Source organism: Hyphomicrobium zavarzinii ATCC 27496 (genome assembly GCF_000383415.1).
Lineage (GTDB): Bacteria > Pseudomonadota > Alphaproteobacteria > Rhizobiales > Hyphomicrobiaceae > Hyphomicrobium_C > Hyphomicrobium_C zavarzinii.
On record NZ_KB911261.1, the window covers coordinates 1 to 213,538 of the forward strand.

Sequence of the window (213,538 nt, forward strand, 5' to 3'; positions counted from 1 at the left end):
TGTAGTTCCCGCCAAGATCCAGCGAGCCCTGGCCGATGGCATAGCTGCCGACATTCTCGCCTGCGGCTCGCGACAGAACACCCGAGAACGCATCGCTCCCGACCAGAGAGCCGGAGCTGATCGCATACGCGAGAACGGGATCGGTGGTGCCGTAGACCTTCGACTGACCGGCATCGGCCGTGACCGTTACGTGCCGCACTGTGATGTCGGCCGACGATGTCGCCGTTGCGTTGACGCTATAGTTTGCAGCGTCTGCTCCAGAGAGAGTGATCCCCGAAGTGGTTGTTGCAATTCCAGTCCCGACATTCACGTCGGCAAACACGGTTTCTGTGCTGTCGACAGTCAACACATCGCCGGAGAGGCGGTCGTCCGCGAAGGTCACGCTGCCGGCCGCCGTCGCGTCATAGACTTTGTTGTTTGCCGTCGCGGTCGCCGTCAGCGCCTTTCTATCGACCGTCAGAGTTCCGGGCACGACGATCAAACGATAGGTTTCCGTGCCTGCCGGCGATGCAGCCGAGATACCGGGGCTCGCCACGGCGTTGGCGGTGATGGCGTAGCTTCCGGCGTTATCGTGCCCGGTCGAGCTCTTCGAGCTCGCATTTGGATCGGCCAACGAGAACGCGCCCGGAATGTCACTCGGCGTTATCGTTTCCGGTCCCGCCAACACATACGCGGTCACCCCTGTGACGGCATCGTATCCGCCATACCGCCCATATGTGAAGGATGGTCTCGCGTCGCCGTACGTCACAGACGCGTCATCTGCCTTCACGGCAATCGCACGCGCCATGGCATAGAGTTCGGGATAGTGGGCAGTCGTATCGCCGCCTTGGCCCGCTTGGTTTGGCGGAACCCAAATGCCGCTGAAATCCCAACCGACAAAGTTGGTGGCGAAATTTGAGATGTTCTGCATCTGCGCTGTGGTGCGGCCGGTCACCCCGTAGGAGACGCCGCTGCCACCGGTCGCGCGTCCGGATGATTGCGTGTCCCAATAGTTCGCGGACAAGCTCGAACCGTTGTTCAAGCCGATGAAGCCGCCCACATTGGTGGTCCCCAGCGCCGTCCCCGTCGAGTAATTGGACTCGAGGTAAGAGCCGTGGCTCACTCCGACGAGACCGCCGATCAGATTGCTGCTGCCGCCAGTTCCGGTCGCGTTGCCTCTCGCGTAGCTCGAATAAACCGAGCCTTGGTAAAGATATCCTATGAGGCCGCCGATCGACTCCGGACCGCTGGCGTCGCCGGTGGCGTAGCTTTGCATCACGGTGCTTCCGGACAGAGATCCGACCAATCCGCCGACCCGGCTGCTTCCAGCCACCGCGCCCGTGGCATACGAATTCAGGGTCGTGCTGGCCTGCTGCAACACTCCGACCAATCCACCAACACTGGTCGTGCCGGATACAGTCCCAGTCGCGTAGCTGTACGAAATTTTCGTGTATTGCCAGCTCTCGCCGATGAGCCCGCCTACGTTCGTCAGGCCGGATACATTTCCGGTCGCGTAACTCTTGGCCACTGTGGTGTAGTAGTTGCTGTACCCGACGAGCCCGCCGACTTTCGACCCGGTCGCCGTGACGTTTCCGGTCGCGTAGCTCTCGGTCACGGAGGTCAATGGAGAATGGTTGGTTTCCCGTAGATAACCCACGAGGCCGCCGACCTGCGTCGTGCCTGAGACGGCACCCGTCGCGTAGCTCTTGGAGAGCGTGGACCCATACGCCAGCGATCCGATCAAGCCGCCAACGCTCTCTGCGCCCTGCACGGTCCCACTCGCATAGCTGGACAAGACGGTCGTCTGTGTTCCGCCACCGAGCAGACCTCCAACCGAGTTGCCGGTGGAGGTGACATTTCCCGTCGCGTAGCTGCCGCTGATCGTAGCGCTTGAGGCACCTCCGGCGAGCCCTCCCATCGACCCGTCACCCGTCACGGTGCCAGTCGCGTAGCTGTCGCGGATCGTACCGGTAACGCTTCCGACTAGACCTCCCGAAGACGCTTGTCCCGTGACCGCGCCAGTCGCATGGCTTCCTTCCACGGTCGCCGCGCTTATTATTCCAATAAGACCACCCGTAGCCGTAGTGCCAGCGACCGTGCTCGACGCATAGCTATTCGAGACGGTGGCATTTACCTCAAGTTGACCGACGAGCGAGCCTGTGTTCGTCCCGCCCCTGATGGAGCCGCCGACAAGGCCAACATTGGAAATTCGTGCAGAGCTGCCTCGTACCCGCCCAAAGAGACCTACGTCCGTTTGCGACGCGCGATTGATCGTCAAGCCGGAGATTTCAAATCCTGCCCCATCGAACGAGCCGGTAAAATTCTGTGACGATGTGCCGACGGGACTGAAGCCGCTCGTGCCCCATACGGATGAGGCGACCCCTGTTGCCCTTGCATCGATGTCCTGTGTCAGGACGTATCGTCCGCCGAGTTTCAACCCCATGAGCTGGAGCTGGTTGGTGTTCCAGATCCCTTGCGAATACTCATGGCGCAACATCGGCCGCGCTCCGTCGAAGCTGACCCATGTGTTGGTAAAATCAAAGCTGGTGTAGCTGGCTTGCGACGTTGCTTGAGCCGTTGTCAGGCCGGTCGCGGAGAACGTGCCGCTCGCATAGCTATAGCCCCATGAAATCCCGGTGGTTTGGATGTCCCAGTAGCTCTGCGTGACGTGAGAACTGTTGGCGCTAGCTCCAACGAGCCCGCCGACACTGCTCTGGCCTGCTACAGAACCGGTCGCATAGCTTCCTAAAACCGCAGCCCTGTTCATGTAGCCGACCAGCCCGCCGACCGAGTCGCCGCCTGTTACAGACCCGGTTGAATAGCTGTAATCAATTCTGCCATCGGTATTGTCTCCGACTAGACCTCCAGCCATCATGCTGGCCGCATGCACAACGCCGGTTGCATAGCTAAACTGTACGGTTCCGTAGTTCGATCCCACGAGACCGCCGGCGATATAGTTCGTTGCGGTTATCGTGCCTGTCGCGTGACTTCGCGTTATCGTTCCCTGATTGAAACCAACAAGACCGCCAACAACACCCGTTCCAGTGACGTCGGCAGACGAAAAACTGTCGGCGATCACGCCCCCGTTCCAAGCGTAACCGACGATACCGCCGACACTGCTCTCCCAGCCATTTGCCGAGATGCTGCCGGTTACATAGCTCGATGAGATGGTGGAGGCCCCATAGCTCGTCCCCACCAGCCCGCCAACTTTGCTTTGTCCAGTAATGGAGACTCCGGCGAGGGCAACGTTGGAAATAAACGCCCCACCGTCAGTTACAGAAAAGAGACCGACCCGGTCTTCGCCCGGCCGATTGATCGTCAAGTTTACGATCGGGTTTCCGAGGCCCTGGAGACTGCCGGTGAAGAACGGATAATCCTTTCCGATGGGCTTAAAACCGGCACCGCCATTCCATGTCGCCGTATCAGCCGCGTCGATGGCAACCGCAATTGCATACTTTCCAGCCAGACCGTTTTGTATGGCTTGGAGATCCGCTACGGAGCGGATCATGGTGTAGCTTTCGCCGTTGGCGGAGAACGTTGAGCTGGCGCCCGGCAGCGACACAAAGGCGCCCGGCGAGACTTTGAACTGGCCCCCGTGGTTCACGGCAAACCCCGCCGACGTGCCCGTTGCAACGATAGGCGCGTGAACAAAAATGCTCCCGGCCGCCGAGAGCGTCAGCACCGTATCTGCAGTCCAGCTCAGCGGAGCCAGAAGCGTGATGTTACCGTTTTGCGAGCCGGAGGCCCCTGTCGTCAGCGTGACGTTCGCCAGCTCGATCTGGTCCCGCAGCGTGGACACATTGATCAGGCTGTCGTTTGCGGATGGCGTGAGACCGCTCACACGCGCAGAAGCGCCCGACCATATTGTGATGTCATACGGGTCGAGCAGCAGCGTGCCGAAACGGCCCTTGTAAGACGTCAGGTCCGCAAGTCCGCGATAGTCGAGCACTTGCTTGCCGGACACTTCTACGAAACCGCCGTCCCCCCCGAGCGCGCCTCCTCGCGCCGAAATGCGCCCTTCAAACGAGGTCAGACCGTCGGACCAGACAATGATCGTGCCGCCGTTTCCGTCGGCCGCCGCATCGGCACGGATTTCGGCATCGGCTCCAATCACGACATCATGCGCACGCGTGAGGGTGCCGCCGCCCTGCAGGTCGCCGCCAATCCGAACATGGCCGCCGCCGGTTGCGCCGGATGCATCGATTTTGGCCTTGCCGAGCGTAATCTTGTCGCTCGCGGTTATGGTGACGGCGCCGCCTTTTGCCGCTTCGGACCTCGTCGAAATTCTCGCATCGCCGTCGATCCTGACGGAGCGGCCGCTGACGTCGACGGCGCCGCCTTTTGTTGCGCCACCGGCATCGAGCGTGCCGGTTACGTTGACGTTGCCGCCCTCGCCGCCGCCAAGAACGATGGCGCCATCGACACCCGAAACCGATTTCGCGGCAATAGTACCCGACACATTTACGGCGTCGCGGATTGCGCGGCGAACGGTTGCAGCCTTGAGCTCCACGCGTCCGCCGGGCGCCTTGATCCGTCCACTCGAGTCGATGAGGGCGCGCGCGCTCACCGTCCCGGGCGGGATGGCGACTTGCAGAAAGCCGTCGCCGGTTAGATCGAGCGCTGCCCGCTCGCCTGCACCGAGGCCGACACGTCCGAGCGGCACCGAGATGGTGCCGGCATTCGAGATGTTGCCGCCCAACAGGCCGACGAAGCCACCTGAGCCCGCCTGGATGGAGCCCTGATTGACGACCCCTGCCGACGAGCCTGTGCCGAAAAAGTCCAGCACGCCGCCGAGGAAATCCTGATCGCGAATGTCGAGCGTCGATCCCACGAAGCCGCCGCCGACGTTGATGGTGCCCGTCGGCGTGATCGCGATACCGTTCGGGTTTACGAGAAACACCTGTCCATTGGCGCTGACCTTGCCCGCGATCGTCGATGTGGTCCCGCCAGTCACGCGATTGAGTATCGCGGACGATGATCCCGGCTGCTGGAACGTGACCGAGTTCGGCTGGCCGACCGAGAAGCTATTCCAGTTGACGATCGCGCGCGGCGTGGACTGCGTGACGGTCAGGCCGCCGCCGCTCGGCGCCCCCACAGTCACGCCGCCCGAAACGACGCTCGGGCCTTGCGGCAATGCGTGCTGCTGCGCCTCGCCTGTGACGGGCGCCAGGTGCACTCCGAGCACGGCCAGCAAAGCGATGTAGGAGATGCGGCGGAAACGTCTCGCTGACATGGTGTCAAAATCCAGTTCTAGAATTTCACGCCAGCATTGAACATCACGCGATACCCTTCCTCGGCCCTCGGGTCGTCCGTGAACCGCCGAGCGAGCTCGAGGCTCATCGAGCCCAAGGGCAATCCGTCCGGCCCCTCCACGAAGGCACGCGTACCGACGCCCACGGATGCAACGTCGATCCTTCCAGGTTCAACGATTGTCGGCTCGACAAGCCAGCCGCGCCCCGCCGCACCGAACACGTACGGCGTTACCACCGTTGCCCATGCCACGGTGGGGAGCGAAAACGATCTCGATATTTCGGAGCGCGCGAGGAGACCTTCATCGACGCTGAACGTGCCACTCTCGAAGCCAGAGATCGATTGCGGGCCATCCAGAGAAAACTGCTCCGACGCGAACAGCGGTGTGCCAAAGGATGTCTGACCGCGCACGAGCAGGCTTACCCGCAGGTCTTCCGGAAGCGGATGGATGTAGTGCATCTCCGCGACCAGCTTCTGGAAGTCCGGATCGCTGCCCATGCGCGAGAGCGGCACCCCGGACGCAATGGCGTCGCTTTCGTCCCGGCCGCCCAGCCCCTGGGAGACTGTCGCCGACAGGAAAACGGGCGCCCCGCGCGACGTATAGGACCTATGATCGAGGCCGAGACGAACGACGCTGTAGCGGTCATGGTCGAGGTCGAGCCCGAAGTCGATGGCCTCGGAGATGGCTTCGTTGTGCTCGTAGAGCGCCTCGACATCGAGCCTGCGCGCTCTCGTCAGGACAACAGGGTAGGAGACGCGAAGCGCAAAGCGCTCGAACACGTCCTGCGTCGCAAAAAGCTGATCTATCGGGCGCGATCTCGAATGCGTGTATTCGGGGTTCAGCGCCAGACCATCGGTGCTGATCGGGATGACAGCGCCGACGCCGGCGATGCGAAGCGGCGCCGTGCCGTCCAGCGTGGCGCCAAGCTCGTCGGAACCGATGTAGGTACCGTAGACCTGCTCGCCGAACCCGAATGCGCTGTTCACCTCCGCTGACGACGCGTATTGCCAGCGCCCGTAGCTCTCGTTCATGTGGTTGTTCACGCCGAGCGTGCCGCCAACCATGCTATGCTCGCCATTGAGGATCAGCCGCGTGCCGCCCTGCTCGCGCCCACGCGCGAGCGTGCTGCGCAGCCGTAGGCCCGGCACGTGAGACGCGAGAAGCAGCCGGCGTTCGATTTCATCCAGCTTGATGCGGCGCTGGCCGATGAGCGGCGCCATGCGAGACACGACGACATCGCGCACGCGCGGCGATAAGGCTTGAACGTCGACATCCTCGACATAACCGTCGACGACAAGAAGCCTGAGTTCTCCTCCATCGAGAAGCGTCTGCGGCGGGAGCACCACGCGCGCCAGCACATACCCCGCGGCGGCGTAGGCTTGCTCTACCACGCCCGCGAACGCGTAGAGCTCCGCGGCAGTCGTGCGCCGCCCCACGATCTGACGCGACAGTTCAGCAGTGACAGCGGCAAGCTCCGGGAAACCACCTTCGATGCGTACGTTCGCAATCGTCACCGTGAGCCGTTCTGCGCCTGCGGGCACATCGAGAGGCGCGGCACCCGACATCACGATGCCTCCGCCGCCAAAGTCCTCCGGGGGACGTAGCGTCTCCGGCGTGACCTGGCTTGCAGGTGGCGCCTGGGCACCTGCGTTCAACGGCGCGAGCGCCAACAGCGTGACGAGTATTCCAGCTCGTTTCCGATATCGGCCCCGCTCACAGCTCATCGCCACCTCGTCCGCTGGGAGACGAGATGGAAAGCGCGCGGCGGACAGGTGTCTTGTTGCTTCACCACCTGCATATCGTCATTCTTTGCTCAGCGCATCGTAGGCGGGCGCCAGCCCGCGGAAGGAGAATGGCACCGCGACGCTGCGGCCCAAGCCATCCTTGAAATCAAGGCGACCGCGCTCGGATTGCGCACGCCATTTCGCGAGAACGTCGTCTTTCAGCGCGACCTCCGCAAAGCATCCGCCAGGCAAGCATCTCGCCCAGATGAGATTCTGGGCGATCGGATCGCTTTCATCGATTGCCACTTTCGGCCCTTCGGTGAGCAATACGTTGGTCGGCAAAACAATCGTCAGGACATTGGCAGCAGGGCTTTTGGTTTTTGAAATCGCGAGCCGCGCGATAGGGCCGGACTGGCCCTGAACCTGAACGGATTGCGAGACCTCGCAGAGCCGGCTTGCCGTTCCCGCCTCATCCGCAACCTTCTGGCAGACCAAAACCCAATCCCCGTACGTCGCGGACGTCGCGTGAGGATCGGACGAAACCGGCGCGGGCACCGTTGCGGCGCGGGTTGCAGGTGTCGGCTCCGCGTAAGCGGCCGACTGCGCCAGAGCGATCATCAGTGGTCCGCACATGAGAGCCAAGCAGGCCGAAATGATCTTTGGCATATAAATAACTCAGCTATCTGATTGTATCTGTCCGTACATTTTCTTGTGGGTTATTCTGGTGTGATTCGTCGGAAAACCTAGCGCGTAATGACCCGGATCAGGCGTGCGGGCACTCGAGCGTTCTCCGCCGATGCAGCTCGCGCCCGCTGCTGAAGGCGCCGCCGAGCTTCGAGGCGTTCCCGAATTGCGCTGGATGACTGGTGTGCTGCGCGGATCTGCTGCGATTTCACACGCTGAGGGAAAATCCTAGGCAGAAGCCCATTATCAGCACCGCCGATCAAGCAGCGTTGCTGGCGCGGTTCCGCACATTTGCGTAATTCGGGGGCTTCTTCGTCAGGTGGGAGGTTCGGGGCGCGCGAACTCAATCTCCGTGGTCGCGAAAGCGCGCATCACAATGCCTTGATGAGCGGGCCGCGCTTCGTGTTCCGGCTAGGCGCCTTGAAGAGCCTGTGCCGGCTCCGGCGCAACCACACGCTGGAAAAGGTGCCACGTCGCATGACCGAGAACCGGCAATGCGACCAGCAGTCCCAAAAATCCCGTCAAAGCCGAGAGAACCAGCAATGCGACGATCACCACCGCAAACAGCAGCATGGGCAGCGGATTCATTGCGACCGCGCGCACACTCGTGATCATGGCGGTCACGCAGTCCACATCGCGATCGAGGACGAGCGGAAAGGACACCACCGAGAGCGAGAACAGGATGGTTGCCAGCACCGCGCCGATGACATTACCCACCAGCAGGAACAAAAGACCGTTCGTGGTCGTCAGCACGATATTGACAAAGTCGTGAAGGGACGCGCCCATCCCGCTGTAACCAAGGAACAGGGCCATGAGCAGGCGCACCTGATACATCCACATGATGAGCACAAAGACCGTCATGAAGCCCATCCAGCGGACCTCGCTGCGGCTTTTCACCTTGCGCCAGATCTCGCCTGCCGAGAGCGGCTCTCCCGTCTGCAAACGGCGGCTCACCTCGTAGAGCCCGGCCGCGACAAACGGACAGACGAGAGCAAAGCCCGCCCCGATCGGGTAGGCAAGGTAAGGCATCCCGAGAATCTGCAAGGTCGCAACGATCGCGATCCCCGTGATGGCGCTGAGACCGCCCAGCAGGATGCCGTACCAGGGCGCGGCTTGGAAATCCCGCACGCCTTGCGCCAAAGCCTCTATGACGTCGCTGGTGGAGATCTCGCGAACGACGGGATCAATTTTGCCCGATAGCGATGCCGTCCCCATGCTTCCCCTCCGCCGCGCCGCCTCGCCAAAGCCGCCTCTCGGGCGGTTCGCTGACATCGATGACGTCCCGCCCGATCCGTGACATTTGTCAAGAATAGCGCATGCCTGCCGCGCCCGCGACACTCTTCGTTTTCGCGTGTGCAGCAAGAGCGGAGGCAACGGCACGCCATTGGCCGGGTACGGCCCGTCCGATCCTCCACCAGGATTACAAGGGGGGCCAGCCTGGGGGCACCCGACGGCTGGACAGCCCCAGCGCAAAACGACGTTGCGCCAGTGGACGCTCGCCGGGCGGTACGCGTCCTCGCAAGGCCAACAGCATGCCGATCGCAAACCAGAGGGGAAGCCAGACGAAAAATCTCGCTGTCAGAGCGACGAGCAGGACCACGATCAGAAATGCTACGGCCGGGATGTCGTCGGCACCCAAGGTGCGCCATGCGACCTTAGCCCGGCTCAAAAGGAAACCGATCAGGAGCATGGAGCCTATAAGGCCGGTGTGCGATTGGACCGAAATCAACGAGTGAATATAGCCGCCGGGGCGAAAGGTTTTCACCTCGGCGCCGAGGTCGCCGAACATTGGATCGAGCGCAAGCTGATCAACCGCGTCCTCGTAAATGATCTTCCAGCGCGAGGATACGCTGCTGCCGGCAACAATGGTCAGCGGCGGGATATCGTCGGAACTGTCCGACGCAAGGTCTAGAGCAGCAACGCGAAGGAACGGCTCATAGTTGAACATCCTGAGCGGCGGAACGCTGATGGCAATGCTCACCGCCAGAGCGGCACCGAGCACTCCCGTTCCGGCAAGCACTGCACCAACCGCCCACTTTGACCGGCGCTCAATGCTGCGCACTCCGACGAACAAATCGCACCCGAACATCAAGACGGCGAGAAGAGCGATCCCGATTGCAGCTCCATTGGAGCCTACGACTTGCGCGATGAAGACAGTCCACACCGCGAGGCCCAGGTAAACGCTCGCCCGCGCCGCAAGCGCGGGCAGCGTGTTGCGAGCGGCGAACAATCGACGGGCGGACGCGACGACGCAGAAGTACCAAAGGAAGAGATAGTCACCGAATGCCTGATAGATGACGGGCGCGCCAGCCCTGTACTGAACAAGAAAGATATCCGAGCGGCAGATAAGGAGCAGCCGCGCGGTGATCCACACCAACGACGCGAGCGCAAGGACCAGCGCCGACAATTCCCAACGGAAATTTGTGTCGCCGGCACTGCTCTTAGATGTCCGAGTTGCGTAGAGCAGCACAAATCCGAGTGCCAGCCCTGCACAGAGGCGGCTAAACCATATTTTCTGATATTCCGCCGAAATACGAGCGCTCGGGTAAATGCTCGCCAGGACAATGAAATACAGGAGAAACATCACCAGCAGGATCGCTCCCCAGTCCTTGATGTAGGAGCTGAAAAATCCGCGCCGGAAATCGCGACTGGCGAGCACCAGTATTAGCGCTCCAGCCATCCCAATGTGGCAGAGCCTCAAAAGCGGGATCGGCTCCGCTTCAATGAGTTGGGTGCAGGCGACCAAACATCCAGAAAGGTAGAGGAGGACAGCGTGGGGCGCTAAAAGCGGCCATGTGATCCCGCGCTCGTCATAACTCGCGGGACTTGCGGTCTCGAAGACCGCGATGCTCGATATGCTTCGCAACGCTCACCCCCCATGGCAAATCGCGCGACTGAAATTCGTACTGAGCCCCTTCACGCCGCCGTCAGCGCGCAAGTTTCCGCGCTCGGCAACGAGCCTCTTCAATTTATTTTCGCTGTTCAGAATTTCCCGCAGAAAACCCGACACAAATAGTAATTAATTACCCCGCCATTTAGCTGAAACATACCATTTCCATTACGCTCGCCAAGGGCATTTGCGGTAATAAACAGAATAAATAAATGGCGAATAGAGCGCCCGCCATTAACCATTCCTTATCGCGCAATTAAAAAGAACATGGATCATCACTCGCGATCGGCGATAGCACCCATTTGATGAATCTTGGGAAATTGAGCGAATCGCACGGCACGCCCAAAAGGGACCGGCTTCTTTGGGACACGCCTCAAATTGAATAATGCCGTTCAGATGACGCGCCATGTGCTAGCCGCTTATCCGAGGCCGAGCGCAATAATTCCGTGCGAAGGCGGCAGAGCGAGGCCGCTGCGGCGCTCTGCCGGCCACGTCCAACATTCTGGATGAGGATTCGGTTGCGGCCACGCTTGCCGGGCAACTCTCGCGGGCCTTATCCCGCTGCGGGCACGCGGTTCGAGGATCGTTCGAGTGATGCCGGGAACGCCTTCGGCGTTTATCCCCAGAGTATTTGTAACTGCCGTGTTTCTGCGCGGCCCGTCAGTTTGACACAAGCTCGATTCCGTTAGAGGGTTCAAGGGGCTGGCAGCAGAGACACTCACTCGCCTGCGGCGCCCACGGGGTCTGGCGCGCGGGGGAGTTCGACGTGAGGAAAAGTGTCCTAGTCACGGGAGGTGCCGGCTTCATCGGATCGCACCTCATCGACAGGCTGATAGGCGCGGGCAACGACGTCATCTGCGTCGACAATTTCTTCACCGGCTCAAAGACGAACATCGAGCACCTGATCGGCAATCCGCGCTTCGAGCTCATGCGGCACGACGTGACCTTCCCGCTCTATCTGGAGGTCGACGAGATCTACAATCTCGCGTGTCCCGCCTCCCCCATCCATTACCAGCGCGATCCGGTCCAGACGACGAAGACCAACGTCCACGGCGCCATCAACATGCTCGGCATGGCCAAGCGGCTGCGCTGCCGGATCTTTCAGGCGTCCACGTCCGAGGTATACGGAGATCCCGCAGTCCATCCGCAGACCGAGGACTATTGGGGCAACGTGAACCCGATCGGGCCGCGCTCCTGCTACGACGAGGGCAAGCGCTGCGCTGAAACGCTGTTCTTCGACTACCACCGGCAGCACGGCCTCGAGATCAAAGTCGCTCGGATCTTCAACACCTACGGACCGCGGATGCAGGTCGGCGACGGCCGGGTGGTGTCCAACCTCATCGTACAAGCGCTCAAGGACGAGCCGATCACGATCTATGGGGACGGCAGCCAGACCCGCTCGTTCTGCTTCGTCGAGGACATGGTGGAAGGCATCCTGCGCTTCATGGCCAGCGACAGCACGCTGACCGGGCCTATCAACCTTGGGAATCCGGCAGAAATCTCGATTCGAGAGCTCGCCGAGCGCGTGATCGATGTCACGGGCTCGGGCTCCAAGCTGACGTTCCTCAAGAAGCCCACAGACGATCCTGAGCGGCGCCGCCCCGACATCGGGCTTGCAAAGGCAACGCTCGGCTGGAAACCCACGGTCGATCTCCAGGAGGGATTGCGCCGGACGATCGCCTATTTCGACAGCGTGCTGGCGAGAGCAGGCGGACTCACCGTAGAGGCTTGATGGAGAGGAGCGAATCCGCCGCCATGGCGCCCGGATGCCGTCGAGAGGGAACGAGGCCAAATCGATGATGCAGATCCGTGGAACCCGCGACGGTAGCCAGCGATGACGTCGATCTTCTCCGGTCTCACCGCATCGTTGATCGCGAAGCTGTCGCAAACGACGATGCGCAGCCTCGACACGACCGACATGGAAGCCTTGACGACGACGCAGGCCGCCGCGTTGAAGGCTACCCAGCTCAACAGTCTCAGCACGACCAATATCGAAGCCCTCACCTCCACCGCGGTATCGGCGTTGGCACCGGTCAACCTGAACAAGCTCAGCCTCGCCTTGTTCGAAGTGCTCGTCGGCGATGATCTCGCGGCTTTCACGTCAACGCAGATGGCGGCGCTTTCCGCCTCGCAGCTCAACAGCCTGACCGCGACGGAAATCGCGCAGCTCACCCCCGAGCAGCTCGGCGGCATCACCTCGACCCAGATTGCCGGTCTCACCGTCACGACGCTCGAGAAGTTCAGCGCGACCCAGATCGCGTCTTTCACCTCCACCCAGGTGAGCGGCCTCACGGCATCGCATCTCACGTCTCTTACGCCCGAAAAGATGCAGGCGCTCGATGTCTCCGGGCTCACGCCGCTCCAGGTCTCGCGCCTCTCCGCGACCGCATTCGACAACCTGTCCGCGGCGCAGATCTCGGCGTTCACCCCGGCGCAGGTCGCCGCGCTTTCGGCGACGTCGCTTTCGCTTCTGTCGACGAGCGAGATCCAGGGCTTCACCACCAGCCAGATCGGCGGGCTGACCGCGCGCCAGATCTCGAACCTCCCCACCACTACGATCACCAAGTTCACGCCAAGCCAGCTCGCGTCGCTGACGACCCAGCAGATGGCGGCGCTGATATCCACGCAGCTCACTGCACTCTCGCCGTCAGCAATTCAGGCATTGCCCGCCGAGCGCTTCACGCAGACGCAGATCGCGACGCTCTCCACGACTGCGTTCGACAACCTCACGTCCTCGCAGCTGGCGGCTCTCAGCGCGACGCAGATCTCCGCGCTCTCGACGACCTCGCTCAACCGGATGTCGCCCACGGCACTCCAATCGCTCACCGCCACACAGGTTTCGGGGCTCACGGCCCGGCAGTTGGCGGGAGCTACCGCCACGACGCTCGCAAATTTCTCTCCATCGCAGCTCGGCCTCCTGACGACCGCACAGATGAGCGGGCTTAAGCCGGCGCAGCTCAGCGAGATGGCGCCTTCGTCCCTTCAGGCGCTGACTGCGGCAAACTTCTCCGTCTCGCAGTTGAACGGTCTCAGCACGACCGCGTTCGACAATCTGTCGCCAACGCAGATCCTGGAGCTCAAGCCGGCCCAGCTGGCTGCACTCTCGACGACGAATTTCAACCGGCTCACTGACGGCGAAATCGGCGCGCTGACCGCCACGCAGATACGCGGGCTCAAGCCCGCCCATATCGCCGCTCTCACAACGTCACTGCTGACTGCGCTCGATCCGTCGCAACTCCAGGCCTTGACCGCGACGCAGGTGAAGGCGCTCACCTCGTCGCAGATCAACGCGTTGTCGAGCTCGGGACTGCAGGCGCTCCCGGTTTCGAGCCTTTCCACAACGCAGGTCGCCCGTTTCACCACGACGAATTTCCGCGGGCTGACGCCGGCACAAATCGCGTCGTTCACGCCGGGCCAGGTCGCCTCGCTCAGCTCCACGCTGATCAACAGCCTGTCGCCGGCCGAGATCCAGTCGTTCACGACGACGCAGATCAGCGGATTGACTTCCGCCAAGATCGCGACGTTCGGAACGGAGCAGGTGGCCGCGCTTACGACCGATCAGATCCGCGCGCTCTCGCCGTCGGCGCTGTCGGGCCTGCGTGACACGCAGATCGCCGTGCTCTCGTCGTCCCAGCTCAGCGCACTCTCGGAAGTCCAGATGGCGAGCCTGACGGCTGCCGCCGTCGGCGGGCTCGATACGACCGGCGTCACGAACCTCACCACGACGCAGATCGCCGCCATGAAGGCCACGCAGGTGCGCGGCCTCACCCAGGACCAGATTGCGGCGCTTACGACATCGCAGATCGCGGCGCTCTCGACGACTGCGATGGCGAGCCTCAGCGCGACTCAGGTGTCGGCTCTGTCGGTCGCCCAGCTCAACGCTCTCAGGCCCAGCCAGATCTCGGCCCTTTCAACACTTGGCATCTCGGGGCTCACGACCACGTCCGTCGGCGCCCTGAGCGCGGACCAGATCGGGGCGCTCGCGGCTTCCCAGGTCAGGGCTTTTTCGGAGGCTCAGGTCGAGGCACTGAGGCCGCAGCAGATCGGCCTGCTCGCCGAGACGCAGATTGCGGCTTTCTCCACCTCGGCAATCAAGGGCCTTTCGGCGGACGACATCGCGGCCCTCACGACAACCCAGGTTGGCGCGCTGGTCGCGACGCAGGCCTCCGCGCTGGTCGATACGCAGATCGAGGCCTTTTCGGACACGCAGATCGCTAACCTCACGACCACGGCAATCTCCGGTTTCAAGAACACGCAGATCGCGAGCTTCACTCCAACGCAGCTCGCTGCGATGTCGTCTGAACAGATCGGCGCCTTGTCGGCGGACGGCATCACGGGGCTCGCGGCCGAGGACATCACGTCTCTCTCCCTGAGCTTCTTCACAGGGCTCTCGCAGACGCAGATCCGCGCGCTTTCGGAATATCAGATCGTCTCGCTCAGCCCCGCACAGCTCGCCGCGCTTTCGTCCGAGCAGATCTCGGCCCTCTCCAAGGCGGCCATCAGCGGGCTCTCGACGACGGCGCTGCAATCGCTTTCCGCCACGCAGCTCAGCAAGCTCACGGCCGCGCAGATCTCGGCTTTCGACGCGAACCAGATCGCCTCGCTTTCCGTCGAGCAGATGTCCCGCTGGGTCACCACCCAGATGGTCGGCATCTCTCCGGACGCCATCAAGGCGCTCAGCGAGACGCAGCTCGGGGCTCTCTCCACCAGCCAGGTGCGGGCGCTTACCGCAACGCAGATCGGCGCGCTCGACACCACGCAAGTCGCCGCTCTCTCGACCTCGCAGATCGGTGCGCTGACCACCGCGCAGATGCGCGGGTTCAAGTCGACGCAAATCGCGAACCTCACCAGCACTCATTTCTCTGCCCTCGACTCGACGCAGATCGGCGCGCTTACGCCCGAGGCAATTTCCGGGCTGACCGGCGAGCAGATCGAGCTTCTCTCCATTCGTCAGGCCGACGGCCTGACCGCGACGCAGATGGGAGCGCTCAACGAGACGCAGCTTGGTGGCCTTACGACGACGCAGCTCGCGAGCTTGACCTCGACGCAATTGGGCGGTCTCTCCACGTCCGCGATCGCGGCCTTGACGGCGGAGAGCATCGGCGCGCTCGACGCCAAGCACATCCGCGGCCTGACCGCGGCGCAGCTCGGCGCGCTCACGACCACGCAGATCAGCTATCTCAGCACGTCGCAACTCGCGGTGCTCTCTCCCGAGCAGATCGCGGGGCTCAGCGCGGCCCAGGCGTCCAGCCTGAGCCCGGAGCAGCTCGGCACGCTCACGTCGCGCCAGGTCAGCGGCCTCTCCACCGCCGCGATCTCGGGGCTGTCGACGACGGCTCTTGGCTCCCTGAGCACGGTGCAGGTCAAAGGCCTGACGCAATCGCAAATCGCCAGCCTCTCCGAAACGCAGATCGTCGCTCTGAGCACCGGCCAGCTCGACGCCTTGTCCTCGACGCAGATCTCGGGCCTCTCGACGGCCGCGATCTCCAGCCTGACGGTCGAGCAGCTTTCGGGATTGACGACGACACAGCTTCGCGGGCTCACCTCGGCTCAGGTCTCGGCGTTGACGACCACACAGCTCGCGAGCCAATCGGCCGCGCGCATCGCGGCCTTGACGACGGCAGCTCTCGGCGGTCTCAAGGAAACGCAGAGCCCGACGTTGAGCGACGAGCAGATCGCGGCGCTCGCCACGTCGCAGATCGCCGCGCTTTCCACGAGCGCGATCTCGGGGCTCACCAGCACGCAGATCGCCGGCCTCACCAGCACCCAGTTTGCTGCGCTCACCTCTACGCAGATCCAGGCCCTCACGGGCGAGCAGATCGCGGGCCTAAGCACCACCCAGCTCTCGCGCCTCAGCGCAACGCAGGCGGCGGGCCTCAGCTCCAGCCAGTTGGCCGAGCTCAGCAGCACGCAGATCGGGGCGCTGACGACCACCCACATCCGGGCGCTCTCGCCGACCGCCATCAGCGGGCTCACTGGCTCTCAGATCGCGAGCCTCTCGACGACACAGCTCATGAGCCTCACGACGGCGCAGATGGGCGCGCTGTCATCCACGGCGATCTCGGGCCTTACGACGACGGAGCTCGCGGCCCTCACGACAACCCAGTTCGCCGCCCTCTCGACCACCGGAATCGCAGCGCTGTCGGTCACACAGCTCGCCAGCCTCACCTCGGACCAGGTGCGGGTCCTGAGCACCACGGCAATCGCCGGACTAACCTCGACACAGGCGGCGAGCCTCACGCCCTCGCAGCTCGGCGCGCTCACCACGAGCCAGATCAAGGCGCTCGCCGCGACGGGATTGGCCGGTCTCACCGCGACGCAGCTCGAATCCCTCAGCGCCTCGCAATTCTCGGCGCTGGCCGCCGCTCAGATCGGCGGGCTCTCGACAACCGCGATCAACGGACTTTCGACCACACGCCTCTCGAGCCTGACGACGACACAGCTTTCCGGATTGACGTCCCGGCAGATCTCAGCCCTCAGCGCCAGCCAGATCAGCACGCTTTCGACACGCCAGCTCCAGGCGCTTTCGCCTGACGAAATCAGCGGCCTGACGCAAACCGGCATCGCGGCCTTGAGCACGGCGCAACTGCGTGCGCTCACCACCGCGCAGATCGGCGCGATCTCAACCAGTGCCATAGCCGGCCTGACCAACGGGCAGATCTCCTCGCTGACGAGCGAGCAGATGGGCAGCATCCGCGCCACCCAGATCGCGAGCCTTTCGACGACGGCCATAGCGGGGCTGACCACTACGCAGCTCGACGCGCTCACCAGCACGCAGTTCGCGAGCCTCTCGGCGACCGGAATCGCGGCTCTGACGCCGGATCAGCTCTCGAGCCTCAAGACCACGCAGATCGGCCTGCTCTCGCGCACGTCCATCGGCGGCCTTACGGCTGCCCAGCTTTCGAGCCTGACCTCGACGCAGTTCGACGTGCTGACCTCCACTCAGATCAGCGCCATCTCGACGACGGCCATCCTGGGGCTGACGGAAACCCAGATCGGCTCGCTCGAGGCAACGCAGTTCGCCGGCCTCCGCGCGACACAGATCGCGGCAATGGATACGACGCAGATCCGGGCCATGACGACGACGGACATCGCCTCGCTGTCCGCCGCGCAGATCCAGGGCCTACTGCGCGTCCAGATCCGTGCCTTGACGACGCCGCAGATCGCGGCGCTTACGGAGACGCAGATCGCCTCGCTCGACACCTCGCAGGTCGTCAACCTGACCACCACGATGCTGGCGCTACTCTCCTCGTCTCAGCTTGGCGCTTTGACGTCGACACAGATCGGCGGCCTCTCCTCGCAGCAGCTCAACAGCTTGAGCCCGAGCGTGATGGGTTCCTTCACCGCCAACCAGATCGCGGGCCTGACGACGACACAGATCTCCTCCTTGTCGACAACCGCTATCAGCGGCCTGACAACCACGGGCATCGAGGCCCTCAACGGCAACCAGATCGCGGCCTTTACGCAGACGCAGCTCGACAGCATGACGCCCGAGCAGCTCGCAGCGCTTCAATCGGCAATCTCGTAGTCTCTGCGGGGCATCCGCCGAGGCTGATCCAGGACGTTCCGGCTTTGTGAGAGTGGACGACGAGCATGAGTTACATCGAACATCCCAACCAGGATCCCGTCATCGTCGCGGATGCCAACGCCGAAGCCGCCATCGGCGCGGACATCGGCACGCTGTTCGGCCTTGCGGAGACGCGCGAAGCGCAGGGCGACATTCAGGGCGCCGTCGCGCTCTACCGCAATTGGGTGGCGCGGAACCCGGCCCATCCGCTACTGCATGCGGCCTACTTCAACTACGGCGTCGCCCTCAACAAATCCGGCGACCGCTATGGCGCGATGAACGCCCTTCGTGCGGCGCTCTCGCTCAAGCCGGATTTCATGCCCTCGCATATCAATCTCGGCCGCCTTCTGGAGGATGACGGACAGTTCGATGCGGCCGTCACGCAATGGCTCACGCTCGTCTCGCAGACCGGGCTGATCGACGGCAGCTCAGTGAAGCACAAGCTGGTCGCGCTCCAGCAGATCGGGCGCGTGCTCGAGACGTTCCAGCAGGACGAGCCGGCGGAGGATGCGCTGCGCCAGTCGCTCGAGATCAACGAGAACCAGCCGGAAGTGGCGCAGCATTGGATCGCGCTGCGGCAGCGCCAGTGCAAATGGCCCGCCGTCACTCCCTCTGAGCATGTCAGCCTCAAGGCGCTATTCACGCACATCTCGCCGCTATCGCTTGCGGTTCACAGCGACGACCCGATGTTCCAACTGGCGCGGGCTTTCAAATACAGCAAGGAGCTGACGGGGCCGCCACGCCGGCCGTTGTGTCATGCGACGGCCGCGAAGGAGCGGGCCTCTCTCAGGCAGAAGCTCAGGATCGGCTACGTTTCCTCGGACCTGCGCGAGCACGCCGTTGGCTTCGCGATGGCCGATGTGCTGGAGACGCACGACCGGCAGGCGTTCGAGATCACGGCCTACTATTGTGGCATCGACCGGCCGGATGGAACGAAGGATCGCTCGCAAAAGAGCGTCGATCATTGGGTCGACATCACACGCCTTTCGGACGAACAGGCGGCCCAGCGCATCCGCGAGGACGGCATCGACATCCTGATCGACCTCAATGGTTATACCAAGGATGCGCGGTCGCGGATCTTCTCCTACCGCCCGGCTCCGGTGACCGTGAACTGGTTCGGTTTTCCCGGCACGATGGGAAGCGCCCATCATCATTACATCATCGCCGATCCGATCGTCGTTCCGGAAGAGGACGAGATCTTCTACTCAGAGAAGGTCCTGCGGCTCGCGTGCTATCAGCCCAACGACCGCAAGCGCGTGGTTGCCAGCGAGCCCCTGTCGCGAGAGGGCGCCGGGCTTCCCGCCGATGGCTTCGTCTATTGCTGTCTAAATGGCTGCCAGAAGCTCACACCCGAGGTGTTCGCAAGCTGGCTCACGATCCTTCGCCAGGTTCCCGACAGCGTGCTCTGGCTGCTCAGCGGCGGCGCGGATACCGACAAGCGCCTCCGCCAATTGGCGGCGAACGGGGGTATTGCGGCGGAACGGCTGATCTTCGCGGAGAAGATGCCCAACCCGCAGCATCTGGCCCGCTACCAGCTCGCGGACCTGTTCCTCGACAATTCACCCTATGGCGCCCACACGACGGCATCGGACGCGATGTGGATGGGCGTTCCGGTTCTCACCTATCCGGGTAAAACGTTTGCCTCGCGCGTCTGCGCCAGCCTGGTTCACGCGGCCGGGCTCGGCGATCTCGTCTGCGACAGCGAGAACAGCTACGTGGCGCGCGCCATCGCGCTCGGAAAGGATCGTGCACAGATCGAGACCCTGAAGGCCCGCCTTCTGTCGAGCCGCTCCTCCTCGCGCCTGTTCGACACGCCCGCCCTGGTCCGGGACCTCGAAGAGCTCTTTCGTCATATGTGGACCGAGGCGGTGGAAGGACGTTTGCCAAAACCCGACCATACGAACCTCAACGACTACTTCGACATCGGCCTCGACATCGCCGTGAACGGAAAGGTTCCCGCTGCACGAGACGAGCTCTGCAAGCTCTACCGCGACCGGCTAGAGGCGTGGAACTCGGCGATCCGGCTGCCGCGCGACAGCCGGTTGTGGCCGTAACCCGCGAGTGAGACGGCCGCCGCCTGGAGCCGCTCCGTGCTGGAGCGTTTCGAGACGGACGGCCCGGCATACCTCAGCGATCGCCCAGCGGGCGGATGTTCCACCACTGCCACTGCTCGGGGTACTCGCGTATCCAGGCTTCGAACTGCTCGAAGATCCTTCTCGTGGCGAGATGGGAATCGGCACGCTTGTCGTCGCCCGAAGGAAGCTCGATCTCCTTGATGTCGATCCGGAAGCGGCTCTTCTTGCCGTCTCGTATGGCGCGCGCGATCCAGACCCGAGCGCTGGTGTGGCGGGCAATTAGCGACGGCACATGCGTGACCCTGGTGGATTGGCCGAGGAAATCGACCTCAATGCCGCGCCTGTCGACGTGATCGCACACGAAGCCGAGCCATCCCCCGCCGCGCACGAAATCGATCAGCACCTTCGCGGCTTTCGGTCCCTCCTCCTTGCCCTTGGCGAACAGGCCGCCGCTGAAGAGGCTCTCTCTGCGGCTTCGGATCATGCGGTCGATATGCGGATTGGCGAGGGGACGATAAACGCCGCCCGGCGCGCCGCCGAACTTCCGCACCGGCCAGATCACCAGCTCCCAGTTGCCGGAATGGAGGGTCACGCCGATCTGCGGGGCTCGCTTCTCGACTGCCTCCTCCAACGCGGGCGTCTCCGCGATGGCGATGCGGGAGGGGTCCGCGATCATCCTGTCGACCAGAATGAGCTCGGCCGCGACACGTCCCATGTTGTCCCACATCTCGAGCGCGATGGTGTTCAGCTCTTCCGGACTGCGCTCTGGGAATGCGATGGCGAGGTTGCGGAGACTTCGCTGATGCCTGCGCGTGCGCGGGCCTATGGTGCGGCTGATCCACGCGAATACGCTGGCTGACGTATCGATGCCGGCCAGCCCCATCGCGCCGATGGCGATGGCTGCCGCCCCGTACTCGATACGGTGTTTTATTGCCTTCAATAGCACAAACGATTCCTTCCGCGCCTTCGGCGGGCGCGTTGAAAATTGATCGACATACTCCTGGCCAACACGACTTGCCCGCAGACCCAGCATGGGACCTCCGACACAGCTCGTTGCTCTGAAGCAAAATTGGATTTGGAACGGCTACGTTCTGAAAAGGAACGGTGGCGCGCGCGGCGCGCACGCATACAAGAAAAGTATGTGAGTCAGAAACTGCTGATGATGCGGAAGCATTGGCCCGGCGGGCGATGCTTCATTCCGTAATTCCGTCGTGACGAGCGGTGGTATTGCGGCGCTGCTGTCCCAATACCGGGCAGAAAAACAATGCTGCCGGCGGACGTCCGGCGTGTCCTGGCCCTGATGATGAGCAGGCTGCGCCTTGAGCTTGACCGCGATCTGGTTGCCGGGCTCCGCCGCAACCGAGCGCGCATCACTCGAAATCCCCGAAGCGAGGATTAAGATGACGAATATTGAAGCGAGCAATGCCCGCATCATCGGCCCTACCCCACCGTAGCGGTGATCATTGGGCTGATCCTAACAGACAGGGCGTCGACTGCAACGCACGCACAGTCAAGAGTTGTGCATTCCTCAAATCCCTCCCGGCAGCGCAGGATATCGCGCCAATCGCGAATGGAATTCCGGAACGGACGTTCAGGTTCGATGCTTCGGAAATCGTACCGGAAATCGCCAGAAGGCAGATGAGCGACAGGCGTTCGCGACGAACGCGGCGAGGCCTTGCATCTTGGGGCCGCGCAGCCTCGCCGTACGCGTGTCACGCCACATTTCAGGCGTCTGCCGAGGCCCCGTTCTCGGCGTACGCGGTGATCACCGCGTTGAGCCGATCGCTTACGTCGGTGCCGGTTTGCATGGCTTCGAAGAGGCTCTTCAGGCTGTCGAGGAATGCGACCTGAGAGCTTCCTTCACTACTCTCATTGGACGCCGCGCCGACGAGATCGGTCAGCGTCGCGAGCACGCTTTCGAGACTCGACTCGGCGGTCGTCTTGCTGGTGGTGCTGCCGCTGTCGGTCACGCCTGATGGCGGCGGGCCACCATTGGGCGGAGGCGGTCCCATCGGAGGCCGGCCCTGCGCGGCGCGGCTCAGCCCGTCGCTTAAGGTCTGCGACGCGCCGGCTACGGAAGCGCTGTCCCCTGATTTGACCGCATCGAGAAGCGACTGCACGTCGGTGAGGAAGCCCGATCGGCCTTCGCTCGCGCCGGTCTCGCTCGTTTCGCCGGATGCGGCTTTGAGATCGTCCAGGACCTTCTGCAGGGCCGTGGCCGCATCGCTCGTCGCTTCGGTGTCTCCGGATTCGAGAGCCGAAAGGAGATCGCCCAAACCATCCATGACGGACTGAGACTCCTCGCTGCCCGCGGGAGGCGGCGGAGACGGCCCCATCGGCGCGCCCGCGCCCATGGCGCGGTTCATGCCTTCGGCGAGATTGCCCGCGGCCGTGGTGATCGCCTGCTCGTCGCCCGAGTCCACAGCGTCAAGGAGAGACTGGACGTCCGAGATGAAGCCAGACGCGCCGGCCGTACCGCTCGCCTGCTCACCTTGCGTCTTGCCGGTGCCTGACAGGCCATCGATGAGGGACTGCAAGGCATCGGCGGCATTGGAAGCCGCCTCTGTGTCGCCCGAGCTCAACGCGGACAGCAGCGAGCCGAGATTGTCCATGAACTCGCTGGCGGACTCGCCTCCCGGCGGGGGCGGCGGCGGCCCGGACGCGGCGCTGGAGCCGAGAAGAGCGGAGAGCCCGCTTCTGCTCGAGCCCGCGACCTCTATCGCGGGGATCGGGGTGCTGCCGTCCGACGACGAGGTTTGCGACGCGTTCGCGAGTTGCTGAAGCTGCGCGGCGAGCAGAGCCTGCTGCTCAGTCGCTTCGGTCTTGCGGCTTTTCTGTTGCGAGCTGGCGCCCTGTGTGTTCGCCCAGCTCAATGTCGATATCGTCATGCTTCAAGCCCTATTCTGCCGGATGCGGCGAGGACGTTTGCGGTGGCGAGAGGCGCACGGCTCCACATAACCGAACCCGCCTTTACGCATACCGACACGCAAGGGAACTGCCACAGACCGGGGCGCCCCATCCGCACCCTGCGGATGGGAACAAGAAGCGGTCTTACTGTCTGACGCTGTCGCCTCTGCGGCGCCTCTTCCCGTCTCGCCATGCATCGGACGGGAATTTCGAACGCGCGGGCGCCGTTCTAGCTCGCACTATAGTGTGCACCGGCCCTGTGGTGATGTCGGGCGGGTTTCACACTGTTACGAAGCGTTTCATCTGGACTGCTGAGCCGATGGCAGCCTGACCGTCGCGGCCAATCCGCCTTCCTCGCGTGTTGCCAGAGCAATGCTGCCCCCGTGCGCGCGAATGATATCGCGGGCGATGGTGAGCCCAAGTCCAACGCCGCCCGTCTCGCGATTGCGCGACTGCTCAAGGCGGCGGAACGGCTTGAACGCCAGCTCCACCTGATCGGGCGCGATGCCGGGGCCTCGATCCGCGATGGTGATGACGAACAAATCGGCTTCCCGCGTGAGGCTCACCTCAGCCTCCTTGCCGTACTTGATCGCGTTGTCGATGAGATTGGTGAAGGCCCGGCGGATGGCGGTCGGCTGGCAGATGGCCTGTGCATGATCGGGCCCTTCGTAGCTCGCCACAGCGCCGACGTCGGTGAAGTTGTCGCAAATCGTGATGAGGAGAGCTGCCACATCGAGCGGCTCGGAGCGCTCACCCTTGAGATCGTCTCCGGCGAACGTCAGCGTCGCCGAGATCATCCCTTCCATTTCTGTGACGCCGAGGATCAGCCGTTGCTTGGCTTCGCCCTCGGGCAACTGCTCCGACTCGAGGCGAAGCCGGGTCAACGCAGTCCGCATATCGTGGGAGACCGCAGCCAGGATCTGCGTGCGCTCGTCCACGAAATCCTTGATGCGCACCTGCATCTCGTTCATCGCCTCGCCGATGGCCGCATACTCGCGCAGATGCGCGGTTTCGATGGGCGTCGGCTCACGCTCGGAGCCGAGGCGGCGCGCAGCCGCGACCATCTCGTCGAGCGGGCGCAGGGAGCGCGTGGCGATCCATGCGGAGAGGAAGGCGACCAGCAGAATTGCGCTCGCGGCACTGATCACCATCGGATTGAGAAACTGCCCGAATGGCCACGGGGGCCGCGTCGAGATCTCGAAGTGCCGGCCATCGGATGTCTGGAACGAGATGGCGAACTGGCTCCAGATCGGGATGTCCGGCTCGCCATCCGTCAACGGCCCTTTCGGAAACGAGAACTCGAACTCCGGCGGCACCGTCACGGGCGCGGCATCGGGCGGCGGCCCGTGCGGCTTCATGAAGCTCTGCACCTCGATGCCGCTCACCTTGCCGGCAAGGGCCGCTTGCAACGTGTCCGTCACGCGCTGAAGGGCCGGAAACTCCTTACGCTTGTGCTCCTCGGACTTCTCCGGCTTCTGGCGAAGGGTGAGGCCGGTGCGTTCCTGGAAGCGCTTGGCGACGTCCTGGTAAGACTCTTGCGGCGAAGCGGTGAGGTCTCCCACAACCTTCTGCGTTTCCGCCACGATCCAGCGGGCGCTGTAGATCTTGGGCGTGGGGCGCGGCAGGAGAAAGAAGATCGCCGAATTCAACGCCTGAATAGCGAGCATCGCGCCGAGCATGGTGAGCGCGATGCGTGTTCCCAGCCGAACCGAGCCAAGACGCGCGAGATTGTTCGGCTTCATCGCTCGGCTCCCGGCGCGCTCGTCGTCACCTTCGCGGAGAAAATGTAGCCTCCGCTGCGCACGGTCTTTATGAAAGCGGGCTGCTGCGGGTCCGCCTCGATCTTGCGCCTCAGCCGGCTGATCTGCACGTCGATGCTGCGGTCGAAGGCTGATGTCGCCCGCCCACGCGCGAGGTCGAGGAGCTGGTCGCGGCTCAGCACATATTGCGGCCGCTCGACGAAGACGACGAGAAGATCGAACTCTCCCGAGGTGAGATCGACAAGGGCGTTCTCCGGATTGCGGAGCACGCGACGGACCGTGTCGAGCATCCAGCCTTCGAAGAAGTAGGTGGACGACTGTGAGCCGGGGCTCCGCGCGGGACGCTCGCCGGTGCGGCGAAGGATGGCACGGATGCGGGCCAGCAGCTCGCGCGGGTTGAAGGGCTTGCAGATATAGTCGTCTGCCCCGAGCTCGAGGCCGATGATGCGATCCGTCTCTCCCGACATGGCGGTGAGCAGCACGATGGGAATCTCGCGCGTCTCGCGCAGGCGGCGGCACAGCGTCAGGCCGTCTTCGCCCGGCATCATGATGTCGAGCACGATCAGGTCGAACTTGCCCGCATCGAGGGCGCTCCACATGGCCTCGCCGCCCGGCGCCTGCGTGACGCGCAGGCCGTTCGTGGTCAGGAACCGGCTCAGGCTGGAGCGGATCTGCTGATCATCGTCGACGATGAGAATGTGAGGCGTGGCGTTCAAGTGTTGTCCGTTACCCGGCGGATCGCGACCCGAGGAGGACGATAAGGCGGAGTCGCGTGGCCCGCCAAGCCGCGATCTTGTAACAGTCCATTACATCCAGAGATTGCCGTTTATTGGCCGACGGTTGCGAGCAGCGCCTGCACTGTCGCACCCAGGCCGGCCACGCCCGCGGTGATCATCGCCGCCGAAGGCCGATAGGTGAGCGCGAGCACTGCCAGAAGCGCCCCCACGGACAGTGGGCCTGCCCAGAGCGTGCTTCCGATCGGGGCACCATAGGCGTTCACGAGCACCCAATAAGCCAACGCGAGCACCCCGAGCGCGCCTGCGCGCAAAAGGCTACGCGGCGGCGCACGACGTGTTGCGCCGATGCACCGGAGCTTCCGGCAGCCTCTAAGTATTTTCAGCGACGAGCCGATACCCGATACCTGGCTCCGTCACGATCAGGTCAGCAGCCTGCGCGCCTTCGAGCTTCTGGCGCAGCTGACCAATGAAAACGCGGAGATATTGCAGATCCTCGGTATGAGCGGGACCCCAGACCGCCGTCAGGATCTGGCGGTGGGTGACGATGCGGCCTGCGTTGCGCACGAGGATCGCCAGCAGCTCGAACTCCTTCGGCGTGAGCTTGACGGGCACGCGGTCAATCGCAACCTGATGGGCCGCGATATCGACGGTGAGCGCCCCCGACGAGAAGCGCGTCTCCTGGCCCTTGCTCTGGGCGGCGTGGCGAATGGCCGTGCGCAGACGCGCTGTCAATTCGCCGATGCCGAAGGGCTTGTTGATGTAATCGTCGGCGCCGATGTCGAGGGCCGCGATCTTCTCCGCCTCCCGGTCGCGGGCAGACAGAACGATGACAGGCGTCTTGGACCACGTGCGCAACTCGCGGATCACGTCCTTGCCGTCCATGTCCGGCAGACCGAGGTCGAGCAGAATGAGATCCGGCGAGGCGTTCGCTGCGAGTTTCAGCGCGTCCCGCCCCGCCTCCGCCGTGATGACCTCATAGCCGGCTGCTGTCAGGCTCGGCTTCAGGAAGCGCAAGATCTGTGGCTCGTCATCGACGACGAGGACGCGTGTGCCGCTCATCCTTCTTTTCTCCGAGGCTCGTCGGCAGGGATCGGGAGATGTACCACGATGCGCGTGCCCCTGTCGTTCGCAACCGGGCTTTCTGCGCGGATCGTGCCCCCCATGCCTTTCACGAGGCCAGCACAAATGGAGAGCCCTAGGCCCGTGCCCGGCGCACGCCCGTCGCTTCCCGCCACGCGATAGAACTTGTCGAACACCTTCGTCAGCGCATCCTGGGGAATGCCGATCCCCTCGTCCGTGACCCTGATCTCGACATGGCCGGGTGCGAAGTCGGCGGAGACGCGCGTGATCGATTGCGGCTCGCTGTATTTATTGGCGTTGTCGATCAGGTTGTAGAGAACCTGCTCCAGAAGCACAGCATCGCCGCGAATGAGCGGCAGGTTCTTCACGACCGTGACAGAGACCTTGCGGGCGGGCACCGCCTTGGCCGCACGGGCTACGGCGCCGTGGATGGCATCGCCGACATCGACCCAGTCGCGGCGAATGTCGAGCGCTCCGGCTTCGAGCTTCGTCATGTCGAGCAGGTTGCCGACGAACGCGGACAAGCGCGCGGCCTCCTCCTCGATGGTCGCCAGCAGATCCGCACGATCGCGCTTCGGCATCTGATCGCCGAGCTGGCGCAGGCTCGTCACCGAGCCGACGATGGAGGCCAGGGGGGTGCGCAGATCGTGGGAGATCGACGACAGCAGCGCCGCCCGGAGGCGTTCGGACTCCGCCGCCGTCTCCGCCTTTGCAGCCTGCTCGACCAGGATCGTGCGCTCGATAGCGAGCGCCGACTGATCTATGAACGATTGCAGCACGTGCTCCGTCATGGAGGGCAGCGCCTCCTCCTCGCCGCCAGGGTCGATGCCGATAACGCCGACCGCACCTTTGCTCGACATGAGTGGGCGGAACTGGAACTGCGCGGACGGGAGCGTTCCGGTCATCTTGCCGGCCGGCTCGCCACGCTCGTGGCTCCAGCGGGCCGCCGTCCAGTCGGAGGTCGAAAGCTGGTCCTCGGGCGGCCAGCCGCCGCGTATCTCGAGGCCCTGCTCTCCCTCGAGCAGGATGATGGAGCGCCCTTTGATCACGGCCGAGGATTGCGCCGCGAGCAGCCACAGGATGTCATCGAGGCGTGCCGTGCCGGAGAGTTTTCTCGAAAAGTCGTAGAGCGCTTGGGTCGATTCCGCGCGCTCGCGGATCGAGGTCGCATATTCCCGAAGGCGACCCGCGAGCCCGCCGGTGACGCCCGCCACGATCAGGAAGATGAGGAGCGAGAACAGCTCATAAGGTTCCGAGATCGTGAAAGTGTGACGCGGCTCGATGAAAAAGAAGTTGTAGGCCAGAAACGACAGTCCCGCCGCGCCCACGGCCGGCAGCACGCCGAGGCGCAGGGCGCAGAGCAGAACGGCGAACAGAAACACCATCGACAGGTTCGGCAGCGTCGTGATCTTTTCGAGGCCGAGCCCGATCGCAGTCGCAATAGAGACCGCCGCCACGACGGAAGCAGTTGTAGACAGCGCGACGTGAGGCTTCGGCCATTTGATCCACGGCTCCCTCGGGGCTTCGCTCTCCTGGGCAAGCACGGTGATCGAAAGATCGCGCGCCCGGGAGACGAGCTGATCGGAGAGCGATCGCCCGAGCCATTCCCCGACCTGCCCGGCGCGCGAGCGGCCGATGACGATCTGCGTGATGTTGTTGCGGCGCGCGTACCCGAGGATCTCGTCGGCGACGTCCTTCGCGTTGAGACGCGCCGTGGTGGCGCCCAGCCGCTCGGCGAGGCGGAGCGCCTTCTCGACCCTGCGCTCCTCGCTTCTGGTGACCGAAGCGCGATCGAGGCGCTTCAGATTTACGGCAACCCAATCGGACTTGAGGGCGGCGGCCATGCGCGCGGCAGCCCGCACCACGGCTTCGGACCGCTCGTCACCGCCCACGCAGACCAGCAGGCGCTCCGCCGTCGGCCACGGGCCTTCGATGCCCTGGCGGCGAAGCTGCTTGATCATCTGCTCGTCGACGCGATCCGCGGTGCGGCGGAGCGCAAGCTCGCGGAGGGCCGTCAGATTGCTTGCTTTGAAGAACTGGTCCACCGCGCGGCGTGCGTTGTCCGGCAGATAGACCTTCCCCTCCTTCAGCCGCTTGATCAGCTCCTCGGGCGGCAGATCGACGACGACGATCTCGTCGGCCTTTTCGAGCACCTTGTCGGGAACCGTCTCGCGCACGGCGACGCCCGTGATCCGCTCGACGACGTCGGTCAAGCTTTCGAGATGCTGGATGTTGAGCGTGGTCCAGACGTCGATGCCCGCCTGCAGGATCTCCTCCACGTCCTGATAGCGCTTGGTGTGAAGAAGGCCGGGGGCATTGGTGTGGGCGAACTCGTCGACCAGAAGAAGATCGGGACGGCGGGCAAGCGCCGCGTCGACGTCGAACTCCATCAGCGTGCGCTTGCGATACGGCACCACGCGCCGCGCCAGAACCTCTAGCCCTTCGAGCTGGGCGGCGGTTTCCGCGCGGCCGTGGGTTTCCACGACGCCGACCACCACATCAACCCCTTCACCCTTGAGCGCGCGGCCGGCCGCGAGCATGGCGTAGGTCTTGCCCACGCCGGGCGCCATGCCGAGAAACACCTTGAGCTTGCCGCGGGATTCACTCCGGGCAAGCTCGAGAAGCTCTTTCGGCGACGGGCGGCGTTCGCCGGTTGCGCGCGTGTCGTTGCTCATGCTCTATCCGGTTCCCGACGCCAGCGCGGCGTCAAGCGCAATATTCAGGAGAAGCACATTAACGCGCGGCTCGCCGACCACTCCGGCGAGGGGCTCCTCCGCGGCACCGGCCAGGATCTCCCGGATACGGGCGGGCGGCACGCCGCGGGCCTTGGCGACCCGCTCAACCTGGAGCGCCGCGTAGTCCGGGGAAATGTGGGGATCGAGGCCGCTCGCGGAGGCCGTGACGGCATCCGCCGGTACGCTTGCCCCGTTAGGGACGGCGAGAGCCGGAATTGCCGCCTCCACGCGCGCAACGAGCTTGGCCGACGTGGGGCCCAAGTTCGAGCCCGACGAAGCGCTGGCGTCGTATCCGTCGCTTCCAGCAGCCGAGGGGCGCCCATGGAAATAGCCGTCGCCCGTGAAGAGCTGGCCGACCAGCGACGAGCCGACCACGGCGCCGTCGCGGGTGAGCAGGCTGCCGTTCGCTTGCGCGGGAAGGAGAACCTGAGACAGGCCAGTGATGGCCAGCGGGTAGACGACGCCGGTCAGGACAGTCAAAGCCGCAACCATGACCAGGGCGGGGCGCAGGTGTGTAAACATGTGACGTCTCCTCAAGCCAAGCCCAGCGCCGAGACGCCGAGATCGACGATCTTGATACCGATGAAGGGCGCGACGAGACCGCCGAGGCCGTAGATCAGAAGGTTGCGGCGGAGCAGTGCGGCGGCGCCCACCGCCCGATAGGGCACGCCTTTGAGGGCGAGCGGTATCAGGGCGACGATGATGAGTGCGTTGAAAATTACGGCCGACAGGATGGCGCTCTCGGGCGTCGCGAGTCCCATGACATTGAGGGTCCCGAGCTCGGGATAGGTCGCGACGAACAGCGCGGGAATGATCGCAAAATACTTCGCGACATCGTTGGCGATCGAGAAGGTGGTGAGTGATCCTCGCGTCATCAACAGCTGCTTGCCGATCTCGGTGATCTCGATGAGCTTGGTGGGGTTGCTGTCCAGGTCCACCATGTTCCCGGCTTCACGTGCGGCCTGGGTTCCGCTCTGCATGGCCACGCCGACATCGGCCTGCGCGAGCGCGGGCGCATCGTTGGTGCCGTCACCGCACATGGCAATCAGACGGCCTTTCCCCTGCTCCGTGCGGATGTAGGCCAGCTTGTCCTGCGGTGTCGCTTCGGCCAGGAAATCGTCGACACCCGCCTCGGATGCAATGGCGGCGGCCGTCACGGGGTTGTCGCCCGTCACCATAACCGTCTTGATGCCCATGGCGCGCATGGCGGCAAAGCGCTCCTTGATGTCGGGCTTCACCACATCTTTGAGGTGGATGACGCCGAGTAAGCGATGCCCCTCGGAGACGGCGAGCGGCGTGCCGCCCGACTGAGCGATCTCATCCACCGCCTTGCGGAATGCGGGAGACGCGGATTCGATCAGCACGCCTGCGAAGGCGAGGATCGCATCCACCGCGCCCTTGCGGATCGAGCGTCCGCCGCAATCTATGCCCGAGATCCGCGTCTGGGCCGAGAACGGAATAGCTTTTGCGGAGGCTTCCTCATGGCTCGGCTCGGGCGCACTGTAATGCCCCCTGGCGAGTGCGACGATGGAGCGGCCTTCCGGTGTCTCGTCGGCCAAGGAGGCGAGGAATGCGGCCTCCGCCAGCTCGCGCTCCGAAACGCCGGGCACGGGGATGAACGCCGTCGCCAAGCGATTGCCGAAGGTGATGGTGCCGGTCTTGTCGATCAGCAAGGTGTCGACATCGCCCGCGGCCTCGACCGCGCGGCCGGATGTTGCGACCACGTTGAAGCGGATCAGCCGATCCATGCCCGCGATGCCGATCGCGGACAGCAAGCCGCCGATCGTCGTCGGGATTAGCGTGACGAGAAGCGCCACCAGCACGGTCAGCGACAGCACGGTTCCGGAATATCCCGCAAGCCCCCACAGCGTGGCGACCGTGACAAGGAAGATCAGCGTCATGCCGGAGAGCAGGATGGAAAGAGCCAGCTCGTTGGGAGTCTTCTGACGCTCGGCGCCTTCGACAAGCGCGATCATGCGATCAAGGAAGGACGATCCGGACGTCGCGGTGACGCGTACCTTGATCCAATCCGAGAGAACGACCGTGCCGCCGGTCACGGCCGAGCGATCGCCGCCCGACTCGCGGATCACGGGGGCGGACTCACCGGTAATTGCGGATTCGTTCACCGACGCGATGCCTTCGATCACCTCGCCATCGGCGGGGATCGTGTCTCCCGCCTCGACCAGCACGACATCGCCCACCTCCACGTCGAGCGCGGGTTTCGGCTCCCACAGCTCGTCCTCCGGATCGTCCGGATGGAGGAGAACCTTCGCCGTCGTATCGCTGCGCGAGCGGCGGAGCGCATCGGCCTGCGCCTTGCCGCGCCCCTCCGCAACGGCCTCTGCGAAGTTCGCGAACAGGACGGTGAACCACAGCCACGCGGCGATCTGGCCGGTGAAGGCGACGCCGCCCTCTCCGGTTGCGAGGTCACGCACGAAGATCGTGGTCGCGAGGGCTGCCACCACGCCGGTCACGAACATCACAGGGTTCCGAACCAGCTTCTGCGGTGCGAGCTTCTTGACCGCGCCGAAGGCGGCCTCCTCGAGGATAGCCCGATCAAACAGGGCAATTGACGATGTCTTGCTCATGAGACGCCCTCCTTCAGAACGTCTTGCCGGATTGCATCAGGAAATGCTCGACGACTGGCCCCAGCGCGAGCGAGGGGAAATACTGCAATCCGCCGAGGATCAGGATTACGCCCACCAGAAGACCGACGAAGAGGCCGCCGTGGGTCGGGAACGTGCCGGCGGACGGCGCGATCTTGCGCTTGGCGGCCAGAGATCCCGCAATCGCCATCACCGGGACGACGTAGGCGAAGCGTCCGAGCAGCATGGCGAGGCCAAGCGTGGTATTGTACCAGGGCGTATTGGCGTTGAGGCCTGCGAAGGCCGAGCCGTTGTTGCCCGCGGCCGAGCTGTAGGCATAGAGAATCTCCGACAGGCCATGCGGGCCCGCGTTCGCGAGGCTCTCGAGGGCGCTCGGCATCACGGCGGAGGCCGCCGCAAAGCCGAGGATCGCGAACGGCAGGATCAGCAGTGCCAGGATCGCGAGCTTCATCTCGCGTGCCTCGATCTTCTTGCCGAGATATTCCGGCGTGCGGCCGACCATGAGGCCCGCGACAAAAACGGCGAGGATCGCCATTACGATCATGCCGTAGAGGCCGGAGCCGACGCCGCCGGGCAGGATCTCGCCAAGCTGCATCAAGAACATCGGGGCGAGGCCGCCCAGCGGCGTCAACGAGTCGTGCATGGCGTTGACGGCGCCGCAGGACAGGCCGGTGGTGGCTGCGATGTAAAGGGCGGTGAGGGCCTGGCCGAAGCGTATTTCCTTGCCTTCCAGATTGCCGGCGGACGCATCGATCCCGAGCTTGGCGAGGATGGGGTTGCCTGCGGCCTCCGCCCCGTAGACCAAGGCTACGGCTGCGACCAGCAGAATACCCATCGCGGCGAGCAGCGCGTGCCCCTGGCGCGCATCCCCAACCATGCGGCCGAAGGCGAACGTCATGGCGGCCGAGACGACGAGCATGCTCCAGATCGAGAGCATGTTCGACCAAGCGTTGGGGTTCTCGAAGGGATGAGCCGCGTTGGCGTTGAAGAAGCCGCCGCCATTGGTGCCGAGCTGCTTGATGGCCTCCTGGCTGGCGACCGGCCCCAATGAAAGTGTCTGCTTGGCGCCTTCCAGTGTCGTCACGCCGGTGCTCGCGAGAAGCGTCTGCGGCACGCCGGACATCACATAGGCGAGCGCCACGACGATCGAGAGCGGCAGCAGGACATAGAGCGTCGCGCGCGTCATATCGACCCAGAAGTTGCCGATGGTCGCGCTTCCGCTGCGGGCAAAGGCGCGGGTCACGGCCGCGGCGAGCGCGATGCCGGTCGCCGCGGAGACGAAGTTCTGTACGGTGAGACCGGCCATCTGCACGATGTGCGCCATGGTCGTCTCGCCAGCGTAGGACTGCCAGTTGGTGTTGGTGACGAAGCTCAAGGCGGTGTTGAAGGCGAGGTCGGGGGGGACGCCTGCGAAGCCTTGTGGATTGAGAGGCAGGCTCGCCTGCAAGCGCATCAACACATAGAGGACCAGGAAGCCGGCCGCGCTGAAGGCCAGCATGGCCAGCGTATAGGCCAGCCAGCCCTGCTCCTTCCCGGCATCGATGCCAGCTGCAGAATAGAGCCGCCGTTCGAGCGGGCGGAGCACGGGCGCCAGCAGGGTTCTCTCACCCTGAAGAACCCGGGCCATGTAGAGGCCGAGCGGCCGTGCCGCGATGAGAACAGCGCCGAGCACCAGCGCTATCTCGAGCCAACCATCGAGTGTCATGTCATCATTCTCCCGAGCCTAGAACTTCTCGGGGCGGAGAAGCGTGTAGACGAGATAGGCGGCAAGGCCGATGGCGACGGCCAGTCCGATAAGTGGATCGCTCATGGCAGCCTCACAGGCGGTCGCAGAGGACGGCATAGGCGCCGATCAGCGCGAAGCCGCCCAGGCCGAGGGCAAGAAACAGAAGATCGAGCATGGGGCTCCTCCGGAGTTGTTCGGAAGGAACATCGGGGGCTCTGCATCAATTCTCGATCCGGAATTTTGGTTGCGCGTATAAAGACGATGTAAAGACGGTCCGGCCGCGCAGCTCCGGGAGGAAAATTCGTGGCGGAACCGGCACTTGCACCACAACGGCGGGCCTGCAGACTTTTGGAGCCAAACGCATTTTTTCGAAGTTCGAGCCCTTTCTCTCCCGTTGGGCGCTCACGCCCGATGGCGATCCGATCGTCACGCGCGGCGCCCGCCTTCTGCCGGTACGTCATCTGGGCGAGGCCGCCATGCTCAAGATCGCCCTCGATCACGACGAGGAGGTGGGCGGCCTCGTGATGGCGTGGTGGGATGGCCAGGGCGCTGCCCGCGTGCTCGCGCTCGAGGGCAATGCCATCCTGCTCGAACGGGCCGAGGGGACCCGCTCGCTCTCCGACTACGCGCGCGACGGGCGCGACGATGAGGCAACGCGCATTCTCTGCGATGCCATCGGACGGCTCCACGCGCCGCGTGCCGCGCCACCGCCCGGTCTCGTTCCGTTGCCCGTCTGGTTCAATGCGCTTGAGCCCGCATCACAGGCGCACGGAGGCATCCTGAAGCAGTCTGCCGAGGTCGCGTGCCTGCTGCTTGCCGATCCCCGGGACGGCGTGGTGCTGCACGGCGACATCCACCACGACAATGTGCTGGACTTCGGGAAGCGCGGATGGCTTGCCATCGATCCCAAACGGATCCACGGCGAGCGCGGCTTCGACTACGCCAACCTTTTCTGCAACCCGGATGTGGAAAGCCCGGTGCATCGGGTGGCTGTTCTGCCGGATCGCTTCGCAAGCCGTCTTGCAATCGTGTGCCAGCAGGCGGGGCTGGATCGGCGCCGGCTCCTGCAGTGGATCGTGGCGTGGGCGGGCCTCTCGGCCGCCTGGTACATCGAGGACGGCGAGACCCCAGCGGTCGATTTCGAGATCGCGCGCCTTGCGCTCGCAGAGCTGGATCTCGGATGAGCTTCCCGTGAACACGACATCGCCCCCGGAGGCTTCCGCGTCCGAGGGCGATCTTGCCTTGACGAGCCGCGAAATCAGGCGGCGCGGACAGTAGCCAGGAAGCGGCCGACCTCTGCGCGCAGCTTCTCGGACTGCTGCGAAAGATCCGTCGCGGCCAGCAGCACCTGTCCGGACGCAACGCTCGAGCTCTCGGCCGCCTGGTTCACGCCCGTGATGTTGCTGGTGACCTCGGTCGTTCCTTTCGCGGCCTCGTGCACGTTGCGTGCGATCTCCTCCGTGGCAGCCCCCTGCTCCGTGACGGCTGCGGCGATGGCGGATGCGATGCCGTTCATTTCCTCCACCGTCTTGCTGATGACGAGGATGCTGCCGGCCGCGTGCTCCGTCGAAGCCTGAACGGTGCTGATCTGGGACGCGATTTCGGCGGTGGCCTTCGTGGTCTGGTCCGCGAGGGCCTTGACCTCCTGGGCAACGACGGAAAAGCCCTTCCCGGCCTCTCCAGCGCGCGCCGCCTCGATCGTGGCGTTGAGAGCGAGCAGATTGGTCTGACGCGCGATGTTGTTGATCATCTCGACGATTGTGCCGATCTTGCGCGCGCCTTCCGAAAGCTCCAGGACCTGGGCGTTAGTCTGGCGCGCTTCCTGTGCGGCCTTCTCGGCAATTCTCGTCGACTGATCGACCTGGCGGCTGATCTCGCGGACTGATCCCGACAGCTCTTCCGCCGCGCTCGCGACCCCGTGCACGTTGGATGCGGCCTGCTCGGACGCGGCTGCGACGACCGTCGACTGCGTCGACGTCTGGGCAGAGGACGCGGAGAGCGACTGTGCCGCTGCCTGCAACTCGGTTGCCGCGTCGGACACCGCATTCACAACAGTGCCCACAGCGCTCTCGAAGTTGTCGGCAAGCTCCAGCACGGCGCGGCGGCGCTCGGCCTCGGCCTTCGCCTTCTGCTCCACGGCCTCGGCTTCGAGCTCGCGGGTGCGGATCATGTTGTCCTTGAAGACCTGCACGGCGGCAGCCATTCCGCCGATTTCGTCTCCGCGCGACCTGCCCGGGATCTCGACCGAGGTATCACCTTGGGCAAGAACACCCATGGTGCTCGTCATCTTGCGGATCGGGGGAACGATGGAGGCGCTGGTGAAGTAGGCGACGAGGCCCGCGCCGCCAAGCCCCAGCGCCAGGAGCGCCCACTGAAGCGTGCTGAGGAACGACATGCCGCTCGTGGCAGCCTCGGTATCCTCCGCAAGGAGCTTCTGCTGGTTGCCCTTGAGGCCGCCGCGGCGAACGCCGTCTTCCTGCCTCGTGCCGACCAGGATATCCAGGATCTTACCGGCTCTCGGCGCGGCCTCGGCGGCAAGAATGTGCACCGGGCGGTTCCATTCGGGAGATTCACGAACGGCAATAATGCGGGCCGGCAGCGGCGCGAAGCTGGCATAGGCCGCGACGAACGCCTCGTAGGACGCTTTCTGTGTCTCCGAGAGCATGTGCTTCTGGGGCGCAAAGGCTTCCAAAGCCCGGTTGAAGACGCCGAAGAAGCGTTGGAACTCCGCCTTCGCGGAGGCGTCACCGGAGAGAAGGAACGTGCGGAGCTGCGCGGCGGAGGCCGCCAGATTGCCGCGCACATCGGCCATGCTCTTCAGCAGGCGCTTGCGCTCGGGGGTGGCTTCGAGGTTCTCCTCCTCATCGATCATTTTCGTTATTTCGGCGAGCATCGCGCTCATGCGGGGGGCTGCTTCCTCGACGAGAAGCTTCGTCGCGGGAAACGCGTCGCTTGTGAAAGCTACATTTTCGGCGCTCTCCTGGGCCGTTCTAAACTCCTCCAAAAGCGCCTTCACCTCGGCCCATTTTGCCTTGTTTTCCGCATTCGTGAAACGCTCGGCATAGGTATCGAAATTGCTCGATGCTTTTCCAAGCGCTTTCCACGCAGTCGCGCGCTCCGCCTTCATCTTCTCGTCGCCGGTCAGCAGGTATCCGCGCAGGGTCGCAAGTGTGGCGCTTACGTCGCTTTCGAGCTCCGTGCTGATCAAGGCCACCGGCACGCGAAGCCCCGTCATACGGTCGAAGGATGTCGAAAGGCCGGAAACCGTCCAGATTGTCGCCCCCACGGCGACAGCCATAACACCGGCCACGAGCGAGAACCCGGCTGTAAGCCGGCTACCGATCGAGACTTTCTGAAAAAGTTGGATTGCGTGCATGACAGGCGTTCCCCTCTTATGAAGTTCGAATGCCTAAAATTTGCGCACGCCGCTCAATTTTGATTTAATTCCAATCCTTATTTGACACGCATACGTTTTGCGTCGAAAGCGTTTTGAAATTTTCTAATCAACCTAATTTTTCTTTTCTATTGTGCAACGCAAAAGCGTTGCCTTTGCAATTTCAAAAACCTGTTTTCTAAAGTCAGTGCTCACCTCATCGTCCACGCGGCGATCCGCCATCGAACGTGCGCCCGCAGAGCATCGGAGATTGGGGCTGGATGAGCTCATGCGCAGGCGCGCCGAATTCGCTATTCTCCAATCGCCGCCACCTGCTCGATCCGCCTCAAGGAGCCGCCCATGACACCGCGCCCACCACTTCCTCCCTTCACGGCCGAAACAGCTGCCCAGAAGGCGCGTATGGCAGAGGACGCCTGGAACACGCGTGATCCCAATCGCGTCGCTGGCGCCTACACACCGGATAGCCAATGGCGCAATCGCGCCGAGTTTCCGCAGGGCCGCGACGAGATCATCGCCTTTCTCACGCGGAAGTGGGCCCGCGAGCTGGACTACCGGCTGATCAAGGAGGTGTGGACCTTCGGCGGCAACCGCATTGCCGTGCGGTTCGCCTACGAATGGCACGACGACAGCGGCCAGTGGTTCCGCTCCTACGGCAACGAGAACTGGGAGTTCGACGAAGCCGGCCTGATGCGCCGCCGCTTTGCCAGCATCAACGACAAGCCGATCATGGAGAGCGAGCGCAAATATCATTGGCCGCTGGGTCCGCGGCCTGCCGACCATCCGGGGCTTTCGGATCTCGGGCTCTAGACGGAGAGCGCGGACGCGCGCTCAGCTCGCGATGTCGAGCGGCGCCTTGATGCGCGGTGCCGGCCCCCTGTCGAAGTCGAAGTTTTCGAGCACCTGGGGGCGGCCCAGAAGGTAGCCTTGCAGGTGATCGCATCCGGCGAGAGCGGCGATAATGCGCTGCTGCTCGGTCTCGATCCCCTCGGCCGTCGTCTTGATGCCAAGCGATTTTGCGAGCGACACCACTGCGACGAAGATCGAGCGGGCCCTGAGGTCGGTTGCGAGGTCGTTCACGAACGAGCGGTCTATCTTGATGCGGCCGATCGGCAAGCTCCTGAGGCAGCTCAAGGCAGACTGGCCGACGCCGAAATCGTCGATCGCAACCGAGACGCCAAGCTCGCGCAGCTCTTCCAGGACGCGGCAGGCGTTGGTCTCGTTGTCGAGGATCGCCGTCTCGGTGACCTCGAGCTCGAGGCGCCCCGGCGGAAGCGCTGTGCGTTCAAGGATCTGCGCCACCCGCGCCACGAAATCACGATCCGAAACCTGCACTCGTGAAAGATTGACGGAGATCTTGATACCAGCCGGCAGGCTGGCGGCATCCCGGCAGGCCTTTTCCAGCACCCAATCACCGATCTCGACGATGAGACCGTTGTGCTCGGCGAGCGGAATGAATTCCGCGGGCGAGATGACGCCAAGCTCGGGATGGTGCCAGCGGACAAGCGCCTCGAGGGCGGCGATGTCACCCGACGAGCCTGCTGTGATCGGCTGGTAGACGATGTGGAATTCCTGCTCGTCGATGGCGCGGCGCAGCTCGCTTTCCAGGCGGCGTGCCGAGCAGGCGCCCGCATCGGCTGCCGCATCGAAGAAGGCGAATTTTCCGCGTCCGCTGCGTTTGGCCTTGTAGAGCGCGACATCGGCCGCTTTCAGGATCTCGTCGGTCGTCGTGCCGTCCTCGGGCGGCCGCGCGATGCCGATGCTCATGCCGACACGGGTCAGCTTGCCTTCCAGCACGACCGGCTGCCTCACGACGTCGAGAATGCGCCGGGCGACGGCCGATGCATCGCACGGCTGATCGCCGTCTCGCAGAAGCAGGGCAAATTCATCGCCGCCCAGACGAGCGATCGTATCATCCTCGCGGACGCAGGAGCGAAGCCGGTCGGCAACCACTCGCAACAGGCCATCTCCGGCTGCGTGCCCGAGGTTGTCGTTGACGGACTTGAAGTAGTCGATGTCGAGCAGCATGACGACGGCCTGCTTGCCGGTTTTGGCGCTCTCGAGCGCTTCGTCGATGCGCTCGACCAGCAGGCGGCGGTTCGGCAAGCCGGTCAAAACGTCGTGCAGGGTGCGGTGGAGCAGCTCGGTCTCCGCCTGCTTTTCGGCGGTGAAATCCGTATACGTGCAGATGACGCCCCCGTCGGGCAGGACGCGCTGGTTGATGCGCACGAAGCGCCCGCCAACGAGGTGCTGTTCGGTGTCGCTGTCGATGTCCAGCTCGATGGTCGATCCCTCTTCGGGAACCGCTCCGGCACTCCGGCAGATGTCGAGCAGATCGATCAGCGACGTACCGGGCGGCGCCTGGTATTTGGTCAGGCCGTAGATCTCCAGGAATTGACTGTTGCGCACGACGACACGGGCGTCGCGGTCGAACAGGCATACGCCCTGGGACATGGCATCGAGGGCCGTATCCAATTGCTCGCGCCGCTCCGAGGCCAGCCTGGACACTCTCTCCAGCTCCCCCTTGAGCCGATCCCGCTCGGCAATTTCCGCCGCGACGAGGAGAGACGTCAGCACGCTCACGAAACTGAAGAGCTGCACCACCCAAATGCCGGTGCTCGTGCTCTGCTCATTCATCAAGGAAACCGGTCCCCAACCCTGGTAGGTGCACGTCAGGGACACGACCGTGAGCCATAGCGTCGCCATGGCCGCATAGCGGGAGCCCAGGCGAAACGCGATCAGAACGGAAATAGGAACGAGCGTGAAAAGGAGCGGCACCGACGACTGGAGAAACACGGTGAGCGAAGCGACCGTGAGTAGAAGAAAGTGGCGAAGCACGCTCTCGGAAGAGGGAACGACGCTGTACGGATTTGGCTTCGCGTTCAGAAGCACGATGGTCGGGGTGACGATCAGAAGACCCAGACTGTCCGAGAGGTACCAAGTAGTCCAGGCCTCGGCGAACGGAGCGCCGAATATCAGCATCGCAGCCGCCGCACCGAAAGCGGCAGGCAGGATCGGCGCGGCCAGGCAAACGGCCACGAACTTGATCACGCTCCAGACCTCGGTCAGCTCGACATGCCGCCCGCAAGCGCGGTGCACAAGGTAGAAGGCAAGGACGCATTCAGTGGGGCCGACGCTGGCGAAGGTCAGCACCGTGGCCAACTGGTCTCCGTTGAGCGTCAGGGCTGTGGCGTTCGCCAAAAAGCAGGCCGCCACGAGGATGTAGCGCGAAACCGGTCTCGGACAGGTGAGAAGCGCTGCCAGCAAAATGCCGTTAGCCGGCCAGATGGCCGCGACGTAGGTCGAGTTGCGCGTCAGACTGATGGCCAAATAGACAGCGACACCATACGCAACCGCTGTCCCTACGATGAGAGGGGCATCGCGATGCGTTCTGGCTCGTTCAATGCTGTCTGTCAGCGCCGTAAAATAACGGGCTTGTTCCATGGCATGTCGTCCGAGGCATTAGCGCGAACGAGCATAATCAGCAAAACTCTAATAAAATCTTCTATTTGCCGTCTTTTTGTGCGTATCCGTATCATGCACGAGAATTTTGCGCCGCAAAAGGCGCGACACACACCAGAAGGGGACGGCGGACCTTACTCGGCGGCCGCCGCGCTCAGAGCCGCGGCAATGTCCTCCCTCGGGCGGCCAACGCTGATGTAGCGGAAACCGTGCCGCGCGATCTGCTCGCGCCGGTAGACATTTCGGAGATCGACAAGGAGGGGCTCGCGCATCACGCCCTTCAAGCGGGGAAAATCGAGCGCGCGGAACGCATCCCACTCCGTCACGAGAACGAGGGCGTCGGCGCCCTCGGCAATGGAATAGGGGTCAGAGCCGAACGTCACGCCGGATAGGTAGTCCTTCGCGGCCTCCATGCCTTCGGGATCGAACGCACGAATGATCGCGCCGTTGTCCTGCAGCCCCTGAATAATGGAGATCGCGGGGCTCTCGCGCATGTCGTCGGTGTTGGGCTTGAACGTCAATCCCAGGATCGCGATGGTTTTGCCGCGCATGTCGGTGCCGATGGCGCGCGCGACCTTGCGGGACATGGCGCGCTTGCGCTGATCGTTGATTGCGACCGTCGTCTCGATCAGGCGCAGCGGGCTTCCGTAGTCCTGCGCGGTCTTGACGAGCGCGAGCGTATCCTTGGGGAAGCACGAGCCGCCGTAGCCGGGGCCTGCGTGCAAGAACTTCGAGCCGATGCGCTTGTCGAGACCGATGCCGTGAGCGACGTCCTGAACGTTGCTGCCGACGGCCTCGCAGAGATCCGCCATCTCGTTGATGAAGGTGATCTTCATGGCGAGGTACGCGTTCGCCGCGTACTTGATCAGCTCCGAGGTGCGGCGCGCCGTGAACATGAGCGGCGCCTGATTGAGATAGAGCGGGCGATAGACTTCCGTCATCACCGCGCGGGCGCGCTCGTCCTCGATACCGACCACAATGCGATCGGGGCGCTTGAAGTCCTCGATCGCGGCGCCTTCGCGCAGGAATTCGGGGTTGGAGACCACGGCCACATCGGCCTCGGGATTGGCCTCGCGGATGATGCGCTCCACCTCGTCGCCGGTGCCCACGGGAACGGTCGACTTGGTGATGACGACGGTGAAGCCCTGGACGTTGGCGGCGATCTCGCGCGCGACCGCATAGACGTAGGAGAGATCGGCATGGCCGTCACCGCGACGCGAGGGGGTGCCGACGGCGATGAACACCGCGTCGGCCTTCTTCACCGGCTCCTTGAGGTCGGTGGTGAAGACCAGCCGCTTGGCCTGGCAGTTCCGGGCGACGATCTGGTCGAGGCCGGGCTCATAGATCGGCATGATGCCGTCTTGCAGCGCCTTGACCTTGTCGTCGTTGCTGTCGATGCAGGTGACCTCGTGGCCGAAATCGGCGAGGCAGGCGCCGGAGACAAGTCCCACATATCCCGAGCCAACGACGGCTATGCGCATTTTCGAGCCCTTCTGATTGAGACGCCGCCGCGCAATTCGGGCTGGTCCGTCTCCAAGGTGTCATGCTCCGTTTCTTGCATTTTCCGGCGCGGAACGGTCCTGGATTCGTCGAAAAATGCTTAAGAGTCACAGGTGTTCCGAGGACCGGAACACCCGTGTCGGCCGAGGGACGCTATCCGCCCAGCATGACGCTTTTCTGAAAGCGGGCGCAACGCTCCCAAAAACAAAAAAGGAGCGCTTCGAGGCGCTCCTTTGAATTGCATAACCCGCTCAAGCAGCTAGAAATTGTGCTTCACGGAGCCACGGATCGTCAGATCCTCTGCCGGCTGCTCCGGCTCGTTCTGCGGCTTGCTGTCGTTCGCGCCGTACAGCAGCTCGAGGCCAAAATCCATCTTCGGGAGAACGCCGAGCTTACCGAGGCCCGGAATGCGGACTTCCGTACCTGCGCTTTCGCCCTCGACCTTGGGAACGGAGAAGTTAAGATCCTTGCCGGCCGGCGCAGTCGCCTGGGGCTCGGACGGGGCAGGTGTCACCGGAGCGCCACCCTGCTCCTGGAAGGCAAGGGTCGAGCTGCTGACGAGCGCCAGCGCCAATCCCGTTGCGATATACCCAACCAACTTCATCGAATTCCCCGCAGTGCCGCTCTCTTCTGACTCGTGAAGATGAGGCTTCAGACCGCCCGTGACAAGAATGTTCGAGCGTAGTTAAGCGGCGATGAACGTTTCCCGATCCAGGTGTGGTTGCTCTGCAATGTGGCGCTGCGGTCACAGCGTCTTAGGATCGCCAAGCGTCTTTTGATTACCCTTGCAAGGGCTTGAGTTCGCCACATTTTCCCCTGCCCCCGGCGAAGCGGACGCTATTTCGCGGCTGCACATTCGGGCGTCACAGGTTTTCCACACTTGTCCACCGGCAACGGGTTCGAGCCGGGTGTTCGCCCCATGAAAAAGGGCCGCCCTCAGGGCAGCCCTTCCCATGTTTTCACGCGCCGAGCGACTTAGAACTGGATGCGCGCGCCCGTCATCAGCACATCGAAATCCTCGAGCTCGGTCTTGGCCGCGCCCTTGGTCAGATGCACGTCGCCTTCGGCCTGCCGGTAGATCACGTAGAGATCCATGGCGGCGTTATCGATGCTCTGGATGACGCCCGCGGCCCAGAAGTTGAGGTCGGAGCTGGAAGCCTTGGCGGAGATGCCGACGTCGTCGTGACGGTACTCGCCGAAGAATGTGGTCTTGCCGATCGCAACGAGCTTGCTCTCGATACCACCCTGCACGAACCAAGTGTTGCTCTCGTCATCCTCACCCGCCTGCGAGGCCTTGAGGTCAATCGAGTCGGCGCCGTAGCCTGCGTAGACGTAGATGCCGGTGGGCGCATGCTGGATGGTGCCCGCCACGCCCCACCACTGGCAATCACCCGTGCCGACCGCGCAACGGCCCTTGTTGGTGACCGGGTCCGTGCTCTCACCGTAACCGGCCTTGGCGGTGAGCTTGAAGTCGCCGACCTCACCCTTGTAGGTCAGCGCCATGTCCCACATGTCGTCCTCGCCCCAGGCGGCCGTCAGAACGAAGCCGGCGATGGTGGGCGAGTCGTAGCGAACGACGTTGCGGCGGCCGCTCTGGCCGGGGGTCGCACCGTTGAAGCCACCCATCATATCAGTCCACTTGTTGCCCGTGTTGACCTCCTTGAAGGAAGCCAGGGCAACGGCGGCGGCCTCGGCGTCGGCGTAGTTGCGCGTGACCGTCGTATTCGCGTCGTCCAGCAAGTGATAGGTGGCCGTGCCGTCGAGGCCGACGGTGAACTTGCCGAGATCCTTGCTCTTGATGAACCAGTTGCTCTTACGGACCAGGAGGCCGTTGGTGACGCCGTTGTCCTTGCCGTCGTCGGTGCTCGCGTCAACACCCTTGTAAGCCGAGCCCCAGACGCCGATCTCGATCACATAGCCGGCCGACCAGCCGTCGGTGATCTTGGCTTCGCCCGCGAACTTGAAGCGAGACTGCTCGAGCGAGTTCGTCGCGACGTAGACATTGCTCTCGCGCCCGTCGTCCCAGAAGAACACGGCCTCGTTGACCCAGCCCGAGATGGTCAGGCTGACCTTGCGGTTGCCCTTGCGTGCCGTGGTGGCCTCAAGCTCGGCAATCCGCTCTTCCAGATCCGCGCAGCAGTTGCCGCCAAGATCGGCGGCCTGGACCGCGGATGCCCCCCAAACGAGACAGCTCGCGGCGACCGCCGCCAAGCTGCCCGTTACCTTCGTCGTCTTCGTCATAACGAATTCCCCAACCTAAGTACTGCCCAAAACGAAAATACCTAGGTAGCTCTACGGGAGCAGTATGAGACTTTTGTAACAACAGGCCCTTCCGGCTGTCACAAACGAGCTTATACCCCTCGGTAGTTGCCCTTACGCAACAAACGGCCGTGCAAGGCCCCGGAAAACGCAAGAAGGGGCCACCTCGCGGTGACCCCTTCAGTTATCCCTGCCTCGGCTTGCGCGAGACTAGAACTTGATGATGCCGCCAGCGGTGACGACGTCCAGATCTTCCAGGTTGAGATCGGTGACAGCGCCGCCGTTACCCGAGGAGCCGGCCTTGGTGGTGACGTCGGCCTCGTAGTGACGGTAGTACAGGTAGAGCTGCATGGCTGCCGCATCGAGACCCTGCACCACGCCCAGGGTGTAGGACGTGAGTTCGGTGCCGAGGATGCGCGAGGTGCCGACGCCGTCCACCAGAACCTGGCGGCGAGCGTTCGAGCCACCCTCGTTCTCGTAGTACTGACCGAAGATGGTGGTCTTGCCGAGATCGAAGAACTTCTTCTCGATGCCGGCCTCGAGCGACCAGAAGGTGCTCTCGTCATCGGCGCCGGTGACGCCCACGAAGCGGTTCGAACGCAGAATGAGCTCGTCGGTGGCGGTGCCGCCAGCGGCGTTCAGGAAGAGGCCGGTCGGCTCATGCACGATGCTGATAGAGCCGCCGAACTGGTTGCACTCGGCATCCTTGCCGGTTCTTCCAACGACCTGCGAGGTCTGAGCCGAGCATTCGAAGCCAACGGCACCGGCGCTGGACTTCTGCTCGCTGTTCTCGCCGTAGGCGATGCCTGCAGCGACCTTCAGGTTGGCGAACTCGCCCTTATAGCGCAGGCCGATTTCCCAAGTGTCGTCCTCGCCCCAGCTCGCAGTACCGTGGAAGCCCGCGATTTCCGGGGTGTCGTACTTGACGAGGTTGTGGCGGCGGCCTTCACCCGGCTGATCGCCGTAGTCGCGGATCAGGCGGCGCCACGTGAAGAACGGGTTGCCCGTGCCGGCGTCGAGAAGGATGTTGCCGTTAGCCTGGCGCAGACCGAGGCCGAGACCGGTATCCTCCTGATCCGAGAATTTGGCGATCGACGAGGTCTGCGTCTGGTTGATTTCCGTGATGCTCTCGCTGGCGCCGCCAGTCTGGCCGACCGAGACCTTACCGTAGGTCTTGCTGCCGATGTGCCAGTAGCTGTGACGGAGATCGAGGCCAGCGTCGACATCATCCTCGTCCTGCGTGAAGCGCTTGGAGCTCGCCGAGCGGATGCCGATCTCGATGACGTAACCGGCCTTCCAGTCGCCCGTGATCTTCGCGTCGCCCTTGAAGCCGATGCGCGTGCGCGAGTTGTCGTTGGTGACCTGGTAGGCGTTGCTCTCGAAGCCGTCGTCCCAGTACATCACCGCCTCGTTCACCTGACCGTACATGGTCAGCGAAACCTTGCGGTTGCCCTTACGCGCGGTGGTTGCTTCCAGCTCGGCAATGCGCTCCTCGAGATCCGCGCAGCAATTGCCCCCGAGATCGGCAGCTTGGGCGGACGCACCCCCCAGCAGCAGATAGCCTGCCGCTGCGAGCAGCGACAGCCGTCCTGCCGACACCATGAAACCCCCAGTCATGCCCAACTCCTCATAAATTTCGCCGCGCCTCATCTCTCAGGCACGAACTTCCGATCTTTGACCCTCCCCACGAAACGGACCTGGGCGAGCAATCTCCACTTGCCCAACCGCTGTGGACGGGCGGAGATAAACTCAAACTTTCCAATGGCGTAAGCGCAAAAGCCTTTGTGACAGTTTCACTACGAAGGCCCAGTGCCGGGCTCGCACCCGCCGGGTTTTTTACCTCGGTATTTTCGTGACACTTTTATTGCGGCATAAGGTTTTGCGCGGACACGGGATTGATTGTCATCATCGACATCGCGCCCAAAATGTAAGGTCGATGGTCGGTATTCTCGGGCTAGGAGAGGTCGGATGAGGCGGCGTGTTACAGCGGCAGTCGTTGGCGGCGGACCGGCCGGAATCGCCACCGCGCTTTCGCTCGGAAGAGCCGGTGCCGACGTGGTGCTCGCGGCGCCTCCCCACCGCACGGAGGGCCAGGCGCCGGACAATCGCACCGCGGCACTGTTCGCGGGCTCCATCGAGCTTCTGAAGAACGTCGGCGCCTGGGAGACCATCGCACCCCAGAGCGCGCCAATCACCGGCATCCGCATCATCGACGACACGGGCGCGCTGCTACGGGCCCCCGAGGTTGTGTTCACGGCATCCGAGGTGGGGCTCGATGTCTTCGGGTGGAATGTCCCGAACGGAGCGCTCGTCTCGGGTCTGCTGGCGGCTGCGGCGCAGCCCGGCAGCCGGGTCGCCCTCCATGCCACCCAAGGCGTGGCGACGGTGACGCCGGGCGCCGAGACCATCTCCCTCACGACGCGGGAGGGCGATGAATTCGACGCCGCGCTGGTCGCGGGCGCCGACGGACGCAACTCGCTCTGCCGGACAGCCGCTGGCATCGAGACGCGAACGTGGCGCTATGAGCAGGCCGCAATCGCCACCTCGTTTCATCACACGCGGCCTCACCGCAGTATCTCGACGGAGTTCCACCGGCCGGCCGGTCCGTTCACGACGGTGCCGCTCCCCGGTTTGCGGTCGAGCCTCGTCTGGGTCGAGCGGCCGGACGAAGCCCAGCGCCTCGCTGCGCTCTCGGAAGCGGACTTCCGCGCAATCCTGGAGGAGCGCCTGCAGGGCCTCCTCGGAACCGTGGGCGAGATTGGACCTCGCGCCGTCTTCCCGCTCTCCGGCCTCACCGCGGAACGCTTCGGCCTCAACCGCGTGGCGCTGGTCGGGGAAGCGGGGCATGTCATCCCGCCGATTGGCGCGCAGGGGCTCAACCTCGGCTTCCGCGATGCCGCGACGCTCGCCGATTGCGTAGCGGATGCGCTCGCCCAAGGGCGCGATCCCGGCGGTGCCGCCACGCTGGACGCCTATAGCGCCCGGCGAAAACCGGATGTGTCGTCTCGCATCACCACGATCGACGTGCTGAACCGTTCGCTGATCTCGGATCTGGTGCCGGTTCATCTCGCGCGCGGACTTGGCATCGTCGCGCTGAAGGCGCTCGGCCCGCTCCGCCGCTTCGCCATCCGCGAAGGGCTCCAGCCCTCACGCGAGCTTCCGGCTTTGCTGTTGCCGGATGGCGCGAGGCTGCTCGCCCAACGCGCATCACCTTCCCATCATTCCGCCGCTTGACGCGCTCCGCGCCAATTGGCACCCAGTCTAGGATACGCCCAGCGCGCTCCTTGGAGCCAAGCTTTTCAGGACCTTGATGTCTTCCAACCGCATCAGCTTCGGCCGCGATCTTCAGTTTCGCCTCGAATACGCCCTCCTCCGTCTCATCGTGGGACTGGTGAGGCTGTTGCCGCTCGAGACCGCGACCGCCCTCTCGGCCAAGGCGTGGCGGGTGCTGGCGCCCCGCATCAATCCCAAGCGCCACAAGCGGGCGCTTGCGAACCTCGCCATTGCGTTTCCCGACATGCCGGACGCGGAGCGCCAGCGAATTTGCATGGCGCATTGGGAAAACCTAGGCCGCGTGATGGCGGAGACGATGCAGATCGACCGTATCATCCAGGATCCCGCGCGCATCCGCATCGCTTCGGAACGCCTCTTCAGCCGCTACAAGAACAAGCTCGGGCCCGCCATCGGCGTGTCGCTGCACATGGGCAACTGGGAGCTTTCGATCTGGCCGTTCGTGGAAGCGCGTGCCAATCCGGCCGCGGTCTATCGCTCGGTCAACAATCCCTACATCGACCGCTACCTCCGCTGGCAGCGCCGCAATCTCTATCCCGGCGGATTGTTCGGGCGCGGCAAGGTCGAGGGCGAGCACGGCGACGACCAGAAGACCGCACGCATCCTCACCGACTTCGTCCGCAATGGCGGGCGCCTCGGCCTCGTGTGCGATCTCTACGACAGGACGGGGCTTCCGGTCCCCTTCTTCGGCCATGACGCGAAAACACAGGCGATCGGCGCCATGATCGCGCGGCGCGTGGGCAGCCGCGTGTGGATGTCGTGCTGCAAGCGCATCGGCACCTCCTCCAGGTTCGAGATCGAGATCAAGGAGCTGCGCGTCCCGCGCACCAAGAACATCGGCGAGGATGTCCGCTGGATCATGGTGGAGATGCAAAAGCAGTTCGAGATCTGGGTGCGCGAAGCCCCCGAGCAGTGGATGTGGTCCAACCGCCGCTGGAGCTGAGGCCGCGGGCTGCCGCCGCCCCAGGGCATCACGGGATCATTGGTAACCCTCACCGGAATACTCGGCACTCCACCTCGCGCTTCATCACAAGGCCGTGTCGCCGCGGCAAAGCCGATTGCCCCCTCGCCCCGCCCAGCCTCTAATGGCCGCCCTGTATCGTACACCAGCGGGCTCGGCAGACAGCGACAGTGCGGCGGCATCTTCAAACGATCACGGCGATCGCGCTTCTCTGCGGATCGCCTCAGGCCCTTGCGGCCGACGACAAAAAGCCGTCGTGCGTGGACGACGCCATGCTGGTGTTCGACGCATCGGGATCGATGGCCGCCACGGACTTCCCCGACGGCGCGCCCTCGCGCATGGATCGCGTGCGCCAGGCGCTCGTCAAAGTCCTGCCCGCCGCCTCGCGCGCGCGGAGGCTCGGCCTCGTGGTCTACGGGCCGGGGCGGAATTTCGACACCTGCAAGAACGTGGATCTGCGGCTTGCGCCTTCGCCGAACGCGGGCGAGCGCATCATGAAGGAGATCGACAAACTGCGTCCGCAGGGGCGCACCGCGTTGACGACCTCGGTGCGGCAGGCCGCGGCCCTGCTCCAGCACGGCAACAAGCCCGCAGTGATCGTTGCGCTCACAGACGGCGAAGACACTTGCGGGGGTGACGCGTGCGCGCTGGCGCGCGAACTCAAATTGCAGCATCCCTCGATTACCGTGCACGTTATCGGATGGAGGCTCAAGCCGATGACAGGCCCGGCACCGGCGTTCATCGAGCGTTGCCTCGCAGACGAGACCGGGGGCATCTATGCGACGGCCGACACGACCGACCAGCTCGCCTCCGCTCTTTCGGAGACGCTCGGATGCCCGGCGACGGCCTCCGTCGCGCCAGCTTCACGCCTGCGCTAAGACGTCCACTAGGTCGTTAACCTTTCGTAAACCGTTTCCGGCAAGAGTTCCTTAATCTTGCTGCTTCGGTCTCGTGCGATGTCCGATCTCAACAGCCTTCCGCCGACACTCACATCCTCGCTCAACGATGCGCGCAACGATACGGGGCGCGTGGCGTTCTGCGGGCCTTATGTGCTGTCGGCGATCACGGGCTATCCGATCAGCAAGGTCGAGATGGCTGTGAATGCCTATCGAAAGCTTCCGGCGGATCTGCAGTATCGCGTCAAGGGCACCTATGCCGACGAAGTGGAAGGCGCGCTCGCCGTCTACGGCTTTCAGATGGTGCTCAAAGAAACCTACATGCATCTGGAGCGCAAGAAGCGCCCCACCGTGTGGACGTGGATGCAGAAGCCGCGCAACGCCTGGGCGCACTACATCCTGGCGATCCACAAAGGCAAGGAAGGCCACTGGATCCTGATCAAGGGCGTGAAGATGTGCGACACCTTCACTGAAGGGCGCTGGACTTTCGTGGTGGATGGCCCGCACAGGGGCGCTCGCATCATGGAAGTGTTCGAGGTGCGAAAGTCTCTCGAGCTGTAACGCCGGGGACAGCCGGCTCTCTGCCGTTCCTGCTCCTACTCGGGGTCGAGGGATCGCATGAATGGGCTGGCAGCATGACGCCGGAACTGAGGCACATCGTCGATGACGCGTACCGCGTGTTCAGCGGCTACGAGCTGCAGCGGACGCTCACCGTATGCCACTGCAATTGCTGCATGACGGAGGAGACGGAGCGCGAGCTGATCCGCACGCCCTTGCGCAAGATCTCGTCTCATCTTCTGGCCGAATACACCAACTCCGCCCACGACTGGGACGACGGTCCGGTGGCGTGCCAGATGCGCTATTTTCTTCCCCGCTACTTCGAGCTTCTCGCTGAGGACGACCCTCCTGACAGCATGGGCGTGGACATCTGCCTGCGCCGTATGGGGAACGCTGGGTGGCGTGCGAAATGGCCGAGCGAAGAAGTGGATCTCATCGACGCCTTCTTCGATGCCCTGATGGTCGCGAGCCTTTCGCGCCTCGATCTTTCGCTCTGGCCGGCCGGCTGGCGGCTCTCTTTCGATCTCACCGACGTGCTCACGCTGGTCGTAACGGCCGCCGGAGATCTCGGCCGTGTGCTTGCCGTATGGGACAAAGCGGAAAGTCCGGGCGCCGCGGTCCATATGGCGGCATTGCGCGACCGCCTGCTGGTATCCGGCGGGCGGACCTATCTGCATTCCGCCTATCTCGAGAGAAGCCACGACCGGGAGGCCGACATGATCGGCGCCTTCCTCACGCGACCCGAAGTGAACCAGCGGATCGAGGTTGCGTTTTTCGAAATCGAAGACCCACGCCTGCAGAAGATCCTCTCCGACGGTATGCTAAGCTGACACCCCTCCGGCCATGGAGCGATACGCGATGACCCTTTCCCTGCGACACCATCTGATCGGCCTTGCATCCCTTGTCCTCTGTGCCGTCGTCACCACGAGCGCGGCCCTGGCTGGCGGAAGCGATCCGCAGGTGGTCCTGGACGAGATCTACGGGCAGGTCGCGGAAATGTGTGGCGGAGACGGACAAGGCGCGGCTTACGATTTCGAGGCCATCGCGAACACCTACTTCACACCAGGACTTGCGAAGAAGGTCTCGAAGGCCGCCGAAAACGGTGATCTCGACTTCGACGTGCTGGTGGACGGGCAGGACTGCAAGGTCAGCGACCTGCAGCTTGCGATCGTCGACGGGGCAGCAAATAGCGCGACCGGGCGGGCGACGTTCAAGAACTTCGACGAGCCGAGAACGGTCGATCTGAAAATGGTGAAATCCGGAAGCTCTTGGCAGGTCGCCGACATCGTCTATGGACATCGTGCCTTCTCGCTGAAGGCGGCGTTCTAGCCTGCTCTGGCCGGCTAGTCACGCGGCGCCTGCGGCCGTCTCCCTGTAGACGCTCGGCGCGACGCCTGCCCATCGGCGGAATGCGCGCGTGAAGTGCGCCGCATCCGCATAGCCCAATCGGAATGCGATCTCCGTGACCGGCAGGATATCCTCGGCAAGCAGTGTCCTCGCATGCCGGAACAACGTCTCCTCGACAAGGCCGTTGAAGGTCTTGCCGTGGGCATTCAAGTGGCGCTGCAGGGTGCGGCGCGTCGTGCCGAGCTTTGCGGCGACCCAATCGATACGCGGATAGCCTTCGTGCAGTGCAAGCTCCGTTACGGCCGCGAGCGCGGCAAGCGTATCGCCGTTCTCCGGCACCGGCGGCTCGTGGGCCGCATTTTCCGGCGTGGATCCGGGCACGGGACGGAATGCTCCCCGGTCGAGCAACGCCGCGTCGAACACGATCGACGACATGGCGTGGCCATTCGAGACGTTGGTGCCGAAAATGCGCTCGAGCTCTCCGCGCGGCTCGCCCGACGGCAGCGCCGTCATCACGACGTCCGGGCGCCATTTGCTGCCGGCATACACACGGACTAGGTCCATCATGTATCCGACGCCAAGCAGCTCGTTGTGATGGCGCCCGTCAGTCTCGGGCTCGACAAACTCGATAGACCAGCGGATGGCGCCTGCCTCACGCGCCACATGAAGGTTCGTCGAGGTCTGCAGCATGGTCGCGAGCCCCGCCTCCGCGCGCTTCATGGCGTTGCGCAACGTATCCGCGGAACAGACCCAGGCACCGTAAGCGCTGAGCCCGGGACTACTCACGGCTTGGCCCAGGCGCGCGCCGAAATAGGCGTCGCCCGTTTCGCGCGCGGATCGCTCAAGCAGCCGGAACTGCTCCCGCAGCGGCACGATGATCTCGGGTTGCTCCAGAAGCGCGAACGGCAGGTCGACATCCCGGAGCACGCGGGCGATGGATCCGCCGTGCCGTTCCATGAACTCTGAGATCGGCCCCAGGGAGCTGGCCCGGGTGACACCGGAAATTCGGGCGGCCATGGCTCTCGCGATGCTCTGGCGTTACGTGACTGTGGCACAAAATGGCAAGCGGCCTACCACGGAACAAGTCACGTTGGCGTTATGGAGATCACTCCTCTGCGGAGCGGGTAGACGCCCGGCCGCAGCCAATAATGGATACATTTTAGAGGAACCCGATGAGCACGCTTCCCTTCGACACCCGCAACATCCGCTGGAACACCATCGACGGCTTCGACCACGTTGCCTTTCATGTCTGCGCTGTCGACGAGGACAAGCGGATCGTCGACATCCTGTTCAAGTTCGACGCGCACGCGAAAATCGTGCGGCACCGGCATCGCGCGGACTACATCACGCTCGTGCTCCAGGGGGAGCTGCGCATCTATCGCGCCAACGGCGAGCTAAAAGAGGTTCGGCCGGTCGGCAGCTACGTGACCGGAAAGGCGGATGGCGAGCCGCATACGGAGGGCGGCGGAGACCAGGACGTCATCGTCTTCTTCAGCAACCGAAACGTCGACAACGTCGTCTACGAAATCCTGGACGAGAGCCTCAATATCGTGACCACGTTCGGCGTGGCGGAGTTCAAGGCGCTTTTCGATCAGCAGACGCCTCAGCCTTCGACGCTGGTCGCCTAGCGCACCTTGGCTCTTTGCAGAGGCAGCGGTGCGGGATGCGGCGGGCATGTCCGGATCCCGGCCTCCGCAGGGATGACGGGAATGTGTGGAGACCGAAGGCCTGCAAACTGACGTTACTCCGGCGAAGGCCCGCGCCAGATACGTCACCGCTTCGGAGCCGTCCCTGCCACGCGCTGTTCGTCGTGGCCTCTCGCTTCTTCGTCAGCGCAAAAGAAACGGCCCCGCGCATTGCACGGGGCCGTTCGAATTTCTTGGTTACAGGCGCCGGCTTACGCGTTTGCTTCTTCGGCCTTCTGGGCCTCGTGGCGGGCCTTGTCCTCGGCGCCCTTCACCGACTCGTCGCGATCGACCAGCTCGATGACGGCGCGCGGCGCGCTATCGCCGTAGCGGAAGCCGGCCTTCAGAACGCGCGAGTATCCGCCGGCACGATCCTTGTAGCGCGGGCCGAGCACGTCGAAGAGCTTCTTCACCTGATCCTCGTCGCGCAGGCGGGCTGCGGCGAGACGGCGGGAGTTGAGGTCTCCGCGCTTGGCGAGCGTGATGTACTTGTCGATCACGCGCTTCAGGTCCTTGGCCTTCGGCAGCGTGGTGACGATCTGCTCGTGCTTGATGAGCGCGGCCGCCATGTTCGAGAACATGGCCTGGCGGTGCGCGCTCTGACGGCCGAAACGGCGGCCCAGCTTCTTGTGTCGCATCGTCTATCTCTCTTTTCGCTATGGTTGTTACGGGGAGGTTCTTTGGCCTCACCTCGTTCGTGGGCTTAAGGCAGCGGATTTTGGTTCCGCTGCCCTTCACCAAATCAGTACTGATCCTCGAAGCGCTTGGCGAGCTCTTCGATGTTGTCCGGCGGCCAGTTCGGCACTTCCATGCCGAGGTGCAGGCCCATGCCGGCCAGGACTTCCTTGATCTCGTTGAGCGACTTGCGGCCGAAGTTCGGCGTGCGCAGCATCTCGGCTTCCGTCTTCTGGATGAGGTCGCCGATGTAGACGATGTTGTCGTTCTTGAGGCAGTTCGCCGAGCGAACCGAAAGCTCGAGCTCGTCCACCTTCTTGAGGAGAGCGGCGTTGAAGGCGAGCTCCGGATGGCGGCTCTCCTCGACGGCCTTCTTCGGCTCCTCGAAGTTAATGAAGACAGCGAGCTGGTCCTGCAGGATGCGGGCGGCGAGTGCCACGGCATCCTCGGCCTTGACCGAGCCATCGGTCTCGATGGTCATCGTCAGCTTGTCATAATCGAGGATCTGGCCCTCGCGGGTGTTCTCGACCTTGTAGGAGACCTTCGTCACCGGCGTGTAGAGGCTGTCGACCGGGATCAGACCGATCGGTGCGTCGTCCGGGCGATTACGCTCGGCCGGCACGTAGCCCTTGCCCATGTCGGCGGTGAACTCCATGCGGATCTGCGCGCCCTGGTCGAGATGGCAGATCACGTGCTCGGGGTTCAGGATGTCGACGTCAGAGCCGGTCTCGATGTCACCAGCCTTCACGGGGCCGGGACCTTCCTTCTTCAACACCATGCGCTTCACGCCTTCCGAATGGATGCGGAGCGCAATTTCCTTGATGTTGAGGATGATGTTAGTCACGTCCTCGCGCACGCCGGGGATCGACGAGAACTCGTGCAGCACGCCGTCGATCTGCACGGTCTTGATGGCCGCGCCCTGGAGCGAGGAGAGCAGCACGCGACGGAGCGCGTTGCCGAGCGTCATGCCGAATCCGCGCTCGAGCGGCTCGGCGACGATGGTCGCGGTGCGGGTGCGATCGCGGCCCGGAGTGATCTCGAGCTTCGACGGCTTGATCAGGTCTTGCCAGTTCTTTTGCAGTACGTTCGTCACGGGGGGTCCTCGTAGCGGTTCTGGGCGCCGCCTCGCCGGAGGGCGGCACGCTTCCAACAGAGGATGAGTCCGGGGCCGGGGACGGGAGCGTGGCGCCGCTATTCCACCCGTCGAAGTGTCCCGGACTCGCTTGCCTTACTTAAACGCGGCGACGCTTACGCGGCCGGCATCCGTTGTGCGGGATCGGCGTCACGTCGCGAATAGAGGTGATCTGGAAACCAACAGACTGGAGAGCGCGGAGCGCCGACTCACGGCCGGAGCCAGGACCGCAAACCTCGACCTCGAGCACCTTCATGCCGTGCTCCATGGCCTTCTTGCCGGCGTCCTCGGCGGCCATCTGAGCGGCGAAGGGGGTCGACTTGCGCGAGCCCTTGAAGCCCATGGTGCCCGACGACGACCAGGCCAGCGTGTTGCCCTGGGCATCGGTGATGGTGATCATGGTGTTGTTGAACGAAGCGTTCACGTGGGCGACGCCGGACGTGATGTTCTTCTTCTCGCGGCGGCGGACTTTCGTACGCCCCTGTGCCTCTTTCGCCATGTGATCGAACTCCTCATGCCCGGCGGCCGGGCCAAATCAAAAGCTGTCCGCGACAGCCGGAACGTGGGACGGCCGGCTGAGCCGGCCGCAGAAACGGATAAGACGCTTAGGCCTTCTTCTTACCGGCGATCGGCTTGGCCGGGCCCTTGCGGGTGCGCGCATTGGTGTGCGTGCGCTGGCCGCGAACGGGGAGGCCCTTGCGGTGACGCAGGCCGCGGTAGCAGCCCAGGTCCATCAAGCGCTTGATATTCATCGCAACTTCACGACGGAGGTCACCCTCTACGACGTAATCGCGGTCGATGGTCTCGCGAATCTGGAGAACCTCAGCGTCGGTGAGCTGGTTCACCCGGCGATCGGCAGGGATGCCGACGCGCTTGCAGATTTCGTCTGCGAACTTGGGCCCGATCCCATGGATGTACTGAAGCGCAATCAGAACGCGCTTCTGCGTCGGGATATTCACACCAGCTATACGAGCCACGTCCGTCTCCTGGAGGCTTCTTCATCGACCGCAAAGAGCGGCGATATCCATCTGTTATTCAACGAAAAAACACGGACCGAACTGACCCGGGCGAAGATCGCCACACGGACCAATCCTTCCGTTTCATCGTCCTGAAAGCGCGGTGTTGTAGCTTGGTCATAATACTTCGTCAACCTGCGCCTTGATCTTGTGACATCTTTTCCCGGCCGCCACCGCGCTTCCGTGAAGCGCGCCGGCCTCCGGGCCGTTACTCAACCGTTAACTCAAGCTCCGCCCGTGAGCTCGTCGATCTTCCGCGCGACCTCCGGAATGGGGGCCATGCCGTCGATGGTCTTCAACTTGCCTTGGGCGAAATAGTAACCAATCAAGGGGGACGTCTCCCGGTAGTAAGCCATGAGACGGGTCTTGAGGGCTTCTGCGTTGTCGTCGGCACGAACAGTGCCGCCGGCTGCAACCGTTTCACGCGCGCGGTTCTCGATACGGGCGAGCAGCGCGTTGTCGTCAACCTTGAGCTCGATCACCGCGTCCAGGATGGTGCCCTTGGAATCGAGGAGCTCGTCGAGGGCTGCCGCCTGCTTCAAGGTGCGCGGAAAGCCGTCGAGGATAAAACCGTTTGCGCAGTCGGGCTGCTCGATACGCTCGGCGATGATACCGATCACGATCTCGTCCGACACCAGGCCGCCACTCTTCATGATGGCCTCGGCCTTACGGCCGATCTCGGTGCCGGCTTTCACCGCCGCGCGCAGCATGTCTCCCGTGGAGAGCTGCACAAGACCTCGCCGCTTGGCGAGGGATTCGGCCTGCGTGCCTTTTCCTGCGCCCGGTGGTCCCAGAAGTATCAGCTTCATCTCCGCCCCCGCCCCGTCGCGCCCCTGAGCTTCGCCTTCTTGATCAGGCCTTCATACTGGTGAGCCAGCAGATGGCTTTGAATCTGGGCCACGGTATCCATGGTCACGCTGACTGCGATCAGAAGCGAGGTGCCGCCGAAGTAGAAGGGCACGGCCGCGTAGGAGGTGAGGATCTCAGGCATGACGCACACGGCCGCCAGATAGATCGCACCGACCACCGTGATACGGGTCAGAACGTAGTCGATATACTCGGCCGTCTTCTCGCCAGGGCGGATGCCGGGCAGGAACCCGCCATGCTTGCGCAGGTTGTCGGCTGTGTCCTTCGGGTTGAAGACGACGGCGGTGTAGAAGAAGGCGAAGAAGATGATCAGCGAGATGTAGACCGCCAGATAGAGCGGCTGGCCGTGGCCGAGGGAGGCAACGATTCCCTGCAGCCACTCGGGACCGCCACCCTGGGTCGACGAGAACTGCGCGACCGTGATCGGCAGTAGCAGCAGCGACGAGGCGAAGATCGGCGGAATGACGCCCGCGGAGTTGAGCTTCAACGGCAGATGCGAGGCATCGCCCTGGAACATGCGGTTGCCGACCTGTCGTTTCGGATACTGGATCAGCAGGCGGCGCTGCGCGCGCTCGATGAACACGATGGCGGCGACGACGGCCAGCATGAGAACGAGGAGCGCGAGAAGCAGGAACGTCGAGAGAGCGCCGGTGCGGGCCATCTCGAAGAGACCCACGAGGGCAGAGGGAAGACCGGCGACGATACCGGCGAAGATGATGAGCGAGATGCCGTTGCCGACGCCGCGCTGCGTGATCTGCTCGCCGAGCCACATCAGGAACATGGTGCCGCCGACCAGCGTGATCACGGTCGTCAGACGGAAGAACCAGCCGGGATCGCCCACGACGGCGCCGGCTTCGGAACGCGAGCCCTCGAGGCCGATGGCGATGCCATATGCCTGGAAGGCTGCGAGCACGAGCGTGAGATAGCGGGTGTACTGGTTGATCTGCTTGCGGCCCGACTCGCCTTCCTTCTTCAGCGCCTCAAGCTTCGGAGACAGCGAGGTCATGAGCTGAATGATGATCGAGGCGGAGATGTAGGGCATGATGTTCAAGGCGAAGATCGCCATACGCTCGACGGCGCCGCCAGCGAACACGTTGAACATGCCGAGAATACCGGACGACTGCGATTTGAACGCGGCCGCGAATGCACCGGCATCGACGCCGGGAATCGGAATGAAGGTGCCGAGACGATAGATGATCAGCGCGCCCAGCGTGAACCAGATGCGGTTCTTCAAATCCTGGGCCTTGGCGAAGGCGCCCAGGTTGAGGTTCGAGGCAAGCTGCTCGGCAGCGGATACCATTGTCGTTCTCTCCCGGCTGCGTAAGCCTTAGAGTCTGGCTCTCGTCCGCGACGCGTACGCGTCCGCCTCACGAACGATCAGGGTCTCGAGCGTACCGCCTTCAAAAAGCGGGGCGATAACATCCCCCTGCTTCCTGGCCTGCCGTGCTTCCTGTCGGAAAACCGCTCTAACACTTTTCCGGAAGCACTCTAGCGGCGATCGCGCTCTCGATCAAAGGTCGTGAACCGTGATCAGCGCGACCTCAAGTGGCCTCATCCGATCATGGCTTCGGCCGCTCCTCCCCTGGAACGGCCTTTACTTGGTGTCACGGTCGCGACTTGACGAGCCCCCTCGGGATCGGCACGCGGCAAAGAGGCCTTCCGGCCGGCTCGCGTCATCCGCGCGCCGGTAAAGGCCTCTCCGAAGCAGCCTATTCCTCGGACTTCTCGCCAGCGGGCTTCTTGGCGGAGCCCGCCTTCTTCGCCGCCGACTTCTTGCGCTTGTCCTCGTCGGCCGCCAGCACCTTCTTCTCGATCAGGCTGACGGAGCCGCCGGCCTTCTCGATGGCGGCCTTGGCCGTTGCGGACGCGTGGTTGACCGTCAGCGCGAGCTTGGCCTTGATCTCACCCGTGCCGAGCAGGCGCAGACCGTCCTTGGGACGGCGGAGAATGCCGGCGTCGACGAGCGCGGTAACGTCCACCGACTGGCCAGCCTTGAGCTTGCCCTCGTCGACGGCCTTCTGCAGCGTGCCGACGTTGATCTCGTTCCACGACTTGCGGTCGAACTTGTTGAAGCCGCGCTTGGGCAGGCGGCGATGGAGCGGCATCTGGCCGCCTTCGAAGCCACCGATCGCGACGCCGGTACGAGCCGTCTGGCCCTTGCCACCGCGACCACCGGTCTTGCCAACGCCCGAGCCAATGCCGCGGCCGATACGCACGCGGAATTTACGTGCGCCGGGATTATCCTTGATGTCGTTGAGCCGCATGGGACCCCGAGCTCCTTATTCGTCTTTGACTGGAGACTTCATCGCCGGGCCTCGAGCGGCACCGGCAGTTTCGTCTCAGGCCTGGCCCTTCTCGTCGACGATGCGGACGAGATGGGGGATAGAGTTGACCATACCGCGAACAGCCGGCGTGTCCTCGAGAACGCGGCGGCGATGCAGCTTGTTGAGACCGAGACCGATCAGGGTCTTGGTCTGGACTTCGGGCCGACGGTTCGGGCTCGCAATCTGCTCGACCGTGATCGTCTTCTTGGCTGCCATTTCTCGTTACCTTCTCGAATTATGTCCGGCGGACCAGCGAGCGGCGTGCTGCGATCGGATGGCCGGTTGCCTTCCGATCCGCACGTCATCCGTCACTTAGGCCTCGGCGGCGACGTCGGCAGCCGAGCCATCGCGGCGACGCGCGACGATCTCAGACACCTTCTTGTTGCGGCGTGCGGCGACGGAGCGGGGGTTCTCCTGCTCCTTCAGCGCATCGAACGTGGCGCGCACGACGTTGTAGGGGTTCGTGGAGCCCAGCGACTTGGCGACGACGTCATGGACGCCGAGCATCTCGAACACGGCGCGCATTGCGCCGCCTGCGATGATGCCAGTACCTGCCGGAGCCGAACGGAGCACCACCTTGCCCGAGCCGTGGCGGCCTTCGCTGTCGTGGTGCAGCGTACGGGCGTCGCGCAGCGGAACGCGAACCAGGTTGCGGCGTGCGCTCTCGGTTGCCTTGCGGATCGCCTCCGGCACCTCGCGAGCCTTGCCGTGGCCGAAGCCAACGCGGCCCTTGAGGTCGCCGACGACGACGAGCGCTGCGAAGCCGAAGCGCTTACCGCCCTTAACGACCTTGGCGACGCGGTTGATGTGGACCAGCTTGTCCGAGAACTCGCTCTCGCGCTCCTCGCGCTCACGCTCCCGGCCGCGGTCTCTCGATGATGGACGTGCCACTGTCAAATTCCTTTCATCAGAAGCTGAGACCGCCCTCGCGGGCAGCATCTGCGAGCGCCTTGACACGCCCGTGATAAATGTAGCCGCCGCGATCGAACACGACGTCCTTCACGCCGGCCTTGACCGCGCGCTCGGCGACGAGCTTGCCGATCGCTGCTGCCGCAGCCTTGTCGGCGCCGGTCTTGAGAGACGTGCGCAGATCCTTCTCGAGGCTCGAGGCGGAGGCAATCGTCTTGCCGGCCGCGTCGTCGATGATCTGGGCGTAGATGTGCTTCGAAGAGCGGTGAATGGAGAGACGCGGACGACCCGAAGCGCGGGCCTTCAACGTCCGGCGCACGCGCGCGCGGCGCTTTTCGAACTGCTGGTTTGCATTGGCCATGACGTTGGTCCTACTTCTTCTTGCCTTCCTTGCGGAAGACGTGCTCGCCCTTGAAGCGCACGCCCTTGCCCTGGTAGGGCTCCGGCTTGCGCGAGGCGCGGATTTCTGCGGCGACCTGACCGACGAGCTGCTTGTCGATGCCGGAGACCGTCACGACCTCCTGCTTCGCGCCGCCCACCTTGACCTCGACGCCGGCGGGGATCGTGTGAACGACGTCGTGGCTGAAGCCAACCGACAGCGTCAACTGATCCTTGCCCTTGAGAGCCGCCTTGAAGCCCACGCCGTGGATCTCGAGCGTGTGCGTGTAGCCCTCGGTGACGCCGACGATGAGGTTCTGCACCATCGAACGCGACATGCCCCACATGGAGCGTGCCTTCTTGGTGTCCTCGACGAGGCTGAGCTCGATGCCGTCTTCGGTCTTCTCGACCTTGAGCTCCTCAGGCAGCGTGAACGAAAGCTCGCCCTTGGCGCCCTTCATCTTGACGGTCTGGCCGGACACCGTCGCCGTCACTGCGGCAGGAACGGGAACCGGCTTTTTTCCGATGCGTGACATGGTCGCTTTCCTCAAGCTCCCGGCCGGAGCCGGGACCTTTCGTTAGAATACGTTGCAGATGATCTCGCCGCCGACGTTCTCTTCCTTGGCGCGCGCGTCCGACATCACGCCCTTGGGCGTGGACAGGATGGCGACGCCGAGACCGTTGGCAACGCTCTTCAGATCGCGAACCGGCGAGTACACGCGCCGGCCGGGGGTCGATACGCGGCTGATCTCCTTGATCGCCGGCTGACCGTTGAAATACTTCAGCTCGATCTCGAACTCGGGCAGGCTGCCCTTCTGCTCGACGCGCGTGTAGCCGCGGATGTAGCCTTCCTCGACGAGAACGTCGAGCACGCGGGCGCGCATGTTCGAAGCGGGCGTCGAGACCTTCGGACGGCGACGGAGCTGCGCATTGCGGATGCGTGTCAGCATATCGCCGATGGGATCATTCACTGCCATTGCCTATGCCCTCCTTACCAGCTCGACTTGACCATGCCGGGGATGAGGCCCTGCGAGGCCAGTTCCCGGAGCTGGTTGCGGCACATCTTCAGCTTGCGATAGTAGCCACGGGCGCGGCCCGTGATCTCGCAGCGGTTGCGGATGCGCACGGTGGAGCCGTTGCGGGGCATTTCCGCGAGCTTCAGGCGGGCGGCAAAGCGCTCCTCGGCCGGGCGCTTGAGGTCGTCGGCAATCGCCTTGAGGCGCTTGCGCTTGGCAGCATGCTGCGCAGCAAGCTTCCGGCGGCGGTTGTTCTTTTCTACTGAGCTCGTCTTAGCCATTCATTGTCCTCCAAAGGCCTTTCGGGTCCCGATCTGGGTGGCCGAGGTCCTCTAGCTACGGAAAGGGAAGTTGAAAGCGCGAAGCAGCTCGCGCGCCTCGTCGTCGGTGTTGGCAGAGGTCACGACGATCACGTCGAGACCCCAAACCTGATCGACCTTGTCGTAGTCGATCTCGGGGAACACGATGTGCTCCTTGAGACCGCAGGCAAAGTTGCCACGGCCGTCGAAGCTCTTCGGGTTCAGGCCGCGGAAGTCCTTCACGCGCGGAAGCGCGATCGTGACGAAGCGGTCCAGGAACTCGTACATGCGGTCGCCGCGGAGCGTCACCTTGGCGCCGAGCGTCATGCCCTCGCGAACCTTGAAGGTCGCGATGGACTTCGTCGACTTGGTGAGCAGCGGCTTCTGGCCGGCGATGAGCGCGAGATCGCCAGCGGCACTGTCGACCTTCTTGCGGTCAACCGTAGCCTCGCCAACGCCCATATTCAGCACGATCTTCTCGATGCGCGGAATCTGCATCGGGTTCGCGTAGGCGAACTTGTCCTTGAGCTGGCCGCGGACGACCTTCTCGTAGTGCGTCTTGAGGCGCGGCTTGTAGTCAGCCGGACGCGGCTTCCACTCACGCGGCGCGGCATCGGCCTTCGACGCCTTCGCGCCCTTGGCTTCCTTACCCGGCTTGCCGGCGGGGGGACCGCCCGCCTTTGCCGCCTTCACGGGTTTCTCTTTCTCGGCCATGGCTTAGTTCTTCTCCGGAATGATCTCGCCCGAGCGCTTGGCGAAGCGGACCTTCTTGCCGTCCTCGAGGGTGCGGAATCCGACGCGGGTCGGCTTGCCGTCCTTCGGGTCCTCGAGGGCGAGGTTGGAAATCTGGATCGCCGCCTCTTTCGAGATGATGCCGCCCTCCTGGGAAGCAGTCTGGCGCTGGTGGCGGCGCACGACGTTGATGCCACGGACGAGCGCGCGGTTCTCCTTCGGACGAACCTCGATCACTTCGCCGCGCTTGCCTTTGTCGCGACCGGTCAAGACGACTACGCTGTCGCCCTTCTTGATCTTAAGAGACGCCATTAGAGGACCTCCGGAGCGAGCGAGACGATCTTCATGTGGTTCTTGGCGCGAAGCTCGCGCGTCACGGGTCCGAAAATACGCGTGCCGACGGGCTCGCCCTGGTTGTTGATCAACACGGCGGCGTTGCGGTCAAAGCGGATCAGCGAGCCATCCGGGCGGCGAACGCCCTTGGCCACACGCACGATCACGGCCTTCATGACCTGACCCTTCTTGACGCGGCCCTTCGGGATCGCCTCCTTGACGGACACGACGATGGTGTCGCCGATGGTGGCGTACTTGCGCTTGGATCCGCCCAGCACCTTGATGCACTGGACGCGACGCGCTCCCGAATTGTCAGCGACGTCGAGATTTGTCTCCATCTGGATCATCGCATCGTCTCTCTTCCTGCCGCCTCGCGCGGCTTCAAATCGTGTTTCGTCCCGGTGCCGGTTCCGCCGTGCGGCCTAGCACCACTCAAAATTCAAGCCTTCTCGAGCACGACCCAACGCTTCAGCTTCGAGATCGGCGCGGACTCCTGGATTTCCACCCGGTCGCCCGTCTTGAAGACGTTCTTCTCGTCGTGAGCGTGGTACTTCTTCGTGCGGCGCACCGTCTTCTTCAGAAGCGGATGCGTGTAACGACGCTCCACCTCGACGACAATGGTCTTGTCGTTCTTGTTCGAGACAACCACACCCTGCAGGACGCGCTTCGGCATCGCTCTATCTCCTTACGCGCCAGTCTTCGATTTGGTGGACGCCTTCGCGGAGGAACCACCCCGCTTCTGGCCGGCGAGCGTCAGCACCCGCGCGATATCCCGGCGAACCTGGCGCACGCGCGAGGTGTTCTCAAGCTGGCCGGACGCCTTCTGGAAGCGCAGGTTGAACTGCTCCTTCTTGAGCTTGGCCAACTGATCGTCGAGCTGATCGAGCGACATGCTCCTCAAATCACCCGCTTTCATCGTCGTAATCCTTATCCTCTGCGCAGCCTGGCTTAGCCGATGCGCGTCACAATGCGTGTCTTGATGCCGAGCTTGGCCGCGCCGAGCAGAAGTGCCTCGCGCGCGATCTGATCGGGAACGCCGTCCAGCTCGAACATGATGCGGCCCGGCTTGACGCGCGAGACCCACAGCTCGATGCCGCCCTTGCCCGAGCCCATGCGGACTTCGGCGGGCTTCTTCGTCACCGGCACATCCGGGAAGATGCGGATCCACACACGGCCAGCGCGCTTCATGTGGCGCGTGATGGCACGGCGTGCTGCCTCGATCTGGCGCGCGGTGACGCGCTCGGGCTCGACGGCCTTGAGGCCATGCGATCCGAAGTTCAGTGTCGTGCCGCCCTTCGCAGTGCCGTGGATACGACCCTTGAACTGCTTGCGGAACTTGGTCTTCTTAGGTTGCAGCATGGTCCTGCTCCATCAGCCCTGATCAGGCCGTCTCCTGTCCTTCTTTGCCTGCGTCGGCACCGCCACGCGGGCCGCGCGGGCCGCGACGCTCGCGGCGCTCGCCATCGTCGCGGCGGGGGCGGGCGTTCTGGCCGTCGCCAGCACCTTCCGTTGCACGGCGCTCGGAGGCCATCGGGTCGTGCTCCATGAGCTCGCCCTTGAAGATCCAGACCTTGATGCCGATCACGCCATAAGCGGTCTGAGCGACGCCGTAGCCAAAATCGATGTCGGCGCGCAGCGTGTGCAGCGGCACGCGGCCTTCGCGATACCACTCCGTGCGCGCGATCTCGGCGCCGCCGAGACGGCCGGCGACGTTGATACGGATGCCGACCGCACCTGCGCGGAGCGCGGTCTGCACTGCGCGCTTCATGGCGCGGCGGAACGCGACGCGGCGCTCGAGCTGCTGGGCGATGTTCTCGGCGACCAGGGTCGCGTCGATGTCGGGCTTACGCACCTCGAGGAGGTTCAGGTGAACCTCGGAGGAGGTGAAGCGCGACAGCTCGGTGCGCAGCTTCTCGATGTCGGCGCCCTTCTTGCCGATGAGAACGCCGGGACGCGCCGTGTGAACGGTCACGCGGCACTTCTTGTGCGGGCGCTCGATGACGACCTTGGAGATGCCGGCCGTGCGCTGCTGCTTCATGATGTGGGCGCGGATGGCGCGGTCCTCATGAAGGAGCTTGCCGTACTCGCCACGACGGGCGAACCAGCGGCTGTCCCAGGTCCGGTTGATGCCGACGCGCAGGCCGACGGGATTGACTTTGTGACCCATTACTCGGCCTCCTTCTGAGCCGCAGCAGCCTTGGACTTACCGCCGGTCTTGGCTGCCTTCGCCTTGGTGGCGCCGGCCTTGGACTTGGCGTCCTTGGACTTCTTCTTGGGTGCCTCGGCCTCGGCTTCCGTCTCGCGAACCACGACGGTGATCTGCGAGAAGGGCTTCATGATCGAGAAGCCGCGTCCACGGCCGCGGGCCGCAAAGCGCTTCATGACCAGGTTCTTGCCGACGTAAGCCTCGGCCACCACCAGCGAGTTGACGTCGAGCTGATGGTTGTTCTCGGCGTTCGCAACGGCGCTCATCACGCACTTGCGCACGTCCTGGGCAATCCGCTTCCTCGAGAACTCGAGGTCGGCGAGCGCCTTGTCGACCTTCTTGCCACGGATCAGGCCCGCGACGAGGTTCAGCTTCTGCGGCGAGACGCGAAGGTTCTTCGCGATCGCGCGTGCCTCTTTATCGGAGAGGCTTCTTTCCCGGCTCGGCTTGCCCATTATTTCTTACCCACCGCTGCTTTCTTGTCGCCGCCATGGCCATGGAAAGAGCGCGTCGGCGAGAACTCGCCGAGCTTGTGCCCAATCATGTCCTCGGTGACGTTCACCGGAACGTGCTTCTGACCGTTGTAGACACCGAACGTGAGACCAACGAACTGGGGCAGGATCGTCGAGCGACGGCTCCAGGTCTTGATGACCTCATTGCGGCCCGACGAACGCACCTTCTCAGCCTTCTTGAGAATGTAGCCGTCGATGAACGGGCCTTTCCAAACTGCGCGTGTCACTCTCGTATCTCCTCGATCGTCCTGCTCGATGCTTAAGTAATTCCTGGTCGTGCTTCTTGCCGGAAAACCGCTTCACACTTTTCCGGAAGCACCCCGGTTACTTGCTCTTCGAGCGGCTTCTGACGATGAACTTGTCGGTCTGCTTGTTCTTGCGGGTCTTGAAGCCCTTGGTCGGCTTGCCCCATGGCGTCGCCCAGTGCTTACCGCCCTTGGTACGGCCACCGTTGGGATGGTCAATCGGGTTCATGGCGATCGAGCGAACGGTCGGACGGTTGCCCTTCCAGCGCGTGCGGCCAGCCTTGCCGGTCACCTCGTTGGTGTGGTCGGGGTTCGACACGGCGCCAACCGAAGCCATGCACTCGGCGCGGACCTTGCGGGTCTCGCCGGAGTTGAGCTTCAGAACGGCCCAGCCGGAGTCACGGCCGACGAGCTGCACGAAAGCGCCTGCGGAGCGCGCGAGCTGGCCACCGCCGCCGGGCTTCAGCTCGACGTTGTGCACGATGGTGCCGATCGGCATGCCGGCCAGCGGCATGGCGTTGCCGGGCTTCACGTCGACCTTGGCGCCGGAGACAACCTGATCGCCCACGGCCAGACGCTGCGGCGCCAGGATGTAGGACAGGTGGCCGTCCGCATACTTGATCAGCGCGATGAAGGCGGTGCGGTTCGGATCGTACTCGAGCCGCTCGACCGTCGCGACGACGTCGTGCTTGCGACGACGGAAGTCGATCAGACGATACGACTGCTTGTGACCGCCGCCGATGTGGCGCGTGGTGATGCGGCCATCGCTGTTGCGACCGCCGGTCTTGCGCTTGCCCTCGGTCAGCATCTTGACCGGACCACCCTTCCAGAGGTGGTTGCGATCAACGTGCACGAGGTGCCGCAGACCCGGGGATGTCGGACGGTATGTCTTCAGTGCCATGGGTTCGGCGCTCCCTTAAAGGCCCGTCGTGACGTCGATCGAGTGGCCTTCCTCGAGCGTCACGATAGCCTTCTTTACATCGCTGAGCTGGGCGCGGATGCCGCGGAACGTCCGCCGCTTGCCCTTGCGCACCAGAGTATTCACGGCCTTGACCTTCACATTGAAGAGGCTTTCGACAGCCCCCTTGATGTCGGTCTTGGAAGCGCCCGAGGCGACCTTGAAGATCACCTGGTTCGACTCCGATACAAGCGTCGCCTTCTCGGTAATCACCGGAGAGAGGATGACGTCATATGCCTTGAGCTTGTTCATCACTTCGCCTCCGCGGCTTTGGCCTTCACGTCGGCGAAGCGCACGTCCAGCGCCTCGACCGCGGCCTTCGTCAGCACGAGCTTCTCGCGACGGAGAATGTCGTAGACGTTGATACCGGCGATCGGCAGCACGTCGATGTGCGGGATGTTGCGCGCCGCGCGGGCGAACGCATCATCGAGCGCCGCGCCATCGATGATGAGCGCGCTCTTCCAGCCCAGCGTCGCGAACTGCTTCTTCAGCGCGCCCGTCTTGCCGTCCTTCGACGCCGCCTCGTCGATCACGACGATCTCGCCGGCCTTGGCCTTGGCGGACAGTGCGTGACGGAGCGCGAGCGCCCGGAACTTCTTGGTCAGGTCGATGGCATGGCTACGGGGCTTCGGACCGAACGCCTTGCCGCCGCCGCGCCACTGCGGGACCGACTTGTCGCCGTGACGGGCGCCGCCGGTTCCCTTCTGCTTGTACATCTTCTTGCCGGTGACCGACACTTCCGAACGGTCCTGGGCATGATGCGTACCAGCCATGCGCTTGAGCTGCTGGTAGCGAACGATGCGATGCAGAATGTCGCTCCGCGGCTCGAGCCCGTAAATGGCGTCAGCGAGCTCGATCTCGCCGGCCTTCTTCGCCTCGAGCGTGGTGACGTTGGCTTTCATCACGCCTTCTCCTTGTTAGCCGGCTTGAAGGCGCCGGGCTTGGGCACATCGGCGTGAGCCTTCTTCTTCACGGCATCGCGCACGACAACCCAGCCACCCTTGGAGCCGGGAACGGCGCCGCGGATCATGAGCAGACCGCGCTCGACATCGATCTTCGCAACGACGAGGTTCTGCGTCGTGACGCGCTCGTCGCCGAGATGACCGGCCATCTTCTTGCCCTTGAACACCTTGCCGGGGTCCTGACGCTGACCGGTCGAGCCGTGCGAGCGGTGGACAACCGACACGCCGTGCGTTGCGCGCAGACCGCCGAAGTTCCAGCGCTTCATGGCGCCCTGGAAACCCTTGCCCTGGCTCGTGCCGGTGACGTCCACGAACTGGCCGGGGACGAAATGATCAGCGGTGATCTCGGCACCGACCTCGATCAGGTTGTCCGGGCTCACGCGGAACTCGGCAAGCTTGCGCTTGGGCTCGACGTTCGCCACGGCGAAATCGCCGCGCTCGGACTTGGTGAGCCGCGAGGGCTTCCTCGTACCGGCACCAACCTGAATGGCCGTGTAGCCATGCTTGTCGGCCGTGCGCTGAGAGAGGACCTGCAGCTTCTCCAGCTTCAGGACCGTCACAGGCACATGCTCACCCGCATCCGTGAAGATGCGGGTCATGCCGACTTTCTGTGCAATCACTCCGGAACGCATTTGTTCGCATTCCTTCCTTTATATTCGCGGCCAACCCGGGGGAGACCCGGTCAGCGCGGCATCCTCTAGAGCTTGATTTCCACGTCCACGCCAGCGGCCAGGTCGAGCTTCATCAGCGCATCGACCGTCTGCGGAGTCGGATCGACGATGTCCAACATGCGCTTGTGCGTGCGCATCTCGAACTGCTCGCGACTCTTCTTGTCGATGTGCGGAGAGCGGTTGACCGTGAAGCGCTCAATACGGGTCGGCAAGGGGATCGGGCCCCGTACCTCCGCACCGGTCCGCTTCGCCGTGTTCACGATCTCGCGCGTCGACGCATCGAGAATTCGATGGTCGAACGCTTTCAATCGGATGCGGATGTTTTGGCCGTTCATTGTTCGAACCCGCTAAATGAGAGAAGCGCTCCAGCCCGGCGATACCGCCGCCCTCTCGAGCGCCTCTCGTCTTCTGCTACTCTACGATCTTGGTGACGACGCCGGCGCCGACGGTGCGGCCGCCTTCGCGGATAGCGAAGCGAACCTTCTCTTCCATCGCGATCGGCGAGACGAGCTCGACATCCACAGCGATGTTATCGCCCGGCATGACCATCTCGGTTCCCTCCGGCAGTGTCACGACGCCGGTGACGTCGGTCGTGCGGAAGTAGAACTGGGGACGGTAGTTGGAGAAGAACGGCGTGTGACGGCCACCCTCTTCCTTCGTGAGAATGTAGGCCTCGGCCTTGAACTTCTTGTGCGGCTTAACGGAGCCCGGCTTGGCCAGAACCTGACCACGCTCGACGGCGTCCTTGTCGATGCCGCGCAGGAGGCAGCCTACGTTGTCGCCAGCCTCGCCCTGATCGAGCAGCTTGCGGAACATTTCGACGCCGGTGACGATCGACTTCTTGGTGTCGGTGAGACCGACGATCTCGATTTCCTCGCCGACCTTGATGAGGCCGCGCTCGATACGGCCGGTGACGACGGTGCCGCGGCCCGAGATCGAGAACACGTCTTCGATCGGCATCAGGAAGGGCTGATCCTTCGGACGCTCGGGGAGCGGGATGTAGTTGTCGAGAGCGTCGAAGAGCTTGAGGATGGCTTCGTCAGCCAGCTCGCCCTTCTCGCCGAGGAGAGCCTTGATCGCAGCGCCGCGGATGACGGGAACGTCGTCGCCCGGGAACTGGTACTTCGAGAGAAGCTCGCGAACTTCCATCTCGACGAGGTCGAGGAGCTCGGGGTCATCGACGATGTCGCACTTGTTGAGGAAGACGACGATGTAGGGAACGCCGACCTGACGGGCGAGAAGGATGTGCTCGCGGGTCTGCGGCATCGGGCCGTCGACAGCGGACACGACCAGGATCGCGCCGTCCATCTGCGCGGCGCCGGTGATCATGTTCTTCACGAAGTCGGCGTGGCCGGGGCAGTCGACGTGTGCGTAGTGGCGGTTCTCGGTGGCGTACTCGACGTGCGAGGTCGCGATCGTGATGATCTTCGAAGCGTCGCGGCGGCCCTGTGCGGCCGATGCCTTGGCGACGTCGTCGTACGACACAAACGAGTTCGACCAGCCCTTGTCGGTCGAAACCTTGGTCAGCGCTGCCGTGAGCGTCGTCTTGCCGTGGTCGACGTGACCGATGGTGCCGACGTTGACGTGCGGCTTGTTACGCTCGAATTTAGCTTTGGCCATCGTAGGCTCTCCTTAAGCTCGTTCTCATCTTGCCCGGGTCAAACCGGATCTCTCTGCCTTCGTCAGGGCTCCATCAGGAGCCGCCGCCTCAGGCGTATTTCGCCTTGACTTCGTCAGCCACGTTCCGCGGAACGTCCGAGTAGTGCGCGAACTGCATCGTGTAGGACGCGCGCCCCGTGGACATGGACCGAAGCTGGCTGACGTAGCCGAACATGTTCGCAAGCGGCACGTAGGCACGAATGACCGTTGCGTTGCCGCGCATCTCCTGCGTGCGGATCTGACCGCGGCGAGAGTTGATGTCGCCGATGATCGAGCCGACGAAATCGCCCGGCGTCACCACCTCGACGTCCATGATCGGCTCGAGAATCTTGACGCCACCCTTCTCGCAACCTTCCTTCATGGCCGCGCGGGTCGCGATTTCGAACGCGATCGCAGAAGAGTCCACCTCGTGGAAGGCGCCGTCGTACAGCGTGACCTTCATATCCACGAGCGGGAAGCCGATCAGCACGCCGTTGTCCCAGACGGACTTCACGCCCTTCTCGACGCCCGGAATATATTCGCGGGGCACCGAGCCGCCGACGATAGAGCTCTCGAAGACGTTGCCCTTGCCGGTCTCGTTGGGCTCCAGCTTGAGCTTGACGCGAGCGAACTGACCCGTGCCGCCCGTCTGCTTCTTGTGCGTGTAGTCGATGTCGGCGGGACGAGCCAGCGTCTCGCGATAGGCAACCTGCGGCTGGCCGACGTTGGCCTCGACGTTATAGGTGCGCTTCAGGATGTCGACCTTGATGTCGAGATGAAGCTCGCCCATGCCCTTCAAGATGGTCTCGCCGCTCTCCTGATCGACGGAGACGCGGAAGGACGGATCCTCGACAGCCATGGTGTTGAGAGCGATCGCCATCTTCTCCTGGTCGGCCTTGGTCTTCGGCTCGATCTTGAGATTGATGACGGGCTCCGGGAACTCCATCTTCTCGAGGATGACGGGCTTGTTCGGATCGCAGAGCGTCTCGCCCGTGCGCGTGTCCTTGAGGCCCTGCAGAGCGACGATGTCACCCGCGTAGGCTTCCTTGATTTCCTCGCGGTCAGCGGCGTGCATGAGATACATGCGGCCCGCGCGCTCTTTCTTGTCGCGCGAGGTGTTCGCAAGCGCCATACCCTGCTCGAGCTTGCCCGAGTAGATGCGGCAGAACGTGATCGAGCCGACGTGCTCGAAGCTCATGATCTTGAAAGCGATCATGGCGAGCGGCTCGCTGTCGGACGGCCTGCGCGGGCTCTCCTCGCCGGTCTTCGGGTCGATACCCTTGTAAGCCTCGCGATCGAGCGGGCTCGGCAGGAAGTCGACGACGGCGTCGAGAAGGGTCTGGACGCCCTTGTTCTTGAACGCCGAGCCGCACAGCATCGGATAGAAAGCGCGCGTGACGGTGGCCTTGCGGATGAGCTTGCGCAGCGTAGCCTCGTCCGGCTCCTTGCCCTCGAGGTAGGCTTCCATGGCCGCATCGTCCATCTCGACGGCGGCTTCGATCATGGCGGCGCGGAACTCAGCGGCCTTGTCGGCGAGGTCGGCAGGGATCTCACCCTCGACCATCTTGGCGTCCTTGCCGTCACCTTCCCAGATGACGGACTTCATCTTGATGAGGTCGACGACGCCCTTGAAGTCGGCTTCGGACCCAATCGGAATCTGCAGGGGAACCGCGCGGGCGCCCAGCTTGTCCTTGATGTCGGCGAGACACATGAAGAAGTCCGCGCCGGTCTTGTCCATCTTGTTGGAGAAGATGATGCGCGGAACGTTGTACTTGTCGCCCTGGCGCCAGACGGTCTCAGTCTGAGGCTCGACGCCCTGGTTCGAGTCGAGCACGCAGACGGCGCCGTCGAGCACGCGCAGCGAGCGCTCGACCTCGATGGTGAAGTCGACGTGGCCAGGCGTGTCGATGATGTTCAGGCGGCGCTTCTTGCCGTCACGGCCGGTCCAGAAGCAGGTCGTAGCGGCGGACGTAATGGTGATGCCGCGCTCAGCCTCCTGATCCATGAAGTCCATCGTCGCGGCGCCATCATGCACCTCGCCGATCTTGTAGGACTTGCCGGTGAAGTAGAGGATCCGCTCGGTCGTCGTCGTCTTTCCAGCATCGATGTGGGCCATGATGCCGAAATTGCGGTAGTCCTCAATGGCGTATTGCCGGGCCATCTGTCATTCCCTTCGCGCTTCGGCTGCACATTCTGCAACCGCGCATTGTTTCCTTTGCGCAACCGCGCTCGTTTACCAGCGGTAGTGGGAGAACGCCCGGTTGGCGTCCGCCATCTTGTGAGTGTCTTCACGCTTCTTCACGGCCGTGCCGCGGTTAGAGGCGGCATCGAGCAATTCGCCCGACAGACGCTCGACCATCGTGTTCTCGTTGCGGCCACGCGCAGCCGTGATGATCCAGCGGATCGCGAGTGCCTGACGGCGCTCGGAGCGAACCTCGACCGGAACCTGGTAGGTGGCGCCGCCGACGCGACGCGAGCGGACCTCGACGGCCGGCATCACGTTGTCGAGAGCCTGGTGGAACATGGCGATCGGATCAGACTTCGCCTTCTGCTCCATGCGCTCCAGAGCACCGTAAACGATGCGCTCGGCGACCGACTTCTTGCCGTGAGACATCACCGCATTCATGAACTTGGTGATCACCAAGTCAGAATACTTGGGGTCCGGATTAACTTCGCGCTTCTCTGCACTGTGGCGACGGGACATGACGTCTTCCTGTCTCTTAATCTCTTCCGGCTCACACCCGGGCGAGCCACCTAGAACTCCGAGATCCCGTCTCACCGCGTCCTAGGCGGCTCGTCCGGGATACTCTGCAAAGCGTCCGCTTACTTCGGACGCTTCGCACCGTACTTCGAACGGCGCTGCTTGCGGTTCGCGACGCCCTGCGTATCGAGCACGCCGCGGAGAATGTGATAGCGAACACCCGGCAAGTCCTTGACGCGGCCGCCGCGGATCAGGACCACAGAGTGCTCCTGAAGGTTATGACCCTCACCCGGGATGTAACCGATGACCTCGAAGCCATTGGTGAGGCGGATCTTGGCGACCTTACGAAGCGCCGAGTTCGGCTTCTTCGGCGTCGTGGTGTAGACGCGGGTGCAGACGCCACGCTTCTGAGGGCACGCCTCCATGTGGCGCGACTTCTCGCGGTAGACCTTCGGGTTCCGGGGTTTCCGGATCAGCTGTTGTATCGTCGGCATAAAACGCCCCGCTTCTCGTTCGGCTCCAACCGCGTGTGGCAACCGAATGCTGCCTCTTCGTCTCGCTCGTGCTGCGCGTCCATGACAACGCATGCGCCAAACGAAAACTGCCGAGCCCCGGAGCCCCGGAAGCCTGGCACGGAAAAAACCAGAGGATCCTCCAGCTTACCTTTCGGCTTGCCGGCGATCGTGGTCCGAAAATGTCCTCTGCTTTGGGACGGTAGCGTTTAGGCGCGAAGCGCAAACAATGCGCGGAGATGGCCTACCACCTAACCGTGAGAGTGGCGTTCCTATATACAAACGCGGATTCCGGGTCAACACCTTGTGGCGATGCGATTGCAAGAAGTGATGATCGGTTTCGCACAGACGCGTGCGTGATGTGCATTTTTGCGGAAAACATGGCCCCCGGCCCGTGGCGTTTATCATAGGAATGACGTTTTTTCCGCGCCAAATCCGCCCGCGCGGGTGGGCTGTGGGGAGAGCCAAATCAGTGTTTCGCCCGCGGCGCTTAACGAATCCTGCGGGGCTCGCCTCGTGAACGCAGCAAAATTGCGGGTTCTGCCCGTAGAACTGGAAAATTGCGGGCTTTGCCCGCCGGGGGTGCGCGCCCCGCCATTTCCGATAGGGTCTTATCGGCACGGAGGGCGCTCATGCCTCCTTTCTTCGACGCATCGGCCTTGGCCGGGCAGACGCGGCCCAATCTCTGGCAGGCGGGACTGCTCATTCTGGGCTTTATCGTTGTCGTAACCATTCCGACGGTGCTGCTTTGGGGCACAGCGGGCGCTTTAGCCGCAGGCTTACTCGTCGCCCTCATCTGCCCTTTGGCGACGCGGATGCCTCCCGAAGCGGTCATGCGCCTCTATCAGGCGACTCGCGTGCCGCGTGACGAGAGCCAGCTTTCGAGTCTCGTGGACGTGCTGGCGTTTCGGGCCGGCCTGCCGCGCCGCCCAGAGTTGTACGTCATTCCGAGTATGACGCTGAACGCGTTCGCGGCCGGATCCCGCGATCATTCGGCGATCGCTGTCACCGAAGGGCTTCTCAGACGCCTTTCGCTTCCCGAAACGGCGGGCGTGCTGGCCCATGAGATGGCCCACATCCGCAACAACGACCTCCTGGTGATGGGGCTCGCCGACGTCATCACGCGCGTTCTGCAGCTCCTGAGCTACGTCGCGCTCGGCCTCGCGCTGTTCAATGTGTTTGCCTACCTGCGCGGCGAGGACATGATCTCGTGGTGGGCCGTGCTGCTTCTCTATCTGGCGCCCGCCCTTTCCAGCCTTTTGCAGCTTGGCCTTTCCCGCGCCCGCGAATTCGAGGCCGATGCGCAGGCGGCCAAGCTGACCGGCGATCCGGCCTCGCTCGCGTCGGCGCTGAAGCGGCTCGAGACCTATACGGGGCATTTCTGGGAGGATCTGATGTTCCCGGTTCCGGCCCGGCGGGTGCCGCATCCCTCGCTCCTGCGTTCGCATCCCGAAACGGAGGACCGGATTCGGCGGCTTCTGGCCCTGGAGGGCGCGCCCCAGCCCGCGTCCGGAGGGCATGCGCCGCTCGTGATCGTCGAGCAGCCGATGTTCTCGCTGGTGGGCTACGGTCCGGGCGATATGCGCCCCCGCTACCGGTGGCCCGGGCTGTGGTTCTGACTTTCCGCCTATGCCCCTCCGCAGCGCGCGTCCTGCTCCCCGCCGGCAGTGGGCGGGCGAACCGGGGATGTGACGGCCGTGGCCATTGCGGGCGCGCACTTTTGTGCGTATCAGCGGCCACATGGACAGTCAGAACCACGCCGCCCCGCCGCCGCCCCGCTCGACGCTGAAGCTCGAAGCGATTCCCGATCTCGTTCAGCGCCTGCGCGCCGGCGAACGCCGGGCCATTGCGGCCGCAGTGACGGAGCTCGAAAAACTGTCGGCTAGCGCGCCGCCGCTGCTCGAGGCGCTGCAGCCCTACCTCGGCAAGGCGCTGGTTGTCGGTTTCACGGGGCCGCCCGGCGCGGGCAAGTCCACTCTGGTCAACGCCGTGATCGCGCACGTGCGCTCGCTCGGCGGCACTGTCGGCGTTATCGCGGTCGATCCGTCGAGTCCGATCTCGGGCGGCGCGATTCTCGGTGACCGTATTCGCATGACGGCCGCGCTCGACGACGACGGCGTGTTCGTGCGGTCGCTCGCGAGCCGCGGCTACCTCGGCGGTCTTTCTCCTGCAGCGGTTCGCGTGATCGATGCGCTCGACGCGGCGGGCTTCGATCTCGTGCTGCTCGAGACGGTCGGCACCGGCCAGAGCGAGATGGACGTTGCGGAAGTGGCCGACGTTCGGGTCGTCATCTCTGCGCCGGGTCTCGGCGACGACATCCAGGCCATGAAGTCCGGCCTTCTCGAGATCGCGGACATCCTCGTCGTCAACAAGGGCGACCGCGAGGGCGCGGAGCTCACGCTGCAGCAGCTTCTCGGTGCGCTTTCGATTCGTTCGATGAGATCTCACATCCCGGTGCTCAAGACGACTGCGACGACCGGAGACGGCGTACCGGAGCTGGTGAAGACCATGAAGGAGGTCGGCTCGCGCGGCGGCGCGGCTGGCCCCATGGCGCGGCGCCGCCGGCGTGCGCGCTACCTGATCGCGCGGGCGGCTGCGGATATCGTGGCGCGGCGCGTGAAGGAGGACGTTGGCCGCGAGATAGACGGCCTCGCCGACGACGTGCTGTCGGGGCGCGTGAGCCCGGACGTCGCCGCGAGCAAGCTGCTGTCACGCTAGGCTTGTAACTGTCGTTTGGACTGCACGGTGTCTAGACCCCGGCCTGCGCCGGGGTGACGGCTTTTCCTACGAAGGAACCGCAGTCTACACCCCGATGTCCACCCCTATGGAAGTCGGGCTTCGGACACGCCGCAGTCACAGAGGTAAGAGCTTCCATCCAAAAGGGGCAAAGGGGCGATCCGTCACCCCAGCGCGGCGCGGAGCATCCAGCCGATCAGGAACATGAGCCCCATGCCGACGCCGAGAATCAGGCTGCGGTAGCGGCGGAAGAACGAGTGGACGGCCGGTGGCTGGACGATGCGCTGCGTCGTTGCAATGTCGTCCTCGACCGGAAGCCTGACGGTCGCCTGCGCATGCTCCGGCTTCAGGATGCGGGTCGGTGCCTCGTCGGCTGCGACGGCCGTGGGATCCGCGACGACCTTCACCACGAGGACGGTGGTGTTGTCCTGATCCGGTATCTTCTTCGCCGATACGGCCGCGATGAGGTGCTCGGCCATGACCTCGGGCGAGGCCTCGCGGTTGGCGTAGACGATATCGCCGATCTCATCGCCTTCGAGCGTGGCAATGCCGTCGCTCGCGAGAATCAGCCAATCGCCCTCTGCGAGGGGATAGGGCTCGGCCTGCAGATCCACGATCTCGATCGGCTTGCCGGTGAGCGCCGAGCGCAAGGCGTTGCGATAGGGATTTTTATGCGCCTCGGCGGGTGAGATCTTGTTGCGGCGTGCCTGCTCGTCGAGGAAGGCGCCCAGCGAATGATCGGCATTGAGGCGAAGCACCTCGGGCGCTCTAAAGAGCAGCAGCAGCGAATCTCCGACGCTCGTCCAATGCAGGCCCGCGCGATCGACCCATGCGGCGACGAGCGTGCATCCCATGCCGCGCAGATTGCCGTTCCGGGCGACGCGGGCGGCGATGGCGGCATTCCCCGCCTCCAGCGCGGCCCGGAGACGCTCTCCGGTTTCGCCATCGGCGCCGGTGAAGGTCTCGACGAACGTGCGCGCGGCCAGCTCACCCGCGATCTCGCCGCCGGCGTGCCCCCCCATTCCATCGGCGACCACTGCGAGCAGGCCGTCGCCGCGTCGGGTGGCGGCTTGGGCTCCGGATGGCCAGATCTCGAAGGCGTCTTCTTGATTGGCACGGCTTCCGGTCGTGGCTCGGGCTGCGCCTGCCACGAGCCATGTCATGCGTCGTGAACCTCGCTCGACCAATCGAAGTCCGGCCCGCAGCACGCGACGAAGCGGAATGTCGTGTTGCCGATGCGGAAGAGATCGTTCGGAATGAGAACCGTGGGAGCGAGCACCGGCTTGCCGCCCAGCCGCACGAGGTTCGACTTACCGCCGTGCTGGAGATAGAAGGTCCGCGTCTCGTCGTCGTAAGTGATGAACGCGTGCTCCTCGCGCGAGATGCTCTCATCGCCGAAATCGAGGCAGATGCGCTGGCTCGGCGCGCGGCCCACAGAGTTCATGCCGACGAACACCGGGCGGAAGCCGCCGCGGCCCGGTCCCTTGACGACGACGATCCAGCCAGCAACCGGATCGTTCGTATCGACCACGCCTTCGCGCACGTATTGCGTCTTGGCCTGCTGTTGAGGCTTGAGCGCCGGGCTTGCGGGCAGGGGACCGCCGCCTGCCTGGCCCTGGTTGCCGACAAGGCGCGTGGTGCCGATCACGGAGCCGCCACGCGGGGGCGTGGGGTCGACGCCGAAACCGCCCTCCGCCACGTCCGGACGCATGACAAGGCGGGTCTTCTTGTTGCCGTCGCTGTCGTCGTCTCCCGGATACCGTGGATCGTTGCTCATCGTCAGGTCTCCTTGATCTTTCGGCAGCCAAATCGCCAGGCCGCACGGCCATGGTTTTCGCACCGGGCGGCGGCGGTCATGTCAGAAACTCCGTCTCGGCCCGGAAGCGCAACCGGACCTCGCCCAGCTCAACCGTGTCGCCGTCGTTCAGCTCGCGCGACTTGTACTTGGTCTTGTTGACGAGCACGCCATTGCCGCCACCGAGATCGGTGATCACGAAGCGGCGCGTGTCGGCGTTGTAGTGCAGCACCGCGTGACGGCGCGAAATGGAATCGTTCTGCAGGCAGATGTCGTTGTCGCGATGGCGACCCACGCGCACGTTGGTGGTGCGCAAGGGATGGCGGCCCGCGTCTCCGTCGAGCCCTTCGAGCCATCCGTAGATCACGGGGCGGCCATCGGCATCGCGCAGCAGCTCGCCGTGGCTTTCGTCCCCGGGAACCGCGGGCTCCGCCCCGGAAGGAGGATCGGCCGCGGTCTCCTTCACGGTGGCCTTCGGCCCGTAGAGAAGGAAGCCCGCGATGCCAAGCCCTGCGAGTGCGCCGAGCCCTGCGAGCAGCAGCGCGTTCTCGGAAACCCAATCGAGTATCCCGCCGGGCGCGTCAGCGCGATCCTTGGTGTCGGAGCCGACCGAACGCTCGATCGTGGTGTCGAAGCCCGGCTGCGCCGCGGCCGGGACCTCAACCTTCTCCTCCGCTTTGAGAACGGTGCCTTCCGAGAGCGTGGCAGAGAGCTCGACCGTCTGAGGACCGGCCGGACCTTTGAGGGTCGCCTTCACCCAGCCGCCGTTCTCCAAAACCTCTCCGACAAAGCGGGGGGTGACGACATCCTTCGTGAAGTCCTTGCCCGAGCCCTGCTTCACCTCCGTCGCGTAGCCGCCCGTATCCTCTGCGAGCCGCAACAGCTTCTGAAATTTCGGCCGCTCGGCACGGTCGTCGTAGTAGCCGAGCACGTGGATGATGACGCCGGCATCCTTTGCCGCCTTCACCACCTGGTCGTGGCTGTAGCCAGTGTCGTCGGAGGTGCCGTCGGCGAGCAGCACGAGCGCCTTGCGTTCTCCGCTCTCCTTGGCGAGGGCCTCGATGGCCTGAAGGAGCACCTTGTAGAGTTGTATGGTCGCCGACGCGGGTTTCACAGCGATGATCTGGCGCGCGAACTCGTTCTTCGAGGCGCCCGAATCGGACACCAGCGTCAGGTCGTTGGCGAACGTGTAGGCCGTGAACCGGCGCTTGCTGTCGCGCCGGTCGGCGAATGTCACGACCGCATCGCCCATCTGCGAGAGCGTGCCGCGGCGACCGTTGGGGAGAAGCTGGATGAGGTAGGCGGTAGTGGCGCCCTCATTCGCGGGATCGAAGGCTTCGAACTTGGTCTCGAGCTCGCCGGCCTCGCCCTTGAGGACCGCTTTCACGTCGTTGAAGACGGCAAAACCGTTGGCGCGCACATCGCAGGACAGCGTGGGGCTGCCTGCCATGCCCGCGGCCGCCTCAGGCGGCTGGCATTTGGCAATGAGCTTGGTCTCGGCAGCGCTCGCGCCGGACGATCCCAGTACGGAGAGCAGCAAGCCGATCGCCACAATCGCTTCGCGCTGCCTCGTGGGGCGCCGCATGCTTGCGTCTCCAAGTGTCGTCCCAGATGGGAAAGGAAAATCATCTTACGCTGACGATGTTTGGGGTTCAACATCGCCAAGGCTCGGCCCACAGCAGCTATCCTGTTAGCGTTAGCGTGTAACGGCGCCGCGAACGCCAGAGTAACCCTTTCCGCCGTAAAGCGAATGGGGCATTGTAGGGCCTTCAAGGCCCGCGGGGGTGCGAGGAGGGTGCCGATCCATGGACGGTCAGGACGATGCCGTGCTGGCACCCGGCACGCGGATCGATCAGTACGTGATCACAGGCCTCCTGGGGCGGGGCGGATTTGGCATCACCTATCTCATCAACGACGAGATGCTGAGCAAGGAATTCGCGCTCAAGGAGTTCTTCCCCGAGGATCTCGTCCGCCGCGACGGCAACAGTCTCAAGTTTCTGGCGCGGGCAAACTCCGAAGCCGACTACCGCTGGGGCCTCAAGAAGTTTTTCGACGAGGCGCGGCTGCTCGCGCAGTTCAACCACCCGAACATCATCGGCGTGCGGCGCGTGTTCGAGCAGAACGACACGGCCTACATGGTGCTCGATCTCGTCAAGGGCATGACCTTCGAGAAATGGCTGAGGGGGCTCGACAGCCGGCCGACGCAGGACGAGCTGGACCTCGTGGCCGGACCTCTGCTCAGCGCGCTCGAGCTCGTGCATGAGAACCGCACCTGGCATCTCGACATCTCGCCCGAGAACATCATGGTGCGCGCCGCTGACGGTGCGCCGCTCCTGCTCGACTTCGGCGCCTCCCGCTTCGAGATCAAGCAGCACTCGCAGCTCGTGTCCGCGCTCGTGTTCAAGAGCGGATATTCGGCGCCCGAGCAGTACACCTCCAATGCCGATCGCTACGGGCCTTGGACGGACATCTACGCCTTCGCCGCGACGCTCTACCGGGCGGTCACGGGCGAGCGTCCGATGGAAGCGACATCGCGGCAGCTTTCGGACGATCTCGTCCCGGCCGTCAAAGCCGGAGCCGCGGGCGGCTACCGCGAGAGCTTTCTCGCCGCCATCGACGAGGCGCTCAGACTGCCTCCAAGTGCGCGGCCTCAGTCGGTGCGGGCGTGGCGTCCGCTGCTGCTCGGGGGTAGTCACGTCGTCTCGCCCGAGCCACAGACCGCCTCCCAGCGCGGGCACATCTCCTCGAAGCACAGCGTGCCCATGCGCGCGCCCAACGTCTACACGCGCCTCATCACCACGAGCCTGTCGAAAATCGGCGCGGCGAAGGGGAAACGCAAACTCGTGATGGGGGCCATCGCGGCGGGCGCGGCTGCGCTCCTCGCGGGTGGCGCCGTGCTTCTCATGAGTGGCAAGCGCAGCCCGTTCGCGGAGTGCGGCGGGCTCTTCTCCGGGGCCGATTGCTGGGGCGCGGTGGTCGATCACGGCGGCAACATCTTCGCGCGCGTCGAGGAGCGCAGCAAGGAAGCGGCGGAGGCCGCGGCTCTCAAGAAATGCACGGACAAGTTCGGAGCGCAGGGCTGCGAGGTGATCGCCACCATCTCGAAGCAGGAGTGCTGGGCGCTGGCGGAGATGCCTGCCGATCCGACACGCTGGAAAGCTGCCTCCGGCAAGTCGATCCAGCTCGCCGAGACCAACGCCCGCTGGGACTGCGAGCGCGCTTACGGCGTCTGCCAGATCGCCCTCACCTTCTGTGCCGACGGCACCAAGGGGAAGTGAGCTTCGCTCTCCGCTTGCGCCCAGGCCGGACCGTCCCTCATCGGGTGCAAGATCGGATGCGTGTCTGGATCCCGGCCATCCTCCGCGCGGAACTCGGCTTCGCCGTGATGCCGGGATGACGTCAGGGGTAGGCAGGCTGACAGCCTACATTCAACGTCACCCCGATGAAGATCGGGGTCCAGTCACCTCTCGTGCAGGGCACGTTCGAGGCTAGATCCGGCGCCCATCCACCAACTCCGTGGCCGGGCTTGACCCGGCCATCCAGGGGGCTACGCGCTCCGCCATTCAGACAAGTTGCCCGTGGATGACCGCCTCGATAACGCGGCTCCTCCGCCCTACTCGCGAAAGCGGTTGGTGATCGGGTAGCGGCGGTCGCGGCCGAAGTTGCGGCTCGAGATCTTGACGCCCGGCGCAGCCTGCCTGCGCTTGTACTCGGCGAGATAGAGCAGCCGCTCCACCTTCCGCACCACCTCCTCCGGGTGGCCACGCGCGATGACCTGCACGATCGGCATCTCCTGCTCGACGAGGCACGACAGAATATCGTCCAGCACCGGATAGGGCGGCAGGCTGTCCTCGTCCTTCTGGTTCTCGCGCAGTTCCGCCGTGGGGGGGCGGACGATGATGCTCTCGGGGATGACCTCTCCGGCCGGGCCGAGACCGCCCGTTGGAACATGCGCGTTGCGCCAGCGGCAAAGGCGATAGATCTCCATCTTGTAGAGATCCTTCACGGGGTTGAAGCCGCCGTTCATGTCGCCGTAGAGGGTGGCGTAGCCGACGCTCATCTCGCTCTTGTTGCCGGTGGTGAGCACCATGGCGCCGAACTTGTTGGAGATGGCCATCACGATGACGCCGCGTGCCCGGCTCTGGATGTTCTCCTCCGTGATGTCGGGCGCGCGGCCTGCGAACACAGCGGAGAGCGCCGCCGCGAACCCCGTTACCGCGGGCTCGATGGGCACCGTGTCGAGCTTGATGCCGAGCGCGGCCGCACATGCCTTGGCGTCAGCGATGCTCTGGTCCGACGTGTAGCGGTAAGGCATCATCACGGCGTGAACCCGTTCAGGCCCCAGCGCATCAACGGCCATGGCGGCGACGAGCGCGCTGTCCACGCCGCCCGAAAGGCCAAGCACGACGCCCGGGAAGCGGTTCTTCTCCACGTAGTCGCGCAATCCCAGCACACAGGCGTGATAGGCGGCGGCATCGCCCTCGGTGAGCTTGTGGATGGGCGCGCCCGCGCATCGCCAGCCGTCAGCGGTGCGGGTCCATTCTGTGACCGCGAGATGCTCCTCCCAGGCCGGAAGCTGGCAGGCGAGGCTGTGGTCGCTGTTGAGCACGAACGAGGCGCCGTCGAACACCAGCTCATCCTGGCCGCCCACCTGATTGACGTAGGCGAGCGGCAGGCCGCTCTCGGTCACGCGCGCCAGCGCCACGTTGAGGCGCACGTCCGGCTTCTTCCAGTCAAACGGAGAGCCGTTCGGCACGAGCAGGATCTCGGCCCCGCACTCGGCCAGACACTCCGTCACCTCATCCTTCCAGATGTCCTCGCAGATGGGCACGCCGAGCCGCACTCCGCGGAAGGCGATCGGGCTCGGCAGATCACCCGCCGTGAAGACGCGCTTCTCGTCGAACACGCCGTAATTCGGCAGATCGACCTTGCGGCGAACGGCAACGACTGCGCCCTGGTCCAGAAGCGCAACCGCATTGTAGATCGCGCCGTTGTCCGGCCAGACGGTGCCGACCAGCACCGCAGGGCCAGGGCCGAGACGGGCTGCGAGCGCCTCCACCTGGGCGCGCGCGGCATTGTGGAAGGCGGGTTTCAGGACGAGGTCTTCCGGCGGATAGCCGGTCAAAAACAATTCCGGAAACACGACGAGATCCGCGCCCTGGGCGGCCGCAGCGGCGCGCGCGTCGAGCAGCTTGCGCTCGTTGCCCGCGAGATCCCCCACGATGGGGTTCAACTGGGCAAGAGCGATCTTGAGGGAGGCGGGTGCGGCGGGCGGGGTCGACAGAACTGTGCTCATGCGGGCAAGATTTACGTGTCCCGCCGCCCGGGGTCCAGCGGCATCAAGCGCGCGCCTTTCGCACAAGTCCGCTGGCCTCGTCGCGTACTGGCCAGCGAAAAGCGCGGACCACCCCCTCGCTTTCCGTGAGGCCGCCGCTTTGGCAGGTGGACTTCTCGCAGGTAGACAGTATCAGAGAGGGGTATTCCGGCCGGTCCAGGTCTTTTTTCGATGCTCTCAATCCTCTCGATCATTGCCCCTGTCTTCGCGCTGATGGCGAGCGGCTATGCCGCGCGCAAGATTGGAGTCATGGGGCAGGCGGCCGTCTCCGAGCTCAACCGCTTCGTCGTCTATCTGGCGCTTCCGGCGCTGCTCTTCGACGTGATGGCGCACGCGAGCTGGGGCGACCTAGCCCAGCCCGCCTTCATCGGCGCATTCGGCCTCGCGTGCGGAATCGTGTTCTATCTGACGGTCGGTTTGAGCCTGCTCGCGGGACAGCGCCTCGCCTCCGCCAGCATCGACGGCCTGCTCAGCTCGTATGCCAACACCGCTTACATCGGCTTTCCCGTCCTGCTCATGTTCTACGGCAAGGAGAGCCTTGTTCCGGTCACCATCGCCTCCATCCTCACGGTATGCGTACTGTTCGCCTCCGCCATCGTGCTGATCGAGGTGGCAAGCCACAACGAGCGCAATCCGCTGAGGCTCGCGCGCAAGGTGGGCGGATCGCTGGTGCGCAATCCGCTGCTGATTGCCCCGGTGCTCGGCGTCGCCTACGGCACGACGGGGCTCGGGCTTCCAGCTCCGGCCGACGCGTTTCTAAAGCTCCTCGGCGGCGCAGCGAGCCCGCTCGCGCTGGTGGTGATCGGTCTTTTCCTAGCCGAGCCCCGGCCGATTGCCGCGAAGGATACGAAGACGGCCGTCGTGCTCACCACGGTGAAGCTTCTCGTCCATCCGGCGCTGACCTGGGTACTGGCCATGGCCTTTGCCGTGCCCCCGCGCCTCGCGGCCATGGCCGTGCTGCTGGCGGCGCTCCCCACGGGCACGGGGCCGTTCATGCTGGCCGAGTACTACCGGCTTCCGGCAGTCGTCACGTCAGCGGTCATTCTCATGTCCACGATTGGCGCGCTCATCACGCTGCCGATCCTGATGGTGCTGACCGGGAACGCTCCCTGACCGAATCCGCCGGTTTTCATTCGATCCGGCATCGGACTTGCGGGCCCGGGACAGCCCCGGCGGGCAAGCAGCGCAATGCCCCTCTTTACCGCTTCGACCAAATGATGGTGTGACGTGTTGCGTCTCCCCCTTGTGCGGGCCCGCGCCATGGGGCACAGCTTGATCATCATCATTCCTGGGAATCCTCAGCACATGCGCCTCGACGCAATTCCGATCGGACAGAACCCGCCCCACGACATCAACGTGGTCATCGAGGTGCCGGTGGGCGGCGAGCCGATCAAGTACGAGATGGACAAGGCGTCGGGCACCCTCGTGGTGGACCGCTTCCTCTACACGCCCATGCGCTATCCCGGAAATTACGGGTTCGTGCCGCACACGCTTTCCAACGACGGTGACCCCATCGACGTGCTGGTGTGCAACACGCGCGCCATCGTACCCGGCGCGGTGATCAACTGCAGGCCGGTCGGCGTGCTGGTGATGGAAGATGAAGGCGGCGGGGACGAGAAGGTGATCGCCGTCCCCTCGAGCAAGCTCACGAAGCGCTACGACAAGGTGAAGAACTATTCGGATCTGCCCGAAATCTCGGTGCATCAGATCGAGCACTTCTTCAGTCACTACAAGGATCTCGAGCCCGGGAAGTGGGCGAAGATCCATCACTGGGGTGACAGCGCGGAGGCGCAACGCCTCATCGAGGAGGCGGTTGCGCGCGCCAAACAGCAGGGCAAAGGCTGATCAGAGCCAGCCGCTCCGGCGAGACCGCCCTACGAGACCTTCACGGCCGCCGAAGTGTTGGCGGGTGTTGCGGCGGCTTGATCGTAGGCCGTCTTGACGTAGGCATCGTCTGTCTTCGTGATCTTGGTCGTCCAGCCAGTGTCCCACTCAATGACGGCTGATACCTGACCGTCCTCTGTCCAGGTTCCGCTCATGCCCTCGCCTGCGCGGTTCGCCTCGGCGGTGCCGGACGGAAAGAGCGTGATCTCGAAGGGGTTGCCGGCGCTGTCCGAAACCTTCCACGTGCCGACGAAGGGGCTGTCGGCCAGGGTGCGCCCGTCAGACGAGACCAGCGAGAGAAAGTTGGAGAGCATCGCGCTCCCCTGTCTGCTGAGATTTGCCATGGGTTTCTCCGCTATTGCTGGGGGTCGCGGCATTCAGGCCGCAAAACCTCGTGTGAAGAAACGCCCCGGCAGACGGCAGGTTCCCCTCGGTTAACCTACGGGCTCCGTCCAGCACATCCCCTTATGAAAAAGGGTTCCGATGCCTGCGTTTGCATCGGAACCCTTTCCTGTCATTTTGTAAAAGGCCGCGACTTTTACCGCACGCGACCTCCGGTACTTATCCGAAAGCGACCTCCGGGCACTTTATCCGAAAGCGACCTCCGGGCACTTTATCCGAAAGCGACCTCCGGTCGGGCAGGCGCCCCCCGGGTCTCGCGCTCGAGCTTCATGCGCTCGGCAACGAGGAAGGCCAGCTCCAGAGACTGATCGGCGTTGAGACGCGGATCACAGAGTGTGTGGTAGCGATCCATGAGATCGTTCTCGGCGATCGCGGTCGCGCCGCCGGTGCACTCCGTCACGTTCTGGCCCGTCATTTCGACGTGGATACCGCCCGCGTGCGAGCCTTCCGCACGGTGCACGTCGAAGAAGGCCTCGACCTCCTTCAGGATGCGATCGAACGGACGCGTCTTGTAGCCGTTGGCCGCGCTGATGGTGTTGCCGTGCATGGGATCGCACGACCACACAACCGTGCGGCCCGCCTTCTTCACGGCGCGGATCAGCTTCGGCAGGTGCTGGCCGACCTTGTCATGTCCGAACCGGCAGATCAGCGTCAGACGTCCCGCCTCGTCCTTCGGGTTCAGAATGTCGATCAGGCGAAGGAGCGTGTCCGGGTCCAGGGACGGACCGCACTTGATGCCGATCGGATTCTTCACGCCGCGGCAGAACTCCACATGCGCATGATCCGGCTGGCGTGTGCGATCGCCGATCCACAGCATGTGGCCGCTGGTGGCGTACCAGTCGCCGCTCGTGGAATCGAGACGCGTGAGCGCCTGCTCGTAGCCGAGCAGCAGGGCCTCGTGGCTGGTGTAGAAGCTCGTGGCGCGGAGCTGGGGCGTGTTCTCGCTGGTGATGCCGCAGGCGCGCATGAAGCCCAAGGTCTCGGCGATGCGATCGGCGAGCTCCTGGTAGCGGTGGCCCTGCGGGCTATCCTTGACGAAGCCCATGTTCCACTGGTGCACGCGCTCGAGATCGGCGTAGCCGCCGGTCGCGAAGGCGCGGATCAGGTTCAGCGTCGCCGCCGACTGACGGTAGGCCTCGAGCTGGCGCTGCGGATCGGGAATGCGGGCCTCTGGCGTGAAGTCCGTTCCGTTGATGATGTCGCCGCGATAGCTCGGCAGCTCCACGCCGTTCTTCTTCTCCATGGGCGAAGAGCGCGGCTTGGCGAACTGGCCAGCAATGCGGCCGACCTTCACCACCGGGCTGCCGCCCGCATAGGTGAGCACAACCGCCATTTGCAGGAAAACGCGGAAGAAGTCGCGGATGTTGTCGGCGCGGTGCTCGAGGAAGCTCTCGGCACAGTCTCCGCCCTGCAGCAGGAAGCCTTCGCCAAGCGCGACCTCGCCCAGGGCCTTCTTCAGCTCGCGCGCTTCGCCTGCAAAAACGAGCGGGGGAAAGGTGGACAGACGGCCTTCGACGTCCTTCAGCACGGCGGCGTCGGGATAATCGGGAACTTGGACGATCGGAAGCGAGCGCCAGCTCTCTGGGGACCAGGTTGCGGCCATTGTCTTATGTACCTTCTCCACCCGCCGCATGAGGACCTCAGGCGGCCTATTCCACGTTTTTCCGGGGGCCTATGAGACAGCCGCTCGCGCGCCCTGTCCTTGATACCCCTCAATTTTAACTGGGCTTATAGGGCAAGAGCCGGCCGATAGCCAGCGGGCAAGCCGACGGGCAGGCCTGCGAAGGAAGACGCCGCCGCCCGGAGCCTGCCTCTTGCGTTTCCAGAAGCCCCCTCCGAACCTCAGATAAGAAGAAGGCGGCCAGTTTCCCAGCCGCCTCCCCGAAGTTCTTGCTCGATCCGGCTGCCGCTACTCGGCAACCCGGCGACGGCGGCGGGCCAACCCGCCCGCTTCCATGCCAGGTGCGGACAGGGACTTGTCGCCCTCGGAACGAGCCTTCTCCTTGCTGATCAACTCGTCGCGCTTCTGGGCGATGCGGCGCAGGCCGCGCAGCATTCCGCCCGTACCGGCCGGGATCAGACGGCCGACGATGACGTTTTCCTTGAGGCCTTCGAGCGTGTCCGACTTGCCGATGACGGCCGCGTCGGTGAGCACGCGCGTGGTCTCCTGGAACGAGGCCGCGGAGATGAACGAGCGGGTCTGCAGCGAGGCCTTGGTAATGCCGAGCAGAACCGGCGTCGCGGAGGCCGGGCGCTTGCCCGCCTTCTCGATCTTGGCGTTCTCCTCGTCGAACTCGATGCGATCGATCTGCTCGCCCTTGATGAAGCCGGTGTCGCCGACCTCGGTGATCTCCACCTTCTGCAGCATCTGCCGGACGATGACCTCGATGTGCTTGTCGTTGATGGTCACGCCCTGCAGACGATAGACGTCCTGGATCTCGTTGATCAGGTAGTTGGCGAGTTCCTCGACGCCCTTGATGGCGAGAATGTCGTGCGGCGCCGGGTTGCCGTCGTAGATGTAGTCGCCGCGCTCCAAGTGGTCGCCAGGCTGGACAGCCAGGCTCTTGCCACGCGGGATCAGGTACTCGACCGGCTCCTGGCTCTCGTCATCAGGCTTGATGGTGATGCGCTGCTTGTTCTTGTAGTCCTTGCCGAACTCGACGGTGCCCGAGACCTCGGCGATGATCGCGTGATCCTTCGGGCGACGCGCCTCGAACAGCTCGGCCACGCGCGGCAGACCGCCCGTGATGTCGCTCTGCTTGGCGGATGCCAGCGGAATACGCGCAATAACGTCGCCAGCCTTGACCTCCTGGCCGGGCTCGACCGAGAGAATGGCCTCGACCGTCAAGAGGTAGCGGGCATCGCCGCCACGGGCGACCTTGATGTGCTTGCCCTTGGCGTCCTTGACGACGATCGCGGGCTTGAGCTCCGCGCCACGCGGAGTGGCGCGCCAGTCGACGATGACGCGGTTGGTGGTGCCCTTTACGTCGTCCGTCTGCTCGCGCACGGACACGCCCTCTATCAGGTCCTCGAACTCGACCTTGCCCGAGGCTTCCGTGATGATCGGACGGGTGTAGGGGTCCCACTGTGCGAGCTTGGTGCCACGCTTGACCTCATCGCCCTCGTCCACGTGCAGGCGGGCGCCGTACTGGATCTTGTGAGTTGCAAGCTCCTTGCCCGACTGGTCGACGATGACGATCGACATGGTGCGGCCCATGGCGATGAGACGGCCCTGGCCGTCCTTCACGATGGCGCGGTTCTTGATCTTCACCTTGCCGTTGAAGTTGCTCTCGATGAACGAACTGTCGACGACGTTCGCGGTGCCACCGATGTGGAACGTACGCATCGTGAGCTGCGTGCCCGGCTCGCCGATCGACTGGGCGGCGATGACGCCGACAGCCTCACCTATGTTGACGGGCGTTCCGCGCGCGAGGTCGCGGCCGTAGCACTTGCCGCAAACGCCGGTCACGGTTTCGCACGTCAGCACCGAGCGGATGCGGACTTCCTGGATCTGCGCCTTCTCGATGGCGTCGGAGTGACGCTCCTCGATCAGCTCGCCCGTCTTGAGAATGACGGTTTCCTCGCCGTTCGGGCCGGTGCCGACGACATCCTCTGCCGCGGTGCGGCCGAGAACGCGCGCGCCGAGCGAGACGATGACCTGGCCTGCGTCGACAACCGCCTGCACCTTGATGCCGCGATCGGTTCCGCAATCCTCCTCGGTGATGATGCTGTCCTGGGCGACGTCGACGAGACGGCGCGTCAGGTAGCCCGAGTTCGCGGTCTTGAGAGCCGTATCGGCCAGACCCTTACGGGCGCCGTGGGTCGAGTTGAAGTACTCGAGAACCGAGAGACCTTCCTTGAAGTTCGAGATGATCGGCGTCTCGATGATCTCGCCCGAGGGCTTGGTCATGAGGCCGCGCATACCCGCGAGCTGCTTCATCTGCGCGGGCGAACCACGCGCACCCGAATGGCTCATCATGTAGATCGAGTTGACCTGCTTCTCGCGCCCGTCCTTGTCCTTGGGAGCGGTCGAGATGCGATCCATCATCTCCTTGGCGATCTGATCGGTGCACTTCGACCAGGCGTCGACGACCTTGTTGTACTTCTCGAGCTGCGTGATGAGGCCATCGTTGTACTGCTGCTCGAACTCGCGGACCATTTCGGTCGTGTCGTGCACGATCTTGGTCTTGGTGTCCGGGATCAACATGTCGTCCTTGCCGAACGAAATGCCGGCCTTGAACGCGTGGTGGAAGCCCAGCGCCATGATGCGATCGCAGAAGATGACCGTCTCCTTCTGACCGCAGTTACGGTAGACGGCGTCGATCATGGCCGAGATGGCCTTCTTGGTGAGGAGCTGGTTGACGAGCGCGGGCTTCACGCCCGGCTTCTTCGGCAGCACCTCGCCCAGGATCATGCGGCCCGGAGTGGTCTCGAGAAGCTCGATGACCTCCTCGCCCTCAGGGCCGACCGTGCGGAAGCGGCCCTTGATCTTAGCGTGCAGCGTCACGGCGCCAGCCTCGAGAGCATGGCGCACCTCGCCCACCGATCCGAAGACCATGCCTTCGCCGGGCTCCTTGTCGCGAACGATCGACAGGTAGTAGAGGCCGAGAACGATGTCCTGCGAGGGCACGATGATCGGCTGGCCGTTCGCGGGATGCAGAATGTTGTTGGTCGACATCATGAGCACGCGTGCCTCGAGCTGAGCCTCGAGGGAGAGCGGCACATGGACGGCCATCTGGTCGCCGTCGAAGTCGGCGTTGAAGGCCGCGCACACCAGCGGGTGAAGCTGGATCGCCTTGCCTTCGATGAGTTGCGGCTCGAACGCCTGGATGCCCAGACGATGCAGCGTCGGCGCGCGGTTCAGCATAACCGGATGCTCGCGAATGACCTCGTCGAGGACGTCCCAAACCTCGGGCTTCTCCTTCTCGACGAGCTTCTTCGCCTGCTTCACGGTGGCAGCCTGACCGAGCGTCTGAAGACGCGCATAGATGAACGGCTTGAACAGCTCGAGCGCCATCTTCTTCGGAAGGCCGCACTGGTGCAGCTTGAGCTCCGGACCGACGACGATGACCGAGCGGCCGGAGTAGTCGACGCGCTTGCCGAGCAGGTTCTGGCGGAAGCGGCCCTGCTTGCCCTTCAGCATGTCGGCGAGCGACTTAAGCGGACGCTTGTTGGCGCCGGTGATGACGCGGCCGCGGCGGCCGTTGTCGAACAGGGCGTCCACCGACTCCTGCAGCATGCGCTTCTCGTTGCGGATGATGATATCCGGCGCACGCAGCTCCATCAGCCGCTTCAGACGATTGTTGCGGTTGATGACGCGGCGGTAGAGGTCGTTGAGGTCGGAGGTCGCGAAGCGGCCACCGTCGAGCGGGACCAGCGGGCGCAGCTCCGGCGGGATGACCGGAACCACGGTCAGGATCATCCACTCCGGACGGTTGCCGCTCTCGATGAAGCTCTCGATAACCTTGAGGCGCTTGCCGAGCTTCTTCGGCTTGAGATCGGTGGTGCTCTCGGCGATCTCCTGACGCAGATCGTCACGGATCTTCGGCAGATCCATGTTGGTCATGAGGTCGCGAATGGCCTCGGCGCCGATGCCAGCGGTGAAGCTGTCGGCTCCGTGCTCCTCGATCGCCTGGTTGTACTGATCCTCGGTCAGGAGCTGCTTCTCCTTGAACGGGGAGATGCCGGGCTCGGTGACGATGTAGTTCTCGAAGTACAGGACGCGCTCGAGATCCTTGAGCGTCATGTCGAGAAGCAGGCCGATGCGCGAGGGCAGCGACTTCAGGAACCAGATGTGGGCAACCGGCGCGGCCAGCTCGATGTGGCCCATGCGCTCGCGGCGCACCTTGGCGAGCGTCACTTCCACGCCGCACTTCTCGCAGATCAGGCCCTTGTACTTCATGCGCTTGTACTTGCCGCACAAGCACTCGTAGTCCTTGATCGGTCCGAAGATGCGCGCGCAGAACAGACCGTCGCGCTCCGGCTTGAAGGTACGGTAGTTGATCGTCTCGGGCTTCTTGATCTCGCCGAACGACCACGAATGGATATCATCCGGCGACGCGATCGAGATCTTGATCTCGTCGAAGGTCGGAATCGACTGCTGCGTCTTGAAGAGGTTGGTGATCTCGTTCATCGGCTCTCTCCAGGGATCAGCGGTGGGTGGGGGCCGCGATCCTCAAAATTCTTGGCAATCAGCCTCCCTCCCGCGAGGGAGGGAGGAGACTCAGGTGTCGTAGCCGCCTGTTACTCGGCGGCGGCAGGCGGAAGCCGCGGACGCTCGGGCGAAGCCTCGGGCGGAGCCTCGACGGCCGGTGCATCGGAGTTCAGAAGCTCGACGTTGAGGCCGAGCGCCCGCATTTCCTTGACCAGCACGTTGAAGCTTTCCGGCACGCCGGCCTCGAACGCGTCGTCGCCGCGGACGATCGCCTCGTAGACCTTGGTGCGGCCCGCAACGTCGTCCGACTTGACGGTGAGCATTTCCTGCAGCGTGTAGGCCGCGCCGTAAGCTTCGAGCGCCCAGACCTCCATTTCGCCGAAACGCTGGCCGCCGAACTGGGCCTTGCCGCCCAGCGGCTGCTGGGTGACGAGCGAGTAGGGACCGATCGACCGGGCGTGGATCTTGTCGTCGACAAGATGGTGGAGCTTCAGGATGTACTTGTAGCCCACGGTCACCTTGCGATCGAACTGCTCGCCGGTGCGCCCGTCGTAGAGACGAACCTGGCCGGAGCTGTCGAAGCCCGCGGCGTCGAGCATCTGCACGATGTCCGGCTCCTTGGCACCATCGAACACAGGCGTCGCAATCGGCACGCCCTTGGTGAGCTTCTCGGCGACGGAGGCGAGGTCGTCGTCCTTGATGGCCGGCTTGATGACCTCCTTGCCGTAGATCTTCTCCATCTCCGCGCGCAGCTCATCGGCCTTGCCCGAAGCGTGGAACTCCTTCAACGCCTCATCGATGATGCGTCCGAGACCTCGGCACGCCCAACCCATGTGCGTCTCGAGGATCTGTCCGACGTTCATGCGCGAGGGCACGCCGAGCGGGTTCAGCACAACGTCGACGTGGGTGCCGTCCTCGAGGAACGGCATGTCCTCGCACGGCACGATGAGCGAGACGACGCCCTTGTTGCCGTGACGGCCGGCCATCTTGTCGCCCGGCTGGATCTTGCGCTTCACGGCGACGAAGACCTTGACCATCTTCATCACGCCCGGAGGCAGCTCGTCGCCACGCTGCAGCTTGTCGACCTTGTCGACGAAGCGGCGCTCGAGGCTCTTCTTGGCTTCCTCGTACTGCTTGTTGATGGCCTCGACCTCGGCCTGGGCCTTCTCGTCCTTGAGGCCGATCTCCCACCACTGGCTGCGCGGAATGTCAGCCAGAATGGGCTCGTCGATCTCGGTGCCCTTGCGCGCACCCTTCGGACCCTTCGCAACCTCCTTGCCGAGGAGCGAGTCCTTCAGGCGGGCATAGACGTTGCGGTCGAGGATCTGCAGCTCGTCGTCGCGGTCCTTCGCGAGACGCTCGATCTCCTCGCGCTCGATCGCCATCGCGCGCTCGTCCTTGTCGACGCCGTGGCGATTGAACACGCGCACCTCGACGACCGTGCCGGTCACGCCCGGGGGCAGACGCAGCGAGGTGTCGCGCACGTCGGAGGCCTTCTCGCCGAAGATGGCGCGAAGCAGCTTCTCTTCCGGCGTCATCGGGCTCTCGCCCTTCGGCGTGATCTTGCCGACGAGGATGTCGCCCGGGTTCACTTCGGCGCCGATGTAGACGATGCCTGCTTCGTCGAGGTTCTTCAGCGCCTCTTCCGAGACGTTCGGAATATCGCGCGTGATCTCCTCAGGCCCGAGCTTGGTGTCGCGAGCCATGACCTCGAACTCCTCGATGTGGATCGAGGTGAAGATGTCGTCGTACACGACGCGCTCGGAGAGGAGGATCGAGTCCTCGAAGTTGTAGCCCATCCACGGCATGAACGCGACGAGCACGTTCTTGCCGAGCGCCAGATCGCCAAGGTCCGTCGAGGGGCCGTCGGCCACGATCTCACCGGCTTCGACGCGATCACCCACGTTGATGAGCGGACGCTGGTTGATGCAGGTGTTCTGGTTCGAGCGCTGGAACTTGCGCAGGCGGTAGATGTCGACACCCGGCTTCGACGGATCGGTCTCGTCCGTCGCGCGGATGACGATACGGGTCGCGTCCACCTGATCGACGATGCCGGAGCGGCGGGCGGCGATGGCGGCGCCCGAGTCACGGGCTACGCGCTCCTCCATGCCGGTGCCGACGAGCGGCGCCTCGGCCTTCACGAGCGGCACAGCCTGACGCTGCATGTTCGAGCCCATGAGCGCGCGGTTGGCGTCGTCGTTCTCGAGGAACGGAATGAGCGCCGCCGCAACGGACACGAGCTGCTTCGGCGACACGTCGATGTAGTCGACGCGGTCCTTCGGCACGAGCATCACGTCGCCCTGATAGCGGACGGTGACGAGATCCTCTGTGAGGTTGCCCTTGGCGTCGATGTCGGCGTTGGCCTGGGCGACGTGGTGGCGCATCTCCTCCATGGCGGAGAGATAGGACACGGTGTCGGTGACCTTGCCATCCTTGACCTTGCGGTAGGGGCTCTCGATGAAGCCGTACTTGTTCACCCGCGCGAACGTCGCGAGCGAGTTGATGAGGCCGATGTTCGGACCTTCCGGCGTCTCAATCGGGCAGATGCGGCCGTAGTGGGTCGGATGCACGTCGCGGACTTCGAAGCCCGCGCGCTCACGCGTGAGGCCGCCCGGCCCGAGCGCCGAGAGACGACGCTTGTGCGTGATCTCGGAGAGCGGGTTGGTCTGGTCCATGAACTGCGAAAGCTGCGAGGAGCCGAAGAACTCGCGCACGGCGGCAGCCGCCGGCTTGGCGTTGATCAGATCCTGCGGCATGACCGTGTCGATCTCGACCGAGCTCATGCGCTCCTTGATCGCGCGCTCCATGCGGAGCAAGCCGACGCGGTACTGGTTCTCCATCAGCTCGCCCACCGAGCGGACGCGGCGGTTGCCGAGGTGATCGATGTCGTCGATCTCGCCACGGCCGTCGCGCAGGTCGACCAGCGTCTTGATGACGGCGAGGATGTCCTCGCGGCGCAGCACGCGCATCGTGTCCGGCGCATCCAGCTCGAGGCGCATGTTCATCTTCACGCGGCCGACGGCCGAGAGGTCGTAGCGCTCCGCGTCGAAGAACAGGCTGTGGAACAGGTTGGTCGCCGCCTCGATGGTCGGCGGCTCACCCGGGCGCATGACCCGGTAGATGTCCATCAGCGCTTCCTCACCATTCGAGTTCTTGTCGATGTTGAGGGTGTTGCGGATGAACGGACCAATGTTGACGTGATCGATGTCGAGGACGTGGAATTCCTTGACCTTCTGATCCTTGAGCTCGGCAAGCAGCTTCGCGTCCAGCTCGGCGCCGGCTTCGGCGTAGATCTGTCCGGTCTCGAGGTTGACGATGTCCTCGGCGATGTAGCGGCCGGCGAGGTCCTCGGACGAGACGAGCACTTCCTTGAGGCCGTTCTCGGCGAGCTCACGTGCCTTGCGGGCCGTGATCTTGTCGCCGGCCTTGGCCACGACGTCGCCCGACTTGGCATCCATGAGGTCGGCGAGAGGCGTCATGCCGCGCATCTTCTCGGGCATGAACGGCATCTTCCAGCCGCGCTTGCTCTCCTTGACCGAGATCATCTTGTAGAACGTCGAGAGGATCTCTTCGTCGTCGAGGCCGAGGGCGTACAGCAGCGTCGTCACCGGCAGCTTGCGGCGGCGATCGATGCGGACATAGACGTTGTCCTTGGCGTCGAACTCGAAGTCGAGCCAGGAACCGCGATAGGGAATGATGCGGGCGGCGAACAGCAGCTTGCCCGACGCATGCGTGCGGCCGCGGTCGTGATCGAAGAACACGCCCGGCGAACGATGCATCTGGGAAACGATGACGCGCTCGGTGCCATTGATGACGAAGGTGCCGTTCAGCGTCATGAGCGGCATGTCGCCCATGTAGACGTCCTGCTCCTTGACGTCCTTGATCGACTTGGAGCCGGTCTCCTCGTTCACATCGAATACGATGAGGCGAAGCTTGACCTTGAGCGGCGCGGAGTAGGTCATGTCGCGCTGCATGCACTCGTCGACGTCGTACTTCGGCGGCTCGAACTCGTAGCGCACGAACTCCAGCGTCGCGCGGCCGGAGAAGTCGGAGATCGGGAACACGGACTTGAAGACAGCCTGAAGGCCATGATCGTCAGGACGGCCGCCCGGGGGCTCCTTGACCATCAGGAAGTCGTCATAGGAACTCTTCTGAACCTCGATGAGGTTCGGCATTTCCGCGACTTCGTGGATGGACCCGAATTGCTTACGAATACGCTTGCGGCCGTTGAACGTCTCAGCCATGTCCGCTCCTCATCTCGCCCGGGGCCGTGCCAGGGGTTGCACGACCGCTCGACTTTCTTGCCCAGCGCCGGGGTCGCCCTCCCCTGCGCCTCGTTATCGAGCGAAGTTGCTTTTCCAGGAAAAGCGGCTTCGCCCCAATTTTTCGTCAGACCGACGTCCCCGCCTCAGACTCCGAAGCGTTCGTGGTCTTGAACCTTTGAAACGGCTCGCCGGAGGGCCTCTTCGAGGGGGAAACCCTCGGAGGACCTCCGGTGAACCGTCTTTCGGCGCCCGCTTCGCGGGCCAAGCAGCAGGTCGCAGGCAACAGGCAGCAGGAAAATCCTGATGCCCGCCGCCTGCTGCCAGTTGCTTTACTTGAGCTCGACGACCGCGCCCTGGTCCTCAAGCTGCTTCTTGATCTTCTGTGCCTCGTCCTTGGACACGCCTTCCTTGACCGTCTTGCCGCCGGCCTCGACGAGGTCCTTGGCTTCCTTGAGGCCGAGGCCCGTGATGGCGCGCACTTCCTTGATGACGTTGATCTTCTTGTCGCCGCCCGACTTCAGGATGACGGTGAACTCGGTCTGCTCCTCAGCGGCAGCAGCAGCACCGCCAGCGGCGGGAGCAGCAGCAACGGCCACGGCAGCAGCAGCCGACACGCCCCACTTCTCTTCGAGAAGCTTGGCGAGTTCGGCTGCCTCGAGAACGGTCAGCTTCGACAGGTCTTCAACAATCTTTGCAAGATCCGACATGTATATAGTCCTTCCGGTTTAGCCTTCGAGAGGGGCGCTTTGTCTCAGCTTCATCATTTGTGCCGAGAGCGCCTGTTCAGTGATGCCCAACATTAGGCTCAAGCTGCTTCGCCACCTTGCGATGCCTTGGCCTGAATGACGCGTGCGAGCTTTGCACCGGGCTCCTTGACCGTGCGGGCGATCTTCGTCGCCGGCGCGTTCAAGAGACCAATCAGCTTTGCTCTCAGCTCATCAAGCGAAGGCAGGTCGGCGAGTGCTTTGACGCCGTTCGCGTCGAGGACGGACGCTCCCATCGCGCCGCCGAGGATCACGAGCTTCTCGTTCTCCTTGGCGTACTTGACGGCAGCACGGGCCGCGGCGATCGGATCCTTCGAGTAGGCCAACACTGTCGGCCCAGCGAAGAGATCGGCGATACCTTCGGCTTTCGTGTCCTTGAGCGCGAGCTTCACCAGCTTGTTCTTGGCCACTTTGACAGACCCGCCCGCCTCTTTGACGCGCTTGCGGAATTCTGCCGATTGAGCGGCCACCATGCCGGTGTTGTGGGCGACGACGACCACACCGGTGTCTTTCAACACCTCGTGGAGCGACGTCACGAGCGCCTGTTTTGCGGCTCTATCCACCTGCTCACTCCTGGTTGCGACTGGCCCGTTCGCGGGCCGGTCGCGGGTTGCACCCTGCCGCAGCGTTCTCCGCGAGGAGGTTGCCGCGACGCTAGTCCTGTCCAACCGCGCGCATGCAATACGGCACGGTGCTGACCCAGAAGGCTCATACCGGCAAGGCGCCCATTCGGGCGTCAAACCGGGTGGTCTCCCGTCTCATGCGGGCCCTCATCTGAGGATTATGCGTCACCGGCAAGCCGGATCGGCGCCCATCAATCTCGGACAGGTCCTCGGCAGATCGGCCCGGGGGCTTCTCTGCCGAGATCCCAGGCCGCTCCTCTTGCGAAAGGCGGCCCGGAATTCTTGCGAGCAACTCGGCTGGCTTAGGCCGCCGGAGTTGCCGAAACGACGGAGCCGGTCTCGATCTTGAGGCCCGGTCCCATGGTGGAGCTCAGCGACACCTTCTTGATATAGGTGCCCTTGGAGCCCGCAGGCTTGGCTTTCGACACGGCTTCGACGAATGCCTTGATGTTCTCGACGAGGGCCTGCTCGGTAAAGCTCGCCTTGCCGACGCCGGCGTGGACGATACCGGCTTTCTCGACGCGGAACTCGACCGAGCCGCCCTTGGCGCCCTTGACGGCGGAGGCGACATCCATGGTCACCGTGCCGACGCGCGGGTTCGGCATCAGGCCGCGCGGGCCCAGCACCTTACCGAGACGGCCGACGAGGCCCATCATGTCCGGCGTCGCGATGCAGCGATCGAAATTGATCGTGCCCTTCGAGACGATGTCGACCAGATCCTCAGCGCCAACCACGTCGGCACCGGCTGCCTTGGCCTCTTCGGCCTTGGGACCGCGCGCGAAGACGGCGACGCGGGAGGTACGGCCCGAGCCGTTCGGCAGGTTGCAAACGCCGCGCACCATCTGATCGGCGTGCTTCGGATCGACGCCGAGGTTCATCGCGACCTCGACGGTCTCGTCGAACTTGGCCTTGGCGCGGGCCTTGATGAGACGCACGGCCTCGTCAACGCCGTAAGCCTTGTTCCGATCGATGCCTTCGCGGACGGCCGCGTTGCGCTTGCCGCCGGCTTCGCGCGTCGCCTTCACTGCGTCCTCAGAAACGGACTTCTTTGCTGCTTCTTTCGCCATCGGTTTACTCCACCACCTTGAGGCCCATCGAGCGGGCGGAGCCGGCAATCGTCTTGGTGGCCTGGTCGAGATTGTCCGTGTTCATGTCCTTGAGCTTCACCTTCGCGATGTCGCGGAGCTGAGCCATGGTGATCGAGCCAGCCACGTCGCGGCCGGGGTTCTTGGAGCCCGAGCCCGGCTTGCCGGTGGGCTTCATGCCTGCGGCCTTCTTGATGAGGAACGTCGCCGGCGGCGTGCGCATCTCGAAGGTGAAGGAGCGGTCCGAGAACACGGTGATCTTCACCGGAATCGGCGTACCCTGCTCCAGGTCCTTCGTCTTCGCATTGAAGGACTTGCAGAATTCCATGATGTTTACGCCGCGCTGGCCGAGCGCGGGGCCGATCGGCGGAGACGGATTGGCCGCTCCTGCCGGGACCTGAAGGTTGATGTAGCCGTCTATCTTCTTTGCCATCGTATCCCCTAAGTTCTGCAGGAAGCTCGAGGCTTCCCAGGGTTAGCGGTCCACGGATCCGAGCTTTCGCCCCAAACCCTCCCGCACATTCGAGAGATGACCGAACCATCGGCTCACCTCTCTCAACCGGCGCGGTTACGCCGGAAGCTCGTCGTTTTAGGCTGGCACCTTCTCCACCTGCCCGAATTCCAGCTCGACCGGCGTCTTGCGCCCGAAGATCGACACGCCGACCTTGAGACGCGAACGCTCGCCGTCCACTTCCTCGACCTCGCCCTGGAAAGAGGCGAACGGTCCATCGACGACCTTCACCTGCTCGCCCACCTCGTAGATGATCGAGGGCTTCGGACGCTCCACGCCTTCCTTCACCTGGTTGAGGATGCGGGCAGCCTCCTCGTTGGAGATGGCGATCGGCTTGTTGTCGGCGCCCAGGAAGCCCGTGACCTTCGGCGTGTTCTTGATGAGCACGAAGGCGGCGTCGGTCATCTCCATGTTGACCAGCACGTAGCCCGGCAGGAACTTCCGCTCAGCCTGCACCTTGCGGCCGCGCTTGACCTCCACGACCTCCTCGGTCGGCACGACCACCTCCTCGAAAAGGTGCTCGAGCCCAGCCGACCGCGCGCGCTCCTTGATGGCTTCGGCCACCTTGCGCTCGAAGTTGGTGTAGGCGTGAACGATGTACCAGCGCTTGGCCATTCTCAATTCGTCTCTATGTCCTGCCTTCGCAGTGAAGGCGCTCGCGACCCGGCTCACTTGAAGCCCGATCAACCGCGGAGTCCAAGCACCATGTTGACCAGATGCCCAAGGGCCTGGTCCGTAACGAGAAAAAAGGCTGAAGCCAACGACACCATGACGAGGACCATCAGCGTGGTAATCCACACTTCCTTCCACGTCGGCCAGGTGACTTTGGAGACCTCCTGCCGTACCTCTTGAACAAATTCAAACGGATTGAACTTCGACATCAAAACCGCTTCCTAAGCGCCATGCGACAGATTGACGCGCCCTGTGTTTAAAGGGTTCGTCTTATGAGCCGGATCACGCGCCCTCTTCATTCGATCCCGCCCCAAACAGCTGGCAGGGGAGGAGGGTCTCGAACCCCCAGCCTTCGGTTTTGGAGACCGACGCTCTGCCAATTGAGCTACTCCCCTATCGCACGGCTCGTACACGCCTCGTCGACGCGAAAGGCGCACATGCCTTATGCGGGGGCGGCATCCTTAGCTGAACTTTTTACGTTTGTCACTCGCCTGTGGACACTTTATCGAGCGCCTTTTTCTGGACTTGCTCGTTGCGGGCCGGTCATGCGCCCGTCCAAACGCCCCAAAAGGCCCATTTTCCGGGCTTTACGGAGGGGAGTTTTTTCGCCGTTCAGCCTGTCTTTTCAACGACGACGGCGGTGCCGTAAGCCAGCACCTCGGTCACCGCCGAGGCAATCTCGTTGGCATCGTAGCGCATGGCGAGAATCGCATTGGCCCCCATGGCCTCGGCCTGCTTGATCAGCAGGTCGAACGCCTCCTGCCGGGTCTCCTCGGCCAGCTTGGTGTAAACCGATATGGTGCCGCCGAACAGAATTTGTATGGCTGCGCCTATGTTTCCGACCACGGATCGAGACCGGACTGTCAGCCCCCGTGCCACGCCCAGGTGGCGAACGACCCGATAGCCTTCAAGCTCGTTGGTGGTGGTGACGATCATGAGGAGCGCTCCGCGGCGGCTCAGACCACGGCGCGTTTCATGCGCCGGGAAACTGGAGCGGGTGATGGGAATCGAACCCACGTATTCAGCTTGGAAGGCTGCTGCTCTACCATTGAGCTACACCCGCGAAACTCAGTCGAAACAGCGGCTTGAGGACGCTTCCTCATAACGTCTTACCCCTGGAAGGGGCACTGGCGGCTCGCCGCCCGATGCTCGGCCCGCTTCTATAAGTGTAATCGGCGCGATTGGGAAGGTGCTGGCGCAGCTTGCGGGACGACTTCCTCAGCTTCTCTCAGTTCGGCACGACAGCCGGCGCGGGTGGAGCCGGCGCTCGGGACGCGAGCTCAGGCGCCGGGCGAGGCACATTGACCTGCAGCGTCCCGGCCGGGAGCCGGTTCAGGAAGTCGAGCGCATAGTGGAGCTGCGTATCGTCGGCTGAGTTCTCCGGAACGTAGGGGATTGAGCGCGCGGTCCCAGCCTCGGCAGCCTCTCCATCCGGGTTCCTCAGATGATTGGCGAGGGACTGCTCCCCGCCGGTCAGCGCCCCTTCGGCGGCGGCCGCCTTCACGCTGTCCGGGACCTTCTCCTCCACCAGAACGTCGGGATCGATGCCCTTGGCCTGAATGGACCGGCCCGACGGAGTGAAGTAGCGCGCCGTGGTTAGGCGCAGGGCGCCCTTCGATCCGCCGAGCGGAAGGATGGTCTGGACGGTTCCCTTGCCGAACGAGCGTGTGCCCACGACGATGGCTCGCCTGTCGTCCTGAAGGGCGCCTGCGACGATCTCGGCGGCGCTCGCCGTTGCACCGTTGATCAGGACGACGATCGGCTTGCCCTTCATGAGGTCGGCGCCATCGGCGTCGAAGTCGGTCGTGTCAGCCTTGCTGCGGCCCTTGATGCTGACGATGCGCCCCTTCGCAACGGCTTCGCTCGTCACCGCTATGGCCTGCTCCAGCAAGCCGCCTGGATTGTTCCTGAGATCGAGCACGTATCCCTTGAGACCGGGGCCGATGGCCTTCTTCGTCGCGGCGATGGCGGCGGCAAGCTTCTCGGCGGTCTGGCCGTTGAATGTCGTGACCTTGATGTAGGCGACGTTGCCTTCCGCACGCTGCTCGACAGGGCTGACGTTGATGATCTCGCGCCTCAACGTCACGGAGATCGGGGCGTCCACACCTTTGCGCGTGACGGTGAGCGTCACCTTCGAACCGGGCGCACCATGCATGCGATCGACGGCTTTCTCCAGCGGCATGCCGTCAGTCTCGTCGTTATCGATCTTCACGATGACATCGTTGGACTTGAGGCCGGATCTCGCGGCCGGCGTTCCTCCGATCACCGTGACAATGCGGATGGCGTCATGCTCCGCCTGGATCTCGAGGCCGACGCCGCCAAACGTTCCGGAAATCTCCTCGCTCATGCGCTCGTATTCCTTCTGGCTCATGTACGAGGAATGAGGATCGAGCGCGGCCAGCATGCCGTTGATGGCGCCTTCCATCATCTTGGCGTCATCCGGCTTGTCCACGTAGTTGGCTTGGATCTGCTGGATAACCTCGCCGAAGAGATTGAGCTCGCGATCGAGCTTTGATTTCGATGCTGAGAAAGCGTCCACGCTCAGCGTGGCGCCTACCGACGCCGCCATCATTGCGGCTATCACGCAGCGCCGCGTGGCGCGTGACCAGGATCCCATCATGGCGGCGAAAGCTCCAACGATATCATCTTGCGGCCGCGCCGCCCCGGATCGTGTCGGAGGCGCGGAAACTTACCTCATGCGGCGGCTCGCAGGTTCTGGCCGGGCCGCCGCATCTCCTACCTGCTAGTCCACGCAGTCGTAGTAGCGTTCACGCCAGTACGGACTGCCCGTCGCTTGCCAGCGGGAATATTCGTAGCCGCAGCTGTAGTAGCCGTAGTCTCCCACATAGACGTCGCCGACCCCGAACACGACACCATGGCGGTGATGGAAATGATGATGGTCGTGACCGGGATGCATGTGAGCCGTGTGGATCGGCCCCATGTGATGTTCCATATGGTGTGCCATGGGCGCGTGTCCCATCGCGTGCCCCATGTGAGGGCTGCCCATGCTCATATGCGGCATGCCCATGCCGCCCATCGGCATATGGCCGCCAGCGGCTCCCGCCGCTCCCGCGGCAAGACCGATCGCTACAACGCCACCCGCGCAAGCGGCGGCTATTTTCGAGACTGCATTCATTTGCCTTACTCCTTCTTGGTTCGCGTGGAGCGAAATCTCCTTCCCCGGCGAAAGGGCAGGCTCCGGGCAACCAGGACATTCCCGCTGCCAGAGGCCAGTCGCAAAAAAGTGAGGTCAGGCTGAAGGGGGCCCGCGCGTCGGACCATTGCGAACGCGACAGACCGGAATGAGGGCTAGGCGTGCGGGCCTCGCCGCGCGCAGAAAGGCAGTGCCGAACAGGGCCGCGATGGCAAGGCTGCCGAGCAGCGCCAGGCCGGGATCACCCCCGGTTTCAGGGCTAGCCCATGGATCGAGCCAGAGGGACCCGCCCTCCGTCAGGCTCGCAATGGCGGTTGTTTCCGGGGAGGCGCGGCCAGTGCTGGAGGATCGCCCGTCGGCTTCGCCGAGGGCAAACGCCAGGCTCGCCACCGCGCCGCAGACCAGGGCGACCAAAATGCCGAGCCAATTACTACGATTTATGAACGCGTTTTTCACCGGGCACGTCCTCGTGCATCCTTCCAACACATAGGTCGCATTTGAAGAATAACCAGGGGCGTGCGGCGGCGTTCCCCTCCGCCCCGCGGTTTCACGGACAGCAAGGCGCCGGCAGGCAGGACTTGATACATTTGCGCGATTTGCCCGTTGTGCGATTGAGGCGTGTCGTCAAGGCTGCATCCAGCCGGCAGAAGACCAAGCGAACCAGATGGCCAAGCATAATTCGAATGCAACCGCAGAACGCGTGACGAGCCCCGGAGCGGACCCGCACGCGGGCGAGGCGGCGACCATCGACGCGCCGGTGCTCGCAGGCAGCCGCCTCGCCCGGCTCGCCGGAAACTCACGCGTGCGAGCGGGCGTGGTGCTGGTGCTGTTCGCCATCGTGTGCTTCGCGCTCTATCACGAGATCGAGGTCACCTCCTGGCACGAGGTGCGCGTGGCGCTCGCTCAAACGCGGAGCGATCAGATCGCGCTCGCCCTCCTCGGAACCGCGATCTCCTATTTCGCGCTCACGGGATACGATGTGCTCGCGCTCCGCCATCTCGGCGCCGTGCGCATCCCGTTCAGCACGGTCGCGCTCACGTCGTTCGTGAGCCAGGCGTTCACGTTCAATTTCGGCTTCGGAATTCTCACGGGGGGCGCGGTGCGAATGCGCCTCTACGGCGCGGCCGGGGTCAAGCCGGACCACATCCTGGCGACCAGCGTGTTCGCGGCGCTCGCCATCTGGACCGGCATCGCCGCCGTGGCGGGGCTTTCGCTCGTGATCGCGCCGGACGTCGCGGAGACCGTTCTCTCCATGCCGGAAGCCGGCGCGCGGGCCCTGGGCTTCGCCCTGATTGGTCTCGTCCTGTGGAGCTGGTGGTATACGGCGACGCGGCGCCCCAAGATTCCAGGCCTCGACGTGCCTGCTCCCGACGGCACCGTCACCGGGCTCGCCCTGCTCGTCGGCGCAACCGACATCGTGGCGTCGGGCTTCGCGCTGTGGGCTCTGCTGCCCTCCGAAGTGACGCTCAGCTTTCCAGCTTTTCTGGTCATCTTCGTTTCCGCCATCGCGCTCGGCGTGATCAGCCACGTTCCGGGTGGACTTGGCGTGTTCGAGGGCATCATCCTTCTGGCCCTGCCCACGGCACCCGCAAGCGGCCTTCTGGCCTCGTTGCTCTTGTTCCGCTTCATCTATTACCTTCTGCCGATGGGGCTCGCGGCGGGCGCCCTCGCCTTTCTGGAACTCAGGGAACGGCAGGAGGCGCTCGCGAAACATGCCAAGCGGCTCGGCTCGTCGCTCGGCGCCTCGATTCCGCTGGTGTCGGCCATTCTCGTCTTCCTCGGCGGGTTCATCCTCATGGTGTCCGGCTCGCTACCCGCCGAGCATCACCGCATGGCCATCCTGCGCTATGCGGTGCCGCTGCCCTTCGTCGAAGCCTCGCATTTCGTCGCCAGCATAGCCGGCACGCTGTTGCTGATCGTCGCCTATGGTCTCGCCCGGCGGCTCGAAAGCGCTTGGCGCGTCGCGACGACGCTCCTGCTGCTCGGGGCGGCGTTCTCGCTGCTCAAAGGCATCGACTACGAGGAGGCCGTGGTGTGCCTCACTATCGCGGGCCTTCTGATCGCGGGCAACCGGTGGTTCTATCGCAAGGGCGGCGTTCTCTCGGGCGCGCTGCAGCCGAGCGAGATCCTGGCGATCGGGCTTGCGTCCATCACCTCGATCTGGATCGGCTTCATCGCCTTCCGGGACGTGGCCTATGACGACACGCTGTGGTGGGATTTCGCGTACAGAGGGGACGCGTCCCGCTTCCTCCGGGCCACCGTCGGTATCGCCGTCACCGTTCTGATCACGGTCGTCTATCGACTGATCAACCGCGCCGCGCCCGCACGCAACACGGCCTCGCGGGAGGAGCTCGACACGGCGCGCTCGATCGCGGCGGCGTCCGAGTTCGCCCATGCCAATCTGGCGCTGATCGGCGACAAACGTTTCCTGTTCAACGCCGAGAAGACCGGCTTCGTGATGTTCGGCACGCAGGGATCGAGCTGGATCGCAATGGGCGATCCCATCGTCAACGGCGACGACGACGAGGTCGCGGCGCTTGTCTGGCAGTTCAAGGAGCTTGTGGACCGGAACTCCGGCGTGCCGGCGTTCTACCAGGTCTCGAGCGAGAACCTTCCCATTTATCTCGATGCCGGGTTCTCCATGGTGAAACTCGGCGAGGAGGCGTGGGTCGATCTCGGCGCGTTCACGCTCGACGGCGCGGAAGGCCGCAAGCTGCGACACGCCATGTCCAAGGCGCAGCGCACGGGCGCCACCTTCGAGGTGGTGCCTGCGGCCAACGTCACGCCGGTTCTACCGGAGCTCCGGCGCGTCTCGGATGCGTGGCTCAAGGAACGGAAGCAAAAGGAGAAGGGCTTCTCGCTCGGCTACTGGACCGACGCATACATGACGCAACACGACATCGCCATCGTGCGCATCAACGGCCGGATCGCCGCCTTTGCCAACATCTGGCGCAGCGCCAACCGCAACGAGATGTCCATCGACATCATGCGCGTTCGCCACGAGGCACCCAACGGCACCATGGACTTCCTATTCACCGCGCTCATGGATTACGCCAAGACAGAGAGATACCACTGGTTCAATCTCGGGATGGCACCGTTGTCGGGCCTGCCGCGACACCGCCTCGCGCCGCTCTGGAGCCGCATGGCGACGTGGATTTCACGCCACGGCGACAGGTTCTACAAATTCGAAGGGTTGCGCTCGTTCAAGAGCAAATTCCGGCCTGAATGGCGCCCCAAATACCTCGCTTATCCCAGCGGCGTGCTTCTGCCGCAAATCCTGATCGACGTGACGACGCTGATCGCCACCGCGCCTTCCCGGGCGCGCACCGAGGAGACGACTTGATGACGCCCCAGCCAAAGCCGCTCGGTTTCAATCTCCGGCGTCTTGTCCTGCCGCTCGCGGCCTTGCTCGCGAGCTTTTTCAGTCTCCCGGCGCTTGCCGAAACGCGCAGCATCAGCCTCACCCAGGACACGCTCGGCACCATCAAGATCCTCGCGCCCGCCGAGGAGCCCAAGCATTTCGTGATCTTCATTTCGGGAACGGACGGGCTGACCAGCGAGCGTCTGGCGGAAGCCGACAAGCTCGTCGCGCAGAACGCGGCGGTTGCGCTGATCGATCTCGCAGCGCTCAAGGCCGTGTTCGCGAAGCACAACGACGACACCTGCCACTATGTATTCGGAGATTTCGAGGACCTTTCGCGCAATGCCCAGCGCAAGCTCGGCATGACGGACTGGCAATGGCCGCTGCTGCTCGGCACCGGCGAGGGCGGCACGCTCGCCTATCTCGCCCTCGCGCAGGCGCCTGCAAACACTGCGGGCGGCGCCGTGAGCCTCGGCTTCTCCCCGAGCTTTCCGACCAAACGTCCGATCTGCGACGGCGCGCCCGTGGCGTCCGACAACCGCGGCAGCATCACCTACGATCCCAAGGACGATCTGCCCGCGCCCTGGGCACTGGTGGTGGACAATGCGCCTTCGGACGCGGTGAAGGCCTTTGCGGCGAAGCCCGAGCAGACGGCGATCCAGATCGTTCCCGGGGACGATGCGACGCGGTTCGATGCGGCGATAAAAGCCCTGTTCGACATGAAGCCGCCGACCGGCCAGGCACTCGCAGACCTGCCGCTGACGGAGCTACCCGCGAAAGGCACGGCGACGACGCTGCTCATCCTGCTTTCCGGCGACGGCGGCTGGCGCGATATCGACAAGCAGATCGGCGAGTATCTCTCGGAGCGGGGCGTCGCGGTCGTCGGGCTCGACTCGCTCCGCTACTTCTGGAGCCGGAAGGAGCCGAGCCAAATCGCGGCCGACATCGAGCGGATCGCCGATCACTATCGGGAAAAATGGAAACTGCAATCGCTGGCGCTGACCGGCTACTCGTTCGGCGCGGACGTCTTGCCGATGGCTTGGCCGGAGCTCGAACCCAACACGCAAGAGCGGACGACGGTCATCGCGCTGCTTGGCTTCGAGCCGACGTTCGATCTCGAAGTGTCGGTATCGGGTTGGCTCGGCATGGCGCCCTCGACGAACATCGATGTGAAGCCGTACCTCGCGGGGCTCCCGAAATCCAAGGTGCTCTGCTTCTACGGCGTCGAGGAGAAGGACGACAACAGCACGGCTTGCGTGCTGCCCGGAATGGATGGCGCCACCCGGATCGAACGTCCGGGCGGCCACCATTTCGACGGCAACTATCAAGTGATCGCCGACGAGATCCTGAAGAGGCTGAAGGCCACCGAAAAGGTCGACTGAGCGGCGGCGCTTCTTAGTTGCTGATCCAGTCGGCGCATTTGGCGGGCGGTGTCGTCTCGCCCCACGGACTGATCGGCACGCTCGACGTGGAGTTCTCCGGACTGCCTTCGATCATCTTGTCGGTGTAGACGAGATAGACCAGCACGTTGCGCTTGGCGTCGCAGCCGCGCACGATCTGCATGCGCTTGAAAATCAGCGAGCGGCGCTGGCTGAAGGCTTCATCGCCCTGCTGCAGCTTACGCTTGAACTTTATGGGACCGACCTGGCGGCAGGAGCTCCTCCGCAAGGCCGAGCCAGCCGATCCAGCCGCCCTTCTCGGGCACCGTGAAATAGCAGGCCACGCCTTCCACGTCCGGATCGTCGATGGCATACGTGCCGAGCTTGTGATCCGGCGACAGGAACTTCCATACGGTCGTCTTCCTGAAGATCAGGTCGGGATCGTCGGCATGCGCCGCCGATCCGGCACAGAGCACCGCGCCAACGATCATCGCCTTCAGCAGTCTCATCTTTTGCATCCCTCGTGTTCGAGCGGGCGCCTCGCCGTGCCGGAGCGCCCGCCCTCTTGCCAGCATTTCCGATATGCTTATCTAAAAAATCATATGAGAAAACAGTCTAATAGGCCTGTAAACTAATTGCTTCATGGTCCCTTGGACGACCTGCACAGTCACTCCCTCACCGCAACCTTGCGAGCGCGTGGACATCACCCTGCGCGCGTCTGCGGAAACCTGAACCGGACTTGGAACCGGGCTTGGCACGAGGGATATCCATGCGATTGAAAACGCTCTTCTCGGCGTTGCTGCTCACCGTGAGCAGCTTCGCCACGACGGCTAACGCAGCCGAGACCGTCCGGGTTGCCATCGGCACCCAGGACACCACGATCAACACCGCAACCGGCGGGCTGCTCGTGCGCGAGCTCAAGCTGCTCGAGAAATATTTGCCGAAAGACGGCAAGTACAAGGACGTCACCTACGACATTCAGTGGAAGAATTTCACGAGTGGCGCTCCGATCACCAACGAGCAGATCGCGGGCAAGCTCGATTTCGGCCTGATGGCGGATTTCCCGGGCTCGCTCAACGGCGTCGCGCACGAGAAAGCGGGGCGCAAGAGTCTGTTCATTACCGTGCTGTCAGGCAGCGTGAAGGGCTCCGGCAATGGCATCGTGGTTCCCGCCATCTCCCAGGTGCAGTCGATCGCCGATCTCAAGGGCAAGACCATCTCGGTTCCGTTCGCCTCGACCTCGCATGGCCTGCTGCTACGCGCCATCAAGGCGCAGGGCTGGGATCCCGACAAGGACGTGAAGATCATCACGCAGGCTCCCGAAGTGGCAGGGCCTGCCTTGCAGTCGAACCAGATCGAGGCGCATGCCGACTTCGTGCCGTTCGCCGAGCTGTTCCCGTGGCGGGGCTTCGCGCGCAAGATCTATGACGGCTCGCAGGCCGACGGGCCCACGTTCCATGGCGGCCTCGTGGATGCGGCCTATGCCGAGAAGTACCCGGAGATCGTCGTCGCGTTCCTGCAGGCCGCGCTCGAAGCCGACCGGCTGTTCGCCGAGGAGCCCGAGAAGTACAGCGAGCTGGTGGCGAAGATCACGGGCGTCGAGGCGGAGGTGAACTACCTGTTCCACGGGCCTCTCGGCCTTCAGACGCGCGACCTCACCTGGAAGCCCGAGTATCGCAAGGCCGTCGGCACCTCCATCGAGACGCTGAAGCTGCTCAAGAAGGCCGACCAAGGCATCGACGTCGACAGCTTCGTTTCGGATCGCTTCATCAAGGAGGCTTTCAAAGCCTCGGGCCGCGACTACGACGCCGCGCTCAAAAACTATGACCAGCTCCCGCTCAAGGCCAAGGACGCGGTGACGGGCGAAGAGATCAAGGATCCGAAGCGGGTCGCGCAGATTTGGGTAAAGGACGAGCCTCTGGTTCGCCACTACGCCTCGGCCGAGAACGCACTCAAGGCCCTCAAGACGATCGAGGCCGAGGGCAAGACCATCCGCGTGCTCTACGCCCAGGATCGCAACAGCGGCATCAAGCTGCTCGGCAACCAGGCCTGGTTCGTGCGCGCCGATACCGGCGAGGTGAGCGCCTTCCTGCTCAAGGAGCAGGCGGAAGCCTGGGCCAAGGAGAAGGGCGGGAAGGTTCTCGACTTCCCCGGCGCCCGCTCCGCGGTTCTGGCCAGCAACTGAGGTCAAAGGCGTGGCCTCATCGAGCGATACCGGGCTCGCCCGGTGGACACTCCGAGCCGCATCGATCGCCGTCTTCCTCCTCGTGTGGCAGACGGCGTCGACGCTGCGGCTCAACCTCGGCCTCGTCACGTTCGTGAACGTGCCGCCGCCGACCGAAGTGCTCGAGGCGGCGATCGCCTTCGTGCAGTCCGCGAAGGCCGTCGACCACGTGAGGAGCAGCCTGGCCCGCGTCACGGCCGGCTATGCGATCGCGGCCTTCGCAGGGATCGCGCTCGGACTTGCGATCGGGCGCTCGCGGCGGGCGGCCGATATCCTCCTGCCACCGCTCGAGATCCTGCGTCCGATCCCGGCGGTGGCGTGGATTCCGCTCGCGGTGCTGCTGTTTCCGTCGTCGGAGGCCTCGATGATCTACATCACCTTCATCGGCGCGCTGTTCCCCATTCTCCTCAACACCATTCATGGCGTCGAGAGCGTCGATCCGCGTCTGGTGGCATCGGCCAAAAGCCTTGGGGGAACGCCGGGCGCCATCCTGCGCGAGGTGGTGCTTCCCGGCGCGGCCCCGAGCATCGTGACGGGACTTGCGATCGGCATGGGCACGAGCTGGTTCTGCCTCGTCACCGCCGAGATGATCTCGGGTCAGTTCGGCATCGGCTACTACACGTGGGAAGCGTACACGATCCAGAACTACGCCGACATCATCGTCGGCATGATCCTGATCGGCCTGCTCGGCATGGGCTCGAGCGCGCTCCTGCGCTGGATCGGCGCGCGTCTCACGCCCTGGCACACGGTGGGGGAGACACGCTGATGAGCGGACGCGAAAGATTGGCCCGACCGGAGCTTGGCCGCATCGAGGCGCAGGACGTTTCGATCCGGCTCGGCCGCGGTGCGCAGGCATTCGAAGCCGTGCAAGAGGTGAGCTTCTCCATCGAGCCCGGCGAACTCGTCTGCGTGATCGGGCCGTCCGGTTGCGGGAAGTCCACGCTGCTCGGCGCTCTGGCCGGGCATATCGCGCCGGCTTCGGGAAAGTTGCATGTGGATGGCGCGCCTGTCACGGGTCCGCATCCCGATCGCGGCATCGTGTTCCAGCACCATACGCTGTTCCCGTGGAAGACCGCGCGAGACAACGTCGCGTTCGGTCCCAAGATGCGCGGCGTCGCAAAAGGAGAGCGACGGCGGCAGGCCGACGCGATCCTCGATCTGGTCGGCCTGGCCGATTTCGCCGGGCGCTATCCGAAGCAGCTTTCCGGCGGCATGCAGCAGCGCGTGGAGATCGCACGCGTGCTCGTCAACAAGCCGCGCCTCCTGCTGATGGACGAGCCGTTCGGCGCCCTCGACGCGCTGACGCGCATGATGATGCAGGAGCTCTTGCTCGACATCTGGACGCGCGTGCGCACGACCATCGTGTTCGTGACGCACGACATCGACGAGGCGCTGTTTCTCGCCGACCGCATCATCGTGATGAGCCCCCGGCCTGGGCGTATTCTGGAGGAGATCCCGGTTCCCTTCAAACGCCCGCGCTCGACCGACATCGTCGCCTCGCAGGAGTTCGGACGGCTCAAGCATCACTGCCTCGAGCTGTTGCGCGTGCGGCCGGACGGCGTGCCGCTGCCGCGACTCTCCCCTCTCGGCCTTGGAACGGGGGATAGCGAATAGCGACGCTTCAGAAGTCCGGCGCGTTGTCCGACAGCGCTCAGCGCGCATCCGCCTGACAAACTGCGTTCAAAGAAAAACGCGCCGGATCACGAGAGGCCCGGCGCGCTTCTTCTCTTTGGCTTGCGGGCCCCGACGCAAGGCCCTCGGGAGAGAGACCATGCATCGGGGCCGAGGGCCTTATGGCCCGCGAGCCCGAGATGCGAGCGGGGACGCAGCTCAGGCCCGCCAAGATCATGTGGGCAGGAACAAATCGCTCGAGAAGTAGCGCTCGGCAGACGACGGCGCGAACGTCAGCACCGTCTTGCCCTTGAGCTCGGGCCGCTTAGCAAGCGCGGCGGCAGCCGCCACGTTGGCGCCGGTCGAGATACCGCCCGGAATGCCCTCGATCTTTGCGAGCCGGCGTGACGTTTCGAACGCGATGTCGTTTGAGACCGTCACCACCTCGTCGATCACCTTGGTGTCGAGAACCGCCGGTACGAAGCCCGCGCCGATGCCCTGAATCTTGTGCGGGCCTTTCTGGCCGCCCGAGAGAACGGGGCTCGCATCCGGCTCGACCGCAACGATCTTGAGATGCGGGATGCGCTGCTTCAGAACGTGGCCGACGCCGGTGATAGTGCCACCTGTGCCGACGCCCGCGACGATGACATCGACGTTGCCGCCGGTATCCTTCCAGATCTCCTCGGCCGTCGTGCGCTCGTGAACCAGTGGATTGGCGGGGTTATCGAACTGGCCGGGAATGAGCGCATCAGGCAGGCTCCCGGCGAGCTCCTTCGCGCGGGCGATGGCGGCGCCCATACCGCCTGCGGCCGGCGTCAGCTCGAGCTTGGCGCCCAAGTGGGCCAGGATCTTGCGGCGCTCGAGCGACATGGATTCGGGCATGACGAGGATCAGTTCGTAGCCGCGCGCGGCGGCGACGAACGCGAGCGCTATGCCGGTGTTGCCCGATGTCGGCTCGACGAGCACGGTCTTCCCGGGCGTGATCTTACCTTCCTGCTCAAGCACATCGACGAGAGACACGCCGATGCGATCCTTCACCGAGGAGAGCGGGTTGAAGAATTCGAGCTTCAGGAGAATGCGCGCGGGAATGTCGTCCGCAGCCTGGAAGCGGTTCAGAGCCACGACAGGCGTATGGCCGATGGTCTCCGTAATGTTCTCATAAACGCGGCCGCGGCCCCAGCCCGCTGTGGCCTCAAGCGTCTTGATCTTAACGATATCGTTCATCACTCGCTCCCCGTGCAAGACAGATTCGGCTCAACGTATGGATCTTCACCGCGGCGCGGAACGATGAATATGTGAAATGCAAATTCACGATTTGCATTGCGCGTCTTCTTCGTTGTGCGGGGCCGTATTCTCCGTAGCTTGGCGCTCTTTCCAGAGGATGAGGCGCTATGAGCGAAGCCCGACCGTTCGACGTGGCCATCGTGGGAGGAGGTTTTACCGGCGCGGCCGTCGCCTATCATCTCTCCCGCTACCGTCCCGGCGCCTCGGTTGCCGTTTTCGAACCTCGCAGCTTTCTCGGCGGCGGGCTTGCCTATGACGATCGGGACCCCGCTCACCGGATCAATGTGCCGGCTTCGCGCATGTCGCTCGTTCCGGGCGACGATACCCACTTCGCGCGCTGGCTCTCCGCAACGCAGGCGGGACGCGGGGACGAGGCCATCACTGGCCGCGACGGCGCTCTCTATCCGGCGCGGGCGGTGTTCGGACGGTATGTGGCCGCGCACATAGAGCCGCTCGTTTCCGAAGGGCATGTCGCGCATATCAGGGGCCGCGTGGAGGAGATCTCCTACTCCGGCGACCGGTGGACGCTCGCGACCGAAAATGGAACGACCGTGCGCGCGGAGATCGTGGTTCTCGCCACGACGCACCCCTCTCCCGATCCTCCCCAGCCGCTCGCCCCGATCGCCTCGGACCCGCGAGTGATTGCGGACGCGCTCTTGCCGGGCGCGCTGAACCAGATCGCGCCACAGGAGCGGGTGGTGATTCTCGGCACGGGTCTCACGATGGCGGATGTGGTGGCCTCACTCGACCGGCTCGGCCACCTTGGTCCGCTCGTCGCGATCTCGCGGCGCGGATTGCGCTCGCGCGGGCACTCAAAGATCGCGTCGGATCCGTTCGGCGATTTCACGATGCCGCCTGCACGCGCCTCTCGGTTCTTACGTCAGATAAGGCAGACAATTGGCGAGGCGGCAGATAGCGGCCTCAGTTGGCATGGGGTGATCGATGCGGTGCGCGCGCAGGCGCAGACGTTCTGGCCGACCCTCTCTCCCGACGCACAAAGCGCTATCGTGCGGCATCTGCGCGTCTATTGGGATGTGCATCGCTTCCGCATCGCGCCGCAGGTCGAGGACGTCCTCGACCGCAAGCTCGCGGATGGCTCGCTCACGATCCTTTCGGCCTCGCTCCTCGACGCGCGAAAAGACCTGGATGCCCTTACCCTCTCCGTTCGCCGGAGAGCCAGGCATGAGGTCGCAACTCTTTCGGCCGACCGTATCATCGTGACAACGGGACCAGCGCACGCGAAGATCCTCTCGACGCACCCCTATCTCGGGGCGCTCAAGGCTGCAGGTTACGTCATAGCCGATCATCTGGGGCTTGGCATCGCGTGCGATGGAGAGAGCCGCGCCATTGGACGGAAGGGGGGCGTCGTCCCGACGCTTTTCATCGCTGGCCCGCTTGCCCGCGCGCGGTTCGGCGAATTGATGGGTCTTCCGCAAGTTTCGGAGCATGCGCGCCGTGTTGCAGAGACAGTCTCAAACGCGCTTGCGGCGGCGGCGCGCGATGTCGCCGAAGTAAGCTGACCACGCGTTTGGCGCGCGTGGCCAGCTCTGATCGTCAGCGCTTTTCAACCTCCGAGCTCTTCTTGCCGGTGGGCGACCAGATCTCCGCGTCCGTCGCCTTCACCTCCTTGGGCAACAGGCCCTCGGCGAAAAACACGTCCGCGATGCGCTGCTGCTCGGTGAGATCGGCGGCGCTTAGAGCGCGGACCTGATAGCTGCGGCGCCCATTCGCCGTTTCGACAATGGCGGGATCGAGTCCCCAGACCGGGGCGAGCACCTTCGCGGCCTCCGCCGGGTTGGCCTTTACCCACTGCCCCGTCGACTGGAGAAGCTCGAAGTACGTCTCGATCACTTTGGGGTCGCTCGCGGCGAAGGCGCTGGCGGCCAGATAGTAGCGCTGATAGCTGGCTATGCCTGTTCCATCTGCAAGAACGCGCGCGTTGGCCTGCTTCTGCGCGGCGGAAACGAAGGGATCCCAGACGACCCAGGCGTCGACCGCGCCCTTCTCGAACGCGGCGCGTCCGTCGGCCGGCGAGAGGTAAGCGGGCTCGATGTCCTTGAACTTCAGGCCGGCCTTGCTCAGCGCGGAAATCAAAAGAAAGTGCGCGCCGGCGGCCTTGGTGACGGCGACCTTCTTTCCCTTGAGGTCGGCAAGCTCTTTCAGGGGTGAGTCGGGACGAACGAGGATGGCCTGCGCAGTGGGCGATGGCGCTTCCTGCGCGACGTAGGTGAGCTTGGCGCCCGCGGCCTGGGCGAACACCGGAACCGTATCGGCGACATCCGCCGAAAGCTCGATGGCGCCCACATTCAAGGCTTCCAGCAGCGGCAGTCCGCTCGCGAACTCGGACCACGAAACCTTGTAGCCGAGCGCCGCGAGGCGTTTCTCGAGTTCTCCGTTCGTCTTCAGGACAGTCGCCAGCGTCGAGGACTTCTGGAAGCCGATCCGAACCGTTTTGGTTTCGTCCGCCGCGTTGCCCGGCGTGAGTGCGGCCAGCGACGTGCCCAGCACGGCAGCCAACGGCAACAGGCGTTTCAAATATCGCATCGTGATCTCCTCATGTTCTGCCGGGGCCAAAGGCGTGGCCCGTCAGGCGCACTATGAGGACGGACGTTGCGTGCTCTCCAATATGAAGTTTCGCTAAGCAAATACGCAAAAAGTCTACTCGACCCCCACACTTGTTTCCGTGTGTCAGTCCTCGTCGCCCTGTCCGGATGCCTCCGTGTCACGGATGAGCTTTTCGGTGATCGTCGGCGTGCACAGCTCGATGAAGCGGTAGACGTAGCCGCGATGGAGACGCCCGCGTCGCAGCGCGATGCTGGTGGTGCTGGGCGCGAACGGCTCTTTCAGGTTGACGAGGCGCAAACCCGCGTCCCGCTTCGCATCGAACGACATCGGCGCGATGATGCCGACGCCGAGACCCAGCGCGACGTAAGCCTTGATCACGTCGGCATCGAGCGCCGTCATGGTGACGTCGGGGCTCAGGTTCTGCGCGTCGAAGGCTTCATCGATGCGCGGACGCCCGGTGAGGCCCGTGTCGTAGGTGACGATCGGATAGTTCGCCAGCTCCTCCAGCGTGACGTTCTCCCTGCCGTCGAGGGGATGACCCGCGGGGACCACGACGATGTGCTGCCAGGAATAGAACGGGAAAGAGACGAGGTCACGCTCGTCCGTGAAAGCATCCGTTGCGATGGCGAGATCGGCGGTGCCCGATTTCAGGAGCGTGCCGATGTCTCGCGGGCTCGACTGGTGCAGGACAAGGCGAACGCCAGGGTATTGCTGCTTGAACTTCACGATGACGTCCGGCAGCACGTATCGGGCTTGCGTATGCGTTGTTGCGATCTCGAGCAGGCCTCTGTCGCTCACCGCGAACTGCGAGGCCGCCTGCTTGATGTTCTCGGCTTCGAGCAACACGCGATCGGCAATCTTGACGACTTGCTCCCCAAGCTCCGTCAATCCGAGAAGGCGCTTCCCACGGCGGCGGAACAGCGCAACACCGAGCTCCTCCTCGAGGTCGCGGATCTGCTTGCTGACGCCGGATTGCGACGCGTAGATCGCATTTGCCGCTTCGGTGACATTGAACTTTGCGCGAACGGTTTCCCTGATAATCCGAAGCTGCTGAAGGTTCATCGACGGTGCCTTGCCTTGTCCTGCCGCCGGCACGGCGCAGGATTCATGCCCTAGGGTTATGCTGCTCCGTACGTTGCTCGATGATTTTGCATAACGACAAACAACAAGAACTACTTTGCTTATATGCAAAAGCGCCGAAACCCCCGGCGTGAGCTTGTTCAGCGAGCGGGCGCAGATGTCCGATGCTGCGCTGAGCCAATCTGTCGCGGAGGCTTTTGTCCTTTACGCCAAATCCTGCGAGAGGCGCGCCCACTCCTCCGCGTCGATGTGGACCGACTGCTCGTCGGAGGGATAGGCGTGCGCCAGGCAATCGTCGCGAAAACGCGTCATGGCAGTCTCGATATCGGCGCTGATGTTGGCGTAAGCGCCGCGATTGCGCGGAGTGGGAAATGCCGTGTAACCCACCAGATCGCCGCTGATATGATAGACGCCGTCGTTGATCGGGCCGCCGCCGAGCGTGATGACCGGAACCGGCAGGGTGCGCGTCAGATAGGCGGCAAGCTCGGTCGGCACCTGCTCCACGATAAAGCCGAACACACCGGCCGCGACAAAGGCTCGGGCTGTTGCGACGATCTCCCGGGCTTCCGCGGCCGTGCGCCCCTTGATGCCGAAGCCGCTCTGCTCGACGCGGCGCGAGGCCTGCATTCCGATGTGCCCCATGACGGGCACGCCAGCCCGCACGATCTCGGCAATATAAGCTGCTGTATACGCGTTGCCTTCGCACTTGACGACATGGGCGCCGCCTTCCCGCACCATCCGTGCGGCGCTGGTGATCGCCTGCTCCTTCGACGCGTGATAGGTCATGAAGGGAAGATGGCCGACGATGATGCCATACTTCGCTACGCGGCTAACGGCGCGGGTCAGAAAAAGTTGCTCCTCGAACGTAACGCTCGTGGGATCCGGATGCCCGAGCAGCGACATGGGTCCGGCATTTCCAACAATCAGAAGGTCGAAGCCGACGCGATCGGCGATCGCGGCCATGGGCGCATCGTAGACGCCGATGGCCGTGATGCGGACACCCTCAGCCTTTTTCCGGTGCAGGGCCTTGAGGGTGACGCGCGTGCGTTTCGGTGAATTCGTGTCTGTCATCTTGCGCCTTCGATAGATCCATCCTGACTGACGTCACGCGCGGGCAAATGCAAAGAAGATTTTCTTCTTAGGATTTTCACGGGCGAACAGCCTCTAATGGCGGACGCACTTGTCATCGGAGGGCATCATGCATCACGGAACAGCAGCGACCGCGCAGAGCCCGAAAGGCCATGCGCTGTTCCTCATCGACGAGCACGAGATCCTCGAGGACAACGCGCCTCTCATGGAAACCTTACCGGTCAACGTGCGCCAATTGATCAAGCGTAATGCGACGACGTTGCGGCTGAGCCCGGACACGCTCGTATTCGAGCAGGGGCGGCCGCACTCGGGCATCTTCGTGATCGAGCAGGGCTCGGTGCGCACGTTCTACGCATCCCCCAACGGCAAGGAGATCACGCTCGCCTATTGGACCGAGGGACACTTTGTCGGCGGACCGGAGCTGTTCGGACGCGGATCTCACGTCTGGTCTGCGGAGGCAGCGAGCGCATGCGTTCTCTCGTGGATACCGGGACACTTGCTGCGGGCGCTCGCGCTGCAGAACTCGAGCTTCGCAATGGGGCTGATCGATGCGCTCATCGTCAAGGGGCGATGCTATTCGTCGCTCGCCCAGATTCTCGCGACGAAGCCCGCGCGCGGGCGGCTCGCGGAGCTTCTGCTGACGCTTGCGGAGCGAAGTGCCATTCCCGGCGCACGCAAGGATCTCGAAGTTCCACGGCACGTTACGCACGAGCAGCTTGCCGCGATTATCGGCTCCACCCGGCAATGGGTGACCGCGACGCTCGGCCGTTTCGAGCGCGACGGCTTCGTGTCCGTCAAGCCGGACTCCATTGCCATCCTCAATGCGCGGGGACTGCGGGATGCCTATGCGTCCGGCTGAACCGCGCCCCCCGGGCTCCGTTGCTATCTCAGAAGGTAGGGGATGTTCACGGTTACCGCGCCCGTCGGGCAATCGGTCTGGCACGGCATGCAGTACCAGCATTCGTCGTAGGCCATGTATGCCTTGCCGGTCAGCTCGTTGAGCCTCAGCACGTCGAGCGGGCACACGTCGATGCAGACGGTGCATCCTTTGTCGGCGATGCATTTCGCGTCGTCTACCTCGACAGGAACGGCGGTGTAGGTGGCGGCTAGCGGCATTCGTCCTCCGAGCCTTGTCGTCGTTAGAGCAGGAAATCCTCGAGCTGGGGCGCCTCGGCAAGCTCCGCCAGATAGCTCCAGGGGTAGATGCCGCGGTTATGGCCGTCCGAGAAGGCGATGTTCACGCCGTAGGTGCCGATCACGGCCGCCCTTACGATAGCGAGAGCGGCCGGCGGTGACCTGTGCCCTCCCCGCAGGCGGCGCACGCGCCCCGCCGCAGAGGGGCACTGCGCCCACAGAAATTCCGCGGAAAGAGAGCGGCGCCGTCCTGCGTTCCACAGGACGACGAGCGCACGCCCCTCGTCCGCGATCTCGACAGAAACGACGTCCACAGCAGAGACACTCCCTCACAAGCTCGGAACGAAGCGAGGCTCGCATCCGGCACGCGCGCGGAAAAGCAATTAGTTGCGCAGGGCCGCAAACCGGCCGCATCCGCATCGATACGGATGGGACTATCCCGGGTCTTCAGGAAGCTTTGCAAAGCAACGGCAGGCTGCATTCGAAAGGCATTCTTCTTATTTCCGAACGCGATGCGGCCTCCCTAGTTTCGCGGCGCTGCGGCCTCGGTTCGTTCGGCCCTGTGGGTCGCGGCAGAGACGCGCCCCCAAAGAGGAGAACCGTTCCTATGACACTCAGACACCTCATCACTGCCGTGGCGGCACTTGCGGCCACCACCCTCTCGGTCACGGCGTTCGCCGCCCCGGCCAAAGAGCCGCTCGTGACCTACGAGTGGGTCCAGAAGAATCTCGACAATCCGAAAGTTCGCATCATCGAGGTGAGCGTCGATCCCGGCGTGTACGAACGCGGGCACGTGCCCGGCGCGTTGAACTTCCGCTGGCACACGGATCTCGTGGACAAGGTCTCGCGCGACATCGTCTCGCGTGAAAACTTCGAGAAGCTCATCCAGGGCGCCGGCATCGACAAAGACACCACCGTCGTCCTCTACGGAGACAACAACAACTGGTTCGCCGCCTGGGGCGCCTGGGTGTTCCACGTTCACGGCCTCGGCGAGCAGGTGCGCCTTCTCGATGGCGGCCGCAAGATCTGGGAGCTGAAGCAGCTTCCGCTCGACACCAAGACTGCCGAGGTCAAGGCGACCGACTACAAGCTTCCGGACGGCAAGCCCAACCTGCGCGCGCGTCTCAGCGACGTTCTCGCCGCCGCCGAGAAGAAGACCGACGTACACGTGATCGACATCCGCTCGGCCGACGAATACCAGGGCAAGATCTTCGCGCCGGAAGGCTCCAAGGAGCTGTCGGTTCGCGCCGGACACGTGCCGGGTGCCGTCAACGTGACCTGGAGCAAGGCCGTGAACGCCGAGGACGGCACGTTCAAGCCGGCTGCCGACCTGAAGAAACTCTACGCAGACGCCGGCGTCGACGGCTCCAAGCCGATCATCACCTACTGCCGCATCGGCGAGCGCTCGAGCCACACCTGGTATCTGCTGACCCAGATCCTCGGCTACGACGTCAAGAACTACGACGGCTCGTGGACAGAGTACGGCAACTCGGTCGGAGCCCCGGTCACTAACCTCGCCGGCACGGTCTGGCTCGGCAAGTAGCTCCTCGTCTCACGCTCACCATCCCCCACCAGCGGCATGGCTCATGCCGCTGGTGGCATTTTTTGCTGTCTGGAGATCCCGAATGCCGCGATCGATCGAGCTCTTTCTATCGCTCATCATCCTGGTGGGCTTGACGCTCGCCGCGTTCGCGCTCGACAGCGGCAAGCTTTCGAAATCGCTCGCCCTCGGAGCGCTGTTCGGCCTCGTGCTCCAGAGGTCGCGCTTCTGTTTCCTCTGCCACACGCGCGACTTTTTCTCGAACAGGGACGTGCGTGGCATCGCCGCCATCCTGCTCGCCCTCGGCGTCGGCACGCTCGGCTATCACGTCATTCTGACGACCTGGCTTCCGGATCCCGGCGCGGGACGCCTTCCGCCGGATGCCCATATCGGGCCTGCGGGACCCTTGCTCGCGTTTGCCGCCTTTGCGTTCGGCATCGGCATGGCCATCTCCGGCTCGTGCATTTCCGGGCACCTCTACCGGCTTGGAGAAGGATCGCCGACGGCGCCGTTCGCCCTGCTCGGCACGCTCGCGGGGTTCGGGGCCGGCTTTCTCACCTGGAACACGCTTTATGTGGCTTCAATCGCGACGACACCCGTGGTTTGGCTTCCGGCCTATACGGGGTATGCGGGATGGCTGCTGGGCCAGCTCGCCCTGCTTGCTGCGCTCGCAGCACTTTTCGCGCGCTTCGCGTCGCCACCTGTCTCTCAGCCGGACATCAGAGGGGCGACACCGCTCAGGCATGCCTTGCACCGAATTTTTATCGCGCGCTGGCCAGCGACCGCCGGCGGGGCAGCGGTCGGCGTGATTGCGGCTGTTGCCTATTTCCAGGTGCAGCCTTTGGGTGTGACGGCGGCGATCGGCAGCGTGGCGCGCTCGCTGCTCGCCCATGCGGAGCTCCTGCCGGAGACACTGCACGGGCTCGACGGATTTGCGGGCTGCCGCACGGCGCTCGTCACCGGCCTCTCGCCCAATGGCGCGTTCGTCGTCGGCCTCGTTCTCGCGAGCTTGGCCAGCGCGCTCGTTGCGGGCCAGTTCACGCCTGCCTGGCCCACTGCGGGCCAGGCGCTGCGCGGCGTGGGCGGGGGCATTCTGCTCGGCTGGGGCGCGATGACGGCTATCGGTTGCACGGTCGGCACGCTTCTTTCGGGCACCATCGCGGGCGCCGCCTCCGGCTGGATCTTTCTCGCCGCGAGCTTCGCGGGCGTCTGGGTCACGCTCAAGATCCTACCCACCCGCTAGAGCAGGTCGCCGAGCGCGGATCCATCTCGCGATCGCGACATGCGCATGAAAAAAGCGCCAGCAAGTGGGTTGGGTTCACTTGCCGACGCTCTTTATGACTGCCGGGCCCGGCAGTGCATCCAAACTTGTTCGTAGGGCGCTACGCATCTCGTGACGCTATTTTTACGCGCGTTCCGGATTTGCGGGAAATAATCATTTGTCAGAAGAACTTGTTTCCACGCGTGCTTTTTAAATCACTTTTTTCGCAGCCAGCGATCAGATCGTCACGCATGTGCCACCAGCGATGAATACGCACGCGTGTTATATCCGTTATATTAGATTAAATTACGCTATCTAAGACACATAATCATTTGCCCGCCGATTTGGAATATGTATATTCATAAATGCGCAATAGAACGCAAAAAACGTTGGGAGCAAACAACAAGGAGTTCATCCGATGCACAAAGTGCTCACCTTTGCCCTTCTGGTTGGCCTTGGCGCCGCTCCGCTCGTCGCGAGCACGACGACGGCAGATGCAAAGCAAAGCCGGAAGTCTGCCACCACCGTCACCGCCTGCAGCGAGCGCGGCGGGTTCAATTGCTATACCGCGCGCGTGTTCGATAGCCGGGTCGGCCGCAAGATGGTGCTGCGTCGCGGAACCGTGATCGATTGCGGTCCGGATTGCGGCGATACGCTTCGTCGGGAAACCGTCGATTTCTGGGATACGCTCCGCGAAAACGGGAGCTGATTGTCTCGCGAGCCGCCCTTACGATCGCAACCTAAACGCCATCCCAAAAGGGAAAGAGCCGCACCCGTGAGGGTGCGGCTCCGTCTGTTCCTCGTCTTCGGGAGAAGGTCTTGGATCAGAACTTGATCTGAGCGCCACCAACGACGTAGTCGAACTGGTCCTCGATGCCGGTCAACTTGCCACCGGTGGTCGAGATGTCGGCCGTGGTGTGATTGTACACGAGGTAGAGATCGAAGACCTCGTTGAAGTTCTGGTTGAGACCCAGCCCCCAACCCTCATACGTCGACCCAGTAACGAAGTTGCCGCCGATCGAGATCACATTGCCGCCGCCGCCAGCGACAGGAACGCCCCACGCGCCGCGCTCGGTCTGCCAGTACTCACCGAAGAGGGTGGTCTTGCCGATGGGGAAGAACTTCCGCTCGATGCCAGCCTGGACGAAGTAGAAGTCGGATTCGTCGTCGAGGTTAGCCGAGATGGCGCTGATGCCGTCATCTGTGAGATGCCCGTAGGCACCGGTCACGTAGAGGCCCGTTTCCGTGTGCAGAAGCGAGGCGCTGAGACCGAGCTCGTCGGTGTCGCCTGCGCCGCGGCGCCACGTGTTCTGGTTGTTTTTGTTGATCTCCGAGTAGGCGATGCCGGCTGCGAACTTGAATCCGCTGAACTCGCCCTTGTAGCGCAGTGCGATGTTCCAGATATCGTCCTCACCCCACGAGGCCGATCCGGTAAAGCCGGCGATCGTCGGGGTTTCGTACTTCACGAGGTTCTCGCGGTGGCCTTCGCCGATTTGCTGAGCGGCACCCGGCGGGGAGGACACGTGACCCCATCTCAGAGACGTGCCCGGCGCGATGGCGATGTTGTTTCCGAGGTTGTTCTTGATGAAGAAGCCGTTTCCGCCGTCACCGGCGTACTGCTTGTTCGAGCTGGCGAAGTGGTTGGTGTTGGCGAGGTTGATCTCGGTGATGCCGTCGGCGGCGTCCGAGGTCAGGCCAAGCCAGAGCTTGCCGTAGTCCTTGCTGCTCAACCACCAGGCGCTGTGGCGGGTGAAGATCTGGTCGGTTGCAGATCCGCCGTCAGCGGTATCCTGATCAACACGGTCGCCGCGCGAGCCGCGGATGCCGAGTTCGATCAGGTAACCGGCCTTCCAGCCCTTGGTGATCTCTGCTTCGCCTAGGAAGCGGACGCGGGTCTGCGCTTCCTCGTTGGTGATGACGTAAGCGTTGCTCTCCTGGCCGTCATCCCAGAACAGGATGGCTTCGTTCACGAGACCGGAAACGGTCAGCGAAACCTTGCGGTTGCCCTTGCGCGCCGTCGTGGCCTCGAGTTCGGCAATGCGCTCTTCCAGGTCGGCGTAACCGCCGCCGCCCAGGTCTGCAGCCGAGGCGGACGTCGCCCCGCCGAACGCCAAGCCGGCGATTGCGATCCCAAGCGCAATGCCAGGCTTCTTGATAGTGCCCCCAATCATCTTCTACCTCCACTTAGTCCAGCATTCGGTCGGCCGACGAACCTGAGAGCACCCCTTCCGTGGGCGCCTCAGGCCTGAGCACGAAACGTGTGTGAAACACCGTTTTTCCGATTGCTCGGGCCCCGATGAAGAGCACTGAACCGCAAGCCAGTTTGCGCGTGAAATGAAAATAACTTCGCTCGATAGAAGACGTTTCGTTCTTTGCTTAGAAGAAAATTTCAGATTTTCTCGAAACCCCTAATTCCGTGATTTGAAAATCATTGGAATGGCGCTTCTGGCGATGCTCCTCGTCTCAAATTCCGAGATGTCGTCCGGCGCTCGACGATGTTGGCCGAAAAGCGATCCGGCCGCTTCTTCCCAAAGCATTTTTTGTCCAATGAGAGCGGGGCGTGCTCAGACCGGGATCGAGCGCCACTCACGTTGTTGTCTCTTGTTTGACGCCTTGCTGTGGCCCGGCAGCTACAGGGATTTGCTCGCGACTCGCGCGCTGTCTCGTCTCAAGCCGGGCTCTCGTGGAATCAAGCGCGCCAGGATTGGCCATGCGCGGCCGCATGACAGCGCCGCTCGTGCTCGCGCCCAAGGGCGGTCATCACGCAAGGTCTCAGTCGTTCGGATGAAAAGAGGCTAGCGGCGGATGACGCTGTAGGCGCCCCGCCAATATGTCAGCGCTTCCGGCTCGGCATCCTCACCCCGGACACGCGCAGCCACGACGCGGCCGATGACGACGGCACTGCCGAAGCGCTCGATGAGATCCTCGACCTCGCAATCGAGAACGGCGAGCGCATCCAGCAGTACGGGCGTCCCCGTCACAAGCTCGGACCAGCGGGCGCCTTCGTAGCGATCGAGACCTTTCACTCCATTCCGTCCGCTGAAGCGGTCGGCTACGGATCTGTGCCCCGGCGGGAGGACGTTGACGGCAAAAGCGCGGCGGGCCTGGAGAATGGGCCAGCTCGACGCCGTCTTGTTGATGCAAAAGACCAGCGCAGGCGGCTCGGCGGACAGCGAGGATACGGAGGTCGAGGTCAAACCTGTCCGCTCATCGCCCCGGCCGACGGTGATGGCGCAGATACCGCCTGCGAGCTGGCGCATAGCGCTGCGGAACGTATCCGCATCGATCCCGGCGCCTCCTGCCAGAACCACCGCCTGACATCCGTTCCCCATGGCCTTCGTCTTTCAGTCCCTTATCAAGCGTCCTCGCCGGCCCGCGCGTCCTTGAAGAGCGCGTCCAGAATGCGCCCCTCGAGCGCCGCGATCTCGGCGGAGCCTCGCCGGCGCGGACGCGGGATATCAACCCGAAGGTCGAGCGTGATGGCGCCGTTCTCTATCAGGAGAACGCGGTCAGCCAGCATGACCGCCTCGGCCACGTCGTGCGTCACCATGAGGGCGGTGAAGCCCTGATCGCGCCAGACCTGCTCTAGCAGATTCTGCATGGAGATGCGGGTCAGAGCGTCGAGGGCGCCGAGCGGCTCGTCGAAGGCCAGCACACGTGGCTGCGAGACGAGGGCGCGGGCGAGCGCAACGCGCTGGCGCTGGCCGCCGGACAGCACCGAGGGCCACTCGCCCTTCCGGTCTCCGAGCCCCACCTCGCTCAATGTCGCGAGCGCGCGCTCGCGCGCTCCTTTCTCCCTGCGGGCGCGGCCAAGCCCGACCTCCACGTTCGAAAGAACCCGCGCCCAGGGTAATAGCCGCGGCTCCTGGAACATGACGCGCACAGCGCTCTTGTCGTGCTGCTCCTCGGGTGCGGCCCCATACCAGAACTCGCCGCCGGTCGGCTTGTCGAGGCCGACGAGCAGGCGCAGCAGCGTGCTCTTTCCGCAGCCGCTCTTGCCCACGATCGACACGAACTGACCCGCCGGAATGAAGAGGTCGAGCCCCTTCAGGACCTCGTTCGATCCGAACGACTTCTTGAGATCGCGAACGGTGAGGCTCAAGCCGGCCGACGATACCGGGACTGTTTCCCGCGCCTCGCGCCAATACTCGGGGGCTACCCGGCCAAGTGAAAGTGCGCCAGCGGTCATTGGAGCCTCGTTCTATCACTTCGATTGAAAGGCGGGATGCCAGGAGAGGCATAGCCTTTCCAGGAGCCGCGCGGTGCTGTCGGCGAGCTTGCCCAGAAGGGCGTAGATCAAGATGCTGAGCACCACGACATCCACGAGCAGGAATTCGCGCGCCTGCATGGCCATGTAGCCAATGCCGGAGGACGCCGCGATGGTCTCGGCGACGATCAACGTCAGCCACATGAAGCCGAGCGCATACCGCAAGCCGACGAAGATGGAAGGCAGCGCGCCCGGCAGGATCACCCGCCAGAACAGCTCGAAGCTCGTCATGCCGTAGGTGCGCCCCATCTCAATAAGATGGGGGTCGACGGTGCGAATGCCATGAAGCGTATTGATGTAGATTGGAAAGAAGACGCCGAGCACGACGAGGAAGATCTTGGCGGCCTCGTCGATGCCAAACCACAGGATCACGAGCGGGATCAGCGCCAGGTGCGGAACGTTGCGCACCATCTGCAGGAGGGTGTCGGTCGCGCGTTCGAACTTTGTCGAAAGACCGTTGGTCAATCCGAGAACGAAGCCGAAGGTGCCGCCGATCGCGAGGCCGATGAGCGCGCGCAGGCCGCTGACGCCCATGTTGACCCACAGCTCTCCCGTTGATGCGAGCCGCCACCCCGCGATGACCACTGCGGATGGAGCAGGCAAGACGCGGTTCGAGATGATGCCCCCCTGGGAAGCCGCCTCCCAAACGGCGAGCAGCCCCAGCGGCAATAGCCACGGGACCAGCCCATCGAGGCGCCGCGATGCCCGGGGCGCGCTCATGACTGAGCGGCCTGCTTTTCGGGCAGGATGTCGTTGGCGATGGTCTCGCCGAACGGTCCGGTGTTGACCTTGGCCGTGAAGGTCTGCTTCGCGTGCGAGAGCGGCAACAGCGGGAAGACAAGCTCGGCGAAGCGGTAAGCTTCCTCGAGATGCGGGTATCCGGAGAGGATGAAGGTATCGATGCCGATATCGATGTACTCCTTGATCCGGGCTGCGACCGTTTCTGGATCACCCACGAGCGCCGTGCCTGCACCGCCGCGCACGAGGCCGACGCCCGCCCACAGGTTCGGGCTCACCTCGAGCTTGCCGCGGTCTCCGCCGTGGAGCGCGCTCATGCGCTGCTGGCCGACGGAATCCATGCGGGAGAAGATCTTCTGGGCTGCCGCGATGGTGTCGTTGCTGACATAGGAGATCAGCTTATCCGCAGCCTTCCACGCGGCTTCGCTCGTTTCGCGCACGATGACGTGAAGACGAATGCCGAAGCTCACATCGCGGCCCTTGGCCCGCGCCGCCGCTTTCACCTGCTCGACCTTCCTCGCGACATCGGCAGGCGGCTCACCCCAGGTCAGATACTTGTCGACGCTGCTGGCGGCCACATCGATGCCAGCCGCGGACGAGCCGCCGAAATAAAGAGGAATCCCGCCTGGCTGAACCGACGGGAACAACACGCGCCCCTCCTCCACCGAGATGTGCTTGCCGGTGTAGTTGACCGTCTCCCCGGCGAGCAGCCGCTTGAAGATGTCGAGGAACTCCTGCGTCAGCTCATAGCGCTCGGTGTGGCCGAGGAAGAGACCGTCGCCCTTGTTCTCGACCGGATCACCGCCGGTCACGATGTTGATCAGAAGCCGTCCGTTCGAGATCCTGTCGAACGTCGCGGCCATTCTGGCCGCGACGGTGACCGACGTGAGACCCGGACGGGCCGCGACGAGATACTTCAGGCGCTCCGTATGAGGGGCGATCGCGGACGCGACCACCCAGGAGTCCTCGCAGCTCCGCCCGGTGGGCAGCAGGACCCCATAGTAGCCGAGATCGTCGGCTGCTTGAGCGACCTGGCGCAAATATTTGAAGTCGGCCGCCCGCGCGCCAATCGACGTGCCGAGGTATCGGCCTTCGCCGTGAGTGGGCAGGAACCAGAGAACATTGGCCCTTTGGGCGGCCGTCTTGCTCATGAGCCGGCCCTCCAGACGATCTCGTCGACCTTGATGGTCTTCGGGATCAGCCCGAGCGAATGGAACAGGTCGCCGATCTTCTGCTGCTCCTCGATCACCTTCGCATCGAGCGGCTTCACGCCATAGGACTGCCGCTTGAGCGCCGTCTCGAGAATTGCCGCGGGGACGCCGGTTCCGGGCGCCAACTGCTCGGCTGCCGCCTTCGGATCCTGCCTGACCCACTCGTTGACGGCGTTGAGCTCGGCCAGCACCACCTCGATCGCCTTGGCGTGCTTCTCCACCGCAGACTTGCCCGCGAGATAGAACTGATGGTTGGACACGATACCCGTTCCATCCTGAAGAACGCGAGCGTTGGCGGTCGCCTCCGCCGAGGCATAGAAGGGGTCCCAGATCGACCAGGCGTCCACCTTGCCGCTCTCGAACGCGGCGCGGGCATCGGCGGGCGCCAGATGCACCGGCTCGAACTCGCCATACTTCACGCCGGCTTTCTCGAGCGCCTTTACGGCGAAATAGTTCGCGTTCGATCCCTTGGCGTAGGCGACCTTCTTGCCCTTGAGCTCGGCCACCGATTTGATGGGGCTGTCCTTCGGTACGAGAATAGCCTCACCACCCGGTGCCGGCGGCTCGTGAGCGACATAGACGATGGCACTGCCGGCCGCCTGGGCGAACACGGGCGGGGCTTCGCCCGTGTGCCCGAAATCAATCGCGCCTGCGTTGATCGCCTCCAGCAACGGCGGGCCGAACGGGAACTCCGCCCAGGTGACCTTGTAGCCGATGGCCTCGAGCTTGGGCTCCAGCGTGCCCTTCGCCTTCAACAGGATGACGTTGCCGTACTTCTGATAGCCGATGCGGATAACCTTATCCTCGGCGGAGGCGGAGAGTGCCGTGCTGCCAAGCGCGAGCGCGCCGAGCGCCAGCGCGCCAAACCCTCTGCGGGTGAAGCTCATGTTCGAATTCCTTCGATGAAACTGGGTTTTCAGGTGGCGGATGGGCCGGATGACGCGGCCGGCGTTGCTCAGACGCCCCTACATCGGCTCTGAAATGAGACCGGGAAACTGCGATGTCCCGTCATGTGCGATCGTCCTTCCCTCTACGCCTCGGCTGCGCGACCTCGCGTGTGGCGCGGTGAAAAGATGCGATCTGATGTGCATCGGCGTCTACCAACTATTTCCTCGATACTTATTCCTCATGCTGGAGAAGGCCGCGCCTCACGCATACACGGAATAAGCTCATCAGAATTTTTTCGTTAGGCTCCGCCCGGCGTGTCACTACCTTCGCGCGGATTGCATCAAACGAAACGAGAGAGACGCAGTGGCCCTTGATGAATTCGTCGACCGCACCTCCGAGGTTACCTGTGACGTTCTCGTGCTCGGAGGCGGAACTGCAGGGCCCATGGCCGCGCTCAAAGCCAAGCTGCGCAATCCCAACGCCAAGGTGATCCTGCTCGAAAAGGCGAACGTGAAGCGCTCAGGCGCGATCTCCATGGGGATGGACGGCCTCAACAACGCGGTCATCCCTGGGCACGCGACGCCGGAGCAGTACACGCGCGAGATCACCATCGCCAACGATGGCATCGTCGACCAGAAGCCCGTGCTCAAATATGCCGAACGCTGCTACGGCATCATCGAGGAGCTGGATCGCTACGGCATCCGATTCCAGAAGAACGAGAATGGCGACTTTGCCGTCAAGAAGGTCCATCATCTTGGAACCTACGTGTTGCCGATGCCCAACGGCGACACAGTGAAGAAAGCGCTCTACCGGCAGCTTCGGCGCGCGCAACTTCTGATCTCGAACCGCTTCATGGCCACGCGCCTGCTCACGGGCTCCGACGGGCGAATTGCGGGGGCGATCGCCGTCAATACGAGAACAGCGGAATTCCTGATCATCCGCGCCAAAGCCGTCATCCTCTGCATGGGAGCGGCCGGGCGGCTCGGGCTGCCGACATCGGGCTACATGTTCGGCACCTACGAGAATGCGACCAACTCGGGCGACGGATACGCGATGGCCTACCACGCAGGCGCCAAGCTAGCCAATCTCGAGTGCTTCCAGATCAATCCGCTGATCAAGGACTACAACGGTCCTGCCTGCGCCTATGTCGCCGGACCGTTTGGTGCCTTCACGGCCAACAGCGAGGGCACGCGCTTCATCAATTGCGACTACTGGTCCGGGCAGATGATGCTCGAGTTCTACAACGAGCTCCAGTCGGGCAAGGGGCCGGTGTTCCTCAAGCTCAATCATCTGCACGAGAACACCATCTCCGAGATCGAGAGCATTCTGCACAAGGTGGAGCGGCCCTCGCGCGGTAAATTCCACGAAGGCCGCGGCACGGACTACCGCAGCGACATGATCGAGATGCACATCTCGGAGATCGGCTTCTGCTCGGGCCACAGCGCCTCAGGTGTGTTCGTGGACGAGTTCGCGCGCACGACGGTTCCGGGCCTCTATGCGGCCGGCGACATGGCAAGCGTGCCGCACAGCTACATGCTGGGGGCGTTCACCAATGGCTCGATCGCGGGCGAGCATGCCGCCGACTTCGCGGGAGAGATCGACCATGCCGAGATCGATCCCGGGCAGGTCGAGCGGGAACGTGCCCGCGTGCTCGCGCCGACACAGCGTGACAACGGGATTCCGCCCAACCAAGTGGAATACAAGACACGCCGACTGGTCAACGACTACCTGCAGCCGCCCAAGGTTCCGCGCAAATACCGCCTCGCGCAGGATCGCTTCGCAGAAATGCGCGAGGATCTCGAAACCGGCATGGTCGCGCGCAACTCGCACGAGTTGCTGCGGGCGCTAGAAGCCTCTTCCATTCTCGATTGTGCGGACATGGCGGCCGCCGCCTCTCTGTTCCGCACCGAGAGCCGCTGGGGTCTCTACCATCTCCGCACCGACTATCCCGAGAGGAACGATGCGGATTGGCTCTGCCACACACTGCTCGGCAAGACGGACGGGCGGATGACTGTCGAGAAGCGTGCGATCGATCCCTACATCGTACCGATCGCAGACAGTGAGAAGGATCTCTACTACCGGCAGCGCATGACGCCGCTCGAAGGCGCCGAGCAGAGGACGGCTACGTGATGTCGAACCTGTTTGAGGAATTCGTCGATCTCGACGAGCTTGCCGACGACATCTCATCCGACGATCCGTCCCACCGCCGCGTCGCCGTGCTTGCTCTTGCGGACAGCGGCGTGCCGGAAGCCGTCTCGCTGTTGAGCCGTCTCGTTCGCGATCCGGATGCGGACGTGCGCCGGCAGGTGGCGATTGGGCTCGGAACGTTCGACGGGCCGATCGTCGCGGATAACCTGGTCGCTCTGGTTCGTGACGCCGACACCGGAGTTGCAACGGCCGCAGCGGACAGCCTCGCGGAGCTCAAGGATCCGGCGTCCGCGCCGCGCCTCGTGGATGCGCTCGCGGATCCCTCTCCTTTCGTTCGCGGCGCGGTGCTGAGGAGCCTCAAGGAGCTTCGCTCTCCCCATGCCTGGGGGCCAGCGCTCGAGGCACTTAAGGACAGCGATGCGAGCGTACGCGTTCAGGCCGTCGGCGTGATCGGCTATCTCAAGCGCGAGGACACCGTGCCCGCGCTTCAGGCGGTGGCGAGAGATTCCGATCCGCTGGTGCGCCGCGCTGCCGTGGCGGCTCTCGGCTTCTCGCGCACGGCAGGCGCGGGCGCGACACTTGCGCGTGCAGTTTCCGATTCCGATTGGGTGGTGCGCGAAAGTGCGGCCGAGACACTCGGCATCAGCAAGGCCGACGCCATAGACGTGACCCCGTTGATCGAGGCGCTCGGTGACGACTACTGGCAGGTGCGGCTCAAGGCCGTGCGCAGTCTCGGCCAGCGCGCCGTCGGCGAGGCGGCGCTTCGCATTGCGCAAAGCCTCACGCATCCGGAGCCGAACCTGCGCAAGGAGGCGGCTGCAGCGCTCGGGCAGATCGCGCGGCCTGAAACGCGCCCGTTCCTGGAAGAGGCTGCACTCGATCCCGACGCTGACGTCCGCAAGAACGTCCGATGGGCGCTGTCGCGGCTCGACGCCGCCGCCTCGGAATCGCAACCGAGCTAGGCTCGGTCATCCCACCAGCAATCGCGCGCGAAATGCCATTCGCAGCGGGGGGCTGCGACACGGCGTTTGCTTGATTTGCGGTCAACCTGCACGCATATTGACCAGCGCGAGGCCACGACCTCCCCCACCATGGGCATTTCATTTCCGGGACGGCCCGGACCGACATGGAGGAGGCTCCTATGGCCTGGATTTATCTGATCATCGCGGGTGTTCTCGAGGTCGTCTGGGCTTACGCGATGAAGCAATCCGACGGCTTCACCCGCTTTGGCCCCACCGCCGTCACCATCGTCACCATGCTCGCAAGCTTCGCCCTTCTGGCCGCCGCCATGAGAGCGCTGCCGCTCGGGACCGCCTATCCAGTCTGGACAGGTATTGGTGCGGTCGGCACCTTCATCGTCGGCGCCTTCTTTCTCGGCGAGTCGCTCGATGCGCTTCGTGTGACCGCGGCCGCGCTGATCCTGACCGGCCTCGTGCTGATGAAAATCGCCTAGGCGACCACCTTTTCCCGCTCAACCCTCCTGACGCGCGCATAAAAAAGGACACCTCAAGCGACTTGAGGTGTCCAGGCAATCCACAGCGCACATACCGTGGAGGGGAGTTGCTTTGGCCAAGGGACGGGGCGCGCCGTTACATGCGGACGCGCTTCTTCTCGGGATCGTAGAACGGGAACGGAATGACGGTCGCCTTGAGGCGCTTCTGCATGCCGTCGAGCCTGCCGACCTCGAGTGCCGTCTCGAGTGCGGAATGAGTCACATCCACGCGCGCAAACGCGATCGTCTTCTTGAGAAGCGGCGAGCGCATCGCGCTGGTGACGATGCCCACCTGGGCGCGGCCAACGAACACGGGATCGCCATGCGACGGCTTCTCGTTGCCCGCGATCTCGAGGCCCACGAGCTTGCGCAGCGGGTTTGCCCTGCGCTTCTCGACAGCAGCCTTGCCGATGTAGTCCTCTTCCTTCTTTTGCGGCACGGTGAATGCGATGCCTGCTTCGAAGGGATCGGTGGTCGAGTCGAAATCATGGCCGCCGAAAACGAGACCGGCCTCGATGCGCACCATGTCCAGAGCGTCGAACCCGAAGGGCTGGAGTCCGAGCGGCCTGCCTGCCTCCCAGAGGGCATCCCATACCTTCGGCGCATCCTTCGGATGGCAGAAGACCTCGTAGCCCAGCTCGCCGGTGTAGCCGGTGCGCGAGACGAGAACCGGAATTCCCGCGACGCCGCCGATGCGGCCGATGGTGAAGCGGAATACGCCCACCTCCGCGATCGTGGGACGGCCCGCAGGCGTCTCGACAACCTGCTGCAGGATCTCGCGCGAGCGAGGACCCTGGACCGCGACGTTGTGGATCTCCGACGTCGCCGTCTTGAGATTGATGTTGTAGTTGGACTTCGCAGCCTGCTCCTTCAGCCAGATGAGGCTTGCGTCGTCACCACCGACCCAACGGAAGTTGTTCTCGCCGAGGCGGAACAGCGTGCCGTCGTCCACCATACCGCCGTGCTCGTAGCACATGGGCGTGTAGAAGACCTGGCCGACGGACAGCTTGCGCACGTCGCGCGTGACGATCCCTTGCAGGAACTGCTCGGCGTCGGGACCCAGCACCTCCATCTTGCGCAGAGGCGACAGGTCCATGATCACCGCTTTCTCGCGGCAGGCCCAGTATTCTTCGATTGCGCCGGCATTCGCGAAGTGATGCGGAACCCAGAACCCGCGGTAGTCTCCGAATGCGCGCGTGAGCGCGGACGTGCGCGGGTGGAACCCGCTTTCGCGCGTGAGCTGGAGGGGTGCGTCAGGTGACATTCTGTATCCGATCGAACGTTTGAAGGGGGTGTCTTTGGCATAGACCCGCACTTGAATTTCGCTCAGGTGCCAGCCGTTGGAGGGGTCGATGTCGGAGGGGCAGGACGAGGCCCCGCACACGAGATCGGTGAGCGCGCGCATGACGACATAATCGCCCGGACGCGACCACGGCTCGTCGGACCATATGTGGTTATGGCAGTCGACGTTCGTGTTGTAGAAGAAGTTGATTGCCGGCCATCCGCTCAACTGGCTGATCGGATCGTACTGCTTCAATACGTTGTTGAAGTTGTCGGTGCAGTTGGGATGGCCAAAGTAGCCCATGTCCTCGTAGTAGCGCGTCGTGCACGCGAGGTTGAACGTATCGTGGCGTCCAACGGTGTCCTGCACGATCTCGACGAGCGGATTGCGATCCTGGTCGAAAAACTTCGAGTGCAGGCCGGGCGTCGGATAGGCGGCGCCGTTCATCGTGCGGGTGGTGGTGGAGTCGAGACCCTGCTCGCGGCCCTCGTCCAGCGCCTTCCTGTTAAAGGCGATGAAGTCCGAGCACTGGCGTCCCTGCACGTCGATGATCTGGATGTACTCGCCCTCGTACACCTCGAAGCTTTCCGCGCTTGCGATGTTCACGCGGATGTCGAGGCGCGGCTCGGCGAGCGGATCCGGAAGCCGGGCCGTATTCATAAGCCGCGGGGTGGCGCGCAGAATGAAGATCAGCACGTCGCTCGGCGGCGTCTGCTCCCAAACGACCATGGGCTCGGCGGGGGCTCCGAACACGGCAAAAACGTTGCGCTCTGCCTGCAGCGCGACGATCTCTCCGGGGCCCGCATCGGGCCCTAGCAGGCGCGCAGCCTTCACGCGGCCGAGATCCAGACCGCGGCGATAAAGACCGAAGCGGACGCGCATCGCATCCTCGTCGTCCCGCTCGAGCGTCCGCTGGATGCCGACCGGCTTCACGCGCCCGTTGAGGCCGAGTGCCTCCAGATCGCTCTTGCCCTTGGCGCCAATGGCGGCAACCTCGACAAGCTGACCGCCTTCCAGCGCGCTGATCTGGATGCGATCGCCTGCTTCAAGCTCGAAGGCTGCCGTTCCCCCGCCCTTCAGAACATAGCGTTCCACGCCAGGCTCAAGCGAGGGGCGTCCCGGAACGAAGATCTTGGGCTTCGCAGGGGAAGTGAGAATTGTCTCGCTCATGTCTTTCTCGCAGTAAAAGAGAAGATGATGTGCCGGCCACGCCGAGAGGCGCAGCCAGCACAGGCTTGCTCATGATCGACCGCGAGGGCCTTATTCGGCCGCGACCTTGGCGTCGGGCTGATTGAGGAACGCCTCCATCGAGTCATCCAGCGCCTTCATCCACGGCGTGTGGTGAACCGGCGCGACCGTGCCGGTGAGCAGCGAGCGATGAGACTTATCGCGATAGGTCAGGATGTTATCCATCTTGTGGTGTTCCCAGTCCTTGAACATCTTTGCGACGCCGTCCACGTCGAGGCGCGGATAGTCGGTCGGCGCGATCAGGTCGCGGACGTACTCGGTCTGATAGTCGATGGCGTCCGATGCATCTCCCAGAGATTCCTCGCGGACGGTCCAGGTGTGGATGTCAGAGAACATGTCGGACTTCGAGGGCAGCTTGATGCGGCCGAGCACGACATCGCGCGCGTACCATGCCTGCGCGTCGAACATGTTGAAGGTGTAGAACTGGTCCTGCATGCCGATGTACATCAGCTTCGGGTTGTCCAGCCAGAAGATGCCCTTGTAGATGTTCTGCGGGTAGAGACGGTTGCGCGACTTGAGGCGCAGCGTGTCGTCCAGGAACGGATGGTGATGCAGATAGCCCGTGCAGAGGATGATGGCATCCACTTCCTTCTTCGTGCCGTCCTTGAAGTGGGCGACCTTACCCTCGACCTTCTCGAGGAGCGGAACCTCCGAGAAGCTCTCCGGCCACTTGAAGCCCATCGGCTTCGTGCGCCAGGAGAACGTCACCGACTTGGCGCCGTACTTGTAGCACTGGATGCCGATGTCTTCGGAGGAGTAGCTCGATCCGACGCACAGCACGTTCTTGCCGGCGAACTCGTCGGCGGAACGGAAGTCGTGCGAATGAAGCGTGCGGCCAAGGAACTTGTCGAGGCCGGGGAACTCGGGGACGTTCGGCGTCGAGAAGTGGCCGCTGCACACGAAAACGTAGTCGAACTCGGACGACGTCAGCCTGTCGTCGACGAGGTCCTTCACGGTGACGGTGAACTTCTTGGTGTCCTCGTCATAGGTCACGCCACGCACGGCGGTGTTGAGCTTGATGTAGTGCGAGATGCCGTTCCGCTCGATGCGGCCCTTGATGTAGTCGTGCAGCACGGCGCGCGGCGGGAAGGACGGAATCGGACGGCCGAAGTGCTCCTCGAACGAGTAGTCGGCGAACTCGAGGCACTCCTTGGGGCCGTTCGACCAGAGATAGCGATACATGGAGGCGTGAACCGGCTCGCCGTGCTCGTCGGTGCCCGTGCGCCAGGTGTAGTTCCAGATGCCGCCCGAGTCCTTCTGGCGCTCGTAGCAGACGATGTCGGGAATGTCCGCGCCCTTGCGCCGCGCGCTCTCGAATGCCCGAAGCACGGCCAAGCCGCTGGGTCCTGCGCCGATGATCGCAATTCTCTGATTTGCCATTTCCTGTTTCCTTCCACTTGTCTCTTGATTTTGAAAGCTGCTGTGCGGTCGCCAATCCGGTTCGGCGCTACCGGGCTTTCCGGATCTCTCCCGCACGCTTGAGTGTCATGCGCTTACTTCGCGTCGCGCGGATGCGTGCGAAGGCGCAGCGGGTCGTAGAACGGCATCCTCACCACCACGGCGGGCACCTCGCCCTTGTCGTGAATGACCACTTCGGTGCCGAGCTTGGTGTAGGCCGGCTCGATCTGCGCCATGGCAATCGACTTCATAAGATGCTTCGAGAATGTGGTGCTGGTGACGACGCCCACCTGCTTGCCGTTGACCGTGATCTTCGACAGCGGCTCGATAGCCCGGTCGCTCTCGACGTCGAGACCGGCAATGAAGGAGCGCTCCTTGCCCTTCTTGGCTTCGAGGGCCTTCTTGCCGACGAAATCCGGCTTGCTGAGATCGACGGTCCAGTCGGCGCGCACCTCCCACGGAGTCGTGTCGCCGTGGGTCATGTCGAAGGGGAAGAACAGCAGGCCGCCCTCGACGCGGACGATATCGAGGCAGGACCACGACGCGGGCATAACGCCCCTGTCCTTCCCCGCTTCGAGAATCGAATCCCAGATGAAGTGAGCATCCTTCGCGGAGCAGAACACCTCGTATCCGCGCTCCGCGGAGTAGCCGCCGCGCGCGATGCTCACGGGCTTTCCGAAGATCGTGGTCTTGCGGTGCTGGAAGTACGGCAGGCCCGCGAGATCCATCGGCGTGTGCGGGGCCAGCACCTCGAGCGCCACCGGACCCTGCAGGGAGAGGATATGTACGTCGTTGTCGCGCCGGATCGAGACGTTGTACTTCTCCGCGAGCGGCAGCATGCCTTCCTCGAACGCGCCGCCGCCATGAGAGACGCGGAACTCGTTCGGCCCGTCCACGTAGACGAGAACGTCGTCGATCAGGGCGCCGTCCTCGTTGACGATGTTTGAGATGTGCGAGTCGCCCGGCTTCGCCTTGGAGACGTCCGACGTCAGGAGCTGGTTCAGGAACTTGAGAGCGTCGGGACCGGAGACGTTGAGCATCTTCAGTGCCGAGACATCGAACAATCCGGCGCGATAGCGGACGGCGGCCGTCTCCTCATAGGGATCGGTCTTGTAGTTCTGAGGAATCGGCATGTCGTTCCACGACGTCGTCGTGAGGTCCGCGCCGAGCGCCGCGTGGCGATCGTTCAAAACCGATTGTCTGGTCTCTTTGTTCAGGCTCATCGGAAGACACCTCGTTGAAAAATACTGATCGGGGGAAGCAGTCTCTGGTTCTGGGGATCAATCCGGCCCGCATCCGAGCGTGGTCGGCGCGCCATCGTCGTACTTCGACAGCCACTCGAGGGTGGTATCGCGGTAGCGGGTCAGGCCCTTGTAGTCGACGAGCTCGGGCGGCAGCGTGCGCAGCACGCGCGGCAGACGGCGGCCCCACTTCGGCACCGTGACGAGCTCGCGCATCTTGATCATGTAGCAGCGGATCGAGAACAGGATGGTGTTCGACCGCGGGAGGCGCCACAGACCCTGCAGTTCGACGCGCAGATGCACCTTGTCGCCGACATTCTCCGGCGTGACCGTGGTGCGATCGACACCCCACTTGTGATAGTTCTCCGGGCTCGTATCGAGGCGCGGGTTGATCGTCATGGTCCAGTTGAGGCGGCGGACCGGACGGCCGTGCTGGAGGTTCAGCAGGAACTTCAGGGCGCGGTCGAACACGCCAGCCTGATGAGCGAGCGGAACGGGGCCGTGCCACTCGAAGAAGTTCATGCCGATGTCGAAATCAAGCGACCAGTCGGCCTGGGTGGTGATGATTCCGGCATCCATCCAGAGCTGGCCGTCGCGCTGGTCCTGGATCGAGAAGTCGCCCTGGCACTGGCGGCCGATGTACTCCATCGGCTCATACGGCAGCGTCTTCACGTCGCCGAACGTGAACTTCTGGTCGATGCCGAGCGGGCGGTTGATCCAGTGCCAGCGGTCGCCATCCTGCGTGAGCGAGAAGTGCTCGGGATAGTCGCGCGCCATCGAGGTCATCAGCAGCTCGAGCATGTCCCACTGCGCCGTCATCATGTGCGGCAGCGCCTGGCAGCGGCCCGGATCCGCCTTCAGAACCAGCTCGCGATCGCGCATCTCGGAGACGTAGTGCTCGTCGATATCGATCGGGAACTCGTAGACGGACCCCTTGGGACCCGGAACATGCGGCTCGATGTTGACCGAGTACATGTACTTGTCCTCGTGGAACGGGAAGGGAAAGCGCCGGATCGCTGCCGGACTGTTCGAGAACGTGAAGTCGTCCCGGAACGTCTCGTTCTTGAATGCAATGACCATGTCGGGTCTCCCGAGTAATGCGGTGTCGTTGATGGTTCGGATCAAAGGTCGAGCGTGACGGCGTCGCCCGAGATGCGGGACACGCAGATCATGATCTTGCGCCCGCTCGCCTTCTCGGCCTCGCTCAGGTAGTGATCGTTGTGCTCGATGAAGCCGTCACAGCCGCTCACCTCGGTCTCGCACTGCCCGCATGCGCCGCCGCGGCACAGGAACGGCGCATCGATGCCATTCTGCTCGAGCGCTTCCAGGATGCTCTGGTGGCCGCCGACGGTGATCTCGCGCCTGGAGCGGGCGAGCTTCACAACGAACGGCTTGCCGATCGGCGGGGCGTTGAACTGCTCGGAATGGATGCTCTCATCGGGCCAGCCCGCGAGCGTCGCCGTCCTTAGCGCCCAATCGATCATCGGCTTCGGGCCGCAGACATACATGTGCGCGCCGAGCCGCTGGTTGCTCAGAATACGCTCCAGGGGGACCATCTGGTCCTGGTCCTGCAGATAGAGGCGGATGCGTGAACCGTAACGCGCCTCGAGCAGCTTGCAGAACGCGCCCTCTGCGGCGGAGCGCACGCCGTAGTGCAGCTCGAAGTCCGAGCCCAGCGCGTCTAGCTCGCTCATCATGGACATGAACGGCGTGATGCCGATGCCGCCAGCAACCAGGATATGCTTGCGTGCGAGCTTCGCGGGCGGGAAGAGATTGAGCGGCTCGCTGATTTCGAGCTCGGTTCCGACGACGACGTTGTCGTGCATGAACTGCGAGCCGCCGCGCGAGTTGTCGACCTTGAGCACGCTGATCTGGTAGCTGGACGTGTCGGAGGGGCATCCCATCAGCGAGTACGGGTTGCGGATCACGCGATCCTGCGCCCTCATGCACACCGTGACGTGGGAGCCGCCGGAGAACTCCGACAGCGGCTTGTTCTCAACGTCGACCAGGCGAAACCGCTTGATGCGGCTCGCGACGCGCTCGACCTCGGCGACCTTGACCCGGCGCAGATAGGAAGCAGTCATTGAAACTCCACCTTCGGTTCAGGGCTGTCGCTGGGATCCTCGGCGTTGATGCACACGCCCTGGAAAGCTGCGAGACGGCGGGAATAGTGATCCCGGACCAGAAGGAGGAGACCGCAGTGCGCGCACTTGACGGGATTGGTGACGACGTTCTCCGTCATGCCTTTGCAGTGTACGCACTGAACGCGGCGCATCAGCGAGCCGCGATGCTCGGTGCGCACGGACAGAGGATCGATAAAATTCTCGGCGCCGGCCTGCACGACCGAGCCGATCAGAGGCTCGGAGCCAGCCGCGTAAAGGCGGAGCCCCATAGAAGCCCCTGAGAGTATCTCTCGAAGTTGGGCGATGGCCGCGTCCAGACTGCACGCCACCTCGACATGGACCGGATCCAGCTTCTTCTGTAGCGCAGCCGCCTCCTCGCTGGAGGCATCGTCCGCCACGAGAATGACGGAGGCGCGCTTCACGAAGTCCTCGCCGGCGCGTGCCACCAACTCGACAACGGCTTCAGCGCCCGCACGATCGCAGACGATCAAGTTCCGGCGCGCGTTGGGATCCGGGCTGAGGCCGGGATAGACGGGCCGACTTTTGATCCCGCTTACAAGCATCGACTGCACCTCGATTCAAAAACCGACTTTCGACTTGCGATCCGAGCGGGCCGGGTCGGCGGAGGAAACCTCGCCGGCCCGCTCGGTTGGACTCAGCCTGGGAGCTGGAAGATCCAGTCAGCGGCCAACACCACGATCAGGCCGGCGATCAGCGTGAGGTAGGGAAGGATGCCGGCTTTGCGCTGGTTGAGGTCAGCCTGCGTCAGACCGAGGTCACCAAGCATGTGCTCGGGGAAGATGCCCTTGTCCTGGACGTAGTGGCGGTACCAGAACACGGGGACGATCAGGAAGGCGGTGAACAGGCCTGCCCAGAGCGCGATCGGATTCCACACCTTCGCACCGGCGCCCATGAAGACGGCGTTGACGTAAGCGAGGACCGTGCCCGCAGCCAGAACCCAGGTGGGAGCGCGCCACGGACGGTTCACGTGTGCGTTGTCGATCCGGTGGATCCAGCCCGAGTTGAGGTTGAGGAAGTTGAAGATGATGTATCCGCAGTTGGACACAGCGAGGATGAAGAAGAAGCTCGTCGCGTCTGCGCAAGCGATCGCGAGGATCGCCAGGTTGACGATGAGATCCGTCCACATGGCAGCCGTCGGCGCGCCATGCGAGTTCACGTGGCTCAGGTAGCGGGGCAGCCAGCCGTCGCGAGAGCCCTGGTAGAGCGTGCGCGAGGAACCGGCCATCGCCGTCATGAGGCAGAGCATGAGCGCGAGGATCATCATCATCACGAGCAGGCTCGTGACCCAACCGCCGTGACCCACCATGTTGCCCATGGCTTCAGCCACACCCGAACCGTCGACGATGGACGGAGCGAGCATGCCCTCGAGGCCAAGCACGCCCTGGAAGGTGAACGGCACCAGCGTGAAGAGAGCGAGGCAGAGCAGGCCCGAGTAGAAGATCGCCTTGAAGGTATCCTTGCCCGGATCGCGGAACTCGCGCGTGTAGCAGATGGCCGTCTCGAAGCCGTAGGTCGACCACGCCGCGATGAACATCGCGCCGAGGATCAGCGTCCAGCCGGGAATGTTCCACTCACCCATCTCCGGCGCGTAGGCGGCTGCCAACGGCTGGACGGGGGTGTAGTTGGACCACTCGATCTGACCGGTGACGATCGGAACGATACCGACGATGAACATCGGGATGATCACCGCGAGACCGATGAACTTCTGGACGCTGGCGGTGCCCATGATGCCGCGATGCTGAATCGCGAACGTGATGAGCATCAGAACGGCGCCGATGAAGAAGGCAGCGTTGAACGAGAACGACACCGGACCGAGCGTGCCGTGGAACAGCGACCAGTTACGGATCGTCGGCGTCAGAGCCGCGACTGCATCGGCCGAGAGCAATGCCGACACTGCATCGGCGGCCGTCTTGCCCTGGTTGGCTGCGAGCCACTCGACGACGCGCGGGCTATCCTGCGCGATCGAGGACGCATGCGCGCTGACCCAAGCCAGCACGTGAGGCGCATCAGCCGGAGGAATGGGCGCCAAGGAGTTCAGGATGTAGGCGGCGGCGATGGAGCAGCCGAGCGAAAGAACGGGCGTCCAGGCAAACCAGTTGCACCAAACGGAAAGCGGCGCGATGAGCTTCGAATATCTCACCCACGCCGCTGCACCGTAGACCGAAGCGCCGCCGGATTTATTGGGGAACAGGCCCGCAATTTCGGCGTACGTAAACGATTGAATAAGACCCATCAGCATCGAAACGGTCCAGACGAGAAAGGCAACCTTTCCCGCCACGCCGGCGATACCTCCGATCGAAAACAGCACAAGAGCCGGAACGCCGCTGGCGACCCAAAAAGCCCCCCGCCAGTCGATGGCTCTTATTAGTTGGCTGGATGAGGCGTCCAGCGCGCCATCCGCAGTCAGCGTTCCCTGTCCCGTTGCCATGCTCGGCTCCTTGTTTGTTTCAGCCCTAGCTCTCCGTGCACGTTTCTTTTGCCGGCTCGCTTTGCGTGCCAGCCGTCAGGCATTACGACCGCGATCCCCCAGTGCTGATTGTGCGGCGCTCATGCGTGAAACCACTTTCAACCATTTGAAACCAGATCGGCCCAACTCCTTTCATTTTATGAAATCTAATTTCCCTCGCAAGTGATAAAAATCAGGCGAAGCGCAAGGAAATTGCGCATTGAGCAAGTGCACAATCGATAAATTTCTTGTATTCTCAGTAGTTAGCTACTATGTCGCAGTTGCGAACCTATTTTGGTCTTTTTTGGTTTGATTTGGTTTCAAGCTTGTGGCATTCTGAGAATTCCTTGTTGAATTATGGTGTTGCGGCCTAAATGGGCTGGGGACGATGAAATTCGCTGGGGCCATGGGCTCGGTAAAAAAATGGGCAGAGGCGACCGTTTCCGGGTTTGACGCCATGGCCCAAGCACAACGCTCGCAAGCAGCGCGACACCTGCTGCACGCCCGCGATGCGCTCGGCGAGACCGATGCTGCGGATGCCAGATCGGCGGCTGCGCACTCGAATGCCGGTGTGGGCTTGATCCTGCATAGCCGGATGCGCGACGCGTTACGCGCGCTCGATGCCGCCGAGCAAAGCTGGCTCGACGTGGCCGCAGCGCTCCGCACCGCCGAGATTCCCCTCTCGGGACGCAGCTCCTCGTTCCATTTTCGGCTCGCCGCGCAGAACCTCGCGGCGTTCGAGGCGGCGCGCCGGCGGCGTTACGAGCAGCTATGCGAAGCGGGGCTCGCGATCACGCGCTTCAACCGCCTGTTCGCAAGCACGACGACGCCGCGAGAGACGGCTATTCTCGACGCCTGCACGGCATTGACAGCGCTCCTCGCCGACACCTTCGGCGCTCAATCGCCCGAAGCGCGCCTGCTCTCGCAGTACGGTGGTGGGCTGGTGACATCCAGCGACGACCCGTCTCCCTATTCCGACAAACTTGCCGAGGTGGCTCGGCACGCCGCGGCGCCATCGGCTGCCTCTCCGTCCGTGTGCCTCCACCTCGAAACGGCCGTCGCCATGACGGCGCTGTTCCCGCCCGATTGGTATCCCTTCCCTCACACCGTGGCACGCGAAGAGCCGGGTGATCGCCCGGCCTCCCCGCAGACGGCAACCTCGAGCAGCTCGTGACATGAACGACATTTCCGCACTCAGTCCGCCCTGGATCAGCGATCCCTCCAAGCACCCGCTCGTCACTCCGCAGGTGAAGGAGATCGCCACCCAAATCTTCGCGCGCATCGCGGCAGGAGTTTATCCATTCGGCACGCGCATCCCGGCCGAGCGCGAGCTGGCGCTCGAGTTCCGCGATACGCGCGCGACGATCCGTCAGGCGCTGGAATTTCTGGCAACTTATCAGATCGTGTCCCGGCGCGCCGGGAGTGGCACCTTCGTCTCCTATGAGCGTGCGCTGGTGCCTCCACCGCCCCGCAGCAGCGCGGTTCTACCCGATCATCTCAACATCAATCAGCTTGCGGAGACGGCCTCGCCGTTCGCGATGAACATTGCCGAATCCATCCTGGAGCCGGAGATGGTGCGGCTCGCGACGATCTACATGTCGACGCGGGATCTCGCGGAGCTCAGTGGCCAGCTCGCGGTTCTCGAGACCATCGTCACCGAGTCCGACAAGTTCGCCTCTCTCGAGGAGGATTTCATGATGACGGTGGCGCGCGGCACGCACAATTCCCTGATCGTGGCGATGTACGCGATCCTGCACGAGGTACGACGTCAGCCTCAGTGGGCTGCGAGCCGGCGCCAGGCACTCACCCCGTCGAAGATCCGCAGCATTCAGTTGCTGCTGCGATCGCTCTACAATGCGCTCGAGCGGCGCGACGTGGAAACTGCGGTGGAGCTGATCAAGCTGCACGTCGCCAGCACGCACGAGGACATGATCTACGAATCATAATCCCGCGGCCGGGTTACGACGAGGCGGCCAGATGCTCGCGCTGGTCCCACATGAGATCCAGGGCGCGCATGTGCTTCAGCAGCACCGGCTTGTGCTCCGACCACCATTGAGTGATCGAGCCGAACTCCTGAATACGGGCGCGGCCGTCCACGATGGTCACGACCGGCCAATCGCCCACGAGGGCGTTGTCGATCCCGAACAAATCCTTGCCCCACCACATCGCCTCGCCGAAGGCGTGCTGGCCGACGCCGCCGACCTTCATCAGAGCGAGGACGGAAAATGGCTCGAATGTGCGCGCGCGCTGGACGGCTGATTTCCAAAGCTCGAGCGTTGAGGCGTACTCCCACGACACAGCACTCCATGTGCCGGGGAAGCGGCGGCAAAACTCCTCGTAGAAGGCGTTCGGCTCCGCGAAGTTGATCTGCGGATCATTGAGGCGCGGATCGTCGAAATCGGGGAACTGGAAGACGAACCCCTCCATAAACTCGGGGCTCGTGCGGCGGATCAGCTCCGCGTAGTTGTCACAGGTGCAGGAGAGAAGCTGCCCTTTGAAGCCGCGTTTGTAGGCCTCGATGGTGAGCGCGTGAACGAAAGGCTCGTAGGCCGTGTCCCAACAGAGAATATCGGGCGAGCCTGCCATCAGCTCGTCGACGATTGGGCCAAAATCGCTCGTCTCGGGCTCGAACAGGCGCTCGGCAATCAGCTCGATACCGGCTGCCTCGAAAGCTGCGCGGTAGGTCGCGATCGACGGCAGGCCGAGCATGTCGCGCTGCGCACACATGGCCGCCGTCTTGAGATGAGGCTTGTTGCGCCTCAGCCAGTCGACGCCCGTAACATTGTAGATCGGATGCACCTCACTCGGCGCGACGAGCGTCGGCGCATCGGGAGACAGATCGCTCGGCAGCAGCGTCGCCACCAGCATGCGGTGCTGACTCACGAGGCTGCGCACCTCGGGCGTGAAGTCGTTGCCGCCGATCATGAGGATGAGCTTCACGCCATCCTCCAAAATGAGCTTTCTCGCACCCTTGAGAGCCAGCTCGGGCTGGTACATGGTGTCGTACTGGACGAGCTCCAGCATGTACCTGCGGCTGCCCACCTTCACGCCACCGGCGGCATTGATCCGGTCGATCCAGATGGTGCTCCCGTTCAAGCCCGGAGCGGCCCAGGACTTCAGCGGACCCGTAAGAGGCGCGAGGAATCCGATCTTGAGGACCTTCGAGGACTCGAGGCCGAAGTTGCGCAGGGCAATCCCCAGCGCGGACGCAACCGGACTTTTCGCTCTAGCGACCATGAATGGGCTTCACCAGCTCTGCCGCGCTTTCACAGCGGCACCCGGCGCGCGGGAGGCTGCTCGCGCCGGCCGTTGCCGCGCGCGCGATCTCTTGTTGTCCGGCCTGCAGAAACTCATGAATTCAGCACCAAAATCATGCACTTAGACCACACTTCCACCGCCGAACCGCTGCAATCGGCGCGGCTCAACTCTAGCGTTGGCTCATCCGGCTTGGAAGGCTGCTGCTGAACTTTCAGGCGGCAACTGTGTCTCAGGCAGGCAGGGCGGCGCGGTCCATCAGCGTGCTGCGCGGTCGCGCGCGAGCCTCGGACGCATACTTCGTTCGAACCGGAAAGTGAAGGGCCACTTCCGGAGCACGCCCGGCCCGTCGGGGGCTCGAGCCAAAAAAATGCTTGGTCCAAAATGTCGCGCGACATGCGCACGATTGCTCCCTCACCGCGCCGATGGATTCCTTGTCGCGCGGCTCGCGACGAGCGTTGCGCGCCGCACCAAAAATCCGGCGAGATCAGGAGCGCTCCGAAAATCTGTCGATCATGTTCGCGTACGCATCCGCTCGACCGAAAAAATACATCAGGTGGAGGAACGCATGAGGGTTGCAAACGTCCTTAAGGGCAAAAGCCCCGGCCTTTTGACGGTAAAGCCCAACGAGACGATCGGGAGTCTCGCCCGCAAGCTGCAGCAGAACAGGATCGGCGTGATGGTCGTCAGCCACGATGGCCGGTCGCTCGATGGCATCATCTCGGAGCGGGATATCGCCTACAGCCTGGCGGAGCGGCGGGGCGAATTGCATCTGCTGCCGGTTTCGGCGCTGATGACGCGCAGAGTCGTGACGTGTTCGCCCGAGAGCAGCTTGTCGGACGTGATGCATCTCATGCACCAGCATCATATCCGTCATGTCCCCGTTGCAGACGAGACCGGCGTGGTCGGTATTCTGAGCATGCGTGACGTGCTCGAGTTCCGCCTCAACGAGGTCGAGCGCAAGTCGAAAAGCGTGCAAAGCTGGCTTGCGACGTCGGAGCACTAGCGATGTCGCACTGCTCACAGTGCCTGATGCGCCGCCTCGTGGCGCGCAAAGGCAAGCTGTTGGTTGACGAGTGATTTACCGCTCAGATCGTTAGGGTCTGATACATTTCTAGTTTAGAGTTCGGCCCTGGGTGCTCACTCCGACGCTCAGGAGCCGATCTCCATGACCAGGACAGTTCTCGAAATCAACGACGTCAGCGAGCCGGATGCAGAGGCTCGCGAATGGGTCGACGCCATCTCCTCGGTGATGGCCTTCGAGGGCAGCGAACGCGCGGACTTCCTGCTCGGCCGCGCAGTCGACATGGCGCGGCGGCAAGGCGCGCGCCTGCCGTTCGCAGCCAATACCGCCTACATCAACACCATTCCCCCGCACAAAGAGCAGCCGCATCCCGGCGATCGCGAGATCGAGAACCGCATCCGATCCTTGATTCGCTGGAATGCGCTCGCGATGGTGCTTCGGGCGAACAAGGCGTCGAGCGAACTCGGCGGGCACATCGCTAGCTTCCAGTCCGCGGCGACGCTCTACGACACGGGCTTCATGCATTTCTGGAACGCGCCACACGAGGGCCACGGCGGCGATCTCGTGTTCGTTCAAGGTCATTCCTCGCCCGGAATTTATGCGCGCGCTTTTCTCGAAGGACGGCTCACGGAGGAGCAGCTCGCCAATTTCCGCCAGGAGACGGATGGGCACGGAATATCCTCCTACCCGCACCCGTGGCTGATGCCGGACTTCTGGCAGTTTCCGACCGTGTCCATGGGGCTCGGTCCGCTGATGGCGATCTATCAGGCCCGCTTCCTCAAGTATCTGCACGATCGTGGGCTTGCGGATACCTCCAACCGCCACGTGTGGGTGTTCTGCGGCGACGGCGAAATGGACGAGCCGGAGAGCCTCGGCTCGATCTCTCTCGCCGGGCGAGAGAAGCTCGACAATCTGATCTTCGTCATCAATTGCAACCTACAGCGCCTCGATGGGCCGGTGCGCGGCAACGGCAAGATCATCCAGGAGCTGGAGGGCGGCTTCCGCGGCGCTGGCTGGAACGTCATCAAGGTGATCTGGGGCTCGAACTGGGACCCCCTGCTCGCCCGTGATACGTCCGGGCGCCTGCGCCAACTGATGGAAGAGTGCAACGACGGGCAGTACCAGGACTTCAAGTCCAAGGACGGCGCCTATATCCGCAAGAACTTCTTCGGCCGCTATCCCGAGACGGCCGCGCTCGTGGCCGACTGGTCCGATGACAAGATCTGGACGCTGACGCGCGGCGGACACGACCCGCGCAAGGTGTATGCGGCTTATGCGGCGGCCGTGGCACACAAGGACCAACCGACCGTGATCCTGGCCAAGACCGTCAAAGGCTACGGCATGGGCTCGGCGGGCGAAGGGCAGATGATTGCCCATCAGCAGAAGAAGATGGGGCTCGACGCCCTCCAGAAATTCCGCGACCGCTTCAGCGTGAAGGTCTCGGACGAAGAACTCGACAAGCTTCCCTTCCTGCGGTTCGCGGAAGGCAGCCCGGAGCTTGCCTATCTCCGGGAGCATCGCAAAGCGCTCGGCGGCTCCCTTCCGCAACGGCGCGTCAAGACCGGCTATGCGATCGCGGCGCCGCCTCTGTCTCTGTTCGAAGCGCAGCTCAAGGGCTCCGAGGGGCGCGATATCTCCACGACGATGGTGTTCGTGCAGCTCCTGACGAAGCTCTTGCGCGACAAGCAGCTGGGCCGGCACATCGTGCCCATCGTGCCCGACGAGAGCCGCACGTTCGGCATGGAGGGGATGTTCCGCACCTTCGGCATCTACAGCCAGGTGGGCCAGCTCTACAGGCCCGAGGATGCCGATCAGCTCATGTACTACAAGGAGGACAAGAGCGGTCAGGTGCTCGAGGAAGGCATCAACGAAGCGGGCGCGATGGCATCGTGGATCGCGGCAGCGACCTCCTATTCGTCCTCCGACGTGCCGATGGTGCCGTTCTTCATCTACTATTCGATGTTCGGCTTCCAGCGGATCGGCGATCTGGCCTGGGCGGCGGGCGACATACGCTCGCGCGGGTTCCTGATCGGAGGAACATCCGGACGCACGACGCTCAACGGCGAAGGGTTGCAGCACCAGGACGGGCATAGCCACATCCTGTCTTCGACCATTCCGAACTGCGTCTCCTACGATCCCGCGTTCGGCTACGAGCTGGCCGTCATCATCCAGCACGGGCTCGCGCGGATGCTCGATGCACAGGAGGACGTGTTCTATTACATCACGAGCCTCAACGAGAACTATCAGCACCCGCCGATGCCGGACGGCGCGGAGGACGGCATTATCCGCGGCATGTACTTGCTCAAGGCAGGGGCAGCGCCCACGGCCGACAAGCCGCGCGTTCAACTGCTCGGCTCGGGTGCAATCCTGCGCGAGGTGATCGCAGGCGCCGAGCTTCTTGAGCAGGATTTCGGCATTTCGGCCGACATCTGGAGCGTGACGAGCTTTACGGAGCTGCGCCGCGAGGCGCTCGAGATCGAGCGCTGGAACCTGCTGCATCCCGCGGAAATTCCAAAGGTGCCTTACGTGACGCAGTGCCTCGCCTCACGGGGCGACACACCCGTCGTCGCCTCGACGGACTACGTCAAGATGTTTGCGGATCAGATCAGCCCGTTCGTGCGCGGCCCGTATCAGGTTCTCGGCACGGACGGCTTCGGGCGTTCCGATTACCGGCGCAAGCTTCGTCACCATTTCGAGGTCGATCGCCACTTCGTCGCGGTGGCCGCGCTCAAGGCGCTCGCAGACGACAACAAGATTCCCTCTACGAAGGTCGTGGAGGCCATCAGCAAGTACGGGATCAACCCCGACAAGGCTGCTCCGGCGCGCGCTTAACTCAGGGACACCTGCTGCATGTCCGTCATCGAAGTGAAAGTTCCCGACATCGGCGACTACAAGAACGTGCCCATCATCGAGGTGCACGTGAAGCCAGGCGACGCGATCAAGCGCGACGATCCATTGGTCACGCTCGAAAGCGACAAGGCCGCGATGGAGGTCCCCGCGCCGGAAGGTGGACAGGTCGCCGAAGTGCTGGTGCGCGTGGGCGACAAGGTTAGCGAGGGATCAGCGATCCTGCGGCTCACTTCGGACGCTGCGACACCTTCCGACACCAAAAGCGCGAACCCGCCATCTTCTACGCCCCCTCCTCCACGGACGGAGACCGCGCCGGAACCCCAGAGCGCGAGCGGACCGGGAGAGCCGCCCGATACGACCAAGGGGACGGCGCCGCGCACGCCGCTTCCGCTCGGCTCAGATTTCGGAGGAGTTCACGCCAGCCCCTCTGTGCGCCGTCTCGCCCGTGAGCTCGACATCGACCTGACGCGGCTGACCGGAACGGGCGAAAAAGGACGGATCACCAAGGAAGACGTGAAGCGCGCACTCTCGGGCGGGGCAGGCGGCGGGAGTGGCATTCCCGAAATTCCGCCGCAGGATTTCGCCAAGTACGGCCCGATCGAAACCAAGCCGCTCACGCGTCTCAAGCGCCTTTCGGGGCCGCATCTCACGCGGGCCTGGCTCAATATTCCCCATGTCACCCACACGGACGAAGCCGACATCACCGATCTCGAAAGCTACCGCAAGACACTCGATGCGGCTGCCAAGGAGAAGGGATACCGAGTGACGCTGCTCGCCTTCCTGATGAAGGCCTCCGTCGTGGTGCTCAAGGAATTTCCCGAGTTCAATGCGTCGCTCTCACCGGACAAGGGGTCGCTCATTCTCAAGCGCTACTATCACCTCGGCATCGCCGTCGACACGCCGGACGGCCTCGTCGTGCCCGTGATCCGCGAGGTGGACCGGAAAGGTATCATCGAACTATCGCAGGAGCTGGGTGACGTCTCGCAACGCATGCGCGAAGGCAAGATCGCACCGGCCGACATCCAGGGCGGAACGTTCTCCATCTCGAGCCTCGGCGGCATCGGGGGGACGAGCTTCACGCCTATCGTCAACGCGCCCGAGGTGGCGATACTGGGTGTCGTACGCGCGGAGACGAAGCCGAAGTGGGACGGCGCGCAGTTCGCCCCGCGCCTCATGCTGCCGCTGTGCGTCTCCTACGATCATCGCGTCATCGACGGGGCCCTGGCCGCCCGCTTCACGCGGCGGCTTGCCGAGATTCTCGAAGACGTCCGCCAGCTCGTGCTTTGAGCGTTCGGGAGGGTTCCTTGTCAGACGCAAACGCCATCACCTGCGACGTTGCCGTGCTGGGCGCGGGACCCGGAGGATATTCGGCCGCGTTCCGTGCCGCCGATCTCGGGCTCAAAACGGTGCTGATCGAGCGCGCTCCCACCCTTGGCGGTGTGTGCCTGAACGTGGGCTGCATTCCTTCGAAGACGCTTCTCCACGCTGCCTCGTTGATTACCGAGGCCCAAGCGTTCCGCGCCCACGGCATCGATTTTGGCTCGCCGCGCATCGACCTTGACCAGCTTCGCGCGCACAAGGACGGTGTTGTGGGAAAGCTCACGCACGGGCTCGCCCGCATGGCGAAGGCGCGCAAGGTGGAGGTGGTTCAGGGGACAGGCACCTTCCGAGACGCGCATTCTTTCGACATCGCGCTGACGAAGGGCGGCACGGCGGCCGTGCGCTTCGAGAAGGCGATCGTCGCCGCTGGCTCGGAGGCTGTCTCGCTTCCGTTCTTACCGAAGGACGATCCGCGCATCGTGGATTCGACGGGCGCGCTCGCGCTGCCGCAGGTTCCGCAACGGATGCTGGTGATCGGCGGCGGCATCATCGGTCTCGAGATGGCCACGGTCTATGCGGCGCTCGGCAGCCGGATCGACATCGTGGAGATGCTGGATGGGCTGATGGCGGGCGCAGATCGCGACTTGGTGCGCGTCTGGCAGAAACGCAACGCCAGCTGCTTCAACCGCATCATGCTCAAGACAAAGGTCGCGGGAGCAAACGCGAAGCGGGATGCCATTCACATCCGCTTCGAAGGCGAGGGCGCTCCGGAAAGCACTGAGGCTTACGATCTTGTTCTCGTTTCCGTCGGCCGCGTGCCGAACGGACGGCTGATCGGCGCCGAGCGCGCCGGTATCGCCATCGACGCGCGCGGGTTCGTCACGGTCGATCGGCAGATGCGCACCAATGTCCCCAACATCTTCGCCATCGGAGATATCGCAGGCGCGCCGATGCTCGCGCACAAAGCGGTTCACGAAGGGCACGTTGCTGCCGAGGCCGCCGCAGGCAAACCCTCTCACTTCGATGCGCGCCAGATCCCATCTGTCGCCTACACGGATCCCGAAATCGCCTGGGCAGGACGCACCGAGGACGATCTCAAGGCGGAAGGCGCCACGTTCGGAAAAGCCGTATTCCCCTGGGCCGCATCGGGTCGCGCCATCGCCATGGCGCGCGACGAAGGCTTCACAAAGCTGCTGTTCGATGCGGACACCCATCGCATCATCGGCGGCGGGATCGTCGGCGTTCACGCAGGCGATCTCATCAGCGAGATCGCGCTCGCGATCGAGATGGGCGCCGACGCGGTGGACGTCGGCAAGACCATCCATCCCCATCCCACCCTGTCGGAATCGATCGGCATGGCTGCGGAAGTGTTCGAAGGCGTGTGTACGGACCTGCCTCCAGCGAAGCGATGATCGCCCGGACACGGAGCGCAAAAAAGAAAGGGACCGGCGAATGGTCCCTTTCTCGTTCTTTTGAGCGCGCTTAGTTGGCCTTTGTGGCCGACGGCGCGTAGTACTTGAACTCCGGCGCGTTCTCGAGCGCATCCTTCGTGCTGTTCAGCGTCACGCGCATCGTGCCATTGGCGTCGCGGTTGAGCTGCAGGTCGCTGAACGACACCGCCACCAGCTTTTCGCCCATACCGAGAAAGCCGCCGACTCCGATCACGGCGTTGGCAATCTTGCCATCCGGTCCAAGGATCAGGTCGTTGATGTCACCGATCTTCTCGTTGGCGGCGTTGTAGACAGTCAAGCCGATGAGCTTCGACGAACGCCACTCGTCAGCGGACTGGCTGGCCGAGAAGGCTCCCGCTGTCCGCTCGCTCGAAGGTGCGGGGACCGCGACGGACGGCGACGGGGCAGGCGTCGGAGCCGGGGCCGTTTCCTGCATCCTCTCAGGCGGAGCCTCGGACGGCGACGGTGCGGGGGTCTGCGCGAAAGCGGATGCCGCGCCGAGCGTCAGGGCCACCGGCATGGCTACAGCGGACAGCAACTTGGACTTCATCGGATTCACTCCTTTGAATATATTTTATTGATCTCGCACGGTCCTCGACGTGTTGGGCGCAATGCCCGCAAGTAGCGTGTGTCTCGGATTTTCCGTGCTTGCAGCGGGCATCGGCCAGCTTGGAGATCTAACGTCGAGGCGGGCGGTTGGTTCCTCTCGGAAATACGCTGTTCGCATGCTTTGCGTTGCTTAACGAACTGCGCATCCGGTGCGGCATTGCGCGATGTTCTCCCGAGCGCGACAATGCTGCGTGTCACACTCACGCTGCGCCCGCGTGCACCACGCGATGCACGAACGCGAGCTTCGCGCGCACCGGCGCGGAAATCACGAACGGATAAAAATCGCGGTGGCCGAGACTCCTGCTGAGGCTGTTCATCGAGAGAGACAGCGGCACCCAGCGCTCGATCAGGCTCTCGAAACTCACCTGCCGGTAGACATCGTATTTCTTGAACGGCCACGCCGCACCGAACAGGAGGCCTGCCGCGCGTGGCTCCATGCCTTCCGCTTCTGCCGTTTCCACCGCATCCACCATGTGCAGATAGTGGGCCCAGGTTTCCGCCCAATCTTCCCACGGGTGTGCGCTGGCGTAGGCCGACACGAAATTTTCGGCCCAGTTCGCGGGCGCGCCTTCTGCATAGTGCGAGGAGAGCGCCGCCTGATAATCCTGGCGCTCGTCGCCAAACATGGTGCGGAAACTCTCGATCGACTCGTCGCGATCGACGAGAAGCATCCAATAGTAATGCCCGCTTTCGTGCCTCAAGTGCCCCAGAAGAGAGCGATAAGGCTCGTCCAGGAATTGACGACGCCGTTCGCGTTCCACATCGTCCGCTTCCAGCACATCGAGCGTGATGACGCCGTTGTCGTGCCCGGTGACAGCTTTGGCCACGAAGTCAAACGTGAGCGGCGTTCCGCTGCGCGCCGTGCCGCCGTCGAGAGGCAAGCCGAGGCGCAACAGCGAATAGATCAGCCGCTTCTTCGCGTGCTCCACCTCGCGCCATGCATTGAGGCGGCCGGGCTCCGACAAGTTCGGAATGGTTCTGTTGCAGGCGCAGGCCTGGCAAAGCGTGGACGGCGCGCCATCGGGAACCAGCCAGTTGCAGGCCCCGTGCATCGCGTTTTCACAGAAGCGCACATCGCTCACTGCGTCCTTGATGCCCGGATTGGCCTTGATCTTGCGGTAAAGACCGCCGTCGGGTGCGACCGGCTCCACTGCCACCAGCGTCAATGTGCCGGCGTCGAACCCCAGGCTGTGGCCACACGAGAGGCAGGTGCCATTCTCGAAGTAGACGCGGCTTCCGCAGGCCGTGCAGGCAAAGTTTTTCATCCGGCGTGGGCTCCTGGCGGTTCCGCGTTTCAGTTCGCCGCGCGTTCGGCATGCAGCGATGTTGCCGCTTGCCCTTGTGGGCCGGCCGAGGTCAACTTTCGTTTCTCGCAATGGTTCCGGGTGCCTGGAAAAGCGGCAGATTACTGGTCGCCAGCGCCCTCGACCGACACTGCGGCGGCGAAAGAGTCCGCAGGCGCATCGCCTGCTTCGGCACCAGGAGCCGGCAGGCTCGGTGTCGTGGCAGCTATCGCAGGCGCATGCGCCGCCGCGAGAAAGCGATCCATCGCGGGTCCCCAGACGTCCCATCCCGCGCGATCGTCGGCGAGGTTGTGTCCATCGGCGCCATAAGGCGGGAAAATGTGAAGCTCAGCCTGTCCGCCGCCGTCCTGCCAAGCGGCTGCGAGCCCGCGCGCAAGCTCGGGGCGGAAGAGGCTGTCGTTTGCCGCATAGAGCCAGAGCGTCGGCAGACGCGCGCTCACACCGTAGCTATGGGCCGCTTCGAGCAGGCGCCGCTCACCGCATACGGCGCGCTCAGGATCACTGTCCCATGGACGGCCGCCGCGACCGCCTGCAATGTTCACCACAGCACGCACGTTGGCGGGATTGCGCGAGGCGAGAGCGAGGGACGCCCAGCCGCCCGACGAAATGCCGACGACGATGGCTTGGCCCGGTGCGATGAACGGCTCGCGCGAGATGTAGTCAATCGCGGCCTCGATGTCGTCCGCTGCGGCGAGCCCCGAGCGATAGTGATCCGGATCCGCGCAAGTTCCGATCGATTCCGCGAGCGTGCCTCCGGTTGCGCCATGTCCGCGCCGCTGGGGCAAGAGCACGACGTAGCCACGCTCGACGAACCAGCGCGACAGCCAATAGTAGACCGGCATGGCGACGGCGAGGCGCGTCGCATCCGACGTGCCGTGATTGATGACGACCAGCGGGCGGCGCGCAGCGTCCCCCTCAGCGCCCGGCTCGTCTGCCGGACGAAACACTGTCGCACGCAGCGGATTTTGCGGATCTCCGCCGGGCAAGAGCCAGAGCTGCTCGCGAAGGCGCGGCCCTTCCGGACCGAAAGGTCCCAACATGGCAGCGCGGCTCGGAGACGCGGCTTCGGCGTATGCGGGAGCGCTCATGACGGCGGCTGAGCACAACAACCCAGCGCAGGCGGCCGCTGCGAGCGTCGCCGCGGCGCGCATCACAGGGCCGCGGATGGCGCCGATGACGCCCGGGCGCTTCGAGCCAAGAAATTCTCGTGTCGCGCCGCTATTGGCGCGCAATCCCCGCGCTGCCCCGATCATCAAAAAATGTGCCCCGTCCGTGCTTTCATTCCGCGCTGTCGCGTGCTGCTCGCTCGTCACACTCTCTCATTCGATGAGCCCGTGCTTCCCCAAGCACGGGCTGCTTCTCGGAACCGCCCCTTTCGCCATGCGTTGATGCGGCGGCTGGGTGAGTCTGAAGCCTGGCCCATTTGAAATGGAAAGAGGAGTATAATCAATGAAAAAGCTGTGCACCGTTAGTATCGCAGCTCTCCTTGCCACCTCTGGAGCAACAGTTTTCGCCCAAACGGCTCCGGGCGCAAATGTCAAAATGTCCAAGGCAGAGTGTCAGAGCATCTGGGGCCGCGCAGATGCTGCGGGCGGCGGATCGCTCACCAGCGCCCAGGCGCAAGGCTTTGTCACGAATTTCAACAAAGTCGACACGAACGGCGACGGCAAGCTCACAAGTGCGGAATTCCTGGCCGGTTGTCAGAAGGGCCTCGTGCACGATTCCGCCAGCAGCGGCGCGGGTGAAGGCGCCTCGGGCTCTTCGAGCTCCGGCCAGTCTCCCCCCGCAAAAAACTACTAGTTCAACGCTCTCCGTTGCGAGCCGTCCTCCCGCCGGCTCGCAACGGAGCGAGCGCCCAGGCGAGGCGAGCCAGGACGGAGCAATCACCATATTCGTTGTTGTCTTATATGCCATGATGGTCATTATGACGTTTGGCGTCCTCGCTTGGTTCGTCCATAGCGAAAGCGACTGATCGATCGTCGATCTTCGGCGGCAGCCGCGCTCTCGCGCGCCGCTCGCGCCGATCTGGCAATCCACGCAACCGTTTTTCGGGCAGTACGGGCCTCGGCCACTCCCGAAATCAATTGGCACGGGGGTGCGCTGTCTCTTGAATATCCCGCTTCTCACGAACGAGCAGGCTTCCATGACTGCTGAACAGCGTCCTGCTCAACCGCTCGATTTCGCCGTGATCGGCAACGGCCGCATCGCCGCGCTTCTCGACCGCTCCGCCCGCATCGTGTGGTGGTGCTTCCCGCGTTTCGACGGAGATCCGGTGTTTTCGCGGCTCCTCGCCGGAGACGAGGAGAAGGGCTTCTGTGACGTGGTTGTGGAAGGGGCCGTTCGCACGCGGTCTGCCTATCTGCGCAATACCGCCATCCTCGAGACCGTGATCGAGGACAACAGCGGCAACGGTGTGCGTATCATCGATTTCGCGCCGCGCTACCCGCGCTTCGAGCGCATGCTTCATCCCGCGCAGATCATCCGGCGCATCGAGCCCATCGGCCTGCCGCGCATAAAAATTCGTGTGCGCCCCACGTTCAACTACGGCCAGCCGCGCCCCGCGCAAGTGGTCGGCTCAAACCACATCCGCTACAGCGGCGGCGAGATCACGCTGCGTCTCACGACGGACGCGCCACTCTCATACATCGTTCACGAAACGGCTTTTGCGCTCGCCCGTCCGGTGACGCTGGTGCTCGGCCCCGACGAGTCGCTCGAAGCAGCGGCGGACACGGTTTCCCGCGAAGCGCTCGAAAGGACGCGCGACTACTGGCTCGGCTGGGTGCGCGGTCTCGCGGTACCGCTCGACTGGCAAACGGATGTCATTCGCGCCGCCATCACGCTTCAACTCTGCACCTTCGACGAGACCGGCGCCATCGTCGCCGCACACACGACCTCGCTGCCTGAGGCTCCGGGAACCCAGCGCACGTGGGACTATCGCTACTGCTGGCTGCGTGACGCGTATTTCGTGATCATGGCGTTGAACCGGCTCGGTGCGACGCAGTCGATGGAAGCGTATCTCGACTACATCACCACGCTCGCGGTCGGCTCGGAGGGCACGCTGCGGCCGGTCTACGGCATCGTGCACGATCAGCCTTTGGACGAGAGCGTGGCCGAGCATCTGCCGGGATTCCTCGGCATGGGGCCTGTGCGCGTCGGCAATCAGGCAGCCGAGCAGATCCAGCACGATTCCTGGGGCAGCGTGATCCTCGGGGTCTCGCAAATGTTCATCGACCAGCGTCTGCCGCGCATGGGTGACGAGGCGCTTTACCGGCGGCTCGAGGTTCTCGGCCGTCATGCGATGCGCGTGTTTCTCGAACCCGATGCGGGTATCTGGGAATATCGCGGGCGCCTGCGCATCCACACGCATTCGGCCACCATGTGCTGGGTCACGCTCGACCGGCTCGGCCGCATCGCGGCGCTGCTCGGGCTTTCGGGCGACGCGGAGCAGTGGCGGCGCCAGGCGGACACCGTTCGGACCGAAATCCTCACGCGGGCCTGGAGCTCGAAAGTGGGCGCGCTGGCCGGCGCGCTGGATCAGGACGAGCTGGACGCAAGCGTGCTGCTGCTGCCGGAGCTCGGCCTCATCTCGGCGCGTGATCCGCGCTTTCTCAAGACGTTGGACACCATCGGCGGCCAGCTCGGCCGCAATGGCTTCATGCTGCGCTATACCAACGACGATTTCGGTGCTCCGGAAACGTCGTTCCTCGCCTGCCAGTTCTGGTACATCGATGCGCTGACCGCGGCCGGACGCGTGGAGCAGGCGCGCGAGTTGCTCGACGATCTCCTCAGTCGGCGCAATGCCTTCGGGCTTCTTTCCGAGGATATTCACCCGACCACGGGCGAGCTTTGGGGCAACCTGCCGCAGACCTATTCCATGGCTGGGATCGTGAATTCCTGCATGAACCTCTCGCGAAATTGGGCCGATGCGTGGCCCCGCTCACCCGCGCCGGAACCCAGCGCGACCTCAAGCGTTTGATCTACGGGACCAATTTCGGCAATAGCCGCAAGGCGGTCACAAACAGAGTGAGATACAGCGTTTGCCCTCGGGCACGCGGAGGCGGGCTTGAGACGGATTGTTCTCGTATCAAATCGGGTGATGGAGCTGCGCAAAGCCGCGCAAGCGGGCGGCGTCGCCGTTGCGCTTGCCGAACTTCTGCGCGAGCGGCCGGGCCTGTGGTTCGGATGGAATGGAAAGGTCTTCGAAGAGCACGACAGCACCGACATTCCCGAACTCCGGACCGCGAAATCCGCGGGACGCAGCGCGATTGCAACGCTTCCGCTGACGGCGGCGGAGCATCGCGACTACTATCTCGGATACTCGAATTCCGTCCTCTGGCCGGTATTTCATAACCGGCTGGATCTCGCGCAATTCGATGCCGGTTTCTACGCTCGATACATCGGTGTGAACGAGCGTTTCGCCCGCGCGCTCCGCCCCCTCATCCAGCCCGACGACATCATCTGGATTCACGACTACCACCTCATTCCGCTTGCGGCAGAGCTGAGACGGGCGGGCGTGGACAATCCGATTGGATTCTATCTGCACATCCCCGTGCCGCCTTCGCAGACGTTTCTCGCCATTCCAGAGTATCGCGAGCTGGCACGCGCCCTCACCGCTTACGACCTCATCGGGTTGCAGACGCAGGCGGATGTCGCAAACCTCATCCAGTTCCTGGAGGACAGCGTCTCGGGGCGCATCCTGCAGGATGGGCGCGTCAGTGCCTTCGACCATCGCCTCTCGATCAAGCGCTTTCCCGTCGGCATCGACGCGGACGTGTTTGCGGGTGGGGCGCCCGAGGAAAAGCTCGTGCAGGCGACCGAAGGCGCGGACCGCATCATCGGCGTGGACCGCCTCGACTACTCGAAAGGCCTTCCCCAGAAATTCCGTGCGTTCGGACGCTTCCTCGAAAAGTATCCCGAGTACCAGCGCAAGGTCGTGCTCTCGCAGATCGCGCCGCCAACGCGCGAGAGCGTGGAAGCCTACACCGACATCCGCCAGACGCTGGAAGCGCTGTCAGGCAAGATCAACGGCATGTTCGGCGAGCTCGACTGGGTGCCGATCCACTACATCCATCGCTCCGCCCCGCGGGACAAGCTTCGAGACGTCTATCGCGGCTCGCGCATCGGATTCTTCACGCCGCTACGGGATGGCATGAACCTGGTATCCAAAGAATATGTGGCCTCACAGGACCCGGCCGATCCGGGCGTGCCAATACTGTCGCGCTTCGCAGGGGCGGCGGAGCAGCTCGTGGATGCTCTGATCGTCAATCCCTACAACATCGAGGAGATCGCGGACGCGATCAAAACGGCCCTCGAAATGGACAAATCCGAGCGGATCGATCGCTACAACCGGCTGATGGCGGTGATCCGGGCTTACGACTCCGCCACGTGGTCATCGTCATTTCTCAACACGCTCGAAGCCACTGCACGCGAGCGGTCTCTGTCGTTCGCACCGTCCAACGCCTCGATCCGCTCCTCCATGGACAAGCTCGCGAGAAGCTCGCGCCGCACGTCCCGGCCGCCGGGAGACAGCTTTCTGAAAACGCCTTCCAATCGCGACAAATCGCACAAGACCCAACCGAGCAGACCGGAATGACGCACGGCGCGTACAGAGGCGCAGTTAGGCCCGCAATCCAAAGGCGGAGATCGGCCTCATGAAAGCTCTCTGCGTCGGCGGCGCCATGATCGACACGATCGCCATCATCGAGAGCTCCGCCATCGAGCGCATGGAGCTGCTCAATGCCGGCACCTCCTTCCTGCTGCTCGAAGAGGGGCGCAAGACGGAAGCACTCGAAGTCTCGACCCATTGCGGAGGCGGCGCGATCAACACGGCCGTGGCGCTGGCGCGCCTCGGCGTCACGTGCTCGGTCTTGATCAAGCTCGGGGCGGATCTGCGCGCCGAGCAAATCCTGGCGCGTCTGGCCGATGAAGGCATATCCGTGTCATGGGTCTCACGCGATTCGCGCGCGCCGACCGGCGCCTCCGTCCACGTCTCTTCCCACGACCGCAACGCGGCGGTTTTCACGTTCCGCGGCGCGAACACGCTGCTTGCCCCTCCCGATCTTCACGACGGCGCGTTCGAAGTGGATCTCGTCTACATCGCAAACCTTTCAAATGAGGCGGCGACCTGCTTTCCGCTGATCGTGGAGAAGGCCAAGCGCGCCCGTGCGCTGGTGGCAGCCAATCCCGGCCTGCGCCAGCTTCATGCCCATGGCGACGCTTTCAAGGAGACGCTGCCGCATCTCGATATCCTCGCCCTTAACCGGCGCGAGGCGGAGGAAGTCCTGATCCTGCTCGACGCACCCAGGAGCGACGAGAGCGCGCCTCTGACCTATCCGACGAACGTGAGGCTTCCGCCGCTCGCCGAGTGCGGCCTCAAGCATGAAGGGCGCAGGATGAGTGTCCGCAACTTCCTTCGTGCGCTGATGGACCGCGGCGTCGGCTCGGTCGTGCTGACGGACGGGCGCGATGGGGCCTTCGCGGCGTCCGGCGATCGCATGATCTATTGTCCGGCGCACGAGGCAGAGGTGGCGGGCACGGCGGGTGCCGGCGATGCGTTCGCGTCCACTTTCTCGGCGTATCTTGCAGACGGCGGAGACGCGGAAGCCGCGATCCGCGCCGCAACGATCAACGCCGCAGGCGTGCTGCAGCACGTCGATACGCAAACGGGGCTGATGCGGCGTGCCGATCTCGAAAAATTCCTGAGCAGCAAGAAATCGATACCAAATGTGATAGGCTGGCCACTGTGAACCTGCCGATGGCCATATCAACGTCATGTTCCAAAGAGAAGAGGCTCGCACGGATGTCCGGAGCGGCATCCTTCTGACACGCTGAACGAGGTTAGAAGAGAACGATGGTAGCGGAGAAAATACCGCCCTTGCGGCCGCGTCTCAGCACGTGCACGAACTCCATCCTCGCCAATCCCGGTGCATTTGCGCTGTTTCTCGATGTGGACGGGACTTTGCTCGAGCTTGCCGCGACTCCAAGAAGCGTGCGCGTGCCGGATGGGCTCAGCGACCTTCTCGGGCAGCTCACCGGGCGCCTGGACGGCGCGGTGGCGATCATTTCGGGCCGCCTGATCTCGGAGATAGACCAGATCCTTTCGCCGCTGAAGCTCACGGCGTCCGGCGTACACGGGGCGGAGCTGCGCAAGGCGCCCGATCGCGACATCGAGCGGGTGACACCGGTTCTTCCGCTGGAGATCGTCGAAGAGATGCGCCGGCTCGCGGCGCGCATTCCCGGCGTGATCGCAGAGCCGAAGGGACCTGGCCTCGCCATCCATTATCGTCTCGCCCCTCATGCGGAGGCCGACATTCTCGCGGTGATCGAGGATTTTCTCGACCGGCACGCCGGCGCGTTCGAGCTTCTGCCCGGAAAGCGGCTCTACGAAATCATCCCGTCCGGTCTTTCGAAGGGAACCGCGCTTGCGGCCCTTGCGTCGCTGCCAGCCTTCCGTGGCCGCGTTCCCATCATGATCGGAGACGATATCGGCGACGAAACGGCTTTCGCGGCCGCCGAGGGCATGAAAGGCTTTGGGCTGCGTGTCGCCGGCGAGCATTACCACGAGGAGATGGCGGACTTCTCCGGTCCCCGTTCGGTGCTCACGTGGCTGGAACGGATTGCAGGGGCTACGCAGCACCCTGCGGAGCGAGCCCGCTCCCTCTTTTGAGGTAGGCGCTCCCGCAACGTCGTGCCGCTACGAGAAAGGGCCTGTTCCGATTTCTCGGACAGACCCTTCCTCCGGTCACGCCACTAAATTCTTAATGGCGGTGATGACGTCTGTAATGGCGGTGATGCTTGTAGCGCGGGCCGATGTAGAGCGAGACGCCCGGGCGATATCCGTAATATCCGTAGCCCCGATTGGCGGCGCCGCCGTGACACCACTTGCGGCCGTGGCGGCGATGGCAATGGCGATAGGGACGCCAGTCGACCTGCTGAAGATCGGAGCGCTGAATATCGGCTGCTTTCTGGATCGGCCCTACGGGTGCTGCGTTCGCGGACGCGCCTCCCAGATGAAGCGAAGCTGCGGCCAACACCGCCGCGAGGATCGTCGCCTTGTAAGTCATTGCGTGTGGTCTCCACTATGATCTTGCGTGATCTGCGGGGTTAACGCCCGGCGGCACGCAGGGTTCCCACGCGACGCCTACGGAGGGGTCTGCGCGGCCTTGCACGCTTCTGAGCAAAAGCCCCTTGGCGTCAGCATTTCTGGGGATGCGACCCAGGCGACATTGACCCGCCTCATTGCTGCTTTTAGAACGCATGCATAAGCAATCAATGTCGCCGTATGGGGTGTCGATCCGGGGGAGCAGGAGACCGTTGAGGGGTTTCGTTCTGACAACGTGCCTGGGGCTGGCTGTCGCGTCGGCAGCATTGAGCGCGCGCGCGGGCGAGACGCCGAAGGCCGCCGACCCCGAGTTCCGCCTGCTCGTACTCGGCGGACACACGGTGCGCTGGAACGTGCCGGCGGCAGGTCTACCCGCGACGATCACCTACGCTTTCCTCACGGAGCCGGCGAGCTTCCCCGGCGCGCGCAACTGCGATGCGATGCTGGCACCGGACGCCGCCCTCAAGCGCTCACACGTCTCTCTCGAGGATTTTCGCCGTGAGGTTCGCGCCGCGTTCTCCCAGTGGGAGCAGGCGGCGAACATCGTCTTCAAGGAGGTGTCTTCCGCACACGACGCCGGAATCCTGATCGGGGCGGACGCCAAGTCCCGCGGACGCGCGTTCACGAACGTGGCGCTGCACCAAGGTCTCGCGCGCGCGGAAGTCAAGAGTGGCCCGGACAACATCCGCCAGTCGCTGATCTGTCTCAATCCCGATCAGCCCTGGAAGATCGGCTTCGACGGTAATCTCAACGTCTACGATCTGCGCTTCACGGTGACCCACGAGATCGGCCACGCCATCGGCCTCGATCATCCGAGCCCCGAGGGACAACTTATGTCGTTCCGCTACGTCGAGAAGTCGCGCACGCTGCAGCCGGGCGACGTCGCTGGCGCGGTCGCGCTCTACGGACGCAAGGGCATGGATGCGCCCGCGATGCCCGCCAAAGCACCATCGCCCTCGCCTGCCCCTTCCGGCGACCGCGCGTTCGGCCTCGGCGCCAACGAGAGCCGTTAACCGCCCTCCAGCTTCTCGAAGTGCTCCCTTCGTCCGGAACCATCGGGCGCGACGAGCCGTTGCTTTCACCAGATGCGCGCTGCGAACGCACGCGCGCCTGCAGCAATCGGAACGCGGAGGTCACATCATGCTCAGAAGATTGACGCTCGGCGTTGCGGCCGTCTCGCTTATGACGGCTGGAACGCTCGGCGCGGCCCAGGCGCAGCAGAAGGCTCCGCGTCCCGAGACCCAGCGCAACGAAGAGAGCAAGATCGTTCCAGGCCCGCTTCCTGGCGCGCGCACGTCCAGCGACTGGCGCGCTGGCAAGCTGATCGGCGTCACCATGACCAACACGCTCGGCGAGTCCGTCGGCAAGGTGGACGACATCGTGATCGACAGCGACGGGAAGGTGGTGGCGGTTCTCGTGCGCGTGGGCGGCTTCCTCGGCCTCGGCGAGACCAGCGTTGCCATCGGCCTGCGAAACCTCGTGATCAGCCAATCCGATCCGGATCACTTGGAGGTCAAAACCTCTCTCTCGCGCGACGCCATCGAGCAAGCGGCGAGCCTGAGCAAACAGGACGGCACACCGGTCACGCCTTGAGCCAAGTCATGACGTGACCGCCCCGCAGCCGACTACTTCCCAAGCGGCATGTTGAGCTGAAGCCGTCCGGACCAAGTATCCGCTGCTGATTGCGCGCCGGTCTCGACGCCGCCCGTGGCCTGCACGTTGACGCTATCCTTCATGCCGACCGCCACACCCGCTTCAGCCTTCCATTGCATCTCCGGCACCTGAGAGCTCATGCTTCCGGGGCCGATCTTGGAGAGATCGTCGAACGCGAGAAAGCCTCCAGCAGCAAGACGCGGCTCGATATAAGTTTCACTGTCGAGGCTGAACCTGCGCTTCACCTCGGGGAGCACATCGAGACGGCCGGTTCCGGACGGCGTGGGCGTAGCCGTCTCCCCCATGGCGAGACCGTCGACCATGGGCGTGTCCTGCACATAGCTCAGACCGACGCTCGGCGCGACCGTCCAGCCGCCGACCTGCCGCGATCCGCGCAGCGTGCCACGCAGGAGCTTGCGATCGGCAGGTGCCATATCCAGCATCACGCCACGCGCTGCATTCTCCGCGACGCCCCAAGCCGCACGCCCGTCGAACACGACGCCTGGGCCGAAGCGGACGCTCATGTAAGGCCCCGCCATCCAGCCGTTTGCGGAGATCTGGTCGCCATAGCGGCTGCTTTCTCCCGCCTGATCGAACTGAGCGAGAGCGCCGAGCATAATGTCCGGACCCAGCATGTATTTGCTGCCGAAGTACATCACGCTGAAATTTCCATCGCCGGGCTTCGCGTTGGCATCGACCGTATCGTAGGTCAGATAGCGGCCTTCGAACCAGAAATCGAGGATGCCCGGATCCTTCTTGCCGCCGAGCTTCATGGCCGCCGCCAGCTCGGACATGCTGATCGACGCGGTTACGTCACGGGGGGCTTCCGACGATTGCACCGCCGAGTCGAGCGGCTTCGGCTCGGCGGGCGCGCGATCGATGCGAATGCGATCCGGATCCTTGCTCGTCAGGAACGATTTGCGCCGCTCCAGAAGACTGCGCTCCACGTTGAGCTTGGCGACGGACGCGCACGTCACAGCGAGCGTCGCGTCGGCGGCGCCGTTCGCGTCGAGATAAAAGCCATAGGTCGCGGATGCGGGGGCGACGAACATCAGCGTCGAGGCACGTCCCGCGTGCAGCGTGCGCAACGCGCCGCCTCCGCTCGAGACCGCGAGCCTCGCGGTTCCGCGCGTCGAAAGATCGAGGCTCAAGGTTTCGCCTTCCGAGAGGGCTGCCTCGCGAAGCGCGCTTGCTCCGCCCGAGACCCTGACATTGAGGGCGCCGCCGTTTGCGGCATCACACCCTGCGCTTGCATTGGCGGAGGCCGATCCGGCCGCTGCCGCCTGCATACCCAACGTTGTCAAACTCAACACAACGCCACGTACTACCGCCCTCGACAAAGAGCGGGCCTGAACGATTTGCTGCATCGTTCGCGTACCTCTTTCTGTTCCAGATTTTTGTTTTCTATCAATGGGATTTATGTCCCTGAAAATGGACCAAAGCATGACCCTCCGTCCAATTTCGCGCTCCTGACAGCGTTCCTTCAGCGCGGGCGGAAGAAAATTTTTGCTTTCTCCGCGATCTTTCCCTGGTGATCGGCGTTTGATCATCACGACCAGTCATCGTGACAGTCAGGGGCCTCCGGCGTGGCGAGCCGCAGGCCCTTCCCTTGTGCCTCAATGGATCGCGAAATTGCCCGTCATCACAGAACACGGCGCGAAGGTGCTCCCGAGCGTGGAGATCGACAGCTATAACCTCGAGATCCGCGACGAGGAGGGCTTCGTCGGCGATCGCGCCAGCCACGGCGCATTCAAGAGCATCATCGAGGAGTGGCGCGAACCCTTGCGCAAGCTCGGCGCCGATCCACTCGGCGACGTGCCGATCGAGGATGTGAGCAAGAAGCAACTCGATGCCCTGCTCGCCGACGGAGATCCGGAAGCCGGCGGACTGGTCCACAGCGCGATCGAGGCGTTTGCTAAAGAGCTGGATCACGTGATCCGCCGCTTCCTGAAGAGCGCGAGCTGGCGCGATACGGAAGCGATCGTGATCGGCGGAGGCTTCCGAAAGAGCCGTGTTGGAGAGCTCGCGATCGGACGAACTGCCGTGCTCCTCAAGGCAGGCGGCATCGACATCGATCTCAACCTCATTCGCAACCATCCGGACGAAGCGGGCCTAATCGGCGCGGCGCACCTCATGCCCTCCTGGACGCTCGAAGGCTTCGACGGCATCCTCGCGGTCGACATCGGCGGCACGAACATCCGCGCCGGTGTCGTGGAGCTCAACCTCAAGAAATCCTCGAAGCTCGAGAAGGCGAAGGTGTGGAAATCCGAGCTCTGGCGCCACGGCGACGAGAAGACGAAGCGCGACGAGGCGGTGGACCGCCTCATCGACATGCTCAAGGATCTCATCAAGGCTGCCAGCAAGGCGAAGATCAACCTGGCACCTGTGATCGGCATCGGATGCCCAGGGCTCATCCGGCCGGACGGCTCGATCGAAACCGGCGCTCAAAATCTACCGGGCAACTGGGAGACGAAAAGCTTCAATCTTCCCGCTTGCCTCAAGGAAGCCATTCCGGAGATCGGGAAGCACGAGACGGCCGTGGTGATGCACAACGATGCCGTCGTGCAGGGGTTGAGCGAGCTTCCGGTGATGCGCACCTACGATCACTGGGGCGCGCTGACGATCGGCACGGGGCTCGGCAACGTGCGCTTCACGACGCGCCATGATCGCAGCTAGCGACGTTCAATCGTTTCGTTCGAAAATAGCCGGGCGCGCTGCGCCCGGCTTTGGCTCGAAAGGCTGGGTTCTTCAAGCAGCCTGCTCGGCGTCCTTGTTGACGGAGCCGCGTGCGATCTCAGTCAACAGCGTGTCGGCGTGGTGCTCCTCCTTGAGATTCTCGGCCAGAAGCTTGGCGGCTTCAGTATAGCCGAGATCTTTCGCCCACTCGACGAGGGTGCCATAGCGGCAGATCTCGTAGTGCTCGACGGCCTGCGCAGAGCTGATGATGCCGGCGTCGAGCACGCGCTCGTCGTCGATCTCATCCATGTGCTCCTTAGCCTCGCCGATGATGCCCTCGATGGCGTCGCATTTCTTGCCGCGCGCCGGCACTTTGATCAGCTTGAACACCTTCTCGAGGCGATCAACCTGCCCTTCCGTCTCCTTCTGATGCGCTTCGAGCGCCTTCTTGAGGTCGGCGTTGTCTGCCTTGCTCACCATTCCGGGCAGGGCCTTCAGAATCTGCTTTTCGGCGTAATAGATATCCTTGAGGGTCGCTACGAAGAGATCCTCCATCGTTTTTACTGACATGCTTGGCTCCATTTGCTCGCGGGGTTGTATTGGACTGCTCAACACGCGAGATCATCGTCTGTTCCCGCTTACCCCAACCGAAAAACAAGGGCCGGCCGCTCGCGGCAGAGGAACCTCTCCCCTCGCTGTTGCGTTACCTCCATCGTGCGATGCAATAGCGAGACAGCGAGCCCAACATGCAGGAATTCGAGCGCGTCTACATGCGCACGCTGCGTCACATCTACGACACCGAGAAACAGCTCATCGCTTCGATCCGGATGCTCTCGTCATCGGTCACGAACCTCAAGCTGATGAGCGCGCTCAGAGAGATCGAGGCCCAATCGCAGAGCCAGGCGACGCGTATCGAAGGGATTTTCGACACGCTGTATCTGGAAGCGCGCGGCGAAGCGTCTTGGGCGACCACAGCGCTGCTGCGAGAAGCGTGGGATTCGGCTTCGAGCCGCCCGGAAAGCGGCACGCGCGGATGCGCGGCAGCGTTGCTTGCCATCAAGCGCTACGAGATCACTCTCTATGAAGCGCTCCTGCGCTGGTCGGAGCAGTACGAATTCGACGAGATCATTCCCAACATCCGCCGCTCGATTGCGGAAGAACTCGTGCAGGCGAGTATTCTCTCTGAGCTTGCTTTCGGCGACGATGCTGCTGACGAGGCGCTCGTTCATACGGAGCGCGGCGCACTACATTGATCCCTTGCCCAGCCGGTCGATCGAAGAGACAAAGCGCTTTTTTTCGCACCAGTTTCCGAAAATAACAAAGCCGGCCCGAAGGCCGGCTTCATTATTTACATTACTCGTCTGCTTGCTCAGATCATGCCGAGCAGATGGAGCACGATGAGGCCCGAGATCGGTACGCCCAAGGCCCAGAGTACGACGTAGCGCATTTTTGGTCTTCCTTATCGAGGGGACGTGAGGCTCTTACCTCTGCGTCCGAAGTGGATCCCTCCACTAACACTCGACCCTTCCGGAAGTTCCGCTCGCGCCTTTATGTGGCCGTTATTTCGGATCCGACGGCAGGAAGGCGCTGACCTTGCGAACCAGGTCAGCCACGTTCTGCGCACCGATGCGCTCCATGACCCAGGCCCGATAGGTTTCAACCGTGCGCGGGCTGATGCTGAGCTTGGCTGCGATCTGCTTGTTGGACATTCCGGCAGCCACGAACTCCAGCACCTCGCGCTGGCGCGGCGAGAGCGCCTTCAGCCGCTCTGCGATGTCGATACGTTCACTGTTCTCCGTGCTCTGGCGGCGGCCCTTCTGCACCGCGTCCCACACGCTGGTGGCAAGCCGCTCGCCATCGTAAGGCTTCTCGAAGAAGTCGAACGCGCCTTCCTTGAGCGCGCACACGGCCATCGAAACGTCGGCGTGGCCGCTAATGAGGATCAGGGGCGCATCGCTGTTGCGGTATTTGAGCTCCCGCTGAAGCTCGAGCCCCGTCATGCCGGGCATCCGCACATCCGCCACAACGCAGGACGGCTTGGATTCGGGCAAATCGTCCAGGAAGGCTTCGGCGGATTCATAACAGGCAACGGGAATGTCGCGGCTCTCGATGAGAAGGCGCATCGAGTGCAGGACAGCGGCATCATCGTCGATCAAAGCTACGGTCACTTCAGCATCCTTTGGTCGTTCTCTATTGATGTCGGGAGAGTAAAGGAAACAGCGGCCCCGCCGCCAGTGCTTTCGATCAGCAACTGGCCGCCATGAGCCTCGGCGGTCGAACGTGCGAGCGCCAATCCGAGCCCAAGACCCTCGCGTTTCGTAGTGGTAAACGGGGTCAGGGCGCGTTCCAGGATAACAGGATCGAAGCCGGGGCCGTTGTCACGAACCGTCACGATTACGCGACCCAGCTCCGACGTATCGGCCTCGACGAGGATGCGGCCATCCGGACGGCCGCCCCCTTTTATCGATTCCGCCGCGTTACGGATCAGGTTGATCAGGGCCTGCTGAATTTGCAGCCCATCGCACACCACCAACGGCAGATTGCGCGCAAGTCTCGTCTCGAGCGCGACGTGATTGGCCTGCATCTCGAAGCGGCAGTGCGAGACGGCCTCGCGGATCAGCTCCGCCGCCGACTGGGGAACCATCTCGTTGTGGCCGAGCTGAATGAGGTCGCGGAGACGGCGCACAACCTCCGCCGCCCGGTCCACCTGGGCCACCGCGTGGCCCGCGGCCTGACGGGCCGCCTCGTTGTCGGGGGGCTGCTTCTCGACCGCCATCTTGGTGAGGCGCGTGTAGTTCGAAATGGCCGTCAGAGGCTGGTTTATCTCGTGCGCGAGGACGGCGGCGAAAGCCCCCATCGTGTCGAGACGTGCAGCCCGCTCCAGCGCCTCCTGGTTCTGGCGAAGCTGCGCCTGCGTTCTCAACTGCTCGTTCACGACGGCACCGATGGTGAGACCGGTGAGCGCCAGAACGATCATCAGGGCCTGATACGCGGTGACCTCGCTGTCCTGGACGCCCGCATACTGCATGGCAGCCATGAGGCCCACTTGCGTCAGCACAAGGCCTGCGGTGACGCCTTCGAGGCCGAAGCGCACCGCCATCCACATCACCGGCAGAAAGAACAGATAGAACTGCTTTACCCGGAAGGTATCCGAGAGGCCGAAGACGGCGGCGAGCGTCAATGCCAGAACGATGACGAGCGCGCCGAGCTCCAGCGACGGAACGAGCATGCGACGGCGCGTAAAGCCGATCAGCAGGAACGGCGTGAGCACCGTCACGCCGATCATGTCGCCGATCCAGAGCTGCGCGGTGGTCACGGTGACGTCTGCGGCCGCAACCAGCCCGAAGGCTGCGAGAAGTCCCACATAGACCACCGCGACGACACCGGTGCTCACGGCTGCCACCGCGATCAGCATCATCAGCGATCGCTTGGTGCTGAGCGTCCGGTCGAACCCCAAGCTCGGCATGGTCAGGAAGGCGGTCGCGGCGCCATAGCCCACGCCGACCACCGCGGCCCCGAGCACGTGCACCGCCGGAGGCAAAGGCAGCCCCAGCACGAACGCATTGACGATGAGGGGGGCGATGAACAGCCACGGGATGTAGTCGCGTCCCAGCAGGAGCACGAGGGCAAAGCTCAGGCCGGTCGCCGGGTTCCAAGGCGTGACGCCGATCGGCGTTATGGGGCTGATGTAACTCAGCCAGTCGATGGCGACGTAGGCGACGAGGTACGCCAGCCCAGCCAGGGCCGGAGGCCATGAGAACAGGACCGAGACGGGAAGGTTTCTCGCCATTGCTTCCTGCCTCCACTCATACATCTGACTTCTCCAGCCAGGAATATCCGGTGCTTTACTCAGGAAATCCTCCCGATCGATGCCACCTCACGTGCGCGTCCCCAATTGCTGCCGTGCTCGGACATCGAGACGATGCGCATGAGTAAAAGACGCCGTCGTCCGTGTCCAGAAAGTGAAACTTTATATCAAAACACAAGCCTGAACACGGGACGCCTCCGGATAAACGGGCACGGAGCACGGGGAATTTAGGAATATTTGCCCGAGGGATAAAGGCTCGCGTGCCGGGAAATTCGGGCGAGAGTTCATGGGAGGGGGATTGAATGCTGGGACGCCAAAATCTCAAACTTACGGTCATGGCCGGCGCGGTTGGCCTGCTGACGACTCCGGCGGCGGCTCAGACCGCCGCGCAGCCAGCCAATCAGGGTGCGCTTCCGCAAGTCGAGGTGGTGCAGAAGAAGAAATCTTCGCCCGCTCCGGTTGCAAAGAAGGGCGCGCCGGCGCAAGCCTCCTCGCCTGCGCCGCAGCCGGCACCAGAGGGTGACTTTGCGGAGGCCGGCCCTGGGGGCGCTACACGCGGCGCCGACGGACGTCCCGCCGGGAACTCGCCGAGCCTCAGCCCTGTGAGTCCTTCCACCGGGCTCCTGCCCAGCAATCTTCAAGACTTCGCGGGAGCCGCCTCGCGCGTCACGTCGGAGCAGCTCGAGGAGCAGCGCCCCCTCACCAACCACGAGGCCCTCGCGCGCGTGCCGGGCATCGTTACCGTGACCGACGACGGTCTCGGCCATCATGCCGGCATCGGCATCCGCGGCTCGAACTTCCGCCGCTCGCGCAAGGTGCTCGTCATGGAGGACGGCGCTTCGATCAACTTCTCGAGCTACCTCGATCCCTCGACCCATTACACGCCGCCGACAGACCGCTTGGAGAACATCGAGGTGCTGCGCGGCACGGTCGTCGCCTACGGCCCGCTCAACAACCACGGTGTCATCAACTTCCAGAACCTCAATCCGTTCGGCACCCCGGGAACCGTAATTAAGGGCGTGCTCAGCTACACGGACGATTCCAACAAGGAGATCGGCAACTATCGTCACGTCCGCACGCGGCAAAACCTCGGCAACGTGGGCGTCGTTGCATCCTATTCCGGCTCGGAAGCGCCTGGCTCGTGGGAAATCGAGCGGCTGCGCTACAACGACTTCTACGGCGCACTGGGCTTCAGAGGCTCGCAGCAGGATCTGACGATCTCCGGCTCCTACAATCGCCAGCGGGACAACTACGACGAGGACAACTTCGTCGGCACCGCCGCGGACTTCTTCGCCAACGGACACGCCAAGCCGTCCGCGCTGTTCGACGAGGAAGGTCTCCAGTTCAACACCTACAACGCCGAGCACTACAATCTGCAGCTCGCCCACAACTACTATGTTACGGACGACACGACGATCTCGACGCGGATCTACGGCCACAATCACGATCGCCGGCGCTTCTCCAGCCGGGAGGACGGCCCGGCCGAGGGCGGCTGGATGCGGGGACGTGAGCGCGAGTACGAAGTGTTCGGCGCCGAAAGCCGCATCGAATTCGCCAACGTGCCGATCGCAGCCAGCATCCGGCAGGACATCCAGGCGGGCGTTCGCTACGAGCGTCACAAGCTGACGAACTGCACGAGCTTCGGCCGCGTCGGAGAGGTGCTCGACGGCAGCAACAGCGGCAACTGCCGCTCGGAGGAAGGCGTCGACGGATACGAGGATGACGGCGAGATCTTCGAGTACAAGGCGGATTCGTTCGCTGCGTTCATCCAGTCCGCGATCCACCTCTCGCCGAGCCTGACGGTGACGCCCGGCCTGCGCTTCGAGAGCTACGACGTGACCGGCCGCGAAGTATTCCCCGGCACGGAAAGCGCCAAGTCGGATCACGATCACGTCCTGCCGGGCATCGCCTTTGCCTGGGAGGCCTTGAACCGCACGACCCTCTACGGCGGATACCATCAGGGCTTTGCTCCGCACATCGTGCGCGACGTGGACCTCGACGGCTTCCCGCTCGACGAGGAGGTCGGAGACAACTTCCAGATCGGCGTGCGCTCGACCGCCATCAAGGGCTTCACGTTCGACGTGGCCTACTTCCACAGCATCATCGACGACTATCAGCTCAAGGAAGCCTACTCGAACGCGGCGGGCGACGGCCTCTACGGCACGCTCGACGAGGTTGAGATCAAGGGCGTCGAGCTGGCTGCTCGCATGGAAAGCGCCCCGTTCACCGGCGGACCGTGGAACTTCTTCGGCGAGGCGACTTACACCTACACCGACGGCAAGATCAAACGCGGCAGCGACTCGATCTTCGACTTCGAGAACTTCACCGCGGTGGATCAGGATGTCTCCGGCAAGCGCCTTCCGTTCACGATCGAGCACTTCGCCAATCTGACCGTGGGCGTGGCCTACAGGAAGCTCTGGGATGCGAGCGTGACGGCGACCTATCGCGGCGATTTCTTCACCAACGCGCAGAATACGAGCCCGCTGCTCTGCGTGGATGAGGAAGCCGCGACCGAAGCCGAAGGCGATGGCGTCTTCACGGGCTGCTACGGCGGCGACGAGATGGTCGGCGGCAAGGTCGACGACGTGTGGCTGCTGTCGGCGCGCAGCAACTTCAATCTCACCGACAAGCTGACGCTGTTCGTTGCCGGCACCAACCTGACGGACGAACTCTACATCGCGGATCTCTCGGATGGCGCCAAGCCCGGCCAGGGGCGCACCATCTACGGAGGCTTCACGCTCAAGTTCGACTGATCATCTCGCGTTTACGACTTACACGAACTTCTCCCGCGAAAGTTCGGGCTCATGGCGGATCTGCCGGCATGGGCCCGAAGCCTTCCGAAATCGGCGCCTCCAGCCGGTGGACTATTGGCAAATCCGATCTGCCAGGGGGCGCCAAGCCAAACCTCGACGCTTCCCAGGAATTAATCCCCGCTTTGATGCCACATCATCCCGTACATCTGCTCATAACTTCCTGATTTTATTTGTTTTTTCGTAATTATACGGCGGCACTTACCCCGACCAATGCCACCGCATGGGACCATCCCGAGTTGCTGCGGCCCCCAGCTATCGAGAACATGCTGCAACTTTATAACAACACTATGCCCTTCCGTTGTGCGTGTGCTGTCGGCAACGGGACCCGGGTTACTTCGGCAAAAGAACCGACGGTGGGGATTACGGGCTGCGCTCCGGCATGGGCGCGGACGGGGAGGAAGCAGAATGCAATTCAAACACCAACTCAAACTTACGGTGATGGCGAGCGCTGTCGGCCTTATGGCCTCGCCCGCGAACGCACAGACTGCGGCGCAGCCCGCGAATCAAGGCGAGCTGCCGCAGGTCGAGGTGCTTCAGAAGAAATCCGCTCCGGCAGCGAAAAAGAAATCCGCACCCTCCCAGGCTTACTCTCCTCCCGCACCTCAGCCGCCGGCGCCGACCCCGGTTGCCGAGGAAGCACCCGCGAACTCACCCTATGGGGCGGCAGCAAGCGGCGGGGCGGCAGCACGTGCCGAATCCGGGCCGCTTTCGCCGATCAACGCGCGCCAAGCGCTTCCCGGCGATCTGCAAAACTTCACCAGCGCGGGAACGCGCGTCGACGCCGCGGATCTGGCGGAGCAGCGCCCGCTGACAAATCATGACGCGCTCGCCCGCGTGCCGGGCGTCGTCACCGTGATGGACGACGGCATGGCGCGCCACTCGGGCATCGGCGTGCGCGGCTCGCCCATGCGCCGCTCGCGCAAAGTGCTCGTCATGGAAGACGGGTTGCCGATCAACTTCTCGACCTATCTCGATCCCTCGACGCACTACACACCGCCGACGGACCGTGTCGAAAGCATCGAGGTCATGCGCGGCCCCGTCGTCAACTACGGGCCGCTCAACAACCACGGCGTCATCAATTTCCGGAACATCTCGCCATTCGGCGCCAACGAGACGGTGATCAAGGGCGCGTTGGGCTACACCGAAGGCTCCGACAAGGATCTCAACAACTACCGCCACGTTCATACGCGCCAGAACATCGGCAACGCCGGAATCGTCGTCTCCTATTCCGGTGCGGAAGGCGGCGGCGCGTGGGACAACGAGGAGCTGCGCTACAACGACTTCTATGGCGCAATCGGCCTCAAGGGCACCAACCAGGATCTCACGATCTCCGGCGGCTATTTCCGCCAGCGCGACCAGTATGACGAGATCAACTTCGTTCCGAACGACGAGGACACGGGCTACCAGGAGTTCTTTGCCAACGGGCGCAACAAGTCGGGCAGCCCCTACTTCTTCGACGGCATCGCCTCGCTTGCCGGCTTGAGCAGCTATAACGCCGACTACTGGCGTATCCAGGCGACGCACAACCTCTACATCGACGATACGACGACGCTCACGACGCGTGCGTACTACTCCGACAACGAGCGCAACCGCTTCTACGTGAATGCCGATCGCGGCGACTACGACGCCAATTCGTTCTTCATGCGCGGCCGCGAACGGCACTATCAGTTCTACGGCGCGGAATCGCGGATCGAGTTTGCAGACCGGCCGTTCATCGCCGGCATGCGCCAGGATATCCAGGCCGGAATTCGCTACGAGCGTCACGAATTCACGAACTGCAACACGGTGGGTCTCGAGAACCAGGTTCTGGACGACGACACCAGCGGACGCTGCGATATCTTCACCCGCCTTCCGGAATTCAACGAGGACCGGTCTCGCCGCTCCGACACCGATGCGGATGCCTTCTCGGCGTTCGTGCAGACCGCGATCCACGTGACGCGGAACCTGACCGTGACACCGGGTCTCCGCTTCGAGGACTATCGCATCAATCGCAACTCGATCCGCCCCGACGATGAGACCTCGGAGCAGCCGGGACGCTCGAGCTCGGATCACAGTGAAGTTCTGCCGATGATCGCCGCCGCGTGGGAGGTTGCGCCGCGCACGACCGTATACGGCGGATATCACCAGGGCCTCACGCCTCAGGTCACCAGAGGCGTCGCCTTCCCTCTTCCCGACGAGAAGGGTGACAACTTCCAAGTCGGCGTGCGCTCGACAGCCATCCGGGGCTTCTCGTTCGATCTCGCCTACTTCCACAGCAACATCGACAACTATCAGGTCAAATCGCCGTCGGCTCCGGACGGAGGCAACAACATCTATGGCGCGGCCGACGAGGTGAAGATCGATGGCTTCGAGATCGGCGCCCGGCTCGACAGCCGTCCGATCACCGGCGGCCCGTGGAACTTCTTCGGTGAGACGATCTACACGTACGCCGACTCCGTGATCGAGCGCGGCGTGGACGGCGACGGTGACGACGTATCCGGCAACATCGTGCCCGAGGTTCCCAAGCACTACGCAAACCTCACGCTCGGCGTCGCCTACAAGGCGTTCTGGGATGCCAGCGTGACGTGGACCTATCGCGGCAGCTTCTTCACCGACGTCGGCAACAATTATGACATCGAAGTCGACGATGGAGAGGTGGAGTCCGGGTTTGTGGACGACGTCTGGCTTCTGTCGGCCCGCTCCAACCTCAAGGTCACGGACAACCTCTCGCTGTTCGTCTCAGGTACGAACCTCACGAACGAGTTCTACCTGTCGGACATCGACGAGGGCATGAAGCCGGGACCGGGACGCACCATCATGGGCGGCTTCTCTTACAAGTTCGACTAACTGCAAATCCTTCTCCCAGAAGGTGCAGCGATCCCCGAGCCTGGCATCAGGCTCGGGGATTGGCTGTTCTGGGGGCCGTGGCTATGACAAGGGACTAGGCCGTCGCCGCGGCGAGCGCCTGGTCGAGATCGGCGATGATGTCGTCGATGTGCTCGATGCCGATCGAGAGCCGTACATAGCCGTCCGTCACGCCCGTGGCCAACAGCTCCTCACCGCTCAACTGGGAGTGCGTGGTCGAGGCCGGATGGATGGCCAGGCTGCGCACGTCGCCGATGTTGGCCACATGATAGAAGAGCTTCAGGGCATCGATGAAGCGGCGGCCCGCTTCGCGTCCCTTCGCCAGCTCGAAGCCGAGAAGTCCACCTTCTCCGCCCGAGAGATACCGCTCCGCCCGCGCGCGCTGAACGCCGGTCTGCTGAGAGGGGTGGATGACGCGCGTCACGGCGGGATGCTTGGTCAGCCAGCGCACAACGGCAGACGTGTTCTCGGAATGGCGCGCGATACGCAGCGGCAAGGTCTCGATGCCCTGCAGGAGAAGAAACGCGTTGAAGGGCGAGAGCGCGGCGCCGAGATCGCGCAGCAGCGTGACGCGCGCCTTGATGATGTAGGCGATCGGGCCGAGCGGCTTCACCGCCTCGTTCCAGATGGCGCCGTGATAGCTCGGATCGGGCGTGCTGAACACGGGCTGGCGCACCGGATGCGCGGCCCAGTCGAAATTGCCGCCATCGACGATCACGCCGCCGATCGAGGTGCCGTGGCCGCCCAGATACTTGGTCGAAGAATAGACGACGACGGCTGCGCCGTGATCGAGCGGGCGGCACAAGGCGGGCGCGGCCGTGTTGTCGACGATCAGCGGGATGCCGAGGGGACGCCCGATCTCGGCGACCTCCGCGATGGGAAACACGGCGAGCTTCGGATTGGGCAGCGTTTCGGCGTAGTAGGCGCGCGTCCGCTCGTCCGTCGCGCGGCGGAAGTTCTCCGGATCGGTGGGATCGACGAAGCGAACCTCGACGCCCTGATCCTTGAGCGTGTTGGCGAACAGGTTCCAGGTTCCGCCGTAGAGATCGGTCGAGCTCACGATGTTGTCGCCGGCACGAGCCAGGTTCTGCACGGCATAGGCGGATGCGGCCTGCCCCGACGCAACGCCGAGCGCCGCAACACCGCCTTCCAACGCCGCAACGCGCTTCTCGAGCACGTCGGTCGTGGGGTTCATGATGCGCGTATAGATGTTGCCGAGCTCCTTCAGAGCGAACAGATCCTCGGCGTGTGCCGTATCGCGGAACTGGTAGGACGTCGTCTGGTAAATCGGAACGGCGACTGCACCCGTGGACGGATCAGCACGCCAGCCGGCATGGAGCACCACGGTCTCGGTGCGCGGCGTTTTGCTGGAAACATCCTTGTCGGTCACGGCTCTTCCTCCTGGCATTCGGTGTGATCGCGGGTGTGGGCCACCGTGGCCCGCGGCATCGCGACAGCCCGTCTTCTAGCTCAGAGGAATGGGTCCGTCATGGGGGATGACAGGTGTTTCGGGCGATTCAGGTCAAAGGCGGGCGCCTTTGGCTGCCTTTGCCTGCCCCAGTGCTGGAATAACGAATGGAATTCCGTCGGCGGGAGGCCGTCCAACCGACAACGGGCACTCGTAGGCCCGGCTCAGGATGGCTTCCGTCATCGCCTGACGCGGAGGACCGTCCGCTATGATGCATCCGTGGCTCATGATCACGACCCGATCGGCGAAGGCAGCGGCCAGATTGAGATCGTGCATAACCATGAGGATCGCGGTGCCGGCGTCTGCCTCGCGCCGGAGCGCTTCGAGGACGACGACCTGGTGGCCGACGTCGAGGCTGGACGTCGGCTCGTCCAGCAGCAAGATCTTTCCGCCGCCGGCCAAATCACGTGCGACAGAAAGCTGGCAGAGAGCGCGCGCGATATGGGTGCGCTGCCGCTCGCCGCCCGAAAGCTCGGTGAACAGGCGGCCCGAGAACGCCGCCAGCCCAACGCGGCCGATCGCGTCTCCCACTGCCCGTTCGATGCGCGGGTTCTCCCGGGATAATCCCGGAACCGAAACGCCGAGGCGCACGACCTCGCGCACAGTGAACGGAAAGCTCAGATTGCTCGACTGGGCGACGACCGCGCGCAGGCGTGCCAGCTCGCCAGCTTTCAAGATGGCCAGATCCCGTCCGTCGACCACAACGCGGCCCGATGCGGGCGAGAGCTCTCCCGCCATCACTTTAAGAAGCGTGGACTTCCCAGCTCCGTTCGGCCCCAACACTGCAACGACCTCACCCGCGGCCACGCCGAGATCGGCCTTGCTCACGAGGCTCACATCATGAACCCGATAGCTTACGGACTGGGCCGCCAATACGTCGGCACGATCAGACATAAGCCCCTCGCCTCAGCACCAGATGCAGGAAGACCGGCGCGCCGATGAGCGCGACGACGATGCCGAGCGGAAGCTCGGCAGGCGCGACGATGATACGGGCCACGATATCGGCCGCGAGGACAAGGGCGGCGCCGAGCATCGCGCTTGCTGGCAGGACGGTTCCGTGATCAGGGCCTGCGACGAGGCGTACGACGTGAGGCACGATGATGCCAACGAAGCCGATAATCCCTGCCGCTGCCACCGCGGCCGCGACGGATGCCGCTGTGGCGATGATGATGAGGCGCTTGATGCGCTCGACATCTATCCCGAGATGGAACGCCTCCGCCTCCCCGAGCAGCAGGCCGTTCAGAGCCCTGACGAGATAGGGGAGCAGAAGCAGATTGAGCACTGCAAACGGCGCGACGCCGATGACCTTGGTCCAGCTCGATCCCGCGAGGCTTCCGAGTGTCCAGAGCGTCAGATCCCGCAGCTCGCGATCATCGCTCAGATAGGCGAGCAACCCCATCAACGCTTGTGCCAACGCGCCGAGAACGAGGCCCGCAAGCAGCAGGGCTGCGACCGAGACCGTGCGACGGCTGCTCGCGAGCACGACGAGCGTTCCGGTCACGGCGAGACCGCCTGCGAAGGCCGCGACGGGAAGCGCGTGCACTCCGAACGCCGCCACCACGGGCGCGGCAATTCCGTGCCCGAGGACGATCACGGTCACCGCGGCGAGCGCCGCGCCCGACGACACGCCGATCAAGCCTGGATCAGCGAGCGGATTTCGGAAGATGCCTTGCATCATGGCGCCCGCAACAGCGAGACACGCGCCGACCATTGCGGCGAGGATCGTTCGCGGCAGACGAATGTCGAGTAGCACGAGGGCCGAGCGTGCGCTCTCGGCGTCGCCGTCACCGAACATCGCCGTGATGGCGGATGGAAGCGCGTCGAGCGATATGCCGGTCGCTCCGATCGAGAGAGACAGCACGGCCGTGACGGCAAGAGCCAGCGCAGACACGGCGAACAGAACGAAGCGTTGCTGCGCCCTGTCCGGCTCCGCCGCTCTCATATGCTCAGCGGACACGATCGCTCCAGCCGGAAGCTTCGACGTCATGGCCGCTCCGCTGTGGCGGGCTTCTGGGCAAGCTCCGGATAGAAGCGGTCCATCAAGTCCGACGCTGCCGCCGCTGCGCGCGGGCCGAACTGCAAGGCGTAGCTTCCATCGACCTCGATGATGCGGCCGGCCTTTGCGGCAGGCGTGCTGCCAAGCCCTTTCATGGAGCCGATCTCCTTGGCCATCTCACCTTTGTTGGCGCCGTCGCTGCGCAGCATGACGACGATAATGTCCGGAGCCGCCGTTACAGCGGCCTCGTCGTTCAGGGGCTTGTAGCCTTCGAGGCTCTTCACCGCATTCTCTGCCCCGGCAAGCCCGAAAATCGCCTCGGCCGACGTTTTGGTGCCTCCTACCACGACGCGGCCGCCTTGATTTGCCAGCACGAACAGCGCGCGCACGGGCTTCGTCACCTTGGCCCTCTTGGCGGCAACGGCGTCGAACTCCGCCTTGACGCGGCTTGCGAGCTTCGCACCTTCCTCCTTGAGGCCCAGAGCGTCCGCCACGGCGCCAATTTTCTGGGCAACGCCGTCGGGTGTTTCTGGCGTCGATATCTCGATCATCGGAATGGAAGACGCCTTCAGTGCGGCGACGACCTCGGGAGGTCCCGCATTACCGGACGCGATAATCAGCGTCGGGCTCATGGACAACACGCCTTCGGTCGAAAGCGCGCGCATGTAGCCCACGCTTTCCTTGGTGGCGACGGCGTCCGGCGGATAGTGGCTCGTGGTGTCCACGGCCACGATGCTATCCCCGCGGCCCAGCGCAAAAATTATCTCCGTCACATCGCCACCGATGGAGACGATGCGCTGCTCTCCTGCGGCCTTGGGTGTTTCCGCATGCGCCTTGGGCGCGAGCTGCGCACCACACACCGCGAGCGAGCCGATGCCGGCAATCCACAAGAAGCGACGAACGCGTTTCAGAAGAGCGAACATCTTGGTTCCTATTTTGTTAGAATGAGGCGGCCATTGGCGGTGATGCGCAGACGGTATTCAGCGCCGTCGTGCTCGAGGATGGCTTCACGCCTTCCTTGCAGAAGATCCGCCACGCTGTAACGGATCAACGCCTCAACAGATCCACGTGCCGATGGCAGGGGCGCCGATATTTCAGTCTTTTTCTCGTGTTGCTCGGGTGACATTCCTACGTCCAGATTAGAATTATTTGAAATCGGCAGCCGTTCACGCGTCGTAGAAGCGGATGTTTTCGGATCGCCTTTTGTTTGTTGACTATGTAATTCCACATTACTATTGTGCGCAAGTCCGCATCGCAATCGCGGATGTTCCGGCAGACGCAATATCGTCGCCGCAACGGCAAGCCAGCCTTTCGGGAGGGGGTCCCGAGCCAGCCAGCCAGTGAACCGCAAGCTACAACTGGGGCGAGGGCTGTGATGGTAAGAGTGTGGGCAGGGGGCCTGATGTCAGCGGTTTCGTTGATATCGCTAACGCAATACGCAAACGCGCAAGAAATTATGCTCGACGGCATCGTCGTGACGTCTTCCAAGACTCAGGAGAGTGCGATCGACGCGCTCTCGGGCTCGTCGGCGATCAGCAGAGAAGAGATCGATACGCAATTCCAGCCGGACCGTATTTCGCAGGTTCTCAGAACGATCCCAGGCGTGACGACACAGGAGACGGCGCGCGATACCGCGACGGCGATCAATATTCGCGGCCTGCAGGATTTTGGACGCGTCAACGTGCTGATCGATGGTGCGCGGCAGAACTTCCAGCGTACCGGCCACAGCGCGAACGGCATGTTCTACATCGATCCCGAGATGATCAAGAGCGTCGACATCACGCGCGGTCCTACGGCGACGATCTACGGTTCGGGTGCCATCGGTGGCGTCGCACAGTTCTCGCTGCTCGATGCCGGCGACATCCTTCGGTCCGGGGAGTACGCGGCCGGACAGGTGAAGACCCGCTACGGCACCAACGACGACGGCAAGCTTGCGAGCTTCACCGCGGCGGCCCGCTCTCTCAGCGGCACTGTCGATATTATCGGGCAGGTGAACGGCCATTGGTCCAACGACTACGAGGACGGCAGCGGGAACGTCGTGCCGGGCTCGAACGACGAGACGGATTCGAAGTTTGCCAAGCTGCGGATTCGTCCCGAACAGGGCCACGAGGTGACCGCGACCATCATCGACTACAATTCGAGCTTCATGGATCAGGTCGAGCAGGGCTCGACGGACTACGACACCAACGTCGAAAATCGCCAGTACACCCTCGGCTACACCTTCACCAGCCCGACCAACCCGCTGATCGATTTCTCAAGCAAGGTTTACTACAACGAGACATCGCTCGATCAGACGCGCCTTTCGGGCGGCGACAATTCCTACTATACGGCAAATCCGGGTGGCGGCGGGGTCGCATGTAACTCCTCGAATCTCGCGCGCTTCGGAACAACGGCATTTCCGACCGTCTTCCTGCCGGTGGGCTCGCCGTGCTTCTTCCACCCGGACGCATTCCCAGTCGGCTCGCAGCGCAGCTTCAATATCGAGACCGAAGGCGCCGACATCTACAATACCTCGCGTTTCGACGCTGCCGGCATGAAGGTGGCGCTGACCTATGGCATCGACGGGTTCCGCGACACCGTCAAGACCGCCGATCCGACCGGAAATGGCGACGAGTTCACGCCGTCGGGTCAACGTGAAGTCTATGGCGGCTTCGTTCAGAGCCAGCTCACGTTCTTCAACGACATGGTCGATCTGATCACGGCGGTGCGTTACGACAGCTACAAACTGGAGGGCGGCGGCACGGAGCTTTCCGACGATCGCATCTCGCCGAAGGTCACGCTCGGCGTCACGCCGCTGCAAGGCTTTACGGTGTTCGGCACCTATGCCGAAGGTTTCCGCGCGCCAGCCCTTTCCGAGACATTGCTCAGCGGGTTCCATCCCGGATTCGCGCACTTCCAGCTTCTTCCCAATCCCAACCTCGAGCCGGAAGTCGCGCGTAACTGGGAAGGCGGCATCAACCTCAAGTACGACAACGTCGTCACGACCGGCGATAAGTTCCGGGCAAAGTTCACTGCGTTCCACAACAAGGTCGAGAACTATATCGACCAAGTGACGACTGGAGACACGAACGGGTACCTGCTGTTCTTCCGGCCAGGCTGCACGGGCGTAAACCCGGGGGTAGGCTGTATCCCGGTTTCGTTCGTCCCGATGTTCGACGGCGTGAACTTGCAGTACCAGAACGTGCGCGACGCGACTATCGAAGGCGTGGAGTTCGAGTCCTACTACGACGCGCAGTCCTGGTTCGCGGGGATCGGTGCTCATCGCATTCGGGGCACGAACGAGGATACCGGCACCGGTCTCATGACCATTCCGGCCGACCAGGTCACGCTTACCGCAGGCTTCCGGGCTTTCGACAACAAGCTGACGGCTGGTGCACGCACGCGCTTCGTAGCCAAACAAGACCGCTTCGAGCCGGGCGAGATTCGTGCCGCGCAGTTCGCGGATGCTTACACCGTGGTCGATCTCTTCGGAGAGTATCAGGTCAACGACAAGCTCACCGTCAACGCCAATATCGACAACCTTTTCGACGAGACCTATCGCCAGCATCTCGACCAATACAACAGCCCCGGCTTCAATGCCCGGGTTGGAGTGACCATGCGTCTTGGGGCCCAGTAACTCCTCCCGCACTGCCTGGGACCCCCAAGTTGGCGGCGGCGTGCCTTTCCGGTCGTTCTTCCGAGGCCGGATCGGACGCTGCCGCCGTTCTCTAATTCGTCTATGATCGCACCGTTCGGAAACTACGAAAGGACCCCCCGCGATGTTCATCGCAATGAACCGCTTCAAGGTGATCAAAGGAGCAGAGAAGGACTTCGAGAACGTCTGGCTTTCGCGCGAGACGCATCTCAACGAGCTTACGGGCTTCGTCGAGTTCCATCTGCTCAAGGGACCGGAGCGCGAGGATCACGTGCTCTACTCGTCGCACACGATCTGGCGCTCGAAGGCCGATTTCGAGGCCTGGACGAAGTCGGAGCAGTTCCGCAAAGCCCACTCGGGCGCGGGCTCCAGCAAGCCGCTTTATGTGGGCCATCCCGAATTCGAGGGATTCCAGGTGCTGCAAACCGTGACGAGCGATGGAACGCGCCTCGTCGCTGCCGAGTAATTCGATCGAGCGGAGGTGTCTTCCATGAACGCCGTAGCAGAACAGAAGGACGACGTCTTCCTGCCGCTCCAGCAGCGGCTGGCAACCAATCCAGACGGTATTCTCGAGGACATCGCCCGCACATACTGCGTCAGCACGCTCGATGTGGTGCGCGCTCTTCCCGAGGCGCACCGCACGATCGTTGCCGGAGATCGGCTCGAGACAATATTCGAAGCGGTGACGGGATGGGGTTCCATTCTGTTCATCGTGCACACGCCGGATCTCGTGCTCGAATGCGAAGGGCCTCTGCCGCCCGGCACGTTCGGGCGCGGCTACTTCAATCTGCACGGAGACAGCCCCATCGGCGGACATATCCGTGCCTCGCGGTGCAAGGAGATCGCGTTCGTCTTGCGGCCATTCATGGGTCGGGAGTCGCGCTCGATCCAGTTCTTCAACTTGGACGGCGACGCAATGTTCAAGATCTTCGTCCGCCGCGATGAAGCCCGCAACCTCATCGCCGATCAGGTCGCGCGGTTCGATACGTTGAGAGCCAGCCTTTGAACGGCGGCACTTCTCGCATGGCTTGAAAGATCTTTGGAGGCCCGTGATGTGCAAAGGGCGCGATTCCCTGACCGACATCCAGTCCACCGGCTTGGGGGATCTGGAACGCGAGTGGCTGCATCTCGTCCGGCTCCATTGCATGAGCTACGAGCACAATCATGCGGAGGGCTGGGACCGCGCGATCAGCCATGCCGAGGTGAAGTTCGGCGCCGACAACGGGCCGGGCATCGCCTCGCGTATCGCCGTTCTCATTCGCGCCATGCGCGAAGAGCGCCGTGGCGGCTTCGGCTATCTCTCACCGTTCTGCCCCTCGTGCCGATTGCGCGTGACCGAGGACGAATGGCAGCTCATTACGCTCATGCAGGCCGGGTATCGCGGCGAGCCTCATGACATCGACGAGGCCGCGGCCGAGTTTGCGCGCCGCTCCCGCGCGCCCGTCCTCGCGGCTGCCGCCGCCCGATTCGGCAGCACGCTTGCCGCGGCAGTCGATCCCGGGAAGCGGCAAGGTGCGATGCCAGCGCCCAGCTTGCGGCTGCATTGAGGCTGCCGATGGACGCGGCGTGCGAGTTTGCCTTCACCCGCGATGATGGGGTTGCGCTCGCGCTTCCGCGCTCCTTCGAATGCCCACTGCTGTCCCGTACCGTCCACACCTCCACGCGGCCTCGCGCCGCCATCGCCACGTCCGGCGTTCTTTCGTTTTCGTTGCATGCGCTGGCTGCGCTCGCGCTCATGATGACGTGGGAGCGTAACGAACTCGGCGTTCTGCAACAGCCGACCGAGGCCATCAGCATCGAGTTCATCGCGAGCCCCGTTCTCGAGCAGGCTCTCGTCGACGTGACCCAGACACAGAGCGGCGAGACGGCTTCCGTCGCGCAGCAGGCGGGCGCGGAGACCGAAAGCGCCGCCGCCTCCACCGCGGAGGAGGTCAAAGCCGAGGAGACGCTCAAGGCCGAGCCGGTGACAGACGCTCTGCATCCGTCTGTCCCTCCCGTGCCCTTCGCGCAAGCGGTCGAGCCTTCCGACACAGTGATTGCGGGAACCGCGGAGGTGGAGGACAGCCTTCCTCCCCCGGCAGCTGAGGAGAAGCGGACCGAGCGGGAAGAGGAGAAGAAACCTGCGCGCGAGGAGCAGGAGAAACCAAAAAAGAAAGCCGAGAAAGCTTCGGAAAAGCCCAAGCAGCCCACGCAGAAGGCCGAGACCGATCCGAGCAAGAAGGGTGGCGCCGCCTCGCGCGCCAGCAGCTCGACGAAGGCGGGATCCGGACGTGTGTCGGCGAGCTCAGGCGACATCGCGGGTTATGCTGCCCGCGTGCGCGCCCGCGTTGCCGGTAATCGCCCGTCGAGCGGCGGAAAAAAAGGAACCGTCGTGGTGTCGTTCGGCGTCTCGTCTTCAGGCGGGCTGACGTATGTGCGTCTTGGGAGATCCTCCGGCGTGCCGGCTCTGGACCAGGCCGTGCTTTCGGCCGTGCGGCGCGCCGCTCCGTTCCCGCCGCCGCCGGCGGGCACACCGTCGAGTCGGCTCGGGTTCGCGGTGCCGTTCTACTTCCGCTGACGCCGCCTCCGCTGAGGACGCTTACATATCGAGCTTAGGCACGTTCTCGGGCAGCACGCCCTCCGGGAGACAGGGGCGGGCTGTGGCCTTGCAGTAGAAGGTTCCATCGCCACCCTTGCTGCATTCCAGCCCGCGGTCGTCGGCATTGTCCCAGCTTTCGTATCCACGGCCGAGCGAGCCGGCGCGCGACGACCACCAGTTCTGGGCCGCTTGTGCGGCTTCCTCCTGCGTGGAACCCGACGACTTTCCACCCTCCACAGGATCTCCGCAGAACTTTCCGGCCTCTGCGGCCGCGGACGAGAGGATGATCAGCGCCGCCGCAAGCGCTGGCGCCCTCAGGCGTGATCCGAATTGCATGCGCCGCTTTCTCCCTCGTTTGTCATTTTTTCTTTTCGCCTTCGTCACGGATCTCGCGCGATCACAACCGATCGCGGACCGCCGGGGCATTTGATGCGGCGAATTTCCTTGAGGCTTGCGAGATCCAGCACCGAGACATCATCCGAGAACCAGTTGGCGACATATGCGAAATGGCCACTGGCGTCGATCACGATGCCTTCGGGATATCCGCCGACACGAACGCCCGGACGAGGGGCACCGCCAGCCTCCAGGACCGCGACCGTGCTGCTCTGCTGATTGGTGACCAGCACGCGGGCGCCATCGGGCGTCACCGCCGCGCCGTAAGGCATTGCGCCGCTCTTGATCGTCTCGACCACGGCCAGCGCAGCGGTATCGATCACGGAAACGGAGCCGCCCTGCACGTTGCCGACGTAGAGGCGCTTGGCATCCGGCGAGAGCGCCATCGCGAAAGGCGCCCGCCCCACCGCGATGGTGGCGACCACCTCGAGATCGGAGGCCCGTATTACGCTGACGCTGTCGCTCTCACGATTGGCGACGAACAGCGTCGTCTCGTCGGGCGTGAGAAGAACGTGGGCCGGTGCACGCCCGACTTTCACGATACGAGGCTGTGTCGCGCCGTTATCGGAAGGCTCCAGGACGGCGACGTCTGCGCCGTTCCAATCCGCGACGTAAATGCGTCCATTCCCGGCGACGGCGATGCCGAACGGTGAGCCGGGGACGCTGATGGTGCGGAGAACCCTCTGCCCGCCGAGGCTCACCACCGATATTTTTCCGAGATCGGGGTGAGTGACGTAGGCCAGCTTGCTGTCTCGCGAGAACGTCAAGGCCGCGGGCGCCTTTTCGAGCGCGACAGACGCGCCGAGCTGATGCGTCGCAAGATCTATCTCGGTCAGCTTGGCGCCTGTCTGGCTCAACACGTAGAGCTTCTCTGCCCCGAGAGACGCGCTCGCAAAGGCCAGCCATGTCACGAGCATGGCAGCCACGGCGCTCCCTCGGAGGCAGAGAAATCTCATGATCGCACTCCGATGCTTTGTCTCAGCCGCTGCCCTCGACCTTGGCCTTGAGGCCCTTCAGGCCTTCCTGAAGGAACTCGGTCATGGCTTTTACGGCAGCTTCGTCGTTCAGGTTCTCGGGCGGGAAGTTGCTGGTATCGCCGCGGTAGAAGCGGCCGATCCAGGTCACCTCGCTGCCGTCTCCGGACGGGGTCACCGCAATGGTTGCCGAGTAGAAGCTCACGGGCAGCGCTTCCAGGTTCTCGGTCGAGAGGCGATAGCCGTAGGACATGGTGTCGGCGCTGTATTCGTCGAGGCCTTCGACGAGCACCTTCCCGTTCTTCAACGTGATGGAGCGGCTTGCGCCAGAGTCGTTGCCGCCAGTGGCCTCGGTCTTGGTGATGCCGGGGTTCCAGCTCACGTCGGCGAACTCCTTCAGCGCGGCCCAGACCTTCGCGGGCGGAGCTGCGATCGTGATCTTCTCCTCCGCCTTCTGAGGGGTGGGGCCGTGCGCAAGAGCCGGAGCTGTTGCGCCGATCCACAGGGCGAGAACGCCCATCACGCGTGCGAACAGTGTCATTGTCATCCTCGTGTTGCTTTTCAAATTCCGAGCGGTGTTGGGCGTGTCAAATCTTTCGTGCGATCCGCCCTGCGGGTGGCGGCCTCCTTGAGATCCCTGCGTAGTTGCGCAAGGCGCGGTATGGCGTAGAGCCCGACCAGGAGCGCGAGAGCCAGGGCTGCGGGAACAGGGCGAATGTCGACCGAGACCTCCACCGGGCGGGTGTGGGCGTGCGATGCGATCGCGCCCAGAACGTCTTTGGTGTCGACCAGATCAGCGTGGGCGAGGCCGGCCTTGGCCGACAGGCTGTCGAGGTGCTCACTGCGAACGGACGTCAGATGCTCCTCGCCTTTCTGCACATCGGTGCCGAAGGGCGCCCATTTGGGATGGTAACCGGGCCGCAAATGGGCGTCCGGCGGAGGCGGACCGGAGTGATTTTCCTGCGGCACATCCATGGGGCCGTAAGTTCCGATCTCGTTGCCCTCGTCGTCGTACTTCGGCATCGGCACCTTGTCCTTGCCGCCGATACCGAGCACGAGACCCATCACCTTTCCGGGTGTGCCCTCGAAATCCGGAATGCCGCCGCCGGGCGGAAGAGGAGGCGCTTCATGGCCGTCGGTCACAAACAGCAGGTCGGCCTTGAGATCGTCCGCGATGGCGACGGCGCTGTAGAAGCCTTTGGAGACCATGCTGTCCCCTTCCCAGGCCATCCGCCAGTCGAGGTTCTGGATCGCGGTCTCGATCGGCGCGAAATTCTCGCAGACCTCCACGGGATTGAAGAGCAGGAACGAGCGGCGCTCGGTGAAGACGCCGAGACCGAGGCGCGACTGACAGGGAAGCGTGGCGAGCAGCCGCTCCAGCGCGTCCTTCGATGCCTCGAGGCGGCTCACCGGCTTCCCCGATACGGTCATGTCGCGGGTGTTCATGCTACCCGTGATGTCGACCACGGCGACGATATCGTAGGCGTTGCGCGTCAGCTTGATGCGCGGAAGGATCATCGCGAGCACAGTCAAGACGAGTGCCGCGAGCAAGACCCAGAAGCGCACATCCTCCAATCGCTCACGCATCATGGAAGCCCCTTCGGCACACCGGGAAGATCGGTCCACAGGCGCTTCGGCGCATCCGGCGGCACATCCTCGCCTTCCTGCTCGTAGCCCGGGAAGTCGCGCACGATGCGCATGGCGACGTCGTAGTTGTATTTGATGTCCCAGGCTTGCGGATCGAGGCGCAGGGCCAGCCGGTATTCATCCTTGGCCAGCCGGGTGAGAGGGATCGCCTTATCGATATCGCCCCGCTGGACGAGGTCGATGGCGTTGCGCACGCGCGCATTGGCATGGTTGTAGAGCAGTTGCGCCCGGAGCTTCGGATCCGTCATGGCGGACGAGCCGTCGATCAGCGTCTGGGCCTCCTCGCGCCGGTCACGCTGCAGGAGGAAATGAGAGCGGGCGACCAGGACCTCTCCCGAGGCCTTGCGCGCATCTACGGGGACGTCCTCGCCCTCCTTCAATGCCGCGATAATTGCATTGTCGCGGCGGACCTCGTGGATACGCCAGGTGAGCACCGCCAATGTCGCGACAGAGGCGATGAGCGCGGTTGCCAGGAGAAGCGTGCGCACCTTGCGGATCGCGGCAAAAACGGGGGCGAGAAGGCGCGACAGGGTGATGGGCTCAGATGCGATGCTCATGCGTCCTCGCTTGAAGGAACGAGACGGACCTCGGCCAGCTTGGCCGCCAACAGCACCAGCAGCGCGGCAGCGGCGACCGCAAAGGCGCGCGATTTCAGATCCTCGTGCGGGATGCGCTCGAGATACGTGATCGGGCTGCGCTCGAGCTTGCCGATCTCGGCGATGGCGAGGGCGATCGCCTCCGGGTTCTCTGCCTCGAAGGCGCGATAGTCGATGCCGAGAGACTTGAAGAACTTGTCGAGATGGCGCTCCGGCATGGCCTGGGGCGTATCCTCCTCGCCAGGCGCGGGCACGGTGGAGATTCCGGGGGTTCCGGCGGTGCGCAGGAAGAGCCAATAGAGATTGATGGGCCTGCGGGCAAACGCGGCGCGCAGCTTTTCCTGCACTTTCCTGTCGATGACGGCCGCACCGTCCGACACGAGCACGATCACGCGCGCGGCGGGAGACGGGTCTGCCTCCTGCATGTCGAGCGCAAGGGCGAGGCCGCGCCCAACGTTGGTGAAGGCGAGGCCCGGACGATCCATGGCGTCGACCGCCGCCAGCACCGCGTCCTTGTGCTCGGTCATGGGCAGCACGTGCATCGGCGACGTCGAGAAGGCTGCAACACCGACCAGGTCATGGTCACGGTGCACGATGAAATCCTTGAGCAGGCGGCGCGCTGCGGCAGACTTGCTCTCCTCACCGCCCTCCGGAGCGCGTCCGGCAAAGGTGTTGTCCATGCTCGACGAGCGGTCGATGAGCAGAACGATGTGGGCGCCCTCGCCGCTCTTCTCGATGGTGCGACCCAGCCGGTGAAGGCCGCCGATGCCGAGGATGAGCGCCACGATGGCGATGCTCCCCACGATCCGGAGCATCCAATCCAGGGCTACCGACAAGGGGTCCGCCTCGATGCCCTCGATCGAGGGATAGCTCTGCGCTCTCTGCGCCGAGAGCAGCAGTGGGAGCAGCGCCAGTGGAAGGAGCGCCAGCACCCAGGGCGTCTGGAGGGCGAGATCCATCAGGCCGCCCTTTCCTGCCGGGCAAGGACGGCGGCAAGCTGCCTCAGATCGGACGGCGGCAGGCCGATCTCGCCTTCCCTCTGCGCGTCTCCGAAGAATACGGAGCGTGAAGCTGCAAAGAAGCGCTCGACCTCGGCGCGCGTTTCTGAATGCTCCGGATGGGCCGCGAGGAATCCGTCGAGATCCGCGGCAAGCAGCCGATGGCCGGCGGCAGTGTCGAAGGCGCGATGCAGGGCGAGCAGCGCACTGCGATAGCCGTCACCATTACTTCCGGACGCGAGCGCGCGGGTCACATCTCGCACGGCGCGAGAGAACGGCCGTGCGGCACGGCGATCGAACGGCCACCAGGCGAGATCACGTGCGAGCAGAACGAGCAGCAGGCCCGAGAGGCCGGCCGCTATCAAAGCGGCGGAGCGCAAATTGCCAGACTTTCGCAACGGAGGCGGACTGTCATTCCGCAGGAACGTCTCTGCCGTCTCGCCGCTCTTCTCCGGAAAGATCTCGCGAATCGGGGAGGTGAGGAACGTGAACGGCGGCAAGGTCGCCGTCTCGCTGCCCTCGGGGCTGCGCACCGTCACCTCTGTTGCCGGGATCGTGACCTTCTTGGGATCGATCGGCGCGTAGAACGTCTGATACGTCAGCGTCAGCCGATGCCGGCGCGCGTCTCCGTGAAGCGAGGATGTGAGATCGAGCGACCTCAGCTCCAGCCAATAGTTGGACGGCCCGGTGCGCGGGAGGGACGCGGGAACGATCTCGTCGTCAGCGCCAGTCTCGATCTCGATGGTGCGGACGAGCGTATCGCCGAGGAAGTATCCGAATGGCCTCGGGTCCTCGACGCTAATGGAGCGCACACCTGCAGCGGCGCCCTGCGCAAGCCCAAGGATCGACAGTAGAGCGAAGATGGCCCGCAGCATGGCTCATGCTCCCGTCGCGAGATGGGCGCCCAGCAGATCCCATCGGATGGAATCCGTGATCTCGAACGGCTCGCGACCGTAGCGCGAGGCCAGAGATCGAAAAAAGGACCGGCGGGCCTCGATCCTCCTTTGCCACTCGGCCTTTAAAGAAGGCCTCATGGCTACGAGGCGTCGCCGGCCAGTTTCGAGATCCGTGAGCTCCATGAGGCCCCAGGACGGAAGCTCGGCGTTCTCTCTCGAATCCGAGATCCTGATCGGGACAACGTCGTGCCCGGTTAGGGCGTCGAACAGCTCCTCGAGCTGTTGCTCGGGGAGCAGGAAATCGGACACGACGAAGACGACATTGCGCTTGCGGCCGATCCTCTGGGCGGCCTCGATGAGCCCGGCCGCGCCCCGGTGGGCAGGCACGTATGCCCGAAGGGCGGCCACCATCTCCGCCTCACCCGCGCGAGAGCGCGTCGGCGCAACGCAAAGCTCCTCCCTCACCTCGCTGTCAGCCGCGTACAGAGCGAAGGTATCGCCTGCGCGGCGCACCGAGGTGGCGAGAACGGTGGCGAGCTCGGCCGCGATCTCCATCTTTCTAGAGGCGCCGTGAAAGGCCATGGAGCCCGAGACATCGAGCAGCATGGTGACGCCGATCTCGCTCTTCTCCTCGAAGCGGCGCACATGCAGCGTGCCGAACGGATCCCGCAACGTCTGGCGCATGTCGATGCGGCGAGGATCGCGGTACTCCATAAGGGTGGCGAGGTCCCGGAACAGGCCGCCCGCACCCGACTGCGTGCTGCGGTGGGACCCCTGACGCACCGAGCGGCTCCGCCAGACGATCCGATAGGGCAGATCGACCGGAGGTGGCGACGTCATGGGCTTCGTCGTCATGGGACGGGCACCGTCTCGAAGAGGGCGTCGATCAACTCGCGCGCCACCCGCTCGCGCCGAAGCTCGTAGACGGGCTCGAAGAAGATGCGGTGCGCCATCGTCTCGAAGAAGACGGACCGTACGTCTTCCGGAACCGCCATCGTGCGCCCGTCGAGCCAGGCCGCGACGCGGGCTGCGCGGACGAGATAGCTCAAACCACGCGGGCTTGCGCCTGCTGCAACAAGGCGCGCCGTATCGACGCCCGGGATCTGGATGCCGGCCTCGGCCGGGTAGCGCACGGCTTGCCAGAGATTGAGCACGTAGCGCTCGAACGCGTCGCTGGTCTTGATCTCTTCCTGGATGGCGCGGCCGACATCATTCAGCTGGTCGTAAGGCAGGATGCCTTCCTCGATCGAGCCGATGAGACGATCGCCGTCATGGAAACGTGTGCTGAAAGCCAATTCGCGCCGCGTTGCGAGATCGGCTGGCGTGGTGATGGCAATTTCCATCAGGAATCGATCGCGCGCCGCCGCAGGCAGCTCGAACGTCTCCTCGCGCTCCACGCGGTTGCGGTCCGCGAACACGACGAGGTGCGGAAAGCGGAACTCGCGGTTGAACGCCGTCACGCTGCGCTCGGCCATGAGACGCAGGAGAAGTGAGTGCACTTGCGGGCGGGCGCGGTTGATCTCGTTGAAGAAGAAGATGGCGAGATCCTCGCCTGCGCGAAGCACGGGGCCTTCGTCGACCCGCGGGCGCCCGTCCTCGGCGAGGTAAGTATGATAGATGAGATCGCCCGGCATCAGGTCGATCGTGCCTTCAATGCGCTCGTAGGCACCGCCCACCGCGCGCGCGGCCGCACGCAGCAAGGTCGTCTTGCCCACGCCGACGTCGCCTTCCAGCAGCACGTGACCGCGCGCAAAAAGGGCAATCGTCAATAAGCGGATGACGCGCTCCTGGCCCACCACCGCTTTTGCAATTTCGGTTTCGAACTTGGCGGCCCGGCTACGCCATCCGGGCAAGTCAATGCGTCCGGTGGATTGACCGGATTCGATCTTATCGTGCGGCATCAGGACCTCGCGGCGCCCGGAGCCGAACCGGAGCCTTGTTGTTCTTGCTCAAAAGGAGGTGCGGCCGAAGCCGCACCCCAAGAACCCTCGGAGAGGAAGCAGAGCACTCTTGCAAGCGTGGCACTGCAGCCGAGGAATCAATCGAACGACTATTGGATCTTCGATACGTCGTAGACCCACTTGCCCGTCTTCTGGAAGTGCGCGGAGCGCTTCGCGTTGCGAGCGGCCTGGTCGTCGAGCGACTTCTGCTGCTTAGCAAGCTCGGCGGGGTTGTGCTTCGGGTCGTACTTCGAGCCGGCGACCTTCTCCGGGTAGCCGGGCTTCGGCTCCCAGCAAACGCCCGCGGCCTTGCACTTCGTTCCATCGTAGGCGCCGGCAACGCCGGCACCAACTGCGAGGATCACCGCGCTTGCGGCGAGCGTCACAATGGTCTTCGTCATGGGTCAGTTCCTCCAATCAGCGTCTTCGACTTCGGGCGGTTTAATCCGCCCTGACACCCGCATATCCCCCGGGAGGCGCCCGCGAAGGCGCCCTGGCCGGTTAGTTTGCGGATACCTTGCACTCACCTGCGTCCGCAGCCTTTGCGCTGTCGTCCGCGGATGCGTGTTCCTCGAGCTTGTAAGGCGTAAACGCCTTTTTCTGCTCCTCGGTAAGCCAATCGGCTTCCTGGATGTCGCCGGTGTAGAGATGGCGGATCCAGGCGATCAGCTTCAGCATCTCGTCGAGCTGCAGATCGTTGTGCGGTCCCATCATGCCCTGGGCGCCGCCGTAGATCGTCTCAAAGAGACCTTTGTCGGTTTTGTTCTTCGGATAGGTCCAGTAGGCGTCGTTGAGACCGGGTCCGACCTTGCCTTCGGCGACATGGCCATGACAGCCCGAGCACGACGTCAGATAGACCTCCTCACCCTTGGGGAGGCACGCCTTGACCTCGGTGTAGAGGTTCACGCCGCTTTCAAGGAACTTCTTGACCGCCTCGGTATCCCGGCCTTCCGGATTCGCAGTCTCAGGCACCTTCAGGTCCTCACCCGTGATCGTGTGCCGAAAATCTTCCGCCCACGCGACAGCACCTCCGAATGCGCCTGCCGCCAGCAGGACAGACGCAAAAATCGCCTTGCTCTTCCTCGTCATTCTCTCGTCGCTACCCGTTGTTATATTTCGTTGAACTCCCAAACCGGAAAGGCGGTGTCCACGTCCGCCTCCCGCCTCCTCACTCACGAGCGCGGCAGTCCCGTCACGAGCGGAATGCCTTCGTCCTTCAGGATCTCCTCAATCTTCGGCTTCGCCTTCTCGAGCGCGAGATCCAGTGCCGAGAGGAGTGCAGTGTCGTCCTTGCGGACGCCGATCGACTGATCGAAATGATGCGGAACCTTCTCCCCGTCGCTGCGCACGTTGTCGTCGGGGATGACCGTTAGCATCAGCTTGTCGGACGCCTTGACGTAGCGCGCCACTTCCGGCGCGAAGTTCACGGCGACGTCCGCCGTGCCGTCGGCGACCTCGTTGACCATGCGGGTGGGCGGAACGCGCGTGAACTTGTTGCGCCGATCCTGGAAGTTGGTCAGCGAGTGCATGTAGTTGAAGTGCTCGCGGAAGAGCCCGAGCTTCTCCATCATGATCTGGGCGGGCGTACCCGGCGTGAAGCCGATCTTGGCAGCCTTCGCGAGATCCGGGCTGTTCCAATCCTTGATGTCGAGCTTGGTGTCCTTGCGCTGAATGAAGACGTAAGGAGCGCGATAGTAGGGCTTGGTGGTGAGGACGCGCGGATCACCGGTGTCCATGCCCATCACGACATCGCACATCTTCATGTCGAGCTGATCGCGGACGATATAGATGCCTGGGCGCGAGAACCATACGAAGTGCGGCTTCCGCCCCATGGCGTCGGCCACAGCGACCGCAATCTTGTTCTCGAAGCCGGATCCATCGCGGTTCGAATAGGGCAGCTCGTCCGCCGCTGCGCAGATGCGGAGCATGGCGGAGGCTTCGGAGTTGGCGTCGTCAGCGGCCAGGGCGGGCGTGGCCACGAGGCCAACCGCGAAGAGAGGCGCGACGAGCGCAGATTTCATGGAAGAGAAGCGGGAGGACGCGAAACGCTTCATGACTTTCACCTTGGGTTCCTCTTTATGTGTCGAGCTTGCCGTCTCTTTCGCTTCAGATTTCGCTCTGAGCTTTGCGGCTTGGCTCTTCCGATCGCCCTTTTTCGGATGCATTGGCCTGCATCTCTTCCGGGCGATCGCGGTGTGTGTTTGGGTCCGCCATTCCGGCGTGGGGGCCGCCGCAGCGCCTCTCTGCCACGAGAGGATGATCGGCGCTGCGGCGGCCTTTAGTTCAGGCTAGATCAGCCCTTCGTGTCGAACTCACCGACGGAGAGGTCGTTGTAGGGGTTCTTGCCATCGAGCGAGAACACCTGGAGACCACCACCCATCTGCGTGTAGTTCTGCAGGTTCTTGAAGGCGCCGACGGCACCAAGGCCAGCGGTCGGATCCTGCAGGTCGAACACGAGACCAACGCCCGGCCAGCCACCGACGCCGTACATGATGGCGACGTACTGGGTGCCCTTGTGCTCATACGTCATCGGGTGACCGATCACGCCCGAGGGAAGCTTGTACTTCCAGAGCAGCTCACCGGTGTCAGAGTTGCGGGCCTTGATGAAGCCATCAAGCGTTCCGTAGAACACCAGGTTGCCTGCGGTCGCGAGCGTGCCGCCCCAGACCGAGAAGCGCTCCATCTTCTCCCACTTGTAGTCGCCGGAGATCGCGTTGTAGGCCTTGATCTGACCGAGACCGAGGTAGTTCTGGCGATCACCCTTCGGACCCGGGTACATCCACAGCGTGGCGCCGACGAAGAACTGGCCGGCACGATAGGGAAGCATGAAGGGCTCCCAATCCATGCAGATGTGGTTGATGCCCATGAAGAAGAGTTCCTTCGTGGGATCGTAGGAGTCGTGGCCCTGGTTGTGGTAACCCATGGCCGACGGGCAGATTTCCTTGCCCTTGTGGTCCATGCGGGTGCCGAACTCAGGATCGCGAACCGGGAGGCCCGTCTTGAGGTCGACCTGCTTCACCCAGTTGACCGTATCGTCGAGCTTGTTAGCCGAGACGAGGTCACCGTTCTCGCGGTCGAGGGTGTAGACGATACCGTTACGATCGGGGTGGGTGAGAAGCTTGCGCTTCTTGCCAGCCTTGTCCGTCTGCTCCGAAAGGATCATGACGTTCACGCCAGCGTAGTCCCACTCGTCGTGCGGGGTCTTCTGGTAGCCGAACTTGGCCTTGCCGGTGTCGGCATCGCGGCCCCAGATCGTCATCGTCCACTTGTTGTCGCCCGGACGCATGGTCTCGTTCCACGGCGCCGGGTTGCCCGAGCCATAGTGGAAGAGGTTCGTCTCGGGGTCATAGGCGTACCAGCCCCAGTTCGTGCCGCCGCCGATCTTCCAGGCGTCGCCTTCCCAGGTGCCCGTGCCAAGGCCCTTCTGGCCGTAGTGCGGGTTTGCGCTGTTGAAGTCGTCAGCCAGGCCGACCTCGTTGTCGGGACCGGTTGCGTACACGCGCCAGACCTGCTCACCGGTCTTGACGTTGTAAGCGGTGGTGTGACCGCGAACGCCGAGCTCGGCGCCCGAGGAACCGACGAGAGCCAGATCCTTGATCACGTACGGAGCCTGGGTCAGCGTCTGGCCGACCTTGATGTCGCCGTTCTCAACCTTCCAGTACTCTTCACCCGTCTCAGCGTTGAGAGCCACGAGGTGGCCGTCGAGCTGGGTCTTGATGATCAGAGCCGGAACCTTGCCGTCGCCCGGCCAGTAGGCCAGACCGCGGTTGACGAGGTCGCAGCAAGCGACCGAGCGAGCGGCCGGATCCTGCTTCGGCTTGTGCTGCCACAGGATGTGGCCGGGATCGTTCAGGTCGAGAGCGAACGTGTTGTTCGGGAACGACGTGTGGACGTACATGACGCCATTCACGACGAGCGGCGTTCCCTCATGCCCGTGCAGCAGACCCGTCGAGAACGACCAGGCAGCGCGGAGCTGCTTCACGTTCTCGGTGTTGATCTGCGTGTTGGGGCTGTAGTTCTGTGAGCTGTAGTTCTTGCCCGGCATCACCCAGTTTTCGTTGCTCTTCGACAGCTCGTTGAGCTTGTCGTTGGCGAACGAAGAGGATGCCGAACCCATGGCGACCATCAGCGCAGCGCAGGACGCGCCAGCCAACAGCCCCTTACCCAGGTGCTTCATCATTCCCAAAACCTCGCGTTATCCATCCCAAGGCCGAGACAGTTCCCGCGGAGAGCCTCACGGTTAGCCATGAGTGCGCATCCGCAGCCTGCCTCTATCCAGTGTCGCAATGTCCCGCTGACCACGTCGGGGGACATCACGCTCACGACCCGATTTGCTGCACCGCCAAGGGCTTGTTCTCGCCCGTTGCGGCTTTGCGTCTCGGACCGTGGCCGCACGCTAGACTGCGACATTCGGTGCGGTCTCTAGTCCGACTGGCAGACATCGACGGGATAAAATTGCAAAGAAGCCGGGCTTGCCCCGGCAACGGGCAAAAACGTAACTATGTAACGTTATTGTGATCGCCGCGAAGCACCGTCTTGTGGTGTTTCACTTTCATTCGCGGCTCGTTTCGAGCCTCGATTCCGATCCAAAAGAGGGAGGTTAGAGCGATCGTGGTGCACAAAAACGGCTCCGATCAGCGCGTAAAGCGCTCCGCCTCTTTCGCCGCCCTCCTCGCAGCGTCTCTCTTCGCGTGCGCGGGCCTCGGCGGATGCGGAGACGAGCCCGTGCGCCAGGAGGCGAAGCGCGTGGATCCCGCGGAAGCGGCGCCTCACAAGACCGCCTGGCTCGAGCTTTCCAGTCCCCTTTCTCCCGCCCAATGGCTCGCAAGCCGCGGCGAGGAAGACGCGCGACCGATCACCGACCCAGAGGTTCAGCGGGTGGCGGAGTTGCTGGCGACCGCGCATACGCGCTATCGGGAGAGCGAGCGGATGATCGCCAACCGCTCCGCACAGCTCTCCGAGATGCTCGAGCCGCACGGAATAAAAGAACGTGCGACAGATATTCTCGGTGATCTCACCAGCATCGGCGGCAAAATGGGCCAGACTGAAGGCTTCGGCGCCGTGAGCCAGTACTATTTCAATCTCCGGGTCTCGAGCGTCACCCGCACGGAGGCGCTCGCAACCCTCAAGACCCGCTATGGCGCAACGCCCTAGCCCGCAAGGACAGACGACCCATGGGACCAGTTATGCAAAGCGTCGAGCAGCTCCGAGTGCTCATCATCGACGACCATCCGTTCGTGCTTCAGGGGTGCGCCCGCATCCTCGAGGAAGCCGAGGTCGCGCGCGTTCTGCAGTCGGGTGGCCTGGCTGACGGCTACCGACAATACCGCGCTCATCATCCGCACGTGATCATCGTCGACCTTTCGATCAAGACCGCGGCGCTCGGCGGCCTGTCGTTCGTGCGGCGTCTCAGGCTGCACGACAAGAAGACGCCGATCCTCGTGCTCAGCATGCACAGCGATCCCATGATCATCCGCCGCGCACTGGAGGCGGGTGCCACGGGCTATCTGCTCAAGGATGCGCCTTCGGACGAGTTCCTCAAGGCATTCCATACCGTGCGGCAGGGCCGGCCGTATCTCAGCCACGAGGTCGCTTCGGAGATCGCGTTCAGCGAGACGCGGCTCAATGCGAGCCCGCTTCAGGCGCTCACGGTGCGCGAACTTCAGACGCTCTCGCTCATCGCTGAAGGCAAGTCTTACGGCGTGATCGCGGAAGAGCTCAGCATCAGCTACAAGACCGTGGCCAACACCACATCGCAGATCAAGATGAAGCTCGGCGCACGCAGCCTGCCGGAGCTGATGCGCATTGCGATCCAGCATCTGCCGGGTCCCTCCGGACGGCGCAATCGCGACTAAACTCCAATAGAAGCCGCAAAAGAAATTGCGCAAGCTCTCGGCTGAGGGCTTGCGCATTTTTTATCGGGTAGCTGTCGCGGTTTCGTCAGCTCGGCGGATTGATCGCGATGTCTGTCGGCGTGCTGAACGTGCCGTCAAACAAGCGCGTATCCGATCCATCGCCCTTCGTCACGATATTGCGCGCCGGCAGGCCGGTCGCCTTGTCGACGTAGAGCGTCTGAATGTTGGCCGGCTCGGCAGGCTTTTCCTTGTCTCCCTTCGCGCGCTCCTCGGTCACGGGCGGAAGGGTAGCCTTGTAGGCCAGATAGGGCTTGCTCTCGAACGTCGTCTCACCCAGGCACTCGTAGGCGAGCTGGCTCTTCGAGGGCTCAGCCACCGATTCCTTGAGCTGCTTGGCGATCACTTCGGCAAAATTAGCCGGAACCTCGGACCATCCTTGTCCCTGGTTCGACCAGACTTTGTTGCCGATGGCGATGGTCTCCATCTGGGCAGTTGCCTGATCGCCGAGGCTCACGCGCTGATGCATGCGGTCCGGCAGCAGGTAGTCTACCGTCATATGCAGGGTTCCCTGCTGCTCGTTGACAATTTTCGTCTGGAGCCGGAAGCCCGGTCCGCTGCGCAGCTTCGAGAACGCCTGGCTCACCTCCTCCTTGCAGTCAGCGCTGAAAGCGTGACTGCCAGAGGCAAGGAGCAGTCCAACCACAAGTACACCACGGATCACGAGGTCTTCTCCCAGTATGAGTTGTTTTGCATAGCTCTTTGCGCGCCTCACCATGCCGTGTCATGGCAGAACAATCCGGGAGGAAATCCCCGGTCTGCGGGGACGCGGTCGCGACCGTCTGCGTCCATCCAGGACCGAAAAGGGCCTTTTACCGCCATCATTTGCGCTGTTTCCCGAACTAAACGGGGGTCAATGGGTGTCTAGGACTCAAGCGAAGCCTTGTTTGCCGGGACGACGCTCCAGGCACCCTTCGGCCTTGTTCCGGGACGATGTCGACCGGCCCCGGATCAACTTTGGATAGAACATGACCCATCGCGCCTTCACCGCGGCCCTCTCCCTTCTCCTCACGTCCGCCATCGCGCCATCCGCTCCGCACGCCCAGACCCCGACGCGGGACCCCGAGTACCGGATCGCGCAGCAAGGGCCGGGCGGCCCCGCTGCCAATCAGGGGGAAGATAAAGAGGGCGACAACACCCGCCCGGGAAAGCGTACCCCAGGCAAGGAGGGACCGGGCCGAGGCGAGCGCGGGCCTGGCCGCGAAGGCGGTGGGCCTGGCCGCGAGGGCGGGCCTCCGCCGCAAAGGCAAGGGCAGGGGCAACCGCAGGGCCAGCCTGCGGGTAAGCCGGACAAGACTATCGACCGCGCCCAAGGCGAGGCTCTCAAGCAGAAACAGCTCGAGGCCCAGCAGGCTCGCGAGAAAGCGCTCAGGCAGAAGCAGGATGCGGACCTAGCCCGCGAGAACGCCATCAAGCAGCAGCAGCTCGACGCACAGAAAGCCAAGGAGAACGCTGCCCCACCCAAGCGCCCCATCGATCGCATTCGCGAACGCGTTATGCAGGGTAAGGAGCAGAACGCCGTGCAGCCGCGGGACAACGCTGCAACGCGCAGACAGGACGCCGACCGCGAGCGTGACAACGTGCTGAGACGTCAGCAGCTCGATGCGCAGCAGGAGCGTGACAAGGCACTGAAGCAAAAGCAGGACGCGGACCTGGCTCGCGAGAACGCCATCAAGCAGAAGCAGATCGACGATCAGCGGGCCAGAGAGAACGCAGCCCCTCCGCCGAAGCGGGACATCGACCGGATCCGCGAAGGCATCATCAAAAAGAAGGAGATGGAGGCGGGACGCGGCAGTCCGAACCGCGACGCCGACCTCGCACGTGAAAACGAGATCCGCCAGCAGCAACTGGATGCCCAGCGCCGCCGGGACGGCGATCGCGGGCCGAGCAAATTCGACCGCGCGAAGGCGGACCAGGAATACCAACGCGCGCGCCAGCAAGCCGAGCGCGATCGCCAGGGCGGCGGAGACCGCGGTCGCGGCGGCCCCGGCGACACCGAGCGTTGGCGCGAAGGATCGGCAAGCAAATTCGAAGCTCTGCGTAAGGGACGGCGGGAGCGAGTGGACCTCGGCGGTGCCCGCAATGTGATCGTGGAGCCGGACAAGCGCGTGATCGTGCGCGAGAACAACCGTGCCTTCATTCGGCACGACGAGACGCGCCGGTTTGCAAAGTCGGGCCGCGAGCTGCGGCGCGAGCGGCGCAAGGATGGCACGCTGCTCACGGTGTACATGGGCCTCGCCGGCGCTCTCATCTATACGCTCGAGGACGAGCAAGGCCGGCTTTTGAGACGTTCGCGCAAGGATCGCGACGGGCGCGAGATCGTGCTCATCGACAACCGCAATTTCTATCACGATCGTCGCGGCTCGCAGTTCGGCCCCGGCCGCTACTACGATTCTTACGTGGATCTGCCGCCGCCGGATGTTCGCATTCCGCGCGACAAGTACATCGTGGACTATGACGACGCCTCGGAGGAGGACATCTACGATGCGCTCAGCGCGCCGCCCATCGAGCGACTCGACCGCGGCTACTCGCTGGACGAGGTGCGCCACAGCTACCGCGTGCTCGAGCGCATGCGCCGCGTCGACCTCGATGCGATCAATTTCGACTTCGGATCCTGGGATGTCGGCGAGGACCAGTATCGCAAGCTCGAGCGCATCGCCGACGCCATGCGGCGGATCCTCGACAAGTCGCCGGACGAGGTGTTCCTGATCGAAGGGCACACGGATGCCGTCGGCTCCGACATCGACAACCTTTCGCTGTCCGACCGGCGCGCGGAAACGGTGGCCGTCATCCTGACGGAGACGTTCGACATTCCGCCGGAGAACCTCACGACGCAGGGATACGGCGAGCAGTATCTCAAGGTCATGACTGACGGGCCTTCTCGGATCAACCGCCGCGTCTCCGTGCGCCGCATCACGCCGCTGCTCTCACGGCGAGGGTGGGACGAGAACTAAATCGGTCTTCTAAAGAAATGGCCCCGGATGCGCATCGCATCCGGGGCCTTTTTTCATTGCGCAGAGTTCAGAAGATCCTCAGCCCTTGGCCTCGCTTCTATGGGCGGCAAGATCCACTACGTTGTCGCCCGGCGCATTCACCGCGGAGAAATGGGTGACCTTGTTGGCGTCGCTCACGTACACCCACTTGGCATCGAACAGCTCCTCGTCGCGAATGTAGCCGAGGGTCGCTCCCTTGTTCGGGCGCCAGAACAACAGCGGCGGCAACGCCACCCCGGGCCTGTCCCATTCGGGCTCGACATAGTCGGCCACAGGCTTCCATTGGATCACGTGCTCCTCCTTCCGCGTTCGCCGCGCGCACCGTTATAGTTGAAATCACTCTTCGTCGTCACACGGCACCGGATACTCGATATCCGGCTCGATGCAGCTCTCCTCCTGGATCGTCGCGTGAGTTGCGGATACTGCCGCACAGACGCCAAGCGAAACGGCGACGAGAAAGAGGCATACTGCACGCGGGACTTGCCCGCTACGTTCTGCCCGGCGTAATCGTATCCGTGTGCTCTGCTGGCCCCTGTTCTGCTGGTCCATGTCCGGCACCTCTGAGCAGACGCTCTTTTCCGTTGCCAAGGCTACAGCTCAGGCGGCCGCACCGCCAGTCTCGATCGACACCCAACATCCCGATGAAAGAGCAGGAAGATAGCAGAATTTTGGGCGCCGCCCCCGTGATGCAGGGCGGAAACTCCTCCCCCTGCACGGTGTGCGGGGCGTGCTGCGCTTACTCCGACGAATGGCCGCGCTTCACCATTGAGGACGACGCCACGCTGGACCGGATTCCCGCCGAGATGGTCAATGACCAGCTTTCGGGCATGCGTTGCGATGGCGTGCGCTGCCTGGCCCTCGTCGGTCAGATCGGCGTTGCGACGTCCTGCGCGATCTACGCCGACCGGCCCGACGTATGCCGCGCCTGCGAGCCCGGCGACCATGCCTGCGACATGGCGCGGGAGCGCCATGGGCTGCCGCTCCTCGCGCGCTAAGGCTTCCTCCTTGAGGGACATAAAAAAGGGAGGACGGCGGTACCCCGTCCTCCCTCCCTCATGCCGTGATGCCGGTGCTGCTCCTAGAACTTCACGGTGAGGCCCGCGTTGAAGGAGCGTCCCTCGCCCGGCACATTTCCCTTTGCCGCCACGCCGCCGATGTGACCCGACATAGTCGGCTCGATATAGTGGCCGGCCAGCGGGTCCTCGAAGTAAGTGTCGAACAGATTGGTCACACCGAGATCGAAACGCCAGTTGTCGACCTCGTAGCTCGTGCGCAGATTGACGAGCGCGTAGCCCGCAGTTTCCAGCTCGTTGCGGGTGGTATCGACGTTGTGCTTGCCGCCCACGAGATCGAGCTCGACGGCGCTGGACCAGCCGCCCAGCGCATGGGTGAGCGCCAGCCGGGCATGGAGCGGCATCATGTGATAGAGGCTGACGCCGGTATCGACATTCTCGCCGTGCACATAGCCGCCGCGCCCGGAGAGGCCGATCTCGCCAAAGTCTCGGCTCGCCAGCAAGCGCACGCTTCCGGCGAAGTTGATGCCGTACAGCTCCGCATCGTGGTTGACGAACTCGAGATTGACGAAGCCCGGCTGGCCGATGGCATTGCCGATCTTTCTCACGCCGATGTAGTCCTCCACGTAGGTGTAGTAGGGCGTGACCTTAAACTCCCAATCCTTGCGCGCGCCGTCGTGCCAGCCGGTCGTGACGCTGACCGTATGGGCGGTTTCCGACTCGAGATCCAGGTTGCCTACGTAGCCGTTACCGTCTCCGAACCAGCCGATCATGCTCATTGCCATCTGGGCGTTGTCCATGGGCCCGTCCACGCGGCTCCAGGCGTAGCGCTCATAGAGATTGGGCGCGCGCGACTTCATGGCGTAGCCCGCCTCATAGCTCGTGTTGCGGTTCGGCTCGTAGCGCGCCAGGGCCGTGACATCGATGTTGGTGTCGGTGCGCTCGTGATTGCGGGCGTTGAAGGCTGCCGCATCGAGGGCATAGACGCCGCCCATGCCTCCCACGGCGGCGTTGTAGCCGTGCACGTCGCCGGTATCCATCCAGACGACATCGTTGCGCACGCCGAAGAGCGTGGACCAAGCGTGATCCCACTTGCGCTCCCACTCGATGAAGGTGCCGAGCCGGGTTCGCGTTCCGTCATTGATGGTGAGATACGTATCGGGACCCATCATGCTCACCATGGCCATGGTGGCGGGCCACCAGTCGTCGAGCGCCTGGTGATGGAGCTCGTTGCCCACGCGGAGCAGGTCGCGCTGCGAAAGGGGTATCTCCGCCTTGATCGCATAGCCCATGTCCTCGCCTTCGGTCAGCATCGGCATGTTCCGATAGGGCGGCGCCTTGTTGTATTTCTTGTCGGACAGGAAGTTCATCTCGTGGTCGGTGTGCTGGTAGAAGGCGCGCGCATCCAGCTTGCCCCAGCCGAAGGTTCCGACATAGCGCGTGTTCAGGAACCAGGCCTGATTGTCGACCATATCCATGCGCTGGTTCACGAAGCCCTGGTAGGGGATGTACTGGAGACCGCCCTGGACGATGAAGACATCGCTTCCGTTGCGGATCGCGAGCTGAACGGAATGGTTCTGGGCTTCGTACTCGGTGGAGTAGACCTCTGTGCCGCGGCCGTCGTCGTAGTTGCCGGACCGTCTCCACGCGCCCGCATAGTTGACGCTCACCGTCTCGGTCGCGGCATGAGCGGTGGCGGCGGTTCCGATGCCGTCGCCGTTGCTGCGATAGGAGGCCGACAGGCTTCCCGCCGTGTGGACGCCCTGCTCCGGGCTTGCGAAATGCGGCGGATGGCTTTCGACGATCACGGTACCGCCGAGACTATCGCCGCCCTTGGAGACGGGGGCCACGCCGGTCAGCACCTCGACGTATCCGACCTGGGCGGGGTCTGCGTAGGAGAGCGGCGGGTTCATATGATTGGCGCAGGCCGACGAGACCACCATGCCGTTGAGCAGGACTTTCACCCGATCGTCGGCAAGGCCGTTGAGCGCGGGGATGCCCGACACGCCGCCAGCCCTGAAAATGCTGACACCGGGCGCATCCGCAATCAGATCCGCCGTGCTGCTCGTTCCGGGCTGCATGGACTGGAAATCGCGGCTCGTCCTCTGCGTCGCGGAAAGCGGAACGGCGAGGCCGTCGTTACGAAGTCCGATCTCCGATTGCCGAGGGGCCTCGTGGACCTCGGCTCCGGGGCCGGAGTTAGCTGCCGCCGGCGTGGATTGGTTTGCTTTCTTTCCGGCGGCCTTGTGCTCTTTGTGGACGACGACCACGGGCGGCAGCGAGACGCTGCCCTTGTTGCTTGCTGTCGTGTTGCTGGCCGCGTCTTGAGCCACGCCGTGGGAGAACGGAATCAAGGATGCAACGGCGGCAGCGGCCGCCCTGCCCGGCGCGAGCCGATAGCGTGATGAGGACATAGGAACTCTCCAGTGTGTCGTGAAGCCTGTGCGCAGGCTGGCGTTCCCCAAAACGAGGGCAGCCGGTGCGCTTTGTGGTGGACTACGAGAGGGAGAGTTCCGGTGGGCCTCGTGCCGAATGGGCCGAGGGACGCGGCGTTTCCTGAAAAATGCCGCGCGTGATGCGATACGTGATCGAGGCGTAGGCTGCCTGCGATGCGACGACCGAAGACGGGCCCGCGCCGATGCTCGCCGAGCCGATAGACGCGTAGGCGCAGATATCCTTGTCCCGCTTCTTTTTCTTCGATGGGACGGGTGCCTCGCCTTCGGCGGCCTCCTGCTCTGGGCCGTGACCGGTGCAGATGACGACTGTCATCGCGACCGCATCCTTGTCCGCTTTCGGCGCGAGCATGAATCCCACCGGCACGATGCTGTACAGCGCATACGCTACGATCACCCATATGCGCAGGACGTGCCGCATCGCCTCGTCAGATCTCGCCTACCGATTGATATGTCCAGTTGCCAGTACGGCATCATCCCCGGCACCGACCGAACTCAGTTGATCTCTGATAACCTGGCGGGGATCGCACGTTTGGATGTGTCCGTTGGGACACTGTACGATCTCATGGCGGATCATTTTGCTGATGCGGATCAGCGAATTACGGCCGAGACTCTACTCCCCGATCCGTCAACGGAGATCGCGGCAGGCGCCCACGGACCTCCTTACCGAGGATAGGGCTCCGCGCATCCCGCCATTTGGGCGGATAGGGTCCCTTCCGGCCCCGTCATTTCCGTTCCCATTCATGCTGCCATTCTATTATTTTGTTTTAGATCACCCCCCGATTATCGACGAGCATCCCCGTGCATACATTCGACGTCATCGTAGCTGGCGTAGGCTCCATGGGTGCCCAGACGTGCTGGCAACTGGCCAAGCGTGGCCTGCGCGTGCTGGGGCTGGACCGGTACGACATCCCGAACCAGATGGGCTCTTCCCACGGCGAGCATCGCATCATCAGGCTCGCCTATTTCGAGCATCCGCTCTACGTGCCCATTCTCCGGCGGGCGTATGAGCTTTGGCGGGAGCTTGAGCAGCTCTCGAGCGAGCAGATCCTGTTCGTCACCGGATCCATGGACATCGGCGCGCAAGGCTCCGAGGTCATCAACGGCTCGCTCGCAAGCTGCCGGGAGCATCATCTCCATCACGAGCTGCTGTCGGCGGCGGAGGTGATGCGGCGCTATCCCGGATATCTGCTGCCCCACACCTTCCAGGCCGTCTATCAAATGGACGGCGGCTTCGTCGCATCGGAGCGCGCGGTCACGGCGGCTGCGCGGCTTGCGCTCGAAAGCGGTGCCATCATCCGCGGCCATGAGCCGGTTCTCGAAGTCTCGCCCGCTCCGGGCGGCGGCGTTCGCGTCCGCACCACGCGGGGCACCTACGAGGCCGGCCGGCTCGTCGCCTCGGCTGGCGCGTGGATCGGCGAGATGCTTCCCCGTCTCAAGGAGATCGCTGTTCCCGAGCGGCAGGTGCTCGGCTGGTTCCGGCCGCGCACGCCCGAGCTTTATCGCCTTGGCGCGTTTCCGGTCTCGAATCTCAAGAGCGACCTCGGACACTTCTACCAGTTTCCGATGTGGACCGTGCCGGGCTTCAAGATCGGTCTCTATCACCATCTGCGGGAGCGGGGTGAGGCCGATACGCTTTCGCGCGTACCCACCCAGCAGGACGAGGAGGTGCTGCGGGAGGGAATCGCGCGCTTCTTCCCGGAAGCGAATGGGGACGTTCTGGCCCTCCGAACCTGTCTTTTCACCAACACCCCAGACGAGCACTTCATCCTCGATACGCTCCCGGGCTTCCCCGAGGTAATCGTCGCCTCGCCCTGCTCCGGTCACGGATTCAAGTTCTCGAGCGCCATCGGCGAGATCCTGGCCACCATGGCGATGGGGCGCGCGCTGCGGTTCGATCTCTCGCCATTCCGGCTTTCGCGATTCGAGGCCTGAGCCTTTTCGCCGCCGCGAGCTTCGAGACCTTCCGCACCGCGTGAGGCGCAAAAAAAAGAGAGAGAGCCTTGCGGCTCTCTCTCCTCTTCGTCGTCAACCAGTTGGGAGTGGTCGTATCAGAACGAGATCATGGCGCCCGCAGCCACGACGTTGATGTCGTCGAGATTGCTGATGGCCGGAGGAGCACCCTCGAAGCTCGCGTCATAGTTCTTGTACGTCAGCCACAGAGACATGGCGGCTGCGTCGATCTCCTGGACGGCACCGAGGCCCCACTGCGTCAGGTTGCTGCCCGTGACCCCGAATGCGCTGAGATCGGGATGGTACATGTCGTTGCGCTCGGAATACTCGCCGTAGAGCACCGTGGCGCCAAGCGGTACCCAGTTACGCCGGATGCCCGCCTTCAGATACCAGACATCGCCGCTCGGCTGCGCATCCGTGAGCGCCTGCGTGACGAGGATGTTGTCGTTCTCTTCCTTGCCGTAAGAGCCATAGAGGAAGAGGCCCGACGAGACGTGCTGCAGATAGGCGCCGATCTGGAAGTAGCTTGCGTCGCGCTTCACGACGTTGCTGAGGCCGGTCACCGTATTGAAGCCGGGTGTACATGCCTTCGTCGCCGTTCCAGTTGTAGGCCGCAGTTGCCGCCACCTTGAAGCCGCCGTGCTCGCCGGCATAGCGAAGGGCGACATCCCAGAAATCGTCCTCACCCCACGTGGCCGACGCGGAGAAGCCGCCGAACGTCGGCGAATCGTAGCGCACGCCGTTGATCGGAACCGGCGCGCAGTTGCCGCCGGTCGGCAGCGAGCTCGAGCCGCACCACATGGCTGCGCCAAGCGGGAAGCCGACGTTCGGGACGAGCGTGGGCAGGCCGAAGTCGGCGTCGAGAAGAAGCTCGCGGCCGTTGCGTGCCAAGGCGATGCCGAGGCCGTTCAGGGGCGTCCAGTTCGCCTGCAGAAGCGAGCCGGATCCATCCACCAGCATGGCCGCGTGCTCGGAAGCCTGCGGGATGTGGCCGACCATCACCTGGCCAAGGCTCTTGCTCTTCAGGAACCAGTACGAATAGAGCGACTTCACGGCATTGTTCTGGAGCGTATCGTCGCTCGTGATGCCATAGGCATAGGGACCGTTATCGCGCCAAGCGGGGTTGCCCGCCGTGATCGGATCCGCGTTCATCACCTCGAGATGGAGTACGTAACCGGCAGTGACGTCCGGCGTCACCTGGGCGCTTCCCGAGAATTTGACGTGGGAGGCGATGGTGGAGCCGATATCCGTGACGTAGACGTCGTCAACCGCGCCGTTGTCAAAATACATGAGCTGCTGGCTAACCCAGCCGCTGATCGTCATCGACACTTTCCGGTTGCCTTTTCTCGCCGTGGTCGCCTCAAGCTCGGCAACACGCTCCTCGAGATCAGCACAGCAATTGCCCCCGAGGTCCGCGGCGTTGGCGCCACCGGAAAGCAATCCGCCGGCAACGAGCCCCGCAGCCACAAGCGCACTTTTGCCCCTGACTTTCATCTTTTGTTTCTCCCGTGAATTGTGCGTCATTCGTGGTGCGGCCCAATATCCCCACGGCCGAATTCAAAACGGCCGCACGCCAAACTTCACACCATCGATTTTCGGATTATCACAAAGCTGGAAACTGAAATCGGAAAAAATGTCCGTAGACGAAAGTTCCACACGCAAATGTCTACATTCAGTCACACAAATTGAGGCAGTCAATATATTGCAGAACAACAGGAAATAGGTAGGCCGCCATTTATTTTATTTGTGAATGCTATTAATAGATTTAAAAAATAATACGGCCGGATCATCGCTATCCGGCCGCATCATTTATTACGTGCAGGTGTCGAAATCCAGCCCGGCCGCCTGATCCGGTGAGCCGTGCGGGCGCTAACCCGTTACCTCCCTCGCTCCCCGAGAAAGGCGAGATACGATTCGTGCGCCATCAGCGACGAAAGGTCGGCCGATTCGGCCAGGCGAATGGTGAGAAGCCATCCGTCTCCATAGCAGTCTTCGTTCAGCAAGCCTGCCTTTTTGCTCAGATCCTGATTTGCGGCCAGAACCTCACCCGAAGCGGGCGCGATCAATTCGGAAACGACCTTGTACGATTCGACAGTTCCAAAGGGAGATTCGGCCTCGATGTGATCTCCCGCCCGGGGAAGCTCAACGTACAGGATCTTTCCGAGCTGCTTTTGCGCGAAGTCCGAGACGCCGATATGCGCCTCGCGCGATCCCGCGGACGGCCGAAGCCACAGGTGGCTTCTGTGAAAGAGCGCACCATCAAGAGAATTGCAGGACATTGTGCTCCTTTCGTGCGGCCGCGAGCGGCTTGTGCGTGGCCTGCCCGAGTGCATCCTCCACGGCTTCCAGAACACCTTCGGAAATCGTGGGATGGGCATGGACGGTCGCAAAGAGCTCCGCCGCCTTTCCGTTGCGCTGAAGCACGATCGCTCCCTCATGCACCATCTCAGACGCGTGCGGCCCGATGATGTGGAGGCCGATCAGCTCTCCCGTGCTCTTGTCGACGACCACTTTGGCGAAGCCCGAGATTTCACCGAGGGCGTGCGCACGGCCGAGGCCCCGTAGATCGAACTTGCCGCTGACCACATCGAGGCCATCGGCTCTGGCTTCGTCCTCCGTACGGCCGACCCAGGCAATCTCCGGATTGGTGAAGACGGCGACGGGTATCGCGCGGTCGTAGATCAAGTTGAACTCGCGCCTGAGGGCGTGGTCCACCGCGAGCTTGGCTTGGGCGGAAGCGGCGTGCGCCAGTCCGGACCGGCCATTTACGTCACCGGGAGCATAGACGCGCGGGGCACTCGTTTTCAGCACCTCGTCCACGACGATCTCGCCCCACTCGTTGGTGCGAATTCCAGCCCGCTCCAAGCCGAGATCAGCCGTATTCGCCTTCCGGCCGACGGCAACGAGCGCGCGCTCCGCGGAACAGACGATCCTGTTGCCGGCAAATGCGCTGACGCCGTTTGCGGCGTGCACGAGAGACTGAATGCGACAGTTTAACTCGACCTTGATCGAGCGCTTGCGCATCTCCCGCTGCATGACGGCGGAAACATCCTTGTCGGCGCTCGACATCAGCCGGGACCCGCTCGCGAGCAGCGTGACCTCGACCCCCAGGCTGTCGAGGATGAATGCGAACTCGCAGGCGATGATGCCCGAGCCGACGATCATCAAGGATCGCGGCAAGGTTTCCCAGGCGAGCAGATCGTCGGACGTTCCGATGATCTCCCCATCCACGTTGAAGTGCGGATCGGCGATCGGCTTGGAGCCGGTGCATACCAGAATGCTGTCGGCTTGGATGTGCTCGCCATTCACGCCGATGGTGTTCGCGTCCAGGAACTCGCCGTAGCCGCGAACGCAGGTGACGCTGCGATCCTCCATCAGGCGCTCGATGCCCTCTCCGAGCATCGCGATGACGGCCGCGGACCTCCGGTTGATGGAGGTCCAATCGGCCGAGACCGCGCCCGCAACCTGGAGGCCGAATTCATCGGCTCTCCTCAGCTTTTCGAGCAAACCGCAGCTTTCGACGAGAACCTTGGTGGGAACGCAGCCTTGATTTAGGCAGGTTCCCCCAAGGGGTTTCGGCTCGACGAGTGTCACTCGCGCGCCGTGCGCGGCAGCGTGAGAAGCGGCGACGTACCCTGCCGGTCCGCCGCCGAGTATGACCATGTGGTGATGCATGCTCAGGCAGTTGCCTCGAGAGCCATCGGCTGGCCGTTGATCACCACGCTGCCTGCGACCTCGACCGGGGCCTGCAGCGTGTTGAGAACGGGGCAGTGCTTCTCGACCATTTCCGCGAGCTTGCAGAGCTCCTCGCGGCTGGCAGAGCTCTTCACCTCGGTCTCGAAGATGATCTTCTGGTAGCCCGCGGGAATGTCGTCCTGCAGCGCGAAGAGGCCGCGCAGATCGATGTATCCGCGAAGATTGCATTTGACGCTCTCGAGCTCGATTCCGAGCACGGCGGCATAGGCGCGATAGACGATTTCCTGGCACGTTCCCAGCGCAACGAGCACGATCTCGACCGGATTGGGACCGCGGTCCGTGCCGCCGAGGTCCGCAGGCTCATCGATGCTCATGGCCGGAAAGTCGCGGATCTTGCCAAGGCAGTGCATGCCCTCGCCGAGCTCGGTGGAAGCCCGGAAGACCACCTTCGCGCTACCCGGGTTCTCCTTGATGTTGCCCATGGCCGCGAGGAGAATCTGCTTAATTTTCTCTTGAGACATGCCCGTTTCCTTCCCTGTGGTTTTTGCCGTGTTGATTGTGTGGGAAGGCTACGCTTGCGGTGCCGGACGCCACAATTGGGGGCATTCCGAGCGAACCTAGGGACTTTCCCTAAGGCACGGACAACCGGATCGTCCGTGGGGCGCTTATCCGTCGTCGCGCGCGCGTGCCCGACCGATCCGAACGCGGTCGCGCATGGCCGGTCAGAAGCTCATTTTAAGCGTCTAGCAGGGCTTTGGGGTGACGAGCACGCCGAGCTTCTGCACCAGCTCGGCGACGGAGTGGGCCGACATCTTCGCCATGACGTTGGCGCGATGGACCTCCACTGTCTTGCAGCTCAGCGAAAGCTCGGTGGCGATACGCTTGTTCGGCATGCCGGAGTAGATGAGCCACGCGACCTCGCGCTCGCGGCACGTCAACCGGTTGAAGCTGGCGTCGACCTCGGAGCGCGCGGTTTCCGCCTTGTAGAGCCCCCTCGCGCGCGCAAGCGCCTCCTCCGTCCTGTCGAGCAGGACCTGGTTGTTGAAGGGCTTCTGCAGGAAATCGATGGCCCCGTGCCGCATGGCCGTCACCGCCATCGGAACATCGCCATGCCCGGTGACGACGATGCTGGCAAGCGGAGATTGCCTTTTCTGAAGCTCGAGCTGAAGCTGGAGGCCACTCATGCCCGGCATGCGAATATCCAGAATCACGCATCCCAGGCGGTCGTCATATTTGTCCAAAAACTCGTTCGCACTCGTGTACGTGCACACGCGATAGCCCACGGACGTGAGCAAGTACTCGAGCGACTCCCTGGCCGCCTGATCGTCGTCCACGACGAACACCCATTCGTTAGCCCGCATTCTCCCCTCCGTCACGAATAGGCAGCTCGATGATGAACGTGAGACCGGGCTCCGGCGCGTTGGTTCTCACCGCAAGCTGTCCCCCGTGGGCTTCCACAATCGATCGTGAGATGGGAAGCCCCATGCCCATCCCCGTGGGCTTTGTGGTGAAGAACGCCTCGAACATCTTGTCCGAATCGATGGTGGGGGCAATGGGGCCACGATCTTCGATGAGGAGGCGCACTGATCTCGGCTCGGCAACCTCGAGCGTGATCGTAACCAGCCTGTCCTGGCCAGGCCCCATCGCATCCATCGCCTCGATGGCGTTGCGAACCAGATTGAGGATGACCTGCTCGATCTGTATGGCTTCTCCCATCACGCGTGGGACCGACGTGACGCCCCGGGTGCAAACCTTGACCTGATGCGCATGGGCTTCCGGCGCGACGATCCGAAGGGCGTCGAGCACAAGCGCGCGCAGATCGAGGTGATGGAACGTCGCGCTGCCTTTCGATAGAAACCGGCGGACGCTGGTGATGATATCGCCGGCCCGTTCCGCCTGCCTGCACACATGCTCCATCGCGACTTTCAGCTCAGAACCTTTCGAGCCGTTCTCCAGGCGATAGAGACAGCCTCGGGAGTAATTCGCGATCGCAGCCAGGGGCTGATTGAGCTCGTGCGCGAGGGCCGTCGCCATCTGCCCCATGGAGTTCAAACGTGACGCGACAGACAGCTCGCGATAATGCAGGCGGATCTCGTCCTCGTAGCGCTTGAGATCGCTGATGTCGCGTGTGATGCCAAGGAGCGCCCTAACCGTACCGTCCTGATCCTTCAAAGGCGCCGCGTGCGTCTCGAGCCAACGCTGGCGTCCCTTGAGGGATATGATCTGGAACTCCATCTTGACGCGCTCTCCGAGAAACACGCGCCGGGTCATCTCGTCATAAGGATCGCGATACTCCGGCGCCACGACCCGATAGACGGACGTTCCCACGATGTCCTCGGCGCGGTCCGCGTCCACCAGATAGAGGCCGGCAGGATTCATTTCGAGAATGATCCCGTCGAGGGATTGTATCTTCACGCACTCGGGCTCGGTGGCAATGATCTGGCGGAGCCGCTGCTCACTTTCGGCCAGCCGTTCCTCGACGCTCAGCCGATTGGACGTTTCATCTCTCAGCACCAGCTTCGCCCGCCGCAACGAGAGGCTCACACTCGCGCTGTAGATCGACATACCGGCCAGCATGGCGAGCGCAAGCAAGAGAAGTGCGTATTCGCCAGAACCAGACATCCCCCAGCAATCCTCCGGGACGCGCCGCGCATCGACGCATCGTTCGCGGCATTCTAGCGACGACTGCGCATCATCGAAGACGGGGTCCGCATTTATTTTATATTCCTATATATCGCCTTCCTTGCAGCCGCCCCTCGACCTGATCCGTCCACGTCCTCAACCTCCGGGCGTTAGCGTGCGGAGATCGTGCTGGAGCTTTTCGGGCGTCATCAGCTCCTCGACGCGGGCAAGACCCGGGAACGTCTCGATCAGCCATTGTCCGAGCGCCTGGATGCTGAACCACTCGAACACGTTGAGGAAGGCGATGCCGGTCAGCACCAGCAGCAGGCCCATGATCTTCTCCATCAGCCCCAGATGGCGGCGGAAGCGGTGCATGAACGACAGGAACGGGCGGATGGCCACCGCCGCCAGCACGAACGGAACGCCGAGCCCGGCCGAATAGACCGCGAGCAGCCGCACGCCCGCGCCCAGGCTCGCCTCGTTGGCGGCGAGCGCGAGCA

General features: G+C 63.6%; 187 protein-coding genes, 2 tRNA genes and 2 pseudogenes. 57 read left to right on the top strand and 134 right to left on the bottom strand.

The annotated features are described in order from the left end of the window. The 5 genes from F812_RS0117605 to F812_RS0117625 form a co-directional block, all read right to left on the bottom strand. Positions 1–5,212: GLUG motif-containing protein (locus tag F812_RS0117605; protein ID WP_020087310.1), on the bottom strand; the 5,212-nt coding region annotated here is incomplete at its 3' end. Between the two features lie 17 nt (positions 5,213–5,229). Further along, positions 5,230–6,954 (bottom strand): ShlB/FhaC/HecB family hemolysin secretion/activation protein, encoded by a 1,725-nt coding sequence (locus F812_RS0117610; protein WP_083929242.1) that lies wholly within the window; start codon positions 6,952–6,954, stop codon positions 5,230–5,232. A 78-nt stretch (positions 6,955–7,032) separates the two neighbouring features. Beyond that, positions 7,033–7,572 (bottom strand): invasion associated locus B family protein, encoded by a 540-nt coding sequence (locus F812_RS0117615; protein ID WP_020087312.1) that lies wholly within the window; start codon positions 7,570–7,572, stop codon positions 7,033–7,035. 477 nt (positions 7,573–8,049) lie between these two features. Next, complete coding sequence (locus F812_RS0117620) at positions 8,050–8,853, bottom strand: DUF2189 domain-containing protein (RefSeq protein WP_020087313.1); 804 nt, start codon at positions 8,851–8,853, stop codon at positions 8,050–8,052. Positions 8,854–9,058: 205 nt separating this feature from the next. Continuing rightward, complete coding sequence (locus F812_RS0117625; protein WP_156827509.1) at positions 9,059–10,297, bottom strand: hypothetical protein; 1,239 nt, start codon at positions 10,295–10,297, stop codon at positions 9,059–9,061. Positions 10,298–11,294: 997 nt separating this feature from the next. Here F812_RS0117625 and F812_RS0117630 point away from each other — a divergent pair. The 3 genes from F812_RS0117630 to F812_RS0117640 all read left to right on the top strand — a co-directional run bounded on the left by F812_RS0117630 (position 11,295) and on the right by F812_RS0117640 (position 20,149). Beyond that, complete coding sequence (locus F812_RS0117630) at positions 11,295–12,260, top strand: UDP-glucuronic acid decarboxylase family protein (protein WP_020087315.1); 966 nt, start codon at positions 11,295–11,297, stop codon at positions 12,258–12,260. Positions 12,261–12,362: 102 nt separating this feature from the next. Further along, positions 12,363–18,056 carry a beta strand repeat-containing protein gene (locus F812_RS0117635; RefSeq protein ID WP_020087316.1) on the top strand — a complete coding sequence of 1,898 codons (5,694 nt, stop codon included), beginning with the start codon at positions 12,363–12,365 and terminating at the stop codon, positions 18,054–18,056. Positions 18,057–18,121: 65 nt separating this feature from the next. Next, a complete protein-coding gene (locus F812_RS0117640; protein WP_020087317.1) occupies positions 18,122–20,149 on the top strand; it encodes an O-linked N-acetylglucosamine transferase, SPINDLY family protein in 2,028 nt (675 codons plus the stop codon). Between the two features lie 73 nt (positions 20,150–20,222). On the opposite strand, the gene F812_RS0117645 is transcribed toward F812_RS0117640, so the two are convergent. The 12 genes from F812_RS0117645 to kdpF form a co-directional block, all read right to left on the bottom strand. Continuing rightward, complete coding sequence (locus F812_RS0117645) at positions 20,223–21,116, bottom strand: lysophospholipid acyltransferase family protein (RefSeq protein WP_026868235.1); 894 nt, start codon at positions 21,114–21,116, stop codon at positions 20,223–20,225. A 138-nt stretch (positions 21,117–21,254) separates the two neighbouring features. Next, complete coding sequence (locus F812_RS0117650) at positions 21,255–21,605, bottom strand: hypothetical protein (protein ID WP_020087319.1); 351 nt, start codon at positions 21,603–21,605, stop codon at positions 21,255–21,257. 289 nt (positions 21,606–21,894) lie between these two features. After that, positions 21,895–23,058: a hypothetical protein gene (locus tag F812_RS0117655; RefSeq protein ID WP_020087320.1), complete on the bottom strand. Its 1,164-nt coding sequence runs from the start codon at positions 23,056–23,058 to the stop codon at positions 21,895–21,897. A 318-nt stretch (positions 23,059–23,376) separates the two neighbouring features. After that, positions 23,377–24,819, bottom strand: a complete 1,443-nt coding sequence (locus tag F812_RS25675) for an ATP-binding protein (protein WP_020087321.1) — start codon at positions 24,817–24,819, stop codon at positions 23,377–23,379. Then, complete coding sequence (locus F812_RS0117665; RefSeq protein WP_020087322.1) at positions 24,816–25,553, bottom strand: response regulator; 738 nt, start codon at positions 25,551–25,553, stop codon at positions 24,816–24,818. The genes F812_RS25675 and F812_RS0117665 overlap by 4 nt, the downstream gene beginning before the upstream one ends. Before the next feature lie 110 nt (positions 25,554–25,663). Further along, positions 25,664–25,969 carry a DUF3325 family protein gene (locus F812_RS24485; protein WP_083929243.1) on the bottom strand — a complete coding sequence of 102 codons (306 nt, stop codon included), beginning with the start codon at positions 25,967–25,969 and terminating at the stop codon, positions 25,664–25,666. Next, the gene (locus tag F812_RS0117675; protein WP_020087324.1) at positions 25,944–26,633 is read right to left on the bottom strand and encodes a response regulator; all 690 of its coding nucleotides are present in this window, start codon (positions 26,631–26,633) and stop codon (positions 25,944–25,946) included. Before F812_RS0117675 ends, F812_RS24485 begins: the two co-directional genes overlap by 26 nt. Next, complete coding sequence (locus F812_RS0117680) at positions 26,630–29,329, bottom strand: sensor histidine kinase (protein WP_020087325.1); 2,700 nt, start codon at positions 29,327–29,329, stop codon at positions 26,630–26,632. Before F812_RS0117680 ends, F812_RS0117675 begins: the two co-directional genes overlap by 4 nt. 3 nt (positions 29,330–29,332) lie before the next feature. Continuing rightward, positions 29,333–29,911 (bottom strand): potassium-transporting ATPase subunit KdpC, encoded by a 579-nt coding sequence (kdpC, locus tag F812_RS0117685; RefSeq protein ID WP_020087326.1) that lies wholly within the window; start codon positions 29,909–29,911, stop codon positions 29,333–29,335. Between the two features lie 11 nt (positions 29,912–29,922). Then, positions 29,923–31,977 carry a potassium-transporting ATPase subunit KdpB gene (gene kdpB, locus F812_RS0117690; protein ID WP_020087327.1) on the bottom strand — a complete coding sequence of 685 codons (2,055 nt, stop codon included), beginning with the start codon at positions 31,975–31,977 and terminating at the stop codon, positions 29,923–29,925. A gap of 13 nt (positions 31,978–31,990) precedes the next feature. Then, on the bottom strand, positions 31,991–33,700 hold the full coding sequence (gene kdpA / locus F812_RS0117695; RefSeq protein WP_020087328.1) for a potassium-transporting ATPase subunit KdpA: 1,710 nt from the start codon (positions 33,698–33,700) through the stop codon (positions 31,991–31,993). A gap of 18 nt (positions 33,701–33,718) precedes the next feature. Then, entirely contained in the window at positions 33,719–33,838 is a 120-nt protein-coding gene (kdpF, locus tag F812_RS26160) for a K(+)-transporting ATPase subunit F (RefSeq protein ID WP_083929244.1), read from the bottom strand. Between the two features lie 56 nt (positions 33,839–33,894). Between kdpF and F812_RS0117710 the strand changes: the two genes are divergently transcribed. Beyond that, positions 33,895–34,905, top strand: a complete 1,011-nt coding sequence (locus tag F812_RS0117710) for an aminoglycoside phosphotransferase family protein (RefSeq protein WP_020087329.1) — start codon at positions 33,895–33,897, stop codon at positions 34,903–34,905. A 74-nt stretch (positions 34,906–34,979) separates the two neighbouring features. Here F812_RS0117710 and F812_RS0117715 read toward each other — a convergent pair whose 3' ends face one another. Then, a complete protein-coding gene (locus F812_RS0117715) occupies positions 34,980–37,097 on the bottom strand; it encodes a HAMP domain-containing methyl-accepting chemotaxis protein (RefSeq protein WP_020087330.1) in 2,118 nt (705 codons plus the stop codon). Between the two features lie 357 nt (positions 37,098–37,454). Here F812_RS0117715 and F812_RS0117720 point away from each other — a divergent pair, with 357 nt between their 5' ends. Next, positions 37,455–37,922: a nuclear transport factor 2 family protein gene (locus F812_RS0117720; protein WP_026868237.1), complete on the top strand. Its 468-nt coding sequence runs from the start codon at positions 37,455–37,457 to the stop codon at positions 37,920–37,922. Between the two features lie 21 nt (positions 37,923–37,943). Here the strand turns inward: F812_RS0117720 and F812_RS25680 are convergent, their stop codons facing one another. The 5 genes from F812_RS25680 to F812_RS0117745 form a co-directional block, all read right to left on the bottom strand. After that, positions 37,944–40,556 (bottom strand): bifunctional diguanylate cyclase/phosphodiesterase, encoded by a 2,613-nt coding sequence (locus tag F812_RS25680; RefSeq protein ID WP_083929245.1) that lies wholly within the window; start codon positions 40,554–40,556, stop codon positions 37,944–37,946. A 152-nt stretch (positions 40,557–40,708) separates the two neighbouring features. Further along, a complete protein-coding gene (locus tag F812_RS24495) occupies positions 40,709–42,091 on the bottom strand; it encodes a UDP-glucose dehydrogenase family protein (protein WP_333780425.1) in 1,383 nt (460 codons plus the stop codon). Between the two features lie 242 nt (positions 42,092–42,333). Then, positions 42,334–42,678 carry a hypothetical protein gene (locus F812_RS0117735; protein WP_020087333.1) on the bottom strand — a complete coding sequence of 115 codons (345 nt, stop codon included), beginning with the start codon at positions 42,676–42,678 and terminating at the stop codon, positions 42,334–42,336. Positions 42,679–43,049: 371 nt separating this feature from the next. Next, positions 43,050–44,315, bottom strand: a complete 1,266-nt coding sequence (locus tag F812_RS0117740) for a porin (protein WP_020087334.1) — start codon at positions 44,313–44,315, stop codon at positions 43,050–43,052. 228 nt (positions 44,316–44,543) lie between these two features. Then, complete coding sequence (locus F812_RS0117745; RefSeq protein ID WP_026868238.1) at positions 44,544–45,950, bottom strand: porin; 1,407 nt, start codon at positions 45,948–45,950, stop codon at positions 44,544–44,546. A gap of 351 nt (positions 45,951–46,301) precedes the next feature. Between F812_RS0117745 and F812_RS24500 the strand changes: the two genes are divergently transcribed. The 6 genes from F812_RS24500 to F812_RS0117775 all read left to right on the top strand — a co-directional run bounded on the left by F812_RS24500 (position 46,302) and on the right by F812_RS0117775 (position 51,368). Beyond that, positions 46,302–47,567, top strand: a complete 1,266-nt coding sequence (locus F812_RS24500) for a UbiH/UbiF family hydroxylase (protein WP_020087336.1) — start codon at positions 46,302–46,304, stop codon at positions 47,565–47,567. Positions 47,568–47,643: 76 nt separating this feature from the next. Then, positions 47,644–48,567: a lysophospholipid acyltransferase family protein gene (locus tag F812_RS0117755; RefSeq protein ID WP_020087337.1), complete on the top strand. Its 924-nt coding sequence runs from the start codon at positions 47,644–47,646 to the stop codon at positions 48,565–48,567. Positions 48,568–48,755: 188 nt separating this feature from the next. Continuing rightward, positions 48,756–49,463, top strand: a complete 708-nt coding sequence (locus F812_RS24505) for a vWA domain-containing protein (protein ID WP_020087338.1) — start codon at positions 48,756–48,758, stop codon at positions 49,461–49,463. Positions 49,464–49,541: 78 nt separating this feature from the next. Beyond that, positions 49,542–50,042, top strand: a complete 501-nt coding sequence (locus F812_RS0117765) for a hypothetical protein (protein WP_020087339.1) — start codon at positions 49,542–49,544, stop codon at positions 50,040–50,042. Positions 50,043–50,116: 74 nt separating this feature from the next. Continuing rightward, the gene (locus F812_RS0117770) at positions 50,117–50,869 is read left to right on the top strand and encodes a hypothetical protein (protein ID WP_020087340.1); all 753 of its coding nucleotides are present in this window, start codon (positions 50,117–50,119) and stop codon (positions 50,867–50,869) included. A gap of 28 nt (positions 50,870–50,897) precedes the next feature. Then, positions 50,898–51,368, top strand: a complete 471-nt coding sequence (locus F812_RS0117775) for a hypothetical protein (RefSeq protein WP_020087341.1) — start codon at positions 50,898–50,900, stop codon at positions 51,366–51,368. An 18-nt stretch (positions 51,369–51,386) separates the two neighbouring features. Here the strand turns inward: F812_RS0117775 and F812_RS0117780 are convergent, their stop codons facing one another. Next, the gene (locus tag F812_RS0117780) at positions 51,387–52,403 is read right to left on the bottom strand and encodes an AraC family transcriptional regulator (RefSeq protein WP_020087342.1); all 1,017 of its coding nucleotides are present in this window, start codon (positions 52,401–52,403) and stop codon (positions 51,387–51,389) included. Positions 52,404–52,558: 155 nt separating this feature from the next. On the opposite strand from F812_RS0117780, the gene F812_RS0117785 reads away from it, so the two are divergent. Next, entirely contained in the window at positions 52,559–53,014 is a 456-nt protein-coding gene (locus F812_RS0117785) for a cupin domain-containing protein (RefSeq protein ID WP_020087343.1), read from the top strand. Positions 53,015–53,283: 269 nt separating this feature from the next. Here the strand turns inward: F812_RS0117785 and rplQ are convergent, their stop codons facing one another. The 31 genes from rplQ to rpsL all read right to left on the bottom strand — a co-directional run bounded on the left by rplQ (position 53,284) and on the right by rpsL (position 73,139). After that, entirely contained in the window at positions 53,284–53,709 is a 426-nt protein-coding gene (rplQ, locus tag F812_RS0117790; protein WP_020087344.1) for a 50S ribosomal protein L17, read from the bottom strand. Positions 53,710–53,813: 104 nt separating this feature from the next. Next, positions 53,814–54,839, bottom strand: a complete 1,026-nt coding sequence (locus F812_RS0117795) for a DNA-directed RNA polymerase subunit alpha (RefSeq protein WP_020087345.1) — start codon at positions 54,837–54,839, stop codon at positions 53,814–53,816. Between the two features lie 139 nt (positions 54,840–54,978). Continuing rightward, complete coding sequence (rpsK, locus tag F812_RS0117800; protein WP_020087346.1) at positions 54,979–55,377, bottom strand: 30S ribosomal protein S11; 399 nt, start codon at positions 55,375–55,377, stop codon at positions 54,979–54,981. Positions 55,378–55,483: 106 nt separating this feature from the next. Then, the gene (rpsM, locus tag F812_RS0117805) at positions 55,484–55,855 is read right to left on the bottom strand and encodes a 30S ribosomal protein S13 (protein ID WP_026868240.1); all 372 of its coding nucleotides are present in this window, start codon (positions 55,853–55,855) and stop codon (positions 55,484–55,486) included. Positions 55,856–56,118: 263 nt separating this feature from the next. Continuing rightward, complete coding sequence (locus F812_RS0117810; protein WP_020087348.1) at positions 56,119–56,703, bottom strand: adenylate kinase; 585 nt, start codon at positions 56,701–56,703, stop codon at positions 56,119–56,121. Beyond that, complete coding sequence (gene secY, locus F812_RS0117815; protein WP_020087349.1) at positions 56,700–58,061, bottom strand: preprotein translocase subunit SecY; 1,362 nt, start codon at positions 58,059–58,061, stop codon at positions 56,700–56,702. The genes F812_RS0117810 and secY overlap by 4 nt, the downstream gene beginning before the upstream one ends. A 409-nt stretch (positions 58,062–58,470) precedes the next feature. After that, on the bottom strand, positions 58,471–59,025 hold the full coding sequence (gene rplO / locus F812_RS0117820; protein WP_020087350.1) for a 50S ribosomal protein L15: 555 nt from the start codon (positions 59,023–59,025) through the stop codon (positions 58,471–58,473). Between the two features lie 75 nt (positions 59,026–59,100). Beyond that, complete coding sequence (gene rpmD, locus F812_RS0117825; protein ID WP_020087351.1) at positions 59,101–59,301, bottom strand: 50S ribosomal protein L30; 201 nt, start codon at positions 59,299–59,301, stop codon at positions 59,101–59,103. A 96-nt stretch (positions 59,302–59,397) separates the two neighbouring features. Then, the gene (rpsE, locus tag F812_RS0117830) at positions 59,398–59,976 is read right to left on the bottom strand and encodes a 30S ribosomal protein S5 (RefSeq protein WP_020087352.1); all 579 of its coding nucleotides are present in this window, start codon (positions 59,974–59,976) and stop codon (positions 59,398–59,400) included. 16 nt (positions 59,977–59,992) lie between these two features. Continuing rightward, on the bottom strand, positions 59,993–60,355 hold the full coding sequence (rplR, locus tag F812_RS0117835) for a 50S ribosomal protein L18 (protein WP_020087353.1): 363 nt from the start codon (positions 60,353–60,355) through the stop codon (positions 59,993–59,995). Positions 60,356–60,365: 10 nt separating this feature from the next. Further along, complete coding sequence (gene rplF, locus F812_RS0117840; protein ID WP_020087354.1) at positions 60,366–60,908, bottom strand: 50S ribosomal protein L6; 543 nt, start codon at positions 60,906–60,908, stop codon at positions 60,366–60,368. Positions 60,909–60,950: 42 nt separating this feature from the next. Then, a complete protein-coding gene (gene rpsH / locus F812_RS0117845) occupies positions 60,951–61,349 on the bottom strand; it encodes a 30S ribosomal protein S8 (RefSeq protein ID WP_020087355.1) in 399 nt (132 codons plus the stop codon). Between the two features lie 14 nt (positions 61,350–61,363). Continuing rightward, positions 61,364–61,669, bottom strand: a complete 306-nt coding sequence (gene rpsN / locus F812_RS0117850; RefSeq protein ID WP_020087356.1) for a 30S ribosomal protein S14 — start codon at positions 61,667–61,669, stop codon at positions 61,364–61,366. Between the two features lie 51 nt (positions 61,670–61,720). Then, positions 61,721–62,401 carry a 50S ribosomal protein L5 gene (gene rplE / locus F812_RS0117855; RefSeq protein WP_020087357.1) on the bottom strand — a complete coding sequence of 227 codons (681 nt, stop codon included), beginning with the start codon at positions 62,399–62,401 and terminating at the stop codon, positions 61,721–61,723. Between the two features lie 3 nt (positions 62,402–62,404). Then, positions 62,405–62,731 carry a 50S ribosomal protein L24 gene (rplX, locus tag F812_RS0117860; RefSeq protein ID WP_020087358.1) on the bottom strand — a complete coding sequence of 109 codons (327 nt, stop codon included), beginning with the start codon at positions 62,729–62,731 and terminating at the stop codon, positions 62,405–62,407. After that, positions 62,731–63,099, bottom strand: a complete 369-nt coding sequence (rplN, locus tag F812_RS0117865) for a 50S ribosomal protein L14 (protein ID WP_020087359.1) — start codon at positions 63,097–63,099, stop codon at positions 62,731–62,733. Before rplN ends, rplX begins: the two co-directional genes overlap by 1 nt. 92 nt (positions 63,100–63,191) lie before the next feature. After that, complete coding sequence (gene rpsQ, locus F812_RS0117870; RefSeq protein WP_020087360.1) at positions 63,192–63,425, bottom strand: 30S ribosomal protein S17; 234 nt, start codon at positions 63,423–63,425, stop codon at positions 63,192–63,194. A gap of 12 nt (positions 63,426–63,437) precedes the next feature. Further along, positions 63,438–63,668: a 50S ribosomal protein L29 gene (rpmC, locus tag F812_RS0117875; RefSeq protein WP_026868241.1), complete on the bottom strand. Its 231-nt coding sequence runs from the start codon at positions 63,666–63,668 to the stop codon at positions 63,438–63,440. A 32-nt stretch (positions 63,669–63,700) separates the two neighbouring features. Beyond that, the gene (gene rplP / locus F812_RS0117880) at positions 63,701–64,111 is read right to left on the bottom strand and encodes a 50S ribosomal protein L16 (RefSeq protein ID WP_020087362.1); all 411 of its coding nucleotides are present in this window, start codon (positions 64,109–64,111) and stop codon (positions 63,701–63,703) included. Positions 64,112–64,133: 22 nt separating this feature from the next. Then, a complete protein-coding gene (rpsC, locus tag F812_RS0117885) occupies positions 64,134–64,919 on the bottom strand; it encodes a 30S ribosomal protein S3 (RefSeq protein WP_020087363.1) in 786 nt (261 codons plus the stop codon). Beyond that, on the bottom strand, positions 64,919–65,413 hold the full coding sequence (gene rplV / locus F812_RS24510) for a 50S ribosomal protein L22 (protein ID WP_020087364.1): 495 nt from the start codon (positions 65,411–65,413) through the stop codon (positions 64,919–64,921). The genes rpsC and rplV overlap by 1 nt, the downstream gene beginning before the upstream one ends. Beyond that, positions 65,413–65,697 (bottom strand): 30S ribosomal protein S19, encoded by a 285-nt coding sequence (gene rpsS, locus F812_RS0117895; protein ID WP_020087365.1) that lies wholly within the window; start codon positions 65,695–65,697, stop codon positions 65,413–65,415. The genes rplV and rpsS overlap by 1 nt, the downstream gene beginning before the upstream one ends. 97 nt (positions 65,698–65,794) lie before the next feature. After that, complete coding sequence (gene rplB, locus F812_RS0117900) at positions 65,795–66,616, bottom strand: 50S ribosomal protein L2 (RefSeq protein WP_020087366.1); 822 nt, start codon at positions 66,614–66,616, stop codon at positions 65,795–65,797. Positions 66,617–66,631: 15 nt separating this feature from the next. Further along, positions 66,632–66,925: a 50S ribosomal protein L23 gene (locus F812_RS0117905; protein ID WP_020087367.1), complete on the bottom strand. Its 294-nt coding sequence runs from the start codon at positions 66,923–66,925 to the stop codon at positions 66,632–66,634. After that, positions 66,925–67,575 carry a 50S ribosomal protein L4 gene (rplD, locus tag F812_RS0117910; RefSeq protein WP_020087368.1) on the bottom strand — a complete coding sequence of 217 codons (651 nt, stop codon included), beginning with the start codon at positions 67,573–67,575 and terminating at the stop codon, positions 66,925–66,927. The genes F812_RS0117905 and rplD overlap by 1 nt, the downstream gene beginning before the upstream one ends. Next, on the bottom strand, positions 67,575–68,267 hold the full coding sequence (gene rplC / locus F812_RS0117915; RefSeq protein ID WP_020087369.1) for a 50S ribosomal protein L3: 693 nt from the start codon (positions 68,265–68,267) through the stop codon (positions 67,575–67,577). The genes rplD and rplC overlap by 1 nt, the downstream gene beginning before the upstream one ends. Positions 68,268–68,332: 65 nt before the next feature. After that, positions 68,333–68,641 carry a 30S ribosomal protein S10 gene (gene rpsJ / locus F812_RS0117920; protein ID WP_020087370.1) on the bottom strand — a complete coding sequence of 103 codons (309 nt, stop codon included), beginning with the start codon at positions 68,639–68,641 and terminating at the stop codon, positions 68,333–68,335. A gap of 76 nt (positions 68,642–68,717) precedes the next feature. Beyond that, complete coding sequence (gene tuf / locus F812_RS0117925; protein WP_020087371.1) at positions 68,718–69,926, bottom strand: elongation factor Tu; 1,209 nt, start codon at positions 69,924–69,926, stop codon at positions 68,718–68,720. Between the two features lie 88 nt (positions 69,927–70,014). Further along, positions 70,015–72,105, bottom strand: coding sequence for an elongation factor G (gene fusA, locus F812_RS0117930; protein WP_020087372.1), 2,091 nt, complete (start codon positions 72,103–72,105; stop codon positions 70,015–70,017). Positions 72,106–72,177: 72 nt separating this feature from the next. Beyond that, positions 72,178–72,648, bottom strand: a complete 471-nt coding sequence (gene rpsG / locus F812_RS0117935; protein ID WP_026868242.1) for a 30S ribosomal protein S7 — start codon at positions 72,646–72,648, stop codon at positions 72,178–72,180. Positions 72,649–72,767: 119 nt separating this feature from the next. Next, a complete protein-coding gene (gene rpsL / locus F812_RS0117940; RefSeq protein ID WP_020087374.1) occupies positions 72,768–73,139 on the bottom strand; it encodes a 30S ribosomal protein S12 in 372 nt (123 codons plus the stop codon). 650 nt (positions 73,140–73,789) lie between these two features. Between rpsL and F812_RS24515 the strand changes: the two genes are divergently transcribed. Both F812_RS24515 and meaB read left to right on the top strand, forming a co-directional pair. Continuing rightward, complete coding sequence (locus F812_RS24515) at positions 73,790–74,776, top strand: zinc metalloprotease HtpX (RefSeq protein WP_020087375.1); 987 nt, start codon at positions 73,790–73,792, stop codon at positions 74,774–74,776. Between the two features lie 121 nt (positions 74,777–74,897). Then, positions 74,898–75,875 (top strand): methylmalonyl Co-A mutase-associated GTPase MeaB, encoded by a 978-nt coding sequence (meaB, locus tag F812_RS0117950; protein ID WP_020087376.1) that lies wholly within the window; start codon positions 74,898–74,900, stop codon positions 75,873–75,875. A gap of 182 nt (positions 75,876–76,057) precedes the next feature. Here the strand turns inward: meaB and F812_RS24520 are convergent, their stop codons facing one another. From F812_RS24520 to F812_RS25685, 3 genes are all read right to left on the bottom strand, one after another. Then, a complete protein-coding gene (locus F812_RS24520) occupies positions 76,058–77,056 on the bottom strand; it encodes a PP2C family protein-serine/threonine phosphatase (RefSeq protein WP_020087377.1) in 999 nt (332 codons plus the stop codon). Then, entirely contained in the window at positions 77,053–77,670 is a 618-nt protein-coding gene (locus F812_RS26165; protein WP_020087378.1) for an FHA domain-containing protein, read from the bottom strand. The genes F812_RS24520 and F812_RS26165 overlap by 4 nt, the downstream gene beginning before the upstream one ends. Positions 77,671–77,746: 76 nt before the next feature. Then, a complete protein-coding gene (locus F812_RS25685) occupies positions 77,747–79,273 on the bottom strand; it encodes an FHA domain-containing protein (RefSeq protein WP_020087379.1) in 1,527 nt (508 codons plus the stop codon). 220 nt (positions 79,274–79,493) lie between these two features. Between F812_RS25685 and F812_RS25690 the strand changes: the two genes are divergently transcribed. Then, positions 79,494–80,966, top strand: a complete 1,473-nt coding sequence (locus F812_RS25690) for a protein kinase domain-containing protein (RefSeq protein WP_051113872.1) — start codon at positions 79,494–79,496, stop codon at positions 80,964–80,966. A gap of 335 nt (positions 80,967–81,301) precedes the next feature. Here F812_RS25690 and F812_RS0117980 read toward each other — a convergent pair whose 3' ends face one another. After that, on the bottom strand, positions 81,302–82,984 hold the full coding sequence (locus F812_RS0117980; RefSeq protein WP_020087380.1) for an NAD+ synthase: 1,683 nt from the start codon (positions 82,982–82,984) through the stop codon (positions 81,302–81,304). A gap of 210 nt (positions 82,985–83,194) precedes the next feature. Here F812_RS0117980 and F812_RS0117985 point away from each other — a divergent pair, with 210 nt between their 5' ends. Next, a complete protein-coding gene (locus F812_RS0117985) occupies positions 83,195–84,136 on the top strand; it encodes an AEC family transporter (RefSeq protein ID WP_020087381.1) in 942 nt (313 codons plus the stop codon). A gap of 192 nt (positions 84,137–84,328) precedes the next feature. Then, positions 84,329–84,868, top strand: coding sequence for an inorganic diphosphatase (gene ppa / locus F812_RS0117990; RefSeq protein ID WP_026868244.1), 540 nt, complete (start codon positions 84,329–84,331; stop codon positions 84,866–84,868). A 29-nt stretch (positions 84,869–84,897) separates the two neighbouring features. Here the strand turns inward: ppa and F812_RS0117995 are convergent, their stop codons facing one another. The 16 genes from F812_RS0117995 to F812_RS26640 form a co-directional block, all read right to left on the bottom strand. After that, positions 84,898–85,251 (bottom strand): hypothetical protein, encoded by a 354-nt coding sequence (locus F812_RS0117995; RefSeq protein WP_156827510.1) that lies wholly within the window; start codon positions 85,249–85,251, stop codon positions 84,898–84,900. A 269-nt stretch (positions 85,252–85,520) separates the two neighbouring features. Next, complete coding sequence (locus tag F812_RS0118000; protein ID WP_020087384.1) at positions 85,521–86,912, bottom strand: class II 3-deoxy-7-phosphoheptulonate synthase; 1,392 nt, start codon at positions 86,910–86,912, stop codon at positions 85,521–85,523. Between the two features lie 306 nt (positions 86,913–87,218). Next, a complete protein-coding gene (rpoC, locus tag F812_RS0118005) occupies positions 87,219–91,442 on the bottom strand; it encodes a DNA-directed RNA polymerase subunit beta' (RefSeq protein WP_020087385.1) in 4,224 nt (1,407 codons plus the stop codon). Positions 91,443–91,552: 110 nt separating this feature from the next. Continuing rightward, on the bottom strand, positions 91,553–95,707 hold the full coding sequence (rpoB, locus tag F812_RS0118010) for a DNA-directed RNA polymerase subunit beta (RefSeq protein WP_020087386.1): 4,155 nt from the start codon (positions 95,705–95,707) through the stop codon (positions 91,553–91,555). 350 nt (positions 95,708–96,057) lie between these two features. Next, positions 96,058–96,435, bottom strand: coding sequence for a 50S ribosomal protein L7/L12 (gene rplL / locus F812_RS0118015; RefSeq protein ID WP_020087387.1), 378 nt, complete (start codon positions 96,433–96,435; stop codon positions 96,058–96,060). Positions 96,436–96,533: 98 nt separating this feature from the next. Then, positions 96,534–97,055 carry a 50S ribosomal protein L10 gene (gene rplJ, locus F812_RS0118020; RefSeq protein WP_026868245.1) on the bottom strand — a complete coding sequence of 174 codons (522 nt, stop codon included), beginning with the start codon at positions 97,053–97,055 and terminating at the stop codon, positions 96,534–96,536. Positions 97,056–97,417: 362 nt separating this feature from the next. Next, positions 97,418–98,182, bottom strand: a complete 765-nt coding sequence (rplA, locus tag F812_RS0118025) for a 50S ribosomal protein L1 (RefSeq protein ID WP_020087389.1) — start codon at positions 98,180–98,182, stop codon at positions 97,418–97,420. A gap of 4 nt (positions 98,183–98,186) precedes the next feature. Beyond that, the gene (gene rplK, locus F812_RS0118030) at positions 98,187–98,633 is read right to left on the bottom strand and encodes a 50S ribosomal protein L11 (protein WP_020087390.1); all 447 of its coding nucleotides are present in this window, start codon (positions 98,631–98,633) and stop codon (positions 98,187–98,189) included. 156 nt (positions 98,634–98,789) lie between these two features. After that, on the bottom strand, positions 98,790–99,326 hold the full coding sequence (nusG, locus tag F812_RS0118035) for a transcription termination/antitermination protein NusG (RefSeq protein WP_020087391.1): 537 nt from the start codon (positions 99,324–99,326) through the stop codon (positions 98,790–98,792). A gap of 68 nt (positions 99,327–99,394) precedes the next feature. Further along, positions 99,395–99,592 (bottom strand): preprotein translocase subunit SecE, encoded by a 198-nt coding sequence (secE, locus tag F812_RS0118040; protein ID WP_020087392.1) that lies wholly within the window; start codon positions 99,590–99,592, stop codon positions 99,395–99,397. A gap of 110 nt (positions 99,593–99,702) precedes the next feature. Beyond that, positions 99,703–99,778: transfer RNA gene (locus F812_RS0118045), tRNA-Trp, on the bottom strand. 217 nt (positions 99,779–99,995) lie between these two features. Next, complete coding sequence (locus F812_RS0118050) at positions 99,996–100,319, bottom strand: YbjQ family protein (protein ID WP_020087393.1); 324 nt, start codon at positions 100,317–100,319, stop codon at positions 99,996–99,998. A 53-nt stretch (positions 100,320–100,372) separates the two neighbouring features. Next, positions 100,373–100,446, bottom strand: a tRNA-Gly gene (locus F812_RS0118055). Between the two features lie 165 nt (positions 100,447–100,611). Then, a complete protein-coding gene (locus F812_RS0118060; protein WP_245257708.1) occupies positions 100,612–102,003 on the bottom strand; it encodes a S41 family peptidase in 1,392 nt (463 codons plus the stop codon). A gap of 123 nt (positions 102,004–102,126) precedes the next feature. Next, on the bottom strand, positions 102,127–102,519 hold the full coding sequence (locus F812_RS0118065; protein WP_020087395.1) for a hypothetical protein: 393 nt from the start codon (positions 102,517–102,519) through the stop codon (positions 102,127–102,129). Between the two features lie 114 nt (positions 102,520–102,633). After that, positions 102,634–102,993, bottom strand: a complete 360-nt coding sequence (locus F812_RS26640) for a hypothetical protein (protein WP_156827511.1) — start codon at positions 102,991–102,993, stop codon at positions 102,634–102,636. 208 nt (positions 102,994–103,201) lie between these two features. Between F812_RS26640 and mprF the strand changes: the two genes are divergently transcribed. Both mprF and F812_RS0118075 read left to right on the top strand, forming a co-directional pair. After that, positions 103,202–105,880: a bifunctional lysylphosphatidylglycerol flippase/synthetase MprF gene (gene mprF / locus F812_RS24540; RefSeq protein ID WP_020087396.1), complete on the top strand. Its 2,679-nt coding sequence runs from the start codon at positions 103,202–103,204 to the stop codon at positions 105,878–105,880. Next, the gene (locus F812_RS0118075) at positions 105,880–107,280 is read left to right on the top strand and encodes a virulence factor family protein (RefSeq protein ID WP_020087397.1); all 1,401 of its coding nucleotides are present in this window, start codon (positions 105,880–105,882) and stop codon (positions 107,278–107,280) included. Before mprF ends, F812_RS0118075 begins: the two co-directional genes overlap by 1 nt. 13 nt (positions 107,281–107,293) lie before the next feature. Here the strand turns inward: F812_RS0118075 and F812_RS24545 are convergent. Further along, positions 107,294–107,786, bottom strand: a pseudogene (locus F812_RS24545) (CreA family protein). 260 nt (positions 107,787–108,046) lie between these two features. Here F812_RS24545 and F812_RS0118085 point away from each other — a divergent pair. From F812_RS0118085 to F812_RS0118095, 3 genes are read left to right on the top strand one after another with little or no spacing between them, the layout of a single operon-like run. Beyond that, a complete protein-coding gene (locus F812_RS0118085) occupies positions 108,047–109,462 on the top strand; it encodes an ABC transporter substrate-binding protein (RefSeq protein ID WP_020087398.1) in 1,416 nt (471 codons plus the stop codon). 10 nt (positions 109,463–109,472) lie between these two features. Beyond that, on the top strand, positions 109,473–110,267 hold the full coding sequence (locus F812_RS0118090; RefSeq protein WP_020087399.1) for an ABC transporter permease: 795 nt from the start codon (positions 109,473–109,475) through the stop codon (positions 110,265–110,267). Next, complete coding sequence (locus tag F812_RS0118095) at positions 110,267–111,115, top strand: ABC transporter ATP-binding protein (RefSeq protein ID WP_020087400.1); 849 nt, start codon at positions 110,267–110,269, stop codon at positions 111,113–111,115. Before F812_RS0118090 ends, F812_RS0118095 begins: the two co-directional genes overlap by 1 nt. A 231-nt stretch (positions 111,116–111,346) precedes the next feature. On the opposite strand, the gene cysK is transcribed toward F812_RS0118095, so the two are convergent. Beyond that, positions 111,347–112,336: a cysteine synthase A gene (gene cysK / locus F812_RS0118100; RefSeq protein WP_020087401.1), complete on the bottom strand. Its 990-nt coding sequence runs from the start codon at positions 112,334–112,336 to the stop codon at positions 111,347–111,349. 167 nt (positions 112,337–112,503) lie between these two features. Here cysK and F812_RS0118105 point away from each other — a divergent pair, with 167 nt between their 5' ends. Further along, positions 112,504–113,916 (top strand): FAD/NAD(P)-binding protein, encoded by a 1,413-nt coding sequence (locus F812_RS0118105; RefSeq protein ID WP_020087402.1) that lies wholly within the window; start codon positions 112,504–112,506, stop codon positions 113,914–113,916. 34 nt (positions 113,917–113,950) lie between these two features. Here F812_RS0118105 and F812_RS0118110 read toward each other — a convergent pair whose 3' ends face one another. The 3 genes from F812_RS0118110 to F812_RS24550 form a co-directional block, all read right to left on the bottom strand. Beyond that, positions 113,951–114,940: an aliphatic sulfonate ABC transporter substrate-binding protein gene (locus tag F812_RS0118110; RefSeq protein ID WP_020087403.1), complete on the bottom strand. Its 990-nt coding sequence runs from the start codon at positions 114,938–114,940 to the stop codon at positions 113,951–113,953. Positions 114,941–115,084: 144 nt separating this feature from the next. Beyond that, on the bottom strand, positions 115,085–116,023 hold the full coding sequence (locus F812_RS0118115) for a CysB family HTH-type transcriptional regulator (protein WP_020087404.1): 939 nt from the start codon (positions 116,021–116,023) through the stop codon (positions 115,085–115,087). Between the two features lie 222 nt (positions 116,024–116,245). Then, positions 116,246–117,112 (bottom strand): 3-methyl-2-oxobutanoate hydroxymethyltransferase, encoded by an 867-nt coding sequence (locus tag F812_RS24550; RefSeq protein ID WP_020087405.1) that lies wholly within the window; start codon positions 117,110–117,112, stop codon positions 116,246–116,248. A 127-nt stretch (positions 117,113–117,239) separates the two neighbouring features. Here F812_RS24550 and F812_RS24555 point away from each other — a divergent pair, with 127 nt between their 5' ends. Beyond that, complete coding sequence (locus F812_RS24555) at positions 117,240–117,989, top strand: Crp/Fnr family transcriptional regulator (protein ID WP_156827512.1); 750 nt, start codon at positions 117,240–117,242, stop codon at positions 117,987–117,989. Positions 117,990–118,012: 23 nt separating this feature from the next. Here the strand turns inward: F812_RS24555 and F812_RS0118130 are convergent, their stop codons facing one another. Then, positions 118,013–118,246 (bottom strand): 4Fe-4S dicluster domain-containing protein, encoded by a 234-nt coding sequence (locus F812_RS0118130; protein ID WP_020087407.1) that lies wholly within the window; start codon positions 118,244–118,246, stop codon positions 118,013–118,015. A gap of 23 nt (positions 118,247–118,269) precedes the next feature. After that, positions 118,270–118,578, bottom strand: a complete 309-nt coding sequence (locus tag F812_RS0118135) for a gamma-butyrobetaine hydroxylase-like domain-containing protein (RefSeq protein ID WP_020087408.1) — start codon at positions 118,576–118,578, stop codon at positions 118,270–118,272. Between the two features lie 293 nt (positions 118,579–118,871). Between F812_RS0118135 and F812_RS0118140 the strand changes: the two genes are divergently transcribed. The 3 genes from F812_RS0118140 to F812_RS0118150 all read left to right on the top strand — a co-directional run bounded on the left by F812_RS0118140 (position 118,872) and on the right by F812_RS0118150 (position 121,774). Next, on the top strand, positions 118,872–119,807 hold the full coding sequence (locus tag F812_RS0118140; protein ID WP_020087409.1) for a sulfurtransferase: 936 nt from the start codon (positions 118,872–118,874) through the stop codon (positions 119,805–119,807). Between the two features lie 82 nt (positions 119,808–119,889). After that, the gene (locus F812_RS0118145; protein WP_020087410.1) at positions 119,890–121,047 is read left to right on the top strand and encodes a YeeE/YedE family protein; all 1,158 of its coding nucleotides are present in this window, start codon (positions 119,890–119,892) and stop codon (positions 121,045–121,047) included. 436 nt (positions 121,048–121,483) lie between these two features. Further along, a complete protein-coding gene (locus F812_RS0118150) occupies positions 121,484–121,774 on the top strand; it encodes a hypothetical protein (protein WP_020087411.1) in 291 nt (96 codons plus the stop codon). A gap of 115 nt (positions 121,775–121,889) precedes the next feature. On the opposite strand, the gene F812_RS0118155 is transcribed toward F812_RS0118150, so the two are convergent. The 6 genes from F812_RS0118155 to F812_RS0118180 all read right to left on the bottom strand — a co-directional run bounded on the left by F812_RS0118155 (position 121,890) and on the right by F812_RS0118180 (position 128,168). Next, entirely contained in the window at positions 121,890–123,236 is a 1,347-nt protein-coding gene (locus F812_RS0118155) for a porin (RefSeq protein WP_020087412.1), read from the bottom strand. Between the two features lie 624 nt (positions 123,237–123,860). Beyond that, a complete protein-coding gene (locus F812_RS0118160) occupies positions 123,861–124,397 on the bottom strand; it encodes a flavin reductase family protein (RefSeq protein WP_020087413.1) in 537 nt (178 codons plus the stop codon). 23 nt (positions 124,398–124,420) lie between these two features. Beyond that, on the bottom strand, positions 124,421–125,254 hold the full coding sequence (locus F812_RS0118165) for an ATP-binding cassette domain-containing protein (RefSeq protein ID WP_083929247.1): 834 nt from the start codon (positions 125,252–125,254) through the stop codon (positions 124,421–124,423). Between the two features lie 15 nt (positions 125,255–125,269). Next, a complete protein-coding gene (ssuC, locus tag F812_RS0118170) occupies positions 125,270–126,052 on the bottom strand; it encodes an aliphatic sulfonate ABC transporter permease SsuC (protein WP_020087415.1) in 783 nt (260 codons plus the stop codon). Continuing rightward, on the bottom strand, positions 126,049–127,221 hold the full coding sequence (gene ssuD, locus F812_RS0118175; protein WP_020087416.1) for an FMNH2-dependent alkanesulfonate monooxygenase: 1,173 nt from the start codon (positions 127,219–127,221) through the stop codon (positions 126,049–126,051). Before ssuD ends, ssuC begins: the two co-directional genes overlap by 4 nt. Beyond that, the gene (locus tag F812_RS0118180; RefSeq protein WP_020087417.1) at positions 127,218–128,168 is read right to left on the bottom strand and encodes a sulfonate ABC transporter substrate-binding protein; all 951 of its coding nucleotides are present in this window, start codon (positions 128,166–128,168) and stop codon (positions 127,218–127,220) included. The genes ssuD and F812_RS0118180 overlap by 4 nt, the downstream gene beginning before the upstream one ends. 364 nt (positions 128,169–128,532) lie before the next feature. Between F812_RS0118180 and F812_RS24560 the strand changes: the two genes are divergently transcribed. The 3 genes from F812_RS24560 (at position 128,533) to F812_RS0118200 (ending at position 131,770) form a co-directional block, all read left to right on the top strand. Further along, the gene (locus F812_RS24560; protein WP_020087418.1) at positions 128,533–130,299 is read left to right on the top strand and encodes a fumarate reductase/succinate dehydrogenase flavoprotein subunit; all 1,767 of its coding nucleotides are present in this window, start codon (positions 128,533–128,535) and stop codon (positions 130,297–130,299) included. Then, positions 130,299–131,279, top strand: a complete 981-nt coding sequence (locus tag F812_RS0118195) for a HEAT repeat domain-containing protein (protein WP_020087419.1) — start codon at positions 130,299–130,301, stop codon at positions 131,277–131,279. Before F812_RS24560 ends, F812_RS0118195 begins: the two co-directional genes overlap by 1 nt. Positions 131,280–131,458: 179 nt before the next feature. Beyond that, complete coding sequence (locus F812_RS0118200) at positions 131,459–131,770, top strand: DMT family transporter (RefSeq protein ID WP_020087420.1); 312 nt, start codon at positions 131,459–131,461, stop codon at positions 131,768–131,770. A 136-nt stretch (positions 131,771–131,906) separates the two neighbouring features. On the opposite strand, the gene F812_RS0118205 is transcribed toward F812_RS0118200, so the two are convergent. The 7 genes from F812_RS0118205 to F812_RS0118235 form a co-directional block, all read right to left on the bottom strand. After that, on the bottom strand, positions 131,907–134,261 hold the full coding sequence (locus F812_RS0118205; RefSeq protein ID WP_020087421.1) for a trimethylamine N-oxide demethylase: 2,355 nt from the start codon (positions 134,259–134,261) through the stop codon (positions 131,907–131,909). A 90-nt stretch (positions 134,262–134,351) separates the two neighbouring features. Next, positions 134,352–135,719 carry an NAD(P)-binding domain-containing protein gene (locus tag F812_RS0118210; RefSeq protein ID WP_020087422.1) on the bottom strand — a complete coding sequence of 456 codons (1,368 nt, stop codon included), beginning with the start codon at positions 135,717–135,719 and terminating at the stop codon, positions 134,352–134,354. 113 nt (positions 135,720–135,832) lie between these two features. Then, complete coding sequence (locus F812_RS0118215; protein ID WP_020087423.1) at positions 135,833–136,960, bottom strand: aminomethyl transferase family protein; 1,128 nt, start codon at positions 136,958–136,960, stop codon at positions 135,833–135,835. A gap of 57 nt (positions 136,961–137,017) precedes the next feature. Beyond that, the gene (locus F812_RS0118220) at positions 137,018–138,058 is read right to left on the bottom strand and encodes a heme-dependent oxidative N-demethylase family protein (protein ID WP_020087424.1); all 1,041 of its coding nucleotides are present in this window, start codon (positions 138,056–138,058) and stop codon (positions 137,018–137,020) included. 41 nt (positions 138,059–138,099) lie between these two features. After that, entirely contained in the window at positions 138,100–139,062 is a 963-nt protein-coding gene (locus tag F812_RS0118225) for a PDR/VanB family oxidoreductase (protein ID WP_020087425.1), read from the bottom strand. After that, entirely contained in the window at positions 139,059–139,664 is a 606-nt protein-coding gene (locus tag F812_RS0118230) for a dimethylamine monooxygenase subunit DmmA family protein (RefSeq protein ID WP_020087426.1), read from the bottom strand. Before F812_RS0118230 ends, F812_RS0118225 begins: the two co-directional genes overlap by 4 nt. Before the next feature lie 92 nt (positions 139,665–139,756). Then, on the bottom strand, positions 139,757–141,550 hold the full coding sequence (locus F812_RS0118235; RefSeq protein WP_020087427.1) for a trimethylamine N-oxide permease: 1,794 nt from the start codon (positions 141,548–141,550) through the stop codon (positions 139,757–139,759). A gap of 475 nt (positions 141,551–142,025) precedes the next feature. Here F812_RS0118235 and F812_RS0118240 point away from each other — a divergent pair, with 475 nt between their 5' ends. Continuing rightward, positions 142,026–142,742: a hypothetical protein gene (locus F812_RS0118240; RefSeq protein WP_156827513.1), complete on the top strand. Its 717-nt coding sequence runs from the start codon at positions 142,026–142,028 to the stop codon at positions 142,740–142,742. A 1-nt stretch (position 142,743) separates the two neighbouring features. Next, positions 142,744–143,514: a FadR/GntR family transcriptional regulator gene (locus tag F812_RS0118245; protein ID WP_020087429.1), complete on the top strand. Its 771-nt coding sequence runs from the start codon at positions 142,744–142,746 to the stop codon at positions 143,512–143,514. Between the two features lie 13 nt (positions 143,515–143,527). On the opposite strand, the gene F812_RS0118250 is transcribed toward F812_RS0118245, so the two are convergent. Continuing rightward, positions 143,528–144,805: an ABC transporter substrate-binding protein gene (locus F812_RS0118250; RefSeq protein WP_020087430.1), complete on the bottom strand. Its 1,278-nt coding sequence runs from the start codon at positions 144,803–144,805 to the stop codon at positions 143,528–143,530. Positions 144,806–145,391: 586 nt separating this feature from the next. Between F812_RS0118250 and F812_RS0118255 the strand changes: the two genes are divergently transcribed. From F812_RS0118255 to lpdA (F812_RS0118270), 4 genes are all read left to right on the top strand, one after another. Continuing rightward, entirely contained in the window at positions 145,392–145,829 is a 438-nt protein-coding gene (locus tag F812_RS0118255; protein ID WP_026868250.1) for a CBS domain-containing protein, read from the top strand. A gap of 162 nt (positions 145,830–145,991) precedes the next feature. Then, a complete protein-coding gene (aceE, locus tag F812_RS0118260; RefSeq protein ID WP_020087432.1) occupies positions 145,992–148,679 on the top strand; it encodes a pyruvate dehydrogenase (acetyl-transferring), homodimeric type in 2,688 nt (895 codons plus the stop codon). Between the two features lie 18 nt (positions 148,680–148,697). Further along, on the top strand, positions 148,698–149,984 hold the full coding sequence (locus tag F812_RS0118265) for a 2-oxo acid dehydrogenase subunit E2 (protein WP_020087433.1): 1,287 nt from the start codon (positions 148,698–148,700) through the stop codon (positions 149,982–149,984). Between the two features lie 17 nt (positions 149,985–150,001). Beyond that, positions 150,002–151,429 (top strand): dihydrolipoyl dehydrogenase, encoded by a 1,428-nt coding sequence (gene lpdA / locus F812_RS0118270; RefSeq protein WP_020087434.1) that lies wholly within the window; start codon positions 150,002–150,004, stop codon positions 151,427–151,429. 70 nt (positions 151,430–151,499) lie between these two features. On the opposite strand, the gene F812_RS24565 is transcribed toward lpdA (F812_RS0118270), so the two are convergent. The 3 genes from F812_RS24565 to F812_RS24570 all read right to left on the bottom strand — a co-directional run bounded on the left by F812_RS24565 (position 151,500) and on the right by F812_RS24570 (position 154,634). Next, positions 151,500–152,018, bottom strand: a complete 519-nt coding sequence (locus tag F812_RS24565) for a PRC-barrel domain-containing protein (protein WP_020087435.1) — start codon at positions 152,016–152,018, stop codon at positions 151,500–151,502. A gap of 259 nt (positions 152,019–152,277) precedes the next feature. After that, on the bottom strand, positions 152,278–153,342 hold the full coding sequence (locus F812_RS0118280) for a zinc-binding metallopeptidase family protein (protein ID WP_020087436.1): 1,065 nt from the start codon (positions 153,340–153,342) through the stop codon (positions 152,278–152,280). Between the two features lie 140 nt (positions 153,343–153,482). Then, positions 153,483–154,634, bottom strand: a complete 1,152-nt coding sequence (locus tag F812_RS24570) for an alpha/beta hydrolase family protein (protein ID WP_245257709.1) — start codon at positions 154,632–154,634, stop codon at positions 153,483–153,485. Between the two features lie 289 nt (positions 154,635–154,923). On the opposite strand from F812_RS24570, the gene F812_RS0118300 reads away from it, so the two are divergent. The 5 genes from F812_RS0118300 to otsB all read left to right on the top strand — a co-directional run bounded on the left by F812_RS0118300 (position 154,924) and on the right by otsB (position 161,047). Then, positions 154,924–155,181: an EF-hand domain-containing protein gene (locus F812_RS0118300; RefSeq protein WP_020087439.1), complete on the top strand. Its 258-nt coding sequence runs from the start codon at positions 154,924–154,926 to the stop codon at positions 155,179–155,181. Positions 155,182–155,524: 343 nt separating this feature from the next. After that, on the top strand, positions 155,525–157,357 hold the full coding sequence (locus F812_RS0118305) for a glycoside hydrolase family 15 protein (RefSeq protein ID WP_156827515.1): 1,833 nt from the start codon (positions 155,525–155,527) through the stop codon (positions 157,355–157,357). Positions 157,358–157,444: 87 nt separating this feature from the next. Next, positions 157,445–158,974, top strand: a complete 1,530-nt coding sequence (locus F812_RS24575; protein WP_156827516.1) for an alpha,alpha-trehalose-phosphate synthase (UDP-forming) — start codon at positions 157,445–157,447, stop codon at positions 158,972–158,974. 58 nt (positions 158,975–159,032) lie between these two features. Further along, on the top strand, positions 159,033–160,127 hold the full coding sequence (locus F812_RS0118315; protein ID WP_020087442.1) for a carbohydrate kinase family protein: 1,095 nt from the start codon (positions 159,033–159,035) through the stop codon (positions 160,125–160,127). A 104-nt stretch (positions 160,128–160,231) separates the two neighbouring features. After that, a complete protein-coding gene (gene otsB, locus F812_RS24580; RefSeq protein WP_083929248.1) occupies positions 160,232–161,047 on the top strand; it encodes a trehalose-phosphatase in 816 nt (271 codons plus the stop codon). Positions 161,048–161,138: 91 nt separating this feature from the next. Here the strand turns inward: otsB and F812_RS0118325 are convergent, their stop codons facing one another. Next, entirely contained in the window at positions 161,139–161,444 is a 306-nt protein-coding gene (locus F812_RS0118325; RefSeq protein WP_020087444.1) for a hypothetical protein, read from the bottom strand. Positions 161,445–161,694: 250 nt separating this feature from the next. Between F812_RS0118325 and F812_RS24585 the strand changes: the two genes are divergently transcribed. Then, positions 161,695–162,495: a matrixin family metalloprotease gene (locus tag F812_RS24585; RefSeq protein WP_198011230.1), complete on the top strand. Its 801-nt coding sequence runs from the start codon at positions 161,695–161,697 to the stop codon at positions 162,493–162,495. Between the two features lie 127 nt (positions 162,496–162,622). Further along, positions 162,623–163,075, top strand: a complete 453-nt coding sequence (locus tag F812_RS25700) for a PRC-barrel domain-containing protein (protein WP_020087446.1) — start codon at positions 162,623–162,625, stop codon at positions 163,073–163,075. 32 nt (positions 163,076–163,107) lie between these two features. Here the strand turns inward: F812_RS25700 and F812_RS0118340 are convergent, their stop codons facing one another. After that, entirely contained in the window at positions 163,108–164,439 is a 1,332-nt protein-coding gene (locus F812_RS0118340; RefSeq protein WP_156827517.1) for an autotransporter domain-containing protein, read from the bottom strand. Between the two features lie 328 nt (positions 164,440–164,767). Here F812_RS0118340 and F812_RS0118345 point away from each other — a divergent pair, with 328 nt between their 5' ends. Next, positions 164,768–165,811: an ROK family protein gene (locus F812_RS0118345; RefSeq protein ID WP_245257710.1), complete on the top strand. Its 1,044-nt coding sequence runs from the start codon at positions 164,768–164,770 to the stop codon at positions 165,809–165,811. A 72-nt stretch (positions 165,812–165,883) separates the two neighbouring features. Here the strand turns inward: F812_RS0118345 and F812_RS0118350 are convergent, their stop codons facing one another. After that, positions 165,884–166,381, bottom strand: coding sequence for a YciE/YciF ferroxidase family protein (locus F812_RS0118350; protein WP_026868251.1), 498 nt, complete (start codon positions 166,379–166,381; stop codon positions 165,884–165,886). Between the two features lie 176 nt (positions 166,382–166,557). Here F812_RS0118350 and F812_RS0118355 point away from each other — a divergent pair, with 176 nt between their 5' ends. After that, positions 166,558–167,064 (top strand): DUF892 family protein, encoded by a 507-nt coding sequence (locus tag F812_RS0118355; protein WP_020087450.1) that lies wholly within the window; start codon positions 166,558–166,560, stop codon positions 167,062–167,064. Positions 167,065–167,370: 306 nt separating this feature from the next. On the opposite strand, the gene F812_RS0118360 is transcribed toward F812_RS0118355, so the two are convergent. Next, positions 167,371–167,979: a response regulator transcription factor gene (locus F812_RS0118360; RefSeq protein WP_198011231.1), complete on the bottom strand. Its 609-nt coding sequence runs from the start codon at positions 167,977–167,979 to the stop codon at positions 167,371–167,373. Further along, positions 167,976–169,601, bottom strand: a complete 1,626-nt coding sequence (locus tag F812_RS0118365; RefSeq protein WP_020087452.1) for an ATP-binding protein — start codon at positions 169,599–169,601, stop codon at positions 167,976–167,978. The genes F812_RS0118360 and F812_RS0118365 overlap by 4 nt, the downstream gene beginning before the upstream one ends. A 320-nt stretch (positions 169,602–169,921) precedes the next feature. Here F812_RS0118365 and F812_RS0118370 point away from each other — a divergent pair, with 320 nt between their 5' ends. Together F812_RS0118370 and F812_RS0118375 are read left to right on the top strand one after the other, a co-directional pair. Next, positions 169,922–172,372, top strand: coding sequence for a TonB-dependent receptor family protein (locus tag F812_RS0118370; protein WP_020087453.1), 2,451 nt, complete (start codon positions 169,922–169,924; stop codon positions 172,370–172,372). Positions 172,373–172,837: 465 nt separating this feature from the next. Continuing rightward, positions 172,838–175,258, top strand: a complete 2,421-nt coding sequence (locus tag F812_RS0118375) for a TonB-dependent receptor family protein (protein WP_020087454.1) — start codon at positions 172,838–172,840, stop codon at positions 175,256–175,258. 94 nt (positions 175,259–175,352) lie between these two features. Here F812_RS0118375 and F812_RS0118380 read toward each other — a convergent pair whose 3' ends face one another. From F812_RS0118380 to hemP, 5 genes are all read right to left on the bottom strand, one after another. Continuing rightward, on the bottom strand, positions 175,353–176,666 hold the full coding sequence (locus F812_RS0118380; protein ID WP_020087455.1) for an O-acetylhomoserine aminocarboxypropyltransferase/cysteine synthase family protein: 1,314 nt from the start codon (positions 176,664–176,666) through the stop codon (positions 175,353–175,355). A 132-nt stretch (positions 176,667–176,798) separates the two neighbouring features. Continuing rightward, complete coding sequence (locus F812_RS0118385; protein ID WP_020087456.1) at positions 176,799–177,638, bottom strand: heme ABC transporter ATP-binding protein; 840 nt, start codon at positions 177,636–177,638, stop codon at positions 176,799–176,801. Next, positions 177,631–178,731 (bottom strand): FecCD family ABC transporter permease, encoded by a 1,101-nt coding sequence (locus F812_RS0118390; protein WP_020087457.1) that lies wholly within the window; start codon positions 178,729–178,731, stop codon positions 177,631–177,633. Before F812_RS0118390 ends, F812_RS0118385 begins: the two co-directional genes overlap by 8 nt. Beyond that, the gene (locus F812_RS0118395) at positions 178,728–179,663 is read right to left on the bottom strand and encodes a heme/hemin ABC transporter substrate-binding protein (RefSeq protein WP_020087458.1); all 936 of its coding nucleotides are present in this window, start codon (positions 179,661–179,663) and stop codon (positions 178,728–178,730) included. Before F812_RS0118395 ends, F812_RS0118390 begins: the two co-directional genes overlap by 4 nt. 8 nt (positions 179,664–179,671) lie before the next feature. Continuing rightward, positions 179,672–179,866 carry a hemin uptake protein HemP gene (hemP, locus tag F812_RS26170; protein WP_026868253.1) on the bottom strand — a complete coding sequence of 65 codons (195 nt, stop codon included), beginning with the start codon at positions 179,864–179,866 and terminating at the stop codon, positions 179,672–179,674. Between the two features lie 330 nt (positions 179,867–180,196). Here hemP and F812_RS24595 point away from each other — a divergent pair, with 330 nt between their 5' ends. From F812_RS24595 to F812_RS0118425, 5 genes are all read left to right on the top strand, one after another. Further along, positions 180,197–182,356: a TonB-dependent hemoglobin/transferrin/lactoferrin family receptor gene (locus tag F812_RS24595; RefSeq protein WP_020087460.1), complete on the top strand. Its 2,160-nt coding sequence runs from the start codon at positions 180,197–180,199 to the stop codon at positions 182,354–182,356. Between the two features lie 142 nt (positions 182,357–182,498). Further along, positions 182,499–182,840, top strand: coding sequence for a heme-degrading protein HmuQ (gene hmuQ, locus F812_RS0118410; protein ID WP_020087461.1), 342 nt, complete (start codon positions 182,499–182,501; stop codon positions 182,838–182,840). A 24-nt stretch (positions 182,841–182,864) separates the two neighbouring features. Continuing rightward, positions 182,865–183,380, top strand: coding sequence for a heme utilization cystosolic carrier protein HutX (gene hutX / locus F812_RS0118415; protein WP_020087462.1), 516 nt, complete (start codon positions 182,865–182,867; stop codon positions 183,378–183,380). Between the two features lie 46 nt (positions 183,381–183,426). After that, positions 183,427–183,921 carry a hypothetical protein gene (locus F812_RS0118420; RefSeq protein ID WP_020087463.1) on the top strand — a complete coding sequence of 165 codons (495 nt, stop codon included), beginning with the start codon at positions 183,427–183,429 and terminating at the stop codon, positions 183,919–183,921. A gap of 8 nt (positions 183,922–183,929) precedes the next feature. After that, the gene (locus tag F812_RS0118425) at positions 183,930–184,931 is read left to right on the top strand and encodes a TonB family protein (RefSeq protein WP_020087464.1); all 1,002 of its coding nucleotides are present in this window, start codon (positions 183,930–183,932) and stop codon (positions 184,929–184,931) included. Positions 184,932–184,952: 21 nt separating this feature from the next. Here F812_RS0118425 and F812_RS0118430 read toward each other — a convergent pair whose 3' ends face one another. The 13 genes from F812_RS0118430 to F812_RS0118490 form a co-directional block, all read right to left on the bottom strand. Beyond that, a complete protein-coding gene (locus tag F812_RS0118430) occupies positions 184,953–185,288 on the bottom strand; it encodes a hypothetical protein (protein WP_020087465.1) in 336 nt (111 codons plus the stop codon). Positions 185,289–185,332: 44 nt separating this feature from the next. After that, on the bottom strand, positions 185,333–186,262 hold the full coding sequence (locus tag F812_RS0118435) for a YncE family protein (RefSeq protein ID WP_020087466.1): 930 nt from the start codon (positions 186,260–186,262) through the stop codon (positions 185,333–185,335). Positions 186,263–186,323: 61 nt separating this feature from the next. After that, entirely contained in the window at positions 186,324–186,860 is a 537-nt protein-coding gene (locus tag F812_RS0118440; protein ID WP_020087467.1) for an SRPBCC family protein, read from the bottom strand. Between the two features lie 20 nt (positions 186,861–186,880). Then, positions 186,881–187,909 (bottom strand): vWA domain-containing protein, encoded by a 1,029-nt coding sequence (locus F812_RS0118445; RefSeq protein WP_020087468.1) that lies wholly within the window; start codon positions 187,907–187,909, stop codon positions 186,881–186,883. Beyond that, a complete protein-coding gene (locus F812_RS0118450) occupies positions 187,906–188,523 on the bottom strand; it encodes a hypothetical protein (RefSeq protein ID WP_020087469.1) in 618 nt (205 codons plus the stop codon). Before F812_RS0118450 ends, F812_RS0118445 begins: the two co-directional genes overlap by 4 nt. After that, positions 188,520–189,521: a vWA domain-containing protein gene (locus tag F812_RS24600; protein ID WP_020087470.1), complete on the bottom strand. Its 1,002-nt coding sequence runs from the start codon at positions 189,519–189,521 to the stop codon at positions 188,520–188,522. The genes F812_RS0118450 and F812_RS24600 overlap by 4 nt, the downstream gene beginning before the upstream one ends. Continuing rightward, positions 189,521–190,435, bottom strand: coding sequence for a hypothetical protein (locus F812_RS0118460; RefSeq protein WP_020087471.1), 915 nt, complete (start codon positions 190,433–190,435; stop codon positions 189,521–189,523). The genes F812_RS24600 and F812_RS0118460 overlap by 1 nt, the downstream gene beginning before the upstream one ends. Positions 190,436–190,438: 3 nt before the next feature. Continuing rightward, positions 190,439–191,311 (bottom strand): DUF58 domain-containing protein, encoded by an 873-nt coding sequence (locus F812_RS0118465; protein ID WP_020087472.1) that lies wholly within the window; start codon positions 191,309–191,311, stop codon positions 190,439–190,441. Next, the gene (locus F812_RS0118470; RefSeq protein WP_020087473.1) at positions 191,308–192,357 is read right to left on the bottom strand and encodes an AAA family ATPase; all 1,050 of its coding nucleotides are present in this window, start codon (positions 192,355–192,357) and stop codon (positions 191,308–191,310) included. The genes F812_RS0118465 and F812_RS0118470 overlap by 4 nt, the downstream gene beginning before the upstream one ends. A gap of 149 nt (positions 192,358–192,506) precedes the next feature. After that, complete coding sequence (locus tag F812_RS0118475) at positions 192,507–192,797, bottom strand: methanol dehydrogenase [cytochrome c] subunit (RefSeq protein WP_020087474.1); 291 nt, start codon at positions 192,795–192,797, stop codon at positions 192,507–192,509. 100 nt (positions 192,798–192,897) lie between these two features. After that, positions 192,898–193,485 carry a cytochrome c(L), periplasmic gene (gene moxG / locus F812_RS0118480; protein ID WP_020087475.1) on the bottom strand — a complete coding sequence of 196 codons (588 nt, stop codon included), beginning with the start codon at positions 193,483–193,485 and terminating at the stop codon, positions 192,898–192,900. Between the two features lie 83 nt (positions 193,486–193,568). Then, positions 193,569–194,450, bottom strand: a complete 882-nt coding sequence (gene moxJ, locus F812_RS0118485) for a methanol oxidation system protein MoxJ (RefSeq protein WP_026868258.1) — start codon at positions 194,448–194,450, stop codon at positions 193,569–193,571. A gap of 239 nt (positions 194,451–194,689) precedes the next feature. After that, positions 194,690–196,522, bottom strand: coding sequence for a methanol/ethanol family PQQ-dependent dehydrogenase (locus F812_RS0118490; protein ID WP_156827527.1), 1,833 nt, complete (start codon positions 196,520–196,522; stop codon positions 194,690–194,692). A gap of 485 nt (positions 196,523–197,007) precedes the next feature. Between F812_RS0118490 and F812_RS25705 the strand changes: the two genes are divergently transcribed. Both F812_RS25705 and F812_RS0118500 read left to right on the top strand, forming a co-directional pair. Beyond that, positions 197,008–197,550: a hypothetical protein gene (locus F812_RS25705; RefSeq protein ID WP_020087478.1), complete on the top strand. Its 543-nt coding sequence runs from the start codon at positions 197,008–197,010 to the stop codon at positions 197,548–197,550. Between the two features lie 20 nt (positions 197,551–197,570). Continuing rightward, on the top strand, positions 197,571–198,251 hold the full coding sequence (locus F812_RS0118500) for a response regulator transcription factor (protein ID WP_245257711.1): 681 nt from the start codon (positions 197,571–197,573) through the stop codon (positions 198,249–198,251). Between the two features lie 85 nt (positions 198,252–198,336). On the opposite strand, the gene F812_RS0118505 is transcribed toward F812_RS0118500, so the two are convergent. After that, complete coding sequence (locus F812_RS0118505) at positions 198,337–198,972, bottom strand: hypothetical protein (protein WP_156827519.1); 636 nt, start codon at positions 198,970–198,972, stop codon at positions 198,337–198,339. 304 nt (positions 198,973–199,276) lie between these two features. Between F812_RS0118505 and F812_RS26645 the strand changes: the two genes are divergently transcribed. Then, positions 199,277–201,262 carry an OmpA family protein gene (locus F812_RS26645; RefSeq protein WP_156827520.1) on the top strand — a complete coding sequence of 662 codons (1,986 nt, stop codon included), beginning with the start codon at positions 199,277–199,279 and terminating at the stop codon, positions 201,260–201,262. Between the two features lie 78 nt (positions 201,263–201,340). On the opposite strand, the gene F812_RS0118515 is transcribed toward F812_RS26645, so the two are convergent. Next, positions 201,341–201,592, bottom strand: a complete 252-nt coding sequence (locus F812_RS0118515; RefSeq protein WP_020087481.1) for a hypothetical protein — start codon at positions 201,590–201,592, stop codon at positions 201,341–201,343. A gap of 395 nt (positions 201,593–201,987) precedes the next feature. Here F812_RS0118515 and F812_RS0118525 point away from each other — a divergent pair, with 395 nt between their 5' ends. After that, positions 201,988–202,296, top strand: coding sequence for a YkgJ family cysteine cluster protein (locus tag F812_RS0118525; protein ID WP_020087483.1), 309 nt, complete (start codon positions 201,988–201,990; stop codon positions 202,294–202,296). An 83-nt stretch (positions 202,297–202,379) separates the two neighbouring features. Here F812_RS0118525 and F812_RS0118530 read toward each other — a convergent pair whose 3' ends face one another. Together F812_RS0118530 and F812_RS0118535 are read right to left on the bottom strand one after the other, a co-directional pair. Continuing rightward, complete coding sequence (locus F812_RS0118530; RefSeq protein WP_020087484.1) at positions 202,380–204,728, bottom strand: TonB-dependent receptor; 2,349 nt, start codon at positions 204,726–204,728, stop codon at positions 202,380–202,382. An 82-nt stretch (positions 204,729–204,810) separates the two neighbouring features. After that, positions 204,811–205,188 (bottom strand): DUF2946 family protein, encoded by a 378-nt coding sequence (locus tag F812_RS0118535; protein ID WP_020087485.1) that lies wholly within the window; start codon positions 205,186–205,188, stop codon positions 204,811–204,813. A gap of 380 nt (positions 205,189–205,568) precedes the next feature. On the opposite strand from F812_RS0118535, the gene solA reads away from it, so the two are divergent. After that, positions 205,569–206,702 carry an N-methyl-L-tryptophan oxidase gene (solA, locus tag F812_RS0118540; protein WP_020087486.1) on the top strand — a complete coding sequence of 378 codons (1,134 nt, stop codon included), beginning with the start codon at positions 205,569–205,571 and terminating at the stop codon, positions 206,700–206,702. A gap of 116 nt (positions 206,703–206,818) precedes the next feature. Here solA and F812_RS27050 read toward each other — a convergent pair whose 3' ends face one another. From F812_RS27050 to F812_RS0118575, 8 genes and pseudogenes are all read right to left on the bottom strand, one after another. Then, positions 206,819–207,061, bottom strand: a complete 243-nt coding sequence (locus F812_RS27050) for a hypothetical protein (RefSeq protein ID WP_051113874.1) — start codon at positions 207,059–207,061, stop codon at positions 206,819–206,821. Between the two features lie 22 nt (positions 207,062–207,083). After that, complete coding sequence (locus tag F812_RS24615) at positions 207,084–208,214, bottom strand: porin (RefSeq protein WP_051113875.1); 1,131 nt, start codon at positions 208,212–208,214, stop codon at positions 207,084–207,086. 383 nt (positions 208,215–208,597) lie between these two features. Continuing rightward, the gene (locus F812_RS0118550; RefSeq protein WP_020087487.1) at positions 208,598–208,999 is read right to left on the bottom strand and encodes a glycine cleavage system protein H; all 402 of its coding nucleotides are present in this window, start codon (positions 208,997–208,999) and stop codon (positions 208,598–208,600) included. Then, a complete protein-coding gene (gene lpdA, locus F812_RS0118555; protein WP_245257712.1) occupies positions 208,980–210,383 on the bottom strand; it encodes a dihydrolipoyl dehydrogenase in 1,404 nt (467 codons plus the stop codon). Before lpdA (F812_RS0118555) ends, F812_RS0118550 begins: the two co-directional genes overlap by 20 nt. A gap of 14 nt (positions 210,384–210,397) precedes the next feature. Further along, entirely contained in the window at positions 210,398–210,937 is a 540-nt protein-coding gene (locus F812_RS0118560) for an OsmC family protein (RefSeq protein WP_020087489.1), read from the bottom strand. A 222-nt stretch (positions 210,938–211,159) separates the two neighbouring features. Then, entirely contained in the window at positions 211,160–211,777 is a 618-nt protein-coding gene (locus F812_RS0118565) for a response regulator transcription factor (protein WP_020087490.1), read from the bottom strand. Next, on the bottom strand, positions 211,767–213,038 hold the full coding sequence (locus F812_RS0118570) for a sensor histidine kinase (RefSeq protein WP_020087491.1): 1,272 nt from the start codon (positions 213,036–213,038) through the stop codon (positions 211,767–211,769). Before F812_RS0118570 ends, F812_RS0118565 begins: the two co-directional genes overlap by 11 nt. A gap of 156 nt (positions 213,039–213,194) precedes the next feature. Beyond that, positions 213,195–213,538: pseudogene (locus tag F812_RS0118575) on the bottom strand (cytochrome c biogenesis protein CcdA); the annotation flags it as partial.

Coding starts and splice junctions, on each gene's coding strand:
- F812_RS24565 (WP_020087435.1), bottom strand. CDS start 152,018: ATGAAGTCCAAGTTGCTGTCCGCTGTAGCCATGCCGGTGGCCCTGACG.
- F812_RS24555 (WP_156827512.1), top strand. CDS start 117,240: ATGCATCACGGAACAGCAGCGACCGCGCAGAGCCCGAAAGGCCATGCG.
- rplC (WP_020087369.1), bottom strand. CDS start 68,267: ATGCGTTCCGGAGTGATTGCACAGAAAGTCGGCATGACCCGCATCTTC.
- F812_RS0118050 (WP_020087393.1), bottom strand. CDS start 100,319: ATGATCGTCACCACCACCAACGAGCTTGAAGGCTATCGGGTCGTTCGC.
- ssuC (WP_020087415.1), bottom strand. CDS start 126,052: ATGAGCGCGCCCCGGGCATCGCGGCGCCTCGATGGGCTGGTCCCGTGG.
- F812_RS0118200 (WP_020087420.1), top strand. CDS start 131,459: ATGGCCTGGATTTATCTGATCATCGCGGGTGTTCTCGAGGTCGTCTGG.
- F812_RS0117675 (WP_020087324.1), bottom strand. CDS start 26,633: ATGAGCGGCACACGCGTCCTCGTCGTCGATGACGAGCCACAGATCTTG.
- F812_RS0118085 (WP_020087398.1), top strand. CDS start 108,047: ATGCGATTGAAAACGCTCTTCTCGGCGTTGCTGCTCACCGTGAGCAGC.
- F812_RS0118255 (WP_026868250.1), top strand. CDS start 145,392: ATGAGGGTTGCAAACGTCCTTAAGGGCAAAAGCCCCGGCCTTTTGACG.
- F812_RS0118475 (WP_020087474.1), bottom strand. CDS start 192,797: ATGACGAAGACCATTGTGACGCTCGCCGCAAGCGCGGTGATCCTCGCA.
- F812_RS0118145 (WP_020087410.1), top strand. CDS start 119,890: ATGCCGCGATCGATCGAGCTCTTTCTATCGCTCATCATCCTGGTGGGC.
- F812_RS0118450 (WP_020087469.1), bottom strand. CDS start 188,523: ATGAGCATCGCATCTGAGCCCATCACCCTGTCGCGCCTTCTCGCCCCC.
- F812_RS0118530 (WP_020087484.1), bottom strand. CDS start 204,728: ATGTCCTCATCACGCTATCGGCTCGCGCCGGGCAGGGCGGCCGCTGCC.
- F812_RS0117680 (WP_020087325.1), bottom strand. CDS start 29,329: ATGAGCAACGACACGCGCGCAACCGGCGAACGCCGCCCGTCGCCGAAA.
- F812_RS0118465 (WP_020087472.1), bottom strand. CDS start 191,311: ATGACGACGAAGCCCATGACGTCGCCACCTCCGGTCGATCTGCCCTAT.
- F812_RS25700 (WP_020087446.1), top strand. CDS start 162,623: ATGCTCAGAAGATTGACGCTCGGCGTTGCGGCCGTCTCGCTTATGACG.
- rpsK (WP_020087346.1), bottom strand. CDS start 55,377: ATGGCGAAAGAGGCACAGGGGCGTACGAAAGTCCGCCGCCGCGAGAAG.
- hutX (WP_020087462.1), top strand. CDS start 182,865: ATGAACGCCGTAGCAGAACAGAAGGACGACGTCTTCCTGCCGCTCCAG.
- F812_RS0118075 (WP_020087397.1), top strand. CDS start 105,880: ATGACGCCCCAGCCAAAGCCGCTCGGTTTCAATCTCCGGCGTCTTGTC.
- rplX (WP_020087358.1), bottom strand. CDS start 62,731: ATGGCGTCTCTTAAGATCAAGAAGGGCGACAGCGTAGTCGTCTTGACC.
- F812_RS0117740 (WP_020087334.1), bottom strand. CDS start 44,315: ATGACGAAGACGACGAAGGTAACGGGCAGCTTGGCGGCGGTCGCCGCG.
- rplB (WP_020087366.1), bottom strand. CDS start 66,616: ATGGCACTGAAGACATACCGTCCGACATCCCCGGGTCTGCGGCACCTC.
- moxJ (WP_026868258.1), bottom strand. CDS start 194,450: ATGAAGCGTTTCGCGTCCTCCCGCTTCTCTTCCATGAAATCTGCGCTC.
- F812_RS0118245 (WP_020087429.1), top strand. CDS start 142,744: ATGAACGACATTTCCGCACTCAGTCCGCCCTGGATCAGCGATCCCTCC.
- F812_RS0117755 (WP_020087337.1), top strand. CDS start 47,644: ATGTCTTCCAACCGCATCAGCTTCGGCCGCGATCTTCAGTTTCGCCTC.
- F812_RS0118500 (WP_245257711.1), top strand. CDS start 197,571: ATGGGACCAGTTATGCAAAGCGTCGAGCAGCTCCGAGTGCTCATCATC.
- F812_RS0117655 (WP_020087320.1), bottom strand. CDS start 23,058: ATGACGATATCGACATTGAGCTGGGCGAACACACAGGGCGCCAGCTCG.
- F812_RS0118460 (WP_020087471.1), bottom strand. CDS start 190,435: ATGCTGCGGGCCATCTTCGCTCTACTGTCGATCCTTGGGCTTGCGCAG.
- F812_RS0118210 (WP_020087422.1), bottom strand. CDS start 135,719: ATGGCAAATCAGAGAATTGCGATCATCGGCGCAGGACCCAGCGGCTTG.
- F812_RS0117640 (WP_020087317.1), top strand. CDS start 18,122: ATGAGTTACATCGAACATCCCAACCAGGATCCCGTCATCGTCGCGGAT.
- F812_RS0118160 (WP_020087413.1), bottom strand. CDS start 124,397: ATGGGGAACGGATGTCAGGCGGTGGTTCTGGCAGGAGGCGCCGGGATC.
- F812_RS26645 (WP_156827520.1), top strand. CDS start 199,277: ATGACCCATCGCGCCTTCACCGCGGCCCTCTCCCTTCTCCTCACGTCC.
- F812_RS0118565 (WP_020087490.1), bottom strand. CDS start 211,777: ATGCGGGCTAACGAATGGGTGTTCGTCGTGGACGACGATCAGGCGGCC.
- F812_RS25690 (WP_051113872.1), top strand. CDS start 79,494: ATGGACGGTCAGGACGATGCCGTGCTGGCACCCGGCACGCGGATCGAT.
- rplV (WP_020087364.1), bottom strand. CDS start 65,413: ATGGGCAAGCCGAGCCGGGAAAGAAGCCTCTCCGATAAAGAGGCACGC.
- F812_RS0118490 (WP_156827527.1), bottom strand. CDS start 196,522: ATGGTCGCCATGGGTTCGGCATCCTCTTCGTTCGCCAACGACAAGCTC.
- F812_RS0118220 (WP_020087424.1), bottom strand. CDS start 138,058: ATGGTCATTGCATTCAAGAACGAGACGTTCCGGGACGACTTCACGTTC.
- F812_RS0118065 (WP_020087395.1), bottom strand. CDS start 102,519: ATGAATGCAGTCTCGAAAATAGCCGCCGCTTGCGCGGGTGGCGTTGTA.
- aceE (WP_020087432.1), top strand. CDS start 145,992: ATGACCAGGACAGTTCTCGAAATCAACGACGTCAGCGAGCCGGATGCA.
- F812_RS0117765 (WP_020087339.1), top strand. CDS start 49,542: ATGTCCGATCTCAACAGCCTTCCGCCGACACTCACATCCTCGCTCAAC.
- F812_RS0118130 (WP_020087407.1), bottom strand. CDS start 118,246: ATGCCGCTAGCCGCCACCTACACCGCCGTTCCTGTCGAGGTAGACGAC.
- F812_RS24595 (WP_020087460.1), top strand. CDS start 180,197: ATGCTCGACGGCATCGTCGTGACGTCTTCCAAGACTCAGGAGAGTGCG.
- F812_RS24570 (WP_245257709.1), bottom strand. CDS start 154,634: ATGATCGGGGCAGCGCGGGGATTGCGCGCCAATAGCGGCGCGACACGA.
- F812_RS0118300 (WP_020087439.1), top strand. CDS start 154,924: ATGTCCAAGGCAGAGTGTCAGAGCATCTGGGGCCGCGCAGATGCTGCG.
- F812_RS0118350 (WP_026868251.1), bottom strand. CDS start 166,381: ATGTCAGTAAAAACGATGGAGGATCTCTTCGTAGCGACCCTCAAGGAT.
- F812_RS0118240 (WP_156827513.1), top strand. CDS start 142,026: ATGGCCCAAGCACAACGCTCGCAAGCAGCGCGACACCTGCTGCACGCC.
- F812_RS0117650 (WP_020087319.1), bottom strand. CDS start 21,605: ATGATGCGGGCATTGCTCGCTTCAATATTCGTCATCTTAATCCTCGCT.
- rplL (WP_020087387.1), bottom strand. CDS start 96,435: ATGTCGGATCTTGCAAAGATTGTTGAAGACCTGTCGAAGCTGACCGTT.
- ppa (WP_026868244.1), top strand. CDS start 84,329: ATGCGCCTCGACGCAATTCCGATCGGACAGAACCCGCCCCACGACATC.
- F812_RS0118000 (WP_020087384.1), bottom strand. CDS start 86,912: ATGGCCGCAACCTGGTCCCCAGAGAGCTGGCGCTCGCTTCCGATCGTC.
- otsB (WP_083929248.1), top strand. CDS start 160,232: ATGGTAGCGGAGAAAATACCGCCCTTGCGGCCGCGTCTCAGCACGTGC.
- F812_RS0117985 (WP_020087381.1), top strand. CDS start 83,195: ATGCTCTCAATCCTCTCGATCATTGCCCCTGTCTTCGCGCTGATGGCG.
- F812_RS0118115 (WP_020087404.1), bottom strand. CDS start 116,023: ATGAACCTTCAGCAGCTTCGGATTATCAGGGAAACCGTTCGCGCAAAG.
- F812_RS0118435 (WP_020087466.1), bottom strand. CDS start 186,262: ATGCTCGTGACATGGCTGGCCTTTGCGAGCGCGTCTCTCGGGGCAGAG.
- mprF (WP_020087396.1), top strand. CDS start 103,202: ATGGCCAAGCATAATTCGAATGCAACCGCAGAACGCGTGACGAGCCCC.
- rplR (WP_020087353.1), bottom strand. CDS start 60,355: ATGGCCAATGCAAACCAGCAGTTCGAAAAGCGCCGCGCGCGCGTGCGC.
- F812_RS0117980 (WP_020087380.1), bottom strand. CDS start 82,984: ATGAGCACAGTTCTGTCGACCCCGCCCGCCGCACCCGCCTCCCTCAAG.
- F812_RS0118525 (WP_020087483.1), top strand. CDS start 201,988: ATGCAGGGCGGAAACTCCTCCCCCTGCACGGTGTGCGGGGCGTGCTGC.
- rpsH (WP_020087355.1), bottom strand. CDS start 61,349: ATGGCAGTGAATGATCCCATCGGCGATATGCTGACACGCATCCGCAAT.
- F812_RS0117710 (WP_020087329.1), top strand. CDS start 33,895: ATGGGGCTCCTCCGGAGTTGTTCGGAAGGAACATCGGGGGCTCTGCAT.
- rplE (WP_020087357.1), bottom strand. CDS start 62,401: ATGGCCGAGAAAGAGAAACCCGTGAAGGCGGCAAAGGCGGGCGGTCCC.
- F812_RS0118385 (WP_020087456.1), bottom strand. CDS start 177,638: ATGTCTGATCGTGCCGACGTATTGGCGGCCCAGTCCGTAAGCTATCGG.
- hemP (WP_026868253.1), bottom strand. CDS start 179,866: ATGTCACCCGAGCAACACGAGAAAAAGACTGAAATATCGGCGCCCCTG.
- F812_RS0117620 (WP_020087313.1), bottom strand. CDS start 8,853: ATGGGGACGGCATCGCTATCGGGCAAAATTGATCCCGTCGTTCGCGAG.
- F812_RS0118060 (WP_245257708.1), bottom strand. CDS start 102,003: ATGATGGGATCCTGGTCACGCGCCACGCGGCGCTGCGTGATAGCCGCA.
- F812_RS0118355 (WP_020087450.1), top strand. CDS start 166,558: ATGCAGGAATTCGAGCGCGTCTACATGCGCACGCTGCGTCACATCTAC.
- lpdA (WP_245257712.1), bottom strand. CDS start 210,383: ATGGTCATACTCGGCGGCGGACCGGCAGGGTACGTCGCCGCTTCTCAC.
- F812_RS0117775 (WP_020087341.1), top strand. CDS start 50,898: ATGACCCTTTCCCTGCGACACCATCTGATCGGCCTTGCATCCCTTGTC.
- rpsQ (WP_020087360.1), bottom strand. CDS start 63,425: ATGCCGAAGCGCGTCCTGCAGGGTGTGGTTGTCTCGAACAAGAACGAC.
- F812_RS0117810 (WP_020087348.1), bottom strand. CDS start 56,703: ATGAAGCTGATACTTCTGGGACCACCGGGCGCAGGAAAAGGCACGCAG.
- F812_RS0118265 (WP_020087433.1), top strand. CDS start 148,698: ATGTCCGTCATCGAAGTGAAAGTTCCCGACATCGGCGACTACAAGAAC.
- F812_RS25680 (WP_083929245.1), bottom strand. CDS start 40,556: ATGGAACAAGCCCGTTATTTTACGGCGCTGACAGACAGCATTGAACGA.
- secE (WP_020087392.1), bottom strand. CDS start 99,592: ATGTCGAAGTTCAATCCGTTTGAATTTGTTCAAGAGGTACGGCAGGAG.
- F812_RS26165 (WP_020087378.1), bottom strand. CDS start 77,670: ATGAGCAACGATCCACGGTATCCGGGAGACGACGACAGCGACGGCAAC.
- F812_RS0118315 (WP_020087442.1), top strand. CDS start 159,033: ATGAAAGCTCTCTGCGTCGGCGGCGCCATGATCGACACGATCGCCATC.
- nusG (WP_020087391.1), bottom strand. CDS start 99,326: ATGGCCAAGCGCTGGTACATCGTTCACGCCTACACCAACTTCGAGCGC.
- F812_RS0117715 (WP_020087330.1), bottom strand. CDS start 37,097: ATGCACGCAATCCAACTTTTTCAGAAAGTCTCGATCGGTAGCCGGCTT.
- rpsC (WP_020087363.1), bottom strand. CDS start 64,919: ATGGGTCACAAAGTCAATCCCGTCGGCCTGCGCGTCGGCATCAACCGG.
- F812_RS25675 (WP_020087321.1), bottom strand. CDS start 24,819: ATGAAGCCGAACAATCTCGCGCGTCTTGGCTCGGTTCGGCTGGGAACA.
- F812_RS24600 (WP_020087470.1), bottom strand. CDS start 189,521: ATGGATCTCGCCCTCCAGACGCCCTGGGTGCTGGCGCTCCTTCCACTG.
- F812_RS0118205 (WP_020087421.1), bottom strand. CDS start 134,261: ATGAGCGAGACAATTCTCACTTCCCCTGCGAAGCCCAAGATCTTCGTT.
- tuf (WP_020087371.1), bottom strand. CDS start 69,926: ATGGCCAAAGCTAAATTCGAGCGTAACAAGCCGCACGTCAACGTCGGC.
- F812_RS24520 (WP_020087377.1), bottom strand. CDS start 77,056: ATGACATGGCTCGTGGCAGGCGCAGCCCGAGCCACGACCGGAAGCCGT.
- F812_RS0118535 (WP_020087485.1), bottom strand. CDS start 205,188: ATGCGGCACGTCCTGCGCATATGGGTGATCGTAGCGTATGCGCTGTAC.
- F812_RS0118425 (WP_020087464.1), top strand. CDS start 183,930: ATGGACGCGGCGTGCGAGTTTGCCTTCACCCGCGATGATGGGGTTGCG.
- rplO (WP_020087350.1), bottom strand. CDS start 59,025: ATGCGGCTCAACGACATCAAGGATAATCCCGGCGCACGTAAATTCCGC.
- F812_RS0118180 (WP_020087417.1), bottom strand. CDS start 128,168: ATGAGCTTCACCCGCAGAGGGTTTGGCGCGCTGGCGCTCGGCGCGCTC.
- moxG (WP_020087475.1), bottom strand. CDS start 193,485: ATGACGAGGAAGAGCAAGGCGATTTTTGCGTCTGTCCTGCTGGCGGCA.
- rpmD (WP_020087351.1), bottom strand. CDS start 59,301: ATGGCAGCCAAGAAGACGATCACGGTCGAGCAGATTGCGAGCCCGAAC.
- F812_RS0118440 (WP_020087467.1), bottom strand. CDS start 186,860: ATGACACTGTTCGCACGCGTGATGGGCGTTCTCGCCCTGTGGATCGGC.
- secY (WP_020087349.1), bottom strand. CDS start 58,061: ATGGTATCCGCTGCCGAGCAGCTTGCCTCGAACCTCAACCTGGGCGCC.
- F812_RS0117780 (WP_020087342.1), bottom strand. CDS start 52,403: ATGGCCGCCCGAATTTCCGGTGTCACCCGGGCCAGCTCCCTGGGGCCG.
- F812_RS0118225 (WP_020087425.1), bottom strand. CDS start 139,062: ATGACTGCTTCCTATCTGCGCCGGGTCAAGGTCGCCGAGGTCGAGCGC.
- F812_RS24615 (WP_051113875.1), bottom strand. CDS start 208,214: ATGAAAGTCAGGGGCAAAAGTGCGCTTGTGGCTGCGGGGCTCGTTGCC.
- hmuQ (WP_020087461.1), top strand. CDS start 182,499: ATGTTCATCGCAATGAACCGCTTCAAGGTGATCAAAGGAGCAGAGAAG.
- F812_RS24550 (WP_020087405.1), bottom strand. CDS start 117,112: ATGACAGACACGAATTCACCGAAACGCACGCGCGTCACCCTCAAGGCC.
- F812_RS0118430 (WP_020087465.1), bottom strand. CDS start 185,288: ATGCAATTCGGATCACGCCTGAGGGCGCCAGCGCTTGCGGCGGCGCTG.
- F812_RS0118420 (WP_020087463.1), top strand. CDS start 183,427: ATGTGCAAAGGGCGCGATTCCCTGACCGACATCCAGTCCACCGGCTTG.
- F812_RS0117610 (WP_083929242.1), bottom strand. CDS start 6,954: ATGAGCTGTGAGCGGGGCCGATATCGGAAACGAGCTGGAATACTCGTC.
- F812_RS0117635 (WP_020087316.1), top strand. CDS start 12,363: ATGACGTCGATCTTCTCCGGTCTCACCGCATCGTTGATCGCGAAGCTG.
- rplF (WP_020087354.1), bottom strand. CDS start 60,908: ATGTCACGCATCGGAAAAAAGCCGGTTCCCGTTCCTGCCGCAGTGACG.
- rplQ (WP_020087344.1), bottom strand. CDS start 53,709: ATGCGACACAAGAAGCTGGGCCGCCGTTTCGGCCGTCAGAGCGCGCAC.
- F812_RS0117770 (WP_020087340.1), top strand. CDS start 50,117: ATGACGCCGGAACTGAGGCACATCGTCGATGACGCGTACCGCGTGTTC.
- ssuD (WP_020087416.1), bottom strand. CDS start 127,221: ATGAGCAAGACGGCCGCCCAAAGGGCCAATGTTCTCTGGTTCCTGCCC.
- F812_RS0117735 (WP_020087333.1), bottom strand. CDS start 42,678: ATGAAGTTGGTTGGGTATATCGCAACGGGATTGGCGCTGGCGCTCGTC.
- F812_RS0117720 (WP_026868237.1), top strand. CDS start 37,455: ATGACACCGCGCCCACCACTTCCTCCCTTCACGGCCGAAACAGCTGCC.
- F812_RS0117615 (WP_020087312.1), bottom strand. CDS start 7,572: ATGATCGCTCTGGCGCAGTCGGCCGCTTACGCGGAGCCGACACCTGCA.
- F812_RS0118550 (WP_020087487.1), bottom strand. CDS start 208,999: ATGTCCTGCAATTCTCTTGATGGTGCGCTCTTTCACAGAAGCCACCTG.
- F812_RS0118150 (WP_020087411.1), top strand. CDS start 121,484: ATGCACAAAGTGCTCACCTTTGCCCTTCTGGTTGGCCTTGGCGCCGCT.
- F812_RS0118390 (WP_020087457.1), bottom strand. CDS start 178,731: ATGACGTCGAAGCTTCCGGCTGGAGCGATCGTGTCCGCTGAGCATATG.
- F812_RS0118395 (WP_020087458.1), bottom strand. CDS start 179,663: ATGTTCGCTCTTCTGAAACGCGTTCGTCGCTTCTTGTGGATTGCCGGC.
- F812_RS0118325 (WP_020087444.1), bottom strand. CDS start 161,444: ATGACTTACAAGGCGACGATCCTCGCGGCGGTGTTGGCCGCAGCTTCG.
- F812_RS0118375 (WP_020087454.1), top strand. CDS start 172,838: ATGCAATTCAAACACCAACTCAAACTTACGGTGATGGCGAGCGCTGTC.
- F812_RS0118570 (WP_020087491.1), bottom strand. CDS start 213,038: ATGTCTGGTTCTGGCGAATACGCACTTCTCTTGCTTGCGCTCGCCATG.
- fusA (WP_020087372.1), bottom strand. CDS start 72,105: ATGGCCCGGCAATACGCCATTGAGGACTACCGCAATTTCGGCATCATG.
- kdpB (WP_020087327.1), bottom strand. CDS start 31,977: ATGAGCAAGACATCGTCAATTGCCCTGTTTGATCGGGCTATCCTCGAG.
- rpsG (WP_026868242.1), bottom strand. CDS start 72,648: ATGTCCCGTCGCCACAGTGCAGAGAAGCGCGAAGTTAATCCGGACCCC.
- F812_RS0117995 (WP_156827510.1), bottom strand. CDS start 85,251: ATGGCAAATCTCAGCAGACAGGGGAGCGCGATGCTCTCCAACTTTCTC.
- F812_RS0117785 (WP_020087343.1), top strand. CDS start 52,559: ATGAGCACGCTTCCCTTCGACACCCGCAACATCCGCTGGAACACCATC.
- F812_RS0118445 (WP_020087468.1), bottom strand. CDS start 187,909: ATGATGCGTGAGCGATTGGAGGATGTGCGCTTCTGGGTCTTGCTCGCG.
- rplP (WP_020087362.1), bottom strand. CDS start 64,111: ATGCTGCAACCTAAGAAGACCAAGTTCCGCAAGCAGTTCAAGGGTCGT.
- F812_RS0118215 (WP_020087423.1), bottom strand. CDS start 136,960: ATGAGCCTGAACAAAGAGACCAGACAATCGGTTTTGAACGATCGCCAC.
- rpoB (WP_020087386.1), bottom strand. CDS start 95,707: ATGGCTGAGACGTTCAACGGCCGCAAGCGTATTCGTAAGCAATTCGGG.
- F812_RS24515 (WP_020087375.1), top strand. CDS start 73,790: ATGCCTCCTTTCTTCGACGCATCGGCCTTGGCCGGGCAGACGCGGCCC.
- cysK (WP_020087401.1), bottom strand. CDS start 112,336: ATGAACGATATCGTTAAGATCAAGACGCTTGAGGCCACAGCGGGCTGG.
- F812_RS24500 (WP_020087336.1), top strand. CDS start 46,302: ATGAGGCGGCGTGTTACAGCGGCAGTCGTTGGCGGCGGACCGGCCGGA.
- rpsN (WP_020087356.1), bottom strand. CDS start 61,669: ATGGCTAAGACGAGCTCAGTAGAAAAGAACAACCGCCGCCGGAAGCTT.
- F812_RS0117745 (WP_026868238.1), bottom strand. CDS start 45,950: ATGACTGGGGGTTTCATGGTGTCGGCAGGACGGCTGTCGCTGCTCGCA.
- F812_RS0118280 (WP_020087436.1), bottom strand. CDS start 153,342: ATGAAAAACTTTGCCTGCACGGCCTGCGGAAGCCGCGTCTACTTCGAG.
- F812_RS0118155 (WP_020087412.1), bottom strand. CDS start 123,236: ATGATTGGGGGCACTATCAAGAAGCCTGGCATTGCGCTTGGGATCGCA.
- F812_RS0118140 (WP_020087409.1), top strand. CDS start 118,872: ATGACACTCAGACACCTCATCACTGCCGTGGCGGCACTTGCGGCCACC.
- kdpF (WP_083929244.1), bottom strand. CDS start 33,838: ATGCCGTCCTCTGCGACCGCCTGTGAGGCTGCCATGAGCGATCCACTT.
- F812_RS0118305 (WP_156827515.1), top strand. CDS start 155,525: ATGACTGCTGAACAGCGTCCTGCTCAACCGCTCGATTTCGCCGTGATC.
- meaB (WP_020087376.1), top strand. CDS start 74,898: ATGGACAGTCAGAACCACGCCGCCCCGCCGCCGCCCCGCTCGACGCTG.
- kdpA (WP_020087328.1), bottom strand. CDS start 33,700: ATGACACTCGATGGTTGGCTCGAGATAGCGCTGGTGCTCGGCGCTGTT.
- F812_RS0117905 (WP_020087367.1), bottom strand. CDS start 66,925: ATGAACAAGCTCAAGGCATATGACGTCATCCTCTCTCCGGTGATTACC.
- F812_RS25685 (WP_020087379.1), bottom strand. CDS start 79,273: ATGCGGCGCCCCACGAGGCAGCGCGAAGCGATTGTGGCGATCGGCTTG.
- rpsJ (WP_020087370.1), bottom strand. CDS start 68,641: ATGAACGGCCAAAACATCCGCATCCGATTGAAAGCGTTCGACCATCGA.
- rplK (WP_020087390.1), bottom strand. CDS start 98,633: ATGGCAAAGAAGATAGACGGCTACATCAACCTTCAGGTCCCGGCAGGA.
- F812_RS0118230 (WP_020087426.1), bottom strand. CDS start 139,664: ATGCTTGTAAGCGGGATCAAAAGTCGGCCCGTCTATCCCGGCCTCAGC.
- F812_RS0118165 (WP_083929247.1), bottom strand. CDS start 125,254: ATGACCGCTGGCGCACTTTCACTTGGCCGGGTAGCCCCCGAGTATTGG.
- F812_RS0118095 (WP_020087400.1), top strand. CDS start 110,267: ATGAGCGGACGCGAAAGATTGGCCCGACCGGAGCTTGGCCGCATCGAG.
- rplN (WP_020087359.1), bottom strand. CDS start 63,099: ATGATCCAGATGGAGACAAATCTCGACGTCGCTGACAATTCGGGAGCG.
- F812_RS0118235 (WP_020087427.1), bottom strand. CDS start 141,550: ATGGCAACGGGACAGGGAACGCTGACTGCGGATGGCGCGCTGGACGCC.
- rplA (WP_020087389.1), bottom strand. CDS start 98,182: ATGGCGAAAGAAGCAGCAAAGAAGTCCGTTTCTGAGGACGCAGTGAAG.
- F812_RS0118105 (WP_020087402.1), top strand. CDS start 112,504: ATGAGCGAAGCCCGACCGTTCGACGTGGCCATCGTGGGAGGAGGTTTT.
- rplD (WP_020087368.1), bottom strand. CDS start 67,575: ATGAAAGCCAACGTCACCACGCTCGAGGCGAAGAAGGCCGGCGAGATC.
- F812_RS0118195 (WP_020087419.1), top strand. CDS start 130,299: ATGTCGAACCTGTTTGAGGAATTCGTCGATCTCGACGAGCTTGCCGAC.
- rpoC (WP_020087385.1), bottom strand. CDS start 91,442: ATGAACGAGATCACCAACCTCTTCAAGACGCAGCAGTCGATTCCGACC.
- rpmC (WP_026868241.1), bottom strand. CDS start 63,668: ATGAAAGCGGGTGATTTGAGGAGCATGTCGCTCGATCAGCTCGACGAT.
- F812_RS0118250 (WP_020087430.1), bottom strand. CDS start 144,805: ATGGTCGCTAGAGCGAAAAGTCCGGTTGCGTCCGCGCTGGGGATTGCC.
- rpsL (WP_020087374.1), bottom strand. CDS start 73,139: ATGCCGACGATACAACAGCTGATCCGGAAACCCCGGAACCCGAAGGTC.
- F812_RS0118110 (WP_020087403.1), bottom strand. CDS start 114,940: ATGCGATATTTGAAACGCCTGTTGCCGTTGGCTGCCGTGCTGGGCACG.
- F812_RS0118370 (WP_020087453.1), top strand. CDS start 169,922: ATGCTGGGACGCCAAAATCTCAAACTTACGGTCATGGCCGGCGCGGTT.
- F812_RS0118560 (WP_020087489.1), bottom strand. CDS start 210,937: ATGTCTCAAGAGAAAATTAAGCAGATTCTCCTCGCGGCCATGGGCAAC.
- F812_RS0118365 (WP_020087452.1), bottom strand. CDS start 169,601: ATGGCGAGAAACCTTCCCGTCTCGGTCCTGTTCTCATGGCCTCCGGCC.
- F812_RS0118470 (WP_020087473.1), bottom strand. CDS start 192,357: ATGCCGCACGATAAGATCGAATCCGGTCAATCCACCGGACGCATTGAC.
- kdpC (WP_020087326.1), bottom strand. CDS start 29,911: ATGTTTACACACCTGCGCCCCGCCCTGGTCATGGTTGCGGCTTTGACT.